This window comes from Stenotrophomonas sp. YJH_SMC_46, from assembly GCF_059370315.1.
Genome location: NZ_JCAFTO010000003.1, coordinates 1 through 228,586, shown reverse-complemented (window position 1 = coordinate 228,586; position 228,586 = coordinate 1). Strand labels below are relative to the sequence as shown.

205 protein-coding genes, 1 tRNA gene and 1 pseudogene (1 of these 207 cut by a window edge) are annotated in these 228,586 nt (G+C 66.7%); 117 read left to right on the top strand and 90 right to left on the bottom strand.

The features are described 5' to 3' along the window. Positions 1-408, bottom strand: the 5' portion of a protein-coding gene (map, locus tag AC5P8C_RS10455) for a type I methionyl aminopeptidase (protein WP_032955117.1). 378 nt of this gene lie to the left of the window's left edge; the window shows 408 of its 786 coding nt (coding positions 1-408); its start codon is at positions 406-408; its stop codon lies off the left edge, out of view. 242 nt (positions 409-650) lie between these two features. Between map (AC5P8C_RS10455) and AC5P8C_RS10450 the strand changes: the two genes are divergently transcribed. From AC5P8C_RS10450 to AC5P8C_RS10435, 4 genes are read left to right on the top strand one after another with little or no spacing between them, the layout of a single operon-like run. Further along, positions 651-1,181: a Csu type fimbrial protein gene (locus AC5P8C_RS10450; protein WP_019659113.1), complete on the top strand. Its 531-nt coding sequence runs from the start codon at positions 651-653 to the stop codon at positions 1,179-1,181. Continuing rightward, positions 1,181-1,930, top strand: coding sequence for a fimbrial biogenesis chaperone (locus AC5P8C_RS10445; RefSeq protein WP_495218716.1), 750 nt, complete (start codon positions 1,181-1,183; stop codon positions 1,928-1,930). Before AC5P8C_RS10450 ends, AC5P8C_RS10445 begins: the two co-directional genes overlap by 1 nt. Before the next feature lie 7 nt (positions 1,931-1,937). Continuing rightward, positions 1,938-4,304, top strand: coding sequence for a fimbria/pilus outer membrane usher protein (locus AC5P8C_RS10440; protein WP_495218714.1), 2,367 nt, complete (start codon positions 1,938-1,940; stop codon positions 4,302-4,304). Next, complete coding sequence (locus AC5P8C_RS10435; RefSeq protein WP_019659116.1) at positions 4,301-5,338, top strand: Csu type fimbrial protein; 1,038 nt, start codon at positions 4,301-4,303, stop codon at positions 5,336-5,338. The genes AC5P8C_RS10440 and AC5P8C_RS10435 overlap by 4 nt, the downstream gene beginning before the upstream one ends. 106 nt (positions 5,339-5,444) lie before the next feature. Here the strand turns inward: AC5P8C_RS10435 and AC5P8C_RS10430 are convergent, their stop codons facing one another. After that, entirely contained in the window at positions 5,445-5,699 is a 255-nt protein-coding gene (locus tag AC5P8C_RS10430; protein WP_164143964.1) for a hypothetical protein, read from the bottom strand. A 6-nt stretch (positions 5,700-5,705) separates the two neighbouring features. Here AC5P8C_RS10430 and AC5P8C_RS10425 point away from each other — a divergent pair, with 6 nt between their 5' ends. The 19 genes from AC5P8C_RS10425 to AC5P8C_RS10335 all read left to right on the top strand — a co-directional run bounded on the left by AC5P8C_RS10425 (position 5,706) and on the right by AC5P8C_RS10335 (position 28,857). Beyond that, positions 5,706-6,401: a fimbrial biogenesis chaperone gene (locus AC5P8C_RS10425; RefSeq protein ID WP_019659118.1), complete on the top strand. Its 696-nt coding sequence runs from the start codon at positions 5,706-5,708 to the stop codon at positions 6,399-6,401. Positions 6,402-6,621: 220 nt separating this feature from the next. Further along, positions 6,622-7,428, top strand: a complete 807-nt coding sequence (gene rpsB / locus AC5P8C_RS10420) for a 30S ribosomal protein S2 (RefSeq protein ID WP_005408748.1) — start codon at positions 6,622-6,624, stop codon at positions 7,426-7,428. A gap of 125 nt (positions 7,429-7,553) precedes the next feature. Continuing rightward, positions 7,554-8,429: a translation elongation factor Ts gene (gene tsf / locus AC5P8C_RS10415; protein ID WP_019659120.1), complete on the top strand. Its 876-nt coding sequence runs from the start codon at positions 7,554-7,556 to the stop codon at positions 8,427-8,429. A 261-nt stretch (positions 8,430-8,690) separates the two neighbouring features. Continuing rightward, positions 8,691-10,229, top strand: coding sequence for a sensor domain-containing diguanylate cyclase (locus AC5P8C_RS10410; protein WP_495218712.1), 1,539 nt, complete (start codon positions 8,691-8,693; stop codon positions 10,227-10,229). Between the two features lie 121 nt (positions 10,230-10,350). After that, positions 10,351-11,079 carry a UMP kinase gene (gene pyrH, locus AC5P8C_RS10405; RefSeq protein WP_019659122.1) on the top strand — a complete coding sequence of 243 codons (729 nt, stop codon included), beginning with the start codon at positions 10,351-10,353 and terminating at the stop codon, positions 11,077-11,079. Between the two features lie 96 nt (positions 11,080-11,175). Then, a complete protein-coding gene (frr, locus tag AC5P8C_RS10400; RefSeq protein ID WP_019659123.1) occupies positions 11,176-11,730 on the top strand; it encodes a ribosome recycling factor in 555 nt (184 codons plus the stop codon). A 5-nt stretch (positions 11,731-11,735) separates the two neighbouring features. Further along, a complete protein-coding gene (gene uppS / locus AC5P8C_RS10395; protein WP_019659124.1) occupies positions 11,736-12,503 on the top strand; it encodes a polyprenyl diphosphate synthase in 768 nt (255 codons plus the stop codon). Then, a complete protein-coding gene (locus AC5P8C_RS10390) occupies positions 12,500-13,336 on the top strand; it encodes a phosphatidate cytidylyltransferase (protein WP_019659125.1) in 837 nt (278 codons plus the stop codon). The genes uppS and AC5P8C_RS10390 overlap by 4 nt, the downstream gene beginning before the upstream one ends. Before the next feature lie 2 nt (positions 13,337-13,338). Further along, entirely contained in the window at positions 13,339-14,529 is a 1,191-nt protein-coding gene (locus AC5P8C_RS10385) for a 1-deoxy-D-xylulose-5-phosphate reductoisomerase (RefSeq protein ID WP_233653058.1), read from the top strand. Between the two features lie 55 nt (positions 14,530-14,584). Next, positions 14,585-15,943: an RIP metalloprotease RseP gene (gene rseP, locus AC5P8C_RS10380; RefSeq protein ID WP_495218710.1), complete on the top strand. Its 1,359-nt coding sequence runs from the start codon at positions 14,585-14,587 to the stop codon at positions 15,941-15,943. Positions 15,944-16,017: 74 nt separating this feature from the next. Then, positions 16,018-18,381 (top strand): outer membrane protein assembly factor BamA, encoded by a 2,364-nt coding sequence (gene bamA / locus AC5P8C_RS10375; RefSeq protein WP_495218708.1) that lies wholly within the window; start codon positions 16,018-16,020, stop codon positions 18,379-18,381. Between the two features lie 452 nt (positions 18,382-18,833). Further along, positions 18,834-19,856 carry a UDP-3-O-(3-hydroxymyristoyl)glucosamine N-acyltransferase gene (gene lpxD, locus AC5P8C_RS10370; protein WP_495218706.1) on the top strand — a complete coding sequence of 341 codons (1,023 nt, stop codon included), beginning with the start codon at positions 18,834-18,836 and terminating at the stop codon, positions 19,854-19,856. Further along, positions 19,853-20,311, top strand: coding sequence for a 3-hydroxyacyl-ACP dehydratase FabZ (fabZ, locus tag AC5P8C_RS10365; RefSeq protein ID WP_005415845.1), 459 nt, complete (start codon positions 19,853-19,855; stop codon positions 20,309-20,311). Before lpxD ends, fabZ begins: the two co-directional genes overlap by 4 nt. Positions 20,312-20,327: 16 nt before the next feature. Continuing rightward, positions 20,328-21,119, top strand: coding sequence for an acyl-ACP--UDP-N-acetylglucosamine O-acyltransferase (gene lpxA / locus AC5P8C_RS10360; RefSeq protein WP_005415844.1), 792 nt, complete (start codon positions 20,328-20,330; stop codon positions 21,117-21,119). Positions 21,120-21,172: 53 nt separating this feature from the next. Further along, positions 21,173-22,375: a lipid-A-disaccharide synthase gene (lpxB, locus tag AC5P8C_RS10355; protein WP_233654152.1), complete on the top strand. Its 1,203-nt coding sequence runs from the start codon at positions 21,173-21,175 to the stop codon at positions 22,373-22,375. Next, positions 22,372-23,031: a ribonuclease HII gene (gene rnhB, locus AC5P8C_RS10350; protein WP_495218704.1), complete on the top strand. Its 660-nt coding sequence runs from the start codon at positions 22,372-22,374 to the stop codon at positions 23,029-23,031. Before lpxB ends, rnhB begins: the two co-directional genes overlap by 4 nt. 237 nt (positions 23,032-23,268) lie before the next feature. Continuing rightward, positions 23,269-26,859 (top strand): DNA polymerase III subunit alpha, encoded by a 3,591-nt coding sequence (gene dnaE, locus AC5P8C_RS10345; protein WP_019659132.1) that lies wholly within the window; start codon positions 23,269-23,271, stop codon positions 26,857-26,859. A gap of 55 nt (positions 26,860-26,914) precedes the next feature. Then, positions 26,915-27,784: a hypothetical protein gene (locus AC5P8C_RS10340; RefSeq protein WP_021203669.1), complete on the top strand. Its 870-nt coding sequence runs from the start codon at positions 26,915-26,917 to the stop codon at positions 27,782-27,784. Positions 27,785-27,897: 113 nt separating this feature from the next. Then, positions 27,898-28,857 (top strand): acetyl-CoA carboxylase carboxyltransferase subunit alpha, encoded by a 960-nt coding sequence (locus AC5P8C_RS10335; RefSeq protein WP_019659134.1) that lies wholly within the window; start codon positions 27,898-27,900, stop codon positions 28,855-28,857. 284 nt (positions 28,858-29,141) lie between these two features. On the opposite strand, the gene AC5P8C_RS10330 is transcribed toward AC5P8C_RS10335, so the two are convergent. Then, positions 29,142-29,597 (bottom strand): CopD family protein, encoded by a 456-nt coding sequence (locus tag AC5P8C_RS10330; protein WP_134735782.1) that lies wholly within the window; start codon positions 29,595-29,597, stop codon positions 29,142-29,144. A 149-nt stretch (positions 29,598-29,746) separates the two neighbouring features. Here AC5P8C_RS10330 and AC5P8C_RS10325 point away from each other — a divergent pair, with 149 nt between their 5' ends. Next, positions 29,747-30,337 (top strand): class I SAM-dependent DNA methyltransferase, encoded by a 591-nt coding sequence (locus AC5P8C_RS10325; RefSeq protein WP_019659136.1) that lies wholly within the window; start codon positions 29,747-29,749, stop codon positions 30,335-30,337. Positions 30,338-30,430: 93 nt separating this feature from the next. After that, positions 30,431-31,738: a polyhydroxyalkanoate depolymerase gene (locus AC5P8C_RS10320; RefSeq protein WP_155029199.1), complete on the top strand. Its 1,308-nt coding sequence runs from the start codon at positions 30,431-30,433 to the stop codon at positions 31,736-31,738. A gap of 106 nt (positions 31,739-31,844) precedes the next feature. On the opposite strand, the gene AC5P8C_RS10315 is transcribed toward AC5P8C_RS10320, so the two are convergent. Together AC5P8C_RS10315 and AC5P8C_RS10310 are read right to left on the bottom strand one after the other, a co-directional pair. After that, the gene (locus AC5P8C_RS10315) at positions 31,845-32,834 is read right to left on the bottom strand and encodes a sensor domain-containing protein (protein ID WP_019659138.1); all 990 of its coding nucleotides are present in this window, start codon (positions 32,832-32,834) and stop codon (positions 31,845-31,847) included. Continuing rightward, a complete protein-coding gene (locus AC5P8C_RS10310) occupies positions 32,831-33,196 on the bottom strand; it encodes a PadR family transcriptional regulator (protein ID WP_004150914.1) in 366 nt (121 codons plus the stop codon). Before AC5P8C_RS10310 ends, AC5P8C_RS10315 begins: the two co-directional genes overlap by 4 nt. A gap of 136 nt (positions 33,197-33,332) precedes the next feature. Here AC5P8C_RS10310 and AC5P8C_RS10305 point away from each other — a divergent pair, with 136 nt between their 5' ends. Continuing rightward, positions 33,333-34,235, top strand: coding sequence for a peptidylprolyl isomerase (locus AC5P8C_RS10305; protein WP_233653061.1), 903 nt, complete (start codon positions 33,333-33,335; stop codon positions 34,233-34,235). Positions 34,236-34,811: 576 nt separating this feature from the next. On the opposite strand, the gene AC5P8C_RS10300 is transcribed toward AC5P8C_RS10305, so the two are convergent. Then, positions 34,812-35,684 (bottom strand): DMT family transporter, encoded by an 873-nt coding sequence (locus AC5P8C_RS10300; protein ID WP_180877845.1) that lies wholly within the window; start codon positions 35,682-35,684, stop codon positions 34,812-34,814. A 115-nt stretch (positions 35,685-35,799) separates the two neighbouring features. On the opposite strand from AC5P8C_RS10300, the gene AC5P8C_RS10295 reads away from it, so the two are divergent. Beyond that, positions 35,800-36,744, top strand: a complete 945-nt coding sequence (locus tag AC5P8C_RS10295; protein ID WP_233653062.1) for a LysR substrate-binding domain-containing protein — start codon at positions 35,800-35,802, stop codon at positions 36,742-36,744. Between the two features lie 68 nt (positions 36,745-36,812). Next, complete coding sequence (locus tag AC5P8C_RS10290) at positions 36,813-37,106, top strand: hypothetical protein (protein ID WP_005415831.1); 294 nt, start codon at positions 36,813-36,815, stop codon at positions 37,104-37,106. A 31-nt stretch (positions 37,107-37,137) separates the two neighbouring features. Here the strand turns inward: AC5P8C_RS10290 and AC5P8C_RS10285 are convergent, their stop codons facing one another. Together AC5P8C_RS10285 and AC5P8C_RS10280 are read right to left on the bottom strand one after the other, a co-directional pair. Then, positions 37,138-37,917, bottom strand: a complete 780-nt coding sequence (locus AC5P8C_RS10285; RefSeq protein WP_233654153.1) for a DUF4349 domain-containing protein — start codon at positions 37,915-37,917, stop codon at positions 37,138-37,140. Positions 37,918-37,949: 32 nt separating this feature from the next. Continuing rightward, a complete protein-coding gene (locus tag AC5P8C_RS10280) occupies positions 37,950-38,306 on the bottom strand; it encodes a GFA family protein (RefSeq protein WP_233653063.1) in 357 nt (118 codons plus the stop codon). A gap of 112 nt (positions 38,307-38,418) precedes the next feature. On the opposite strand from AC5P8C_RS10280, the gene AC5P8C_RS10275 reads away from it, so the two are divergent. Next, entirely contained in the window at positions 38,419-40,227 is a 1,809-nt protein-coding gene (locus AC5P8C_RS10275) for a DUF885 domain-containing protein (RefSeq protein WP_233653064.1), read from the top strand. 252 nt (positions 40,228-40,479) lie between these two features. Here AC5P8C_RS10275 and smrA read toward each other — a convergent pair whose 3' ends face one another. Both smrA and AC5P8C_RS10265 read right to left on the bottom strand, forming a co-directional pair. After that, complete coding sequence (smrA, locus tag AC5P8C_RS10270) at positions 40,480-42,312, bottom strand: multidrug efflux ABC transporter SmrA (protein ID WP_019659144.1); 1,833 nt, start codon at positions 42,310-42,312, stop codon at positions 40,480-40,482. A gap of 198 nt (positions 42,313-42,510) precedes the next feature. Beyond that, on the bottom strand, positions 42,511-44,070 hold the full coding sequence (locus AC5P8C_RS10265; protein ID WP_019659145.1) for a serine hydrolase: 1,560 nt from the start codon (positions 44,068-44,070) through the stop codon (positions 42,511-42,513). Positions 44,071-44,180: 110 nt separating this feature from the next. Here AC5P8C_RS10265 and AC5P8C_RS10260 point away from each other — a divergent pair, with 110 nt between their 5' ends. Together AC5P8C_RS10260 and AC5P8C_RS10255 are read left to right on the top strand one after the other, a co-directional pair. Further along, positions 44,181-44,624 (top strand): VOC family protein, encoded by a 444-nt coding sequence (locus AC5P8C_RS10260; RefSeq protein ID WP_019659146.1) that lies wholly within the window; start codon positions 44,181-44,183, stop codon positions 44,622-44,624. Next, the gene (locus AC5P8C_RS10255) at positions 44,621-45,496 is read left to right on the top strand and encodes a DUF72 domain-containing protein (RefSeq protein ID WP_495218700.1); all 876 of its coding nucleotides are present in this window, start codon (positions 44,621-44,623) and stop codon (positions 45,494-45,496) included. The genes AC5P8C_RS10260 and AC5P8C_RS10255 overlap by 4 nt, the downstream gene beginning before the upstream one ends. Here the strand turns inward: AC5P8C_RS10255 and AC5P8C_RS10250 are convergent. Next, the gene (locus AC5P8C_RS10250; RefSeq protein ID WP_495218699.1) at positions 45,417-46,031 is read right to left on the bottom strand and encodes a Pr6Pr family membrane protein; all 615 of its coding nucleotides are present in this window, start codon (positions 46,029-46,031) and stop codon (positions 45,417-45,419) included. The two genes, AC5P8C_RS10255 and AC5P8C_RS10250, sit on opposite strands and share 80 nt — an antisense overlap. 78 nt (positions 46,032-46,109) lie before the next feature. On the opposite strand from AC5P8C_RS10250, the gene AC5P8C_RS10245 reads away from it, so the two are divergent. Continuing rightward, on the top strand, positions 46,110-47,057 hold the full coding sequence (locus AC5P8C_RS10245) for a DMT family transporter (protein WP_010486385.1): 948 nt from the start codon (positions 46,110-46,112) through the stop codon (positions 47,055-47,057). Positions 47,058-47,087: 30 nt separating this feature from the next. Here AC5P8C_RS10245 and AC5P8C_RS10240 read toward each other — a convergent pair whose 3' ends face one another. From AC5P8C_RS10240 to AC5P8C_RS10215, 6 genes are all read right to left on the bottom strand, one after another. After that, positions 47,088-48,248, bottom strand: coding sequence for an AAA family ATPase (locus AC5P8C_RS10240; protein ID WP_495218697.1), 1,161 nt, complete (start codon positions 48,246-48,248; stop codon positions 47,088-47,090). Positions 48,249-48,410: 162 nt separating this feature from the next. Then, positions 48,411-49,481, bottom strand: a complete 1,071-nt coding sequence (locus AC5P8C_RS10235) for a sensor domain-containing diguanylate cyclase (RefSeq protein ID WP_134729404.1) — start codon at positions 49,479-49,481, stop codon at positions 48,411-48,413. A 143-nt stretch (positions 49,482-49,624) separates the two neighbouring features. After that, a complete protein-coding gene (locus AC5P8C_RS10230) occupies positions 49,625-50,347 on the bottom strand; it encodes a pseudouridine synthase (RefSeq protein WP_019659152.1) in 723 nt (240 codons plus the stop codon). Positions 50,348-50,381: 34 nt separating this feature from the next. Further along, positions 50,382-52,046, bottom strand: coding sequence for a sensor domain-containing diguanylate cyclase (locus AC5P8C_RS10225; protein ID WP_495218695.1), 1,665 nt, complete (start codon positions 52,044-52,046; stop codon positions 50,382-50,384). A gap of 109 nt (positions 52,047-52,155) precedes the next feature. Beyond that, positions 52,156-54,579 carry a putative bifunctional diguanylate cyclase/phosphodiesterase gene (locus tag AC5P8C_RS10220; protein WP_019659154.1) on the bottom strand — a complete coding sequence of 808 codons (2,424 nt, stop codon included), beginning with the start codon at positions 54,577-54,579 and terminating at the stop codon, positions 52,156-52,158. Positions 54,580-54,810: 231 nt separating this feature from the next. Continuing rightward, entirely contained in the window at positions 54,811-56,757 is a 1,947-nt protein-coding gene (locus AC5P8C_RS10215) for a DEAD/DEAH box helicase (RefSeq protein WP_495218693.1), read from the bottom strand. A gap of 264 nt (positions 56,758-57,021) precedes the next feature. Between AC5P8C_RS10215 and AC5P8C_RS10210 the strand changes: the two genes are divergently transcribed. Beyond that, complete coding sequence (locus AC5P8C_RS10210; protein WP_233653071.1) at positions 57,022-57,243, top strand: RNA-binding S4 domain-containing protein; 222 nt, start codon at positions 57,022-57,024, stop codon at positions 57,241-57,243. Between the two features lie 11 nt (positions 57,244-57,254). Here AC5P8C_RS10210 and ubiM read toward each other — a convergent pair whose 3' ends face one another. From ubiM to AC5P8C_RS10190, 4 genes are all read right to left on the bottom strand, one after another. After that, on the bottom strand, positions 57,255-58,433 hold the full coding sequence (gene ubiM, locus AC5P8C_RS10205; protein WP_021203643.1) for a 5-demethoxyubiquinol-8 5-hydroxylase UbiM: 1,179 nt from the start codon (positions 58,431-58,433) through the stop codon (positions 57,255-57,257). An 80-nt stretch (positions 58,434-58,513) separates the two neighbouring features. Next, positions 58,514-58,903 carry an MAPEG family protein gene (locus tag AC5P8C_RS10200; protein ID WP_495218690.1) on the bottom strand — a complete coding sequence of 130 codons (390 nt, stop codon included), beginning with the start codon at positions 58,901-58,903 and terminating at the stop codon, positions 58,514-58,516. Between the two features lie 11 nt (positions 58,904-58,914). Further along, positions 58,915-59,460, bottom strand: coding sequence for a DUF4019 domain-containing protein (locus AC5P8C_RS10195; RefSeq protein WP_019659159.1), 546 nt, complete (start codon positions 59,458-59,460; stop codon positions 58,915-58,917). Between the two features lie 59 nt (positions 59,461-59,519). Next, on the bottom strand, positions 59,520-60,680 hold the full coding sequence (locus AC5P8C_RS10190; protein ID WP_111098978.1) for a COG3904 family protein: 1,161 nt from the start codon (positions 60,678-60,680) through the stop codon (positions 59,520-59,522). A 443-nt stretch (positions 60,681-61,123) separates the two neighbouring features. Here AC5P8C_RS10190 and AC5P8C_RS10185 point away from each other — a divergent pair, with 443 nt between their 5' ends. The 3 genes from AC5P8C_RS10185 (at position 61,124) to AC5P8C_RS10175 (ending at position 64,765) form a co-directional block, all read left to right on the top strand. Continuing rightward, entirely contained in the window at positions 61,124-62,602 is a 1,479-nt protein-coding gene (locus AC5P8C_RS10185) for a DNA-3-methyladenine glycosylase 2 (protein WP_019659161.1), read from the top strand. Next, on the top strand, positions 62,599-63,090 hold the full coding sequence (locus AC5P8C_RS10180) for a methylated-DNA--[protein]-cysteine S-methyltransferase (protein WP_021202265.1): 492 nt from the start codon (positions 62,599-62,601) through the stop codon (positions 63,088-63,090). Before AC5P8C_RS10185 ends, AC5P8C_RS10180 begins: the two co-directional genes overlap by 4 nt. Positions 63,091-63,514: 424 nt before the next feature. Continuing rightward, the gene (locus tag AC5P8C_RS10175) at positions 63,515-64,765 is read left to right on the top strand and encodes an alkaline phosphatase family protein (RefSeq protein WP_019659163.1); all 1,251 of its coding nucleotides are present in this window, start codon (positions 63,515-63,517) and stop codon (positions 64,763-64,765) included. A 128-nt stretch (positions 64,766-64,893) separates the two neighbouring features. On the opposite strand, the gene AC5P8C_RS10170 is transcribed toward AC5P8C_RS10175, so the two are convergent. Further along, a complete protein-coding gene (locus AC5P8C_RS10170) occupies positions 64,894-65,073 on the bottom strand; it encodes a 30S ribosomal protein THX (protein WP_004150462.1) in 180 nt (59 codons plus the stop codon). A gap of 110 nt (positions 65,074-65,183) precedes the next feature. Further along, complete coding sequence (locus AC5P8C_RS10165) at positions 65,184-65,597, bottom strand: MerC domain-containing protein (protein ID WP_019659164.1); 414 nt, start codon at positions 65,595-65,597, stop codon at positions 65,184-65,186. Between the two features lie 136 nt (positions 65,598-65,733). Here AC5P8C_RS10165 and AC5P8C_RS10160 point away from each other — a divergent pair, with 136 nt between their 5' ends. From AC5P8C_RS10160 to AC5P8C_RS10140, 5 genes are all read left to right on the top strand, one after another. After that, positions 65,734-67,941, top strand: coding sequence for a TonB-dependent receptor (locus AC5P8C_RS10160; RefSeq protein WP_495218689.1), 2,208 nt, complete (start codon positions 65,734-65,736; stop codon positions 67,939-67,941). A gap of 170 nt (positions 67,942-68,111) precedes the next feature. Beyond that, complete coding sequence (locus AC5P8C_RS10155; RefSeq protein WP_495218688.1) at positions 68,112-68,561, top strand: hypothetical protein; 450 nt, start codon at positions 68,112-68,114, stop codon at positions 68,559-68,561. Positions 68,562-68,762: 201 nt separating this feature from the next. Further along, on the top strand, positions 68,763-69,329 hold the full coding sequence (locus AC5P8C_RS10150) for a TetR/AcrR family transcriptional regulator (RefSeq protein ID WP_019659167.1): 567 nt from the start codon (positions 68,763-68,765) through the stop codon (positions 69,327-69,329). Further along, positions 69,329-71,002 carry an MFS transporter gene (locus AC5P8C_RS10145; RefSeq protein ID WP_019659168.1) on the top strand — a complete coding sequence of 558 codons (1,674 nt, stop codon included), beginning with the start codon at positions 69,329-69,331 and terminating at the stop codon, positions 71,000-71,002. Before AC5P8C_RS10150 ends, AC5P8C_RS10145 begins: the two co-directional genes overlap by 1 nt. 10 nt (positions 71,003-71,012) lie before the next feature. Continuing rightward, on the top strand, positions 71,013-72,161 hold the full coding sequence (locus AC5P8C_RS10140) for an HlyD family secretion protein (protein ID WP_495218686.1): 1,149 nt from the start codon (positions 71,013-71,015) through the stop codon (positions 72,159-72,161). Positions 72,162-72,231: 70 nt separating this feature from the next. Here AC5P8C_RS10140 and AC5P8C_RS10135 read toward each other — a convergent pair whose 3' ends face one another. The 7 genes from AC5P8C_RS10135 to creB all read right to left on the bottom strand — a co-directional run bounded on the left by AC5P8C_RS10135 (position 72,232) and on the right by creB (position 80,044). Then, positions 72,232-72,723, bottom strand: coding sequence for a Fur family transcriptional regulator (locus AC5P8C_RS10135; protein WP_004150412.1), 492 nt, complete (start codon positions 72,721-72,723; stop codon positions 72,232-72,234). Positions 72,724-72,757: 34 nt separating this feature from the next. Continuing rightward, entirely contained in the window at positions 72,758-74,161 is a 1,404-nt protein-coding gene (gene gltX / locus AC5P8C_RS10130) for a glutamate--tRNA ligase (RefSeq protein ID WP_019659170.1), read from the bottom strand. A gap of 154 nt (positions 74,162-74,315) precedes the next feature. After that, positions 74,316-75,908: a M20/M25/M40 family metallo-hydrolase gene (locus tag AC5P8C_RS10125; protein ID WP_495218684.1), complete on the bottom strand. Its 1,593-nt coding sequence runs from the start codon at positions 75,906-75,908 to the stop codon at positions 74,316-74,318. Positions 75,909-76,032: 124 nt separating this feature from the next. Next, positions 76,033-76,443, bottom strand: coding sequence for a hypothetical protein (locus tag AC5P8C_RS10120; RefSeq protein ID WP_019659172.1), 411 nt, complete (start codon positions 76,441-76,443; stop codon positions 76,033-76,035). Positions 76,444-76,453: 10 nt separating this feature from the next. Then, on the bottom strand, positions 76,454-77,773 hold the full coding sequence (creD, locus tag AC5P8C_RS10115) for a cell envelope integrity protein CreD (protein ID WP_019659173.1): 1,320 nt from the start codon (positions 77,771-77,773) through the stop codon (positions 76,454-76,456). An 81-nt stretch (positions 77,774-77,854) separates the two neighbouring features. Beyond that, entirely contained in the window at positions 77,855-79,315 is a 1,461-nt protein-coding gene (creC, locus tag AC5P8C_RS10110; RefSeq protein WP_019659174.1) for a two-component system sensor histidine kinase CreC, read from the bottom strand. A 3-nt stretch (positions 79,316-79,318) separates the two neighbouring features. After that, positions 79,319-80,044 carry a two-component system response regulator CreB gene (gene creB / locus AC5P8C_RS10105; protein WP_019659175.1) on the bottom strand — a complete coding sequence of 242 codons (726 nt, stop codon included), beginning with the start codon at positions 80,042-80,044 and terminating at the stop codon, positions 79,319-79,321. A gap of 35 nt (positions 80,045-80,079) precedes the next feature. On the opposite strand from creB, the gene AC5P8C_RS10100 reads away from it, so the two are divergent. The 4 genes from AC5P8C_RS10100 to AC5P8C_RS10085 all read left to right on the top strand — a co-directional run bounded on the left by AC5P8C_RS10100 (position 80,080) and on the right by AC5P8C_RS10085 (position 85,838). Further along, positions 80,080-80,937, top strand: a complete 858-nt coding sequence (locus tag AC5P8C_RS10100; protein WP_021202507.1) for a 23S rRNA (adenine(2030)-N(6))-methyltransferase RlmJ — start codon at positions 80,080-80,082, stop codon at positions 80,935-80,937. 95 nt (positions 80,938-81,032) lie between these two features. Continuing rightward, positions 81,033-81,578 (top strand): GNAT family N-acetyltransferase, encoded by a 546-nt coding sequence (locus AC5P8C_RS10095; protein ID WP_019659177.1) that lies wholly within the window; start codon positions 81,033-81,035, stop codon positions 81,576-81,578. Positions 81,579-81,705: 127 nt separating this feature from the next. Next, positions 81,706-85,170: a transcription-repair coupling factor gene (mfd, locus tag AC5P8C_RS10090; protein ID WP_019659178.1), complete on the top strand. Its 3,465-nt coding sequence runs from the start codon at positions 81,706-81,708 to the stop codon at positions 85,168-85,170. A gap of 50 nt (positions 85,171-85,220) precedes the next feature. After that, positions 85,221-85,838: an HD-GYP domain-containing protein gene (locus tag AC5P8C_RS10085; RefSeq protein WP_019659179.1), complete on the top strand. Its 618-nt coding sequence runs from the start codon at positions 85,221-85,223 to the stop codon at positions 85,836-85,838. Between the two features lie 214 nt (positions 85,839-86,052). Here AC5P8C_RS10085 and AC5P8C_RS10080 read toward each other — a convergent pair whose 3' ends face one another. After that, the gene (locus tag AC5P8C_RS10080; RefSeq protein ID WP_019659180.1) at positions 86,053-88,146 is read right to left on the bottom strand and encodes a M13 family metallopeptidase; all 2,094 of its coding nucleotides are present in this window, start codon (positions 88,144-88,146) and stop codon (positions 86,053-86,055) included. Between the two features lie 209 nt (positions 88,147-88,355). Then, the gene (gpmA, locus tag AC5P8C_RS10075; protein WP_495218680.1) at positions 88,356-89,105 is read right to left on the bottom strand and encodes a 2,3-diphosphoglycerate-dependent phosphoglycerate mutase; all 750 of its coding nucleotides are present in this window, start codon (positions 89,103-89,105) and stop codon (positions 88,356-88,358) included. A 94-nt stretch (positions 89,106-89,199) separates the two neighbouring features. Here gpmA and nfi point away from each other — a divergent pair, with 94 nt between their 5' ends. Then, entirely contained in the window at positions 89,200-89,874 is a 675-nt protein-coding gene (gene nfi / locus AC5P8C_RS10070; protein WP_495218678.1) for a deoxyribonuclease V, read from the top strand. 207 nt (positions 89,875-90,081) lie between these two features. On the opposite strand, the gene AC5P8C_RS10065 is transcribed toward nfi, so the two are convergent. Then, positions 90,082-91,062 carry a cation diffusion facilitator family transporter gene (locus AC5P8C_RS10065; RefSeq protein WP_155029177.1) on the bottom strand — a complete coding sequence of 327 codons (981 nt, stop codon included), beginning with the start codon at positions 91,060-91,062 and terminating at the stop codon, positions 90,082-90,084. Positions 91,063-91,202: 140 nt separating this feature from the next. Further along, positions 91,203-93,452, bottom strand: a complete 2,250-nt coding sequence (locus AC5P8C_RS10060; protein WP_459389616.1) for a TonB-dependent siderophore receptor — start codon at positions 93,450-93,452, stop codon at positions 91,203-91,205. 286 nt (positions 93,453-93,738) lie between these two features. Here AC5P8C_RS10060 and AC5P8C_RS10055 point away from each other — a divergent pair, with 286 nt between their 5' ends. Beyond that, positions 93,739-95,154 carry a GGDEF domain-containing protein gene (locus AC5P8C_RS10055; protein ID WP_026346930.1) on the top strand — a complete coding sequence of 472 codons (1,416 nt, stop codon included), beginning with the start codon at positions 93,739-93,741 and terminating at the stop codon, positions 95,152-95,154. A 95-nt stretch (positions 95,155-95,249) separates the two neighbouring features. On the opposite strand, the gene AC5P8C_RS10050 is transcribed toward AC5P8C_RS10055, so the two are convergent. Continuing rightward, positions 95,250-96,452 (bottom strand): MFS transporter, encoded by a 1,203-nt coding sequence (locus tag AC5P8C_RS10050; RefSeq protein WP_425423315.1) that lies wholly within the window; start codon positions 96,450-96,452, stop codon positions 95,250-95,252. 89 nt (positions 96,453-96,541) lie between these two features. On the opposite strand from AC5P8C_RS10050, the gene AC5P8C_RS10045 reads away from it, so the two are divergent. The 15 genes from AC5P8C_RS10045 to map (AC5P8C_RS09975) all read left to right on the top strand — a co-directional run bounded on the left by AC5P8C_RS10045 (position 96,542) and on the right by map (AC5P8C_RS09975) (position 109,182). After that, positions 96,542-96,991, top strand: coding sequence for a winged helix-turn-helix transcriptional regulator (locus AC5P8C_RS10045; protein ID WP_019659187.1), 450 nt, complete (start codon positions 96,542-96,544; stop codon positions 96,989-96,991). Between the two features lie 73 nt (positions 96,992-97,064). Beyond that, on the top strand, positions 97,065-98,192 hold the full coding sequence (locus AC5P8C_RS10040; protein WP_019659188.1) for a metallophosphoesterase: 1,128 nt from the start codon (positions 97,065-97,067) through the stop codon (positions 98,190-98,192). Between the two features lie 132 nt (positions 98,193-98,324). Then, on the top strand, positions 98,325-99,008 hold the full coding sequence (locus AC5P8C_RS10035; protein ID WP_019659189.1) for a response regulator: 684 nt from the start codon (positions 98,325-98,327) through the stop codon (positions 99,006-99,008). Further along, positions 99,005-100,384, top strand: a complete 1,380-nt coding sequence (locus tag AC5P8C_RS10030) for a sensor histidine kinase (RefSeq protein WP_495218675.1) — start codon at positions 99,005-99,007, stop codon at positions 100,382-100,384. Before AC5P8C_RS10035 ends, AC5P8C_RS10030 begins: the two co-directional genes overlap by 4 nt. Before the next feature lie 80 nt (positions 100,385-100,464). Further along, a complete protein-coding gene (locus tag AC5P8C_RS10025) occupies positions 100,465-101,301 on the top strand; it encodes an alpha/beta hydrolase (protein ID WP_472958814.1) in 837 nt (278 codons plus the stop codon). Between the two features lies 1 nt (position 101,302). After that, complete coding sequence (locus tag AC5P8C_RS10020) at positions 101,303-101,662, top strand: EamA family transporter (protein ID WP_021202495.1); 360 nt, start codon at positions 101,303-101,305, stop codon at positions 101,660-101,662. Further along, on the top strand, positions 101,659-102,057 hold the full coding sequence (locus tag AC5P8C_RS10015; protein ID WP_495218673.1) for a DMT family transporter: 399 nt from the start codon (positions 101,659-101,661) through the stop codon (positions 102,055-102,057). Before AC5P8C_RS10020 ends, AC5P8C_RS10015 begins: the two co-directional genes overlap by 4 nt. A 10-nt stretch (positions 102,058-102,067) precedes the next feature. After that, positions 102,068-103,276 carry a DegT/DnrJ/EryC1/StrS family aminotransferase gene (locus tag AC5P8C_RS10010; RefSeq protein WP_495218671.1) on the top strand — a complete coding sequence of 403 codons (1,209 nt, stop codon included), beginning with the start codon at positions 102,068-102,070 and terminating at the stop codon, positions 103,274-103,276. Between the two features lie 168 nt (positions 103,277-103,444). Continuing rightward, complete coding sequence (locus AC5P8C_RS10005) at positions 103,445-104,161, top strand: MtnX-like HAD-IB family phosphatase (RefSeq protein WP_197597307.1); 717 nt, start codon at positions 103,445-103,447, stop codon at positions 104,159-104,161. Positions 104,162-104,225: 64 nt separating this feature from the next. After that, entirely contained in the window at positions 104,226-105,626 is a 1,401-nt protein-coding gene (locus AC5P8C_RS10000) for an aspartate aminotransferase family protein (RefSeq protein ID WP_019659196.1), read from the top strand. 28 nt (positions 105,627-105,654) lie between these two features. Further along, a complete protein-coding gene (locus AC5P8C_RS09995; RefSeq protein ID WP_197597306.1) occupies positions 105,655-106,719 on the top strand; it encodes a GNAT family N-acetyltransferase in 1,065 nt (354 codons plus the stop codon). A 3-nt stretch (positions 106,720-106,722) separates the two neighbouring features. Next, a complete protein-coding gene (locus AC5P8C_RS09990) occupies positions 106,723-107,607 on the top strand; it encodes an arginase family protein (RefSeq protein ID WP_111098995.1) in 885 nt (294 codons plus the stop codon). Positions 107,608-107,748: 141 nt separating this feature from the next. Continuing rightward, positions 107,749-108,108, top strand: a complete 360-nt coding sequence (locus AC5P8C_RS09985) for a bleomycin resistance protein (protein WP_495218668.1) — start codon at positions 107,749-107,751, stop codon at positions 108,106-108,108. 68 nt (positions 108,109-108,176) lie between these two features. Next, positions 108,177-108,389 (top strand): ParD-like family protein, encoded by a 213-nt coding sequence (locus AC5P8C_RS09980; RefSeq protein WP_019659200.1) that lies wholly within the window; start codon positions 108,177-108,179, stop codon positions 108,387-108,389. A gap of 10 nt (positions 108,390-108,399) precedes the next feature. Continuing rightward, a complete protein-coding gene (gene map / locus AC5P8C_RS09975) occupies positions 108,400-109,182 on the top strand; it encodes a type I methionyl aminopeptidase (RefSeq protein ID WP_495218922.1) in 783 nt (260 codons plus the stop codon). On the opposite strand, the gene AC5P8C_RS09970 is transcribed toward map (AC5P8C_RS09975), so the two are convergent. Next, complete coding sequence (locus AC5P8C_RS09970; protein ID WP_233653087.1) at positions 109,179-109,793, bottom strand: LysE/ArgO family amino acid transporter; 615 nt, start codon at positions 109,791-109,793, stop codon at positions 109,179-109,181. The two genes, map (AC5P8C_RS09975) and AC5P8C_RS09970, sit on opposite strands and share 4 nt — an antisense overlap. A 106-nt stretch (positions 109,794-109,899) precedes the next feature. On the opposite strand from AC5P8C_RS09970, the gene AC5P8C_RS09965 reads away from it, so the two are divergent. From AC5P8C_RS09965 to AC5P8C_RS09945, 5 genes are all read left to right on the top strand, one after another. Beyond that, entirely contained in the window at positions 109,900-110,793 is an 894-nt protein-coding gene (locus AC5P8C_RS09965; protein WP_019659203.1) for a LysR family transcriptional regulator ArgP, read from the top strand. A 78-nt stretch (positions 110,794-110,871) separates the two neighbouring features. Further along, positions 110,872-112,272 carry a TolC family protein gene (locus tag AC5P8C_RS09960; protein WP_197575868.1) on the top strand — a complete coding sequence of 467 codons (1,401 nt, stop codon included), beginning with the start codon at positions 110,872-110,874 and terminating at the stop codon, positions 112,270-112,272. Continuing rightward, the gene (locus AC5P8C_RS09955; protein WP_019659205.1) at positions 112,265-113,278 is read left to right on the top strand and encodes an HlyD family secretion protein; all 1,014 of its coding nucleotides are present in this window, start codon (positions 112,265-112,267) and stop codon (positions 113,276-113,278) included. The genes AC5P8C_RS09960 and AC5P8C_RS09955 overlap by 8 nt, the downstream gene beginning before the upstream one ends. Beyond that, positions 113,263-114,450, top strand: a complete 1,188-nt coding sequence (locus tag AC5P8C_RS09950; protein ID WP_019659206.1) for an ABC transporter permease — start codon at positions 113,263-113,265, stop codon at positions 114,448-114,450. Before AC5P8C_RS09955 ends, AC5P8C_RS09950 begins: the two co-directional genes overlap by 16 nt. Beyond that, positions 114,447-115,568 carry an ABC transporter permease gene (locus tag AC5P8C_RS09945; protein WP_026346933.1) on the top strand — a complete coding sequence of 374 codons (1,122 nt, stop codon included), beginning with the start codon at positions 114,447-114,449 and terminating at the stop codon, positions 115,566-115,568. Before AC5P8C_RS09950 ends, AC5P8C_RS09945 begins: the two co-directional genes overlap by 4 nt. 51 nt (positions 115,569-115,619) lie before the next feature. Here the strand turns inward: AC5P8C_RS09945 and AC5P8C_RS09940 are convergent, their stop codons facing one another. The 3 genes from AC5P8C_RS09940 to AC5P8C_RS09930 all read right to left on the bottom strand — a co-directional run bounded on the left by AC5P8C_RS09940 (position 115,620) and on the right by AC5P8C_RS09930 (position 119,895). After that, positions 115,620-116,912 (bottom strand): hypothetical protein, encoded by a 1,293-nt coding sequence (locus AC5P8C_RS09940; protein ID WP_026346934.1) that lies wholly within the window; start codon positions 116,910-116,912, stop codon positions 115,620-115,622. A 225-nt stretch (positions 116,913-117,137) separates the two neighbouring features. Beyond that, positions 117,138-117,506: a glycine zipper 2TM domain-containing protein gene (locus AC5P8C_RS09935; protein WP_014646414.1), complete on the bottom strand. Its 369-nt coding sequence runs from the start codon at positions 117,504-117,506 to the stop codon at positions 117,138-117,140. A 166-nt stretch (positions 117,507-117,672) separates the two neighbouring features. Continuing rightward, complete coding sequence (locus AC5P8C_RS09930) at positions 117,673-119,895, bottom strand: methyl-accepting chemotaxis protein (RefSeq protein WP_495218664.1); 2,223 nt, start codon at positions 119,893-119,895, stop codon at positions 117,673-117,675. Positions 119,896-120,522: 627 nt separating this feature from the next. Here AC5P8C_RS09930 and AC5P8C_RS09925 point away from each other — a divergent pair. From AC5P8C_RS09925 to AC5P8C_RS09910, 4 genes are all read left to right on the top strand, one after another. Beyond that, positions 120,523-120,915: a barstar family protein gene (locus tag AC5P8C_RS09925; protein ID WP_019659210.1), complete on the top strand. Its 393-nt coding sequence runs from the start codon at positions 120,523-120,525 to the stop codon at positions 120,913-120,915. Between the two features lie 134 nt (positions 120,916-121,049). After that, positions 121,050-123,641 carry a DNA mismatch repair protein MutS gene (gene mutS / locus AC5P8C_RS09920; protein ID WP_495218662.1) on the top strand — a complete coding sequence of 864 codons (2,592 nt, stop codon included), beginning with the start codon at positions 121,050-121,052 and terminating at the stop codon, positions 123,639-123,641. Between the two features lie 185 nt (positions 123,642-123,826). Further along, on the top strand, positions 123,827-125,470 hold the full coding sequence (locus tag AC5P8C_RS09915; protein WP_495218660.1) for a catalase: 1,644 nt from the start codon (positions 123,827-123,829) through the stop codon (positions 125,468-125,470). A 108-nt stretch (positions 125,471-125,578) separates the two neighbouring features. After that, entirely contained in the window at positions 125,579-126,181 is a 603-nt protein-coding gene (locus AC5P8C_RS09910; RefSeq protein WP_495218658.1) for a DUF937 domain-containing protein, read from the top strand. Positions 126,182-126,253: 72 nt separating this feature from the next. Here AC5P8C_RS09910 and AC5P8C_RS09905 read toward each other — a convergent pair whose 3' ends face one another. From AC5P8C_RS09905 to AC5P8C_RS09895, 3 genes are all read right to left on the bottom strand, one after another. Next, the gene (locus AC5P8C_RS09905) at positions 126,254-127,441 is read right to left on the bottom strand and encodes a glycoside hydrolase family 5 protein (protein ID WP_019659257.1); all 1,188 of its coding nucleotides are present in this window, start codon (positions 127,439-127,441) and stop codon (positions 126,254-126,256) included. Between the two features lie 113 nt (positions 127,442-127,554). Next, the gene (locus AC5P8C_RS09900; RefSeq protein WP_010483238.1) at positions 127,555-127,962 is read right to left on the bottom strand and encodes an RNA-binding S4 domain-containing protein; all 408 of its coding nucleotides are present in this window, start codon (positions 127,960-127,962) and stop codon (positions 127,555-127,557) included. A gap of 9 nt (positions 127,963-127,971) precedes the next feature. Next, positions 127,972-128,211, bottom strand: coding sequence for a hypothetical protein (locus tag AC5P8C_RS09895; protein WP_010483240.1), 240 nt, complete (start codon positions 128,209-128,211; stop codon positions 127,972-127,974). A 62-nt stretch (positions 128,212-128,273) separates the two neighbouring features. Between AC5P8C_RS09895 and AC5P8C_RS09890 the strand changes: the two genes are divergently transcribed. Next, positions 128,274-129,746, top strand: a complete 1,473-nt coding sequence (locus AC5P8C_RS09890) for an MATE family efflux transporter (protein WP_495218655.1) — start codon at positions 128,274-128,276, stop codon at positions 129,744-129,746. A 68-nt stretch (positions 129,747-129,814) separates the two neighbouring features. Here the strand turns inward: AC5P8C_RS09890 and AC5P8C_RS09885 are convergent, their stop codons facing one another. From AC5P8C_RS09885 to ffh, 11 genes are all read right to left on the bottom strand, one after another. Then, complete coding sequence (locus AC5P8C_RS09885) at positions 129,815-130,225, bottom strand: DUF1801 domain-containing protein (protein WP_019659260.1); 411 nt, start codon at positions 130,223-130,225, stop codon at positions 129,815-129,817. 38 nt (positions 130,226-130,263) lie between these two features. Further along, positions 130,264-130,698 (bottom strand): DUF1801 domain-containing protein, encoded by a 435-nt coding sequence (locus AC5P8C_RS09880; RefSeq protein WP_019659261.1) that lies wholly within the window; start codon positions 130,696-130,698, stop codon positions 130,264-130,266. A 78-nt stretch (positions 130,699-130,776) separates the two neighbouring features. Further along, the gene (locus AC5P8C_RS09875; RefSeq protein ID WP_019659262.1) at positions 130,777-131,157 is read right to left on the bottom strand and encodes a DUF6404 family protein; all 381 of its coding nucleotides are present in this window, start codon (positions 131,155-131,157) and stop codon (positions 130,777-130,779) included. Between the two features lie 82 nt (positions 131,158-131,239). Next, a complete protein-coding gene (gene rplS, locus AC5P8C_RS09870) occupies positions 131,240-131,641 on the bottom strand; it encodes a 50S ribosomal protein L19 (RefSeq protein ID WP_005408597.1) in 402 nt (133 codons plus the stop codon). Between the two features lie 154 nt (positions 131,642-131,795). Next, complete coding sequence (trmD, locus tag AC5P8C_RS09865) at positions 131,796-132,554, bottom strand: tRNA (guanosine(37)-N1)-methyltransferase TrmD (protein WP_019659263.1); 759 nt, start codon at positions 132,552-132,554, stop codon at positions 131,796-131,798. An 8-nt stretch (positions 132,555-132,562) separates the two neighbouring features. Then, positions 132,563-133,075 (bottom strand): ribosome maturation factor RimM, encoded by a 513-nt coding sequence (rimM, locus tag AC5P8C_RS09860; RefSeq protein WP_019659264.1) that lies wholly within the window; start codon positions 133,073-133,075, stop codon positions 132,563-132,565. A 44-nt stretch (positions 133,076-133,119) separates the two neighbouring features. Then, positions 133,120-133,380, bottom strand: coding sequence for a 30S ribosomal protein S16 (rpsP, locus tag AC5P8C_RS09855; protein ID WP_005415733.1), 261 nt, complete (start codon positions 133,378-133,380; stop codon positions 133,120-133,122). A 188-nt stretch (positions 133,381-133,568) separates the two neighbouring features. Beyond that, complete coding sequence (locus tag AC5P8C_RS09850) at positions 133,569-134,171, bottom strand: suppressor of fused domain protein (RefSeq protein WP_495218653.1); 603 nt, start codon at positions 134,169-134,171, stop codon at positions 133,569-133,571. Between the two features lie 127 nt (positions 134,172-134,298). Further along, a complete protein-coding gene (locus tag AC5P8C_RS09845) occupies positions 134,299-135,081 on the bottom strand; it encodes an aminotransferase class IV family protein (protein ID WP_019659266.1) in 783 nt (260 codons plus the stop codon). After that, positions 135,078-136,154, bottom strand: coding sequence for an NAD(P)H-dependent flavin oxidoreductase (locus tag AC5P8C_RS09840; protein ID WP_019659267.1), 1,077 nt, complete (start codon positions 136,152-136,154; stop codon positions 135,078-135,080). Before AC5P8C_RS09840 ends, AC5P8C_RS09845 begins: the two co-directional genes overlap by 4 nt. A gap of 147 nt (positions 136,155-136,301) precedes the next feature. Beyond that, positions 136,302-137,678 carry a signal recognition particle protein gene (ffh, locus tag AC5P8C_RS09835; protein WP_010483267.1) on the bottom strand — a complete coding sequence of 459 codons (1,377 nt, stop codon included), beginning with the start codon at positions 137,676-137,678 and terminating at the stop codon, positions 136,302-136,304. Between the two features lie 122 nt (positions 137,679-137,800). Here ffh and AC5P8C_RS09830 point away from each other — a divergent pair, with 122 nt between their 5' ends. Then, positions 137,801-138,595 (top strand): cytochrome C assembly family protein, encoded by a 795-nt coding sequence (locus AC5P8C_RS09830; protein WP_019659268.1) that lies wholly within the window; start codon positions 137,801-137,803, stop codon positions 138,593-138,595. A gap of 121 nt (positions 138,596-138,716) precedes the next feature. Here AC5P8C_RS09830 and AC5P8C_RS09825 read toward each other — a convergent pair whose 3' ends face one another. From AC5P8C_RS09825 to radA, 4 genes are all read right to left on the bottom strand, one after another. Continuing rightward, entirely contained in the window at positions 138,717-139,181 is a 465-nt protein-coding gene (locus AC5P8C_RS09825; RefSeq protein ID WP_019659269.1) for a YqhG/Tai3 family protein, read from the bottom strand. Between the two features lie 94 nt (positions 139,182-139,275). Beyond that, a complete protein-coding gene (locus AC5P8C_RS09820; RefSeq protein WP_019659270.1) occupies positions 139,276-141,582 on the bottom strand; it encodes a tetratricopeptide repeat protein in 2,307 nt (768 codons plus the stop codon). Positions 141,583-141,631: 49 nt separating this feature from the next. Then, the gene (locus tag AC5P8C_RS09815) at positions 141,632-143,488 is read right to left on the bottom strand and encodes an ATP-binding protein (protein WP_019659271.1); all 1,857 of its coding nucleotides are present in this window, start codon (positions 143,486-143,488) and stop codon (positions 141,632-141,634) included. Between the two features lie 239 nt (positions 143,489-143,727). Next, positions 143,728-145,104: a DNA repair protein RadA gene (gene radA / locus AC5P8C_RS09810; protein ID WP_019659272.1), complete on the bottom strand. Its 1,377-nt coding sequence runs from the start codon at positions 145,102-145,104 to the stop codon at positions 143,728-143,730. A gap of 149 nt (positions 145,105-145,253) precedes the next feature. On the opposite strand from radA, the gene AC5P8C_RS09805 reads away from it, so the two are divergent. Next, entirely contained in the window at positions 145,254-147,314 is a 2,061-nt protein-coding gene (locus AC5P8C_RS09805) for a putative bifunctional diguanylate cyclase/phosphodiesterase (protein ID WP_233653095.1), read from the top strand. A 117-nt stretch (positions 147,315-147,431) separates the two neighbouring features. On the opposite strand, the gene cyoD is transcribed toward AC5P8C_RS09805, so the two are convergent. Genes cyoD through cyoA form a run of 4 tightly spaced genes read right to left on the bottom strand, consistent with a single transcriptional unit; the run spans position 147,432 to position 151,448 of the window. Continuing rightward, entirely contained in the window at positions 147,432-147,773 is a 342-nt protein-coding gene (cyoD, locus tag AC5P8C_RS09800) for a cytochrome o ubiquinol oxidase subunit IV (protein WP_019659273.1), read from the bottom strand. Next, on the bottom strand, positions 147,773-148,411 hold the full coding sequence (gene cyoC / locus AC5P8C_RS09795; protein WP_019659274.1) for a cytochrome o ubiquinol oxidase subunit III: 639 nt from the start codon (positions 148,409-148,411) through the stop codon (positions 147,773-147,775). The genes cyoD and cyoC overlap by 1 nt, the downstream gene beginning before the upstream one ends. Further along, positions 148,408-150,405, bottom strand: a complete 1,998-nt coding sequence (gene cyoB, locus AC5P8C_RS09790) for a cytochrome o ubiquinol oxidase subunit I (RefSeq protein WP_019659275.1) — start codon at positions 150,403-150,405, stop codon at positions 148,408-148,410. Before cyoB ends, cyoC begins: the two co-directional genes overlap by 4 nt. A 2-nt stretch (positions 150,406-150,407) precedes the next feature. Continuing rightward, positions 150,408-151,448: a ubiquinol oxidase subunit II gene (gene cyoA / locus AC5P8C_RS09785; protein ID WP_014646391.1), complete on the bottom strand. Its 1,041-nt coding sequence runs from the start codon at positions 151,446-151,448 to the stop codon at positions 150,408-150,410. A 316-nt stretch (positions 151,449-151,764) separates the two neighbouring features. Between cyoA and AC5P8C_RS09780 the strand changes: the two genes are divergently transcribed. Together AC5P8C_RS09780 and AC5P8C_RS09775 are read left to right on the top strand one after the other, a co-directional pair. After that, positions 151,765-152,400 carry a GyrI-like domain-containing protein gene (locus tag AC5P8C_RS09780; protein WP_019659276.1) on the top strand — a complete coding sequence of 212 codons (636 nt, stop codon included), beginning with the start codon at positions 151,765-151,767 and terminating at the stop codon, positions 152,398-152,400. Positions 152,401-152,413: 13 nt separating this feature from the next. Continuing rightward, complete coding sequence (locus tag AC5P8C_RS09775; protein WP_019659277.1) at positions 152,414-152,746, top strand: hypothetical protein; 333 nt, start codon at positions 152,414-152,416, stop codon at positions 152,744-152,746. A gap of 846 nt (positions 152,747-153,592) precedes the next feature. On the opposite strand, the gene AC5P8C_RS09770 is transcribed toward AC5P8C_RS09775, so the two are convergent. The 7 genes and pseudogenes from AC5P8C_RS09770 to AC5P8C_RS09740 all read right to left on the bottom strand — a co-directional run bounded on the left by AC5P8C_RS09770 (position 153,593) and on the right by AC5P8C_RS09740 (position 159,882). Next, on the bottom strand, positions 153,593-153,955 hold the full coding sequence (locus AC5P8C_RS09770) for a hypothetical protein (protein ID WP_227853920.1): 363 nt from the start codon (positions 153,953-153,955) through the stop codon (positions 153,593-153,595). 131 nt (positions 153,956-154,086) lie between these two features. Continuing rightward, positions 154,087-154,896, bottom strand: a complete 810-nt coding sequence (locus AC5P8C_RS09765; protein ID WP_281162040.1) for an RHS repeat domain-containing protein — start codon at positions 154,894-154,896, stop codon at positions 154,087-154,089. Positions 154,897-155,251: 355 nt separating this feature from the next. Then, positions 155,252-155,680, bottom strand: a complete 429-nt coding sequence (locus AC5P8C_RS09760) for a hypothetical protein (protein ID WP_019659281.1) — start codon at positions 155,678-155,680, stop codon at positions 155,252-155,254. Between the two features lie 9 nt (positions 155,681-155,689). Beyond that, the gene (locus AC5P8C_RS09755) at positions 155,690-156,730 is read right to left on the bottom strand and encodes an RHS repeat-associated core domain-containing protein (protein ID WP_245541196.1); all 1,041 of its coding nucleotides are present in this window, start codon (positions 156,728-156,730) and stop codon (positions 155,690-155,692) included. A gap of 289 nt (positions 156,731-157,019) precedes the next feature. Continuing rightward, positions 157,020-157,095, bottom strand: a tRNA-Thr gene (locus tag AC5P8C_RS09750). Between the two features lie 58 nt (positions 157,096-157,153). Further along, positions 157,154-158,149: a 2-hydroxyacid dehydrogenase gene (locus AC5P8C_RS09745; protein WP_019659283.1), complete on the bottom strand. Its 996-nt coding sequence runs from the start codon at positions 158,147-158,149 to the stop codon at positions 157,154-157,156. Between the two features lie 97 nt (positions 158,150-158,246). Further along, a pseudogene (locus AC5P8C_RS09740) lies at positions 158,247-159,882 on the bottom strand (autotransporter domain-containing protein). A 254-nt stretch (positions 159,883-160,136) separates the two neighbouring features. On the opposite strand from AC5P8C_RS09740, the gene AC5P8C_RS09735 reads away from it, so the two are divergent. The 5 genes from AC5P8C_RS09735 to AC5P8C_RS09715 are packed head-to-tail and all read left to right on the top strand — an operon-like array spanning position 160,137 to position 166,126. Further along, positions 160,137-160,646 (top strand): RNA polymerase sigma factor, encoded by a 510-nt coding sequence (locus AC5P8C_RS09735; protein WP_111099011.1) that lies wholly within the window; start codon positions 160,137-160,139, stop codon positions 160,644-160,646. Continuing rightward, the gene (locus AC5P8C_RS09730) at positions 160,643-161,611 is read left to right on the top strand and encodes a FecR family protein (RefSeq protein WP_019659285.1); all 969 of its coding nucleotides are present in this window, start codon (positions 160,643-160,645) and stop codon (positions 161,609-161,611) included. Before AC5P8C_RS09735 ends, AC5P8C_RS09730 begins: the two co-directional genes overlap by 4 nt. Positions 161,612-161,622: 11 nt before the next feature. Next, positions 161,623-164,418: a TonB-dependent receptor plug domain-containing protein gene (locus tag AC5P8C_RS09725; RefSeq protein WP_019659286.1), complete on the top strand. Its 2,796-nt coding sequence runs from the start codon at positions 161,623-161,625 to the stop codon at positions 164,416-164,418. Between the two features lie 47 nt (positions 164,419-164,465). Further along, a complete protein-coding gene (locus tag AC5P8C_RS09720) occupies positions 164,466-165,422 on the top strand; it encodes a hypothetical protein (protein WP_019659287.1) in 957 nt (318 codons plus the stop codon). Continuing rightward, positions 165,419-166,126 carry a hypothetical protein gene (locus AC5P8C_RS09715; RefSeq protein WP_019659288.1) on the top strand — a complete coding sequence of 236 codons (708 nt, stop codon included), beginning with the start codon at positions 165,419-165,421 and terminating at the stop codon, positions 166,124-166,126. The genes AC5P8C_RS09720 and AC5P8C_RS09715 overlap by 4 nt, the downstream gene beginning before the upstream one ends. Before the next feature lie 85 nt (positions 166,127-166,211). Here AC5P8C_RS09715 and AC5P8C_RS09710 read toward each other — a convergent pair whose 3' ends face one another. The 7 genes from AC5P8C_RS09710 to murJ all read right to left on the bottom strand — a co-directional run bounded on the left by AC5P8C_RS09710 (position 166,212) and on the right by murJ (position 175,831). Beyond that, positions 166,212-166,877 (bottom strand): lysoplasmalogenase, encoded by a 666-nt coding sequence (locus AC5P8C_RS09710; protein ID WP_019659289.1) that lies wholly within the window; start codon positions 166,875-166,877, stop codon positions 166,212-166,214. After that, complete coding sequence (locus AC5P8C_RS09705) at positions 166,874-168,757, bottom strand: M61 family metallopeptidase (protein ID WP_233653100.1); 1,884 nt, start codon at positions 168,755-168,757, stop codon at positions 166,874-166,876. The genes AC5P8C_RS09710 and AC5P8C_RS09705 overlap by 4 nt, the downstream gene beginning before the upstream one ends. Before the next feature lie 116 nt (positions 168,758-168,873). Further along, entirely contained in the window at positions 168,874-169,824 is a 951-nt protein-coding gene (ispH, locus tag AC5P8C_RS09700; RefSeq protein ID WP_019659291.1) for a 4-hydroxy-3-methylbut-2-enyl diphosphate reductase, read from the bottom strand. 27 nt (positions 169,825-169,851) lie between these two features. After that, a complete protein-coding gene (lspA, locus tag AC5P8C_RS09695) occupies positions 169,852-170,376 on the bottom strand; it encodes a signal peptidase II (RefSeq protein WP_014646377.1) in 525 nt (174 codons plus the stop codon). After that, positions 170,376-173,207, bottom strand: a complete 2,832-nt coding sequence (gene ileS, locus AC5P8C_RS09690) for an isoleucine--tRNA ligase (RefSeq protein ID WP_495218649.1) — start codon at positions 173,205-173,207, stop codon at positions 170,376-170,378. Before ileS ends, lspA begins: the two co-directional genes overlap by 1 nt. Further along, positions 173,204-174,151, bottom strand: coding sequence for a bifunctional riboflavin kinase/FAD synthetase (locus tag AC5P8C_RS09685; RefSeq protein ID WP_019659293.1), 948 nt, complete (start codon positions 174,149-174,151; stop codon positions 173,204-173,206). The genes ileS and AC5P8C_RS09685 overlap by 4 nt, the downstream gene beginning before the upstream one ends. A gap of 75 nt (positions 174,152-174,226) precedes the next feature. Beyond that, positions 174,227-175,831: a murein biosynthesis integral membrane protein MurJ gene (murJ, locus tag AC5P8C_RS09680; RefSeq protein WP_032955127.1), complete on the bottom strand. Its 1,605-nt coding sequence runs from the start codon at positions 175,829-175,831 to the stop codon at positions 174,227-174,229. A 116-nt stretch (positions 175,832-175,947) separates the two neighbouring features. Between murJ and rpsT the strand changes: the two genes are divergently transcribed. Continuing rightward, the gene (gene rpsT, locus AC5P8C_RS09675) at positions 175,948-176,217 is read left to right on the top strand and encodes a 30S ribosomal protein S20 (protein ID WP_005408560.1); all 270 of its coding nucleotides are present in this window, start codon (positions 175,948-175,950) and stop codon (positions 176,215-176,217) included. A 167-nt stretch (positions 176,218-176,384) separates the two neighbouring features. Here the strand turns inward: rpsT and cgtA are convergent, their stop codons facing one another. From cgtA to rplU, 3 genes are all read right to left on the bottom strand, one after another. Then, positions 176,385-177,437 carry an Obg family GTPase CgtA gene (gene cgtA / locus AC5P8C_RS09670; protein ID WP_019659295.1) on the bottom strand — a complete coding sequence of 351 codons (1,053 nt, stop codon included), beginning with the start codon at positions 177,435-177,437 and terminating at the stop codon, positions 176,385-176,387. Positions 177,438-177,614: 177 nt separating this feature from the next. Beyond that, on the bottom strand, positions 177,615-177,878 hold the full coding sequence (gene rpmA / locus AC5P8C_RS09665) for a 50S ribosomal protein L27 (RefSeq protein WP_005408558.1): 264 nt from the start codon (positions 177,876-177,878) through the stop codon (positions 177,615-177,617). 18 nt (positions 177,879-177,896) lie between these two features. After that, a complete protein-coding gene (gene rplU, locus AC5P8C_RS09660; RefSeq protein ID WP_005408557.1) occupies positions 177,897-178,205 on the bottom strand; it encodes a 50S ribosomal protein L21 in 309 nt (102 codons plus the stop codon). 338 nt (positions 178,206-178,543) lie between these two features. Between rplU and uvrA the strand changes: the two genes are divergently transcribed. The 3 genes from uvrA to AC5P8C_RS09645 all read left to right on the top strand — a co-directional run bounded on the left by uvrA (position 178,544) and on the right by AC5P8C_RS09645 (position 182,757). After that, positions 178,544-181,534, top strand: a complete 2,991-nt coding sequence (gene uvrA / locus AC5P8C_RS09655; RefSeq protein WP_019659296.1) for an excinuclease ABC subunit UvrA — start codon at positions 178,544-178,546, stop codon at positions 181,532-181,534. Continuing rightward, entirely contained in the window at positions 181,534-181,941 is a 408-nt protein-coding gene (locus tag AC5P8C_RS09650) for an acyl-CoA thioesterase (RefSeq protein WP_019659297.1), read from the top strand. The genes uvrA and AC5P8C_RS09650 overlap by 1 nt, the downstream gene beginning before the upstream one ends. 90 nt (positions 181,942-182,031) lie before the next feature. After that, positions 182,032-182,757 carry a hypothetical protein gene (locus AC5P8C_RS09645; protein WP_019659298.1) on the top strand — a complete coding sequence of 242 codons (726 nt, stop codon included), beginning with the start codon at positions 182,032-182,034 and terminating at the stop codon, positions 182,755-182,757. 92 nt (positions 182,758-182,849) lie between these two features. Here AC5P8C_RS09645 and AC5P8C_RS09640 read toward each other — a convergent pair whose 3' ends face one another. Further along, a complete protein-coding gene (locus AC5P8C_RS09640; protein ID WP_019659299.1) occupies positions 182,850-183,296 on the bottom strand; it encodes a copper chaperone PCu(A)C in 447 nt (148 codons plus the stop codon). 34 nt (positions 183,297-183,330) lie between these two features. Here AC5P8C_RS09640 and AC5P8C_RS09635 point away from each other — a divergent pair, with 34 nt between their 5' ends. The 4 genes from AC5P8C_RS09635 to AC5P8C_RS09620 all read left to right on the top strand — a co-directional run bounded on the left by AC5P8C_RS09635 (position 183,331) and on the right by AC5P8C_RS09620 (position 187,043). Further along, entirely contained in the window at positions 183,331-184,107 is a 777-nt protein-coding gene (locus AC5P8C_RS09635; RefSeq protein WP_019659300.1) for an enoyl-CoA hydratase/isomerase family protein, read from the top strand. Between the two features lie 79 nt (positions 184,108-184,186). Continuing rightward, positions 184,187-185,086, top strand: a complete 900-nt coding sequence (tesB, locus tag AC5P8C_RS09630) for an acyl-CoA thioesterase II (RefSeq protein WP_032953622.1) — start codon at positions 184,187-184,189, stop codon at positions 185,084-185,086. A gap of 5 nt (positions 185,087-185,091) precedes the next feature. Then, positions 185,092-185,601 carry a pathogenicity-like protein gene (locus AC5P8C_RS09625; protein WP_019659302.1) on the top strand — a complete coding sequence of 170 codons (510 nt, stop codon included), beginning with the start codon at positions 185,092-185,094 and terminating at the stop codon, positions 185,599-185,601. Between the two features lie 224 nt (positions 185,602-185,825). Then, the gene (locus AC5P8C_RS09620; protein ID WP_019659303.1) at positions 185,826-187,043 is read left to right on the top strand and encodes an RNA polymerase sigma factor; all 1,218 of its coding nucleotides are present in this window, start codon (positions 185,826-185,828) and stop codon (positions 187,041-187,043) included. 51 nt (positions 187,044-187,094) lie between these two features. Here the strand turns inward: AC5P8C_RS09620 and AC5P8C_RS09615 are convergent, their stop codons facing one another. After that, positions 187,095-187,655, bottom strand: a complete 561-nt coding sequence (locus AC5P8C_RS09615; protein WP_019659304.1) for an EF-hand domain-containing protein — start codon at positions 187,653-187,655, stop codon at positions 187,095-187,097. Positions 187,656-187,811: 156 nt separating this feature from the next. Between AC5P8C_RS09615 and AC5P8C_RS09610 the strand changes: the two genes are divergently transcribed. Both AC5P8C_RS09610 and AC5P8C_RS09605 read left to right on the top strand, forming a co-directional pair. Next, positions 187,812-188,567, top strand: a complete 756-nt coding sequence (locus AC5P8C_RS09610; RefSeq protein WP_233653103.1) for an arginyltransferase — start codon at positions 187,812-187,814, stop codon at positions 188,565-188,567. A gap of 38 nt (positions 188,568-188,605) precedes the next feature. Beyond that, a complete protein-coding gene (locus tag AC5P8C_RS09605; RefSeq protein ID WP_180876105.1) occupies positions 188,606-189,820 on the top strand; it encodes an endonuclease/exonuclease/phosphatase family protein in 1,215 nt (404 codons plus the stop codon). A 104-nt stretch (positions 189,821-189,924) separates the two neighbouring features. Here the strand turns inward: AC5P8C_RS09605 and purT are convergent, their stop codons facing one another. Then, positions 189,925-191,112: a formate-dependent phosphoribosylglycinamide formyltransferase gene (gene purT, locus AC5P8C_RS09600; protein WP_495218648.1), complete on the bottom strand. Its 1,188-nt coding sequence runs from the start codon at positions 191,110-191,112 to the stop codon at positions 189,925-189,927. 137 nt (positions 191,113-191,249) lie between these two features. On the opposite strand from purT, the gene AC5P8C_RS09595 reads away from it, so the two are divergent. From AC5P8C_RS09595 to AC5P8C_RS09575, 5 genes are read left to right on the top strand one after another with little or no spacing between them, the layout of a single operon-like run. Further along, the gene (locus AC5P8C_RS09595; protein ID WP_021203112.1) at positions 191,250-192,131 is read left to right on the top strand and encodes an SPFH domain-containing protein; all 882 of its coding nucleotides are present in this window, start codon (positions 191,250-191,252) and stop codon (positions 192,129-192,131) included. 45 nt (positions 192,132-192,176) lie between these two features. Then, positions 192,177-192,356 (top strand): type II toxin-antitoxin system antitoxin, encoded by a 180-nt coding sequence (locus tag AC5P8C_RS09590; RefSeq protein ID WP_019659309.1) that lies wholly within the window; start codon positions 192,177-192,179, stop codon positions 192,354-192,356. Further along, on the top strand, positions 192,353-192,532 hold the full coding sequence (locus AC5P8C_RS09585; protein WP_019659310.1) for a DUF4177 domain-containing protein: 180 nt from the start codon (positions 192,353-192,355) through the stop codon (positions 192,530-192,532). The genes AC5P8C_RS09590 and AC5P8C_RS09585 overlap by 4 nt, the downstream gene beginning before the upstream one ends. Positions 192,533-192,535: 3 nt before the next feature. Continuing rightward, positions 192,536-193,129, top strand: a complete 594-nt coding sequence (locus AC5P8C_RS09580; protein WP_019659311.1) for a PH domain-containing protein — start codon at positions 192,536-192,538, stop codon at positions 193,127-193,129. A 9-nt stretch (positions 193,130-193,138) separates the two neighbouring features. Further along, positions 193,139-193,948, top strand: coding sequence for a M15 family metallopeptidase (locus AC5P8C_RS09575; RefSeq protein ID WP_019659312.1), 810 nt, complete (start codon positions 193,139-193,141; stop codon positions 193,946-193,948). Between the two features lie 382 nt (positions 193,949-194,330). Here the strand turns inward: AC5P8C_RS09575 and AC5P8C_RS09570 are convergent, their stop codons facing one another. From AC5P8C_RS09570 to AC5P8C_RS09555, 4 genes are all read right to left on the bottom strand, one after another. Then, positions 194,331-194,702, bottom strand: coding sequence for a DUF423 domain-containing protein (locus tag AC5P8C_RS09570; protein WP_019659313.1), 372 nt, complete (start codon positions 194,700-194,702; stop codon positions 194,331-194,333). A 103-nt stretch (positions 194,703-194,805) separates the two neighbouring features. Next, a complete protein-coding gene (locus AC5P8C_RS09565) occupies positions 194,806-195,879 on the bottom strand; it encodes a polyketide cyclase (RefSeq protein WP_021203110.1) in 1,074 nt (357 codons plus the stop codon). A gap of 234 nt (positions 195,880-196,113) precedes the next feature. Further along, on the bottom strand, positions 196,114-196,755 hold the full coding sequence (locus AC5P8C_RS09560; RefSeq protein ID WP_005408537.1) for a response regulator: 642 nt from the start codon (positions 196,753-196,755) through the stop codon (positions 196,114-196,116). Beyond that, positions 196,755-197,957, bottom strand: a complete 1,203-nt coding sequence (locus AC5P8C_RS09555; RefSeq protein WP_019659315.1) for a sensor histidine kinase — start codon at positions 197,955-197,957, stop codon at positions 196,755-196,757. Before AC5P8C_RS09555 ends, AC5P8C_RS09560 begins: the two co-directional genes overlap by 1 nt. Positions 197,958-198,108: 151 nt before the next feature. On the opposite strand from AC5P8C_RS09555, the gene AC5P8C_RS09550 reads away from it, so the two are divergent. Genes AC5P8C_RS09550 through AC5P8C_RS09530 form a run of 5 tightly spaced genes read left to right on the top strand, consistent with a single transcriptional unit; the run spans position 198,109 to position 201,132 of the window. Continuing rightward, the gene (locus AC5P8C_RS09550; protein ID WP_019659316.1) at positions 198,109-198,705 is read left to right on the top strand and encodes a GNAT family N-acetyltransferase; all 597 of its coding nucleotides are present in this window, start codon (positions 198,109-198,111) and stop codon (positions 198,703-198,705) included. After that, the gene (gene minC, locus AC5P8C_RS09545) at positions 198,651-199,496 is read left to right on the top strand and encodes a septum site-determining protein MinC (RefSeq protein ID WP_495218647.1); all 846 of its coding nucleotides are present in this window, start codon (positions 198,651-198,653) and stop codon (positions 199,494-199,496) included. Before AC5P8C_RS09550 ends, minC begins: the two co-directional genes overlap by 55 nt. Before the next feature lie 37 nt (positions 199,497-199,533). Beyond that, entirely contained in the window at positions 199,534-200,343 is an 810-nt protein-coding gene (gene minD, locus AC5P8C_RS09540) for a septum site-determining protein MinD (RefSeq protein ID WP_019659318.1), read from the top strand. A 2-nt stretch (positions 200,344-200,345) separates the two neighbouring features. Next, on the top strand, positions 200,346-200,606 hold the full coding sequence (gene minE / locus AC5P8C_RS09535; protein ID WP_005408532.1) for a cell division topological specificity factor MinE: 261 nt from the start codon (positions 200,346-200,348) through the stop codon (positions 200,604-200,606). 46 nt (positions 200,607-200,652) lie between these two features. Beyond that, the gene (locus AC5P8C_RS09530) at positions 200,653-201,132 is read left to right on the top strand and encodes a hypothetical protein (protein ID WP_019659319.1); all 480 of its coding nucleotides are present in this window, start codon (positions 200,653-200,655) and stop codon (positions 201,130-201,132) included. 86 nt (positions 201,133-201,218) lie between these two features. On the opposite strand, the gene AC5P8C_RS09525 is transcribed toward AC5P8C_RS09530, so the two are convergent. From AC5P8C_RS09525 to AC5P8C_RS09515, 3 genes are all read right to left on the bottom strand, one after another. Then, on the bottom strand, positions 201,219-202,463 hold the full coding sequence (locus AC5P8C_RS09525) for a DUF819 family protein (RefSeq protein WP_019659320.1): 1,245 nt from the start codon (positions 202,461-202,463) through the stop codon (positions 201,219-201,221). Between the two features lie 137 nt (positions 202,464-202,600). Further along, positions 202,601-204,679, bottom strand: coding sequence for an alpha/beta hydrolase family protein (locus tag AC5P8C_RS09520; protein WP_019659321.1), 2,079 nt, complete (start codon positions 204,677-204,679; stop codon positions 202,601-202,603). Between the two features lie 207 nt (positions 204,680-204,886). Continuing rightward, a complete protein-coding gene (locus AC5P8C_RS09515; RefSeq protein ID WP_233653107.1) occupies positions 204,887-206,851 on the bottom strand; it encodes an OPT family oligopeptide transporter in 1,965 nt (654 codons plus the stop codon). A 199-nt stretch (positions 206,852-207,050) separates the two neighbouring features. Between AC5P8C_RS09515 and AC5P8C_RS09510 the strand changes: the two genes are divergently transcribed. Together AC5P8C_RS09510 and AC5P8C_RS09505 are read left to right on the top strand one after the other, a co-directional pair. Continuing rightward, positions 207,051-208,199, top strand: coding sequence for an acetyltransferase domain-containing protein (locus AC5P8C_RS09510; RefSeq protein ID WP_495218645.1), 1,149 nt, complete (start codon positions 207,051-207,053; stop codon positions 208,197-208,199). A 79-nt stretch (positions 208,200-208,278) separates the two neighbouring features. Beyond that, a complete protein-coding gene (locus AC5P8C_RS09505) occupies positions 208,279-210,033 on the top strand; it encodes a peptide MFS transporter (RefSeq protein WP_019659324.1) in 1,755 nt (584 codons plus the stop codon). 57 nt (positions 210,034-210,090) lie between these two features. On the opposite strand, the gene AC5P8C_RS09500 is transcribed toward AC5P8C_RS09505, so the two are convergent. Both AC5P8C_RS09500 and AC5P8C_RS09495 read right to left on the bottom strand, forming a co-directional pair. Next, complete coding sequence (locus tag AC5P8C_RS09500) at positions 210,091-212,073, bottom strand: alpha/beta hydrolase family protein (protein WP_134730378.1); 1,983 nt, start codon at positions 212,071-212,073, stop codon at positions 210,091-210,093. Positions 212,074-212,240: 167 nt separating this feature from the next. Further along, on the bottom strand, positions 212,241-212,876 hold the full coding sequence (locus AC5P8C_RS09495; RefSeq protein WP_188250150.1) for a LysE family transporter: 636 nt from the start codon (positions 212,874-212,876) through the stop codon (positions 212,241-212,243). Between the two features lie 138 nt (positions 212,877-213,014). On the opposite strand from AC5P8C_RS09495, the gene AC5P8C_RS09490 reads away from it, so the two are divergent. The 14 genes from AC5P8C_RS09490 (at position 213,015) to AC5P8C_RS09425 (ending at position 228,566) form a co-directional block, all read left to right on the top strand. Further along, entirely contained in the window at positions 213,015-213,920 is a 906-nt protein-coding gene (locus AC5P8C_RS09490; protein ID WP_329838909.1) for a LysR family transcriptional regulator ArgP, read from the top strand. Positions 213,921-214,086: 166 nt separating this feature from the next. Continuing rightward, on the top strand, positions 214,087-214,671 hold the full coding sequence (locus tag AC5P8C_RS09485) for a hypothetical protein (RefSeq protein WP_021203099.1): 585 nt from the start codon (positions 214,087-214,089) through the stop codon (positions 214,669-214,671). A gap of 184 nt (positions 214,672-214,855) precedes the next feature. Then, positions 214,856-215,302 (top strand): GNAT family N-acetyltransferase, encoded by a 447-nt coding sequence (locus AC5P8C_RS09480; protein WP_495218644.1) that lies wholly within the window; start codon positions 214,856-214,858, stop codon positions 215,300-215,302. 191 nt (positions 215,303-215,493) lie between these two features. Next, entirely contained in the window at positions 215,494-217,188 is a 1,695-nt protein-coding gene (gene mqo, locus AC5P8C_RS09475; RefSeq protein WP_329766771.1) for a malate dehydrogenase (quinone), read from the top strand. A 345-nt stretch (positions 217,189-217,533) separates the two neighbouring features. Next, on the top strand, positions 217,534-218,496 hold the full coding sequence (locus AC5P8C_RS09470) for an IS110 family transposase (RefSeq protein ID WP_495218643.1): 963 nt from the start codon (positions 217,534-217,536) through the stop codon (positions 218,494-218,496). A gap of 217 nt (positions 218,497-218,713) precedes the next feature. After that, positions 218,714-220,906 (top strand): TonB-dependent siderophore receptor, encoded by a 2,193-nt coding sequence (locus AC5P8C_RS09465; protein WP_329766770.1) that lies wholly within the window; start codon positions 218,714-218,716, stop codon positions 220,904-220,906. Positions 220,907-221,096: 190 nt separating this feature from the next. Continuing rightward, the gene (gene mdcA / locus AC5P8C_RS09460; RefSeq protein WP_049434577.1) at positions 221,097-222,740 is read left to right on the top strand and encodes a malonate decarboxylase subunit alpha; all 1,644 of its coding nucleotides are present in this window, start codon (positions 221,097-221,099) and stop codon (positions 222,738-222,740) included. A gap of 10 nt (positions 222,741-222,750) precedes the next feature. Next, positions 222,751-223,071, top strand: a complete 321-nt coding sequence (gene mdcC / locus AC5P8C_RS09455; protein WP_010483411.1) for a malonate decarboxylase acyl carrier protein — start codon at positions 222,751-222,753, stop codon at positions 223,069-223,071. 5 nt (positions 223,072-223,076) lie between these two features. Then, on the top strand, positions 223,077-223,976 hold the full coding sequence (locus AC5P8C_RS09450; RefSeq protein ID WP_177178889.1) for a biotin-independent malonate decarboxylase subunit beta: 900 nt from the start codon (positions 223,077-223,079) through the stop codon (positions 223,974-223,976). 2 nt (positions 223,977-223,978) lie between these two features. Then, the gene (gene mdcE / locus AC5P8C_RS09445; RefSeq protein ID WP_071305714.1) at positions 223,979-224,683 is read left to right on the top strand and encodes a biotin-independent malonate decarboxylase subunit gamma; all 705 of its coding nucleotides are present in this window, start codon (positions 223,979-223,981) and stop codon (positions 224,681-224,683) included. Continuing rightward, on the top strand, positions 224,676-225,326 hold the full coding sequence (gene mdcG / locus AC5P8C_RS09440; RefSeq protein WP_191862935.1) for a malonate decarboxylase holo-[acyl-carrier-protein] synthase: 651 nt from the start codon (positions 224,676-224,678) through the stop codon (positions 225,324-225,326). Before mdcE ends, mdcG begins: the two co-directional genes overlap by 8 nt. After that, on the top strand, positions 225,323-226,180 hold the full coding sequence (mdcB, locus tag AC5P8C_RS09435) for a triphosphoribosyl-dephospho-CoA synthase MdcB (RefSeq protein WP_071305651.1): 858 nt from the start codon (positions 225,323-225,325) through the stop codon (positions 226,178-226,180). Before mdcG ends, mdcB begins: the two co-directional genes overlap by 4 nt. Further along, entirely contained in the window at positions 226,177-227,097 is a 921-nt protein-coding gene (gene mdcH / locus AC5P8C_RS09430) for a malonate decarboxylase subunit epsilon (RefSeq protein WP_495218642.1), read from the top strand. Before mdcB ends, mdcH begins: the two co-directional genes overlap by 4 nt. Before the next feature lie 101 nt (positions 227,098-227,198). Continuing rightward, positions 227,199-228,566, top strand: coding sequence for an SLC13 family permease (locus AC5P8C_RS09425; RefSeq protein WP_100551821.1), 1,368 nt, complete (start codon positions 227,199-227,201; stop codon positions 228,564-228,566). The last annotated feature ends 20 nt before the right edge of the window (positions 228,567-228,586 follow it).

The window sequence follows — 228,586 nt, the reverse complement described above, 5'->3', positions numbered from 1 at the left end:
CATGGCTTCGTAGGTGGTTTCCACCAGGCGGCGGGCCATCACCGACGGCGTGCCGACGAAGTACATGCGGCTGGTGTCGCCGTGCCAACCGTCCTTGATGACGGTGACATCGATGTTGATGATGTCGCCGTCCTTGAGCACCTTCCCTTCACTGGGGATGCCGTGGCAGATGACATTGTTGACCGAGGTGCACACGGTCTTCGGGAAGCCGCGGTAGCCGACGTTGGCCGGAATGGCGCCCTGCACGTTGACGATGTGGTCGTGGCAGATGCGGTCCAGCTCCTCGGTGGTGACACCGGGCTTGACGTGGGGGGTGACGATGTCCAGCACTTCGCTGGCCAAGCGGCCGGCGATGCGCATCATCTCGATTTCCTGCGGGGTTTTCAGATTCACGCTCATGGCACCCATTATCGCCGATCTGGCCGCAATCTGAACGAACGCCACCCAACTGGCATTCCGGGCCATGCACCGGGCCATGCACGCTTTCGGCAAGGAAAATGAAAGCGTGATGCCCTCCACCCTTTCGCCCGCCTGTTTATCACAGATTACAGACACTTACGCCACCTAAGCTGGGGTCACCGTCGCCGAAGCGGTGCCGATCGTGCCGCCTTCGCCTTGTTCAACGGACCTTCGGGTCAGGGAGGTTGTCCATGCGATCCGCGCTTCGTTCTCCGCTTGCCTGGGCCTTCGCCGGCCTCCTGCTGTCCAGCCCGGCCCTGGCCGCAGATACCACCACCTTCAACGTCACGCTGGTGGTCACCAAGGCCTGCACCATCACGGCCGCGGCCGCTACCAACGTCGACTTCGGCACGGCGGCGTCGACCACCGCCACGCCCACCCTCGGCCAGGGCACGGTCACCGCGCAGTGCTCGGCGCTGACGCCGTACACGATCGCGCTGAATGCGGGCGCCAACGCGGGCACCGCCAACGACGTCACCACGCGGCGCATGAAGAACACCAATGCCGCCGTGACCGCCAACAACTATGTCGGCTACCAGCTCTACCAGGATGCCGCGCATACCCTGGTCTGGGGATCCACAACCGGCACCAATACCCAGGCCGGCATCGGCACCGGCCTGGCCGTGCCGTACGTTGTCTACGGCCAGATCCTGAACCTGAGCACCAACAACCCGGCCACAGGCAGCTACCTGGATACGGTTACCGCCACGATCACCTATTGATGGAGCACGCCCGCATGGCCGGACCCCGCCCGTGGCGCGCCACCGGCGTGGCGCTGCTCGCCCTGTGCCTGCTGGCCACCGCCACCGCCGGCGCCACCAGCCTGCAGGTCGCGCCGACCAGCCTGCAGCTGGAGGCGAGCCAGCGTGCGGCTGAGCTATGGCTGACCAACAGCGGCACCGCGCCGGTGAAGCTGCAGGTGCGCGTGTTCCGCTGGGTGCAGCAGGACGGCCAGGAACGGCTGCTGCCCACCGATGAGCTGATGGCCACACCGCCCATGCAGGAACTGGCTGCGGGCCAGCAGCAACTGGTGCGGGTGATGCGTCCGGACAACGAGCCACCGCCTGCACAACGGCACTACCGGTTGATCGTGGACCAGATCCCGGACCTGGCCACGCGTGCCGAGGGCATGCAGTTCGTCCTGCGCTATTCGATCCCCGTGTTCGTGCAGCCTTCGGCCGGCGCCCTCGCCCCACAGTTGCAGGCTCGCCTGGTGACACTGGCGGATGGCCGCAATGGCGTGGAGGTGGCCAATACGGGTGACAGCTACGCGCAGATCGCCGATCTTGCGCTGGGCAGCGCCACGCGTCCGCGCATCGTCCATCCCGGATTGCTGGGCTACGTGCTGCCGGGCCAGGTGATGCGCTGGCCGATCGAGCGCGTGGCGATCGACCGCGACAACGACCAGATCACGGCCAAGCTCAATGGCGAGTCGGAACAGACGCCACTGTCGCCCCCACCGGCTCGCTGAGGCCTTGATGGGCGCGTTGCTGGCTGCCCTGGCTCCCGCGGCGACCGAGGCCGCCGATGCGTCCGGCGCGGCCGTTGATGTCTCCGGCGTGTCGGCCGATGCCACCCTGCCGCCCCCGACCCCACTGACCGCCAGCCAGACGCTGTACCTGGATGTGTCGCTCAACAGCACGCCACGCGGCCTGCTGCCGTTCATCGAGAACCGCGGCCGGCTTCAGGCCAGCCCCGAGGTGTTGCGCCAGCTCGGCTTCAATGCCAGCGGCGAGGTACCGGTCTACCTGGACCAGATCAGTGGCGCGGTGGTGCGCTACGACGCGCACATGCAGACCCTGGCGCTGGATGTGCCGCTGGACCAGCTGACCCTGCCGACCACGGTGCTCAGCCGGCCGCAGGCGCGTGCGCCGACTGGCACTGCCTCGCCGGGCGTGCTGCTCAACTACGACGTATACGGCAGCCGGGTGGACACGCTCGGCAACCTCAGCCTGAGCTCGGAGCTGCGCGTGTTCGGCATCGGCAACGGGACTTTTGAGAACACCGCCATCAGCCGCCGCTACCAGCAACCCGGTGATCGCCGTTGGCGCGGCGAAAGCGTGCGCCTGGACACCCGCTGGAGCCTGGACTTCCCCGACAGCGCAACGACGCTGGAGGTCGGCGACTTCTACAGCGGCTTCGTCGACTGGACCCGGCCAGTGCGCCTGGGTGGCGTGCAGATCGGTCGCAACTACGGGCTGCAGCCCTATCGCGTACTGACGCCCACGCCGAGCTTCCTCGGCCAGGCCGTGGTGCCCTCCACGGTCGAGCTGTACGTGGATGGCCTGCGCCAGTACAGCGGACAGGTCCCGGTCGGTCCGTTCCAGCTGGCGGCACAGCCTGGTATCAGCGGCACCGGCATCGCGCAGGTGGTGGTAACCGATGCGTTCGGCCGCATGCAGACACTGGATTTCAGTTTCTATGGCACCCAGCAACTGCTGGCCAAGGGCCTTTCGGACTGGTCGGTCGGCGTCGGCCAGCTGCGCGAGGACTTCGGCCAGCGCTCCTTCGGCTACGACGATCGCACGGTGGCCAGTGCCAGCTGGCGCGGCGGCATCAGCGATGCCTTCACTGGCGAGGCGCATGCCGAAGGCGGCGGCGGCCTGGCCCAGGCCGGCATCGGCGGCTGGTGGCTGCTCGGCGCTGCCGGCGTGTTCAATGCGGCCTATGCACGCAGTGATTACCACGGGCTGCAGGGCGGGCAATGGGCGCTGGGCTACAGCTGGAACAACCGCCGCTTCAACGTCAATCTGCGCAGCGTGCGCAGCCACGGCGACTACCGCGACCTGGGCGCACTGCAGGGCAACCTGCCACCGAGCATCAGCGAGCAGGCCACCCTCGGCCTGGAGCTGCTGCGGCTGGGCACGCTCAGCGCAAGCTACCTGCGCCTGCGCTACCCCGACGGCGACGACAACCGCTACGCCAGCCTGTTCTGGTCGCGCAGCTGGAGCCAGCGCTGGTCGGCCTACCTGTCGCTGAACCAGAACCTGGACCACAGCGACGACCGCAGCATCTACCTGTCGCTGACCGCCAGCCTGGGCAACAACCGCCAGGCCAGCCTCTCGAGCCAACGCAACGGCGACAGCCAGAGCTGGGTCGCGGACGTGACCCAGCCGGTGCCCGGCGATGGCAGTGCCGGCGGCGTCGGCTGGCGCGCACAGCTGCGCCATGGCGAGGACGGCAATGGCGGCCTGGCCGAGGTCGGCATCCTCAACGATACCGGCCGCTATTCGTTCGGCGCCTCGCGCCAGGGCGGGCTGAACTATGCCTACGCCAGCGCCAGCGGCAGCGTGGTGTGGATGGGTGGTCACACCTTCGTCACGCGCGAAGTGTCGGACGCGTTCGCGGTGATCAGCACCAGTGGCGTCGGCGGCGTGCCGGTGCGGCTGGAAAACCGCCTGATCGGCGTCACCGATGATCGCGGCCTGCTGCTGGTCAGCCCGTTGCTGTCCTGGCAGCGTAATCGTGTCTCGATCGATACCCTGGACCTGCCCGAGGACATGCGTGCCGACCGCATCGAGGATTGGGTGACGCCTCGCCAGCGCGCCGGCACCCGGATTGCCTTCGAGCTGCGCTCGCGACCGTCGCTGAGCCTGACCCTGCTGGCAATGGACGGGCAGCCGCTGGAGGTGGGCAGCGAGGTGCAGCTGCCCGATGGCCGCCAGGCCACGGTCGGCTATGACGGCCTGCTGTACCTGGAAGACGTTGCCGCCGGCAGCGTGCTGTACGTCACCACCAGCCGCGGCCCCTGCCGGGTGAAGGTCCCCGACCCGCCCAGGGTGGTGGCGACCGGCGCGCGGCCGAAACCGGCGCCGCTGCAGTGCATTCCGGAGGTGGCGCCATGAGGACGTTGCTGCTCGGCCTGCTGCTGTTCGCTGGCCTGCTGGCGGCAGCACCGGCCCGCGCCGTCGCGGTCTGCACCGCGGTCGCCAATCCAACGCTGCCGTTCGGCAACATCAACAGCAATGCGCCTGGCCCGAGCACGGCCAACCTCAACATCACGGTGACATGCACCACCGCCGCGCTGAGCGCGCTGGCCACAACCGGTGTGCGCGTCTGCGTCGGCATCGGCGCAGGCAGTGGTGGCGGCAGCAGTTCAAGCTGGCGGACGATGAAGACCAGCAGCAGCGACAGCATGAACTTCCAGCTCTACAACTCCTCGAACTTCAGCCAGGTGACGGGGTTGGTCCCGCGCGGCACGCCCCCGGCACAGGAACTGACCATGACCTACAGCGTGCCGCTGGTCGCCGGCGGCAGCGGTGCGCAGTCCGTGCAGCTGTTCGGGCAGATTCCGGCCAACCAGATCCTGGCCTCCGGCGCCTACAGCAGCACCTTCAGCGGCGCCGACGTGGTGTTGACCTGGGCCTGGAACGAGGTCCTGCTCGGCAATGCCACAGTGCCCGCCACCTGCAACGGCGGCGCCACCGGCACCAACAGCGCAAGCGCAGCCTTCAGTTTCACCGCCACCGCCAATGTGCTGCCGCAGTGCGGCAGCTACGTCACCACCGACATGAACTTCGGCAACGTCACCGGCGGCATTCCCGCCAACATCGACCGGACCGCCACGCTGACACTGACCTGCCTGAAGAACACCGCCTTCCAGGTCGGACTCAACAACGGCCGGAACAACCCTGCCGCGACCAGCATCCGCCGCATGGCCACCACCATCGGCGGCAGTACCTACTACCTTCCCTACGAGCTGTACCGGGACTCGGCTCGGAGCCTGCGCTGGGGCAATACGTTGACTGTCGACACGGCCAGCGGCACCGGCACCGGCAGCGCACAGCAGCTGACCATCTACGGCCGGGTGCCGCCGGTCACCGGCCAGCCCCCGGCTGGTACCTACAACGACCTGGTGACGGTGACGATCACCTATTGACCGGCGTGCCGACCAACGGTCGGCACCCACCGGACGAAGGCCGTGCCGAGCGCCGGCTCGGCGCTACAGTTCCGGCACATCCCGCCGATACCGCGCAGCAAGTCTTTCAGCATGGTGGATGGCAGGTGGTTCGCACATTTTCGATCGCGGCGATGCTGGTCGCCAGTACGCCGGCCTTGGCCGAACCCAGCAGCTCCCTGCAGATCCGGCTGACCGTGGTCGACTCCTGCAGCGACGACACCGGTGGCGCGCGCTGTACGGCGCCGCACCAGCGCAGCGATACACCCCAGCTGCCATCCCAGGTGCGCGAGCTCGCACCACCGGCGACGGACGAGAACGCAACACCCGCCGTGACCCTCATCTACTGATGCGCGCGCTGCTGATCCTGCTTGCACTGCTGGCGCAGCCGGCTGCGGCGCTTGAGGTGTTGCCTACCACCCTGCAGCTGCCGGCCGAAGGCGGCCGCTCCGAGCTGTGGCTACGCAATCCCGGGCCCGGCCGCTGGCAGGGCCACGTGCAGGTGCTGGCCTGGGATCAGCAGCTGGACGCCGAACGACTGCAGCCCAGCGACCAGATCCGGGTCAGCCCGGCGCGGCTGGATCTCGCCCCGGGCGGTACGCAGCGCGTCTGGCTGCTGCCACGCGATCCGGCCGCGGCAATGGGTGAACAGGCCTACAGGATCGTGCTGACGCCGGCGCTGGCAGGGCTGCCGCGCTACTCGCTACCGCTGTTCCGGGGCGCCGCGGCGCCAGTGCTGCACGCCCGCCTGCAGGGTCGGATCGAGGCCCTGGGGTCGCAGCCTGCGTTGCGACTCAGCAACTGCGGTACGCTGCACGGCCGCCTGCACGACCTGCGCTTCATCGCGGCGGACGGCCAATCGACAGTGCTGGTGGGCGGGCTGGCCGGCTACATCCTCGCCGGCCATGAACGACGCTGGCCCCTGCCCGCCCGCGCGGACAGTTACGCAGGTGGCCGCTTCCGGGCACGCCTGCAGGACGGCCGCGAGGTCGATCTGGCCGCATCTGACCCCGCAATTGCAGCGAGCGCCCGCAGCGAGCTATAATCGTCCGGATTCCTGCCGCCTGCGTGCGCGGGAACCCGTCCACACCGGACGTCACCGGTGAATCCACACCTGCTGCCCCCATCCGTGCCGGGGTGCTCCGCAAGGAGTTCGGCCACGGAGGCAACAGGGAAGCCCAACCCCGGAACCGATCGCGCTTCCACGCGTCCCGCATACCTATTCCCGCGGGCGGAATCGCTGGTTCCATATCAGGAGTATTGCAATGCCCCAGGTCACCATGCGTCAGATGCTGGAAGCCGGCGTCCACTTCGGCCACCAGACCCGCTACTGGAACCCCAAGATGGCTCCGTACATCTTCGGCGCCCGCGGCAAGATCCACATCATCAACCTGGAAAAGACCGTCCCGCTGTTCAATGACGCGATGAACTTCATCTCGTCGGTTGCCCAGAAGCGCGGCACCGTCCTGTTCCTGGGCACCAAGCGCAGCGCCCGCGAAACCATCAAGGAAGAAGCCGAGCGTTGCGGCATGCCGTTCATGAACCAGCGCTGGCTGGGCGGCACCCTGACCAACTTCCGTACCGTCAAGCAGTCGGTTGCCCGCCTGAAGGAACTGGAAGCCGGTGAAACCGACGGCACCTTCGAGAAGCTGGTCAAGCACGAAGTGCTGGGCCTGCGTCGCGAGCGCGACAAGCTGGAAGCCTCGCTGGGCGGCATCAAGGACATGAACCGCCTGCCGGACGCGATCTTCGTGATCGACATCGGCCACGAAGACATCGCGATCAAGGAAGCCAAGAAGCTGGGCATCCCGGTCATCGCCGTGGTCGACACCAACTACAACCCGGAACTGGTTGATTACGCCATCCCGGGCAACGACGACGCCATCCGCGCTGTGCAGCTGTACGCCCGCGCCGCTGCCGACGCCGTGCTGGAAGGCAAGGCTGCTGCTCCGCACGCCGCTTCGGTGCGTGAGGAAGAGTTCGCTGAAGCCGCTGCCGAAGGCGAAGAGAAGCCGGCCCGCCGCGCTCCGGCCAAGAAGGCTGCCAAGAAGGGCGACGACGCCCAGGCCTGATCCAGGCCACAGGGTGGACGCCCGGCGTCCACCCTCCTGCACGCAGCCCTTGGCGCGTGACAGGACCGTGTCACACGGGCCGGCCACCATGCCGGCCCAACCCCTTTCTTTCGTGAGGTAATCCCGTGGAAATCACTGCTTCCCTGGTCAAGGAACTGCGCGAGCGCACCGGCGCCGGCATGATGGAATGCAAGAAGGCGCTTACCGAAGCCAACGGCGACATCAACGCCGCTGCTGAAGCCATGCGCAAGTCCGGCGCTGCCAAGGCCGACAAGAAGGCTGACCGCGTGGCCGCCGAAGGCCGCCTGGGCCTGGCCCAGGATGGCGGCAAGGCCGTGCTGGTCGAAGTCAACTCGGAAACCGACTTCGTCGCCAACGACGACAACTTCAAGACCTTCGTCAACGCCGTCGCCGCTGCCGCCCTGGCATCGGGCGCCAACGACGTGGAAGCCGTGAAGGCTGCCACGCTGGCCGATGGCCGCACCGTTGAAGAAGCCCGCGCCACCGCCGTGCAGACCCTGGGTGAGAACATCCAGATCCGCCGCATGGTCAAGGTCGACACCACCGGCAACATCGGCGCCTACGTCCACACCAACGGCAAGGTCGGCGTGCTGGTTGACCTGATCGGCGGCGACGTCGAGCTGGCCCGCGGCCTGGCCATGCACGTGGCCGCGCTGAAGCCGCCGCACAACAAGGCTGCGGACGTTCCGGCCGACTTCGTCGAAAAGGAAAAGGAAATCGAGCTGGCCAAGATGTCCGAGAAGGACAAGGCCAAGCCGGCCGAGATCCTGGAAAAGATCATCAGCGGCAAGATCAACAAGATCGTCAGCGACGTGACCCTGTACGGCCAGACCTACGTGCTGGGCGACACCACCGTCGAGCAGGTGGTCAAGGCCGCTGGCGCCGATGTGGCTGGCTTCAAGCTGCTGATCGTCGGCGAAGGCATCGAGAAGGTGGTGGAAGACTACGCCGCCGAAGTTGCCAAGGCGATGCAGGTCTGATTCCAGCCCTCCGGCTGTGAAGCGACCAGAAGGAGCCGCGGGAAACCGCGGCTCTTTTTTTGTACCCACTGCATCGGTGGGTGGGCACCGTTGGTGCGCGCACTGACGCCAGGCACAGCCCGATATCAGGGCTCTTTGCGTTGCGCGCGAATCAAGCCGATACTCGGCGCAGGGAATCCACAGTCGCGTAGCAGGAAGGAAAATCGCGGACTGTGATGCATTCCTAGGTATTCTTGTCCTAATGGAATTGAACGACCCGACATGCCTCCCGAGCTGACAGCTGCCCTGGCGCTCTGCCGCAACCTGCCCTCGCCGCCCGGTATTGCCCTGCGCATCATCGAGCTGGCACAGGACCCGGAAGCGGATATCGCCACCGCCGCCGACATCATCGCCATCGACATGGCGCTGAGCGCTCGCATGCTGCGCATCGCCAATTCGCCGCTGTACGCCAGCCGCCGCCGCATCGAGAACCTTGGCCAGGCACTGACCATGCTCGGCCTTAACGCCACAATCAGCCTTGCCCTGGGTTTCACCGTCACCCAGGGCCTGACCGGCGGCGCAGGCGCCGACCACGACCTGCGCCAGCGCGCGTGGAAGCGCAGCATTCTCAGTGCACTGGCCGCCAGCCAGCTGGGCCAGGCCCGCGGCCTGCGCCGGCTGGAGGAACTGATGCTGGCCGGGCTGCTGCAGGACCTGGGCGTGCTGTGCCTGGCCCAGGCCGAATCGGAGCGTTACCTGCCGCTGCTGCGCGAAGCCCGTGACAACACGGACCTGGTCGCCCGCGAACGCGACGCGCTCGGCTGCAGCCACGCCGATGTCGGCGCCTGGGTGGCCGAGCAATGGGGCCTGCCACGCTATCTGGTTGAGAGCATCAGCCACAGCGAGGACGACGACGCCGCCGATTCGCCGTTCCAGGCCTGCGTGCAGCTGTCCGGCGCCGTTGCCGACATCTGGCTGGACGATGACGCCGATGCCGCCCGCGAGCGCGCCCTGCACCAGGTGCATGAGCGGCTGGAACTCGACAGCGCCCGTTTCGACCAGGTGCTGACCCGCATCAGCGAGGCCCTGCCGGATATCGCCAGCCTGTTCGAGGCCGGCCTGAACTCGCCCTCGCGGGTCCGCGAGCTGATCGACCACGCGCAGGAGCTGGCCACCCTGCGCAACCTGCGCGAGCTGCAGGATGCCGAGCAGGCACGCCGCCGCGCCGACGAATTCGAGGCGCGGGCCAAGCGCCTGGCTGACCAGGCCCACCGCGACGCCCTGACTGGCGTGCTCAACCGGCGCCAGCTGGAGGCGGTGCTCGAGCAGGAGTTCCTGCGCGCCGGGCGTCAGGGCTGGCCGCTGTCGGTGGCCTTCATCGACCTGGATGACTTCAAGAAGATCAACGACGCCCACGGCCACCTGACCGGCGACGAGGTGCTGCGCGCCTTTGCCGGCAAGCTGCAGGGCCAGCTGCGCCATAGCGATACCGTGGCCCGCTTCGGCGGCGAGGAATTCGTCGCGCTGCTGCCCAATACCAGTGAGTCCGTGGCCCTTGACGTAATCCGGCGCGTACTGGCCAACATCGTCGCCACGCCGATGGCCGAACTGGAGGGAGGGCCGCTGTTCGTCACCTTCTCCGCCGGCGTGGCTACCCAGGGCGGCTACGAGCGCTTTGCCGACGTGCAGGACCTGCTGCGCGCCGCCGACGACGTGCTGTACCGCTCGAAGAACCTGGGCCGTAACCGGGTGATCGCCCGCTCCCCCGGTGCGCTCGGCCACGAGGAGCTTTCAGCCACCGCCGGCGCCGAGCTGGGCTGAACGGGACGCCCTGCATGACCGGGGCGGATGGCAGGATTTCGCGCCGCAGTGCACAAAACACTTTGGCCCTACGCCGCATGCGCGTAGAATCCCCCGCGATTTCCACGCACCCGAGGTCCCCATGTCCAAGCTCGCCTATCGCCGCATCCTCCTGAAACTGTCCGGGGAGGCGCTGATGGGAGATGAGGACTACGGCATCGACCCGAAGGTCATCAACCGCCTGGCCCGTGAGGTCATCGAAGCCCAGCAGGCCGGTGCCGAAGTGGCACTGGTGATCGGCGGCGGCAACATCTTCCGCGGCGCCGGCCTGGCCGCTGGCGGCATGGACCGGGTCACCGGCGACCAGATGGGCATGCTGGCCACGGTCATCAACGCCCTGGCCATGCAGGACGCCCTCGAGAAACTGGGCGCCAAGGCCCGCGTGATGAGCGCGATCAAGATCAACGACGTGTGCGAGGACTACATCCGCCGCCGCGCCATCCGCCATCTGGAAAAGGGCCGCCTGGTGATTTTCGCCGCTGGCGTCGGCAGCCCGTTCTTCACCACCGACTCCGGCGCCGCGCTGCGCGCGATCGAGATCGGCGCCGACCTGCTGCTGAAGGCCACCAAGGTCGATGGCGTGTACGACAAGGACCCGAACAAGCACAGCGACGCGGTCCGCTTCGACAGCCTGAGCTACGACGAAGTCATCCGCCGCGGCCTGGAAGTGATGGATACGGCGGCCTTCGCGCTGGCCCGCGACAGCGACCTGCCGATGCGCGTGTTCGACATGGGCCAGCCGGGTGAGCTGCTGAAGATCCTCAGCGGCGCGAACATCGGCACCCTGGTCCAGGGCCGCGACCCGGCCTGAGCCTGAGCGCCAGGCGAGCTCCGGGCCGATTCAGGCCCGGCAGCGTCCCGTATTCGCCTATAATCGCCCGATTCCAGTTACACCCAGGACCCGGCGATGCTCAACGACATCAAGAACAACGCGCAGACGCGCATGGCCAAGAGCATCGACGCTCTGAAGCACACCCTCACCTCGATCCGCACCGGCCGCGCCACCCCGGCCCTGCTGGACCGTGTCACGGTCAGCGCCTATGGCAACGCCAGCACCCCACTGAACCAGGTCGCGTCGATCTCCAACGCCGACGCGCACTCGCTGCTGGTCACGCCGTTCGACAAGGGCATGATCAAGGAGATCGAAAAGGGTCTCTACAACGCCGAATTCACCCCGAACACGCTGGGCACTGCGATCCGCATCAACATGCCGCCGCCGACCGAAGAGCGCCGCAAGGAGCTGGTCAAGCAGGTGCAGAAGGAAGGCGAAGGCGCGAAGATCGCGATCCGCAACATCCGCCAGGACGCGAACAAGGAAATCGCCAAGCTGGTCAAGGACAAGGCGATCAGCGAAGACGAGAAGAAGCGCGGTGAAGACGACATCCAGAAGTTGACCGACACCAACATCAAGGACGTCGACAAGGTCGTTGCCGACAAGGAAAAAGAACTGCTGTCGGTCTGAAGTCGATGCCTTCAGTCCCACCTCCGTTGCCGGCCGCCCTGCCCCGCCACATCGCCATCATCATGGATGGCAATGGGCGCTGGGCACAGCAGCGCCGTCGTCCGCGCGTGATCGGCCACCGGGCCGGCGCGCGCGCGGTCAACCGCACCATCGAGCGCTGCCTTGAACTGGGCATACCGGCGCTGACCCTGTTCGCGTTTTCCAGCGAGAACTGGGGCCGGCCGCAGGAAGAAGTCGATGCCCTGATGAAGCTGTTCCTCGGCGCGCTCGACCGTGAAGTGGACGAGCTGCATCGGCGTGGCGTGCGCGTTCGCTTCATCGGCGAACGCGAGCGCTTCGGTGCAGGGCTGGTCAGCCGCATGCAGCTGGCCGAGCAGCGCACCGCCGACAACACCACCCTGACCCTGTCGATCGCCGCCAGCTACGGCGGCCGCCAGGACATCGCCCGCGCCGCGCGCGCCCTGGCCGTCGAAGTGGCGGCCGGCCGCCTTCTGCCCGAGCAGATCGATGAATCGCTGCTGGGCAGCCAGGTGGCCCTGGCCGACCTGCCACCGCCGGACCTGTTCATCCGCACCGGTGGCGACACCCGCATCAGCAACTTCCTGCTGTGGCAGCTGGCCTATACCGAGCTGTGGTTCACCGATGCCCTGTGGCCGGACTTCGATGCCGGGCAGCTGCAGCAGGCGCTGGACGCCTATGGCAGACGTGAGCGTCGTTTCGGCCTGACCAGCGCCCAGATCGCCGCACTGGCCACCGAGACTTCCAGCCCATGACCAAGATCCGAGTCCTTGCCGCGCTGATCATGGCGCCGGTCGCCATTGCCGCGATCCTGCTGCTGCCGACCCAGTGGCTGGCAGCGGCGGCCGCTGCGGTGCTGCTGATCGGCCTGTGGGAATGGCTGAAGCTGGCCGGCATCGAAGACACCCTGGCGCGTACCGTGCTGCTGGTACTGAACCTGCTGCTGATGGTGCTGCTGGTCTGGGCCGATGGCAGCACGCTGGTGCTGTTCCAGATCACCACCCTGGCCGGCGTGGCCTGGTGGCTGGCCGCGCTGGTCTGGTTGCGCTTCTTCAACTTCGGTGCGCAGCCGTCGGCACCCTCGCGCATCGTGAAGATGCTGGCCGGTACGCTGGCCATCGTTCCGGCCTGGGCTGCGCTGGTGCTGATCCATGCCGGCGGCGATCCGCCGGGCAGGCAGGGCCACCTGTGGCTGCTGGCTGCGCTGGCACTGGTCTGGGCGGCCGATTCGGGCGCCTATTTCGCCGGTCGTCACTTCGGCAAGCACAAGCTGGCCCCACGGATCAGCCCCAACAAGACCTGGGAAGGCCTGTTCGGCGGCCTGCTGGCCGGTGTCGCCGTGGCCCTCGGCCTGGGCTGGCTGGCCGGCATCGACGCCGGGCACCTGCCAGGCCTGCTGATCACCTCGGTGGTGGCCGTGTTCGCCTCGGTGCTGGGTGACCTGTTCGAAAGCCTGATCAAGCGCCACGCCGGCGCCAAGGACTCCGGAAACCTGATTCCGGGCCATGGTGGTGTGCTCGATCGTGTCGACGGTGTCCTGGCTGCCGTGCCGGTGTTCGCACTCGGCAAGGAAATCTTCGGATTCTGACCATGAATGCTGTCGCAGACCTGCGCCGGGTCGCCGTGTTCGGCGCCACCGGCTCGATCGGTGCTTCCACGCTGGACGTGATCGCCCGCCACCCGCACCGCTACCAGGCCACGGTGCTCGCTGCCGGCCGCCAGGTGCAGGCGCTGCTGGCACTGTGCCGCCAGCACAGGCCAGCGCACGCGGTCATCGCCGACGAAGCGCTGTTCACCGAACTGCGCGACGGCCTCCGCGATGCGGGGCTGTCCACCGAGGCGCATGCCGGCCATGCCGCGCTGGACCAGTTGGCCGCCAGTGACGCCTGCGACACCGTGGTCGCCGCGATCGTTGGCGCGGCCGGGCTGTCTTCCACCCTGGCCGCAGCCGCCGCCGGCAAGCGCATCCTGCTGGCCAACAAGGAATCACTGGTACTGGCCGGTGAGCTGCTGACCCGCACTGCTGAACGCGCGGGCGCCGAGATCATCCCGATCGACAGCGAACACAGCGCAATCTTCCAGTGCCTGCGCTCACGCGATGCCAGCGTTGATGGCGCCGGCGTGCGCCGGATCCTGCTGACCGCCTCCGGCGGCCCATTCCGTGGCCGCAGCCGCGACGAACTGGCCCAGGTCACCCCGGCCCAGGCCGTTGCCCACCCGAAATGGTCGATGGGGCCGAAGATCTCGGTCGATTCGGCGACGTTGATGAACAAGGGCCTGGAAGTCATCGAGGCCCACCACCTGTTCGGCATCCCCGGTGAGCGCATCGACGTGCTGGTGCACCCGCAGAGCCTGGTCCATTCGCTGGTCGAGTTCGTTGACGGTTCGACCCTGGCACAGATGGGCCTGCCGGACATGCGGACCACCCTCGCCGTTGGCCTGGGCTGGCCGCAACGCATCGAATCGGGCGTGGCCGGGCTGGATCTGCTGGCCCAGGGCCGACTGGATTTCGAGGCCCCGGACACGGACGCGTTCCCCTGCCTGGCGCTGGCCTGGCAGGCCATGCAGGCCGGCGGCACCGCACCGGCCGTGCTGAACGCCGCCAATGAAGAGGCGGTTTCAGCGTTTCTTCAGGGCCGGATCGGTTTCCTGACCATCCCGAAGCTGGTTGCTAACGCTCTTTCAACACTGCCGACCCAGCCAGCCGATACACTGCAGGTCCTGTTGTCCGCCGACCAGCGGGCACGCCAGCTCACCCTGAACGCCATCGACGCCGCCTGAACGACTGCCTCGCCCAGCATGACGCCGCCGCCCCTGCCCGCCATTGTGAGCCTGCATGACTGACTTCATCGGATCGGTCTGGTGGATGATTGTCAGCCTCGGGCTGCTGGTCACGTTCCACGAGTTCGGGCATTACTGGGTCGGGCGCCTGTGCGGGGTCAAGATCCTGCGCTTCTCGGTCGGCTTCGGCCGGCCGCTGTGGTCACGCCGGGACAGGCACGGCACCGAGTTCGCCATTGCCGCCATCCCGCTCGGCGGCTACGTGAAGTTCCTCGACGAGCGCGAGGTTGAAGTCCACCCACACGAGCGCGGCCAGGCCTTCAACCACAAGAGTGTCTGGCAGCGCATTGCCATCGTCGCCGCCGGCCCGATCGCCAACCTGCTGCTGTGCATCCTGCTGCTGTGGGCGATGTTCGTGATCGGCAAGCAGGATTATTCGCCGACGATCGGCCGTGTCAGCGGCATCGCTGCCAGTGCCGGGCTGGCCAGCGGTGACCGCGTGCTGCGCGTGGACGAGCGCCCGGTCGTTACCCTCGGTGAAGCCAGCATGGCGCTGACCGCGGCCGCGATGGACCGCCGCGACGTGAGGCTGGAGGTGCTGGATACGGCTGACCAGGTACGCATGCGCACTCTGCCGCTGTCGCAGCTGCCGGCAGGTTTCGATGAGCGGCGGGTGCCGATCCTGGCCGGCCTGTACTGGCAGTCGTGGCTGCAGCCGGCGCTGGTCGACTCGCTGACGCCGGATTCGGTGGTGGCCGGGCAGCTGCAGCCGGGGGACCTGATCGTGGCCATTGATGGCCAGCGCATCGATGGTGCCGATCAGGTCATCGGCGAGATCCAGACGCTGGGCCGCGCCGGCGGCCCTGGCATGATCGAGGTCCTGCGCGGCGGTGAACGCCTGGCGCTGGAAGTCACCCCGCGCGAGGGCAAGGATTCCAGGGGTGAACCGACCTGGCAGATCGGCGTGCAGTTCCCGACTTCGTTCAGCCCTCCCTACGACACCCTGCTTCGCTATGGCCCGCTCGACGCGGTCACCGTGGCTGTGCGCGAAACCGGCCGCCTGGCGGCAGATTCGCTGGGCATGATGGGCCGAATCGTCACCGGCAAGGCCTCGCTGCAGAACGTGTCCGGGCCAGTCACCATCGCCCGGGTGGCCAATGTCTCGGCCAAGCGCGGCCTCGACTGGTTCCTGCAGTTCCTTGCCCTGCTGTCCCTCAGCCTGTGCATCATCAACCTGCTGCCGATCCCGATCTTGGACGGCGGCCACCTGCTGTATTACCTTATCGAGTTGGTCAAGGGCAGCCCGCTGAGCGAGCGTGCCATCGCCGCCGGCCAGTACATCGGCCTGGCGTTGCTGGCCGGGCTGATGGGGTTGGCGTTCTACAACGACATCCTCGGCCTGGTCCCGCGATGAACTTTTCCACGTTGTTGCCGTCTACAGCGTCGGCATCCCGCACCAATGAAATCGACCTTCCTACCGGACGTGACATGACGCGACTCCCCAATCGCCGCCTGCTGGCCCTCGCCCTTGCCGCCGTCACCGGCGCCCCCGCCCTGGCCCAGGCAGCCGAGCCCTTCACTGTCAGCGACATCCGCGTCGACGGCCTGCAGCGCATCAGCTCGGGCACGGTGTTCACCTACCTGCCGGTGGAACGTGGCGAGACGGTCACCGACAGCAAGGTCGGCGAGACGATCCGCGCCCTGTACAAGACCGGCTTCTTCGAGGATGTGCAGCTGGACCGCCAGGGCAGCATCCTGGTGGTGACCGTCAAGGAACGCCCGGCGATCAACAAGCTGACCGTGACCGGCAACAAGGACATCAAGTCCGAGCAGCTGCTCAAGGGCCTGTCCGACATCGGCCTGACCGAGGGCGGCACCTTTGATCGGCTGAGCCTGGACCGCGTGACCCAGGAACTTCGCCGCCAGTACAACGACCGCGGCAAGTACAACGTCGAGATCACCCCCACGGTGAGCCCGCTGGACCGCAACCGCGTGGACATCGCCATCGCCATCAAGGAAGGCAAGGCGGCCAAGATCCGCCACGTCAACCTGGTGGGCACCGAAAAGTTCGAGAGCAAGGACATCCTGGAAACCTGGGAGTCCAAGGAGCACAACTGGGCGTCGTGGTACCGCCGTGACGACCAGTACTCCAAGGAAAAACTGTCCGGCGACCTGGAAAAGCTCAACTCCTGGTACCTGGATCGCGGCTACGTCGATTTCAGCATCGATTCCACCCAGGTCTCGATCAGCCCCGACAAGCGCGACATGTTCCTGACCGCGGGCGTGACGGAGGGTGCGCAGTACAAGATCTCCGAGATCAAGGTCAGCGGCGACACCATCCTCCCGCAGGAGGACGTCGAGCGCATGGTGATCCAGAAGTCCGGCGATACGTTCTCGCGTGCGCTGCTGGAGTTCAGCTCGGACACCATCACCAATTCGCTGTCCAACATCGGCTACGCGTTCGCCAAGGTGAACCCGATCCCGACCACCAACCGCGCCGAGCAGACCGTGGCGATCAACATGCAGGTCGTGCCCGGCCCGCGCGTGTCGGTGCGTCGCATCCTGTTCCGCGGGAACACGCGTACGTCCGACGAAGTGATGCGTCGCGAAATGCGCCAGTTCGAGAACAGCTGGTACTCGCAGGCCGCGATCGATCGTTCCAAGATCCGCCTGCAGCGCTTGGGCTACTTCGAATCGGTGGACGTCGAGACCCCGGCCGTCAGCGGCAGCAACGACCAGGTCGACGTCGTCTACAACGTCAAGGAAACCACCTCGGGCAGCTTCGTGTTCGGCCTGGGTTACTCGCAGTCCTACGGCATGACCACGTCGGTGCAGCTGTCGCAGAACAACTTCCTCGGTGGCGGCAACCGCGTGTCGGTCGAAGCCTCGCGCAGCAGCTACCTGCAGCGCTACGGTTTCAGCTACACCAACCCGTACTTCACCGATGACGGCGTGTCGCTGGGCTACAACCTGTCCTGGCGCGAACTGGATTACTCCGACTTCAACACCGCGCAGTACAACAGCACCAACGGTGCCGCGCAGGTGGTGTTCGGCGTGCCGCTGACCGAGACCGACACCGTCTCGCTGATGTTCGGCATCGACAGCAACCAGATCACCACCTACGAAGGCTCGACCCCGCAGTCGATCATCGACTACATCAACGCCGTCGGTAAGCGCACCTTCCATGCCTGGCGCACCGAGCTGGGCTGGGCGCGCGACTCGCGCAACGACTACTTCATGCCGACCCGCGGTACCTACCAGCGCGTGGGCCTGGAAACCACGCTGCCGGGTTCGACCATCGAGTACTACAAGCTGAACTACCAGATCAGCAAGTACTGGCCGATCATGCCGTCGCTGGTGATCAACACCCGCGCCGAAATCGGCTACGGTGATGCCTACGGCAAGGACTACAACCGTACGCTGACCAATCCGGATGGCACCACCCGCACCGTCACCGCCAGCGGCCTGCCGTTCTTCGAGAACTTCTACGCCGGTGGTACCAACTCGGTACGCGGCTTCGAGGACAACACCCTCGGCCCGCGCGAAGTTACCCGCGGCTACCCAGAAGGCCAGCCGCTGGGTGGCTCGCTGAAGACCGTCGGCTCGGTGGAGGCCTACTTCCCGCGCCTGTTCGACAGCCCGTCGGCGCGCGTGTCGGCCTTCGTCGACTTCGGCAACGTGTATACCGGCGTGGACAACTTCAAGGCCAACGAGCTGCGCGTATCCACCGGTGTGGCCCTGCTGTGGCGCGCCCCGGTCGGCCCGATCTCGATCAGCTACGCCTTCCCGCTGAAGAAGGAAGACGATGACAAGATCGAGCGCCTGCAATTCACGTTCGGTGGCCAGTTCTGAGGAACTCTGTTCCTCAGAACTGATCCACCTCCGGTGAATTGCCCGCGCATTTCACCTATCCCCCGCGCCGCTGGCGCGCCCCCCTTAACAAAGGGGGGCTCTCCACCAGACGGGGCGCGAAGCGCCGGGCATTGCCCGGCGTTTTCGTTTTACTTGCTCGCCGCCGCTACTTCCCGCGCTCGCGTGAAATCATCTGGTGATGGCGCAGGGGGCTGACCAGGACCGTTGGCGCCATGGGCCCGAGGCATGCCTCGGGCGGGTTGGGCAGGACCCCCAACCCCGGTCTTGCCGTGTGCGCAGGACAGCGCACACGAGCAAGGCGCCATCGAGCCCCCAGGGATGGGTCTGCGGCGTGTCCTGAGCAGCCCCCTGCGCCATCACCCCGGGACATCAGGCAGGCACCGCTTTTGACCCCGCATGACCGCAATGGCGTCACACGTTAAACTCCCGCCGTGAATACTCCCACCTACACCGCCCAGCAACTCGCCGAGCAGTTCGGCCTGCAGGTCCATGGCGACCCCGCCACCGCCATCCATGGCGTGGCTACCCTCGCCCATGCCGGTCCTGGTCAGCTGACCTTCCTCGCCAATCCACGCTACCGCGCCCAGCTGGCCGACAGCCAGGCCTCGCTGGTGGTCCTGCGTGCCGAAGACGCCGAGTCCGCTCCCGGCGCCGCGCTCGTCGCCAAGGACCCGTACACCACCTTCGCCAAGATCGCCGCGCTGTTCGACATCGCGCCGACCCGTCCGCCGGGCATCCACCCCAGCGCGGTGATCGACCCCAGTGCCCAGGTTGCGGCCAGCGCGCACATCGGTCCGTTCGTCTCGGTCGGTCCGCGCAGCGTGGTCGGCGAGAACTGCATCATCGGCGCCGGCAGCGTGATCGGCGAGGACTGCAGCCTGGATTCCGGCTGTGAGCTGATCGCCCGGGTCACCCTGGTCACCCGGGTCAGGCTGGGCAAGCGCGTGCGCGTGCATCCCGGTGCCGTGCTCGGCGCCGACGGCTTTGGCCTGGCGATGGACGCCGGCAAGTGGATCAAGGTGCCGCAGCTCGGCGGCGTGCGCATCGGCGACGATTGCGAAATCGGCGCCAACACCTGCGTCGACCGTGGCGCGCTGGAAGACACCGTGCTGGACGAAGACGTGCGCCTGGACAACCTGGTGCAGATCGCGCACAACGTGCAGATCGGTGCGCATTCGGCCATCGCCGGTTGCACCGGCATCGCCGGCAGCGCCAAGATCGGCCGCTATTGCCTGCTCGGCGGCCACGTCGGCGTTGTCGGCCACCTCGAGATCTGCGACAAGGTCGTGATCACCGGCAAGTCGGTGGTCCGCAATTCCATCCATGAGCCGGGCGAGTACTCATCCGGCACCCCGTTGACCGACAACCGTACGTGGCGCAAGAACGCCGCGCGTTTCAAGCAGCTGGACGCATTGGCTCGCCGCGTCCTGGCTGCTGGCAAGGAGAAAGAATGAACGATTCGCTGCAGCTTCCGATCGACGTCTGCCAGATCCAGGAGCTGCTTCCACACCGCTACCCGTTCCTGCTGGTGGACCGGGTGCTTGAACTCGACGTCGAGGCCAAGCGGATCCTGGCGCAGAAGAACGTCAGCATCAACGAGCCGTTCTTCCAGGGCCACTTCCCGGGCCGCCCGATCATGCCCGGCGTGCTGATCATCGAAGCGCTGGCGCAGGCCGGCGGCGTGATGACCCAGCTCACGCTTGGCCGCGATGCGCAGTCCAAGCTGTTCTACATGGTCAAGGTGGAAAACGCCCGCTTCAACAAGCAGGTCGTCCCCGGCGACGTGCTGATGCTGGACGTGCAGATGAAGCGCCTGATCCGCAACATGGGCTGGTACTACGGCGAAGCCAAGGTCAACGGCGAAGTCGTCGCGTCGGCCGAGGTCATGTGTGCCGGCGCCAAGGGCTGATCCACTGGAGGCAGCAATGACTGACAACGCACCGCGGATCCACCCCACCGCCGTCATCGACCCGGCCGCACGCCTGGCCGACGATGTCCAGGTGGGCGCCTTCACCCTGATCGGCCCCGACGTTGAAATCGGTGCCGGTACGGTGGTGGGCCCCCATTGCAGCATCCACGGCCCGACCCGGATCGGCCGCGACAACCGCTTCGTCGGCCATGCCGCGATCGGTGGCGAGCCGCAGGACAAGAAGTTCGGCGGCGAGCGCACCGAACTGGTGATCGGCGACCGCAACGTGTTCCGCGAGTTCGTCACCCTGAACCGTGGCACCGGCGGCGGCGGCGGCATCACCACCATCGGCAACGACAACTGGATGCTGGCCTACACGCACGTGGCGCACGACTGCCATGTCGGCAACTTCTGCGTGTTCTCCAACAACACCACCCTGGCCGGCCATGTGACCGTGGGCGACTACGTGATCATCAGCGGCTTCGCCGGTGCCCACCAGTTCTGCCGGATCGGCGCGCATGCCTTCCTCGGCATGGGCGCGCTGACCAATGGTGACGTACCGCCGTTCACCATGGTCGGTACTGATTCGCTGGGACGCCCGCGCGGCATCAACAGCGAAGGCCTGAAGCGACGTGGCTTCGACGCTGACCGCATTTCGGCCATCAAGCGTGCCTACCGCACGCTGTACGTGGCGGGCCTGCCGCTGGCAGAGGCCAAGGTGCAGCTGACCGAGCAGGCGCGTGACAGCGACGACGTAAAGGCGATGCTGGACTTCATCGAGCACGCCGAGAGGCCCCTGCTGCGATGAGCAGCACGACCGGCCAGGCGCCGGCCGGCGCCGCAGTGATCCCGCTGGCCTCGATGACCGGCAGCGTCCCGGCGCAACGGGTGCTCAGCGAGCGCCCGTTGCGGATCGCGCTGGTGGCCGGCGAGGCCTCCGGCGATCTGCTCGGTGCGGGCCTGGTCCGCGAACTGAAAGCGCGCTTCCCGAATGCCGAGTTCGCCGGCATCGGTGGCGACGCCATGCGCAGCGCGGGCTGCCAGACCTGGCACGATGCCAGCGAGCTGGCGGTGATGGGCCTGACCGAAGTGCTGCGCCACCTGCCGCGCCTGCTCAAGCTACGTTCGGCGTTCCGCCAGCGTGCGCTTGACTGGCAGCCGGACGTGTTCATCGGCATCGACGCCCCCGACTTCAACCTGGGTATCGAGCGTTGGCTGAAGCAGCGTGGCGTGCGCACCGTGCATTACGTCAGTCCCTCGGTCTGGGCCTGGCGCGAAAAGCGCGCCGAGAAGATCGGCAGCAGCGCCGACCTGGTGCTGTGCCTGTTCCCGATGGAGCCACCGATCTATGCCAGGCACGGCATCGACGCGCGCTTCGTCGGCCACCCGATGGCCGATGACATTCCGCTGCAGGGCAATCGCGAGGAAGCACGCGCCGCGCTCGGACTGCCGGCCTCGGCCAAGGTGCTGGCAGTGTTGCCGGGCAGCCGCCTGGGCGAGATCTCGCGCCTGGGCGAACCGTTCTTCGAAGCCGCCTGGCAGGTCTCCGAACGCATTCCGGGCCTGCATGTGGTGGTGCCTGCCGCCAACCCGGCCTGCAGGGAACTGATCGAGGAACAGCTGTCGCGCTCGGCGCTGCCGGTGGCCTATTCGCATGTGCTGGATGGCCAGGCGCGCAACGCGATGATCGCCGCCGACGTGGTGGTGCTGGCCTCCGGTACCGCGACCCTGGAGGCCATGCTGGTGAAGCGGCCGATGGTGGTCGGTTACCGCGTCAACGAACTGACCTATCGACTGGTGAAGGCGCTCGGCCTGATCAAGGTCGACCGCTTCGCCCTGCCCAACATCCTGGCCGGGCAGGACCTGGCACCGGAACTGATGCAGCACGACTGCACGCCGGACAAGCTGGCCGCGGCCATCCAGCAGTGGTTCGACCACCCGCAGCGGGTGACCGATCTGCAGGATGCCTACGTGCGCCTGCACGAGCGGCTGCGCCGCAACGCCTCGGCGCGTGCCGCCGACGCCGTTGGCGAACTGCTGATGCGCGACCAGGCACAGGCATGAGCCGCCGTCACGCCGCCGCAGCCAGCCTGACCCTGTTCGACGGTGCGCCCGTGGTCGAGCCGGAGCGCCTGGTCGCTGGCGTCGACGAGGCAGGCCGTGGCCCACTGGCCGGGCCGGTGGCGGTGGCAGCGGTGGTGTTCGACCCGTCGCGACCACGGATCAACGGCCTGGATGACTCCAAGCAGCTGACCGCGGCCCGCCGCGAGCAGCTGCATGACCGCATCATCGAGCGCGCCTTGACCTGGCATGTGGTGCTGGTGGACGTGGACACCATCGACCGCCTGAACATCTACCAGGCCACCCTGCAGGGCATGCGTGACGTCGTTGCAGCGGTCGCCCATGTGGCCGGCTTCGCGCGCATCGACGGCAACGTGGTGCCCAAGGGCCTGGCACTACCGGCGCAGGCGCTGGTCGGCGGCGATGGCATCGACCGCGCGATCATGGCCGCCTCGATCCTGGCCAAGGTCTCGCGCGACCGCTACATGCAGGAGGTGCATGCCCGCCATCCGAAGTACGGCTTCGAACAGCACAAGGGCTACGGCACCCCGGCCCACCTGGCCGCCCTGCGCGAGCACGGCCCCTGCATGGAGCACCGCCGCAGCTTCGCGCCAGTGCGCGAGTGCCTGGAAGCGCCGGCTGTCGCGGCCATCGCCTGAGCCAGCTGGAGTTGTAGAGCCGAGCCCATGCTCGGCTGCTGTGGACAGCCGAGCATGGGCTCGGCTCTACAGAAGGCGGCCTCCCGCACGCCTGAATCCGGCGCCACGCCGTGCCCCTGTCAAGCCTTGTGGCAACCCCCTGCCCTCGCTACCCTGACCGGGCATTCCAGCGCTTCCCGACCCCGGCGACGAACCTCCGTCAGCACCCGGGGCCCGCGCGCTCCAACCTGGTCCGGCATGTCCAACTCCCGCTTCGTACATCTCCACGTCCACACCGAGTTCTCGCTGGCGGACTCCACCATCCGTGTGCCGGCCAAGCCGGACCAGGCGGACCCGAAGAAGGCCAAGCAGGCCAACCTGCTGTCGCGCTCGGTCGAGCTCGGCCTACCGGCGCTGGCGGTGACCGACCTCAACAACCTGTTCGCCCTGGTCAAGTTCTACAAGGCCGCCGAAGGCGTGGGCATCAAGCCGATCGCCGGTGCCGACGTGCTGATCGCCGAGGAAGGCCAGGACCCGTGGCGGATGACCCTGCTGTGCCGTGATCGCGAAGGCTACCTGAGCCTGTCGCGGCTGCTGACCCGCGCCTGGATGGAAGGCCATCGCCCCGAAGGCGGCGTAGCCATCCACCCGGACTGGCTGAAGGCCGGCAACGCCAACCTGTTCGCGCTGGCCGGCCGGCAGAGCCTGGCCGGACGCCTGGCGCTGGACGGCAAGCATGAGCTGGCCGAGCAGCAGCTGGCCGACTGGCAACGGGTGTTCGGCGATGGCCTGCACCTGGAGCTGACCCGCACCGGCCGCGAGGGCGAGGAAACCTTCAACCAGTTCGCGCTGATGGCTGCGGGCCAGCGTGGCCTGCCGGTGGTGGCCAGCAATGACGTGCGCTTCCTGTCGCCCTCCGATTTCAGCGCGCATGAGGCGCGCGTGTGCATTTCCACCGGCCGCGTGCTGGACGATCCCAAGCGTCCGCGCGAGTACAGCGACCAGCAGTACCTGAAGTCGGCCGAGGAGATGTGCGCGCTGTTCGCCGACATCCCCGACGCGATCGACAACACGCTGGCGCTGGCCGAGCGCTGCAACATCGAGATGCGGCTGGGCACCTACTTCCTGCCCAACTACCCGGTGCCCGACGACGAAACGCTGGATACCTGGATCCAGAAGATGTCGCGCGAGGGCCTGGAAGAGCGCCTGGAGAAGAATCCGCTGGCGCCGGGCAAGACCCGGGAAGAGTACTTCGAACGCCTGGAGTTCGAGCTCAACACCATCATCAAGATGGGCTTCCCCGGCTACTTCCTGATCGTGGCCGACTTCATCCAATGGGGCAAGAACCAGGGCATTCCGATCGGCCCCGGCCGCGGCTCGGGTGCCGGTTCACTGGTGGCGTGGGCGCTGAAGATCACCGACCTGGATCCGCTGCCGTACAACCTGCTGTTCGAGCGCTTCCTCAATCCGGAACGCGTGTCGATGCCCGACTTCGACATCGACTTCTGCATGGACCGCCGCGACGAGGTGATCGACTACGTCGCGCGCAAGTATGGGCGCGAGCGCGTCAGCCAGATCATCACCTACGGCACCATGGCCGCCAAGGCGGTGGTGCGCGACTCCGGCCGCGTGCTCGGGTTCCCGTACGGCCTGGTCGACGGCGTTTCCAAGTTGATCCCGAACATCCTGGGTATCCACCTGAAGGATGCGCTGGGCAAGGGCAAGGAAGGCCCGAGCTCGGAAATGGCGTCGCCGGAACTGATCCAGCGCTACGAGACCGAGGACGATGTCCGCGACCTGATCGACCTGGCGCTGCAGCTGGAAGACCTGACCCGCAACGCCGGCAAGCACGCCGGCGGCGTGGTGATCGGGCCCGAGCCGCTGAGCGAGTTCTGCCCGCTGTATGCGGAACACGACGAAAATGGGCTCGGCAAGAACCCGGTCACCCAGTTCGACAAGAACGACGTGGAAGAAGTGGGCCTGGTGAAGTTCGACTTCCTCGGCCTGCGCACGCTGACCATCATCGACTGGGCGGTGAAGGCGATCAACAAGCGCCACGAACGCGCGGGCATTCCGCCGGTCGACATTGCCGCGATCCCGCTCGACGATGCGCCCACCTACAAGGACATCTTCGCCAACGGCAACACCGGCGCGGTGTTCCAGTTCGAATCCTCGGGCATGCGCCGCCTGCTGAAGGACGCGCGCCCCGACCGTTTCGAAGACCTGATCGCGCTGGTGTCGCTGTACCGCCCTGGCCCGATGGACCTGATTCCTTCGTTCAACGCGCGCAAGCACGGCCAGGAAGAAATCATCTATCCCGATCCGCGCACCGAAGCGATCCTGAAGGACACCTACGGCATCATGGTGTACCAGGAGCAGGTGATGCAGATGGCGCAGATCGTCGGCGGCTACTCGCTGGGCGGCGCCGACCTGCTGCGCCGCGCGATGGGCAAGAAGGTGCCGGCGGAAATGGCCAAGCACCGTGAGATCTTCCGCGAAGGTGCGGCCAAGGGCGGCGTCGATGGCCCCAAGGCCGACGAGATCTTCGACCTGATGGAGAAGTTCGCCGGCTATGGCTTCAACAAGTCACACGCCGCTGCATACGCACTGGTCAGCTACCAGACCGCGTGGCTGAAGCGCCATTATCCGGCCGAATTCATGGCGGCCACGCTGTCTTCGGACCTGGACAACACCGACAAGGTGGTCGGCTTCCTCGACGAGGTGCGCAACCTCGGCCTGACCGTGCTGCCGCCGAAGGTGAACCAGTCGGCCTTCATGTTCGAAGCGGTCACCCCGGACACGATCCAGTACGGCCTGGGCGCGATCAAGGGCGTGGGCCAGGGCGCCTGCGAAGCGGTGGTCGAGGAACGACTGAAGGGCGGCCCGTTCAAGGATCTGCTGGACTTCTGCACCCGCGTCGGCTCGGCCAAGCTCAACCGGCGCACGCTGGAAGCGATGATCAACTGCGGTGCGCTCGATGAGCTCGGCCGCAACCGTGCCTCGCTGATGCTGCAGTTGCCGGAAGTGATCAAGGCCACTGATCAGATGGCACGCGAGCGTGCGTCCGGACAGAACTCGCTGTTTGGCGGGCCCGACCCGAGCACCGTTTCGATCCAGCTGGACCTGCCAGAAGCCGAAGAATGGCCGTTGCTGCAGCGCCTCAACGGTGAGCGCGACACGCTGGGCTTCTACCTCAGCGGCCACCCGTTCGATCCCTGGCGCGACGATGTGCGCGATCTGGTAGGCAACGACCTGGGTTCGGTGGAGAAAATCTGGAGCGCCAACAGCGGTGGCGGCGGTGGCGGCGAGAAGCGCTGGCGCCCGGAGGTGCAGACCGTGCTGGCAGGCCAGGTGGTCGGCGTGCGCCGCAAGGGCGAAAGCCAGATCTTCATCCAGCTGGAGGATGGCCGCGGCCGCGTCGAGTGCAGTGCGTTCTCTGATGCAATGGCCGAGTTCGGCCACCTGATGACCAAGGACCGCATCCTGGTGGTCAAGGGCGGCCTGCGCGAGGACGAGTTCAACGGTGGCTACGCGCTGCGCATCCGCCAGTGCTGGGACTTCGATGAAGTCTGCGCCAACTACGCCACGCGGCTGTCGCTGCGCCTGGACCTGCGCCAGCAGCGCCCGGTCTGGGAGCGCATCAATGCCCTGCTCGACCGCCATCGCCCGGGGCGCACGCCGCTGCGCCTGGACCTGCTGCTGAAGGGCCCGCAAGGCGGTGTCGCCGGCATGCTCGATGTCTCCGGGCAGAGCGCGGTACGCATCGATTCCAAGCTGATGGAGGCGCTGCGCGCCGACCCGGCCGTACGCACGCTGAAGGTGCGCTACAGCCCGCCGTGGGCCAGCTGAGGCTGGCTCCTTCGTGTTCCTGTTTTCCCGTTCCAACCATCAAGGACGATCGCCCATGAAGACCCTGCTGTTTCCGTTCGTTGCCGCACTGGCACTGGCCGCCTGCTCGCCGTCGAAGATCGAGTTCCAGATCGACAACCCGACCGACGCGCCGCTGGCGCTGAGCATCGACGGCCAGGACGTGCCAGTGGCCGCGCACGGCTCGCGCCCGATCTCGCTCGCCATTGGCGAACATCGCCTGCACACAGACGCGCTTGGCGACGTGCGCTTCATCGTCTACGTCGACGGTCGTGGCGGACTGATCAACCCGACCCTGAGCGAGTACGTGATTGCTCGCGAGGTCTATGTCACCGACGAGAGCAAGCTGAAGAATTTCGGCGTCGGCAACAACGGGATCGAACTGGGCGGGGTCAACTTCGAAGGCCCCTTCGAGAAGCGCCACGACCTGTTCATCGACAAGACCTGGACCTACGGCGTGCGCGAACCCTTCCCCAAGGAAAAGGTGGTCGCCCACGTCGATTCCAGCGGCGGCCAGATCGTGGCCAAGGTGTTCACGGCCCCGGATTTCATCGCCTACGTCGAAGAAGGCATGGGCGAACCCGGTGCATTCAAGCGCCAACAGCCGGCCGGCTACGTGGCCCCGGCATTCAGCCTGGAACCGGCCCCGGCCAGCCTGCCGGCCCTTGACCCCGCCTTCGAGGCGCACGCCGCGCCGCTGCGCGAGGTCTATGCGCGCTGGCTGAAGGCCACCACCGCCGATGAACAGAAGGCCCTGCGCAAGCAGGACTTCGACGCGCAGATGGCCTTCACCTCGGCCACCGCCACCCTGGGCAGCGGCCTGGGCCGGGAGGCCAACGAGGCCTACAACGACTTCGTTTCCCAGCGCAGCCAGTTGATGGGCCGCAGCGCCCTGGTGGTGCCCTGAGCTGACTGGCGCCGCCTGCCCGGCTGCGTTACCGTCGCCTTCCAGACGAAGGCGTACGGGTGGTTTGCACGCATTCGGCTAGAATTGCCCCCTTCTTTACACGACGGCTTCCGATGAATCCGAACTACCTCGACTTCGAGCAACCCATCGCCGACCTGGAAGCCAAGATCCAGGAACTGCGCAACGCCAGTGCCGGGCCGGCGGTCAATGTCGAGGCGGAAGTGCACGCGCTGCAGGACAAGCTGCGCATGCGCACCGCGCAGATCTTCCGCAACCTGACCTCGTGGCAGGTGCTGCAGTTGGCCCGGCACCCATCGCGTCCGTACACCGCCGACTACATCCGCGTCATGTTCGATGAGTTCCAGGAGCTGGCCGGTGACCGCGCCTTCGCTGACGACAAGGCGATCATGGGCGGCCTGGCCCGCATCAATGGCCGCGCGGTAATGGTGATCGGCCACCAGAAGGGCCGCGACACCAAGGAAAAGATCAAGCGCAACTTCGGCATGCCCAAGCCGGAGGGCTACCGCAAGGCACTGCGCCTGATGAAGATGGCAGAGCGCTTCGGCCTGCCGGTGCTGACCCTGATCGACACCGCCGGCGCCTGGCCGGGCATCGACGCCGAGTCGCGCGGCCAGTCCGAAGCGATCGCGCGCAACCTGATCGAGATGGCCGAGCTGAAGGTGCCGATCATCTGCACCGTGATCGGTGAAGGCGGCTCCGGCGGTGCGTTGGCACTGGGTGTGGGCGACCGCACCGTGATGCTGGAATACGCGGTGTACTCGACCATCACGCCGGAAGGCTGCGCCTCGATCCTGTGGAAGGACGCGGGCAAGGCCAAGGAAGCGGCCGAACAACTGGGCCTGACTGCCCCGCGCCTGAAGAGCCTGGGCCTGGTCGACAAGGTCGTGCGCGAGCCGACCGGTGGCGCCCACCGCAACCCGACCCAGATGGCCAAGCGCCTGAAGGCCGTGCTGCTGAACGAGCTGGACGCGCTGGACAAGCTGTCCACCGAACAGCTGCTGGAACAGCGCTACACGCGCCTGCGCAGTTACGGCACGTACGAGGCAGCCTGATTCATCGGCTTGTTACTTTCTTGCTCTTGCAAGAAAGTAACCAAAGAACACGCCGCCGAACGCGAACCGGTGCTGTGCACCGGTTCCCTGCGCTTCTCGGTGAATCAGGGGACGGCGCCGAACTCGCTGCGCTCAGACATCGGCGCCTCTTCGCCCCTGTTTCACCTGCGATGCTCGGCTCGCTCATGGCGGACCTGGACATCAAAAGCCACAGCTGCACCCAGTAGATCCACGCCATGCGTGGATGCATCTGTGCGATGCGCCGCGCGCGCAGCGCGCCCCGTTCAGAACGGCTTGGCCAGCACCAGCCACACGATCGGAATGAACGCCAGCAGCGGGATCTCGTTGATCCAGCGCAGCGCGCGCGACGACGGCAGCGCCCGGCCCTTGGCCACGCCCTTGAGCAGGCGACCGGTCCAGCCGAAGTACACCAGCAGCACCACCACCAGCCCCAGCTTGGCGTGCAGCCAGCCGGCAGCTCCCGGAGCCACCATGGTCGGGAAATCGGGGATGACCTTGTAGCCCAGCCACAGCACCAGGCCGAGCAGGAACGCCAGGCCGAACATCGAGTGGCCGAAGCGATACAGGCGCAGGCCCATCAGCTGCAGGCGCTCGCTCACCGCCGGCTGGCCCGCGGTCTCGGCCAGGTTCACCAGGATGCGCGGCAGGTAGAACACCGTGGCCATCCACGCCACCACGAACACGATGTGGAAGGTCTTGACCCAGTAGTAGCTCTGCATGCGCTCGCTCCGGCGGCTGGCGTAGGTTGGCGGCCATTCTCGCATGCCGTGGCGAAGCCGCCGCAGGCACGCCCGCCGCGACACATCGACGCATGGCGCGCCGCAACACCGTACGATAGGCGCCGTTTTCCCCGATCGCGCACCGCCCCATGGACAAGACCTACGACGCCGCCTACTTCCAGCGCTGGTACCGCCGTGCCGACATCGGCGGCAGCGCCCGCCTGGCGCGCAAGGTTGCGTTGGCCGTCGCCAGCGCCGAGTACTACCTGGAGCGGCCGATCCGCAGCGTGCTGGATATCGGCTGCGGTGAAGGCGCCTGGCGCGCGCCGCTGCTGAAGCTGCGTCCGAAGGTCGAATATCTCGGCTTCGACAGCAGCGAGTACGCTGTGCGCCGCTACGGCAGGACCCGCAACCTGCACCTGGCCGCCTTCGGTGATTTCGCCTGGCTGCGGCCCTGCGCTCCGGTCGACCTGCTGGTGTGCTCGGACGTGATGCACTACGTGCCCGACCGTGAACTGCGCGCCGGCCTGGCCGGGGTGGCCGAGCTGACCGGTGGCGTGGCCTTCCTGGAGACCTTCGCCGCCGAGGATGAATTCGACGGCGACCACGAGGGCTTCCACGCCCGCCCGGCGCGCTGGTACCGCCGCACGCTGGCCCGGCACGGCCTGCAGCCGGTGGGGTCGCACTGCTGGCTCGGCCCCGCCCTGGCAGGCGATGCTGCCGCGCTGGAACGGATGTGAATCCGGATTCATTATTTTCAGGCAACTTAACCTGCGGGACGCCCGGATGGGATATGCTGCGCGGCAACATATGACCATACATATTCGGTCGTCATGCTCTATCAACTGCACGAACTGACCCGCAACCTGCTTGCCCCCTGGGTGCACCAGGCCCAGGCCAACGCCAAGTTCTTCGCCAACCCGGGCCACTGGTGGTCGCAGATGCCGGGTGCCGATCGCCTGGCGGCGGTCAACGAGTTGTTCCATCGCATCGGCAAGGATTACGAGAAGCCCGAGTGGGGCATCAACGAAATCGAGGTCGAAGGCGAGCGCGTGCCGATCGTCGTGCACGAGGAAGTAAGCAAGCCGTTCTGCAAGCTGCTGCGCTTCAAGCGCCACAGCAATGAAGCCGACCAGCTGCACACCATGCTCAACCAGCCGTTCGTGCTGGTGGTGGCACCGCTGTCCGGCCACCATGCCACGCTGCTGCGCGATACCGTGCGCACGCTGCTGCGCGACCACCGCGTGTACGTCACCGACTGGGTTGACGCGCGCATGGTACCGGCCAGCGAAGGCGAGTTCGGCCTGGACGACTACATCGCCTATATCCAGGAGTTCATCCGCCACCTGGGTGTCGAGCGCCTGCACGTGGTCAGCGTGTGCCAGCCCACCGTGCCGGTGCTGGCCGCGGTTTCACTGATGGCCAGCCGTGGCGAGCCGACGCCGCGCACGCTGGTGATGATGGGCGGCCCGATCGATGCGCGCTGCAGCCCGACCGCAGTGAACAACCTGGCCACGCAGAACCCGCTGTCGTGGTTCGAGAACAACGTCATCCACACCGTGCCGGCCAGTTACCCCGGCGCCGGCCGCCGCGTGTATCCGGGCTTCCTGCAGCACGCCGGCTTCCTGTCGATGAACCCGAGCCGCCACTTCAGCTCGCACTGGGATTTCTACACCGACCTGGTCAAGGGCGACCTGGAAGACGCCGACGCGCACCGTCGCTTCTACGACGAGTACAACGCGGTGCTGGACATGCCGGCCAAGTACTACCTGGACACCATCCGCGTGGTGTTCCAGGACTTCCTGCTGCCGCGTGGCGAGTGGGTGGTCAATGGCGAGAAGGTCGACCCGTCGGCGATCCGCGATACCGCGCTGCTGAGCATCGAGGGCGAACTGGACGACATCGCCGGCCTCGGCCAGACCGAAGCCGCGCAGGCGCTGTGCACCGGCATTGCTGCTGACCGCCGCGAGCATTTCATCGTCGAAGGCGCCGGCCACTACGGCATCTTCAGTGGCCGTCGCTGGCGCGAAGTGGTGTACCCGAAGGTACGCGACTTCTTCGCCGCGCATGCCGAAACCCCGGCGGCGAAGGCTACGAAGAAGAAGAGCAACGTCACCCCGTTGCGGCGAAAGGCGGGGTAACCAGGCCCTGGTAGATGCCAACCTTGGTTGGCGCTCTACCATGGATCCCGGCATCTGATCGATCGTGCCAACCAAGGTTGGCACCTACCGAAGCCTGGGCTCCCGCTTACAACCGCACCAGCAGGTTCTTGGCGATCAGACCATGCAGTTTGCCGACGCCGCGTGCCAGGTGCATGGTCAACAACAGCAGCAGTACGCCCACGGCGGCGATCACGATGCCCACCAGCGGCGAAGCGGCCATCGGCAACACGTTCACGCCGTCGACGTACACGCCCGGAATGTCACCGCTGAACAGTGCGGCCACCGGTGCCCAGATGAACCCCAGTGACAGCGACAGCAACGTCACCGCGATGGTGAAGTAGACCACGCCCAGCGGCAGCATCAGCACGAAGTACAGCAGGGTCAGCCAGGTGCGGCCATCGGTGAACATGTCGCCGATGCGCTGCAGCCAGGTGCGGCTGCGGTCGGTGTAACGCGGGCGGCGCGGCATGCGCTCGCCCAGCAGCGCTTCCACCAGCCGTCCTTCCAGCAGCGCCAGCCCGCGCACCGAGCCGAAGAACAGCACGGTCAGCGGAATGCCGATGATCAGGATCAGCAGGCCCAGCGACAATGACAGGCCGGTCACCACCCAGGTGAAGAAGAAGATGCCGGTAGCCAGCGACAGCAGCATGTAGAACAGCGCACCGTAGGTGTGCGGATCGGTCACCACACCGAAGAAGCGCGCCAGCAGCGAACGCTGCACCGGCGCCTGCGGCGGTGAGGCCGGCTCGACGCCACTGGCTTCGGCCGCTGCACGCAGCACCGGCGCGGTATCCGCACGCGGCGTGCGCAGCGCGCGGTTCACCGTCACTTCGGTCTCGCGGTAGATCTCGGCCACTTCGTCCGGGGCGCCATAGCTGCCGGCCACGTCGGCGATGACCTCGGCTTCGCTGCGGCCGGGCTGCGCCGCCAGCTCCGAGCGCAGGTATTCCTCGGCGTCGTACAACGCGTCCTGCACCATCGCCGGATCGGCACCTTCCAGCGCCGCGCGCAGCTGCGCCAGATACTGCGGGATGGTGGTCGGCAGGGCTCGGCCTGCCAGGCTCGGGTCGTTCATTGCGGTACCCCCTCCAACACGGAATCGACGGAATCACGGGTGGCCTGCCAGGCTTGGCGCCACTGCGCCAGCACCTCGCGGCCACGTTCATTGATGCGGTAGTAGCGCCGGGGCGGACCACTGCTGGATGGCTCCACATGGCTTTCCAGCAGCCCGGCGCCCTCCAGGTTGCGCAGCACCGGGTACAGCGCGCTCTGCTTGCCGCTCAGCACGCCCTCGCCCACCCGCTCCAGCTCCTTGGCAATGAGGTAGCCGTACAGCGGCTCCCCGGCCCGGGCCAGCACCGCCAGCAGGGCCAGCGACACCGTTCCGGCGCTGAGCTCCTTCTGGAACTTCTTCAGGTGGACATCGTCCTCGGACATGGCCGGTCCTCCACTACGTTGAAGTCCACAGTAGTGCGAAGTTCGGTATAGCGAATGTGTCGTTAGTCACTCTGCCGGTTGGCGTGACCGAATTGCTCGCGCAGAATCGAAGCCTCGTTCATGTTCCGGGGTTCCCATGCCGCACCGCCGTCGCCTTGCCCTGACCGCCCTCGCCCTCGCCTGCCTGCTGCCCGCCCTGGCCAGTTCGGCCACGCCCTACCGCAGCCCGCAGCAGATCCTCGACGCATCGGCGGCCAGCGACTGGCGCACCCCGGACCCGGCCAACCTGCTGTACATGGACCTGCCGGCGGGGCGGGTGATCATCGAGCTGGCGCCGCAGTTCGCCCCCCGCCATGTCGCCAACATCCAGACCTTCGCCCACGAGCACTTCTGGGACGGCACCAGCATCTACCGCTCGCAGGACAACTTCGTGGTGCAGTTCGGCGATGCCGACGCCGATGACGCGGCCAAGGCCAAGCCGTTCGGCAGCGCCGCGCGCAAGCTGCCGGCTGAATTCGAGCGCGCCAGCGCTGGCCTGAAGGTCAGCGTGCTGCCGGATCGCGATGGCTGGGCCGCGCAGACCGGTTTCGTCGATGGCTTCCCGGTGGGCCAGGACCCGCAGGCCGGCAAGGCCTGGCTGGCGCACTGCTACGGCATGCTGGGTGCGGGCCGCAGCAACGAGGAAGACAGCAGCATCGGTGCCGAACTGTACGTGGTGACCGGGCAGTCGCCGCGCCAGCTGGACCGCAACATCACCCTGGTCGGCCGCGTCCTGAAGGGCATGGAACTGCTCAGCGCGATCCCGCGCGGTCCCGCGCCGATGGGCTTCTACACCGACCCGAAGCTGCGTACGCCGATCGTGTCGATCCGCCGCGCCAGCGACGTACCGGCGGCAGAGCGCACGCCGATCCAGGTACTGCGTACCGACTCGAAGACCTTTGCCGATACGGTGGAGGCACGGCGCAATCGCGTGGATGGTTTCTACAAGCGTCCGGCGGGGCATATCGATCTCTGCAATATTCCGGTGCCGGTGCGCTGATGGTTTCCTGCGCGTGACGCGTGCTGAAGGTGCTTCACTGTTCATGGGCGTTACTTTTCTTTGTACGCAAAGAAAAGTAACCAAAAGAAACGTTCCGCCGGCCGCGAGCCGGTGCTGCGCACCGGTGCCCTGCGCTCCTCGGCCCGTCGAGGGACGGCGCGGGAACTCGCTGCGCTCAGACACCCGCGCCTCTTCGCCCTCGCCGGACCTGCGGTGCTCGGCTCGCTCAAGGCGGATCCAAGATCAGAGGCAGAAGCGCTCGCTTCGCTCGCCGGGCCTGCCCCGGCACTACCAAGCATCGTCGTGCAGCTGTGGCTCTTGATCTTGAATCCGCCTTGAGCGAGCCGAGCATCGCAGGGGAATCAGGGGCGAAGAGGTGCCGATGTCTGAGCGCAGCGAGTTCGGCACCGTCCCCTGATTCACCGAGAAGCGCAGGGGACCGACGTGCGAAGCGCGGCGGCTCGCGACCTGGCGGCGCGTTTCTTTTGGTTACTTTTCTTTTCGCGCGAAAAGAAAAGTGACGCCCATGAACAGTGAAGCACCTTCAGCACGCGCCACGCGCAAAACGCCAACGCCTCAGCCCTTCTGACTCACCGCCACGCTCCCCAGAATCAACGCCCCCGCCACCAACATCTGTACCGTCACCGCCTCCCCCAGGAACAACCACGCGAACGCCGCGCCGAACAACGGAATCAGGTAGGTCACCGTCGACGCCCGCGACGGGCCGATACGACCGATCAGGCGATAGAACATCAGGAACGCCAGCCCGGTACAGGCCACGCCCAATGCGATCGCCGCGCCCCAGGCCTTCAACGGAATCGCCGCCTGCGGCCAGTGGCTGACCGCCATCGGCAGCATCCACAGCGAGGCGCACGACAGCGTTGCCGCCGCGGCGGCGGCCGACGGCAACCCGGTCATGTGCCGCTTCACCAGGTTCACGCCCAGGCCGTACAGCAGCGATGCCGCCGCACCGGCCAGCACTGCGGTGCCGATGCTCAGGCCGGAAACCTTGGCCGTGGCCAGCACCACCACGCCGGCGAAGCCGACCAGCAGCGCCCCGGCACGGCGCATGCCGATCTTCTCGCCGAAGAACAGGAACGCGATCAGCGCGGCAAACAGCACCGTCATCGCATTGCAGATCGCGCCGATCGCCGCCGGCGCCTGTTCCGCTGCATAGGCGAACAGCACGAACGGCAACGCCGAGTTGATCAGGCCGATCGGCGCGAGCCACAGCCAGCGCCGCGGCGGGAACTGCGCGCGGGCGCGCCACAGGAACGGCAGCAGCACCAGCGCACCCAGCACCAGCCGCACCTCGACCAGCGCGAACGGGCCGAACGACGGCACCGCCACCCGCATGAACAGGAACGAGCAGCCCCAGATGGCGCCCAGCAGGGTCAATTCCAGCGGCGTGCGCCAATCGCGCTCGGCCGCCTGTGGGACCGCATTCATGCCTTGCCTCCGTACATCGTCAATTCTTCGCCAATGCGGACAGGATCAGGCGCAGACGCCCGCGGCACAAGCGCGTAGTATCGCTGCCAGCCACAAATATGGTTTGAGGCTCGACATGCTGCTACGCCCTTCCCTGCTACCCGCACTGGCCGTGTTCGCGGTCGCGGCGCGCCACCAGAACTTCGCCCAGGCCGCGCAGGAGCTGCACCTGACCGCCAGCGCGGTCAGCCACCACGTCCGCCGCCTGGAAGAAGTGCTGGAAGTACGGCTGTTCCTACGCCACGCCCGCGGCGTGCGCCTGACTGCCGAGGGCCGGCAACTGGCCGACGCTGCCAGCGCCGCCTTCACCGATGTCGCGGCCGTCGCCCATCACCTGCAGCCGGATGCCGACAGCGTGCCGCTGCGCATCACCACGCTGCGCTCGCTGTCCTACTGCTGGCTGCTGCCACGGCTGCCGCGCTTCACCCAGGCCTACCCGCACATCCGCATCGAGCTGCATACCGGCAGCGGGCTGGATCGCTATGACGACAACGGCCCGGAAGTGGGCATCCGCTACGGCCTGGGCCAATGGCCCGGCCTGCGTGCGCAGCACCTGATGGATGACTACCTGTTCCCGGTCGCCTCACCGGCACTGGCCGGCGTCGAAACGCTGGTCGATCCGGCGCGCATCGCCGACCTGCCGCTGCTGACCGACCTGTCGCCGCAGGGCTGGCGCGACTGGTTCCGCCACGCCGGCGTGCGCACGCCGTCGCCGATGCCGCCGATGCACACCTTCGCCGACAGCACCGACGCGATGCGTGCAGCGGTGTATGGCATGGGCGCGGTGCTGGCGCGCACCCACATCGCCCAGCCCTACCTGCAGCGCTACGAGGTGGTACGCCTGCCCGGCCCGGCATTGAAGGCGCGCTATGCCTATCACGTGGTGCGCGCAGAAGGGCAACCGCCGAGCCCGGCCGCGCGCCTGTTCATCGACTGGTTGCTGGAACAGGCGCAGGACGAGCGCACGCCGATTCCGGCATTGCCGGACAGCCTGCTCGGGCGGCCGGCAACGCACGCCTGACTGCGCCCTCACCCGTTCTTTGCCTCACGCTGGCTAGGCTGCTGGCGAACCCACAACGTACCTATGCCATGGCCATGCTGCGACTGCGCATCACCGGAACCGAAGACGACGCCCGCGCCATCAGCGACCTGCTGCTCGGCCTGGACGGCATCGAACATGTCGAAGAAACCGACGACCTGATGCCGCACATGGACGACGACGATTCCAGTTCGGCCGGGCTGTCCGATGACATCGGCCCGGGCATCCACGAGCTGGAAGTGGAAGTCGGCAATGAAAGCACCGCGCAGAAGGTGCGCGATGCGGTGCAGGAACTGGCGCTGGAACTCGATGTGTTCGTCGAGTACGAGACCGACGAGGGCTGATGCCGGCTGACGGCCGGCATCGGCCTTCATCTCAGGGGTTGGGCGGTAGCTTGCGACGGCGGCGACGCCACCATGCGCGCACACCCCAGGCCGCGATCAAGGCCAGCACCGCCACCGGCAGCAGCGCGGCAGCAGCGCGGATCAGGAACGCAATGCTGGTGCTGAGGATGCTGCCCGACTCGCTCAGCGCCTCGCCGATCTCGCTGCGGCTGCGCTGGCCAGAGGTGGTGTCGAAGTGGATCGCCACCAGCTGGGTATCGATGCGCCGACGCTGCTGCGCGGCGTCCTTGTTGGCCTGCTCGACACCCGCCTCGATCTCTGACAGGCGCGTGGTGATCGCCATCAGATCTTCGATCTTCAGGTCCTTGCGGTCCTGGTAGGACAGCAGGCGGGCGTGCTCCTTTTCAAGCCGCGCCTTGGTCAGCGCCGTGTCTGCCACGGCCTGTGCCAGATCCTCGGCGCGGGTGGTGCGCGACTGCAGCGTTCCGCCCTCACCGGCCATCGCGATCAGCGGCTCGGCGCCCTTCGGCGCGATGCGCACCTTGACCTCACCGCTGGGTTGCTCGCCACTGCGCTGGTCGACCTGCAATACCGCGCAGTCGCCGAACTTCGCGCTCTGGCAGGCTTGGGCGATCTGCTGGATGCGCGGCGCGATCTTTGCCGCCTCCAGCTGCACCTGCACGTCATGTTCATAGGCGAGGAACGCACCTTCTGGCGACGCGACGGCCGCTTCGGCGGCCGGGGTGCCCGCATCCGCGGCCATGTCGCCCTGCTTGGCGCAGCCCGCCAATGCCAGCAGCACCACCGGCATCGCCAGGCTGCGCGTCCAGGCGCGCGCGCCCGTCACAGTGCGGCTCCGTCGTAGGAGGTCACCGAAAGGCCAGCCAGATCGACCTGCGGCACGCAGCGCACGTTCACCGCCACCATCGGTGTGCCGCTACGCGGATCGACCGCTTCGCTGTAGGGGGCGACGCCACATTCGCGGCAGTGGTGATGGTCGATGTGGGCCTTGTTGAAGTGATAGGTGGCCACGTCAGCCGGATCGGTGGTCAGCTGGAACGCCGCACGCGGGGCGAACCACAGCAGGCTGCCGCGACGCCGGCACATCGAACAGTTGCAGTCGATGACGTCGCTGATCGGCGTCTCGGCCTGTACGGTGAATGCGATCCTGCCGCAATGGCAGCTTCCCTGGTATTCCATGTCCTGCGCTCCTTTGGAGGGTCCTTGAATCCGCCCATGGTAATCCTATGGCACGGGGACAAAGCAGCGACGGGGCCCTATGCTCAGGGTTTGACCCCGTACAGGAATGCCGATGCGCCCGCATCTTCTTGCCCTCGCCCTGGTCGCTGCGCTGGCCGGTTGCCAGCCGGCCGACGCCCCGACCAACGCTTCCACCCCGGCCGCCAGCCAGCAGGCCGGTGATGCGGCGGTCGATGCCGCCTTCGCCGATCTCTCCAAGCGCGCGCTGGATACCTGGATGCAGCTGTCGCCGGTCAGCGCCACCCAGATCGGTGACCACCGCTACGACAGCGAACTGGACGACCTCAGTGCCGCCGGCCAGCAGAAGACCGTGGCCGCCTACAAGGCGCTGCTGGGCGAGCTGGACAAGATCGACGTGGCCAAGCTGGGCCGCGAGAACCAGGTGGACGCGGCGATCCTGCGCAACCAGCTGCAGTCGGAAATCTGGAACGCCGAAGTGCTTCAGTCCGGCAAGTGGGACCCGCAGCTGTACAACGGCATCGCCGGCAGCGCGATCTACGGCCTGATGGCGCGCGAGTTCGCGCCACTGCCGGAGCGCCTGAAGTCGGCCACCGCGCGCATGGAAAAGCTGCCGGCGATCTTCGCCCAGGCCCGCGAGAACCTGGATCCGGCGCGCGTGCCGAAGATCCACGCCGAGACGGTGGCCAAGCAGAACAAAGGCATCCTCAGCATCGTCGATACCTTCATCACCCCGCACATCGGTGAACTGCCGCAGGCCGACCAGCAGCGCCTGCAGGCGGCCATCGACGGCCTGAAGAAGGCGGTGGACGAGCAGCAGACCTGGCTGGACAAGACCCTGGTGCCGAACGCAAAGGGCGATTTCCGCATCGGTGCGGAAAAGTACGACCAGAAGCTGAAGTTCGCGCTGAGCTCGTCGCTGTCGCGCCAGGAGATCGGTGAGCGTGCACGTGCCGAACTCAAGCGCGTGCGCGAAGATATGTACGGCATCGCGCAGACCGTGCTGAAGGACAAGCCGGGTGCGCCGGAAATGCCGGCCCAGCCGACCGACGAGCAGCAGCAGAAGGCGATCGAGGCCGCGCTGGAACTGGCCTACGCCGACAAGCCGGCACGCGACAAGGTGGTCGACGATGCCAAGGCCGCACTGGAGCAGTCCACCGCGTTCGTGCGCGAGCACGACCTGATGACGCTGCCCGATGCGCCGGTGGACATCATCCTGATGCCGGAATTCCAGCGCGGCGTGGCCGTGGCCTACTGCGATTCACCGGGCCCGCTGGACAAGAACCTGAAGACCTTCTACGCCGTGTCGCCGATTCCGGACGACTGGAACGACAAGCAGGTCGACTCGTTCCTGCGTGAGTACAACTCGCGCATGATCCACCTGCTGAGCATCCACGAAGGCACCCCGGGCCATTACCTGGAAGGCTGGCATTCGGCCAAGTTCCCTTCCACCCTGCGTGCGGTGCTGCGTTCGGGCCTGTTCGCCGAAGGCTGGGCGGTCTACACCGAGCGCATGATGCAGGAGCAGGGTTACCTCAACAACGACCCGCTGTTCCACTTGGTGCAGCTGAAGTTCTACCTGCGCACGATCTCCAACGCGATCCTCGACCAGGGCGTGCACGTGGACAACTGGGATCGCGAGAAGGCGATGCACCTGATGACCCACGACGCGTTCCAGCAGGAAAGCGAAGCGGCCGGCAAGTGGGTGCGCGCGCAGCTGACCTCGGCGCAGCTGCCGACCTACTTCGTCGGTGCGCAGGAACACTTCGACACCCGCAAGGCGGTGCAGGAGAAGCTGGGCGACAAGTTCAACCTGAAGGCGTACCACGACCAGGTACTGTCCTACGGCGCACCGCCGGTGCGTTTCGCACGCCAGCTGATGCTGGACCAGCCGATCGAGTGATCGAGCCGGTGTGAGGTGAAGCGGAGCGGCCCGGGGAAACCCGGGCCGTTTTTTTTGCAAGGTTGTGGCGGCTGAGCAGGATTAGCTGCTGCAGTTGCTCGTCGGCGACGGGTGCGGCCATCGCGGTCGCAGTGCTCCCGGCCAGCGCGAGCGCCAGCAGCAGGGAGCATAGGGAGCGGATCATGCAGGTCCCCAGAAGCACGCCGGGGTCGGAGCCTTTTTCGAAGGGAAGGGCTCGGACCCCGAAAACACTCATTGATCGGCCGCCACGAACCCCCCGGTCTGCCGCGCCCACAACCGTGCGTACAGGCCACCGGCCGCAATCAGCTCGGCGTGGCTGCCGGTCTCGACGATGCGTCCCTGGTCCATCACCACCAACCGGTCCATGCGCGCGATTGTCGACAGCCGGTGCGCGATCGCGATCACCGTCTTGCCGCCCATCAGCTCATCCAGGCTGTCCTGGATCGCCGCTTCCACTTCCGAGTCCAGTGCCGAGGTTGCTTCGTCCAGCACCAGGATCGGTGCGTCCTTCAGCAGCACGCGGGCAATGGCGATGCGTTGGCGCTGGCCGCCGGACAGCTTCACGCCGCGCTCGCCGACATGCGCGTCGTAGCCACGACGCCCCTGCCCGTCCACCAGCGTATCGATGAAGGCCTCGGCACGTGCTTTGGCCACCGCAGCGCGCAACTGCTCATCGGTCGCGTCCGGCCGGCCGTACAGCAGGTTGTCGCGGATCGAGCGATGCAGGAGCGAGGTATCCTGGGTGACCACGCCGATCTGCTGGCGCAGGCTTTCCTGAGTGACGTAGGCAATGTCCTGGTCGTCGATCAGGATGCGGCCGCTTTCCAGGTCGTACAGGCGCAGCAGCACGTTGACCAGGGTCGACTTGCCGGCACCGGAAGGACCCACCAGGCCGATCTTCTCGCCCGGCTTCACCACCAGGTCGAGGCCTGCGATCACGCCGCCCTTCTTGCCGTAGTGGAAGTGGATGTCCTGGAAGTGCACGCCACCGCGGGTCACCTGCAACGGCACCGCGTCCTCGCGGTCCTGCACGGTCAGCGGCTGGGCAATGGTGGTGATGCCATCCTGTACCGTACCGATGTCCTCGAAGATGCCGTTGATGGTCCACATGATCCAGCCGGACATGTTGTGGATGCGGATCACCAGGCCGGTCGCGAGCGTGATCGCGCCGACAGTGATGTGGCCGCCATTCCACAGCCACAGGGCCAGGCCACAGGTACCGGCAATCAGGAAACCGTTGACGATGGCGATGGTCAGGTCCATGCCGGTGGTCACCCGGGTCTGCGCGCGGTGCTTGACTGCCAGCTCCTGGATCGACTCGGCCACGTAGGCCTGCTCGCGCCCGCCATGGGCGAACAGTTTCAGCGTGGGAATGTTGGTGTAGCCATCGACGATGCGGCCCATTGCCTTCGAACGTGCTTCCGAGGCGATCCAGGCCCGCTCCTTCGCGCGCGGCACGAAGTAGACCATGATCACCACGTAGGCCAGCAGCCACAGGATCAGCGGCACCATCAGCCGCCAGTCGGCCTGCGCGAACAGGTACAGCGCGGTGCCGGTATAGACCACGATGTACCAGAGCGAGTCGACCATCTGCACCGCCGACTCGCGCAGCGAGGTACCGGTCTGCATCACCCGGTTGGCAACGCTGCCGGCAAAGTCGTTCTGGAAGAAGCTCAGGCTCTGCCGAACCACGTAGTTGTGCATCAGCCAGCGCGAGCGGTTGCTCAGGCCGGGCACGATGGCCTGGTTGACCAGCAGGTTGTGCAGGCCGACCAGGATCGGCCGCGCGATGACCGTGATGAACAGCATCCAGCCCAGTTCATTGGCATGGCGCTTGAAGAAATCGGCACCGGGTTGCTCGGCGACCATGTCGACGATGCGGCCCAGGTAATCGAACATGGCCACTTCCACCAGCGCCAGGAGCAGGCCGGCGATCAGCGTGGCCAGCAGCACCGGCCACACCGGGCGCAGGTAGTGCAGGTAGAACGGCAGCACCTTGCGCGGTGGCATGCGCCCATCCACGGGCGGGAACACCGGAATCAGGGATTCAAACCAACGGAACATCGCATTCCCTCGCCATCTTAGCCGGCGGAGTATCCCACGCCGCATGTGTACGCCGGCCGACGATCGCTGCGGCTGCGTTCGTGCCGGCCGCTGGCCGGCAACCTTGTGACGCCTCCCGGGAAGCTGAAGTGGCCGGCCAGCGGCCGGCACTACCCATCGGATTCGTCAAACGTCAGCGCCGGGGCACGCCCGGCGGCGTCATTTCACCGGGGTGAACAGCAGGTCCTGGAAATCGAAACTGAAATCGGTCAGGTCGGAAATCGGCTGCATGCGCACCTCGCGCACCTTGCCATCCGGGTCCAGGCTGAAGTTCACGAAGGCGTCGGCGTTGAGCGAACGGTCGTCCCAGCGCACGATGAAGGTGTCGTGCTGCCAGTGCTCCAGGCGCCCGCTCAGCTGCGCGGTCTTCGCAAAGCGCAGGCGCAGGCCCTTGCCTTCGGCGCTGATCTGCATGTCGCCATACCAGCGGTCACGGAAGCTGCCGGTGTAGCCGGCCAGCGCCAGCGATGGCCTGCTGCCCTTGTCGCGTGCGCTCTGGTGCTTGGCCCAGGCCTCGTCGGCCTTGTCCTGTCCCTTGGCCACGGCCTTGGCATAGGCGTCCACCCAGTCATGCTTTTCACCGCCCAGGTAGGCATCAAGCACGCTCAGCGTGATCGCATTGAACGCCGCGCCCACTTCCTGATTGGTCAGCACCACCACGCCCAGTTTCTCGCCCGGTACCAGGGTCAGCCGCGAAACCATGCCCGGCCAGCCACCGGTATGCCAGACCAGCTTCTGCCCACGGTAGTCGCTCAGGCTCCAGCCTTCGCCATAGCCGGCGAAGTTGGCCCGCGCAGGTGCCAGCTCCGGCACGCTCGGCGCCGGGATCGACTGCGGCGTGATCATCCGCCACATCTGCTGCTGGCTCTTCTCGCTGAACAACGGCGTGCCGTCGGCCAGCTTGCCTTCGGCCAGCTGCACCTGCATCCAGCGCGCCATGTCGTGCGCGCTGGAATAGATGCCGCCGGCGCCGGCATTGTTCGACCAGGTCAGCGGCGCAACGGTGCGCAGGTCCTTGAAATCGTACTTGGCGTGGCCGACCGCGGCCTTGTCGCCCGGCTTCAGGTGATCGGCGTTGTAGCGCGTGCCGGTCATGCCCACCTTGTCGAAGATGCGCGTCTGCAGGAACTGCTGGTAACTCATGCCCGAGACATGCTCGATCACCTGCTGGGCAACCGCGTACAGGATGTTGTCGTACGCGTAGCTCTCGCGGAAACCGCCCTTCAGCGGCACCCTGCCCAGCCGTTCGACTACTTCGGCATTGCTGTAGGAGGTGGCCGGCCAGAACAGCAGGTCGCCGGCGCCCAGGCTCAGCCCGCTGCGGTGCGACAGCAGGTCGCGGATCGTCATCTGCCCGGTCACGAACGGATCGGACATGCGGAACGACGGCAGATGGTCGATCACCTTGTCATCCATCTTCAGCTTGCCGTCCTCGGCCAGCAGGTTCAGCGAAGTGGCGGTGAACGCCTTGGTGTTGGACGCAATGGCAAACAGCGTATCGGCCTGCACCGGTTCCGGCTTGCCCTGCTCGCGCACGCCCCAGCCGCGCTCCAGCACCACCTCGCCATCCTTGACCACCGCCACCGCAATACCGGGCACGTCGAACTGCGCGCGCACGCGCTCGACGGTCGCATCCAGCTCCTGCAGCTGCGCCGGGGTGGCAGCGCTCGCCATGGTCGTGCACGCCAGCAGCACGGCTCCTCCAATCCAGGGTTTCATCCAGCACGATCTCCGAACAGGGGTGGCGGCCATGTGCAGGCCGTCACCGGGGTTTCGCGGAATGGTAACGGTCTGCGGCGCACCCTGCCCTGTGCCATAGGAGGGGTGTCATGGGCGGAAACGGCCAACCGAGCAACGGCTCCACCATCATTCCGTGCCTGCGCTACCGCGATGCGCAGGCTGCCATCGACTGGCTGCAGCGCGCCTTCGGCTTCCATGCCCAGGCCGTGTATGCCGATGGCGATACGGTTTTCCATGCCCAGCTCACCTTCGGCAACGGCATGATCATGCTCGGCTCGGCTAACAACCAGAGCGCGTGGAGCGAACACGCGGTCCTGCCCGGAGAAGTCGGCGGCCGCCAGACCCAGAGTGCCTGCGTGATCGTCACCGATGCCGACGCGCACTACGCCCGGGCCAAGGCCGCCGGTGCCCGCATCGTCGTCGACATCGCCGACCAGGACTACGGCGGCCGTGGCTATGCCTGCGCCGACCCGGAAGGCTATCTGTGGTGGTTCGGCAGCTACGACCCGTGGCGCACGGACCACGGCCAGTGACCGCGACCGCCCGGCAGGCGGAGATCCGCTGCGGCATCGGTGGCTGGGTGTTTCCCGAATGGCGCGGCGGCGTTTTCTACCCCGTGGGCCTGCCGCAGCGTGAAGAGCTGGCCCATGCCAGCCGCGCCCTGCGCTGCATCGAAATCAACGGCACCTTCTACCGCACGCCCACCGCCGCACAGTGCGCGCAGTGGGCCGCGCAGACGCCGGAAGGCTTCCGCTTTGCGATGAAGGCACCACGCTACCTGGTGCAGCGCCGCGACCTGTCCAGCACGGTGGAGGCAGCCGCGCCCTTCCTGCAGGCAGCGATCGCGCTCGGTGACCGGCTTGGCCCGTTGTTGTGGCAGTTCGATCCACGCCACCCGGCCGACGCCGATGCACTGGACGCGCTGATGGCGCAGCTGCCGAAGCAGCTGGGAGGGGTGCCGCTGCAGCATGCGCTGGAGGTCCGCAATGCCGCAGCACATGGCCCCGCACTGGTCGCCGCCGCGCGCCGCCACGGCGTGGCACTGGTGATCGAGGACAGCGACGAGGCGCCGCTGCACGGCGACGTCAGTTCGGGCTTCGTCTACGCGCGGATCAAGCGCAGCCAGGCCCGCTTGAAAGAGGGCCTGCCTGCGCCCGTGCAGCAGCGCTGGGCTGAACGCGCGCGACGCTGGTCACGCGGCGAGCCGGTGGACGACCTGCCCTGTCTGGCCGGGCACGCCCCGGAAACCCCGCGCGAGGTCTACCTGCTGTGCATCGGTGCCGGCAAGGCCCGCAACCCGGCGGCAGCGATGGCCCTGCAGCGCCTCATCGACGGCGCCAGCGGTCCAGCCCCCACAGCAGGGTCCAGCCCACCACGAACACGCCCGCAACGCGCAGCACGTTGAGCAGGAAGGCCGCCAGGCCCAGGCGTTGCAGTTCGAGGAATGGATACGGCGCCTGTCCGGTCGTTGCAGCGACCAGCATCGCCCAGCCAAGGTAGGCCAGCGGTACCAGCAGCACGCCGCCCAGCGCGCGCCAGCGCAGCTCACCGTGCGGCAACAGCAGCAGCCACCCCAGCAGGAACAGGGCAGGCACGAAATAGTGCAGGCCCGCATCGACCCACCATTGCAGCCCGGTCGGTTGCCACAGCCCCTGCAATGCAAGCACGTAGACGCACGCGGTCACACCGATGCACAGCGCCAGGCTCGCCGCCACCGCCGGCTTGAGCACTCTGCCAAGGACCACCCACCCACATCCGACGCAGACAGCCAGGTTGCTGAGAATGGTGAAATAGCCGAAGAAACGCAGCGTCGCCACGCCGATCCCGGCCGCCGCCCCCGGCCCCTGCACCAGCAACAGGTACTGCAACAGCAGCGAGGCTGCCGCCATCAGGGCAGTCAGTGCGGCCCATCCGCGCAGAAGGGAGCAATCGGCTGCCATGGCTCGGTTCTCTGGGTCGATGCCGCGAGCATGCCACAGTCATCGCCGACGGCCGCGCGATTGCCTCACAATAGGCCGATGAGCACACCCGACACCCGCAAAGCGCTGTGGCAGATCCACTTCTGTGTCCTGCTGTGGGGCATCACCGCCATCCTCGGCAAGCTGATCACCCTGCCCGCACTGCCGCTGGTGTGGTGGCGCATGCTGCTGGTGACGGCGATGCTGGCCCTGCTGCCACGGGTCTGGCGCGGGTTGCGCACCCTGCCCCTGCGGCTGGTCGCCGGCTACGCCGGCATTGGCGCGCTGGTCGCCCTGCATTGGCTGACCTTCTATGGCGCGGTGAAGCTGGCCAATGCCTCGGTGGCTGCCACCTGCATCGCACTGGCGCCGGTGTTCACCTCGATCATCGAACCGTGGGTGGCCAAGCGGCCGTTCCAGCTGCGTGAGCTGGCGTTCGGCCTGGCGGTGCTGCCGGGTGTTGCGCTGGTGGTCGGTGGCGTGCCCGATGGCATGCGCCTGGGTGTGTTGATCGGCGCGATCTCAGCGCTGCTGGTGGCGGTGTTCGGCTCGCTCAACAAGCGCATGGTCAGCCACGCCGATCCGCTCACGGTCACCGCGCTGGAGCTGGGTGCGGGCACCCTCACCCTGACCCTGCTGGCGCCGCTGATGCCCTACCTGCTTCCTGCGCTGGCCAGCCCGTTGTGGGTGGTCCCGGACCTGCACGACGGCATCCTGCTGCTGGTGCTGGCCGGGTTCTGCACGCTGCTGCCGTTTGCCCTGGCCCTGGTCGCACTGCGCCACCTGAGCGCCTACACGGTGCAGCTGGTGACCAACCTGGAGCCGGTCTATGCGGTGGTGCTGGCGGTGGTGCTGCTGCGCGAGCAGCACGAAGTCACCCCGTGGTTCTACCTGGGCGTGGCGATCATCGTCGGCGCCGTGTTCCTGCATCCGCTGCTGAACCGCCGCAAGCCGGTGCAGCATCCGGAGATTCTTGGCACGGCCGAGGCGCGCAACATCGCCGATTGAGTGCATCCACGCATGGCGTGGACGCCCGTATCAACGCTGCGGCCAATGCCAGGCCGGCGCATCCAGCAGGCCCTGCCCGCTCAACAGCGTGCGACCCTGTTCCTTGTACAGATGCAGCGAATGGCACCCTGGTGCCTGTTCCAGCGCCGCGATCAGGCGGCTGGCGTGTGACACCACCCATACCTGGCTGCGCGAACTGGCTGCGATGATCAGCCGCGCCAGCGCCGGCAGCAGGTCCGGATGCAGGCTGGTCTCCGGCTCGTTGAGCACCAGCAGCGGCGGTGGACGCGGCGTGTGCAGCGCAGCAGCCAGCAGCAGGAAGCGCAGCGTACCGTCGGACAGTTCGGCCATCGACAACGGCCGCAGCAACCCCGGCTGGTGGAAGCGCAGGGCCAGTCGACCGTCCAGCTCTTCGAAGCCGACCGTGGCACCGGGGAACGCATCGTCGACGCTGTGTGCCAACGCCACCGGGTCACCGATCTCGAGGATGGTGACCCAGGCCGCGGCCAGATCCCGGCCGTCGTGATGCAGCACCGGCGTGCGCGTGGCCATCGCCGGCTGCCGCGCCGGTGCATCGGCGTCGCTGCGGAAATGGTCGTAGAAGCGCCAGCGACGGATGTACTCGCGCAGGGCGATGGTTTCCGGCAGGCGCTGCGGATCGCCGACCTGGGTGAACAGGCTGTCGAACAGCGACAACCTGTCATCCACCAGATCCCAGCCGCGCGCATGGCGTTGCCGCACCATCGCTCCACGACGGTCGACCAACAGGTTGACGCTGCGCAGGAACGGGCCGGACCAGATCGCCTCCACCTTGATCTGCGGGTCCAGTGCGAAGGCCGATCGACTGGGCGGCGGGTAGCCCAGATCGATGGCGTAGCCGAATTCGTCAGTGGCGAAGCCCAACTTCAATCCCACCGATTCCTGGCGTGGGCCGCCCTGCAGGGGGATTTCGCCGGCAGCAACCCGACGGTCCATTTTTTCCGGACCCGCCCACAGCGCCGAGCCCAGCCCGCCTTCGCGGGCCAGCACCGCCGCGACGCCGCCCTGCGCGGTCTCGGCCAGCAGGCGCAGGGCACGGTACAGGCTGGACTTGCCACTGCCGTTGTCACCGGTCACCACATTCAACTGCTGCAGCGGCAGTACGAGCCCGTGCAGCGAACGATAGTGGGCGATGGCCAGGGTCTGCAGCATGGGCGGCGTCCGGGGAAACAGGGCGTCATGCTGGCCGGTTCTGATCGCAGGAGCTGCGACGCCAAGTGAAACGGGAAGAGCATCCACGCATGGCGTGGATCTACTGGAGCGGCATCGAATCATCCACGCATCGCATGCGTTCAACGCGCGAACCGCCGTGTTTCAGTCCGCCCGTTCCACCCGGTTGCGACCTTTGCCCTTGGCCCGGTACAGCGCCTTGTCGGCACGTGCCAGCGTCTCATCCACGCTTTCACCGGGCTGGTGCTGGGCTACTCCAATACTGATCGTGACCGGGAACCCCAGCGGCAGATCAGCAACGGCCAGGCGCAGGAACTCGCACTGAAGTTCGGCGGTTTGCAGGTCGGTCGCCGGCATCACCGCCACGAACTCCTCGCCGCCATAGCGCGCGGCCATGCCACGGCCGGCGAAGTGCGAGCGCAGCAGCGTGCCCAGCTCGGCCAGCACCCGGTCGCCGGTGGCGTGGCCCTGGAAATCGTTGATGTGCTTGAAGTGGTCGATGTCCAGTAGCGCGACGCAGGCCACATCGGGCTGATCCCCGGTCACCGCCACTGCCTCGTCCAGCGCCGCCGCCATCGCGCGGCGGTTCGGCAGGCCGGTCAGCGCATCGGTGCGGCTCTGCTCGGCCAGGTCGGCGTTCTGCGCCAGCAGCACGTCGTGGTACTCCGACAGCAGGCGCTCGTAATCATCGCGTTCCAGCATGTGGTTCTGGATGTCGAGCGCGAAACGGCGCAGCTCCATCACCAGCATCACCTGCCGCGACAGCGCGGCCAGCGCCTCGGCCTTGTCGCTTGGCAGGTGCTGCGGCTGTGCATCGAACACGCACAGCGTACCCAGCGGCAGGCCATCGGAACTGATCAGCGGCGCACCGGCGTAGAAGCGGATGTGCGGGTCGCCGGTCACCACCGGGTTGTCGTGGAAGCGGATGTCCTGCAACGCATCCTCGACCACCATGACCTCGTGCGGCTGCAGGATGGCGTGGCCACACATCGATTCGCTGCGCAGGTTTTCCGCCGCGTCGATGCCCTGGATCGACTTGAACCATTGCCGTTCGACGTCAATCAGGGTCACCGCCGCCATCGAGGTACCGCAGACCGCCTTGGCGATCGCCACCAGGTCGTCGAATGACTTCTCGCGCTGCGAATCAAGGATCCGGTAGCGGTACAGCGCCTCGAGCCGGAGGGCTTCGTTGGCAGGCTTGTCGGGCTTGATCATGCAGCGTCACTTCCGGCAGGTCACTGCAAAGTCTAGCTGATGCCGGCGCGTAATCCGCACAACGGGTAGTGCCGGCCGCTGGCCGGCATCCCGCGCGCATTCGATGCCTGGAGTAGCCGGCCAGCGGCCGGCACTACCGCGCGTTACCAGTCCAGCTGCTTCGGCAGCAGGCCCTGCAGCTCCTGCTCGGTCAGGTTGCGCCACTGGCCCGGCTTCAGCGCGCCGATCTTGATGTTGTCGATGCGCACGCGGCGCAGCTGGGTCACGCGATAGCCGAACTCGGCAGCCATCAGGCGGATCTGCCGGTTCAGGCCCTGCTGCAGGGTGATGCGGAAACCGAACTTGGCGATGCGCGAGGTCTTGCACGGCAGCGTCATCTGGTCGTGGATGCGCACGCCGCGCGCCATGCCGCGCAGGAACTCATCGGTGACGGGCTTGTTCACCGCCACCAGGTATTCCTTCTGGTGGCCATTTTCGGCGCGCAGGATCTGGTTGACGATGTCGCCATTGCTGGTCATCAGGATCAACCCCTCGGAGTCCTTGTCCAGGCGGCCGATCGGGAAGATGCGCTGTTCGTGGCCGACGAAGTCGACGATGTTGCCCTTGACCGAAGTTTCGGTCGTGCAGGTGACGCCTACCGGCTTGTTCAGTGCGATGTAGACGTGGCGGCGGGCGCCGGGCTTGCGTGCCACGCGGGCGCGCAGCGGCTGGCCGTCGACCAGCACCTGGTCTTCCTCGCCCACCACCGCGCCGGTACCGGCCGGATGGCCGTTGACGGTAACGCGGCGCGCGGCGATCAGGCGATCGGCCTCGCGGCGGGAGCAGAAGCCGGTGTCGGCGATATGTTTGTTGAGTCGGGTGGTCATCGGCCCATTATCCGGCATCGCCGCCCGCTGCGCTTCATGCCAGGGCGGGCGGATCAAGCTCCTCGCCGTCGAAGACCCGGTTGCGGCCCGCCCGCTTTGCCACGTACATGGCATGGTCGGCGCGCCGCAGCAGCCCGGCCAGATCGTCCTCGCCCGGTCGCCACTGCGCCAGGCCGATGCTGGCGGTCACCTCCAGCCCCGGCACCTGCAGGGCCTGGCCAGCCTCGGTGATTCGCTGGCGCAACCGGTCCAGTCGCGCCGAAGCGGCCTCGCGCGGCATGCCCGGCATCAGCAGCAGGAACTCTTCGCCGCCCATCCGTACCACTTCGTCCTGGCTGCGCACTGCCATGCGCAGGGCACGCGCCACCGCCACCAGCACCAGGTCGCCCACGGCGTGACCATGGCGGTCGTTGATGTCCTTGAACAGGTCGATGTCGAGGAAGCCGATCACCAGCGGGCCACGCTCGCGGTCGACCCGCTCAAGGTGGCGGGCCAGCTGCTGCAGTCCGGCGCGACGGTTGGGAAGCCCGGTCAGGCCGTCGGTCTCGGCCAGCTGGCGAAGTTCATCACGCTGCTGGCGCAGCCGGCCCAGCCGCTGGTTCAACGCATACGCGGCCATCATCAACAGCCAGGTCACCGCCAGCTGCAGCGCCTCCACCCGGTATTCCAGCAGCCACGCCGCACCACAGGCATCGGCGATGATCAGTACCAGCATCGGTGCCAGCGCGGCCAGACCCGCCTGCGCCCAACGGTCGCCGCGCCAGCGTGCCCAGACGCCGACCATCAGTGCCAGGCCACATCCGGACAGATAGGACACCTGCAAGCCCTTCGCGACCCAGGCCAGATGCTCCCAACGCAGCCACGGCACCAGCACGGCCAGCGCCATCAGGGCCCACAACACCGCCAGTTGGGCCGGGCGCGATCGAGGCAGCACGCGATCGCCTCCGTTCAGCCGCCACAGCGCCGGCAGCACCAGTGCCTGGGTCGCAGCGGTCAGCGCCAGCAGCCACCATGCGCCGTGCTCGCCCACCGGCAGCCAGGGTTCCGGATAGCCGCTGAGCCCGCCGAGGATTGCCTGCCACAGCACCATCACGGTGGTGCCGGCGATGTAGACCAGGAAACTGCGGTCCCGGGTGGTCAGGAAGGCCATCAACGCCGACAGCGCCAGCGCGATCGCCACCGCGATGCAGGCCGCGCGCACCAGCAGGCGGGCGGTGTCGTTCTGCTGCACCGGGCTGGGCGCGCCCAGCCGCAGGGTCGGTACCCAACGTGTCTTCAGCGGTGTCTGCCAGGAGACCAGGAACGGCTCACGGCTGCCGGCCGGCGGTACCGCCACCAGGCCGATGCCAGCCCGGAAACGTGAATCGCGGGTGCGCGCGTCATGCATGTTGCCGCAGATCTCGCGGTCACCATGCTGGACGCGCACTTCACCGGCAAAGACGTTGAACACGTCCAGCGCCTGCGGTTGGCCTGACCAGCCCTGCGGCGGAGCCGGTATCAGCACCTGCTGGCGGGCGCCGGACAGCATCTGCGGCGTGCATGCGCGGTGCGGCGTCGGCTCGTCGGTAGCGCCGCCGACCAGGAGATAATCATGGCCCGACACGGCCTCTGCAGCCTGAAGCGGCCACGGCAACGCCAACCACACCATCAGGACGGCCAGCACCGCTCCTGTTCCATACCGCCACTGCCTGCCGCCCACGCCACGTCCTGTTCCTGCTTACGTCCGCGCCCACTCCGCGCCGCCCCTGACGCGCATTATCGCAGCCGGGCACGCCACGCATGTGTACACCAAAGTCGGCGCCCGCGGTTCAGCCAGCCGCCGGCGGCCCCTTCACCGCGACCAGCCGTACCGGGCGCAGATCGACCAGGGTCAGCCGCTCCAGCGGCTGCGGCCGTTCGATGGCATAGCCCTGCAGCCCCTGTACGCCAAGCCGGGTCAGCGCACCGGCAACCTCGGCGGTCTCCACCCACTCGGCCACCACTTCCATCTGCAGCTCGCGCCCGAGCTCGCTGATCGCGCGCACCGTGGCGTGGCTGACAGGGTCGGTATCCATGTCGCGCACGAAGGCGCCGTCGATCTTCAGGATGTCCGCCGGCAACTGGCGCAGGTAGCCGAAGGAAGACAGGCCGGAGCCGAAGTCATCCAGCGCCATCCGGCACCCCCGTGCCTTCACCGCATCGATGAAGGCGCGGGCCTGGCTGAGGTTGCTGATCGCCGCAGTCTCGGTGATCTCGAAGCACAGCTTGGAGGCCAGCGCGCGGTTGCGCTCGAGCAGGTCGCAGACGAAGGCGAGGAATCCCGGCTCGGCGATCGACTGCGCGGACACGTTGACGTTGCACAGGCCCAGCTGGCGCACGTGCGCCGGGCACACCTGCAGGTGGCGGAACAGCAGCCCGAGCACGTGCCGGTCCAGCGCCACCGCCATGCCATAGCGCTCCACCGCCGGCATGAACTGGCCGGGCAGATGCAGGCTGCCATCGGTGCCACGCATGCGCACCAGCACCTCGTAGTGCAGGTAAGACGGATCCCCCACGCGGGCGATGCGCTGTGCATACAGCAGCATGCGATTCTCGGCCATCGCCAGGCTGACGCCCTGCAGGCGCTCGGCCTCCTGCCGCCGCTCCTCCAGCGCCATGCGGTTCTCATTGAAGCAGTGCACGCGGTTGCGCCCGGCCTGCTTGGCGGCATAGCAGGCGCTGTCGGCGGCACTCATCAACCAGTTCACGTCCGGCGCATCTGCACTGACCTCGACCACGCCGATGCTGCAGCTCAGCTGCGGGCTGCCCTCGCTGATCGGAAACGTGGCCTGGCCCAGGTTGCGGATCACCCGCTGCAGCACGCGCTTGGCCTCATCCTGCCCGGCATGGGCGAGGAACACCGCGAACTCGTCCGCACCCAGCCGGCCGACCCAGTCACCATCACGCACCGCCGCCACCAGATAGTCGGCGAAACTGCGCAGCATCTGGTCACCGGCGGCATGGCCGAAGCTGTCGTTGACCAGCTTGAAATGGTCCAGGTTGATATAGCACAGCGCGTGCGTGCCGCCTTCGCTGCGCACCTGCAACAGCGCGCGTTCCAGCAGCCGTTCAATCTCGCGGCGGTTGATCAGGCCGGTCAGCGGGTCATGGCTGGCGTGGTGCTCGATCTCGCGCGCCAGTGCATGGTTCTGGCTGACGTCCTCGATGATCGCGAACACCGACAGGCCACCGGCGGCGCTGCGCACGCCGGTGCCGCTCCAGCGCCCCCAGACCAGGCTGCCATCGCGACGGCGGAAGCGCAGTTCGCTCGGCCGCAGCTGCCGGTCCCAGTCGATACGGCCCACCCCATCGATGACAAGCTCGCCGTCCATCAGCAGATCGCCCAACGACATCTGCAGCAGCACGTCGCGCCGGTAGTCGAGGATATCGGCCATCGCCTGGTTGGCTTCGATCACCTTGCCTTCGGTGTCGAGCTTGAGCATGCCGACATTGGCCTGATAGAAGGCGGCGCGGAAGCGGCTTTCATGTTCGGTCAGGTCCTTGCCGACGCGGCGCGCGAGGGCCACCGCCATCAGGCTGATCGCAAGCACCGACAGCCCACCAACCACGAGCGTGGCGATCCGCACCATCGTGGCCATGCGCAGCAACGCTCGGGAAAACGACTGCGCCTGCACCTGCAGCCGCCGGTCCAGATCGCGCAGCTGTTGCAGGTAACGGTCGCGGTCGGCCACTGGCAGCGTGCCTTCGGCGTGCGCCGACTGCAGCTCGGCGACCAGCCGCTGCACCGCCAACAGGTCATCGTCGGTCTGCCGCCACAACGCGGTTGCTTGGCGGAAGGCGCCGATGTCGCGTGCATAGCGGAACGAGAACACCAGACGCGGGATATCGGCATGCGCGTTGCCACCCTGCAGGAAGCCCTGCCGGGCCTTCTCCTCGTCCGGTACCGCCTGTTCCAGCGCCAACCGGGCCTGCAGATCTCCCAACGGAATCCGCAGGGCCTGGCGCGCGTCCTCCAGGTCCTGGGCATGGCCGCGCGCCAGGTAGCGGCTCAGCGCAGCAGTGGCATCCTGCTGCCCGCGTGACCAGTAACCCTGCCCGGCGATCCAGGCCGTCGAAGCCGCCTGCAGTTCCTGGATCAACGCGGACAATGCGACCAGCCCGATCGCCATGCCCGTCAACAACGCAAAGCGCAATCCCAGCCCACGGGTCATCGGCACCCGCCGGCTCTGCTGGTCCGTGCCACTTCTACCCATCCCGGATCCCCCCGAATGTGCTGCGGTGACAACCTGCCTTGGAACCGGCCCAGCCTATGACCGGCAATGTGTGGGCCATGCGAAAAAGGGGACGGAAAAAGGGGACGGAGGGGATTAAGTCGTTTTCGGCATAAGCGCATGGCCTGCCATTTACGACTTAATCCCCTCCGTCCCCTTTTCCTGTACGCCAGCCCGGGGGCTGGCGTTGTTATGGACGGCTGCGGGTGCGGCTTAGAAGCTGCGCGGGCCGCGCGGCTTGAAGCCGTCACGACGCGGCGGGCGGCTGTCGCGGTCACCGCCGCGGTCGCCACCATGGCCACCCGGACCACCCGGGCCACCACGACGTGGGCCACCCGGGCCGCCCGGGCCACGCTTGTCGAAGCGCGGCTTGAACGGACGCGGGGCCGGGTTGGTGTCTTCACCCGGAGCCAGCGCACGCATCTGCAGCTGCTGGCCGGACACCCACACCTTCTGCAGGTGCGACAGCACGTCCGGCGGCATCTGTGCCGGCAGGTCCAGCAGCGAGAAGTCGTCGTGGATGTCGATGCGGCCGATGAAGCGGCTTTCCAGGCCCGCTTCGTTGGCAATGGCGCCGACGATGTTGGCCGGCTTCACGCCATGCTGATGGCCCACCGAAATGCGGTAGGTCTCCATGCCCTGCTCCGGTGCACCACGCGGCGGAACCTCACGGCGCGGACGCTGCTCGAAACCACCTTCGGCGTCTTCGCGACGCGGGCCACGCTCGAAGCGCGGACCGCGCTCGTTGCGGTCGAAGCGATCGCCACGCTCCGGACGGTCGCCACGGTCGAAACGCTCGCGCGGGGCGCGCTCTTCACGCGGGGCACGCACCGGCGGCTGCAGCAGGAACGGGGTGTCACCCTGCAGCATCCTGGCCAGCGCGGCGGCGATCTCGATGGCCGGCACGTTCTGCTCGTTCTCGAAGCGCTCCAGCAGCTGGCGGTAGAAGTCCAGGCCACCGGCACCCAGGGTTTCGCTGATGCGCGAGGTGAACTTGTTGATGCGGGTGTCGTTGACCGCTTCCACGCTCGGCAGCTGCATCTCTTCGATCGGCTGGCGGGTGGCGCGCTCGATCTGGCGCAGCATGCCCTTCTCGCGCGGGGTCGCGAACAGGATCGCCTCGCCGCTGCGGCCGGCGCGACCGGTACGGCCGATGCGGTGCACGTAGCTTTCGGTGTCGTACGGGATGTCGTAGTTCAGCACGTGGCTGATGCGCTCCACGTCCAGGCCGCGCGCAGCCACGTCGGTGGCAACCAGGATGTCCAGCTTGCCTTCCTTCAGCATGGCGATGGTGCGCTCACGCTGGGCCTGCTGCATGTCGCCGTTGATGGCGGCAGCGGCCAGGCCACGGGCCTGCAGCTTGCTGGCCAGTTCTTCGGTGCCGGCCTTGGTGCGCGCGAAGATGATCATCGCGTCGAACGGCTCGACTTCCAGGATGCGGGTCAGCGCATCCAGCTTGTGCATGCCGCTCACCCACCAGTAACGCTGGCGGATGTTGGCCGAGGTGGTGGTCTTGGCCGCAATGGTCACTTCCACCGGATCCTGCAGGTAGGTCTGCGCGATGCGGCGGATCTGCGGCGGCATGGTGGCCGAGAACAGGGCCACCTGGCGCTGCTCCGGCAGCTTCTTCAGTACCGCTTCGACGTCGTCGATGAAGCCCATGCGCAGCATTTCATCGGCTTCGTCCAGCACCAGGGTCTTCAGCTCGGACAGGTCCAGGGTGCTGCGGTCCAGGTGGTCGATCACGCGACCGGGGGTACCGACCACGATATGCACGCCACGGCGCAGCGCCGACAGCTGCTGCCCGTAAGGCTGGCCGCCGTACACCGGCAGCACGCGGAAGCCCGGGATCTTCGACGAGTAGGACTGGAACGCCTCGGCGACCTGGATGGCCAGTTCGCGGGTCGGCGCCAGGATCAGGGCCTGCGGCTTGATCTGCTGCAGGTCGATGTTGGACAGTACCGGCAGTGCGAACGCAGCGGTCTTGCCGGTACCGGTCTGGGCCTGGCCCAGCACGTCGCGGCCTTCCAGCATCGCCGGGATGGTGGCGGCCTGGATCGGCGACGGGGTTTCGTAGCCGATGGCGGTGACCGCCTGCATCACGGGCTCGGACAGGCCGAGCTGCGCGAACTGCAGCGGCGCTTGGGAATCTTGGGACATGGGGAACTCCGAAGGCACTGCCGTCTTCCTGGCAGTGCGATAAAAAAGGGATGGTCCGCGCTTTGGGCGCCCTTCTTATCGCGTGCCCTGGCGCTGCTCGGTCGGAGGAGATTTCACTCGCTCAGAGCGGGATGATACCGCATTGATCCTGAACGAGGCGTACAGCTTTCCGTGCGCGTGCCGTCGAGCCCGTGCTGGCGCACAATACGCGCCCGCTTCCCGGCCCGGCCGCTGGCCTGCGCCCTCTTCCCAGGAACCCGCTCCATGCAGATTCTCGAATTCGACCTCGACGGTGACTACGTCGAACTCAAGCAGCTGCTCAAGCTGGCCGACCTGGTCACCAGCGGCGGCGAGGCCAAGATGGTCATCGGTGAAGGCCAGGTGCGGGTCGATGGCGAAATCGAGCTGCGCAAGGCCTGCAAGATCCGCGCGGGCCAGGTGGTCGAATTTTCCGGCAGCCAGATCCGAGTGCTGGCTGCCGGCTGATCTGAAGCCGTTCAGGCCACGCGCTGGGTCAGGTGCGAGGCGATCAGCTGCCTGAACGGTGCCACGCCCTGCGCCAGGCGCAGGCCAGCCGCACGCAGCAGGCGCGCCGGGCGACGGTCGTCGGTGTACAGGCTGGCGATCGCATTGGTGGCCTCGTACAGCGGCCGCGACGCCAGCCGATGACCCCGCTGGTAGCTGGTCAGCATGCCGGCGGCGGCAATGTCGGCACCGCGACGCTGCTGCGCGACGATGCCCTGCGCCAGCCGCTGTGCGCTGGCCAGGCCCAGGTTGAAGCCATGCGCGGTGACCGGATGCATGCCGACTGCGGCATCGCCGATCAGCGCAGAACGCTCGCCGACGAAACGGTGCGCGTACACACCTACCAGCGGGTACGCCTGCGGCGTCGCCACCGGCTGCATGCGGCCCAGGCGATGTTCAAAGCACGCACTGATGGCATCGCCGAAGGCCACCTCATCCATCGCCAGCAGTTCTTCGATCTGCCGCGGCGGCAGCGTGATCACCGCCGATGCCTGGCCCTCGTTGAGCGGCAGCAGCGCCATGGTGCGGCCGTAACCGAACCATTCCCAGGCCGTGTGGTGATGGTCGCGCTCGACCTGCATGCGGCACACCAGCATCGACTTGCCGAAGTCGCGCATCTGCGCACCGATGCCAAGCATGCGGCGGGTGGCGGAGAAGCGGCTGTCAGCCGCGACCAGCAGGCGGGCGTGCAGTTGGCTGCCGTCATCGAGTCTGACCACGTGGCCCTGCGCATCGGCCTGGACGCGCTGCACCTTGCGCCCGTCGAACAGGTCCAGACCATCCTGGTCCTGCACGGCATCCCATGCAGCGCGGCGGATCAGATGGTTGGGCACCAGCCAGCCCAGCGGCTGGCCGTCGACCTGGCTGCTGGCGAAGGTCAGCGCGAACGGCGAACCGCCGTTCATCACCTTGGCATCGCGCAGTTCAGCGACTTCGGCCGGCGGCAGGCGCTGCCACAGCCCCAGCTGCTCCATGCTCTGCCGCGAGGCATGGGTCAACGCGATCTCGCGGCCATCGAAGGCGGCCTCGGCCAGCGCCTGGCGCGGTTGAACTTCGACCAGCCCGACCTGCAGGCCACTGCCGGCCAGCGCCCGAGCGAAGCACAGGCCCGCCGGTCCGGCGCCGACCACCACCACGTCCATCCTGCGCATGCGCGTCTCCTGCCGTTGATTCAGTCCGGGCCAGCATAGCGCCGCGCGCCTGACCGTCCTTGATCTGGATCAGGCGCGGGTCACAACAACGCGAACACCAGCGCCAGGATCGACAGCAGCGACACCAGCCACACCAGGCTACGCAGGTAGGGCACGCCGGCCGCGTACAGGGGCAGATAGACCACACGCGCCCAGAAGTAGGCCTGCGCAGCCAGCGCCGTGGTGCCGTTGCCGCGACCGGACACGACTACTGCAATGGCGGCAGCGGCGAAGAACGGGAAGGTTTCCAGGAAGTTGGCCTGGGCCCGCTGCAGGCGGCCGGCCAGCGGGCTGAGCGGCATTGCATCGCCATCGCGTGCCGAGGCATTCCACTTCATCCCGCGCTCGCGGGTGACCACGGTGGAGGTGGCGAAGATGTACACGAAGCCGAGCACGATCGACCAGGCCAGCATTGCCAGTTCAGTTGCCATCGCTCATCTCTTCAGGGTGCCGACGCACGCAGGCTGTAACCGGCCAGGCGCCACACCTGGTCTTCGTCGAAACGGAACGAGACCAGCTCGCGCACCGGCTGCGCGCTGTTGGCGAAACGGGTCGGGAAGCTGACGTTGATGTACAGCCCTTCCGGTACCGCAGCACCGGCGCTGTACTTGACCCGGGTGATGGTCGGCTGGCCACGCCCGGCCAACGCCCCCAGGCGCGCACGCTCGGTGGTCAGCTGGCTGACGAAGGCGGCCTTCGGCACCGCACGACGGGCGACGGCCGAAGCGCCATCCCACAGTTCGCCGGCGCGGTTGGCATCGACCAGCTGCGCCGCCTTCAACGCAGCCGCGCCCATTTCGGCGTCCTGCTTCTGCACCTGGGCCTGCTGCGCGGCGGTCAATGCCGGAGCGCCGGCGGTGGCCGGTTTCGCAGCCGCCGGCGATGCCGGGGCCGGGCGCGCGGGTGCCGGTGCCGGCGTGGCCGGCGCAGGTGCCTGCGCCAACGCAGTCAGGGGCAGCAGGGACAGCAGCAGGAGCGCGCGCTTCATGGACACCGCCGGTTCTCGAGGAAAGGACCGCAGTCTACGCCAGCGCGGTGAGCGGTTCGTCAGCGCGCGTGGGCGTTGCCTTCCACCGCCGCCGCATCGGCCTGCGCCGCAGACTTGCCTGCATCGTCGGCTGCCTGCTCGGCCATCGGCGGTTCCGGCGGTGCCGGGGGCAGCGTCGCCACATCGATCTCCGACAGCGGGCTTTCGTCCGGGCACACCGCGTCGGGAAAGCCGAAGCGCTGTTTCAACGCCTGGCCGCAGCTGTTGATCGACTCCATGTCGGCGCCTTCGCGCTTGCATTGCTGGTCGAAGGCGACCAGGAACGCGTCCTTGCGCTGCACGAAATCATCGCCGCAGGCACGCATCTGCTTGATCCGTTCCAGATCATCCTGCACCGCATTGGTACCATCCAGGCCGTACTGGCGCAGCTCGTCCGGAGTCAGCAGGCGCAGGCTGCGGTTGGGCACGGTCATCATCAGATCGGCCACGCCCACCGCCACGCCATTGCGCTGCAAATAGTCCTTCACGTTGTCGTAGACCTCGTGCAGCTCGCGGTTGAGTTCCGCGCGCGAGGTGGCCTTGGAGCTGATCCGCATCATGCGGTGGATGCCGACCTTGCCCGACAGCAGGCGGTTGTCACCGGCGGCCAGCACGAACACGCAGGCGCTGTGGCAGATCGAGCCTTCGCGCACCCAGATGGTCCAGCCGGATTCACCGATGCTGTCACCGGCAACGATCGCCGATTCCACCTGGCCGCCGCTGGAATCCAGATCGAGGATGCGCTTGTGGATCTTCTGCTGGTCGGCGACCACCGCCAACCGCCACATCATCTCGGCGAAGCCCGGATTGATCTTGCCGGCGTAACGCACGCGCATCAGGCCGCGCTCGGCGCACGGCGCCAGCGCCTGAGTGATCTGCTCGCGCTGCAGGCCTTCCAGCTCGACACCGTCGCCGGCATCGCCAGCATATTCCGTGCTGCAGCTGACCCAGGCACGGCCATTCTCAAGCTGCGCCTGCGGCCACGGCCGATCCGCCTGGCTGCGCGGCGGCGCTGGCGGTGGCGGTGCATCGGCCGCATTGATCGACACCATGTTCTCGCCATCGCTGGCCGGTGCCCGCGCCGCCTTGTCGGCAGCAGTCACATTGCCCGGATTTTCCAGCTGGCTGCAGCCCGCCAGGGCCAGGCACAACAGGGGCAACCAGCGGCGTTTGGCGGACATCGGGCAACCAGTCTTCACGTGAGCAGGAGCCACAGTCTACCCGTCCGGGGCACCCGTTCAGCGCGTGGCACTGAACCCCTTCTGACCCTCTGGCTCCAACCTTTTCATTACAGCGTCTTGCACCACTCCATCCACGCATGGCGTGGATCTACCGTGTCGACCAAGGTCGACACCCAGAGCGGGATGCCGTTCCGGCAGGCCGCGGGGAACTGTCGAAGGCGGGGGGGTCCGGTGGCAGGGGCGTGAGCGCCATGGATGGCGCGACCGAGCTACAGGGACGTACTTGCAGCGCCCCCTGCCACCGGCCCCACCCCGCCCTCCCGCAGGAAGCCTGCTGTTGCTGTTGCCTCTGCGGGTGCAGGGCGCAGCCCTGCCCAACCCTCTTCAGCATCCATGTCCGAATGTGGCGAGTATCTCCAGCCGCACACGCCTAGACTGGCGCCATGGATACCGCCCTCGCCCTCGACACCGCCGCCTGCGACCGTGCCCGCCTGGCCCGCGACGCGCGCTTCGACGGCGTGTTCTTCACCGCCGTGCGCAGCACCGGCATCTACTGCCGCCCGGTGTGCCCGGCACCGCCACCGAAGCCGCGCAACATCACCTACTACCCCACCGCCGCTGCGGCCGCAGCTGCCGGCTACCGCCCGTGCCTGCGCTGCCGTCCTGAACTGGCACCGCAGGCCCAGCAGGCATTGGCCGGGCAGACCGTGCAGCGCGCACTCGCCCTGATCCATGGCGGCTTCCTTCAGGAGCAGCCCGTCGCGGACCTCGCGCAGAAGATCGGCCTGAGCGCGCGCCAGCTGCAGCGCCTGTTCGTTGAACACCTGGGCGCGACGCCGGCGCAGATCCACGCCACCCATCGCCTGCTGCTGGCCAAGCAACTGCTGACCGAGACCACGCTGCCGGTGACCGACGTTGCGCTGGCCGCCGGCTACAACAGCCTGCGCCGCTTCAACACCGCCTTCCTGCAGGGTTGCGGCATGGCACCGACGGCGCTGCGTCGCCAGCACCAGCCGCTGGCCGCCGATGACGGCGGCCTGGTGCTGCGCCTGGTGTATCGCCCGCCGCTGGACTTCCCGCGCATGCTGGCCTTCCTGCGCAAACGCAGCCTGCCTGGCATCGAACTGATCGGCGAAGACAGCTACCAGCGTGTGCTGGGCACGCCCGAACGCCCCACCCTGCTGCGGGTCACCGCCGACCCGAAGCGCCCGGAGTTGCGCCTGCAGCTGGGCGCGGTCGATCCGCGTCTGATTCCGGACATCGTGCGCCGCGTGCGCCGCGTATTCGATCTGGACGCGGACCTGCAGCAGGTGCACGCCGCGCTGAGCGAAGAACCCTTGCTGGCGCGCGGTATCGCCGAACGCCCCGGGCTGCGCGTACCCGGCGGCTGGGATGGCTTCGAGGTGGGCGTACGCGCCGTGCTCGGACAGCAGGTCAGTGTGGCCGCAGCCACCACCTTCGCGCGGCGCCTGGTCGACGCCTATGGCGCGCACCTGCCGGGCATGCCATCGGAATTCGATCGCCAGTTCCCGGCGCCCGAGGTGCTGGCCGAAGCGCCCCTGGAATCGATCGGCCTGCCGCGCAGCCGCGCCGCCACCGTGCGTGCGCTGGCGGCCGCCTGCGCCAGCGGCCAGCTCGACTTCGCGCCCGGGCAGGCATTGGAGGAATTCGTTGCGCGCTGCGTCGCGCTGCCCGGCATCGGCCCGTGGACGGCGCAGTACATCGCCCTGCGCGGGCTCGGCCAGCCCGATGCGTTCCCGGCCGGCGATCTTGTACTGCAGCAGGTGCTCGGCCACGCGCAGGGCCAGCGCCTGAGCGAACGTGCAACCGAAGCGCGCTCGCAACCGTGGCGGCCGTGGCGCGCCTACGCGGTGCTGCACCTGTGGCACCTGTCCGGCACGTTCGTTGGAGAACCGACATGACCCTGTTGTTCGACCGTTTCGACAGCCCGATCGGCGTGTTGACCATCGCCGGTGACGAACGTGGCCTGTCACATGTGCTTTTCCCCGAGAACCGCCATCCGGCACGCGGGCGCGATGACTGGCACTACGCACCGGATGCGCTGCCGGAAGCGCGCGAGCAACTGCTGCAGTTCCTGCACGGCGAACGCAGCAGCTTCGACCTTGTGCTGGCACCACGCGGCACGCCGTTCCAGCTGCGTGTGTGGCAGGCGCTGGCGTTGATTCCGTTCGGCCAGACCTGGAGCTACCTGCAGCTAGCGCAGCACCTGGGCCAACCCAGCGCGACCCGTGCGGTCGGTGCAGCCAACGGGCGCAACCCGCTGCCGATCATCCTGCCCTGCCACCGCGTGATCGGCAGCAACGGCGCACTGACCGGTTTCGGCGGCGGCCTGGAAACCAAGGCGGCGCTGCTGCGGCTGGAACAACGCCAGGCCCCGCTGTTCGCCTGAGAGGGCTGGCCGGGCTGCGCCCGGCACCCGCAGAGGCAACCGCAACGGCCGAAGCAACAGCAGCGTTCCGAGGCATGGCGTGGTGGGTCCGGCTGCGGGGGACGCCGTCAACCCGTCCATGGGGGCTTGGCCGCGGCATCCATGCCGCGGACGCCCCCGCAACCGGACCCACCCCGCCTTCGACAGGTTCCGGCGATCTGTCCGAACGTCATTCTGCGCAACTGTTGGTAGGTGTCGACCTTGGTCGACACGGTAGATCCACCCCATGCGTGGATGGAAGCATCAGGGACATGTCTGGAGAAAGCCCCCTTCCTGTTGAAGGGGGCGCGCCGACAGGCGCGGGGATAAGGAAAAATGCGCGGACACGGCGCGCAATAGTGCGCCGTGTCTTGGGCGCGTCATTACCTCGCACTATCATGCGCGGATGACTTCCGTACGCCTGACCTGCGCGCTGGCGCTGCTGCTGCCATTGGCCGCCTGCACCACCGCGCCCGCCCCTTCCGCCTCCGTTCCCACACCCGTCGCTGCGGCTGCGCCGCCCAAGCTGCTGCTGATCTCCATCGATGGCCTGCGTGCCGACGCGCTGGACCGCGGCCTGACCCCGAACCTGCAGCGACTGATCGACGGCGGCGTGCGTGCACGCTGGATGACGCCGTCCTATCCGTCGCTGACCTTCCCCAACCACTACACCATCGTCACCGGCCTGCGTCCGGACCACCACGGCATCGTCAACAACAGCATGGACGATGCAACCCTGGGCCGTTTCGAACTGAGCAACCGCGACGCGGTCACCACCAGCGGCTGGTGGGGTGGCGAACCGATCTGGGTCAGTGCCGAGAACGCTGGCGTACGTTCGGCCACCACGGCGTGGCCGGGCAGTGAGTCTGAAATCCGCGGCGTGCGCCCCAGCAAGTGGCGCGTGTACGACGGCAAGCAACCGCTGGAACAGCGGGCCGGCATCGTGCTCGACTGGCTGGCGCAGACCGATGCTGATGCACCGCGCCTCACCACGCTGTACATGGAACACGTGGACAAGGCCGGCCACAACTACGGCCCCGAGTCGAAGCAGTATGCCGACGCCATCGTGCGCGCCGACCAGATCGTCGGCCAGGTGCTCGATGGGCTGCAGCAGCGCGGCCTGGCCGCGACCACCAACGTGATCGTGGTCTCTGACCATGGCATGGCCAGCGTGCCGGTCGGCCAGGTGATCTCCACCGAGTCGATGGCCGACCCGGCCATCGCGCGCAATGTCAGCCAGGGCCAGTCGGTGGGTTTTGCGCCGGTCGCCGGCCGCGAAGCGGAAGCCGAACGCGCCCTGCTCGGACGCCACGGGCACTATCAGTGCTGGAAGAAGGAGAACCTGCCGGCACGCTGGCACTACGGCACGCATCCGCGGGTTCCGGCCATCGTCTGTGTCATGGATGAAGGCTGGGATGCCCTGCACCAGGAGAAGATCGCCAAGCGCGACCATCAGGATCGCGGCTCGCATGGCTACGACAATGCCCTGCCCTCCATGCGTGCCGTGTTCGTGGCCAGCGGCCCGTCATTCCGACAGGGTTTGGTGATCGATGGCTTCGACAATGTCGACGTCTACCCGCTGCTGGCGCACCTGCTGCAGGTGCCGGCCGCGCCGAACGACGGAAATCCGGAAACGCTGAAGAAGACCCTGCGCTGATCCGATTGTAGAGCCGAGCCACGCTCGGCTGCATTGCGCCGAGCATGGGCTCGGCTCTACAAGAACGTGCATAAAAAAAACGCGGCGCCAGGCGCCGCGTTTTTCTTTGGACCGGTCGGTCGGCCGGATCAGGCCTTGGCGACGGCCTTCTTCGCCACAGCCTTCTTCGCCGGAGCCTTGGCCACGGTCTTCTTGGCAACCGGGGCGGCGGCGCCTACGGCGACCTTGCTCGCGGTGTGCGAACGGGCGTTGCCGTAGCTGGCGTTGTAGCGCTTGCCCTTGGCGGTCTTGCGGTCACCCTTACCCATGTCTTCAACTCCTCAAGTGTGAAATCTGGTTACCCCGTACTGACACGGGTTCGGCGGGGCCGCCTTGCTGGGCGCCCCCGCGCACGATCGAAAATCCTACCATGGAGCGCCTAGTGCGCGCAGCTGGCGTCGTGCACGTGACCGTGGTTGAGGCGCAGGTTGACCAGATGGGCCACACCCACCAGCAGGCCGCCGACGGTCATCACCACCGCGTGCGGCACCGCATTGTGGTGCAACGGGTCGTACAGCACGCCGGCCCACAACGCCACCAGGCCGGGAATCAGGAAGCCCAGCGCGCGCAGCGCGCCGTGGCGGCGGTAGCCCCATACCAGGCTGAACAGCCCGAGCAGGGTCACGAACACCACCAGCGCCTGCTCCACGCCATCGCCCAGCCAGAACGACAGGCCCAGCGAAGGCGCCGCCGCCAGCAGTACGGGAATCACCGCGCAGTGCACCGCGCACAGCATCGAACCGGTAGCGCCGAAACGGTCGAGCAGATGGCGCAGGCGTGAGGACAGGGACATGACTTCCAGCAGGGTCGGCGAATCGTTATGGAATAATATAACATCCATCCCCGAACCGCACGGTTTCCCCTCCCCCTCTCCCATCGGCGGGATTCGTGCGCCCTGCGATTGATACATTGTAACAAAGGACCGATCCATGCCTGCCCACACCCCACGGCTCAAGCCGCATTCCCTGGCCCTGGCCCTCGCCGCCCTGCTTCCGACCGTTGCCTTCGCCGCCAGCGAAGACGATTCCCATCGTGACCGCCACCTGACTGAACTGTCGTCGGTGCAGGTCACCGCGTCGCCACTGCAGGGCGATGCCGAATCGCTGGCCCGCCCGGTGGAGGTTCTGGCCGGTGACCGCCTGGACGAGCAGAAGGCCGGCACCCTCGGCGATACCGTGGCCAAGCTGCCCGGCGTACAGAGCACCTTCTTCGGGCCCGGCGTCGGCCGCCCGATCATCCGCGGCCAGGAAGGCCCGCGTGTGGCCGTGCTGTCCAACGGCATGGGCAACATGGATGCCTCTACCGTCAGTGCCGACCACGCCACCAGCATCGAGCCGTTCCTGGCCGACCAGATCGAAGTGCTGAAGGGCCCGGCCACGCTGCTGTTCGGCAGCGGTGCCATCGGTGGTGCGGTCAACGTGGTCGATGGCCGCATCGCACGGGAGCTGCCGGAGCGGCCGCTCAGCGGCCGCGCCGAACTGCGCGGCAATTCGGTGAACAACGAGCGCAGCGGCATGTTCCGCCTCGATGGCGTCAGCGGCAATGTCGTGCTTCATGTGGACGGCCTGGTGCGCAATGGCGACGACTACCGTATCCCTGGCTACGCGGTGATCGACAGCCTGGAAGACCACCATGACGACCACGACCATGACCACGCGGGCGAGGAAGGCGAAGAGCCGCGTCGCGGCCGCCTCGACAACAGCTCGATCCGCACCCGCGCCGGTGGCGTCGGTGCGACCTGGCTGGGCGAAGGCGGCTACTTCGGCGTGTCGGCCAGCACCTACCGCACCAACTACGGCATTCCCAACGGCGCACACGTGCACGCCGATGGCGACGATCACGGCCATGACCACGGCCACGACCATGGCGACGAAGAGGAAGGCGGTGACGAGCATGACGTGCGCATCGACATGGTGCAGAACCGCTTCGAGACCAAGGCCGGCATCTATGACCCGGTCTCGTTCCTGAAGAACATCAACGCACGCGTGGCCTATACCGACTACGAGCACGTGGAGCTGGAGGCCGGCACGCCGTCGACCCGCTTCACCAACCGTGGCATCGAAGCGCGCCTGGAAGCGGTGCAGCAGCAGATCGGTGGCTGGGACGGTGCCTTCGGCCTGCAGTTCGGCAACAGTGATTTCGGTGCCAAGGGCGAAGAGGCGTTCGTTCCGGATACAGGCACGAAGAACATCGGCCTGTTCGTGCTGCAGGAAAAGCAGTTCGGACCGTTGAAGCTGGAACTGGGCGGCCGCCACGACCAGGTCAAGCTGGACCCGACCGGTGATTACCGGCGCCGCACGTTCGGCGCCACCAACCTGTCTGCCGCCGGCATCTGGAAGCTCAACGACGCCGTTGACCTGCGTATCGGCGTGGACAGCTCCGAGCGTGCACCCACCAACGAGGAGCTGTATGCCGCCGGCGCCCACATCGCCACCCGTTCGCTGGAGATCGGCGACGCCAACCTGAAGACCGAGCGCGGCCAGCGCGTGGAACTGGGTATCCACACTCACAGTGAGCGCCTGGACTTCTCCGCGTCGGTCTACCAGACCAGGTTCAAGGACTTCATCTACCTGGCCGACACCGGTGTTACCGAAGGCCTGCCGGTCCGCGCCTGGACCCAGCAGGACGCGGTGTTCCGCGGTGCCGAGGCCGAAGCGCTGGTGCACCTGTTCGAGGGTGGCGCCGGTGACTGGGATCTGCGCCTGTTCGGTGACTACGTGAAGGCCAAGCTGGATGGCAGCGGCAGCCGCAACCTCGACATCGCCGTGCCGCACGGCGACCACAACCACAATTACAACGTGGAACTGGCCAACACCGGCTACCTGCCGCGTATTGCCCCGGCCCGCGTCGGCGCCGACCTGCGCTGGTCGAAGGATGGCTGGCGTGCCTCGGTCGGTGCGGTGCGCTACAGCCGCCAGAAGGATGTCGCCCAGAACGAAGCCCCGAGCGACGGCTACACCTTGGTCGATGCACACCTGGCCTATCGTTGGGACCGCAACGCCAGCAACAGCTACGAGGTGTTCCTGGATGGCAGCAACCTGACCAACCGCGAAGTGCGTCCGCATACCTCGCTGCTGCGCGACTACTCGCCACTGCCGGGCCGTGGCGTCGCATTCGGCATCCGCGCGTTCTTCTGATCGGCCTACGCCGTCGGAACATTACCTGAGGGGGCCGAAAGGCCCCCTTTTCTTTGTCGCATATGGCATGAACTGGTGGAAGCGGCGCACTACCGACGCATCACCATCTGCTACACGACTAGACTCAGCCCGGTGTCAATCCAATAGACAAACTGAGCGGAAACATTTGCATGGCCCTGAGTCTCGATGCCGAACTGGAAGAAAGCTTCCTTGCAATTGCCAAGCGCGGCAGAACCGCTTGGCTGGCCGGCGATATTGCGGAGGCAGAGCATTGCTTCCTTGAAAGCTGGGACATGATTCCGGAGCCGAAGTCTGCTTATGACTACGGCCAGATTACATCGTATGGAATAGCTGTCTTCTATCGCGATACCGCTCAGTTTGAGAAGGCCAGAGCGTGGGCGATGGTCGCCAGAGGCATCTATGGAGAGGGCGAAGGCGCGACCGAGTACATGGACGAACTCGCCGCTACCATCCAGTTCGAGTCCGGAGACCTGGATGGGGCCTACACACTATTTGAACCGCAGTACCGGAAGTACGGCCGTCGTGTCTTTGAGGGCCATAAGAAGGGGTTCATTGATTTCATCAAGAGCAGGAAGAAAACTGGAAAGGTGGATCAGTGAGCCGCTAGCCAGCTCCCATCCGTTCCAGATACTCATCCACGCATGGCGTGGATCTACTGCCCCCTCCGGGAGCCATGGGGTTCCTGCATATCGATGCGACGCCATCACACATCCGTCACAAAGGTGTGCGTACGACAACAACCGGACAATCCCGTCACTCACTGTCTCGCCAAACGGACAATCTTGTCCGAAAATCAATCCATGACCGCTCAACGTGCCGATGCTGCTGCCCGCCGTGCCCTCATCCTCGATGCCGCCGATCATGTGTTCGGCCAACATGGCGTCACCGCCCCGCTGGACCTGGTGGTCGAACGTGCCCAGGTGGGCCGCGCCACCCTGTACCGCAACTTCCCCGACCGCACCGCACTGATCCAGGCGCTGCTGCAGCGCACGGTCGACCGCATCCGGCGCCAGGTCGAACAGCTCGGTGACCGCGACGACGCCCTGTTCGAGGTGTTCGAGGGCATGGCCCAGCGCATCATCGATTCGCCAGCGCTAGCCGATTACTGGCGTGCGGTCGATTCGGACGTGCCGTCCATGCGCGCTGCGCGCGAGACCGTGCGCGACCTGCTGGAGGAACCGATCGCGCGCGCCAAGGCCGCCGGACTGTGCCGTGCCGACCTGGAAAAGACGGATATTTCACTGATCTCGGGCATGCTGGGTGCGGCCCTGCGCGGCAAGACCCGCGACGAGCGCGCCCAGTTGGCCGGGCGCGCCCTGCAACTGTTGCGTGGGGGTCTCCAGGGAGCTGCCAGCGAGGCCCGTTGATGGTCCAGCCGTATCTGAAGCCGGTTCCGGATTGGGAGGAACATGAGAAGCCGACCATGCCCGGCTCGGCGTCGATGCCCTGGCACCCGCCGTACCGGCGTGCGGCCTATGCGCTGGTATCGTTGCTGGTGGCGATCACCGGCGGCCTCGGCAATGCGCTGGTTACCGCCAACCTGCCGTTCCTGCAGGGCCAGCTGGCGCTGACCCCGACCCAGGGCAGCTGGCTGGTAGCGGCCTATGCGATGGTCAACGTCACCGCCAACCTGTTGGCCTTCAAGTTCCGCCAGCAATACGGCATCCGCCTGTTCGCCGAAATCGGGCTGGGCCTGTACGCGGCGTTGGCGGTCCTGCACCTGTTCGTCGGCAGCTTCGAGACCACGATGCTGACCCGAGCCGCCAGCGGCTTCGCCGGCGCGGCCTGTTCGACCTTGGGCACGCTGTACATGCTGCAGGCGCTGCCGCGGCGCTTCACCGGCAATCTGCTGGTGGTCGGTGTCGGCCTCTCGCAGCTGGCGGTGCCGATCGCCTGGATCGTGTCGCCTGGCCTGGTCGATACCGGCCAGTGGCACCAGCTCTACTCGTTTGAGGCCGGGCTGGCACTGTGCGCGTTCGCGGCAGTGGTAGTGTTGAAGCTGCCGCCCGGCATCCAGGTGAAGGCGTTCGAGCCGCTGGACTTCCTCACGTTCGCCCTGCTCGCACCGGCCGTCGCCCTGCTGGTGATCGTGCTGGCGCAGGGCTACACCCGCTGGTGGCTCAACACACCATGGCTGGGCTGGTCACTGGTCGCCTCGATCGTGCTGTCCACCACCGCCTTCATCATCGAGCACTACCGGCGCAATCCGCTGCTGCAGATCCGCTGGCTGTCGACGCTGCCGGTACTGCACTTCATCGTCGGTGCGTTCCTGATCCGCTTCCTCACCACCGAGCAGTCCTACGGCGTGGTCAACCTGATGCGCACGCTGGGCATGGGGCCTGACCAGATGCGCCCGCTGTTCGTGGTGATCCTGGCGGGCGTGGTCACCGGCATCGCCGGTGCATCGCTGACCTTCGGCCCGAAGCGGCTGATCCCCCAGCTGCTGATGGCGATCCTGCTGCTGGGCGCCGCCGCGTTCTTCGACCAGCACCGCACCAGCATGGATCGGCCGCACGACTTCTACGCCAGCCAGTTCCTGGCCTCGGTCGGTGCCGGTATGTTCATGGGCCCGCTGATCATGCTCGGCATCTCTGCCGCGTTGAAACAGGGCGTGGATCACATGATCACCTTCCTGGTGACGCTGTCGATCACCCAGACGCTGGGTGGCCTGGCCGGCTCGGCGGTGCTGGGCACCTTCCAGCTGCATCGCGAGCAGTTGTACTCCAGCGCATTGACCAGCCAGCTCGACCCGGCCGACCCGGTGGTGGCACAACGCCTGCGCATCCAGCAGCAGCTGTACAGCGCACAGATCACCGACCCGGTGCTGCGCAGTTCGCAGGGCAGCGCGCAGCTGGCGCAGACCACTCGCCGCGAAGCCAACGTGCGTGGATTCAATGATGTGTTCACATTGAGCGGTTGGCTGGCCATCGGCTTCCTGTGCTGGTTGCTGCTGCTGTCGCTGCGCACCGCGGTGCTCAAGCAATGGCGCAAGCGCCACCCCACTTCCCCCGCTGCGGCCACGCCGGCCGCGCCCCGCTGAGTCCTCCGCCATGCCTCCCGTCCCGCCCCGACCCGACGACAACGTGACCCCTCCGCCGCCGACCGACGCGGCACCTGCGCCCACGCCCGTTGAGCCGGCGGTCGCGCCGAAGTACCTCAAGCCCAGCGTGCGCAGCGTAGTGGTGATGGTGGTGGTCGCCCTGCTGGGCATTGCGCTGATCCTGCGCGCCTGGCACCTGTGGCCATTCACCAGCAGCGTGATGGTGACCGACAACGCCTATGTACGCGGGCAAATCACGGTGATGGCGCCGCAGGTGAACGGCTACGTGACCGAAGTGCTGGTGAAGGACTTCCAGCACGTGAAGCAGGGCGAGCCGCTGCTGCGCATCGATGACCGCATCTACGCGCAGCGCGTCGCCCAGGCGCAGGCGACGCTGGACAGCGCACGCGCGGCGTTGGCCAACTCGGACCAGTCGCAGGCGCAGAACCGTGCGCAGATCGCCTCCGCACACGCCACATTGTCGGCCGGCCAGGCGGAGCTGCAACGCTCACGCAACGAGCTGAAGCGCTACGAGGAGCTGGCCGCGCAGCAACTGGTGTCAGTCAACGACCGCGACAAGTTCCGCACCACCCAGGCGTCGGCACAGGCCAGCGTCCAGCAGTCACAGGCGCAAATCCGCATTGCCGAGGAAACCCTGGTATCGACCCAGGTGGCGCGCAAGAGCCTGGAGGCGCAGGTGGAGAGCGCGCAGGCGCAGCTGGAACTGGCCCGCATCGATCTGGCCAACACGGTGATCCACGCACCGCGCGACGGCCAGATCAGCGAGGCCAGCGTGCGCGTGGGCCAGTACGTCGCTGCCGGCTCGCAGCTGCTGTTTTTGGTACCTGACACGTTGTGGGTGGTGGCCAACTACAAGGAAGGCCAGACCTGGGGCATGGCGATCGGCCAGCCGGCCACGTTCTCGGTGGACGCGTTCCAGGGGCAGGTGCTGCGGGGCCGCGTGCAGGAGATCGCGCCGGCTACCGGTTCGGAATTCAGCGTGCTGCGCCCGGACAATGCCAGCGGCAACTTCACCAAGGTGGTGCAGCGGCTGCCGGTACGGATTTCGATCAACGAGGGCCAGAAGCTGGCGGCACAACTGCGGCCCGGCATGTCGGTGATCGTGCGGGTGGATACCGCAAGCAAGCCGATGGACTAGCGTTTGTCATGAAACGGGGGTCAGATCCCTTTTGCCAAGGCAAAAGGGATCTGACCCCAGGACCCATTGCTCAGCCCGCGCAGCGCGCGCAGAGGCCGTGCACTTCCAGAGTCTGCGCCTGCGGCTGGAAACCCAGCTCCTTGGCGCGCTTCTCCAGCTGGGTGACGATTTCGCGGTCTTCCAGCTCCACCGCGCTGTGGCAGCTGTTGCAGATCAGGAACGGCACCGAATGCGCGGCGCTGCTGGGATGGTGGCAGGCCACGAAGGCATTGACCGACTCCAGCTTGTGCACGAAGCCATTGGCCATCAGGAAATCCAGCGCGCGGTACACGGTGGGCGGGGCATCAGCGCCCACGCCCTTGCCGTTGCGCACCCATTCCAGCAGCTCGTAGGCCTTGACCGGCTTGCCGGCCTCGGCGATCAGCTTCAGCACATTGGCGCGGATCGGGGTCAGGCGCAGCCCGCGTTCGCGCGAGACGCGCTCGACCACCGCCACAAAATCCGATGCATCGTGGACGTGGTGGTGCGGGGCCGTACAGGCAGTGGCGGTCTTGGCGGGCATGCGTGTTCTCCGGTTCGGGCCTGGCAAGGATGCCTCAGGCCGTTGCTACCTTGGTGATGGCCACATCAATGCGTTTCAAGGCCTGCTCGCGGCCGGCCAGGTACACGGTATGGGAAATGTCAGGGCTGACTTGGGTGCCGGTGATGGCCACGCGCAGCGGCTGGGCGACCTTGCCCATGCCGATCTCCAGCGCTGCGGCCGCGTCATGCAGGGCCACGCCCACCGATTCGGCGGTCCATTCCGGCAGGGCTGCCAGCAGCTCGCGGGCCTTGCCCAGCGCCACCTCGGCACCGGCCTTGAAGTGCTTGGCCACCGCCGCGTCATCGTACTCGGTCAGCGGCTGGTACCAGACCACGGCCTTTTCGGCCATTTCCTTCAGGGTCTGCACGCGTTCACGCAGGGCGATCACCACGTCCTCCGGTGCCGGTCCGGCAGCCACGTCCAGCCCCAGCTTCTGCAGCTGGTAGACCAGGTGCGGCACGATCGCGGCCACATCCTCGGTCTTCAGGAAGTGCTGGTTGACCCAGCCCAGCTTGGCCATGTCCAGTCGCGAGGCCTTGGAGTTGCAGTCCTTCACGTCGAACAGCTCGATCAGCTCCTGGCGGCTGAACAGCTCCTGGTCACCGTGCGACCAGCCGAGACGGGCCAGGTAGCTCAGCAGCGCATCGGGCAGGTAGCCGGCGTCCTTGTACTGCATCACGTCGGCCGCGCCGGTGCGCTTGGACAACTTGGCGCCCTGCTCGTCCAGGATCATCGGCATGTGGCCGAACTTCGGCACCGGCGCACCAATGCCTTCGTACAGGTTGATCTGGCGCGGGGTGTTGTTGATGTGGTCGTCGCCGCGGATGACCTCGGTGATTCCCATGTCCCAGTCGTCCACCACCACCGCGAAGTTGTAGGTGGGGTAGCCGTCCGGGCGGAAGATCACCATGTCATCCAGCTCGCTGTTGGCGATCTCGATGCGGCCCTTGATCAGGTCGTCGAACACCACCGTGCCTTCCAGCGGATTCTTGAAGCGGATGACGCGGTTCGGGTCGTCCCTGTAGGGCAGGCCCAGATCGCGCGCAGCGCCGTTGTAGCGCGGCTTCTCCTGCCTGGCCATGGCAGCCTCGCGCATCGCGTCCAGCTCTTCGCGGGTCTCGTAGGCGTAGTACGCCTTGCCCTCGGCGATCAGCTGCTCGGCCACTTCCTGGTAACGGGCAACGCGGTCGGTCTGGTAGATCGGGCCTTCGTCATAGTCCAGGCCCAGCCACTCCATCGCCTCCAGGATGGCGTCGATCGCACCCTGGGTGCTGCGTTCACGGTCGGTGTCCTCGATGCGCAGCACGAACTCGCCGCCACGGTGGCGGGCCTCCAGCCAGCAGTACAGCGCGGTGCGGGCACCACCGATGTGGAGGTAGCCGGTGGGACTGGGGGCGAAGCGGGTGCGGCAGGTCATGGACGGCTCGAGGAACGGGAATCCCCCGATTTTACCAGCCCGCCGCCCCCGACGGAAAAAGGGGACGGAGGGGATTAAGTCGCGATCGCCCAGCCCGTGGGCACTGCAACCGGGAAACGGAGGGGAGATGCGACTTAATCCCCTCCGTCCCCTTTTACGGTTCCACCTTGCGCGGGAACGGCTGCTCGCGCATCGCGGCGTTGTAGGCGAATGAGGCGACGATGGCAGCGGCCTGCTTCAGGTCTTCCGGTTCGGCGTGGTCCCAGGTGTCCAGGTGGCTGTGGTGGACATTGGTGAAGTAGTCCAGCCGGTCCTGGATGAACTGGAAGCCCGGCAGGCCGATGCGGTCGAAGCTGATGTGGTCGGTGCTGCCAGTGTTGCGGGTGGCCACGGTGGTGGCGCCCACGTCATGGAACGGCGCCAGCCAGGCTTCGAAGATGGGCATGGCCGCCAGGTTCTCCTGAGCGTAGATGCCACGGAAGCGGCCCGAGCCGTTGTCCATGTTGAAGTAGACCTGGAACTTGCCGTAGTCGCGGGTCTTCTGCAGTGCGCCGGTCGGCTCGCGCAGCGACGCCGGCAGCGCCTTCTGCGCCGGGTCGGTCGGCTCCGGGAACTTGCCGAAGTGCTTGGCCACATAGGCCTGCGAGCCGATCAGGCCCTGCTCCTCGCCGCTCCACAGCGCCACGCGGATGGTGCGCCTGGGCTTGGCGCCGGTGGCCTTGAGGATGCGCATCGCCTCCATCATCACCGCCACGCCGGCGGCGTTGTCGGCCGCACCGGTGCCGCTGTGCCAGGAATCCAGGTGCGCGCCGATCATCACCACTTCATCGGGCTTGCTGCTGCCACGGATCTCGGCCAGCGTGTTGTAGCCGGGCTGGTCGGCCTCGTCGGTGAAGCGTGCGGCCACATCCACGCGCAGGCGCACGGTCTGCTTGGCCTCCAGCGCGCGTACCAGCGGATTGAAGTGCTCGCTGATCATCGCCAGCTCGGGAATGCCCACCGACTCACCGGCCTTGCGCGAACCACCACCGGCAACGCGGATGATGCCGTTGTCCCAGCCGCTGATGCTGATCGAGGCCAGCGCGCCCTCTTCCACGAAGAAGGCATTGACCTTGGCCGCCAGCTGCTGGCGTTCCTGGTATTCCTTGACCCGCCTGGCGCGCTCGGCGGTGGCGTTCTTGTCCTTGGGCAGGGTGAACTCCTGCAGGCCCTCCAGCGAGGTGGCGTCGTGGCGGTGCGAATCGGGCTCGGTGCCCCGCTTGTATTCGCGTGCCTCGCCCAGCAGGAGGATCTTGCCACGCAGCTTGCCGCGGTACTTCTCTATGTCTTCGGGCTTCTTGATGTCGACCTGCACCAGCTCGCCTTCGACCGGGCCCTTCGTACCGGGGGTCCAGGCCTTGGGCAGCGCATGCAGCGGCTGCACGCGGTCACCCAGCATTTCCACGCTCGCCGAGGTGAATTCCCAGCCACGGCCGAAATCATCGAAGGCCTCGTCGTGGACGTTGTCCAGCTTCCATTCGTTGAACTTGCCGCGGGTCCACGCATTGGCGCGGCCCATCGCCGGCGAGTTGGTCAACCGCGGTCCAATGCGTTCGGTGAGGTAACTGAAGGTGTCCATCACCTGCGACCGGTGGAAGGCCTCCTGGCGGATGCGGCTGACCATGTCCAGGTCCACCGTCTCGCGCTGCTGCGCCCCTGCATTGCCACCCATCACCAGCGCTGCGGCCAGCACGCCCCACTTCAACACATCGCACCCCTGCCCTTCGGCTCGATCTTCAACCCATCGAGTCTAGCCAGCAGGGGCGCGCCGATACCGTCCCATCGGTCATGGACAGCAGTAGATCCACGCCATGCGTGGATGAACAACCCGATCACCCCCTCCACCCCAACCACAACTGCGCCCGCTCCGGCAGCAACAACAACCAGTGCCGCCGGTCGACGCTGCAGCAGCCGTACACCGCCGCATGCGCGGGCCAGTCATCGGGCAGGCCGTCGATGCCGATTTCGGCCAGCGCTTCCGCCCCGGCCTTCCATGGCCGGTAGCGCGGCACCCGTCCGGCCACTGCGCCACGTCCCTGCCGCGCACCCTGCAACCAGCCCAGGCCCTTGCCCCGCAGTCCTTGGCAGGTCGCCGCCGCCAGCTGGAAGCGGACCAGGCCGGGGGCGATCCGTGCCCCCGGCAGGGCCGCCAGCACGCCATGTGCCTGCAGCAGTGCATCCACTTCCAACAGGGCCGGAATACCCTGCCGTGCCCGTTGCCGCAATCCCTGGCGCCAACTCATGGCCTGCTCCTTACTTCAGGTCCGCGCCGAGCGCGTACCAGTCCACCCGACGGGTCACCCACATCGCCAGCGCCAGGATCACGAACAGCAGCAGCGAACCCATCAGCAGCGCATTGTTCTCCGACACCAGCAGGCCATACAGCGCGCCGTACAGCACGGTCAGCAGCGCCGCGAAGCCGAAGCCGCGCTTCCAGTGGCCCAGCACATTGGCCAGGTACACCGCCTGCAGGCCGATGCAGGCCACCGCCGAAACCAGGTAGGCCTTCCAGAACGCGATGTGCTCGGACAGGCTGATCAGCAGCAGGAAGAAGATCGCCAGCGCCAGGCCGACCATCAGGTACTGCAGCGGGTGGATGCGCAGCGACTTGATCAGCTCGAACAGGATGAAGCCGAGGAAGGTCAGCAGCACGAACAGCACGCCGTACTTCGAGGCACGGTCGGCCTGGGTGTAGGTATCGACCGGATCGACCAGCGACACCGTCACCGCCTGCGAGTCCACCGAACCGTCATTGCGCAGCTGCCGCTGTGCGTCGGAGGCCAGCGAGGACACCGCCCAGCGCGCATCGAATCCCTGCGCATCAACGCGGCGCTCGTTGGGCAGGAAAGCTCCGCTGAACGACGGATGCGGCCAGCTCGAACGCAGCGCGATGTGGGTGTCATCGCCCACCGGCACCACCGACAGCATGCGACTGCCATCCAGGCGCAGCTCCAGTTCAACGGTGCTGGCGGCCAGCGTGCCGCCCTGATCCGCATCGAAACCGGCCACCGGTGCATGCAGGCCCCGCCCGATCTCGCCGGCCGCACCAACACCCGGCAGCAAACGCAGCTGCTTGCCATCCACGCGCAGGTTCGGCGTGCCGACCAGGCCACGGACATCGGAAACCCCCACCGCCACATACGGCTGGCCGTAACTGCGGCCCGCCTTCACCGGGTAATCGTCTGCGGCGAAGGTCGCCTTCATCTGGCCGTTCCAGCTGTACACCGGCACCTTGAACAGCCCCACCTCACGCTGGCTCGGCAGCATTTCGCCGCCCACCTCCAGCGATGCCGGCATCTGCAGCCAGTGCCCCTCGGTGACCTGCACTTCGGTCTTCTTGACGCCCAGCGGGTCGACCAGTTCAACCTGCTTGCGTTCCACCCATGGCACCACCCGCACCGGGCCCACCAGCTGCTGTGCGCCGGCGCGGCTGTCGGCCACCCGCGAGAAAGCCTCGTCGCGGTACGCACTGCGTTCGTTGATGACACTGCGGATCATCGTCAGCGGAACCAGCAGCAGCAGGATCAGGCCGCCGACAATGGCGAAGCGCAGCAGCATCTTCAGGGATTTCATGGTCCATCCTCGTTGGAGAGGACTGCAGGATGGACCGCCACGGTGAGCGGGGTTTGTGGCGAATTTGAAGCGAATGTGAAGTCAGCGGCGGGGGCGCTGGCCTGGTGTACCCAGCGGCAACCATAGGCTGGCCACGGTACCGCCGCCGTCGCGGGCATCGGCACTGGCGCGCCCATCGTGCAGGCGCGCGACTTCCTGCACGAACGGCAGGCCCAGGCCGGAACTGCGCCGACCACTGCCGGGGCGGGCCAACGAATAGAAGCGTTCGAACACCCGTTCGCGCGCGTAGTCGGGAATGCCGGCACCGCGATCCGCTACCTGCAGGCGTACGCCCTGCCCGTCCACCTCGGCCAGCAGCGCGATGTCCGCGCCGGGCGGTGAGAAGGCAATGGCGTTGTCGATCAGGTTGTGCAACGCCTGCCGCAGCAGATAGGCATCACCCTGCACGCGCATGTCGGGTACGCTGCCGATGCGCACCTGCACGCCGGCCGCCTGCGCACGCACCTGCGCGGCCGCCGCCGCATCGGCCAGCAAGGTTGGCAGCGCGATCGGATCGCGGGTCTGCAGCCAGCCGTGCTGTTCCACTTCGGCCAGCGCCAGCAGCTTGTCGATCGTCTCGGTCAGCCGCTCCTGCTGATCGACGATGCTGCGTGCAAAATGCACGCGGTCGGCCTCGGGCAGCGGCTCCTGCAGCAGCTCGGCGGCACCGCGGATCGCCGCCAGCGGACTCTTCATTTCATGCGTCAGCGACTGCACGTACTGCTCGACGTAGGCCTTGCCCTCCAGCTTGCGGCGCATCGTTTCCAGTGCCTGGCCCAGGTCGCCGATCTCGTCGCGGCGCCGCCGCGGGGGTGGCACCGGTTCGCCGGCGCTGACCGCACGCGCGTAGCGGCTGAGCTGGCCAAGGCCCGTGGTGAGCCACATCGTCACCAGCACGCCGACCAGCGCCGACAATCCGATCAACCAGGCGCCGCGCTCGATGATGGCGCGTTGGCTTGCAGCGATGAACGGATCGATGCTGCGGTTGGGCTGGGCCAGGCTGAGCACGCCGATCAGCGTGCGCCCATCGTCCGGGTCGTATACCGGCGCCGCCACATGCATCACCGTATTGCCTTCCTCGCCCGGCGTTTCCGGGCTGGAGCGGGCACCGTACTCGCCACGCAGGGTGCGATAGACATCATTCCAGCGCGAGTTGTCGCGCCCCAGGTCGCGGCCCAGCGAGTCGTAGATGACGATGCCCTTGGCATCGGTGATGGTCACCCGGTAGTCCAGTGAGCGCTTGGGAAAGCGCCAGACCATCGCTTTCAGGTCACGCTGCCGCGCCTTGGCGAGGTTGCGGGTGAAGCTGCCGCTGCCGATGGTGCCGGCCTTGACGTCGGCGGCGGCCATCTCGGCCAGCACGTTGGCCGCATCGACCAGGGTCGATTCCATCGCCTGGCGCACGCCGGGCTTCACTTCGTTGACGAACACGCGCATCACGAAGAACGCGGCGATGCCGGTTATCAGGAAGAAGCCGAGGAACAGCTTCAATACCAGGCGCATCGGCTAGACCTCCAGCGCGTAGCCAAGGCCACGGTGGGTGCGGATGGGGTCTTCGCTGGCACCGGCCGCGCGCAGCTTGGCGCGCAGCGTCTTTACATGCGTATCAACGGTGCGGTCGGCGCTGTCGGCACTGCTGTCCCAGCCACGGTCCATCAGCTGGGCACGGCTGAGGATGGCGCCCGGGCGCTGCAGCAGCGCTTCCAGCAGCGCGTACTCGTAGCGGGTCAGGTCCAGTGCCTGGCCGCGGAAGCGGATACGCCGACCTTCGCGGTCGATGGCAAAGGCGCCATGTTCCTGCCAGCCCGCATCGGCGCTGGGTCCTGCGTTGACCGGTGCCGCGCGGCGCAGGCGCGCACGCACCCGCGCCACGAGTTCGCGCGGCGAGAACGGCTTGGTCATGTAATCGTCGGCGCCCAGTTCCAGGCCCAGCACGCGGTCCACTTCATCGTTGCGGGCGGTCAGGAAGATCACCGGCAGCTGGGCCGCCGGCCCGGGCTGCGCGCGCAGCCGCCGGCACACCTCGAAACCGCCCAGGTCGGGCAGGCCCACGTCCAGCACCACCACGTCGATATCGCCGGCCTGCAGCCGTTGCAGGGCCTCGCCGCCGAGCAGGCAGTGGCTGGCGGCATAGCCTTCGCTGCGCAGCGCATAGAGCACGGTTTCGGCGATGGCGGCTTCGTCCTCGACCACCAGGACATGGGCAACGGGAGCTGTCATGGCGCGCAGCATAGCCGCTGCGGCCGCCGCCCCGTACACTGCCGCCCATGAACTACCGCCACGCCTTCCATGCCGGCAACCACGCCGATGTGCTCAAGCACATCGTGCAGCTGGCCCTGATCGACAGCTTCAAGCGCAAGGACAGCCCGTTCTTCGTGCTCGATACCCACGGCGGTGCCGGCCGCTACCTGCTGGCCAGCGAAGAGAGCCGCAAGACGCTGGAGGCCGAGTCCGGAATCATGCGGCTGATGGCCCAGCCCAAGCTGCCCGAGGTGGTCGAGCGCTACCTGAAGGCGGTGCAGGCCGACAATCCGGTGGGCGCGCTGACCAACTACCCGGGCTCGCCGCTGTTGAGCGCACAGGCCATGCGCGCGCAGGACCGCATGGCGGTCTGTGAACTTCAGGAGGCCGAAACGGCCACGCTGAAGGCCCTGTTCGCCCATGACAGCCGCGTCGACGTGCGCGCCGGCGATGGCTATGCCCTGCTGCGCTCGCTGCTGCCGCCGAAGTTCAACGGCAGCAAGATCGGCCGTGGCCTGGTCCTGATCGACCCGCCGTACGAGGCCCAGGACGCGGAATACCAGAACGTCCTGGCCGCCCTGGCCGAGACCTTGGCACGCTGGCCGCAGGCCACCTGTGCGGTCTGGTTCCCGATCAAGCAGCGGCGCACCATCCTGCACTTCCTGCGCAAGGCCACTGCCCTGCCGGTCAAGTCGGCGATGACGATCGAGTTCCTGGTGCGCCCTGACGACTCGCCGCTGCGGCTCAACGGCAGCGGCATGCTGCTGCTCAACCCGCCCTGGCAGTTCGACCGGGTGGTCGGCCCGGCCCTGCCGGCGCTGCGCCAGCACCTGGGCGAACCCGGTGCCAGCACCCGCCTGGATTGGCTCAAAGCACCCGAATAACGGCCTTCACGAGGCTGTACCGCCGTGAGCCTTCCGTTCACGGAATGCAGCCCCGGTGATGCCACAATCGATGGACCACCAAGGAATCACCCGGTATGGCCACTCGCAACCGCATGCCGCCCTGGCATGAGATCTTCAAGGCTCCCAGCGGCCACGAGCTGCTGATCCGCCCCATCCGCCCGGAAGATGGCGCACCGCTGCAAGCGGCATTCAGCCTGTTCGGGCCGGAAGAAATCCGTGATCGTTTCCTGCAGGCGGTGACCGAACTGTCGCCGGAGACTACCCAGCGCCTGACCCACCCGAACCCCAAGACCGAGATCACCCTGGTCGCAGCCGAGTCCCTGCCCGCTGGCGAAGCGGTGGTCGGCGCGGTTGCCCGGGCCTCGATCATCCCCGGCACCCGTGAAGCCGAGTACGCGATCCTGATCAGCCGCTTCCTGATCGGCCAGGGCCTGGGCCGGCAGCTGATGCGCAAGCTGGTGAAGTGGGGCCGCGGCAAGTACCTGGACCGCCTGTACGGCGACGTTGCCGCCGAGAACGAGCCAATGAAGCAGCTGGCCGCCTCGCTGGGCTTCAAGCCGGTGCCGCATCCGAACGGTGCCGAAGGCCTGGTGCGGATGGTGCTGGAGCTGGACAACTGACGGATGCGTCGGGCCCTGCCCGGCGACGTTGATTCAACCGCTGCGCTCGCCGGGCTTGGCCCGGCGCTACACCCGCTCACGTCACGATCATGGGCCCGGCAGGGGCTTCTGCTAAAATCCGGAGTCCATGTCGCGTACCTCATACCCCGCCCCGCCGCTGCCGCGTGCCGGCCAGCTCCGCGCCTGGTGGCGCGCCCCCGCCTCTCCGACCGCCCTGGCCTGGTACCTGGCCCAGGCCGCGCGCGCGCACGACGCCCCGCTGCTGGTGATCGCCCGTGACAACCACGGTGCCAACCAGCTTGAAGCCGACCTGCAGACCCTGCTTGGCGGCGACCCGGCCCTGCCGGTGGTCGCCTTCCCTGACTGGGAAACCCTGCCCTACGACCGCTTCAGCCCGCATCCGGACATCATCTCGCAGCGCTTGGCTGCCCTGCACCGCCTGCCCACGCTGAAGCGTGGCCTGGTGATCGTGCCGGTGCAGACCCTGCTGCAGCAGCTGGCCCCGCGCAGCTATGTGATCGGTGGCAGCTTCGACCTGAAGGTCGGCCAGCGCCTGGACCTGGAGGCCGAGAAGCGCCGCCTGGAAAGCGCCGGCTACCGCAACGTGCCGCAGGTGATGGATCCGGGCGACTTCGCCGTGCGCGGCGGCCTGCTGGACGTGTTCCCGATGGGCGCCGACGAGCCGCTGCGGGTAGAACTACTGGACGAGGACATCGACTCGATCCGTGCCTTCGATCCGGAAAGCCAGCGTTCGCTGGACAAGGTCGAGGCGGTGCACATGCTGCCCGGCCGCGAAGTGCCGATGGACGAGGCCAGCATCGCACGCGTGCTGGCCTCGCTGCGCGAGCGTTTCGATGTGGATACCCGGCGCAGTTCGCTGTACCAGGATCTGAAGTCCGGGCTGGCCCCGGCCGGCGTCGAGTACTACCTGCCGCTGTTTTTCGAACGCACCGCGACCCTGTTCGACTACCTGCCCGACGGCAGCCTGCCGGTGGTCTGCGCCGGTGCGTATGAAGCGTCCGCCGCATTCTGGGCGCAGACCGCGGACCGCTATGAGCAGCGCCGCCATGATGTGGAGCGCCCGCTGCTGCCGCCTTCGGCGTTGTACCTGTCGCCGGAGCTGCTGCGCGAGCGCCTGAACGATGCCCCGCGCATCGAGGTGTGGGCGGCTGACCATGCGCGCATCGCCGACGCGCACGCGCTGGGCGACCAGCCGCTGCCACCGCTGCCGGTGGCCGCGCGCGAAGCCCCCGCCGGCGATGCGCTGAAATCCTTCCTCGGCCATTATCCGGGCCGGGTACTGATCGCCGCCGATTCACCCGGCCGCCGCGAGGCGCTGCTGGAAGTGCTGCAGGCCGCCGAGCTGAAGCCGCCGGTGGTGGCCGACCTGCCCAGCTTCCTCGCCGACGACGCGCGCTTCTCGATCGCGGTGGCACCGCTGGAGGATGGCTTCGCGCTGGACGATCCGCGCATCGCGGTGCTGACCGAGCGCCAGCTGTTCCCCGAGCGCGCCGGCAGCACCCGGCGCACGCGCCGTGCCGGCCGCGAGCCGGAAGCGATCATCCGCGACCTCGGTGAACTGACCGAGGGCGCGCCGATCGTGCACGAGGATCATGGCGTCGGCCGCTATCGTGGCCTGATCGCGATGGACGTCGGCGGCATGCCCGGCGAGTTCCTCGAAATCGAATATGCCAAGGGCGACCGCCTGTATGTGCCGGTCGCCCAGCTGCACCTGATCAGCCGCTATTCCGGTGCGTCGGCGGAAACCGCGCCGCTGCATTCGCTCGGTGGCGAGCAGTGGAGCAAGGCCAAGCGCAAGGCCGCCGAGAAAGTACGCGACGTTGCTGCCGAGCTGCTGGAGATCCAGGCCCGCCGCCAGGCGCGTGCCGGCCTGGCACTGCAGGTCGACCGCGCGATGTACGAGCCGTTCGCGGCCGGTTTCCCGTTCGAGGAGACCCCGGACCAGCTGGCCGCGATCGATGCGACCCTGCGCGACCTGGCCAGCAGCCAGCCGATGGACCGCGTGGTCTGCGGCGACGTCGGCTTCGGCAAGACCGAGGTGGCGGTGCGCGCCGCGTTCGCCGCCGCCAGTGCCGGCAAGCAGGTGGCCGTGCTGGTGCCGACCACGCTGCTGGCAGAACAGCACTACCGCAACTTCCGCGACCGCTTCGCCGATTACCCGCTGAAGGTCGAGGTGCTGTCGCGCTTCAAGACCAGCAAGGAAATCAAGGCCGAACTGGAAAAGGTCGCTGCCGGCACCATCGACGTCATCGTCGGCACCCATCGCCTGCTGCAGCCGGACGTGAAGTTCAAGGACCTGGGCATGGTCATCGTCGACGAGGAGCAGCGATTCGGCGTGCGCCAGAAGGAGGCGCTGAAGGCGCTGCGCGCCAACGTGCACCTGCTGACGCTGACCGCCACGCCGATCCCGCGCACGCTCAACATGGCCATGGCCGGCCTGCGCGACCTGTCGATCATCGCCACGCCGCCGCCGAACCGGCTGGCGGTGCAGACCTTCATCACCCAGTGGGACAACGCGCTGCTGCGCGAAGCCTTCCAGCGCGAGCTCGCGCGCGGTGGCCAGCTGTACTTCCTGCACAACGACGTGGAGAGCATCGGCCGCATGCAGCGCGAGCTGTCCGAGCTGGTGCCGGAGGCACGCATCGGCATCGCCCACGGGCAGATGCCCGAGCGCGAACTGGAAAAGGTGATGCTGGATTTCCAGAAGCAGCGTTTCAACGTGCTGCTGTCGACCACGATCATCGAATCGGGCATCGACATCCCCAACGCCAACACCATCATCATCAACCGTGCCGACCGTTTCGGCCTGGCCCAGCTGCACCAGCTGCGCGGCCGCGTCGGTCGTTCGCACCACCGTGCCTACGCCTACCTGATCACCCCCGACCGTCGCGCGATCACACCCGACGCCGAGAAGCGCCTGGAAGCGATCGCCTCGATGGACGAGCTGGGCGCCGGCTTCACCCTGGCCACGCACGATCTGGAAATCCGCGGCGCCGGTGAACTGCTTGGCGAGGACCAGAGCGGGCAGATGGCCGAGGTCGGCTTCAGCCTCTATACCGAGCTGCTGGAACGCGCGGTACGCAGCATCAAGCAGGGCAAGCTGCCCGACCTGGATGCCGGTGAAGAAGTGCGCGGTGCCGAGGTCGAGCTGCATGTGCCGGCGCTGATCCCGGAAGACTACCTGCCGGACGTGCACACGCGCCTGACCCTGTACAAGCGTATTTCCAGCGCGCGCGACACCGATGCGCTGCGCGAGCTGCAGGTGGAGATGATCGACCGCTTCGGCCTGCTGCCGGATGCGGCCAAGCACCTGTTCGCCATCGCCGAGCTGAAGCTCAAGGCCAACACGCTGGGCATCCGCAAGCTGGACCTGGGCGAGAACGGTGGCCGCATCGTGTTCGAGTCCAAGCCGAACATCGACCCGATGGCGGTGATCCAGCTGATCCAGAAACAGCCGAACCTCTACGCCATGGAAGGGCCCGACAAGCTGCGCATCAAGCACCCGCTGCCGTTGCCGGAAGACCGCTTCAATGCGGCCCGCGCCCTTCTGACCACCCTCGCCCCGGGTTGATCGCCCCCCCCCCCGAACACCCCGCACCGGTCCCCACCCGGTGCGGGCGGATGACCATGCTCCCTGACGCCGTACCCGCCCCCGACCTGCTGCACGCGCAGTCCTGCCTGATCGATGCGCTCTCGATGTCGCTGCAGATGCGCGACGCCTACACCCGCCACCACTGCGACCGTGTCGGCCTGCTCGCGCAGTGCCTGGCCGCGCACTGCGACCTGGGTCAGGAGGCCTGTGCACAGGTCGGCCTGGCCGCGCGCTTCCATGACATCGGCAAGATCGGCATTCCCGACGAGGTGCTGCTGGCCCCGCGCCGCCATACCGACGAGGAACGCGCGATCATGCGTGAGCATCCGGTGCGCGGCGAACACATCTTCCTGGCGACCGGTCGCAGTGACGCCGCGCCGGTCGCGCAGCTGATCCGTGCCCATCACGAGGCCTTCGATGGCAGCGGCTACCCCGATGGGCTGCGCGGCGAATCCATCCCGCTGGGTGCGCGCATCGTCACCATCGCCGATGCCTACGATGCGATGACCAGCGTGCGCCCGTATCGCAATGCGATGGAGCATGAGGCCGCATTGCGGATCATCGACGAGCAGGCCGGCGGGCTGGTGGATCCGTACGTGCTGCAACGCTTCCATCGCATGCTGGAGCGGGAACCGGCGCTGGCGTAGCTGCCCGCCGCCGGGCATGAACTGACGCGCCCGCCGACGCACCTGTAGAGTCGACCGTTGGTCGACTGCTCTTCGTCCAGACCGCGAAAATCCCGCGCTGCGCGCGATAGTCGACTAACAGTCGACTCTACCAGCCGCCGCTGCGCTGCCGGCCTGGAAGACAAAAGGCCCGGCGTTCGCCGGGCCTTTCGCTCCACGCATCACGGGTGATCGATTACCAGATCACCACGCGCTTGTCGTCGGCACGCACCATTGCATCGCCGGCCTTGCACTGGAAGGCGGCCGCGAACGAAGGCATGTTCGACGGTGCACCGTTGGCACGGAAGTTGGCCGGCGCATGCGGATCGGTGTTGAGGCGGACGCGCAGCTCACCATCGGTGAAATTGCGGCGCCACACCGTGGCCCAGTTCATGAAGAAGCGCTGGTCCTGGCTGTGGCCATCGACCTCGACATTCGCCTTCGGGTCTTCCTTCAGCGCCATCTGCAGCGCGTCATAGGCCACGGTCAGGCCGCCCAGGTCGCCGATGTTCTCGCCCAGGGTCAGCTTGCCCTTCACGAACACGCCCGGCACCGACTCATAGCCATCGAACTGTGCGACCAGCTGGTCGGTACGCTCGGTGAAGGCCTTGCGGTCGGCGTCGGTCCACCAGTTGTCGAAGTTGCCGTTGGCGGCGAACTGGCTGCCCGAGTCGTCGTAGCCGTGCATCATCTCGTGGCCGATGACCGCACCGATGCCGCCGTAGTTCAGTGCCGGATCGGCCTTGGCGTCGAAGAACGGCGCCTGCAGGATCGCCGCCGGGAACACGATCTCGTTCTTGGTGGCGTTGTAGTACGCGTTGACGGTCTGCGGGGTCATGCCCCACTCGGTCTTGTCCACCGGCTTGCCGATCTTGTCCAGCATGTAGCGGTAGTTGAACGCACGCGCCGCCTGCATGTTGCCCAGGTAGCTGTCGCCGTTGGTCTGCAGGCCCGCCCAGTCACGCCACTTGTCCGGGTAGCCGATCTTCGGGGTGAAGCTGGCCCACTTCTCCAGTGCCTTCTTCTTGGTTTCTTCGCCCATCCACGGCAGCTGTTCCAGCCGCGCCTTCAGCGCCTGTGACAGGTTTTCCACCAGGTGCTGCATGGCCACCTTCGACTCGGCCGGGAACACGGCGTCGACGTACAGCTGGCCCAGGGCCTCACCCATGCCACCGTTGACCGACTCCAGCACGCGCTTCCAGCGCGGCTGCATTTCCTTCTGGCCACGCAGGGTGGTGCCGTAGAAATCGAAGTTGGCCTTCTCGAACTGGCTGCTCAGGTACGGCGAGGCATCGTCGATGGTGTGGAAGCGCAGGTAGGCCTGCCAGGTACTGGCCGGCACATCGGCGAGCATCTTGTCCATTTCACCGAAGAAGCCCGGCTGCGCCAGCGAGAACTTCTGTGCGGCTGGCACCTTCAGGGTGTCGAACAGCGCGGTCCAGCTGAAGTTGGGGGTCAGCTTGTCGGCGTCTGCGGCGCTGAGCGGGTTGTAGCGCTTGGCCGGGTCACGCATTTCGATGCGCGACATCGAGGCCTTGGCCAGGCGGGTTTCGAAGGCCATCACGGCCTTGGCCTGCTCGGCGGCCTGCGCCGCGTCCACGCCGGACAGGGTCAGCACCTGTGCGATGTAGGCCACGTAGGCGTCGCGGATCTTGGCCTGCGCATCGTCGAAGTAGTAGCCCTTCTCCGGCAGGCCCAGGCCGCCCTGGCCGACGTAGGCGATGACGTTGGCCGAATCCTTGTAGTCGGCATTGGCGAACAGCGAGAACAGCACGCCCTTGCCCTCGGCCTGGCTGTCGCGCAGGTACCGGGTGATGGCAGCGGTGTCGTTCAGTGCAGTGATCTTGTCCAGCTGCGGCTGCAGCGGCGCCAGGCCGGCGGCTTCGATCTTGGCTTCGTCGTTGCCGGTCTTCCAGATGTCACCGATCTTGGCTTCCACCGAACCGGCCTTGGCCTGGCTGGCGGCGGCCTGCTGGACCAGCGCGTGCTGCACTTCCAGCGAGCGCTCACGCAGGATCTCGAAGCTGCCCCAGGTGGTCTGGTCACCCGGCACCGGGTTGGCCTTCAGCCACTTGCTGTTGACGAAGCCATTGAGGTCGGTACAGGCGGAGATGGACGGATCGAGATCAGCGCTGTTGAGCGAAATCAGCGGCGTCTTGATCTGCGACAGGTCGAAGGCTGGCTTGGCGTCGGCGCTGGCCGCCGGTGCGGCGTCATTCTTGCCACAGGCCGCCAGCGAAGCAGCGATGGCGATGGTCAGGCCCAGCGGGACCAGGTTGCGGACGTTCATGAGGCTCTCCTGCGGGTAATTTCACAGGGTAGCCGGGGGCGTGAGGTTGGGGACCGGCCAAAGGTCACAGAGCGTCCTTCTGTAGAGTCGAGCCATGCTCGACTGCTCTCCGTTCCGGGTTCATGCTTCGTGCGGCAAAAGCCCAAAGCAGCCGAGCGTGGACTCGGCTCTACAAAAGCGAAGGCCGGCTTGCGCCGGCCTTCTGCTTCTTATTTCGCCTTGCCCTGGTTGGCCACGGCTTCGGCGGCCTTGCGCGCCGCTTCCGGGTCGCCCAGGTAGCGGAACGACTGCACGGTCAGGTCATCGTTCAGTTCGAACAGCAGCGGGATGCCGGTCGGGATGTTCAGCTCGAGGATTCCCTCGCGCGAGACATTGTTGAGGTACTTGTACAGCGCGCGCAGCGAGTTGCCGTGGGCGGTGACCAGCACGGTCTTGCCGTCCTTCAGCTGCGGGGCGATGGCGTCGTGCCAGTACGGCAGCACGCGGTCCAGGGTGGTGGCCAGCGATTCGGTGCCCGGCAGCGCGTTGCGGTCCAGGCCGGCGTAGCGGCGGTCGTGGATCGGGTGGCCCGGATCTTCCAGGTCCATGGCCGGCGGCGGGATGTCGTACGAACGACGCCACACCTTGACCTGGTCTTCGCCGTGCTTGGCAGCGGTCTCTGCCTTGTCCAGGCCCTGCAGGCCGCCGTAGTGGCGCTCGTTGAGCCGCCAGGACTTGTTCACCGGCAGCCAGTCCTGCTCCAGCTCGGCCAGCGCACCCTGCAGGGTGTGGATGGCGCGCTTGAGCACGGAAGTGTGGGCGACGTCGAACTGCAGGCCTTCCTCGCGCATCAGGCGACCGGCGGCAGCCGCTTCCCGGCGCCCCTGCTCGGTCAGGTCGACATCGACCCAGCCGGTGAAGCGGTTGTCCAGGTTCCACTGGCTCTGGCCATGGCGCAACAGTACGAGTTTACGGGTCACTGCAGGGTCTCCAACGCGAGGAAAGGCAGGCCGCCATTGTAGCCCCGGGCGCCACTCACCGGGCCGTGGCGCCGCGCATGCGATGCTGCGGCCAATGAATACGGTGATCGACCCCGGACGCTGGGAAGGCAGCGTCGCCACTGCCCGCGCGCAGCAGATCCAGCTTGCCGGCCGCGTGGAGCGCCAGGACCGCTTGCCCCGCCACATGCGCTGGCTGGCCGGGCTGGATGTCGGCTTTGAAGACAACGGCGCCATCACCCGCGCCGCGGCGGTGCTGCTGGATGCGAAGACGCTGCAGCCCGTGGCGCAGGAGATCGCGCGGATTCCTACGGTGATGCCCTACATCCCCGGCCTGCTCAGTTTCCGCGAGCTGCCGGCGCTGCTGGCGGCACTGGCGCTGCTGCCGCAGGCGCCGGATCTGGTGTTCGTCGATGGCCACGGCATCAGCCATCCGCGCCGGCTGGGCGTGGCCGCGCATCTGGGCGTGGTCACCGACCTGCCGAGCATCGGCGTGGCCAAGTCGAAGCTGGTGGGCCGGTTCGTCGAGCCGGGCGCCGAGGCCGGTGCACATACGCCGCTGCTGGAGGGCGATGAACAACTGGGCTGGGTGCTGCGCAGCAAGGTGCGCTGCAAGCCGCTGTTCGTGGCCGGTGGCCATCGGGTCAGTGCCGACACCGCGCTGGGCTGGGTGCAGCACACCCTGCGTGGCTATCGGCTTCCGGAGCCAACCCGGCTGGCGGATCGGCTGGCCTCGCGGCGGGACGAATGACCTTCGCTGCTCTGGACGGAGGCAGCCTGCGCGGTCGTGTCGGGACGATTGGGTAGAGTCTACTGTCAGTTGACTATCGCGCGCAGCGCGGGCTTCGTCGCAGCCTCGCAGGAGAGCAGTCGGCTAATAGTCGACTCTACCAGGGCGGTTTCGCCCCGTCGATTTCGACCAGCCGGTTTCACCCAGCCGGCGTCTCTCTTATGCCATTCAACGATGCACGTGGCCACGATGGCCCTGCGCGTCCTCGCCATGGTCGTGGCCCTCGTGGCCCTCGTGTCCGCCGCCCTTGGCCGGCGCCGGCCCGCCACAGGCTTCGCCACAATGGTCCGCTTCAATCTGCAGTGTCACGTGCTCGATACCGAAGTCATCATGCAGGCGACCGCCCAGCTCGCGGCGCAATGCATCGGCGTCGGTGCCGTCGCGCATCACGATGTGCGCGGTCAGCGCCGGCGTGCTTGAAGCCAGCGCCCACACGTGCAGGTCATGCACGTCCAGGACTGCGGCGTGGCCGGCCAGGCTGTCGCGCACCCTGGCCACATCCATGCCCTTGGGCACGCCTTCCAGCAGCACGTTGATCGCCTCACGCATCAGCACGTAGGTACGCGGCAGCACCCACAGGCCGATCAGCACCGCCAGGATCGGGTCGATCGGTTTCCAGCCGGTCCACTTGATCAACAACGCGCCGGCGATCACCGCCACCGAGCCAAGCATGTCCGCCCACACTTCCAGGTAGGCGCCCTTCACGTTGAGGCTCTCGCCGCTGCCGGCCTGCAGCAGGCGCATCGAGATCAGATTGATGACCAGGCCCGCTGCGGCAATCACCAGCATGCCCGACGAGGCAATCTCCTGCGGCTCGCGGAAACGCCCAATGGCCTCCCACAGGATGTAGCCAGCGACCACGAACAGCATCGCACCGTTGATCATCGCGCCCAGCGCTTCCAGGCGTGCATAGCCGTAGGTGCGGCGCGCGTCGGGCGGGCGCCGGCTCAGCCGCACCGCCACCAGCGCGATCATCAGCGCCAATGCATCGGTAGCCATGTGCGCGGCATCGGACAGCAGCGCCAGGCTGTTGGTCCAGAACGCGCCCACCACTTCGACGACGAGGAAGGTGGTGGTCAGGCCGAGTGCCCACCACAGGGGTTTCTCGTGGCGGATCTGGGATGGCAGGTGGTCGTGGTCGTGGCCCATGGCAACAGCTCCTTTGCGATGCGGTGCAGGCTACGCGGTGCCGGCGGGGGAGACTATTACGATGTTTATAACATTGCAGGCCACACGAGCCCTCGCCGGGCATGGCCCGGCGAGGGCTGCAGACCGACGACCGCCTGCGGTCAGAAGCCGAAGCGCAGGCTGGCCCAGTATGCGCGGCCCGGCTCGTTATAGGTCGCCGCCCCGGCATCGCTGCTGTTGGCCTCGCGGAACAAGCGCTTGTCGGCCAGATTGTTCACTCCGAAACCGAAGCTGACCGTCTCGGTCACCTTGTAGCGCGCGCTCACGCCCCAGATGTTGTACGCGCCACGATCCTGCAGCGCGATCGATGCATCGCAGCTGCCAGTGCAGCGCGGGTCGTTGTTGATGTTGGTCGTGGCCGGTTCCTGCCTGCCGTAGAAGGTGCCGGTCAGCAACACGGACAGCCTGTCGGTGGCCTGCCAGTCCAGCATGGTGTTGATCGTGTACTTCGGAATCACCGACAACGGCTGGTGCGTGGTCTTGTTCTCGTTTTCCACCATGTAGGTGAAGTTGTTGCTCCACTTCAGGCGGTTGCCCTGCTCGCCCAGCAGCGGAATGACCAGGTTGCCTTCCAGCCCCTGCACGATCGCCTTCGGCGCGTTCTCCCAGCGGAAGATGCGGCCCTTGGTGTCGGCGGTCAGCCCGATCTGGGTGTATCCGGCCTGGATCTTGTCCTTGTAATCGTTGTGGAAGTAGGTCAACGACGCCTGCCAGCCGCTCTGCGGTGCCCACTCGATGCCCAGTTCCTTGTTCAGGCTGGTTTCCGCCTTCAGGTCCGCGTTGCCGCGCATGTAGCAACCGGCGCCCAGGCTCGGCAGCGCATTGGGGCAGCCGTTGCCGCGGGTGTAGTAGAGATAGTCCGGATTCGACTGGTACAGGTTCGGCGCCTTGAACGCGCGGGCAATGCCGCCCTTCACCACCCAGTCGCTGTTGATGCGGAACTGCGCATTGAGGCTGGGGCTGGTGTTGTTGCCGAACTGGCTGTGGTGGTCGAAGCGCAGGCCCGGGGTAACGATCCAGCGCTCGCCCAGGTAGATGTTGTCTTCCACGAACGCCGCCGTGGTCTGCGCGTCGGCCTTGCCCCGCGCACGGTCGGCCGACAACCCTGGAATACCGCCGCCGCTGCTGCTGGACTGGCTCATCGAATACGGATCGGTCAGGCGGCTGTCCAGGTATTCAAAGCCGAGCGTCCAGATGTTCTCTGCGCCGCCCAGCGCGGTCGGGAAGCTCACTTCGCCATCCAGCTGGTAGTTGCGCAGGCGCGAGGTAGACCAGTCGGTGCCGTTGAAGCTGCCTTCCGGGCCACCGGCCAGGCCTTCATTGATGCGCGAGTTGTTGACCGCCTCGACTGCGGCCGTCACCCGCGAAGTGACATCACCCCAACGGCCGCGGTGGGTGACCGCACCGGTGTTGCGGTACATGCGGTTGGTCTCCGCTTCGCCCTCGGCCAGTGCCGCCAGATCGACGCCGGTCGAGGTACCGGTGGTGCTGACGGCGCGGTCGCCGGCGTAGATGTTGCCCTGGCGGCTGGTGCCGGCTTCGAACTCCACCACCTGGTTGGCGGTCACGTCCCAGCGCAGCAGCGCGTTGACGTCGCGGTTCTTGACACCCTCGCGGCCGGCTGGCGGCACCGCGTTCGGATTCGTCGCGTACCGGCGATTGAGGTCCAGCGAATCGGCGTCGGTCCTGTTGAGATTGCCGTACAGGCGGAACGACAGGGTATCGGTCATCGGCCCGCTGAGCTGCAGGCCGACGCGCTCGCTGCCCCCTTCGGCACTGTGCTCGGGCACCAACCCAAACAGGTCGACCGCACCGGTCAGATCGCCGGTCGGGTGCTTGGTGATGATGTTGACCACGCCGCCGGACGCACCGGAGCCGTAGCGTGCCGCCGCCGGGCCGCGCAGCACTTCGATGCGCTCGATCATTTCCGCCGGGACCCAGTTGGTATCGCCGCGGGTATTGCGCTCGCCGCTGCGCCCCATGCGCACGGCATCACGGGCACCGACGCGCTTGCCGTCGACCAGGATAAGGGTGTTTTCCGGGCCCATGCCACGCAGGTCGATCTGGCGGTTGTTGCCGTACTGGCCCGAGGCGCTGTTGCCGGTCAGGTTGACGCCCGGCATGGTGCGCAGCAGTTCGGCGATGTCGTTGGCCGGCGGGCGCCTGGCGATGTCCTCGGCGGTGATGGTCGAGGTACCCAGCGCCTGGCGCGCGATCTGCGAGGCGGTGACGTGCACCGTGTCGATATCGGTGGCGTCGGTCTCGGCCCGGGCGGCCAGGGCGCTGCCCGCCAGCAGGGCGGCAACGGCAAGCGCCAGCGGGCGCGGCGAGAGGACAACGGCAGGAGACATGATCTGGACCTTCTGGCAGGGCTACGGGGCCTCTGGCAAAGGGCTTGAGGCAACGACAAGGGGGAGGCGGAGCGTCGCTGCAGTCGCCTGCGGCCCGATCCGTGCGTACATTCTCCCATCAATGCGAGTGATTCTCAAATGCGTTCACTCATTGCCGCAGGGGCACGGATGTGCTTTGCGCACCGTGCAACGCTGCACCGCGCGTAAACTGGCCGGCTAACCCGCCATCAACCGCACGCCGCCACGGCCGATACCCGTGGTTTGTCGTACGCAGTCAGAGATCGACGTGGAAACACCGCAACTGGACGATGCCAGCCAGCCGCTGGCCGAAGCCTGGCAGCACTGCCTGCAACAGGCTGGCCCTGCCGCCACCGCGCTGCTCAAGGCCGCCGCCACCGATGCCCCAGCCGTGCTGGCACAGCGCTTTTACGAAGTGCTGCTGCAGGACGGGCGTGCACGCCGCTTCCTGTCCCACGACCAGGTCAAGCAGCGCCTGCAGCCGGCCATGCAGCGCTGGCTGGTGCAACTGCTGACCACTGATCGCGACAGGATCGCCAGTGCCGTGGCCTCGCAACGGGTGATCGGCGATGTGCATGCCCGGGTCGGCATTCCGGTCGACCTGGTCACCCGCGGCGCGCGCGTGCTCAAGCACGAGCTGTTCGTGCGCCTGCGCGACGACGCACCCGACAGTGCCACCGCGTTCGCCGCCATCGACTGCCTCAGCGCGATCATGGACATCGCCATGGAAGGCATGACCCTGGCCTACACCCATGCGCGCGAACGATCCACCCGTGCCGATGCGGCCTACCGGTTGTTCTCGCTGGTGCAGAACGTCAGCACCGAGCGCGAGCGCCAGCGCGCCCTGCTGCTGGACTGGGAAAACGCACTGCTGTACGCACTGGCCGGCCACGTGCAGGCCGGCGAAAGCGCCAGCCTGGCGACCTCGGAATTCGGCCTGTGGTTCACCCACAAGGGCATCCCCAGCTTCGGCGAGAGCAGCGAAACCCAGCAGGTCGGCCAGCTGATGGCCCGCATCGACGGGAACCTGCAACAGGCAAGCAACGATGCCCCGGCGCAGCGGCTGGCGGTGCTGCCGGCCATCCGCGAGGATCTGGCCGCCATCCGCACCCTGATGACCCTGCTGTTCGAGCGCATCGGCGAACTGGATGCCGGCAGCGATGCGCTGACCAACCTGCTCAACCGCCGGTTCCTGCCGACCGTGCTGCGCCGGGAAATCGAGCTGGCCACGCGCAACGGCACGCCGTTCTCGCTGCTGCTGCTCGACCTGGATCACTTCAAGGCGATCAACGACGGCCACGGCCACGATGCCGGCGACCGCGCGTTGCAGCACGTGGCCGGCCTGCTCGGCCAACTCACGCGGGGCAGCGACTACCTGTTCCGCTATGGCGGCGAAGAATTCGTGGTGGTGCTGGTGGCCGCCAGCGAGTCACAGGCCTCGGTGATCGCCGAGAGCCTGCGCCGGCAGATCGCACAATCACCGGTAGCACTAGCCAATGGCCAGGTGCTGGAGCTGACCGCCAGCATCGGCGTGGCCGGTCACGATGGTCATCCGGACTACGAACGGTTGATGGCACGTGCCGACGCGGCGATGTACGAGGCCAAGCGCAGCGGCCGCAACCGCGTGGTGGTGGCCAGCGCGGACCTGCAGGAAGCCCCGGGGCGGCGTGCACTGCAGCGATGACGACAGGACAGGTAGAGTCGACCGCTGGTCGACTATCGCGCGCAGCGCGGGATTTTTCGCACGCGGGGCGAAGAGCAGTCGACTGACAGTCGACTCTACCGACAGTCGACTCTACCGGTTCGCGCGCCAGCCGATGCGTTGAACGCCACCACCCGCCATGCTGCCCACCACAGCAGCGCCAGCAGCGCGATGCCGGCGCCCAACAGGCACACTGCTGGCCAGCCATGCCGGGCCTGCACCCAAGGCCCCGCAGCCGCACCCGCCCCACTGCCAACTGCATAGAACAACATGTACAACGCCACCAGGCGCCCATGCTGTTCTGTCGGTGCACGCAGCAACAATGCCTGGTTCGAGACATGGAGTGCCTGGCCGCCGAGGTCGAGCACGACCACACCCAGCAAAAGCAAGGACAGCGAACGCGGCAGGCCCAGCAGCGGCCACCACGCGACCAGCATCAACAACAGCGCGCCGAGGCTGACCCGATGCGCAAAACCACGGTCCATCCAGTGCCCGACCCGCGACGCCATCAATGCACCTGCCACCCCGGCCAGGCCGAGCGCGCCGATGGCTGCGGTCGACCAGTGCAGCGGCGGTGCCGACAGCGGCAAGGGTGCCGCCGCCCAGAACACATTGAGGCCGGCAAACAGCAGCAATGCCAGCGGCCCGCGCTCGCGCAGCGTCCGATTCCGGCGCAGCATGCCCAGCATCGAGCCGATCAGGTCGCGCCAGCGCGGCGGCACTGCGGGTATCGGCACGGCCGGCAGGCGCCGCCACAGCAGTACGGCCAAGGCCGCCATCAGCGCTGCCGAAAGCAGATAGACCGCTTGCCAGCCGGCAATGGCCGCCACCGTGCCGGACAGCACACGCGCCAGCAGCAGCCCGATGAACACCCCACCCTGCACCACCCCCACCACGCGCCCGCGCTGCGCGGCCGGAGCCATCGCTGCCGTATAGGCGATCAAGCCCTGGGTGAGCGCGGTGCCCAGCAGTCCGGCCAGCAGCATGGCCGACAGCAGCCAACCGGTCGTGCGTGCCGCTGCCAGCCACAGCAGGGCCGCCACCAGTGCCGCCAGCTGCAGCCGCAGCAGGCGCCGCCGGTCACCGCGATCGGCCAGCGGCAGCAGGCCGAGCAATGCAAGCACGCTGCCGGCCTGGGTTGCCGCCAACACTGCGCCCGCCACGGCACGGTCCAGTGCGAAGGCCTGTGCCAGCCGATCCAGCAGCGGTTGCGCGTAATAGACGTTGGCCACGCTGGCGCCGGCCGCGACCGCGAGCAGGGTCAGCAATGGGCGGGACATCGATGCGCTCATGATGTAGTTGCAATTTGAAACTTGATGCAGGCTATCGCCATTGGTTTTAAACTGCAACCACATTCGGAGGCCCCAGCATGCACGCCAACAGTCCCTGCCCCGTTGCCCGCAGCGCCGACCTGCTCGGTGATCGCTGGGCACTGCTGGTGATCCGCGATGCCTTCGACGGCGTCAGCCGCTTCGGCGACTTCCAGCGCAGCCTCGGCGCGGCGCGCAACATCCTCAGCGATCGCCTGCGCAGGCTGGTCGAGGCCGGCATCCTGCAACTGCAACCGGCCTCCGATGGCTCGGCCTACCAGGAATACGTGCTCACCCACGCCGGCCAGGAACTGTTCCCGCTGCTGGTCGCGCTGCGCCAGTGGGGAGAACGCCATCGCTTCAGCGCCGGTGAAACCCATTCGCAGTTGATCGAATCCAGCACGCGGCGACCACTGCCCTACATGCAGCCACACGGGCGCGACGGTCAGCCGCTGCAGGCCGCCGCCACCCGCGTGCGCAAGCTCAAGGACGACCGGCGCGGCGCCTGATCCGCCCACTCGCGCACACCGACGGACGCCCGCGCCGGTTAGCATCGGATCTTTCCGCCGCTGGATGCCGCCGATGTCGCGCTGTCGCCCTTCCCTGCTGACCGCCCTGCTGTTGCCGCTGCTGGCCTGCGCCACAGCAACCACGCAGGCCCGCGAGGTTGCCGCGCCCGCCGACCACGTGCAGGCCGATGGCCCCTATGTGTTCCGCCAGGGCGACCAGCTGCAGGCCAAGTGGATCTGCGACGACAAGGTCGAGTCGCGCACGCTGGCCATCAACACGGCGGGCACCGATATCGCGCCGCGCTGTGGCTACGAGCACACCGTACATGTGGCCGCGCCGAATGCACCTTCGATTTCCGTGCTGCCGGCTGCACCGCGCATCGTCGCGCTGTCGGACATCCATGGCCAGTACGGGCTGCTGGTGCGCCTGCTGCGCGCCCACCACGTGATCGACGCGGAGGATCGCTGGGCGCTGGGCAAGGACACACTGGTCATCGCCGGCGACGTGTTCGACCGCGGCCCGCAGGTGACCGAGGCGTTCTGGCTGCTCTACGGCCTGCAGCAGCAGGCGGCCGCCGCCGGTGGCGCCGTGCACTTCGTGCTCGGCAACCACGAAACCATGGTGCTGTACGACGACCTGCGCTACGTCAACCCGAAGTACCTGCGCAGCGCCCAGCTGCTGGGCCGCAGCTACCCGCAGCTGTATGGTGCCGATTCGGTGATCGGGCAGTGGCTGCGCACCCGTCCGGTGCTGCTGAAGATCGGCGATACCCTGTTCCTGCACGGCGGCATCTCGCCCGAGGCGGTGCAGCTGGCGCTGGACCCGGCACGCACCAACGCGGCCTATCAGGCCTCGCTGGGCCTGCCCAAGGCCGAAGTGAAGGCCGACCCGGCCACGGCACCGCTGTATGACGGCAAGACCAGCCCGATCTGGTACCGCGGCTATTTCGATGGCCGCCTCGACACCGCGGGGGTACAGGCCGTGCTCGACCGCCTGCAGCTCACCCGCATCGTGGTCGGCCACACTTCGATGCCGCACGTCAGCAGCTTCCATGGCGACCGCGTAATCGCGATCGACAGCAGCATCAAGAACGGCGAGAACGGCGAACTGCTGTTCATCGAGGATGGCAAGCTCAGCCGTGGCCTGCTGGATGGTTCGCGGGTGCCGCTGGCGCTGGGTGAGCCGGGCCTGCAGGACTGAATGGAGGGACAGCGCGACGGCGTCGGGAGGTGCCGGCGCGCTCCACCTTCACCCGGTTTGCGGCTACCCTTCGGCAGCCGAGAGGCCCAACCCGTCCATCCGGTGGGCCTGACCGTTACAGGAGCCCCGCGCATGCGCGTTCTGATTGCTGAAGACGACCCGGATATCGCCTCCGGCCTGTGCGCCTCGCTGCGCCGGCAGGGGCACGTGGTCGACCACGTCGACAACGGTGCGCACGCCGATGCTGCACTGGGCTCGACGCAGTACGCGCTGCTGGTGCTGGACCTGGGCCTGCCGCAACTGGATGGCCGCGACGTGCTGCAACGCCTGCGCCAGCGCGGCGATGGCCTGGCGGTGCTGGTGGTGACCGCACGTGACGGCCTGGCCGAGCGGGTACGCGTGCTCGACCTCGGCGCCGATGACTACCTGGTCAAGCCGTTCGCACTGGACGAATTCGAAGCCCGCGTGCGAGCACAGCTGCGCCGGGTCACCAGCAATGGTAATCCGGACCTGCGCGTCGGCCGCTTGCGCCTGGACTTGGCCGGGCACCGCGTCTGGATCGACGACCAATCACTTGAACTGACCGCACGCGAGTTCGGCCTGCTGTCGGCGCTGGCCGTTCGCGCCGAGCGCATCGTATCGCGTGCGCAGCTGGTGGAAGCGCTGTGCGACTGGGGCCAGGACCTCACCGACAACGGCCTGGACATCGCCCTGCACCGCCTGCGCCGCAAGCTGCAGCCGGGCGGCATGGGCATCCGCACCGTGCGCGGGCTGGGCTACATGCTGGAAGACGCGCAGGACGACAGCGCCCCGTGATCAGTGGACCGCCCAGCCTGCGCCGGCGCCTGCTTGCCTTCCTGGCGCTGCCGATGCTGGCCCTGCTCACTTTCAATACGATCCTGGCCTACTACGTTGCGCTGGACTACTCCAACCGCATCCACGACCGCAACCTCATCGACGACACGCACTCCTTCGCGCAGATGCTGAGCGGCATGCCGGTGACCAGCGAGCTGTCACCGCAGGCGCGCTTCCTGATCGAGTACGAGCCCGACGGCCATCGCTATTTCAACGTCGACAGCAGCCGCCAGGGGACGCTCAGCGGCAATGCAGATTTCAGTGCCTACGCGCCTTCGCAGGAATGCACCGGCGTGGACCCCACCCTGTACGATGGCATTCTCAACGGCCAGCCGGTGCGCATGGCCACCGTCTGCACGCGTGCGATGAACGATCCGCAGGACCAGCTGGCGGTGACCGTGGCCGAAAGCATGGCCGAACGACGCCAGCGCGCGCGCGAGATCCTGATGATCATCATCCCGCTGATGACCATGCTGGCGCTGGGCACTGCCGCGCTGGTCTGGTTCGGGGTGACCCATGGCCTGCGCATCCTGACCCCGCTGAGGACCCGCCTGGCACAGCGCCGCGGCGAACTGGCGCCGATCTCCGACGCCGACGTGCCGGAGGAAATCCAGCCACTGATCAGCACCATCGACGATCTGTTTGCCCGCCAGGCGGAAATGATCACCCTGCAGAACCGATTCATCGCCGACGCCGCGCACCAGCTGCGCTCCCCGTTGGCCGGCATGGCCCTGCACGTGGACCAGGCACTGGCGCATGGCGACCCGGACACGGTGCGCGAGGCACTGCAGCACATCCGCCGGCTCAACCAGCGCACCGCGCGGGTCAGCACCCAGCTGCTGGCGCTGAGCCGGGCGCAGACCGTGCCGGAGACGGTGGAGGCACTGGACCTGTGCGAACGGGTGCCGCAGTGGGTCGGTACACGCGTGCCTGAAGCGATCCGCGATGGCATCGATCTGGGTTACCGCGGCAGCCCCCAGCCGCTGCGCGTGCTCGGCAACGGTGCCCAGCTGCAGGAAGCACTGGACAACCTGATCGACAATGCGCTGCGCTATGCCGGCCGCGATGCGACCGTTACCGTCGGCGTGCACGCGCTGGATGACAACGACGTCGAACTGTACGTGGAGGACAACGGGCCCGGCGTACCCGAGGACGTGATGCCGCGGCTGGGCGAGCGCTTCTTCCGCGCCCCCGGCACCACCGCCAGCGGCACCGGCCTGGGCCTGGCCATCGCCCACGAGGCGGTGGAGCACTTCGGCGGGCGCCTGAGCTTCCTCAACCGCCCCGGCGGCGGGCTCAAGGTCGCTATCACGCTGCCGCTGCTGAAGGGCCCCTGACCCGGACCGGGGCGCTGAAAGGCTGGCGAAAATCGCGGTTGCGATCCTGACCCTCCCCACTGCCGTCCCGGAGCCGCCAGGTGACCGACTCGCACGACTTCTTCCTTCCCGGTGGCCCGCACGGCGTGCTGCTGGTCCACGGCCTGACCGGTACTCCGGCGGAGATGCGCATGCTGGGAAAGGGCCTGAACAACGCCGGCTTCACCGTACACGGCGTGCAGCTGCCCGGCCATTGCGGCACCGTGGATGACCTGCTGGCGACCACCTGGGAACAGTGGTACCAGGGCGTGGAAAATGCGGCGGCAAGCCTGCGCGGCAAGGTCGACCAGCTGTTCGTCGGTGGCCTGTCGATGGGCGCGGTGCTGTCGCTGGCACTTGCTGCTCGACGACCGGACTGGGTGTCCGGCGTCGGTGTGTATGGCGCCACGTTCCGCTACGACGGCTGGAACATACCCGCTGTCGCCCGCCTCTCGTTCCTGCTGCCGTGGTTCAAGCGCTTCAACATCGGCCGCGACCGCATGTTCATGGAAGAACCGCCGTACGGCCTGCGCGACGAGCGCCTGCGTGCGCAGGTCAGCGCCGCCATGTTGTCCGGCGACAGCGCGGCGGCCGGCCTGCCGGGCAATCCCTGGCATGCGCTGGCCGAGATGCGTGCGCTGAGCAACTGGACCCGCCGCCACCTGCACCAGGTCACCGCCCCGTGCCTGGTGATGCACGCCCGCGAAGACGACGTGGCCAGCATGGGCAATGCCGAACTGGTGATGTCGCGGGTCAGTGGCCCGAAGGAACTGGTGGTGCTGGAGGACAGCTACCACATGATCACGATCGACCGCGAACGCCGCGAGGTGATCCGCCGCAGCGCGCGCTTCTTCACCGGGATCGGTGAACACAGCGGCGTCCTCAAGGCGGTGGCCTGAGATGGGGGCACTTGCCACGCTGCTGTGGCTGGCCAATGTCGTGCTCGATACCGGTGGCCAGCTCGCCTTCAAGGCCGCCGCCAGCGACCCGCAGGAGGGCGAGGGACTGCAGCGCTGGAAGCACATGCTCAGCCGCCCCTGGCTGTGGATCGGCATCGCCTGTTACGTGCTTGAGTTCGTCGCCTGGATCGCCTTCCTGTCACTGGTTCCGCTGTCCAAGGGCGTGCTGCTGGGCTCGATCAACATCGTGGCGCTGATGATCGCCGGCCGCATCCTGTTCCGCGAGAAGCTCACGCCATTGCGGGTGACCGGAATGCTGCTGGTCACAGCAGGCGTGGCGGTGGTGGGGGCCGGCTCATGAGGCGCCTGTATGTGATCGGCTTCCCCCTGCTGATGGCCTTCGACACCCTGGCCCAGCTGTGCTTCAAGTACGCCGGTGATGCTGCGCTGCCGGTCGAGGCCAACACCACCTGGCTGCTGCGCGTGCTGTCGCAACCATGGGTGTACGGCGCCATCCTGGGCTACGTGGGTGCGTTCTTCACCTGGATGAGCCTGCTGCGGCATGCGCCGATCGGCCCGGCGTTCGCGGCCTCGCACCTGGAAGTCATCAGCGTACTGCTGCTCTCGGCGTGGCTGCTGAAAGAGCCGCTCACCCTGCACCACCTCGTCGGTGCGGTCCTGATCGTGGCCGGCATCGTCTGCCTCGGCCGCGCGGAAGCGGACGACCCGCACAGCCCCGCCGCAAGCACGCCATGAGCGCGCGGCGATGAGCCTGTTCGCGCGCGAACTGCCGCCGACGGCTGGCCTGCCGATGCAGGCCAGCGACTTCCTTCCCGGTGGCGGCGACCTGCGCGAGATCCTGGCCAAGCAGCTCGGCACACCGCCGCTGCAGCTGACCTGTTCCGGTACCCACGCGCTGCTGATCGCGCTGCGCACCCTGCGCAAGCGTGCGCCAAAGCGCGACACAGTGATCATGCCGGCCTACACCTGCCCGCTGGTGCCGATCGCGGTGCACAGCCTCGGCCTGCGCGTGCAGCCGTGCGATACCCGGCACGGCCACTTCGACTTCGATCCCGGCCAGCTCAAACGGTTGGCCGATGCGCGTACGTTGGCGATCCTGCCGACCCACCTGGGCGGGCGCATCGCCGATGTCGAACAGGCCTGCGACATCGCACGCGGCGCCGGCACCCGGGTCATCGAAGATGCCGCACAGGCGCTGGGTGCACGGGTGGGCAACAGCAGTGTCGGCCTGCGTGGCGATATCGGATTCTTCAGCCTCGCTGCAGGGAAGGGGCTGAGCCTGCACGAAGGCGGCCTGCTGGTCAGCCGCGATGACGAACTGCGCGCCGAACTGGCCGAGCATGCCGCCGAACACGTGCGCTTCAACCTGCGCTGGGAGCTGCTTCGCAGTGTGCAGCTGCTTGGCCTTGCCGCCTGCTATCGCCCCTCGCTGCTGTCGCTGGTGTACGGCAATCCGCTGCGCAGCGCACTGCAGCGTGGCGATCTGGAAGACGCGGTCGGTGACGTTTTCCCGCTGGACATCCCGCAGCACCGGGTCAGCCAGTGGCGGCAGAACGTGGGCGCCCACGCCGCACGGCGGCTGCCTGCGTTCCTGCAGGCCGGGCGCCTGCGCGCACTGCAGCTGCGCGTGCAGCTGGCACAACTGCCGGCGGTGGAGGTGGTCGATGGCCTGGCCGGTAGCGGCGGCACCTGGCCGATGCTGATGCTGCTGCTGCCCAGCCAGCGCGCGCGTGACGCCGCACTGGACACACTGTGGCCGCGCGGCCTCGGCGCCAGCCGCATGTTCATCCATGCCCTGCCCGACTACGCCTACCTGCGTGGCATCGTGCCGCAGGAGAACGTGCCCAATGCACGTGACTTCGCCGCACGCATGCTGACCCTTGGCAACAGCGCCTGGCAGACCCGTGAGGAAACCGCGGAGATCCTGCGGGCGCTGGCCGCTGCGCAGCTCTGAAACCGCGGTTTCCAGGGCATTACGCCCGTTCAGCAAGCGCGATTCCTGAACACTTTCCCCAGCCTGCGGTGCAGGCTTTCAACAGGAAAGGAACACGAAAGGCGGCCTGCCTACATTGAGCCTGCCCCGGCATCGTGCCGGACGTTTCTTTCATCGACGGACCTGCCCATGCGCTGGAGCATCCTGTGTGACTTCGACGGCACCATCAGCCTGGAAGATGTCATCGACTCGCTGCTGGAAAAGTACGGCCAGCCCGGCTGGCAGGCGCTGGAAGAGCAGTGGAAATCGGGCGCGATCGGCTCGCGTGAATGCATGCAGGGCCAGGTGCGGCTGCTGAAGCTGGACCCGGCCACGCTCGACGCACACCTGGACCAGGTGCAGATCGATCCGGGCTTCGCGGCCTTCGTCTGCCGCGCCGAACAGCTGGGCCTGCCGCTGCGCATCGTCAGCGACGGCCTGGACTACGCGATCCACCGCATCCTTGCCAACCATGGCCTGCCACCGCTGCCGGTGGTGGCCAACCACCTGCGCTGGTGCGAAGACCATTGGGAACTGGAGTCGCCCTACCAGGCCGAAGGGTGCCGCAGCGGGACCTGCAAGTGCACCTGCGCTGCGCAGGCGCGCGCCAACGAAGCCCCCCGCGTGCTGATGATCGGCGACGGCAGCTCGGACTTCTGCGTCTCTGAAGACGCCGACTTCGTGTTCGCCAAGCGCCGCCTGATCACCCATTGCACGAATGCCGGCATCGCGCATGCCGCCATCGATACCTTCCACGATGCAATCGCGCTGTTGCCGCGCCTGCTCGATGGCAGCCTGCTGCAGCCACGTCGCCTCGACGCCAGCCCGCAGCCCGCCGCACTGCCCCTGCTGCTGGCCACCGCCTGAGCACTCCCTTCCAGCCGCGCTCCCCCGTCCCCCCTTTCGAACGTCCTTCACGGAACCGAACTGCATGAACATTTTTGACAAGAACGCCGACGCGGCTGCCTCCGATGCGCAGCTGCTGGCCGACGAAGCCCGCTACAGCTCCTTCGGCGATACCGTCCACTACGTCGACCCGCCGAAGATCTTCCAGCGCGGCGAAGGCAGCTACATGTTCGACGGCGCGGGCGTGCCCTACCTCGACCTGCAGATGTGGTACTCGGCCTGCAACTTCGGCTACAGCAACAAGCGCCTGAACGATGCACTGAAGGACCAGATCGACACCCTGCCGCAGGTCGCCAGCCAGTACCTGCACCCGACCCGCGTGCAGCTGGCCAAGACCATTGCCGTGGACATGCACGAGAAGTTCGGCCTCGACGGCCGCGTGCACTTCAACGTCGGCGGCGCGCAGGCCATTGAGGACTCGCTGAAGATCGTGCGCAACGCGCGCGGCGGCAAGAGCCTGATGTTCGCCTTCGAGGGCGGCTACCACGGCCGCACCCTGGGTGCGTCGTCGATCACCTCCAGCTACCGCTACCGCCGCCGCTACGGCCACTTCGGCGAGCGCGCGATGTTCATCCCGTTCCCGTACCCCTTCCGTCGCCCGAAGGGCATGACCCCGGACGAGTACTCCGACCACTGCGTGTGGCAGTTCGAGCGGCTGTTCGAAAGCGAGTACAACGGCGTGTGGGATCCCAAGGTCGGCCAGGCCGAGTACGCCGCGTTCTACGTCGAGCCGATCCAGGGCACCGGCGGCTACGTCATCCCGCCGCGCAACTTCTTCACCGGCCTCAAGCGCGTGCTGGACAAGTACGGCATCCTGATGGTCGTCGATGAAATCCAGATGGGTTTCTGGCGCACCGGCAAGCTGTGGTCGATCGAGCACTTCGGCGTGACCCCGGACGTGCTGGTGTTCGGCAAGGCGCTGACCAACGGCCTGAACCCGCTGTCGGGCCTGTGGGCGCGCGAAGAGCTGATCAACCCGACCGTGTTCCCGCCGGGCTCCACCCACTCCACCTTCAACTCCAATCCGCTGGGCACCCGCCTCGGCCTGGAAGTGCTGAAGCTGGGCAAGGAAATGGATTACGAGCGCACCGTGCCGGAGAAGGGAGCGTACTTCCTCGACGGCCTGCGTGGCCTGCAGAAGCGTCACCCGGAGATCGGCGACGTCGACGGCCTGGGCCTGGCGCTGCGTGCGGAAATCTGCCAGGCCGACGGCTACACCCCGAACAAGGAGCTGCTGGACCGCATGGTCGACATCGGCCTGGCCGGTGACCTCCTGCACGACGGCAAGCGCATGGGCCTCGTGCTCGACGTGGGTGGCTGGTACAAGAACGTGATCACCTTCGCGCCGTCGCTGGACATCAGCTACGAAGAGATCGGCCTGGCGATCACCCTGCTCGACCAGGCGCTGACCAAGGCCAAGGGCTGAGGTCGATGCGCTGCCGGTTCCCGTGCCGATGGAGATGACGTCACGCGCATCCAGCACCGCGCTGGAACCGGCCGCGCTGCTGGAGGGCTTCCTGGCCCACCCGCCGCTTGGATTCGAGGCAGGCCTGCTCCCCAGCGGCCTGCCGACCTTCCGTGCGCCGCTCGACCTGACCACCACGATGGACGACGACCTGCGCGGCAAGCTGCTTGGCTTGCCGCTGTCGCGCCTGTGGCGGCCGTGGATCACCTGGAAGACGCGCTTCGTCGGTGCCACCAGCACCGAGTATACCCCGCTGCCGGCACACGTCGCGCCGGAGGCACTGGCCGAGGACGTGACGCGTCACGCGATCGGCGATACCCGGCTGCTGGTGGTGAAGGATCTGGCCATCGATTCACCGTTGCTGGACGACGCGGCCAATGCGCACAGCGCTACCTTCCTGCAGGCATTGCTGGCGCGCGGCTTCGTTGAACTGGAAGGCATGCCACTGGCCTGGGTGGCGATCGATTTCGATTCGATCGATGGCTATCTCGGCCGCCTGTCGTCCTCGCGCCGCAAGAACATCCGGCGCAAGCTGCGCTCGCGCGGTGAGCTGCAGATCGACTGCATCGCCACCGGTGATCCGGCCCTGGCCGACCCACAGCTGCAGGCCGAACTGTATGCGCTGTACCTGGGCGTGTATGCGCAGAGCGCGGTGCATTTCGACCAGCTCGACCTGCCCTACTTCCAATACCTGTTGGCCGACAGCCAGGGCCAGGGCCGCATGTTCCTGTACCGCCACCAGGGTCTGCTGATCGGCTGGAACCTGTGCTACATCCACGCCGGAAAGCTGGTGGACAAGTACATCGGCCTGGCCTACCCGCAATCACGCGAGCACAACCTGTACGCGGTCAGCTGGATGCACAACATCGAGTACGCCCTGCAGCACGGCCTGAGCCACTACGTGGCCGGCTGGACCGACTCGCGCATCAAGGCCGAACTGGGTGCGCGCTTCACCTCCACCCGGCATGCGATCCATGCCCGTTCCCCGCTGCTGCGTGCCGCCCTTCGCAGGCTGGCCCCGTACCTGCAGGGCGAACCTGATGGAGGCGGTTGAACGATGCCGGTGCGTTCGCCGCTGATCCTGGACCTGGACGGTGGCGTGCTGCCGCTGCCCCGGGCGCAGATCCTGGCCCTGCCGCAGTGGCACGACCCGCTGCGCTTCGCCTGCAGCAATGCCACCCTGGACCGTTTCGCCGCCGAAGTGCTGGCACCGCTGCCCGCGCAGCTCGGCACGGTCATGCTCGGCAGTGGTGACTTCCACCATCTCAGCCTGCCGCTGCTGCGCCGCATGCATGGGCAGGCGCCATTCCAGCTGGTCGTGCTGGACAACCATCCGGACAACATGCGTTTCCCGTTCGGCATGCACTGCGGCTCGTGGGTAAACGCCGCCAGCAAGCTACCGCAGATCTCGCACATCCATGTGCTCGGCGTCACCTCCAGGGACATCGGCCTCGGTCATGCCTGGGAGAACCACTGGCGACCGCTGATGTGCGGTCGCCTGACCTACTGGTGCATGGATGTGGACGTGGGCTGGGGCCATCGCCTCGGCATGGGCCACGCCTTCCGCCGTTTCGAGCATCCCGAGGCCCTGGTCGCCGCGTTCGCCGCCGAGCAGGCCACGTCACCGCAGCCGACCTATCTGTCGATCGACAAGGATGTGTTCGCCGAGGACGTTGCGCGCAGCAACTGGGACCAGGGCCGCTTCCAGCTGGAACACGCGCTGGTGGTGATCGAAGCACTGCGCGCCGGTGGCCTGGTCGGCAGTGACATCACCGGCGAAGTGTCGCTGGCCCACTACCGCAGCCGCTTCAAGCGCTGGCTGTCCTCGCTGGATGGCCAGCCCGACATCCGTGTCGATGACCTGCCCGCGTGGCAGGCGCGGCACCAGCAGGTGAACCGCGAGCTGCTGGCGGCTATGGCTTCGGTGCCAACCGCCTGCTGACCGCGTCCGGTTGTGCCGGCCGCTGGCCGGCGTAGCTCCGGTAGTGCCGGCCGCTGGCCGGCAACCTCGTTGTTCCCGGGCGCATGCGGATGCCGGCCAGCGGCCGGCACTACACTGGACTTCCGCCCCGGAGCCGCCGCGATGCCCCAGACCGTCATCCCGCAACTGCGCATGCACCACGCCGATACCACCCTGCCGTTCTACGTGCAGGGACTGGGTTTCGTAGTCGACTGGGAACACCGCTTCGAACCAGGCTTCCCACTGTTCGCCCAGCTCACCCGCGACGGCCAGACGATCTTCCTCACCGAGCACAGCGGCGACTGTGAGGTCGGCGGCGCGGTGTACTTGATCGTCGAGGACGTAGACGCGCTGCACCGCGCCTTCAGCGCCGCGGGTGTCCCCATCGAACAGCCGCCGCATGACACCGAATGGGGCAGCCGCGAGATGCGGCTGCGTGACCCCGACGGCAACCGCCTGCGCTTTGCCACCCACCTGGACTGAACGACGCCGGCTTGAGACGGATATACGAAACGTATACGCTTCGTATCTTCCCAGCTCCAGGACCGCCCATGGGCATCGTCAACATCGATGACACCCTGCACGACCAGCTGCGCCGTGCCTGCACCGTTTCCAGCCGCTCGATCAACGCCCAGGCCAACTTCTGGATCCGGGTCGGCATGCTGTGCGAAATGAACCCGACGCTGAGTTTCCAGGACATCGTCGCCAGTGAACTGCGCGCGGCCGGGGTGCAGCCGCCGCTGCTGGCGCCAGGTCAGGCCTGAGTCCATGGGCATCATCAAACGGCCGGAAGAAGTTGAGCTGATGGCCGAATCGGGTCGCCTGCTGGCCCAGGTGTTCGCCGCACTCGACCAGCTGCCGCTGCAGGGCCGCAGCACGATGGAGATCAACGATTTCGTAGAACGCATGATCGTCGACGAGCTGCAGGCGCGGCCGGCCAGCAAGGGCCAGTACGGCTTCCCGTACGTGCTCAATACCTCGATCGACAACGTCATCTGCCACGGCGTGCCCAGCACCACCGACGTGCTGCGCAGCGGCCAGATCGTCAACCTCGACATCACCCTGGAGAAGAACGGCTACATCGCCGACTCCAGCACCACCTACCTGGTCGGTGAGGTCGACTACGCCGCGCGCAGGCTGGTGCAGACCGCCTACCAGGCGATGTGGAAAGGCATCGCTGCGGTGCGCCCCGGCGCGCGCCTGGGCGATATCGGCCACGCCATCGCCCGCCACGCGCGCAGCCACGGCTACAGCGTGGTGAAGGAATACTGCGGCCATGGCATCGGCCAGGAAATGCACGAAGAACCGCAGATCCTGCACTACGGCCATCCCAACACCGGCAGGGTGCTGGAAGAAGGCATGGTGTTCACCATCGAGCCGATGCTCAACCAGGGCAAGCCGGCCATCCGCCAGCAGCCGGACGAATGGCCGGTCTACACCCGCGACGGCAAGCTGTCGGCGCAGTTCGAGCACACGGTGGCGGTCACCCGCAACGGTGTGCGCGTACTGACCCTGCGCCCCGGCGAAGCGCCATTGTGCGCGGTGGACGCGGCCTAGAGCGGACGCAACAGCAACAGTGTCGCCAGGCAGAACATGAAGACCGCCACGGCGGCATCCAGCACCCGCCAGGCACCTGGCTTGCGGAACACTGGCTGCAACAGGCGCGCGCCATAGCCCAGAGAACAGAACCAGGCCACGCTGGCCAGACACGCCCCGGCGGCGAAGGCCCAGCGCAGGTCACCCGGGTAGCGCGTGGACAGACTGCCCAGCAGCACCACGGTATCCAGGTAGACGTGCGGATTGAGCAGGGTGAAGGCCAGGCAGGTCAGCAGCACCTGGCGCGCGCTGCCGCCCTGCGCCTCGGCCGCGGCCAGTGCACTGCCTCCGCGCCGCGCGCGCAGCCCTGCCCGCAGGCCATACCACAGCAGGAACGCGGCGCCACCGAAGCGCAGCCCCTGCAGCAGCAGCGGCCACTGCAGCACCAGCGCGCCCATGCCGCCGACGCCGGCCAGTATCAGCGCGATGTCCGCGCCGGCACAGGCAGCCACCACCGTTCCGACATGCCGACGCTGCAACCCTTGTCGCAGCACGAAGGCATTCTGTGCGCCGATGGCGATGATCAGGCCGGCACCCGCGAACAGGCCGGCGGCAATGGCGGCGATCCACATCAGGAAGGCCCAGGCAGCGAGGGGACGCGCAGGGTGCGGCCAATTGCCCTGTTTAGACAATCTGATTTTTCTTTATCCTGTGCAGGAAAACTGAAGAGGCGACGGCATGGACCTGGTACATCCGCAGCTGGCCGCATTCGCTGCGGTGCTGGAAGAAGGCAGCTTCGAGGCCGCGGCACACCGCCTGTCGATCAGCCCGTCGGCACTATCGCAGCGGGTCAAGGCGCTGGAAGACCGCCTCGGCCAGGTACTGGTGGTGCGCCAGGCACCCTGCCGACCGACCGCTGCGGGGGAAGCACTGCTGCGCCGGGTACGGCCGATGCAGGCACTGGAAGCCGAGGCGCTGGCCGAGCTGCTGCCCGAGCGTGGCAACGACGCTGCGCGTACGCCCATCCCCCTGGCGGTCAACGACGACTCGCTTGACACCTGGTTCGTGCCGGCCATCGCCGACCTGCACCAGCGCCATGGCTACCTGTTCGACCTGCGCATGGACGACCAGGACCACACCCTGCAACTGCTGCGCGATGGCAGCGTGCTCGGCGCGGTCACCGCCGAAAGCCAGCCGGTGAAGGGCTGCAACGTGTACCCGCTCGGCGCCATGCGTTACCACGCGATCGCTTCGCCCGGCTTCGCCCGCCAGTACTTCAACGATGGCATGCAGGCCGCGGCCCTGGCGCGCGCACCGATGCTGGTGTTCAACCGCAAAGATGAACTGCAATGGCGCTTCGTGCGGCGCCTGACCCGCGCGCGCCTGCAGCCGCCGCTACACTACCTGCCCTCCTCCACCGGTTTCGTCGAAGCCGCCGCGTGCGGACTCGGCTGGGGCATGGCCCCGGAAACCCTGGTCGCCCCCGCCGTGTGCGCTGGCCGCGTGGTGGTCCTGGAACCCCGCCGCTGGCTCGATGTGCCGCTGTACTGGCAGCATGCCGCCGTGCGCTCAAGCACGCTGCAGCACATCACCCAGGCGCTGCGCACTGCGGCCAGCGGCACCCTTCGTTGAGGACGAAACGATGATCGCAGACCCGGGCTTCACGCCGCGCGCACTACCGTTTGCGCACTTCTTTACCACTGGGACGGCATGGGCGTGATCGGCCGACGTACAAGGATGCACCGCGCGAAGGCCGCGCTGGCGCTGGCAGCCTGCCTGCCATTCGCTGCCCCCGCGCAGCCCACCAGCGACGCCCCCGCATTGGACTGGGAACAGGCACGGCAACGCCTGGAGCAGGTCTCCGATGCGCTGGCGGCCGCTGATGCAGCGGTACGCAACAAGCAGGACCTGCAGGACGCCACGCGCCTGCTGCGCCTGCCGGAGATCACCGGCGAAGTGCGCCGCCTGCAGTTCCAGAAGACCCTGACCCTGCCACTGGGTTCGCTGGCGCCGGTGGCTGAAGCCTTCGGTATCGATTCGCCACTGTCGTTCACCGAGCGCGACTGGCGTACACGCCCGGTAGTGACCGCGGTGCTGCCGCTGTACACCGGCGGCGTGATCCCGGCCGCGCAACGTGCGGCCAGCGCCGCCCATGAGCAGGCCAACGCCGAGCGCGAGGCACAGCGCCAATCATTGACCGTGCAGCTGGCCCAGGCCTACTTCGGCCAGCGCCTGGCCGAGCAGGCGGTGGACGTGCGCCGCGACGTGCGCGACGGCCTCAACCGCCACCTGTCCGATGCCGAAAAGCTCGAACGCGAGGGCTTCGCCACCCGCGCCCAGCGCCTGCAGGCCACCGTGGCCCGCGACAAGGCCGAGCGCGAGTATCAGAAGACGGTGAATGACCTGGCCACGCTGAAGGCCGCGCTGTCCACGCTGCTGCGCAGTGGCGGCGAGGTGCAGCCGGTGTCGCCGCTGTTCGTGCAGCGCGTGCCGCTGGAACCGGTGACCAGCTTCGAGCGCACGGCGCAGGCGCGCCAGCCGCAGATCGCGCGCTTGCGCGCGATGGTGGCGCAGGCCGAACAGGGCGTGCGCGTGCAGCAGGCCAAGCTGAAGCCGCAGATCTTCGCCTTCGGCCAATATGACTTCCGTCGCCGCGACGAGATGCTGACCGACCCGGACTGGGCGTTCGGCATCGGGCTGAAGTACACCTTCCTGTCACCGAACTCGCGGCCGGCGCAGATCAGCGCCGCGCGTGCACAACAGGACCAGGCCGAAGCCGGCCTGCGCGAGGCCGAGAACCAGGTCGCACTGGGTGTGCGCAAGGCCTGGAACGAACTGGAAACCGCGCGCCAGCAGTTCGTGCTGCTCGACAGCAGCATCGCCCAGGCACAGGAAAACCTGCGCCTGCAGGAGCTGGCATTCCGCGAAGGCCAGGCCACCTCGCTGGATGTGATCGATGCGCGGCTCGGCCTGGGCGGCGCCCGTGTCGAGCGCGCACAGGCCGCCTACCAATACGACATTGCGCTGGCACAGTTGCTGGAGATCAGTGGACAGATGGACCGTTTCGAAGAATTCCGGCGGCGTGCGGACGAGGTGATCGACCATGAGTGACGTGCTGCACGACGATGCGACGACGCCCCCCGGCAAGCGACGGCTGGGACCGATCCTGCTGGTGGTCCTCCTGGTCGCGGTGGTGCTGGGCCTGTGGCTGGCCTGGCGCAGCCCGGCCGACCAGATCCAGGGCATGGCCGATGCGGATACGATCAACGTGGCCGCCAAGATCACCGCGCGCGTGGCCGAGCTGAAGGTGCGCGAGGGCGATCGCGTGCAGCCCGGGCAGGTGCTGTTCCTGCTCGACAGCCCCGAAGTGGCCGCCAAGGAACAGCAGGCGCACGGCGCATTGGCGGCTGCGCAGGCGGTGGCCGACAAGGCCGACGAAGGCGCGCGCAGCGAAGACATCCGCGCCGCCGAAGCGAACTGGAAGCGCGCCGAAGCCGGCGCGGCACTGGCCGAAGCCACCTACCGGCGCGTGCAGAACCTGTTCAACGAAGGGGTGATGACCCGGCAGAAGCGCGATGAAGCGCATGCCCAGGCCACCAGTTCGCGCGAACTGGCCCGCGCCGCCCGCGCGCAGTACGACATGGCATTGGCCGGCGCCCGAGAGCAGGACAAGCGCGCCGCGCAGGGCCAGGTGCAGCAGGCGCAGGGCGCGGTGGCCGAAGTCAACGCGGCGCGTGCCGAAGTGGAGGGACGCGCGCCGGTGGCGGGCGAGATCAACAAGCGCATGGCCGACCCGGGCGAGCTGGTGCCGGCCGGCTATCCGGTGTTCACCCTGGTCGACATCGACCGCATGTGGGTCGCCATGAACCTGCGCGAATCGCAGATGCAGGGCCTGAAGGTCGGCAGCAAGCTGCAGGGCAGCGTGCCGGCGCTCGGCCTGGACGGCGAATTCGAGGTCTACTTCATCAATCCGGCCGGTGACTATGCAACCTGGCGTACCACCCGCCAGTCGTCCGGCTATGACGTCCGCAGCTTCGAGGTGCGGGTGCGCCCGGTACGCCGCATCGAGGGCTTCCGCCCCGGCATGAGCGTGCTGTTCGCATGGCCCCAGCACTGAGCCCGGACCGCAACGGCTTCGCCGCTTCGTGGCGACGCGAGCTGCAGTCGCTGCGCGGCAACCGTGCCGACCTGCTGCTGGTCACCTTGCTGCCACTACTGATGCTGGTAGTGATGGCATGGATGTTCACGCCGTCGGTGATGCGCGACATCCCGATTGCTGTGGTTGACCTTGACCACAGCAGTGACAGCCGCCTGCTGCTGCGCATGCTCGACGCCAGTCCCGGCGTACGCGTCGCCAGCCAGCCAGCGGACATGGAAGACGCACGTTCGCAGCTGCGCCGCCTGGATGTATTCGCCATCGTGCTGGTGCCGCGCGACGTCACCCGCCAAGCGCTGCGCGGCCGCCAGGGCACGGTGTTCGCCTATTACAACGCCACGTACATGACCACCGGCCAGTCGGCGGCGCGCGACATCGGCGAGGCGGTTTCCGCATGGAATGCACGCCTGCTGCGCGAGCGCATTGGCCTGCAGGTCGGCCCGGGCAAGCTGCGTGCGGCGCCGATCGCTGTGCAGTCGGACATCCTCTACAACCCGGCACGCAGCTACGAGCTGTTCCTGCTGCCGCTGATCTTCCCGGCGGTGCTGTCACTGGTACTGGCACTTGCGGTGGCCGGCAGCCTCGGCCGCGAGGTCCGCGATGGCACCCTGCCCGCCTGGCTGGGCCGCACGCCGTGGTCGGCGATTGCCGGCAAGGTCGCGCCGTACCTCCTGCTGTTCTCGCTGTATGGCGCGCTCGGCATCGGTTACCTGGCATGGCTGCGTGGCGACGGCGTGGCCGGCAGCGTACTTCTGCTGCTGCTCGCGCAGCCGTTGTTCTACCTGGCCACCGCCGCCTACGCGCTGTTCTTCGTCGGCGTCACCCGCGACATGGGCACCGCACTGTCCGCGGTGGGCCTCAGCATCGGCACCGCACTGGCGTTCTCCAGCGCCACGTTCCCGGTGCTGGACGGGCCGTTGTTCACCCGCATCTGGCATCAGCTGCTGCCATTGAGCGCCTACATCAAGCTGCAGACCCAACAGCAGTTCATCGGCTCGCCGCTGCAGGTTTCGGCATGGCCGCTGGCTACGCTGCTATTGATGACGGTGGTGGCCGGGGGCATCGGCGGGCTGCGCCTGATCGCCTTTGCGCGTACCCCAGAAGCCGCACAGCCGGCGGGGGGCGACGCATGAGCGTACTCTGGCGCAGCCTCCGGCAGACCCTGATGGCGGTCCTGTGCGACCGCTACGCGATCGTGGTGATGGTCGGTGCAGTGATCCTGTACTCGTTCTTCTATCCGGCCGCCTACCGGCACCAGGTGGCCGGCAACCTGCCGGTGCTGGTGGTGGACGAAGACCACAGCGCGACCAGCCGCGAGCTGCTGCGCAAGCTCGACGCACTGCGCGTTGCGCGCGTGGTCGGGCAACCGGCGGACGTCGACAGCGCACGCCGGCAGCTGGAAGCCGGCCAGGCCGAGGGGATCGTCGTGATCCCGGCCAATCTGGAGCGCGACATCCTGCGCGGCCATCCAGCCAAGCTGGTACTGCTTGGCAACGGCGCCTACCTGGGCCGCGCCAGCTGGGTGCTGGGCAGCGTAGCTGACGCGCTGGGTGCGTTCGGGCGTGATGCCGTGGTCGGCCAGGCCGCCTTCATGGGTGCACCCCAGGCCCTGCCGGTCACGCTTGTGCAGCGTCCGCTGCACAACACCCAGGAAGGCTATGGCAGCGCGATCGTGCCCGGGGTGGCCGAGCTGATCGTGCACCAGACGCTGTTGATGGGCATCGGCGTTCTGCTCGGCGGCCGCCGCCTCGCACTGGGCCGGCGCCTGCGCTTCGACCTGCCGACGCTGGCCGGCATGGCGTTGGGCTTCGGCCTGATCGGACTGTTCGGCCTGTTCTGGTACGCCGGTTTCACTGCCTGGGCGCAGGACTACCCGCGCGGCGGCAACCCGATAGGCCAGCTGCTGGGCGGCACCTTGTTCATCGCCGTCACCGTGGCCTTCGGCCTGTTGGTCGGCAGCTTCTTCCGCACCCGCGAGCGCGCCTTCCAGTACATCGTCGCCACCTCGATCCCGCTGTTTTTCCTGGCCAACCTGTCGTGGCCGGCGGTGATGACGCCGCAACCGCTGGTCTGGCTGGCACAGCTGCTGCCCACCACCTCGGGCATCAACCTGATGGTGCGCCTGAACCAGATGGATGCCCGCCTGACCGACGTCAGCCACGAACTGATCACCCTCACCCTTCTGCTGCTGCTTTACGGCAGCCTCGCCGCCTGGCGCCTCCTGGCCCGAAAAGGGGACGGAGGGGATTAAGTCGCAGGCAACCTGTTCAAGGGCCGCGGCATGGCCGCTTCGAGCCGACGCTCAGGGATCCGGGGCGTACCAGAACGGGATGCGGAACGCGCGACGCCGTCCGCCCCCGCGCTCGCCGCCTGTGGCATTCCACACCAGTTCCAGGTCATGGCGTCCGGGCGCGAGGCCGCGGGTAGGCAGGTACCCCACCAGGCCACGCATATCCAGGTCGCGCCGCTCCATGGGCACGAAGCCATGCAGGTCGACCGGGGTGCCGTCCAGCTTGACCTGCCAGAGCCGGGAAAGGCACTCCACTGCGGCGTTGGCGGCCTGTTGCCCGGAGGCTTCATTGTGCGCGTCCGGAAGTGCGGTGCAATGCTGGCGCGCCAGCGGATTGTCGCGTTGCGGGCGATGCGGAATGAACACGCGAAGCTGCCCACCGCTGATCGTGTCCGACGGGATCATCGGGTACGGCAGCAGCTGGTCATGCGCCGAACGCATCGATTCGTAATGCGCACTCAGCATGCCGTGCTCAACCGCCGCTTCCGTGACGATCTGGTACCGGTTGAACAGCGAGAACTTCAACGACGCCATCACCTGCACGGCGGCCAGCAGCATCGCTACCAGCACCGCGAACAGGTAGGCCGCCATGAACGAGCGCGAGCGCAGGTTGCTCTGCATGGTCAGCTGCATGGTCTGCATCAGGCGCAACAGCGGAACCCGTTGCAGGGCCGCCAGCATGCCCTGCAGGAGTCGCTGCGGTCGCTCATGGGGCTGCCCGCGCGCCTGCCGCCGCGCCACGATCTTTTCCAGGATCCCGGGGGTAACAGCCAGCGTCAACAGTGCGGCCAGCACGCTGCACAGGGCGAGCATGGCGACATGATCGGCGCCACCTGACAGCGCGCCGATCACCATCGACACACCGAGCGTCAGGACGGCCAACACCAGCGTGCCCGCCAATGTCTGTACGGCAAGCAGGGTGGTCGAGAACAGCATCGTCGCCAGCCGGTCGGCCCGTTCGATGCTGCCATCGAGGCCTCCGTCCCGGGCCTGCAGGAAAGCGCGCGTGACCGCCCCCATTCTTGGCAGGCGCGCCCAGTCAATGCCATCGGGGAAATGCGACCGGAGGCCGATCAGCCCGATCCAGTAGCCGCGCACCGTGAGGTGGATGATCAAGGCGACTGCCAGCACATAGCACATGCCGACACTGATGCTGAAACCGAACCAGAGCATCTGGAAGTACATACCTTCGGTGTGCAGGCTGCTGCGCGCCCAGGCGTCGAACAGATAGCCCGGCACGGCCAGCAGCGCGAACGCCAGCAGGCCCGAAATGAACAGCTCGAGTTCATCGGTGCGATCACGCACCCGTTGGGGATGGGCGGTCGCTTCCGCTATCGGGTCATGCCCGGCGAGCGGTGCCGGTTGGGGAGCTGGAGCCGATTCGTTCACTGGACGTTCATCCGTTGAGTCGGCGCAGTATAGGCATGACGCCAGATTCAGCGATACGGGTCCGGAACGACGAACGCCGGCGCGGGGCCGGCGTTCGAATATTGCGATGTGGAAGGGCCGAACAGGTGTGGCAGCGACCGATCAACGATAGACGCGTTCGCAGCGGCGCTCGACGACGCGGTCGCCGTTCTTCTGCTGGCTGTTGCCCTGGATCTGGCGACCAGCCGCACCACCGGCCACGGCGCCCGCCACGGTGGCGAGCTTCTTGCCGTTGCCGCCGCCCACCTGGTTGCCCAGCAGGCCGCCGATTACCGCGCCGGTTGCCGTACCGGCAATGCGGTTCGGATCGCGCGAGTTGCGCTGCACTTCCACGTTCTTGCAGACCACGCGGCTACCGTCGTTGAACCTGCGCCCCTCATCACGCGGGCCGTAAGTCTGCGCGCCGGCCACCGACGAGGCCGCCAGCAGGGTACCCAGCACAAGCAATCGGGTCGAGGTCTTCATGGCCATCTCCTGAGTTCCGGTACGGGGCCAGTGTCCCCCAGCGGTTGGCAACCGGAAGTGAAATGGGCGTGCCCCCAACCTCGCCGGCCATCGCGCGTTCAGGGAAAAAATCCGCGCCCATCACGGTCAACGATCGTGATGGGCGCCGTCTCCCTGCCGGCATGCGCTGTTGCTAGAACTCTTCCCAGCCGCCCGCGTTCGCAGCCAGCGTCGGCTCGATGCGTGGTACCAGTACCCCCGGCCGGCGTACCGGAGTCACTTTCGCCGCGACCGCGGCCAGGACCGGGCGCACGGCTGCGGCCGTGGTTGCCGCACTGATGCGGAACACCGAAACCGCTTCGGCCAGCAGATTGGCCTGCTCCTCCATGGAACGAGCCGCGGCGCTGGCCTCTTCCACCAGCGCCGCGTTCTGCTGCGTGGTCTCGTCCATCTGCACCACCGCCTGGTTGACCTGTTCAATGCCCGAGCTCTGCTCCTGCGATGCGGCAGATATCTCGGCCATGATGTCGGTCACCCGCTGCACCGAGGCCACCACCTCGCCCATGGTGGTGCCAGCCTGGCGGACCAGCGCCGAGCCGTCGGCGACCTTGCCAACCGAATCCTCGATCAGGCCCTTGATTTCCTTGGCCGCACCCGCCGAGCGCTGAGCCAGTGTGCGCACCTCGCTGGCCACCACCGCAAAGCCCCTGCCCTGTTCACCAGCTCGCGCGGCTTCCACCGCCGCGTTCAACGCCAGGATGTTGGTCTGGAAAGCAATGCCATCGATGACCGAGATGATCTCAGCGATCTTTTTCGACGAGGCCTCGATCGCCGACATCGTGGTGACTACCTGGCCGACCACCTCGCCGCCCTGCGAAGCGACACCGTGCGCGCCGATCGCGAGTTGATTGGCCTGGCGTGCGTGCTCGGCATTCTGCTTCACGGTGGAGGTCAGTTCCTCCATCGACGCCGCAGTCTCTTCCAGGTTCGCCGCCTGCTGCTCGGTGCGCCGCGACAGGTCGGTGTTGCCCGCGGCGATCTCGCCTGCCGTCAAGTTGATGCTGGACGCGCTGGCCTGGATGCGGCCGACGATCTGCGTGAGCTGGTCGACGGTGGCGTTGCAGTCATCGCGCATCCGGGCGAACACGCCGTGGAAGTCCCCCTGCATGCGCACGGTCAGGTCACCGCGCGAGATGGACTGCAACAGGCTCGATACCTGCACCAGGTTCTCGTCGGTGGTCTGCATCAGCCGGTTGAGCCCGGCCACCATGTCGTGGAAATCGTGAGCGAAGCGCTGCTCGTCACCGCGCAGGCTGAAGTCCCCCGCCGCTGCTGCCGTCGCCAGCCTGCGGATCTCACCGTTGATCGCTGACAGGCTGGCCTTGGTCTCGTCCATCGCCTGGGTGATCGCGGCCTTCTCGCCCGGCAGAGGATCCATGTCTACCGATAGATCGCCCCGGGCGTAGTGCTTCATTACTTCGATCAACCGGTTCTGCACCTGCACATGCGAGCCGACCAGCGCATTGGTCTCGTGCACCATGCGCCCGTAGTCACCGGGGAAGGCGCTCTCATCCATGCGATAGCTGAGGCTGCCCGCATCGTGCTGGCGAGCCAGTTCCCCCTGCGCCGCCATCACAGACTGCAATTGCGCCTGCATGCGCTGCATCGACCTGAGCAGCTGCGTCACCTCATCGTTGCCGGAGGCGTCGATGCTGCTGTCCAGCCGCCCGTTGGCGATGCCATCGGCGAGCTTCACGGCTCCCTCCAGCGGCCGGGTCAGGCTGCGGGTGATGGCCCATGCGGCCAGCGAGCCGAGTATCAGGCTCAGCACGCCGAACACGATCGACAAGGTGCCGGTCCACGCCTCGGTCGCGCGGTAGTCCTCGCGGCTGCGCGCCGTCAGCACCTCCTGGTGCCGCAGCAGGGTGGAGATCGCCTCGTTCCAGGCCGTCGCCAGGCCCTGCTCGGCAAGCAGCTCCTTGGCTGCACCGTCGAAATCGCCGGCCTTCATGCGCTCATGCAGTTGCCGGGTGGACGCGTCGGTGGCCTTGCGTGCCGCGTCGATCCGCGCGACCAGCGTATCGCCGGTGGCATCACGCGGAATCTTGATGTACTTGGCCCATATGGCGTCGTACGCCTGCGACAGCTCCTGCGCCTTCCGATAATCCCTGTCGAAATCCTCACCTCGCTTGATCACCATCAGCCGGCGCTGCATCAGCACCGCATTGTTGGTATCCAGCATCTCGTTCAACAACCGCATTTTCACCATGTTGACGTCCACCACTTTCTCGAACTGGGTGGACTTCAGGTGATTTCCGTACAGCGCCAGGCCGACGATGGCGACGATGAACAGCAGCAGCAAACCAAACCCGGCGCCCAGCCGGGATCCCACTCGGAGGTTGCGTAAGGCGAGCATCTCAGTTCCCTTGATCAATGGCCGTACGGTCGATGGCGGCGCAGGCAGGGGAAACTTTATGGGCCGATATTATTGTATCGATCCAGATATCCTGAAATGTGCGGGCTGTTGTGAAAACCGCGCACCGGCAAATTCCTGCAGCCGCGCATTGCAAACGTGCATCGGACCACCCAATATTCGACCTGAATGCGGGTTATTCATTTTGCGAGCCGGTGACGGCGCATGGAGAACGAGTAGCCAGCATTAACTTGGGCTGCGAAGAAGCCACCAGAGGCATGTGCCACGCTTCCTTCCGCCTCTGGCCTGGGAAAGAACGTTCGATACTTTCTCGAGAAAGCCCCATGAACTCGCGCTCAGTATCGGTGTTTCTCCGGAGTAGTCCCTGGCATCCATGACCGATGCAGAAGATGCATGGCGGCGTGGCGTCCGCCCACTGCAGAGCAAGCCACCACGTAGCCAGTGCAATGATTCGCATCGTCGCTGGCCCTCTACGCATCCTTCGACGTCCGTCGTGACCTGTGGCAAAGGCGCACCGCGATGCCATATGGCATTCAGCCCGGACCGACCGCGCAAAGCTCTCTCGTGCTGGGCCATCAACAACAGCGCGGACCACGCTACAGTCGGCGCATGACCCTCGTCCTGCAGATTGAAGGCGCCGCCATTGATGACATCGCCAGCCTTTACACGGAGATCAACCGCGTGTTCATGGCCGGCGAGGCATGGCAGCTCGGGCCGAGCCTGGACGCACTGGACGACCTGCTGCATGGCGGCTATGGCGCACTGGCTGGCCACGCGCAGGCCACGCTGATCTGGCGCGATATCGCCCACAGCCGTTCGGCGCTGGGCGTGGAGGCGACCTGCCAGTGGCTGCAGGCCAAGCTGGACGCACCAGGCAGCTTCAACGCGCGGGCGATCGCCCGCCGGCTGCAGGCGGTGCGACAGGGCGAGGGCCCGACCTACTTCGAGATCGTCATGCAGATCTTCGACAGCCATCGGCAGATCACCCTGGTCCCGGCCTGAACCCTTTTTCGTGCCGCACCGGCCTGCCACCAGTGGCGGCAGCCCTGCGCCCCAGCAGTTACCATGGACGGCCCTGTACCGGCTCCGCTGCCGCCGCCCTCCGGCGCGGCCGGACGCCCCGATTCACGAGTCCCATGTCCAAAGACAAGTCCGCCGAACATACCCCGTTGATGAAGCAGTTCTTCGCAGCCAAGTCCGAGTATCCGGACCTGCTGCTGTTCTTCCGCATGGGCGATTTCTACGAGCTGTTCTACGACGACGCGCGCAAGGCCGCGCGCCTGCTCGACATCACCCTGACCCAGCGTGGCAGTTCCGGTGGCGCACCGATCCCGATGGCCGGCGTGCCGGTGCACGCGTACGAAGGCTACCTGGCACGGCTGGTGGCGCTGGGCGAGTCGGTGGCGATCTGCGAGCAGATCGGCGATCCCGCGCTGGCCAAGGGCCTGGTCGAGCGCAAGGTGGTGCGTATCGTCACCCCCGGCACGGTCACCGACGAGGCGCTGCTGGATGAGCGCCGCGACACCCTGCTGATGGCCCTGTCGCGCAGCAAGCAGGGCTATGGCCTGGCCTGGGCCGACCTGGCCGGCGGCCGCTTCCTGGTCAACGAAGTGGAAACCGACGACGCTCTGGAAGCCGAACTGGCCCGCCTGGAACCGGCCGAGCTGCTGGTGCCGGACGAGGAGAACTGGCCGGAGTTCCTGCGCCAGCGCACCGGGGTGCGCCGCCGCGCACCGTGGCTGTTCGACGCCGACAGCGGCCGCCGCCAGCTGCTGGCGTTTTTCAAGCTGCATGACCTGAGCGGCTTCGGCATCGATGACAAGCCGCGCGCGACCGCAGCCGCGGGCGCCCTGCTCGGCTATGTCGAGGAGACCCAGAAGCAGCGCCTGCCGCACCTGACCTCCATCGCGATGGAGACTGCCGGCGAGGCGATCGCGATGAACGCCGCCACCCGCCGCCATCTGGAACTGGATACGCGTGTTGATGGCGACACCCGCAATACGCTGCTGGGCGTGCTCGACAGCACGGTGACGCCGATGGGCGGCCGCCTGCTGCGCCGCTGGCTGCACCGTCCGCTGCGCCTGCGCGAGGTGCTGGTGCAGCGCCACCATGCGGTGGAAACCCTGATCGATCGCGGCGCGGACGCCGACATCCGCGAGCAGTTCCGCCGCCTGGGCGACCTGGAACGCATCCTCACCCGCGTTGCGCTGCGCTCGGCGCGCCCGCGCGACTTCTCCACGCTGCGCGACGGCCTGGGGCTGCTGCCGGCCGTGCGCGAGGTGCTGGCACCACTGGACTCACCGCGCCTGCAGGCCCTGCATGCCGCACTTGGTGAACACGATGCGTGCGCGCAGCTGCTGGCCAGTGCCATCGCCGAAATGCCGCCGCTGAAACTGAGCGACGGCGGCGTGCTGGCTGACGGCTTCGATGAGGAGCTGGACGAGCTGCGCCGCCTGTCCACCCACGCCGACCAGTTCCTGGTGGACCTGGAACAGCGCGAACGCGAAAGCAGCGGCATTCCCACCCTGAAGGTGGGCTACAACCGCGTGCACGGCTACTACATCGAGATCAGCAAGGGCCAGTCCGACCGCGCGCCGGTGCACTACACCCGCCGCCAGACGCTGACCAATGCCGAGCGCTACATCACCGAAGAACTGAAGGCGTTCGAGGACAAGGTGCTGTCCGCGCGCGACCGTTCGCTGTCGCGCGAGAAGTACCTGTACGAGCAGCTGCTGGATACCCTCGGGGGGCAGCTGGAGCCGCTGAAGCAGTGCGCCGCCGCACTCAGCGAACTGGACGTGCTGGCCGCCTTCGCCGAACGCGCGCAGGCGCTGGACTGGGCCCGGCCGGAACTGCAGGCCGAGCCGTGCCTGAAGATCGAACGCGGCCGCCACCCGGTGGTCGAGGCGGTACGCGAGCAGCCGTTCGAACCGAACGACCTGGACCTGCATCCGGACCGCCGGATGCTGGTCATCACCGGCCCGAACATGGGCGGTAAATCGACCTACATGCGGCAGAACGCGCTGATCGTGCTGCTGGCCCACATCGGCAGCTTCGTGCCGGCCAGCCGCGCATTGATCGGCCCGATCGACCGCATCCTGACCCGCATCGGCGCCGGCGATGACCTGGCCCGCGGGCAGTCCACCTTCATGGTCGAAATGGCCGAGACCAGCTACATCCTGCACCACGCCACCGCGCATTCGCTGGTGCTGATGGATGAGATCGGCCGCGGCACGTCCACCTACGATGGCCTGGCGCTGGCCGACGCGGTGGCCCGCCACCTGGCCTACCAGAACCGCTGCTACACGCTGTTCGCCACCCACTACTTCGAGCTGACCGCGCTGGCCGATGAGCAGCACGAAGGCGGCCGCAGCGGTATTGCCAATGTGCACCTGGACGCGGTCGAGCATGGTGAGGCGCTGGTGTTCATGCACGCGGTGAAGGACGGCCCGGCCAACCGCAGCTTCGGCCTGCAGGTGGCGGCCCTGGCAGGCCTGCCGCGCGCCACCGTAGCGCAGGCGCGCCGTCGCCTGGCCGAGCTGGAACAGCGCGGTGGTGAAAGCCATGCCGCCGAGCTGGCACCACAGGCATTGGATGCACCGCAGCAGTTCGGCCTGTTCGCGGCGCCATCGAACAAGGCACAGGAAGCACTGGCCGCCATCGATCCGGACGAACTGACGCCGAAGCAGGCGCTGGAAGCGTTGTATCGCTTGAAAGCGCTGCTGTAGCCGCAGCGCAACGCTTGGCCTCCTGCCTCGCAGGAGGCCCATCGAAAGATTTCGCAAATCTGATTCTGAGTTTCAATTGACAGAATCTATCAACCTGAACGAATCATTCGATTATTCATTTCATCTGGCGCTAGCTAAAGTCGAGTGAAGATGTTCCACCCCGTCTTCACCCGCAGGAGCCAGCCATGAGCCAGTCCGATAACAACAGCCCCAAATGCCCGTATCACACCGCGCCGTCGCCTGCGGAAGGCGCCCAGCAGCAGCGCGAGCTGAGCACCACGCCGAAACAGAAGCAGGGCGATGATCCGGTGACCCCGATGACCACGGCCTTCGGCGCGCCGGTGGTGGACAACCAGAACAGCAAGACCGCCGGCCCACGCGGCCCGCTGCTGATGGAAGACGTCTGGCTGCTGGAAAAGCTGGCCAACCTCAACCGCGAGGTCATTCCCGAGCGTCGCATGCACGCCAAGGGCTCGGGCGCGTTCGGTACCTTCACCGTCACCCACGACATCAGCAAGTACACCCGCGCCAAGCTGTTCGAGAAGGTCGGCAAGCAGACCGAGATGTTCGCCCGCTTCACCACGGTGGCCGGCGAGCGTGGCGCCGCCGATGCCGAGCGTGACATCCGCGGCTTCGCGCTGAAGTTCTACACCGAAGAAGGCAACTGGGACCTGGTCGGCAACAACACGCCGGTGTTCTTCCTGCGCGACCCGCGCAAGTTCGCCGACCTCAACAAGGCCGTGAAGCGCGACCCGCACACCAACCTGCGCAGCGCGCGCAACAACTGGGATTTCTGGACGCTGCTGCCCGAAGCCCTGCTGCAGGTGACCGTGGTGATGAGCGATCGCGGCATCCCGCGCAGCTTCCGCCACATGCACGGCTTCGGCTCGCACACCTACAGCTTCACCAACGCCGACAGTGAGCGCTTCTGGGTCAAGTTCCACTTCGTCAGCCAGCAGGGCATCGAATCGCTGACCGACGCACAGGCGCAGATCCTGGTCGGCCATGACCGCGAAAGCCACGGCCGCGACCTGTTCGCCGCGATCGAGAAGGGCGACTTCCCGAAGTGGAAGCTGTTCATCCAGGTCATGCCGGAGCTGGAAGCGGAAACCTACCGCATCCATCCGTTCGACCTGACCAAGGTGTGGCCGAAGAGCGATTACCCGCTGATCGAAGTGGGCCAGTTCGAACTGAACCGCAACCCGGTCAACTGGTACCAGGACGTGGAGCAGTCGGCGTTCGCGCCGAGCAACCTGGTGCCGGGCATCGGCCCGTCGCCGGACAAGATGCTGCAGGCGCGCCTGTTCGCCTACTCCGATGCGCAGCGCTACCGGCTGGGCGTGAACCATCACCAGATTCCGGTGAACGCCGCGCGCTGTCCGGTGCACAGCAACCACCGCGACGGTGCGATGCGCGTGGACGGCAACTACGGCGGCCTGCCGCACTACGAGCCCAACAGCTACGGCCAGTGGCAGGAGCAGCCGCAGTATCGCGAACCGCCGATGAAGATCCGGGGCGACGCCGACTTCTGGAACTTCCGTGAGGACGACGCCGACTACTTCAGCCAGCCCGGTGCGCTGTTCCGCAGCTACAACCAGGCACAGAAGGACCGCCTGTTCGCCAACACCGCCCGTGCCCTGGGCGATGCGCCGGACTTCATCAAGCAGCGCCACATCGACAACTGCAGCAAGGCCGACCCGGCCTACGGTGCTGGTGTGGCCGCGGCGCTGAAGGCGCTGGCCAGCCAGCCGTCGGATCCGTTCAAGCCGGCCCAGCCGGAAGCGGACTTCCCCACCGCCACCCCGGGCGCCGAAGACATCGAGCTCTGATCGCCCTCCCCCGTGAACGGCACGCCGCCTCCCTGCGAGGCGGCGTCGCCGTTTTAACGGTACGCGTCGTACCTTCTGCACGCCCAACCCCAATCAAGGATTCCGCAGATGAGCCTGACCGATGAACTTCTCGCCAAGTTGCAGGGCGCCCCGCTGCAGCAGGTGTCGCAGCAGCTCGGCATCAGCGATACCCAGGCTTCCGGCGCGATCAGTGCCGCGCTGCCGGTGCTGATGGGCGCGCTGGGCAACAACGCCTCGCAGCCGCAGGGCGCGCAGGCACTGCTCGGCGCCTTGCAGAACAACCACAGTGGCCTGGACCTGGGCAGCGTGCTCGGCTCGGTGCTGGGTGGCGGCGGCGGCGGTGCCGCCAGCGATGGCGCCGGCATCCTCGGCCACATCTTCGGCGGCAGCCAGCAGAAGGTGGAAACCGGCCTGGCCCAGGCCACCCAGCTCGACAGCGGCCGCACCAGCCAGCTGCTGCAGATCCTCGCGCCGATCGTGATGGCCTTCCTTGCCCAGCGCCTCGGTGGCGGCCAGGCCGATGCCGGCTCGCTCAGCCAGGCCCTGGGCCAGGAAAAGCAGCAGGTGCAGCAGCAGGGTGGCATCGCCGGTGGCCTGCTCGGCAGCGTGCTGGACCAGGACGGTGACGGCCAGCTCGGCGTGGGCGATCTGCTCAAGATCGGCGGCAGCCTGCTGGGTGGCAAGCGCTGAACGATGCCGCCGCCGGGCGTGGCCCGGCGTGATCGGCATCTCCATGGGACGCGCCGGGCAATGCCCGGCGTCTTACCGGTTGCCCGCCTTCAACCGCTCCAGGATCGGCGCAAACACCGGTGCCTTCATCGAACGCGGCGGCGCCACGGTCTTCCCCTTCTCCTGCGCCTGCCAGTACGACCACGGCAGCGGACTGTCGCCCAGCTCGTAGTCCATGCCATCCCAGCCATCCTCGCGGAACGCGTAGAAGGCCCAGTGCACCTTGTCCTGCTCCAGCACCTGCAGCACGTCCTGCAGGTAGCGGCCGCAGTCGGGCCAGCGCCGCATGCAGCCGAATTCGCCGACCACCATGCGGTTGGCCCTCACGCCGTGCATCTTCGCCCAGTCCATCGGCTGCTGCAGGTAACTGCGGATCCGCGCGGCATCCCAGCGTTCGCTGTGTTCGCCAAACGGCACCACGCCTGGGTAGCGATACGGCGTGGTGCGCTTCTGGTTAGGCGCGCTGGTTGCGGCATACGGCTCATACATGTGCACGCTGTACAGCAGTTTCGAATCTGCCAGCGGCGCCGGCCAGTAGTTGAAACCGTCGGCAGCGGCGTACCAGCCGGCATCCAGCATCAACGGCATGTCCGCATCGACCGCACGGATGCTGGCGATCAGGTCCGAATAGAAGCGGCGCAGATCGCGTGGACCGTCTTCCACACCGGCGTACCACTGCTGCATGGCCGCGGCCGAGGCATGCTCGGCCAGGCCAGCACCATACTCGGGAACCGGCTCGTTGATCAGGTTGTAGGCGGCCAGTGCGGGATGGCCCTTCAATGCCGTGGCGAGGTCGCTCCAGAAGCGCCGGGCCGGCGCGTGATTGTCGAAGGACTGCCACAGGCGCGGATCGACCTTGTCGCCGTTGTGCTGCTTCCAGCGCAGCAACGGCAACGACAAAGGGGTCAGCACCACTTTCAGCCCAGCCGCGTCGGCATCATCCAGCACCCGCCGCAGCGTGGCCAGGTCGGCCGGAACCAGGCTACGGTAGTCGTCGGCGTTGCCAATCAGGAAGTCACGCCCGCCCTGCCCCTTCCACTTGTCCGGTACCAGCCGTACCCAGGTCGCACCGGTCGCGCGCAGGGCCTCGAAGTAGCTCCGGTCCGGAGGCGACATGTTCATGCTGTTGCCCCCGCGCTGCGGAGTGTCCCAGAACGTGATGTCGGCCGCGTGCAATGGCGCGGCGGCAAGCAGGGACAGGCACAACAGCATGCGATGCATGGGCAGGCTTCCAGAAGGTGGACTTCCAGCCTGCCCCGCCCTTTCCGAATGCACCGTGACTCACGCCTCCTTTCGCGCCGCGATAGGAACCATGCACCGGAATCGCCGTTCGGTCAGAGCGCGTCGATATCGCCCAACGCGCGGATCAACCGCCGCGCGCGCTTGTCCGGTTTGTGCTCTGGCGGTTGGAACCCATCGCGTGCGGCGATGCGCAGCGCACGCTGTTCGGCACGACGGGCCTTGGAGGCCTCGCTCTCGGCATACAGCTGCTGCGCCGCCGGTGCGGGCCCGCGCTGGTCGCTCAGGCCGAGCACCCGGATCTCGAAATGCTCCTCGCCGCGATCCACCTGCAGCTGCTCACCCACACGCACCGCGCGCGAGGATTTCGGACGCTGGCCCGCGACGCTGACCTTGCCGGTTTCGATGGCCTGCTTGGCCAGGCTGCGGGTCTTGAAGAAGCGGGCCGCCCACAACCAGATGTCCAGGCGGACACTGGGCGACAGCGGGGAAAGCTCGGTCATCGGCAGGGACTACTCCGTTCGCTTGTTCAGGGGACGCGGGTTGTCGGGATCGGTGCGGCAGCCGCTGCCCCCGATCAGGGTGGGTACGCCGGCGGAAAGATCCTGGCGCTGGCTGCCGACCAGGCACTCGGGGCGGTCGGTTGGCCGCACCTGGGTATCGCCCAGCCGGTCACCTGTCGAACATGCGGCCAGTGCGGCGCCGATCAAGGCCAGCGCCACGCTCCGCTTCATCTGCAGTCGTTGATGCATTGCCACATCCTGCAAACCGGCTTGGTGCTAGTGTGCGCCTCCCGGGATTCGATCACCACTCCATGGCCAAAGCGCCGATTGACCTGACCTCCGGCCCGATCGGCCGCAATCTCCTGCTGTTTTCCCTGCCGATCCTGGCAGGCAACATCGCGCAGTCGCTGAACGGTTCGGTGAATGCGGTCTGGGTCGGGCGCTTCCTCGGCGAGGCGGCACTGACCGCCACCGCGAACGCCAACAACATCATGTTCTTCCTGATCGGCTCGGTGTTCGGCTTCGGCATGGCCTCGACCATCCTGATCGGCCAGGCCATCGGCGCGCGCGACATCGCGCAGGCGCGGCGCGTGGTCGGCACCAGCGCCACCTTCTTCATCGGCCTGTCGGTAATCATCGCCATCGCCGGCTGGTTCATGGCCCATCCGCTGCTGGCGGCGATGGGCACGCCGGCCGCCTCGCTGCCGCTGGCCGAGGCCTACCTGCAGATCATCTTCCTGGCGATGCCGACGCTGTACGCGTTCGCCTTCCTTACCGCGGCGCTGCGCGGCGCCGGTGATTCGCGTACGCCGTTCCGTTTCCTGTTGGTGTCGGTGGCCTTGGACATCGTGCTGAACCCGGTGCTGATCTTCGGCATGGGGCCGCTCCCCTCGCTCGGCATCGCCGGCTCGGCGTGGGCCACGCTGATCGCGCAGACGCTGTCGCTGGCCGGCCTGCTGTTGTACATGCGGCACAAGCGCCACACCCTGTGGCTGGGCCGCGCCGACATGCGCCTGTTCAGGCTCGACCTGACCATCCTCAAGGCGCTGGTGATCAAGGGCGTACCGATGGGCCTGCAGATGGTGCTGATCTCGCTGTCGGTGATCCTGCTGATGACCATGGTCAACCAGTACGGCACCGACACCGCCGCGGGCTACGGCGCGTCCCTGCAGCTGTGGAACTACCTGCAGATGCCGGCGATGGCGATCGGCGCGGCGTGCTCTTCGATGGCGGCGCAGAACGTCGGTGCGCAGCGCTGGGACCGCGTACGCGGCACCGCACGCCAGGGCGTGCTGTTCAATTTCCTGCTGACCGGCGCGCTGATCCTGCCGCTGGTGGTGTTCGATCGCCAGCTGCTGGCGCTGTTCCTGCCACCGGCCAGCCAGGCACTGGACATCGCGCGCCACCTCAACCACGTAGTGATCGGCTCGTTCCTGTTCTTCGGCGTCAGCTTCGTGATCTCCGGCGTAGTGCGCTCCACCGGCGCGGTGATTCCGCCGCTGCTGATCCTGGCCGGCTCGCTGTGGGGCGTGCGCGTGCCGTTTGCCGAACTGCTGCAACCGTACTGGGGCGCCGACGCGATCTGGTGGAGCTTCCCGGTCAGCTCGTTCGTGTCTATGCTGCTGTCGCTGGCGTATTACCGCTGGGGCGGCTGGCGCAAGGCGAAGATGATCGGCAAGCCTTCGCACGCTGAGGAACTGGCCACGCCGTCGGAGATTCCGGCCTGTCCACCGTCGCCGGTGGCCGACCCGGATGCCGCGCTGGAGTCAGCCCCGCCACGGTGAGGTGGGTGCGGACCGTTGGTCCGCACAGGCCTGTCAGCCGAGCATGGGCTCGGCTCTACAGAAGACGGTCAGCGCTTCTTCTTCTTCGCCGCATTGAACGCCGCCGCCGCGCGCAGCAGTGCCTTCAACGCCGCGGAATCGGGCATCGCACCTTCATGGATGTCGATCGCACGCCGCGTGTTGCCCTCCAGGCTGGCGTTGAACAGGCCCTTCGGGTCCGCCAGCGCGGCACCGTTGGCGAAGGTCAGTTTCACTGCCTGCTTGTAGGTTTCGCCGGTGCACAGGATGCCGTTGTGCTCCCACACCGGTGTACCGCGCCACTTCCAGGCTTCCTGCACGTCCGGCAGCGCTTCATGGATCAATGCACGCACGCGTGCCAGCGTTTCGCCGCGCCAGTCCCCCAGCGCGGCGATGCGTGCATCGATCAGTTCGGCCGCCGGTGTTCCGGCATCGTCAGGGTTGGGAGCATGCGTGGCCATCAGGGACTCTCGTCGGGAAGGGAAACGGAATGCCGGGCTTACATGCGCTCGCCGGGCAGCGCAGCGGCCTGGCGCACCCAGTCCAGGAACTGCGCTTCATCCAACAGGCCGGATTCGTGGATGTGCAGGTAGCGCGTGTCGGCGCTCCTGGAGGGCTCCGGTGGCACCGGCGTCAAGGCAGCGCCGCGGAAAAAGGCCACCTTGATGTAGCGCGTGAAGCAATGGAAGCTGAGAAACCAGCCTGCGCCCGCAGCCACCGCATACATCGGCGAGTTCCACTTCACCGCCTTGTGCACCCCGGGTACGGCCCGTTCGATCAGGGCATCCAGCCGTGCGCCGATCGGACGTTTCCAATCCGGCATTGCGGCGATGTACGCCTGCACCGGAGCATCGCCCTCGCCCTTGGCGATCTGCGGGTTGCCACCGGTGAGCAGCGTGGGCACAGCGGTGGGTGCGGTTCGCTTGGCGGGCATCGCACGGTACGACCATCGGAATGACGCTGCAGCCTAGCGCGGCCTGTGCCGGGCGTCACGGCGCAGTGCGCCATCGGCTCAGTCCGCCTGCCGCGCGCGGAACCGGCGCCACTCCGGCAGCTGGCGGTGGCGGCGCAGCGAGCGCATCAGCGCCGCCATCACAAGGCCGAACAGCGCTCCGGCCGACAGGCCTGCCACCAGCAACAGCACCAGCGGGCGCTCGCTGCCCTGCCAGAGCATCAGCCACATCAGCGCGGTCCAGAACAGCCCGAACAGCAGGCCCTGCACCAGCGCATTGGTACCGAAACCAGCCAGGATCGGCGGCGGCAGTGCGATGCCTGCGCGCCACAGCAGTCGATGCAACAGCGGCGCCGACTGCGCGCGCGCCAGCCCCGTGTCATCAAGAAAGCGCAGCGCCGATTGGATCACGACGGGATAGTGCGGATTGACGTCATTCATCACCCGATCGTGGCCGATGCAATGCCGGAAACGCAAACGGCCACCCGAAGGTGGCCGTCGCGGCAACAACCGAAGTTGTTTATCAGGCCTTTTCGGCCAGACGGGCAGCCTTGGCGGCAGCAGCGGCAGCCAGGTCTTCCTTGATGCGGGCAGCCTTGCCTTCCAGGCCACGCAGGTAGTACAGCTTGCCGGCGCGGACCTTACCACGACGCTTCACTTCGACCGAGTCGATGATGGCGCTGTGGGTCTGGAAAACGCGCTCGACGCCGTAGCCGTGCGAGATCTTGCGCACGGTGAACGAGGAGTTCAGGCCGGCGTTCTTGGTGGCGATGACGACGCCTTCGTAGGCCTGTACGCGCTCGCGGCTGCCTTCCTTCACCTTCACGTTGACGACAACGGTGTCGCCCTGGCTGAACTTCGGCAGTTCACGGGTGATCTGGGCGGATTCGAATTCCGCGACGATGGACTTGTTCAGCTTGCTCATGGGTTACACCGATTCTTGTTCGGGTGGGCGTGTCGTATCGACAACGTGGGCTCATGCAGTCACCGGACTGTGCTGCACGTTTGTTTTGGGTACTGCGCGCGCCAACCGGGGCTGGCGGGAATTGGCCATGATAGCCGATAAAGCCAGCCCTGCGCTAGGGGCTGGCCTTGGGTTTCTGTGCTTGGCGGGCCTGGTCCAGCAGTTTGCGGTCGGCCTTGCCCAGCGCCTGTTCATCCAGCAGGTCCGGGCGTCGCTGGGCAGTCCGGAGCAGCGACTGCTGGCGGCGCCAGGCGGCGATGGCTGCGTGGTTGCCCGAGCGCAGCACCTCCGGCACGTCTCCCAGCGGGTGCTGGGCCGGCTGGCTGTAATGCGGGCAGTCGAGCAGGCCGAGGTCGCCCTCGAAGCTGTCCTGCGCCGCCGACTCCGCATCGTTGAGGGCCCCCTCCTGCAGGCGGGCCACCGCGTCGATGATCACCGCCGCGCCCAGCTCGCCCCCGGACAGCACGTAGTCGCCGAGGGAGATTTCCTCGTCGACATTGGCCTCCAGGAAACGCTCGTCGATGCCCTCGTAGCGGCCACAGAGCAGGACCATGCGCGGCAGCGCCGCCAGCTCCCGCACCTTGGCCTGGGTCAACCGCGCGCCCTGCGGGCTGAGGTAGATCACCCGCGCCGGGGTTGGATCGGCATCGCGGATCGCCTGCAGGCAGGCCTGCAGCGGCTCGATCAGCATCACCATGCCCGGGCCACCGCCGAACGGACGGTCGTCCACCCGGCGATAGTTGCCTTCGGCGTAATCACGGGGGTTCCAGCCATGCAGGCTGAACAGCCCCTTCTCCCGCGCGCGCCCGACCACGCCCAATCCAGCGGACTGGGCGAGGAACTCGGGGAACAGGGTGATGACGTCGAAACGCATGCGTCTGCTCAGAACTCGGGATCCCAGTCGACCACGACCAGATTGGCCTCGAAATCGACCGATTTGACGAAGTCCGGCAGCACGAACGGGATCATCCGCTCGCGGTCACCACGGACCACCACCACATCATTGGCGCCGGTGCTGAACAGGTGCGAGACCTGGCCCAGGGCGACGCCCTCCGTGGTCGTCACGTCCAGGCCTTCCAGGTCCACCCAGTAGTACTCATCGGGCTTCGGTGGCGGCAATGCACTGCGGGCCACGTAGATTTCGGTGCCGCGCATCGCTTCGACCACGTCGCGGTCCTCGACGCCCGGGAAACGGGCGACCAGGTGCTTGCCGCTGTCACGGCCACGCACACCTTCTATCGTGGTTTCCACGCCGGACGGGCTGCGCACGATCCACGGCTGATAACGGAAAATGGCGGAACGTGGCTCGGTCCAGGACTCGAGCTTGATCTCGCCGCGCACACCAAAAGCGCCGACAACCCTGCCCAGCAGGATGCGGCGCTCGATATCTTTCATCTGCTTCAACCAAGAGGGCCACGCCGAAGCGTGGCCCGTCAGGATCAGGCCGCAGCGGCCTGGGACTTGGTCGCTTCCTTGATCAGGTTGCGGACCTTGTCGGTCGGCTGGGCGCCGTTCTTGACCCAATGGTCAACACGGGCCAGGTCCAGTTCGATGCGCTTCTCGGCGCCCTGGGCGACCGGGTTGTAGAAGCCAACGCGCTCGATGTTGCGGCCGTCGCGCGCGCTGCGCACGTCGGTGACGATGATGTGGTAGAACGGACGCTTCTTGGCGCCGCCGCGGGTCAGTCGGATCTTGACCATGGTGTTTTTCCTATTGCCCAGTCGCCAGGATGGCGAGGTAAGCGGGCGATTATAGCGGCAGAGCCCGGCCTAGCCAACCCCATATGACGCCGCGCCCTCACGGTAGCGCCGGGCCATGCCCGGCGGCTTTTGTTCAGCAATGTGATCGACTTCTGACTTACCCCGCCGACGTCCCCATGGCGATAACGTCAACGTGCTCCAGCGACAGGCGCCCGATGCATGTCCAGCACATCTACCTCGTGCCGCTGCAGCAGGTCGTCAAATGCATCGCCGCCAATCCGCTCGACAAGTTGCCGCTCGGATTCGTGGATGGCGATGCACTGCAGCCAATTGATCGCCACGGGCGGAACCTCCAACCCTGGAAAACTTGCGTCATTCCAGAAGAAGGGCAGCACCAGATAGACGTGCGGCATCCGGGTCGATGGGAAGTAGTCCTGCAGGATGTCGGAAATCACGCAACCCGGCCACACCGCCGCACGATCACGCATGATTGCAAAGGCGGTCGAGGCGACCACGTTGTCCCAGTGCTGCGTGTCATCTTCCGCACACGCGCACAGCTCGACGCGGGTTTCCAGCTCGTGCCCCTCTGAATGACGTAAAGCAAAATCCGATAGTCCGATGGACGAGATGGACTTCAGCCCTGCTTCCGGCGAGTTGGACGTCGTAAGGATATCGACCGAACGCAGGCGATGATCATCGTGAAAGGCCTGGACCTTGGGCCGCCCCTCACCGCTCATGATCTTGATTGCGTGCATCGCTACCGCGCGATGCTGCTCGGTGACCGTACCCATATCTGATTGGAACTCCTGAGTGTTGTTCGCTGCGGACGCATTCGCCGGGCATGGCCCGGCGCTACCGGCTGCAACGCTTCAAGGTAGCGTCCGGCTATGCCCAACGATCGGCAACCACGCGCCTCGTTCAGGAGAGCGGCTGCCAGGCCACCGCCGCCAGCACCGCCCTGCCCTGTTCAGCCAGCGCCTGCGAGCCGGGCAGGACATGTCCGTCGATGGCCTCCAGCGCCCACAGGCCGCTGGCGTTGCAGGCAAAAGCGGCCTTCACACTGCCTAGTTCAGCCAGCGCCAACGGCCGCGTCAACTGCGCATCGAGCCAGTGCCGCTTCAGCAGCGCCTCAGCCGTACCGCGCAGGGCCGGCGCCTGCGGCCAGAGCAGCCGTTCACCATCGTGCACGGCCAGGTTCCAGGTACTGCCTTCACTCACTTCGCCATCGGCGGTCACGAACAGCACGTCGTCGAATCCTTCGGCCATCGCCGCGCGGCGCTCGGCGAACAGGCCGAAGGTGCCCACATGCTTGAGCTGCGGCAGCTCGCGCTGCCAGGTCACGCTGCGCACACGCTTGGAGGCGGTCAGCGTCACCGGCGCTGAAACCGCCACCAGCACGTCCACCGGCACCGCCGCCAGCGGATTGCGGAAATCGAAGCGGCGCGAGTACACCGTCACCCGCAGCGAGGCATCGGCCAGGCCGGCCTGCCGCAGCGCCTGCGCCATCCAGCCCCGCACCTGCGCCGTATCCAGTTTGCTGCCGAACAGTTCGCGCGTGGCCTGCGACAGCCGCGCCAGATGAAGGTCCAAGCCCTGCGCTGCGCTGTCGCGCACTTGCAGCGAAGTGAAGTGGCCGTAGTTCACCAGCGCCGGCAGCAGATCCTCCACCTGCGCCGCCCGGCCGTTGCAGCTCACCATCATGGCAACAGTGCCTGCGCCTGCTCCCACATGCCGCGCAGCACGTCGGCGGCCGGCTGCGCCGGCGCCATCCACGCCGACTGCCCGGCCCAGGCCTGCATCGCCGCCAGGCGGTTTTCCTGCGCGGCCTGCTTGCGCATCGGCGCGGTCAGCCCACGCTGCACCGGGTATGGACGCGGCGCGGGGGCTCCTTCTGCGGCAGCGGCGCGCACATAGGGTGTCGCCAGGCCACGACCCAGGCGACCGCTGAAGGCACGGGTCGGCCAAGTGTCTTCCGGTTCGCTGGCGGCCAGCCCATCAGCCCACGCCGAAGCGATCGCCGCTTCGGGCGTGCGCAGGAAGGCGGTGCCGATCTGCACGGCGCTGGCCCCCAGCGTGAGTGCGGCAGCGACGCCACGGCCGTCGGCGATGCCGCCTGCGGCAATCACCGGAATCTGCAGGTGATCGGCCAGGCGCGGCAGCAGTGCGAACAACCCGACCAACTGGCGCTCGGCCATCGCCGGATCGAACGCGCCACGATGGCCGCCGGCCTCCGCGCCCTGCGCCACCACCGCATCGGCACCGGCGTCCTGTGCCGCGCGCGCTTCGGACAAGGTGGTGGCACAGGCGATCCAGGCGATGCCGGCGTCCTTCAGCTGCTGCACGTGATGCGGCAACAGCACGCCCATGATGGTCGAGGCGACCGCCGGGCGCGCGGCCAGCAGTGCGGCGAACTGTTCTTCGAAGTCGGCGGGCGTGGCGTCGGCGGCACTGGCGGGCACGTCCGGGCCCCACTGCGCGAGGAAGGCGCGGCTGGCGGCTTCGGCGGCAACATCACGGGTCGGTGCGGGATCGGGCACCCACAGGTTCACCTGGGCCGGGCCGGTCGAAGCGGTGCGGAATTCGTCCATCCAGCGACCGATATCGGCCGAAGAGGACAACACCGCGCCCATCGCGCCCATGCTGCCGGCGTTGGCCAGCGCGGCCGACAACGGCACCGGGCAGGCGCCGGCCATCGGTGCCAGCAGGATTGGAACGGAAACGCCAAAGCGCCGGCAGAACGCCTCGGCGCGGGAAGCTACAGCGGAACTCTGCATGACGGCCCATCATTTTGGACAGGCACTCATGGTGCGCGCAGGACAGGGGAAGAGTCGAGCCTGCTGCCTGACGGCCTGCTGCGGCGACTGTGCGCCGCCGCTCGAGCGTGGGCTCGGGCGCTACATTAGACTGCGACCGGGCCGTCATCAACGGAACGGCATGCCGCGGCCACCCATGGCGCCCATCATGCCCTTCATGCTGCGCAACATGCCCTTCATGCCACCGCCGGCCATCTTGCTCATCATCTTTTCCATCTGCATGTACTGCTTCATCAGCTTGTTGACGTCGGCCGGTGTCACGCCCGAGCCCTTGGCAATGCGCGCGCGACGCGAGCCGTTGAGCAGGTTCGGGTTGCGCCGTTCCTTCTTGGTCATCGAGTTGATGATGGCGATCATGCGCGGCACTTCCTTGCCCTGGCTGACCTGCTGCTTCAGATGATCGGGGATGTTGCCCAGGCCCGGCAGCTTGTCCATCAGGCCACCGATGCCACCCATGTTCTGCATCTGCTCCAGCTGGTCGCGCATGTCGTTCAGGTCGAACTTCTTGCCCTTGGCGACCTTCTCGGCCAGCTTGGCCGCCTTGTCCTTGTCGACCTGCTGCTCGACCTGCTCGACCAGCGACAGCACGTCGCCCATGTCGAGGATGCGGCTGGCGATACGGTCCGGATGGAACACGTCCAGGCCTTCCGGCTTCTCGCTCACACCGACGAACTTGATCGGCTTGCCGGTGATGTAGCGCACGCTCAGCGCGGCGCCGCCGCGGGCATCACCGTCAGTCTTGGTCAGCACCACGCCGGTCAGCGGCAGCGCATCGCCGAAGGCCTTGGCGGTGTTGGCCGCGTCCTGGCCGGTCATGGCGTCGACCACGAACAGCGTTTCAGCCGGATTCACCGCCGCGTGCAGGGCCTTGATCTCGGCCATCATCGCTTCGTCGATGGCCAGGCGGCCGGCGGTATCGACCAGCAGCACGTCCACGAACGACTTGCGCGCATCGTCGATGGCCGCGCGCACGATGGCTTCCGGCTTCTGGTCGGCGCTGGACGGGAAGAACAGCACGCCCACCTGCTCGGCCAGGGTCTTGAGCTGCTCGATCGCGGCCGGGCGGTAGACGTCGGCCGACACCACCATCACCTTCTTCTTGCGCTTTTCCTTCAGGTGCTTGGCCAGCTTGCCGACCGTGGTGGTCTTGCCGGCACCCTGCAGGCCTGCCATCAGGATGATGGCCGGAGCGGGAACGTTGAGGTTCAGGTCGCTGGCTTCGGCGCCCATCACGGCGGTCAGCTCGTCGCGCACGACCTTGATCAGGGCCTGGCCCGGGGTCAGCGACTTCAGCACTTCCTGGCCGACTGCGCGTACCTTGATGCGCTCGATCAGCGCCTGCACCACCGGCAGCGCAACGTCGGCTTCGAGCAGTGCGATGCGCACTTCACGGGTCGCCTCGCGGATGTTCTCCTCGGTCAGGCGGCCACGGCCACGCAGGCGCTCGATGGTGCCGGAAAGGCGCTGGGTCAGGGACTCGAACATGCGGCGCAACCTGTCTGAAAGCGGGGGACAATAAGGCAGACAGTATAACGGGTCCGGCCGTCGCCCCGGACTGCGACCACAGGGCCGTCGCCAGCATCACAGGGGTATGCGAAACTGCAACGATGACAATCGTTCTCATCGCCGTCCTGCTCTACCTGGCTGCCAGTGCCCTGCTGGTGCGCGCGCTCGGCCGCGATGAAACCACCGGCTCGCCCACCTGGCTGTGGCCCGCCCTGCCGGCGATGCTGCTGCATGGCGGTTACCACGTGATGGTGGCGATGCGTACCACCGGCGGGCCGGACATGCACTTCTTCGCCGCGCTGTCGCTGGTCGGCCTGGGCATGGCCTGGCTGACCTCGCTGGTCGGCGCGCGCGGGCGGATGTCGGCGCTGGGCGTGGTGGTGTTCCCACTGGCTGCCGTGCTGCTGCTGGCCTACCACGGCTACGGCCACGAGCCGAGCAAGGTGCTGGGCTGGCGCCTGGCCAGCCACGCCTGGCTGGCCCTGCTGGCCTATGCCACGCTGAGCATCGCCGCCCTGCTGGCGATCATGCTGTGGCTGCAGGAGCGCGCGCTGCGCCGCCGCGAGTTCCGGCCATGGCTACGCGCGCTGCCACCGCTGGCCGACCTGGAGTCGCTGCTGTTCCGGGTGATCACCGTCGGCTTCGCGCTGCTGACCCTGACCCTGGTCACCGGCGTACTGTTCGTCGATGACCTGCTGGCGCAGAAGCTGGTGCACAAGACCGTGCTGAGCGTGCTGTCGTGGATCGTGTTCGGCGTGCTGCTGATCGGCCGCCGCCGCTACGGCTGGCGCGGCATGAAGGCGGTGCACTGGACGCTGGCGGCGATGCTGTTGCTGCTGCTGGCGTTCTTCGGCAGCCAGTTCGTGATCGAGCTGGTGTTCGGGCATACGCGATAGGCCGTGTGCCGACCAACGGTCGGCACCAACCCAGGTACTGCAGGCCACCGGCCGCCCCCACCCACCCTGGTAGTGCCGGCCGCTGGCCGGCAGCCACGCAATGCGCGGACGCTGCCGCCGGTCAGGGAATCGGCTGCGCCAGGATTTTCCGGACCGAACGACCGCTGTTGGTGAGGATGTCATCAACCTGCCAGCACCCCTGCCCCTGGCGCACCATCGGCAGGCGGGTCAGGTAAGCCTTCTTCCACACCGAGTAGCGCATCTCAACCTGGCCGGCGGTGGCCGACGCCTCTTCCCAGCTGTAGCGCACCGGCGTTTCGATGTCGCCGTCCTGCGCATCCAGCCACGGATCGGAATCGATCGTGCAGATGCCCTCCTCGCGCTGTTGGCAGGCGCGCTCATCACGCAGCGCCTTGCCGAAGGCCACGCTGACCAGCGCGGCCGGCGGCTCCAGCAGATCACCGTTGCCGGTCGTCGCCTCGTAGAAAGCGCGGGCGACAGCCGCAGGCTCCTGGCAGGCGGGTGCAGCCTGTGCTGCTGGCGCCAGCAGCAGGCCGGCAATCATCAACATCCCTGTCTTTCGCATGTCCAATCCCTTTGGTCGTGATGGCGATCTCTTGTAGAGCCGAGCCCATGCTCGGCTGCGTTCCAGCATAAGCCGAGCGCAGGCTCGGCTCTACTTACAGCCCGTAACGCTCGATCACGTCCAGGTGCGGCTGGCGGTCCTGGTCACAGGCCTCGGCAAGCCGCAGCCAGCAATGCGGATGCGGCCACGTCGCGGTCTGCTGCTGGAGGAAGCGGTGCAGTGCCAGCGGTGCATGGTCCTGCGGCTGGGCCACCGTGAACAGCAGGCCCGGCAGCGTCCCCTCCTCCACATCGGGGTCGGTGACGGTGTAGTCCGGTCGGCTGTGTGACCACACCTTCCAGCCCTGTGCTTCGGCCGCCTCGACGAAGGCGTTCCAGGCCTCTTCGCCCGGGTGCGCGCCATCGATCATCCAGCTGCGGGCGAAGCCGCCGCGCTCCAGCACATGCACCTGCGAGTAGGTCGGGATGAAATGCTCGCGAGCTTCCTCCTCCTCGGGTGCCGGATGCACCAGCGCGGCATCGAACACCACCCAGTCGCCCACCTGCTGGGCGCGGTTGGACGGCGCGTTCTCGACGATGCGCGCGGTCACCGGACCGCTGCGACGGGCGTAGTACTCCATCGGCTCGCCGTTTTCTTCGCTGCGGATGATCACCCAGCCCCACGGCTCTTCGACTACGCCCTGCTGGCTGGACAATTCCATGCCAAGCGCCGCCGCCGAGCGGCGCACGGCGTCCCAGTCGCGCGCCGCGCTGGCTGCGCTCATGTGGTCCCAATGCGCGGCATTGGGCTCCTCCAGCAGCTCTACCAGCTGTGCATAACAGGCCTGGGCGTCGCTGAAACGGCCGGTTTCCATGTACATACGCGCCAGCGTGCCGCGCGCGCCGTGCGAGCCCGGAGACAGCTCCAGAAGCGATCGGGCCGCCTGCTCCAGCGCCGGCCAGTCGGACACGCGGCGTGCACGCTGCACCTCGCACCAGTGCGCGAACACCGGCACGCTGCCGCGATAGAGATCGGCCAGCTGGCGCAGTCCGTCGTCGTCGCCCTGTTCGGCCAGCCAGCGCATCAGCGTGTAGGCCGCGGGGCCATCGTGCTGCGCATGGCCGCGCACGAACCGCCACAGCAGCGACCGCGCCTCGGCCTGCGCGCCGCAGGCATTCAGTGCCGAGGCGGCCATGTCGGCCAGCGCCTCGTCATCGGGCAGCTCGGCATGCGCCTGCAGCAACCACTGCGCTTCGCGCTCGGGATCGCGCGACTGGTTCTGTTCGCCCTGCGCATCCAGCCATGCCAGCAGCTCGCCGGCCGGCACCGGCAGCGGCGCGGCGTCCGGCAATGCCTCGATGCGCGCGGCCAGGCCGGCCACCAGGGCCGCGGCACCACGGTCCTGGCGCAGCTGCGCCAGATGGGTGCGGGCCAGTTCCAGCTGCCGCAGTGCGACCCAGCGCGCGCCACGCTGCAGCGCCAGCTCCAGGCTCAGCGCCGCCACTTCGATCAGCAGGCGATGCGAACCAACCCGGGCGAAGTGCTCGATGATCGTGTTGAAGCGCGTGCCCAGGTCCCAGCTGTTGCGCGCAGGATCCCGCTGACAGAGCGCTGCCGCGGTGTTTGCCCACAGCCGCCAGTAGTTCGGAGTCAGTTCGCTCCACGGCACCAGCTGCTGCAGCGCCTCTTCGTCGCGGCCCAGCTGGGCCAGCGCCCAGGCCTTGGACAGGCGGCGCGGCACCGTGCAGTTGGCCGGCTCGTACTCTCCGGACGCAGCAACTTCGGCCTCCCGCTTTTCGATCAGCGCCAGTGCCTCATCGGCACGGCCCATGCCCAGCAGGATCTTGATCTGCATCTCCGGGAAGCTGTCGAACACTTCCTTGCCACAGGCCTCCACGGCATCGGCCTGCACCTGCAGGTAATCCAGTGCCGCCTGGCCACGGCCATCATCAAGCAGCGCATCGGCCTTCTCGCAGCTCAGGCACTGGAAACAGGCCCAGCTCGGGTCGATGCGACCCAGTGTTTCATCGCAGACCTCGATGCGCTCGGGCACCCAGCCCGGGCCATCGATGTTGCCATAGCAGGCGGCCAGGTCCTGGGTCACGCAGATCGACTGCGGGCATTCCAGCGTGTCCTCGCGGTGCGCGCGTTCAAACAGCGCTACGGCTTCGCCGAGTGCGCTTTCGCCTTCCACGCGGTTGCCGACGCGGTTGCGCAGCGCCCAGTGGCCGACATAGACGTCAACCCACGGGTTGTCCAACGCCTTGCCCAATGCGCGCGCTTCGGGCAGCAGCGCATCGACGCGGTCGATTTGCAGTTCACTGACCTCGTCGGCGAGACGGTTCAGCAGGTGCGCGTTCTGCGCCTGGCCGGCCTGGCGCAGGTCACCCTGCAGCTTTTCGACCCAGTTCCAGATGTCCATGGGGGTAATTGCTCCTGTCTAGCGAAGGCTGGATGAGAAGGTGCGGTGCTCAGCGCAGCATCTGCTGCAGGGCACCGGCGATATCGGTAAAGGCGCCGTTGAGATCCGGGCCGGGCGTAGCGTTCGCGCGTGCCAGCGGGCGGCCCTGCGCGGCGACGATGACTTTCAGCGAGCGCAGCAGGCGGGCTGCGGCCTCGGCCTGCGGATGGCCCTCGCGCTGGGCGCGCAACAGCGCCTGCACCGCCGGGTTGTCGAGGTTGAGGTACAGCCGCGATGGTGCGCGTGATTCGATGCGCGCGGTGAACTGGCGCGCCAGGCGCAGCGCCGCCATCGATACGCGCTTGTCGTTCTCGTCGTCTTCCAGGCGCTGCTTCAGCTCGGCCTCGCGGTCGGGCACCACCACCACCGGCAGCGCCTCCGGGCTGAAGCGTGCCGGCAGCAACTGTTCGCCGTCACCCAGTTGTTCGCGCAGCCAGGCCAGCTGCGCCTCGTCGAGGCTGTCATCACTGCGGAACAGCGCACGGTTGCCCTGCTCGGTACCCAGCTCGACCAGGCGCAGGCCCTTGGCCTGTGCCCAGCGTCGCAGGAACGGCACCACCGCGTAGCGATGGCCATGCGCGACCGGTACGCCCATCGCGCGGAACAGCATCTCTTCAAAGCCACCGCCGTTGTCGAGGATGACATGCACGGCACCGCGCGCCGGCAACGCGCTGGCCGGCAGGTCGCCCTGCGAGGTCGGCACCCGCACATGCTCCATCAGCAGTTCGAACAGGCGCTCATCGCACAGTGCCGCACCCAGCAGGGCCTCGTTGTGGCGGGTCAGCACGCGCCGCCAGGCTTCCGGCTGCTGTTTCGCGACGTCGGCCAGGCCGTCGATCAGCGCCTCCAGCAGTGCATGCTGCACCGCGCGGTACTGGTCATCGCGCTGCAGGTCTTCGCGGCTGGCGGTGGGCGTCAACCGCGAGGATTCGATCACCCCGCCGATGAAACCGGCCCACGGCGGCAGCAGGTCGCGCGCGTCGTCATCCAGCAGCATGCCGCGCACGAACACCGACAGGTTGCGGTTGTCGCTGGTGCCATAGGTGGCGCCGTCCTGCACCCACAGCAGGCCGGTGGCATCGCTGTTGCCATCGGCACGCAACGGCACGGTGACGATCGGCTCGAAATCATGCTCGAACCGCGCGGCGAACTGCAGCGCCTGGCGGCGGGCCTGCACCGGATGCACGGCAACATCCCCCTGATCGCGCCACGGTGGCGGCTCGGGATTGATCGCCTCGGTCGCAGCGCCAATGAAGATCGGCTCGGACAGCAGCGCGCAGTAGCGGCCCAGCACCTCGTGCAGGCGCGCCTCGTTGGCCAGCGGCAGGAAATCAGGATGCAGCTCCAGCTCCACCTCGGTGCCGACCGCACGTGCCGGCACTTCGCTTACCGTGTACTGCTCGGCATTGCTGGACACGTACAGATGGCCCAGGTCCGGGGTCTGGTACGAGGTGGTGCGCACGCTGACCCGGCGCGCCAGCACGAAGGCCGACAGGAACCCGAGGCCGAACATGCCGATCAGGCCCTCATCGTCCTCGCCGCCCTGGCGCAGGCCACGGGTATAGCCGACGCCGACGGTGGCCAGGTAATCGTGGATCTCCTGGCGGGTCAGGCCGGCACCGGTATCGGAGATGCGCAGCACGCCGGCACCGGCATCGACCTGCACCGAGATGCGCGACGGCACTGCGACGCCGGGCTGTTCGATGCGGCGGCGGATGATCGAGTCGTGCGCGTTCTGCACCAGTTCGCGCAGCGCCACCACCGGGGTGGAATACAGGTGCTTGCCCAGCACCGTCATCAGTCCATTGAGATCGACCCCGGCGCGACGGATCTCGGCGTTGGGGGTGGTGAGCGCGGTGTCCTGCATGTAATCGTTTACTCCTGGGCACGGAAAGACGCCAGAGGGCGTCTTCGTCGAGCGGGAAAAACTAGCACAGGGAAGCTGACCGTTGCTGCATTGGAAATGTGTAGAGCCGAGCCGATGCTCGGCTGCTGTTCGCTCTTTGTAGCGTCGAGCCATGCTCGGCTGCTGTTCGACCACCCGTCGACCATGGCTCGACGCTACAGAAAGCAGCCGGGCGTGGGCTCGGCTCTACAGTGCTGGCATCATGCCGCGTCGATAGCCTCGGACAGCCGCTCCACCGCGATCACTTCCATGCCTTTCACCGAGCCGCCCTTGGGCGCGTTGGCCTTGGGCACGATGGCGCGCTTGAAACCATGGGTGGCCGCCTCGCGCAGGCGGTCCTCGCCATTGGGCACCGGGCGGATCTCGCCGGACAGGCCAACCTCGCCAAAGGCAATCGTCTTTTCCGCCAGCGGCCGATCCTGCAGCGACGACAGCACCGCCAGCAGCACCGGCAGGTCGGCGGCGGTCTCCTGCACGCGGATGCCGCCGACCACGTTGACGAACACGTCCTGGTCGCCGACCAGCACGCCGCCGTGCCGATGCAGCACCGCCAGCAGCATCGCCAGGCGGTTCTGCTCCAGGCCGACCGCGACACGACGCGGGTTCGACAGCGGTGATGCATCGACCAGCGCCTGCACCTCCACCAGCAGCGGCCGGGTGCCCTCGCGGGTGACCATCACGCAGCTGCCCGGTTGATGGGTGCTGCCGCCGGACAGGAAGATCGCCGATGGGTTGGAGACTTCCTTCAGGCCCTTGTCCCCCATCGCGAACACGCCCAGTTCGTTCACCGCACCAAACCGGTTCTTGAAGGCGCGCAACAGGCGGAAGCGGCTGCCGCTCTCGCCTTCGAAATACAGCACCGCGTCGACCATGTGCTCGAGCACGCGCGGGCCGGCGATGCCGCCCTCCTTGGTGACGTGGCCGACCAGGAACACCGCAGTGCCGGTTTCCTTGGCAAAGCGCACCAGCCGTGCCGCGCTCTCGCGCACCTGGCTTACGGAGCCGGGCGCCGCGGTCAGCGTTTCGGTCCACAGGGTCTGCACCGAGTCGGCCACGATCAGCCGCGGGCCGGCCTTGGCCGCGTGCTGCAGGATCGACTCGACGCCGGTCTCGGCCAGCGCATTGACGCCGTCCAGCGGGAGCTCCAGGCGATGCGCGCGGCCGGCGACCTGCGCCAGCGACTCTTCACCGGTGACGTAGAGCACCGGCAGTTCGGCCGCCATCTTCGCCACCGCCTGCAGCAGTAGCGTCGACTTGCCGATGCCCGGGTCGCCACCCACCAGCACCACCGCGCCTTCGACCAGGCCGCCGCCCAGCACGCGGTCGAACTCGCCGATGCCGGTGGAGACCCGGCGATGCTCGGTCTGCTCCACGTCTTTCAGCGCGGTGATCTTCGGCGGGTCGATCTTCCCGGCCCAGCCGGCCCGCCGCGAGGCCGGCGCCTTGGCCGCCGCCGCGCTCTCCAGCACGATCTCCGACAACGAGTTCCAGGCGTTGCACTCGGTGCACTGCCCCTGCCACTTGCTGAATTCGGCGCCGCATTCATTGCAGACGTAGGCGGTGCGGGCTTTTGCCATCGGATGATTTCCAGCAATGGGAACAGGCGTGGCAGGATAGCCGAGCCGGGTCGCAGGTGCTGCGACCGCTCAAGTCCCGTCCACCCGCGCCGATAGCTGTCGCGGGCGTGCGCCTTGCGGGCGCCCCTCCCTCTCCCTCTGGATTCAACATGACTGGCAGTTACAGTCAGAGCCTGGTCGCCATCTCGCTGCTGGTGGCCATTCTTGCTTCGTACACGGCGCTGGACATGGCCGGCCGCCTGGCCACGGCCGAGGGGCGCGTGGCACGCTGGTGGCTGGCGGGTGGCGCGGCGGCCATGGGCCTGGGGATCTGGTCGATGCATTTCATCGGCATGCTGGCCTTCGACCTGCCGATTCCGGTCGGCTACGACCTGGGCATCACCCTGTACTCGCTGGCCGTCTCGATCGGCGCTTCGGCCTATGCGCTGTGGCTGGTGTCGCGCCCCAGCCTGCCGTGGCGGCGGCTGCTGGCCGGTGCGGTACTGATGGGCCTGGGCATTGCCACCATGCACTACCTGGGCATGGCCGCGATGCGCATGCAGCCGGGCATCGACTATCACCCCGGCTGGTTCGCCGCCTCCATTGCGGTGGCCATCGGTGCCGCAGGTGCGGCGTTGTGGATCGCCTTCCGGCTGCGCGCCGAGCAGCGCAACACCCTGCTGCTGCGCGCGCTCGCATCGCTGGTGATGGGCCTGGCCATCGTCGGCATGCATTACACCGGCATGGCGGCGGCGCGCTTCCCCGAAGGCAGCATCTGTGGCGCCGTCGGCAGCGGCGGCATCGACACGCGCTGGCTGGCGGTGCTGGTGATCGTCACCACCGTGGCCACGCTGGGTATAGCCCTGGTCGCCTCGCTGTTCGACCGGCAGATGCGCGTGCGCACCGGGCTGCTGGCCGATTCGCTGGCGCACGCCAACGACAAGCTGATCCAGGCGGCACTGCACGACCCGTTGACCCAGCTGCCCAACCGCATGCTGCTGCAGGACCGCATCGAGCAGGCCATCGAGAAGGCGCGGCGACGCAATCATGCGGTGGCGGTGATGTTCTGCGACCTGGATGGCTTCAAGGCGGTCAATGATGCCTTTGGCCACCAGCTTGGCGACCGCCTGCTGGTGGCGGTGGCGCAGCGCATCGGCGGCCTGCTGCGCCCGCAGGACACGTTCGCCCGCCTCGGCGGCGACGAGTTCGTGATCGTGCTGGCCATCGATATTCCCGACGATGCGGTGGTGGTGGCCGAGCGCATCATTGCCGCCGCCGGTGAGCCGTTCACGCTGGATGCGGCCGAACTGCAGGTCAGCGCCAGCCTGGGCATCGCCCTGTACCCGGACGACGCCAGCAATGAGCGCGAACTGATGGCGCACGCCGATGCGGCGATGTACCACACCAAGGAAACCGGGCGGAACGGCTATACCTTCTTCACTCCCTCGATGCAGCTCAGTGCCAATCGCCAGCTGCGCCTGCTGCAGGACCTGCGCAAGGCCATCGCCCGCAACGAACTGATCCTGCATTACCAGCCCAAATTCCCGGCCGCGGGCGCACCGGCCACCGGCGCCGAAGCGCTGCTGCGCTGGCAGCACCCGGAGCTGGGGCTGCTGGCGCCGGATGTGTTCATTCCGATCGCCGAACGCAGCGGACTGATCCTCCCCATCGGCGACTGGGTGCTGGACCGCGCCTGTGCACAGCTGCGCGCCTGGCATGACGCCGGCCACGCAGACTGGTCGATGGCGGTGAACCTGTCGCCGTTGCAGTTCGCCTCGCCGGCGCTTCTGGACAGCGTGCGCGAAGTACTGCAGCGGCATCGGATCGAACCGGCCCGGCTGACCCTGGAGATCACCGAGACCACCGCGATGAAGGACGTCGATGCCAGCCTGGCCATCCTCAACGACCTGACCACGATGGGCGTGCACATCGCCATCGACGACTTCGGCACCGGCTATTCCAGCCTGCTGTACCTCAAGCGCATGCCGGCCACCGAACTGAAGATCGACCGCGCGTTCGTTCGTGACCTGGAATGCAACGACGAAGATGCCGCCATCGTGTCGTCGATCATTGCGCTGGGCCGCACCCTCCAGTTGCAGGTGGTGGCCGAAGGCGTGGAAACGCAGGCGCAGCGCGAGTACCTGAGCGAGCTGGGCTGCGACCAGCTGCAGGGCTACCACCTGGGCCGGCCGATGGAGGCAGAGGAGTTCCTGCGCCGGGTGGCGGGGTAAAGCCGGCCGCTGGCCGGCTTCCCGCGATTGCCGGCCAGCGGCCGGCACTACCGGACAACGGAAAACCAGAAAGGCCGCCCGAGGGCGGCCTTTCTGCGTGGCAACGTCGCGAGAACGTCAGTGCATCATGTGCACGTTCATGTTGTGCATGACCCACAGGGTGCCGATCACGATGATGCCGATCACCACGACGGTGAAGGCCGCCGCGTTGACGTTCCAGCGGCTTTCCGAAGAGCGGTCCAGGTGCAGGAAGAACACCAGGTGGACCAGCATCTGCAGCACCGCGGTGACCGCGATCACCACACCGTTGACGGTGCGCGAGAAATCGCCCGACATCACCATCCAGAACGGGATGACGGTCAGCACCACCGCCAGCACGAAGCCGATCAGGTACGACTTCACGCTGCCGTGGCTTTCGCCGCCGGTGCCGTGGTCGTGTACATGGTTGTCATGTGCCATTACAGCGCTCCATTGAGGTAGACGACGGAGAACACGCCGATCCAGATCAGGTCCAGGAAGTGCCAGAACAGGCTCAGGCACGCCATGCGGGTCTTGTTGGTCGCGGTCAGGCCGTACTTTTTCAGCTGCACGAACATCACCAGCAGCCACAGCAGGCCCGCGCTGACGTGCAGGCCGTGGGTACCGACCAGGGCGAAGAACGCCGACAGGAAGGCACTGCGGTCCGGACCGTAGCCCTGATGGATCAGATGCTGGAACTCCCACACTTCCATGCACATGAAGCCGAAGCCCAGCAGCCAGGTGATGCCCAGCCACAGGTACATCTGGCCCATCTGCTTGCGGTGCATGGCAATCATGCCCAGGCCGAAGGTCAGCGACGAGGTCAGCAGCAGCGCGGTTTCCCACGCCACGAACGGCAGCTCGAACAGGTCCTTCGCGGTGGGGCCACCATCGGTACCGCCTGCCAGCACCACGTAGGTGGCGAACAGCGAGGCGAAGATGAGGCAGTCGCTCATCAGGTACACCCAGAAACCGAAGACGGTGTTGCCGCCGGTGTCGTGGTGCTCGTGGTCGTCATGGCCATGGGCCGCCGCGTGTGCGGCGTGCCCGTGGCTCAGGGTCGAGGTATTGGTGCTCATGCCTTCAGCTCCGACTTCACCAGGCCCTGGGCTTCCAGGTGCTTGCGGTGTGCGTTCTCGATGCGTTCCACCTCGGCGGCCGGGACCCAGTAGTCCACGTCCTGGTCGAAGGTGCGGTAGATGAACGTGGCGATCATGCCGACGAAGCCGACGATGGCCAGCCACCAGATGTGCCAGATCATCGCGAAGCCGAACACCAGGCTGAAGGCACCGATGACAACGCCCGTGCCGGTGTTGCGCGGCATGTGGATGTCGGTGTACTTGGCCGGCTTCGGCCAGGCTTCACCACGCTGCTTGCGTTCCCAGAAATCGTCCAGCTCGGTGACGTCCGGCAGGGTCGCGAAGTTGTAGAAGGCCGGCGGCGAGGAGGTTTCCCACTCCAGCGTACGGGCATCCCACGGGTCACCGGTCAGGTCCACGGTCTTCTTGCGGTCGCGGATCGACACGGCCACCTGGATGATCTGGCACAGGATGCCGGCGCCGACGATGAACGCACCGCAGGCAGCAACCAGCAGCAGCGGCTCGTAGGCCGGGTTGACGGTGCTCTGCAGGCGACGGGTCATGCCCATGAAGCCCAGCACGTACATCGGCATGAAGGTCACGTAGAAGCCGATGAACCAGCACCAGAACGCGCACTTGCCCCAGAACTCATTGAGGCGGAAGCCGAACATCTTCGGCCACCAGTAAGTGATGCCGGCGAACATGCCGAACACCACGCCGCCGATGATGACGTTGTGGAAGTGGGCGATCAGGAACAGGCTGTTGTGCAGCACGAAGTCGATGGCCGGGATCGCCAGCATCACGCCGGTCATGCCGCCGATGACGAAGGTGACCATGAAGCCGATCGTCCACAGCACCGGGGTGGTGAAGTGCACGCGACCGCGGAACATGGTGAACAACCAGTTGAAGATCTTCACGCCGGTCGGGATCGAGATGATCATCGTCGTGATGCCGAAGAAGGCATTGACGTTGGCACCCGAGCCCATGGTGAAGAAGTGGTGCAGCCACACGATGAACGACAGCACGCCGATGCAGGCGGTGGCGTAGACCATGCCCTTGTAACCGAACAGCGCCTTGCGCGAGAAGGTCGCGATGACTTCGGAGAACACACCGAACGCCGGCAGGACCAGGATGTACACCTCCGGGTGACCCCAGATCCAGATCAGGTTGATGTACAGCATGGCGTTGCCGCCGCCGTCATTGGTGAAGAAGTGCGTACCCAGGTAACGGTCCAGGGTCAGCAGCACCAGGGTGATGGTCAGCACCGGGAACGCGGCGACGATCAGCACGTTGGTCACCAGGGCAGTCCAGGTGAACACCGGCATCTGCATCAGCTTCATGCTGGGGGTACGCATCTTCAGGATGGTGATGAAGAAGTTGATACCACTCAACGTGGTACCCAAACCCGCCACCTGCAGGCCCCAGATGTAGTAGTCCATGCCGACGCTTGGACTGTATTCGATACCCGACAACGGCGGGAACGCCAGCCAGCCGGTGGCGGCGAACTCACCGATCCACAGCGACAGCATGATCAGCACCGCGCCCGCCACGAACAGCCAGAAGCTGAGCGAGTTGACGAACGGGAACGCAACGTCACGCGCACCGATCTGCAGCGGCACGGCCAGGTTCATCAGGCCGGTGATCAGCGGCATCGCCACGAAGAAGATCATGATCACGCCGTGGGCGGTGAAGATCTGGTCGTAGTGGTGCGGCGGCAGGTAACCCTCCGAGCCACCGACGGCGAGCGCCTGCTGGGTGCGCATCATGATGGCGTCGGAGAAGCCGCGCAGCAGCATGACGAAGGCGACGATGAGGTACATCACGCCGATCTTCTTGTGGTCCACCGAGGTGAACCACTCCTTCCACAGATAGCCCCACAGCTTGAACTTGGTGATCAGGGCGACGACGCCCAGGCCACCCAGCACCGCGCCGACCAGGGTGGTCAGCACGATCGGATCGTGGGGGATCGACTCAAGAGAGAGTTTTCCCAACATGTTCATTCTCCCGAACCCGCGTGGCCGGCATGGCCTGCGTGTTCGTGTTCGTTGGCATCCAGGTTTTCACCCGATTCCTTGGAATCATGCGCATCACTGGGGGCGTGGCCCTCGTGCGCTTCATGGGTGGCGGCGTCGGCAGCGGCGGCACCGGCATGCGAGTGCTTCATGCCGTAATGCTTGTTGTCGCCCATGTGCTTGGCGATGACCCAGTCGAACAGGCCTTCTTCGGTCTTGCCGAAGTAGGTGACCGGATACCACTCGGCGTTGCGTGCTTCGCCCAGGGCCTTGAACGAGGCCTTGTCCAGGGTCTGCTCGCCGGCGCGGACCTGGTCCAGCCACTGGCGGTATTCGGCATCGGTGACCGAGTAGGCGGTGAAGTGCATCTTGGCGAAGCCCGCGCCGCTGTAGTGCGAAGACATGCCCGGGAATTCACCGGTCTCGTTGGCGATCAGGTGGAGCTTGGTCTCCATCGCAGCCATCGAGTAGATCATGCTGCCCAGGTGCGGGATGAAGAACGCATTCATCACCGAATCGGACGTGATCTTGAAGTTCAGCGGCGTGTTGACCGGGAACTTGATTTCGTTGACGACCGCCACCTTCTCTTCCGGATAGATGAACAGCCACTTCCAGTCCAGCGAGATCGCCTCGATGGTGACCGGCTTGACGTCCGAATCCAGCGGACGGTACGGATCCAGTGCGTGCGACGAGCGCCAGGTCAGGACCGCCAGCACCAGCACGATCATGCACGGGATCGACCACACCACCACCTCGATCGCCGTCGAGTGGGACCACTTCGGCTCGTAGCGGGCCTTGGTGTTGGAGGCGCGATACTTCCACGCGAAGGTCAGGGTCATGATGATGACCGGGATGACGACCAGCAGCATGAGCACGGTGGCCGTGATCAGCAGGGTCTTCTCATCCTGGCCGATCTGGCCCTTCGGACTGAGGATGGCCACGGCATCGCAGCCGGTGAGCATCACCAGCAACGACAGCAGCAGGCCCGGGCGCAACCAGCGCCCAAGGGTTTTCAACGGAATCATCGGTCGATCCAATTGCGAGGGAATGCCGTTCCCCGTCCCTGCCTGTTCCGGCCAAAGCCGGTCCCACCGGTCCGGAAGACAGGCAGGCAGGTGGGGTCGAGTCAGCCTTTCAATTTTAGGCCGTTACCCATCATTTAAGAAAGGCATTGACATTGATCGAGCGCAGGAAAGGCCCGATTCTGGCTGCGACACGTTGTCGCACCGCGCACGCACGATGGCATCGGCCGGTGATCCGCCGCGCTCGGCAAAGTCGCCTGAACAGATTCAGGTGCGCGGACAGACAGGAACATGGGATGCTCCAGACAGGAGGGACGCCATGGACAAGATCGACTTCAAGAAGCGCGACCGGGCGCTGTACCAGCCCCCGGCAGGCCGGTTCGTCCAAGTGGAGGTGCCACCGTTGCCCTACCTGATGATCGACGGCCGCGGCGACCCGAATACCGCCCCGGCTTACCTGCAGTCGGTGCAGTGGCTGTATGCAGTGAGCTATGCACTGAAGTTCGCGCTGAAGGCCGAGGGCCGGGACTACGTAGTGCCGCCGCTGGAAGCGCTTTGGACCGCCGACGACCCGGCGAGCTTTGTGGCACGCCGCAAGGACGAGTGGTCGTGGACGGTGATGATCCGTACGCCGGATGGGATCAGCCCAGGGCAACTGGAGACCGCCATCGCCAAGGCGACGAAGAAGCTGGGCGAGACACCGGCTGGCCTTCGTCATAGGGGGCTTGAGGAAGGCCTCTGCCTGCAGACCCTGCATGTGGGCGCCTACGATGACGAAGGCCCGATCCTGGCTCATCTGCACGACGAGCTGATGCCTTCGCTGGGCTACACCTTTGCCGGCCCCCACCATGAGATCTACTTGAGTGATCCGCGAAAGACCGACGCGGCGAGATTGAAGACCGTGCTGCGGCAACCGGTGCGGGCGGTTGGGCCTGACGAGGGTTCTCGCGCATGACCCGAGGAACGTCATGCGCATGATCGAACGACTGCTGCGCTGGACCACCCTGCCCGCCGGGCGCCGGCTGATGGCCGTGCTTGGGGCTACGCTGGTGATCGTGCTGGCCTGCAATCCGGATCTGCTGCCGTTGTTGCCGCTGGTGGATGCGTCGGGACTGGACGTACTGATGCTGTTGCTGGGTGCGCAGGTGGTCGCGGTGCTGCCATGGGTACGCGAGCGGGCCAGCCGCGGGACCAGAGTGCTCGCACGCCTGCTTATCGGCGCATTGGCGGGAGCAGCGGGTGGTTATCTCCAGCAGCTGGCGTGGTGGCTGGCGAAGGATGCGGGGATGGCGCGGCGTTGATGGCGTCGCGCCGCCAATCGGCCAAACAAAAAGCCCCGGTTAAAGGCCGGGGCTTTTCATTGCAACTGGTGCCGGAAACAGGAGTCGAACCTGCGACCTACGCATTACGAACCCGGCCGATAAGTCACGCGAGCAAACAAAGCGGCTAGCAACCGACGGGATAAGCACTACTCGCGCGGAGCGGACCGGCAAGGACCGTCGCCAATGGCACACTGCGCGGGATCTGAGTTCCAACTGTCCAAAAAGCAGTTCCCGAAAGTGACCGGAAGCGACCCGAAAGACCGTAAGTGCCATCTAAGCCTCTACCAGCTTGATATTTGTTCAGAGCATCCCTAGAAATTTCCGGAAAGGTACACTGCCTCATCAATCATTTTTCTCAGGTGCACCAGCGTAGGCAGAAAACCTGAGAGTTCCATGTCGCTAAGCGGTGCTGCGCCAGCATTGACCATCGCAGCAATAGCGGCCTTCGATAGCATCAACGATTTGGTGGGAGCCTTGGGATCGAACACTCGCTCAGGTAGCACAAGAGCAGTCTTCTTAGGGCACTACCCCCTCAACACTCCGTGCGAGTGAATACCCTCGGCATCAAACTCATCCGAGAAGTGCACGCGCCTACGCTCTGACGTGACCCTGGAGGAATCACTTCTCTTGTAGAGTGATCCGATACAGTAATTCCCATTTACGAACTTTGGCCTAGAAAGGCAGCAGCAAAGACCATTCTTCCGAGTCGAACGTGCGAACCCTCGTTCAGTGAAATTTCCTTGAGGAAGCTCGGGTTGTCGTAGTCAAATATCCCAATGGTCAGCTCTTCGACGTCAACCTTGTTGATCCGATCACCGGACGGCTTCATGCGGCATTGATCGCCGACAGAACGACTTCAATCCCAACATCTGCACATATTCTCAACGCTTGCTCCCGAGCCTCCGCCGGGGAGAGCCGCCCAGCCATCCTCATCGCTTCAGTTGAAAACCCCGCATCGAACGAGATCTTGTTCACCACATCTTCTTGAACGCGGCGATGGAGCTCGATAGCGGGTCCGAGCTTCGTCATGCTCTCGGGGCGCAGCGCACTTGAAGCTTCATGTCCGTCCAGCGATTCGTAATAGTAGAAATTCGAGTACTTCTCAATGAAAGTCTGGGCATCAACGGAGCCCAACGCAAACGCTCTTACAAGCTTCGTCATCTCAATGATCGCAGCTTCAGTTTCCATGATTTACGTCACTCCAACTCATTGTTTTATCGGAAGCCATGGGGTTCCGTCGGCATTGCTTACACCGGGAACGTGACCATGCGGTTGCTGGGCGCGAGGATCAGGATGAGTTGATGGCTTGTGTCCGCCATCTATTCGAACCCCAGTTGGCTGACCGTCAGGCCCTTTTGCCTGAACAAATCGACCATCGGGTGATCTTCAATTCTGCCACCCGGCGGTGTAGGAATCGCGTTCCCCTTGGAATCGACATAGATCGTGCCACTTTCCTTCTGTTCTCCGGCGCTCGATTCACTTTTCGGGGACTGTTTGTCTCTGGCAATTGACCCATCACCTTGCAATGCAGGCAGTCTCGGCGATTCCTCAGACTTCTGAAGTAGGCCTTTTACTGCCCCGTCCAGCTTGTTGCCGATATCCGTTCGCTGCTCGGCTGTCGTGGTTGCATAGTAGGTCACGCCAATAACGATCGGTACAACCACCAGCGGCGCAGCGAGCAAGGCATTCCGCCCATCCGGATCCGTGAACTTGTAGGGATTTCCTGCTGCATAGCGATACCGATTGAACTGCCCAACCGGCTGGTCATACGCCGTGACCGGATCCACCGACAGGAACACACCCAACTGCGGATCCATGTACCGCTGCTGCATGTAGCTCAGCCCGGTGGCCGAGTCGCTCACATGGCCGGTATACCCCGGCCCGTCCATGACCCGACCATCCACCACGGCACCGTACGGCTCGTAGTCATAGCGCTTGATCACGTTGCCGTTGGCATCGCTCTCGGCGACAACCGAGCCCAAGGCGTCCGTGTGAATGTAGGTGACCGTCGTTTGTGCCACTGCGGCTGGTGACAGGCCAAGGCCAATGAGCAGCACGCGGCACAGCCAGGCGCCCAATGCCCCCAGCTTCCGAAATCGTTCTTCAAATCCCCTGAAGCGGGTCGACACACCGCCTGCAGTTCCCCCGAACCTGCGCATCCTTCCAGTCCCTGAAAGAGCCTTGGAGCAAGGCCGGGTATTCATAGCGCAGGAATGACCGCTGCGTTTGCCAGGTCAGGAACAGGGCGCGCGCTAAGCGCCTAGGAAGCCGGCGGGCGAGTAGGCTGCGAGATTCGGAAAGTGGGGGCTGCCAGCCATGGGTCGGCAGTGCCGGGGAGCTCGCATTCCGCCAGGCATGGCCCGGCGCTACCAGAGCACAAAAAAGCCCCGACCAAGGCCGGTGCTTTTCATCCAACTGGCGCCGTAAACAGGAGCCAAACATACGATCTACGCATCTCTCAAAAAACTACGAGAAGGAAAACGCTCAACCAGCGGGAAAATCAGGTAGAACTTCGGCAATGGCCGCGGATATACCACCCACCTCCAAGCCTGCATCGAAAGCCTCAAGGACCAGATATTCACCTGTATATGCATCAAGCCCACCGGACTGGGCCAACGCCCCCCAAACCAGCCGATCAATTGAATGCAAATTCCGCTGATTGTCCATCATCAAGGAGAACAAATCGAACCACTTTCTGTACTCAACGGACTTACCTCGCAGCCAATAGTCTCTAGCCGCGCTCACTGCAGCCAACCTTTCCCCATCAAGGCGATCACCAAGATGATCGCACAATGAAATCGCAAATTTCGCCCTGGCGATATTGCTTTTCTCCAATCCAGCAACATCAAGCAACTCATCAAGACTATCGATTAGCTGGCGAATTCGCGCGCAGGGGACTTTCTCGTTATTCATAGCAACATCCTATAATGGCTGCGTCTTCACCGGAAGAACGGTGCGAACACCTTGGTCCTTCGCCACAGCAGCACAACTGGTACAGGGCTCCATGACTTGCCCGGCTTTTGAACCTACTGCCCTGACCGTCGCCATCGTCGCCCCCTTCAAATCTGCACCTGAGTTCAGCGCCTTGCTCATCGCATCAATTTCTCCACAGCAACCGTGGAATGGAGATCTAATACCGTCGGCCACCCCATCCAGTGATTTCTGGATGGCGGCATTCGAGGCGCCGCCAGGCCCACCGGCGCGCGAACTTGCCCCAACAAAAACCTCACCGGATTCTGTCACGAGCCCCGTAACGCCTCCACCTGCCGCCTTGCTTGCCTGAGCTTCTGCCGATGCAGATCGAGCTGCGCTCAACGCTGCAATCTCCTTGGAGACGAGCTGGCTTGAGATAGTGAGCCGCTGGGACTGGCCGAGCGTAACGATCCCCAGCACTCCTTCCGCGATGGCAACCGCCCCACCTGCTGCTGCCATGCCATAGTTGCCTTGCTCTGCAGATGTGACGGCTGCATCCCAAGTAGCTTGACCAGGGATCGTGTAACGCATCCAAGCGGGACTTTCCGCCCTTCCATCTGGATCAATATATCGGTAGGGATTTCCTGCTGCATAGCGATACCGATTGAACTGCCCAACCGGCTGGTCATACGCCGTGACCGGATCCACCGACAGGAACACACCCAACTGCGGATCCATGTACCGCTGCTGCATGTAGCTCAGCCCGGTAGCCGAGTCGCTCACATGCCCGGTATACCCCGGGCCATCCGTGACCTGACCACCGACCACAGCACCGTAAGGCTCGTAGTCATAGCGCTTGATCACGTTGCCGTTGGCATCGCTCTCGGCCACGACCGAGCCCAGCGCGTCCGTGTGGATGTAGGTGACCGTCGCTTGGGCAATTGCGGCTGGCGACACCCCAAGGCCGAGCAGCAGCACGCAGCACAGCCAGGCGCCGAATGCCCCCAGCTTCCGAATTCGATCTTCACCCCCCCTGAAGCGGGTCGACACACCGCCCGCAGTTCCCCCGAACCTGCGCATCCTTCCAATCCCTGAAAGACCCCTGAAGCAAGGCTGGGTATTCATAGCACAAGAATGACCGGCTGCGGTTGCCACGTCAGGAACTGTGCGAGGAGCTAAGCGCCTGGGAAGCCGGAGGGGGCGAGTAGGCCGCGAGACTCGGAAATTGCGGCTGCCCACCATGGGCTGGCACTGCTTGGGAACTCGCATTCCGCCGGGCATGGCCCGGCGCTACCAGACACAAAAAAACCCCGGCCAAGGCCGGGGCTTTTCATGCAACTGGTGCCGGAAACAGGAGTCGAACCTGCGACCTACGCATTACGAATGCGCCGCTCTACCAACTGAGCTATTCCGGCGGAGCCCGCGATTTTACGGGCTGGGCGCCCCGGCGGTCAATCCACCCGGCTCAGCCCGCTACACCCGGTTCGCACACACCCGCCCCTCGGCAAAGTCCCGCAGGTTCCCCAGCGTGATCGCCGAGATCTCCTGCAGCGCCTCCACGGTGAAGAAGCCCTGGTGGCCGGTCACCAGCACGTTGGGGAAGGTCATCAGGCGCTGGAAGGCCTCGTCGTCGATGATCTCGCCGGAAAGGTCCTGGAAGAACAGCGCGCTTTCCTGCTCGTAGACGTCGATGGCCAGGTGGCCGAGCCGCCGCGACTTCAGCGCGCGGATCACCGCATGGGTATCGACCAGTGCCCCACGCGAGGTGTTGACCAGCATCGCGCCTGGCTTCATCCGCGCCAGCGAGGCGTCGTTGATCAGGTGCTGGGTCTCAGGCGTCAGCGGGCAATGCAGCGACACGATGTCGGCGCGCGCCAGCAGTTCGTCCACCCCCACCATGTCGCCCACCGCGGCAAAGGCCGGCGACGGATACGGATCGTGCCCCAGCACGATGCAACCCATGCCCTTGAAGATGCGCGCAGTGGCCAGGCCGATCTTGCCGGTACCCACGATGCCGACGGTGCGGCCATGCAGGGTTCGCCCGAGCAGGCCATCGAGCATGAAGTTGCTCTCGCGCACGCGGTTGTAGGCGCGATGGGTCTGCCGGTTGAGGGTCATCACCAGCGCCAATGCATGCTCGGCCACGGCTTCGGGCGAATAGGCCGGCACCCGCGCCACGAACAGGTCCAGCGCTTTCGCGGTGGCCAGATCCACGTTGTTGAAACCTGCGCATCGCAGCAGCACGGCCCGCACCCCCACCGCATGCAGGGTGTGCAGCACCGGCGCATCCAGGCGGTCGTTGACGAACACGCATACGGCTGCGCAATCCTGCGCCAGCGCCGCCGAGTGCACGTCCAGCGCCACATCGAAGTACACGAACGCAAAGCCGTCCCCGGCCGCATCGCGCTGGTTCGCCTCACCAAGGAAGCGGCGGTCGTAGGGACGGGCACTGAAGACGGCGATCTGCATGGATGGGCCTGGGTGGAATGCCATACCGACCATACCGCAGCAGCGCCCGCGTTGGGATGGCACCGGCGATGCCGTCATCGCCGGTGCCGGGTGCCACTTAGAACCTGCAGCCCAGGCCCAGCATCACGCCGCTCCGGATCTGCCCGTCGCGGCGCTCGCCCACATAGTCGGCCATGATCGACAACCGTTCGCTGGCGCGGCTGGTCACGCCCGGGTTCCAGGCCAGCACCTGCTCGCCCACCGCCTGGCTGCTGGCGCCGAACACCAGGTCCGGTGCTGCAGCAAAACCGGTGCTGTAACGGGCCTGCGAATCACCCGGCTCCTTCTGCCAGACCACCCGGGCGCGCGGGGTGATGCGCTCGCCGTTGTTGCCTTCGAACATCTTGAACAGCTGCAGGCCCGCACCCACGCGGATGCTCTCCAGGCTGCCGCTGCGACCGATCAGTGCTCCGACGCCCTCCCCTTCATTGAAGCGCGTGGCCGAAGTCCGCGCGTAATCCACCACCGGCAGCAACGGCTGGATCACCAGGCCCTTGCCGGTGGTGAACGAGAACGCATGTTCAACACGTGCGGAGATCGCATCGTTGCTGTACTTCGCGCGCAGGGGCTGCTGCAGGCCATCGATACCGCCGATGCTGCGACGGGTGTCATGCCGCAGATCGGTGTAGCGCACGGCCGCCGACAGATAGCCGCGCGCGTACGTCGCATCGAGGTAGCCGCCCACGTCCAGCGCGCGCACATCTCCGGTGAAACCATAGCCATCGCTGGCCTTGGCGTTGTCCAGCGTGGAGACATTCAGATCAGCCAGCCGCAGCTTGGACAGCAACAGGTCCTGGATGTCCGGGTCACTGAGGTAACCCTGCACCGAGAGCGCACCGATGCCCTGCGGGCCGCGGCTGGATGCGGTGTAGATGCTCTGTGCGACATTGATGTAGGTGGATCGCCAGTCGGTATTCCAGCGCGCGAAATCATCATCGACGAACGCCTGCAGCTGGCGTACGGTGCGCAGGTAGCCGGGATTGATGTCACCGGTCACGTTGGCGGTGACGTTCAGGGTGTCGCCCGGATCGCGGTACCCGTATGCGGTGATGATCCTGTTGCTGTAGATGTCCTGGCCGGGGAACGACTCCAGCTTGCTGCCACTGCCATCGGGGTCGAAGGTGACCGAGGGACCGGTGCCGCGTGCCGGAACGCGCAACACCAGCAGGCCGTTCGGCTTCACCACTTCATACATGGCCTTGTGCAGCAGCCCGGCATCCATGCCACCACCGTAGTTGCCGCTATAGATCTGGGTCATGCGCGGCGACGGCGTGTAGATCACCTTGCCGCCGCTGCTGGCTGCGTGGATCTGCACCGAGTCGATGAGCGGCAGATCGCCGGCCAGATAGCGCTCGACGCCGCCGGACTGCATGATCGAGCAGGACGAGATGCAATTGCCGGACACGATGGTGTTCAGCCCGGAGGTGCGGATGATGCCCTGCAGCCACTCCCCGGCGATCAACGCGCCACCATTGGACGTACGCAGCACCACCTCACGGACCGGCCGGCCTTCGGCCTGTGCCTTGGCCAGCAATGCCGGCAGGGACACCGCGTCGGCGTAGGTCACATCTCCACTCAGGAAGATGCGATCGCCCTGCACGTGATTAATTCGTTGCCATGACGTCATCCACCACGGCTATGGCGGCAACGCCCATCAGCCCGGCCAGGGCCAGGCTCAACGTCGAGTACTTCATGTGTTCTCTCTCCACCCGCAACACGCGGATGGAGCGATCAACGCCGCAGCGGGATGATCTCCCCCAGTGGAACGGATCCTGGAAAATGAATACATTCACAATGGGAATTCGATCGATGCACACTCTTCCCCATCCGGTCATCGTCGCGTAAAACTCGACGACGCATTCGCCACCCACCGCCGAGGCCAGCCCTGTCCACCCCGTCTCCCCTGCTCCATCGCGCTCCGGAGCTATCCGCACCTGCGGATGCCTTCATCGCGTTCGTGCGCGAAGAGCGCGCACCGCTGTGCGCGTTCCTGCGCACGCGGGGGGTTGGGCCTGAGGATGCGGAGGATATCGCGCAGGACTGCATGGAGCGGCTGATCCGCTACCGCGCACAGGGTCCGGACGAACTGCGCCTGCTGCTGTATCGTATCGCCCGCAACCGCCTGGCAGACCGCGGCCGCTCACCGCTGTCGCGGCCGCATCTGCCGCTGGCTGAACACGATGGCAGCGACGAACCGTCCAGTTCCTCGCCCGATCCATTGCGCCAGGCCGAGTCGGGGCAGATGCTGTCCCTGCTGCGGCAGGCCCTGTTCAAGCTGCCCGAACGCGCACGCGAGGTCTATCTGCTCAACCGCATCACCGGCATGAGCTACACGCAGATCGCGCGGCATTGTGGAATTACTGCCAAGACCGTGGAAAAACATATCGCCCGCGCCCTGCAGGGCCTGCGTCAGGAGTTGGGATCGGATCCGCTGCACAACGACAGGGACGGCCAATGAGTGGCACCCCGCACAGGGATGATGCACAGCTGTTTGAACGCGCCAGCGCCTGGGTAGCCCGCCTGGAAGCCCCGGACTGCACATCGGCCGAACGCGAAGCGTTCGAGGACTGGCTGGCCGAAGATCCGGCCCACGTCAAAGCCTGGGTGCAGGCCGAAACCCTGTTCCAGAAGGGCGCTGGGCTTGCGGCTGACCCTTGGCTGCGGACCGCTGCGGCACGCGCGGCGCGTCCGCCGCGCCGGCGCTGGTTGCCGGGCGTGGCCGCTGCTGCCGGTGTCTGCATGGCGATCGGCATCGGCTGGATGGCTGCCGTCGACGGCAACCCGACGCCACAGGTCTACGCCAATGATTCGCACCAGCCACAGCAGCAGACACTGGCCGATGGCAGCGTCGCCATGCTGGATGCTGGCACCACTCTCCGCGCCCGCTTCGGCTGGCGCCATCGTGAGCTGGTGCTGGAGCAGGGCCGGCTGCAACTGCAGGTCGCACCGTCGAACAAGGCGCTGCAACTGCGCGCCGGCGACAGTACGATCCGCGACATCGGCACGACCTTCCAGGTGGAACGCCTGCGCGACGGCCTGGTCGAGGTCGCGCTGCTGGAAGGTGCCGTCGAAGTCAGCAGCGGCGCAGCGCAGCACACGCTGGCGCCCGGCCAGCAGCTGCAGGTTCTGCCTTCCGGCCGTATCCAGCCAGGTCCTGCCCTCTCCTCCACTGCCGCCGCTGAAGGCTGGCTGCAGGGGCAACTGGTGTTCGATGCCACCCCCCTGTCGATCGTGGTCGAACGCATGAACCGTTACGGCCGCACGCCGCTGGTGATCGCCGATCCTGAGATCGCCAGCCTGGCCGTGAGCGGTACCTTCCGTGCCGGCGATGCGCAGGAACTGCTGTCGGCGCTGGAACTGGGGTGGTCCGTGGCTGGCCAGACGCGTCCGGATGGCGCGCTGGAACTGCGCCGCACATACTGAGGAGACCGGCAGTGAAGGCAGGTCCGGGTGCGCTGCAGTGGGGGCTGCTCCGGGCCCTGCTATGCCTTGCCCTGGGCGTTGCCGCAGTACCGATGGCCGATGCCGGCACGCCCGCAGGCACGCTGGCGATCGACGTGGGCGCCGGCCCACTGGTACCGGCACTGCAGCAATGGGCCCGGCAGAGTGGCACCGCCCTGCTGTTCGACGCACGTGAACTGGAGGGTCTGCGCACCGATGGCACCCGTGGCCAGCGCGATGCCAGGGCTTCGCTGAAGCAACTGGTTGCCGGCCTGCCGGTGAACATCCTGCGCACGTCCTCGGGTGCTTTTGTCGTGCGGCGGGTCCATGCCGAGCCTGCCAAGCCGCCGGCAGCGTTCACCGCCCCGCGTCTGCCGCGCCCGCCTCCCAGGTCCGCCGACACGCCGCACGAGGTGGAACTGGCTCCCATCCACGTCACCGGCAGCCGGCTGCCGCGCTCTTCGGTGCAGACCACGCTGCCGGTCACCACCATTGATCGTGACGACATCCTGCGCAGTGGCTACGGCAACCTGTTCGACCTGCTGCGGCACCTGCCCGGCATGAACGGCCATCCTGCCATGAGCACCTCGCGCGGCGGCGATTCGCAGTACCTGCCGGTGGGTGCAGCGGCCACCACCAGCCTCGATGGCATGGGACCGCGGGCGACGCTGTTCCTGGTCAATGGCCGGCGCCTGCCGCGCTATCCGATGGTGTCGCTGGAACAGGGTGGGCTGACCGACCTCGGCGGCATTCCGCTGAGCTTCGTCGACCGCATCGAACTGGTACGCGGCGGTGCCTCGGCCATCTATGGCGCCGATGCCATGTCCGGCGTGGTCAACATCATCCTGCGCGACCAGGCCGATGGGCCCGAAGCCATGCTGCAGACCGGACTCAGCAGCCGTGGTGACGCGGGCCAGTACCGCCTGCAGGCCGCCACGGGCGGCGCGCGTGGCAACGGAGACCGCTGGTTTGCCGGTCTCGATCTGCACCGTGTCGAGCATGTCGCCGGTGACCAGCGTGACTGGCATGCGGAAACATCGCTGTATCCGATCGGCGCGATCCTGGGCAACTGGTACGTGCCCGCGCGGCGCTGCGAGCCGCCCCTGGAGCGGCGCGAGGACGGCTGCTGGTTCGACAGCGCCCGGCCGCGTTCGCTGCAACCGGCCTCGGATACCGCGTCGGCCTACCTGCGCTACCGGCACGAACGGGGTGAGGGACGCTATGCCTATGCCGAGGTGCGGGCCAGTCACAACCGCCAGCGCTTCGACCTGGGCCCGACCGCCGTTGCGGTGGTGTCGCGGGGCATCACCTTCAACAGTGTGCTGCGTGAGGCCGGCAACGTGCGTCCCAAGGTCCGCGCCACCGATACGGACGTCACCTTCGGCATCGGACGTGACCAGGGCCGGCGCAGCTGGGAAGCCGGCATCAGTGCGCAGCGCAGCGAAGTCACCTTGTCCACGGCAGGCACGGTGCGGACGGCGCTGCTGCTTGAAGCAACGCAGGCACGCAGGTTCATTCCCGGCTTCGACGCGCCGCCGGCAGCCGATATGGACGCGCTGTTCCCATCCATCCGCAACCGCGGCAGCACTGCACAGTGGCAGGGCTGGTGGGGCGTGCAGCGTGAGCTGATGGCGATGGCTGGGGGCAATGCGCAACTGGCGACCGGCATCGACCTGCGCCATGAGCGCTGGACCTCGCATCCGGATGCGCTGCTGAGCCAGGGCGACCTTGCATTGGGTTTGCCGCAGCAGCAACGCCGCCTGTCGCGGCAAAGCAGCGGTGTCTATACCGAGCTGGGCCTGCCACTGGCACCCACGCTGCGCGCGGACCTGGCCGCACGCTGGGACCGCGACGACGGCTTCATGGCGTTCTCGCCACGTGCCGGACTGCGCTGGACCCCGACGCCTCACTGGTCGTTCCTGCTGGCCAGCGGACGCGGCTACCGTGCGCCGAGCCTGTTCGAGCAACGGCGCCCCCCGGGCTACTTCGGGTCGATCACGCTTCCGGTGTCCAGTGCCCTTCCTGAATGTGCAATGGCCACGGCCAGTGGCGGCTGCAGCGTCACGGCCAACGTGGTTGAGAACGATGCACTGAAGGCCGAGCGATCGCGCAGCCATTCGCTGGCCGCCACATGGACACCCAACGACACGTTTTCGTTGTCGCTGACCCACAACATCGTGGAACTGCGCAACGAGATCCTCGCCCTGCAGCCAAGCGATGCGGTGTGGAATCGCACCACCTGGGAGCTGGATGACGACGGCTACCTGAGCAGCCTGCGCCTGTCGTTCGACAACATCGGCCGCACCACCTCCCGCAACTGGGTCCTGCGTGGCGAATACCGCATCGACAGCGGCAGCAACGGCCAATGGTTGTTCTCACTCGATGCGCTGAAGCAGCAGGAACTGCGTCGGCGCCGTGACCACGGGGCCGCCGTGGACCTGCGCGGCCATGTGACACCCGAACTGGCTGCGGTGTTGAACGCGCAATGGCAGAACAGCAACTGGGACGTCGCCCTGCGCGGCAACCAGGTTGGTCGCACCCGTGCCTGGCTGCCGGGGGCCGAATGCCCGCAGGATCAGGCCGAACAGAACCACTGCATGAATCCGCGTCAGCTGCGCTTGAACCTGCACCTGGCACGCCGCCTCGGCCCGCGCGTCGTCGCGGCGCTGGACGTGCACAACGTGCTCGACACGCAACCGGTGAACTACCTGGTCGGCAATGGCGGGCAGATGCCGGGGCTGGATGATCCGCTCGGCCGCTACTACCTGCTTACCCTGCAGTTCCGCTGAGCGTAGTAACCTACGCGGCCTGTTCCACCGGTCTGCCACCTCCCCCCATGAAGGCCTATCTCTGGTTCTGGGGCGCGTTCCTGCTGTTCTTCGCGTTGCCCTTCCCCTGCATTCTCTATTTCGGCACCTCGTGGCCGGTGGCGCTGGCTGATCGCAGTGCACCGTGGCTGGCACTGTTGCTGCTGGCACTGTCGCTCGCTGCATGGCTCTCTCTGCTGTTCGCGTTCCTGCATTTCCTGCTGCTCGGCCCACCACGCGCCCTGCATCGCGTTCGCTCGATCCTCGCCGATGGCGAACCACGCGATGCGCTGATCGAACACGCTGAACAGACCGGCGTGCAGGTGCGTGGCTTCGCGCAATGGAAACTGCAGCTGTCCTTCAAGAACCTGTCCGGCACGCCGATCCGCGAACAGCTGCTGGTAGTCGACAGCAAGCCGCAACTGCAGCGCTTCGGCGTCGGCAGGCACGTCGATGCACGCCTGAGCCGGGTGCCGGGCGCGTTCCCGAACGTGGTACTGGACGGTGCCCAGCCCGAACTGAATGTCGCCAGCCTGTGGCGACGCGGCATCGGTGCAGCACTCGGCATCGCAGCCGTTGCCGCTGCCTATGTGTGGGCCTATCGGCTGCAGAGCGAGGGCCTGGGCTGGACCTTCCTGACCTTTGGCCACCCACTGCTGGTGTGCCCGCTGGTGTTGTGCGGCTACGCCCTGGTCCTGCGCCTGCTCGGCCGCCTGCTGCACGCCGATGCCCGCGGAGACGCGCTGAAGTACCGCGGCATCGGTGTGGAGGCCCGGGTATTGAAGGTGCGCCAGACCGGCACCTACCTCAACGAACAGCCGCAGGTGGAGTTCCAGCTGGAATACACCGACCGCGAAGGTGGCATACAGCAGGTGAGCGTGCGCCGCTTCATCCCGCTGATCGAGCTGGCCAACGTTCCACGCGAGCAGGTCACGCTGCTGTACGACCCGGATGACCGCAGCAATGTGCGCCTGGAGGCTGTATGAAGCGGTCGCCTTCCACACCCGTGGTATTTTCCGCCGTGCTGCTGGTGCTGGCCGGCGCCGCCGTTGCCGGTGGTGCGCTGCAGACGATAGGCGAAACACTGGGGCATTCGGTGCAGGCTGACCGCGCGACCGCGCCGATCACCATGCCGCCATCGCGCGAGAGGCCCGCTTCGCTCGCCCCGATTCCCGAACCGCGATCAATGCCGGTTCCCGAACGCAGCAACCGGTTGTTCGATGCGGACTACCTGCTGGCCGCCCGCCAGGCACTGGAACAGATGCCTGCACTGGCCGGGCACCGGTTGACGGTGTTCCACAGCATCCACTTCTACGACGATGGCCGCATCAACCTGGACCTGGTCGACCCGCAGCAGCCGACCCACGTCGACAGCTACCACTTCGAGCGTGGCCAATGGCGCAAGGGCAATCCAGTGAACCCACAACAGTTCGCGCCCACCATCAGCCTACAGCGCAGCAGCACGCCTCTGGCCAACATTGATTTCGAGGCAGTACCGCGTGTGGCGCAGGCGCTGCAGGTACAGCGCAATGCATTGATGGGCACACCGGGTGACGTCAGCCACGTCTATGTGATCGTGCGCAAGGGCGGCAAGCTGGCATGGCTGCCGGATGAAGTCGCCGGTGATCGCGAGTCCGTGCGACTCTCGTTCGACGCTCAGGGCCGTTCCGGCAACGTGAGCCACCGATAGTCAACGCCCCAGAAAGGGGACGGAGGGGATGAAGTCGCAGACAGCACCGTGGCGTAAACGACTTAATCCCCTCCGTCCCCTTTTTCTATTTCACCGAGCGGGCGATGGCGTACTGCGCGCCGTAGTAGGTGGACAGCACCAGCACGCTCGCCAGCGGCAGGCCACCGGCGAAGCGGTCCCAGGCCAGCAGGGAATCGCTGGCCACGAACAGCACTGCGCCTGCCGCGGCCCAACGGGCGCTTCGGGCTTCCACGGCAGCGGGCTGTGGCCGGCGGCACTGGCGTGCCAGTGCCAACACCGCCATCGAGGCCAGCACCACCACGTACGCCAGCACTGGCATACGCATCGGTGCAGGCAGGTGCGGCCACAGCCCAAGCACATTGAGTACAGCGAACGTCGCCAGCAGGACGCTGGCGGCGAGCAGGCCGCGTCCGGCACGCAGGCCATCGCGGAAGGCCACGATGTAGCAGACATGCGCCAGCAGGAACGCCACCAGCCCCGGTACGAACGCGTCCATCGGCAGCATCAGCGCGATGTCACCCACGCACGACAGCAGCATGCCGGCCAGCACCGCGCGCCGGTAGGTCGGCTGCGCAGGATCACGCACCCGCCAGGCGATGGCAGCGATCAGCAGCGTGGTGGTCGGCTTGGCCAGCCAGTGCAGCCAGCGCCCGTCACCGTGCAGGAACGTGCCGACGATGGCCAGGATCGCCATCAGCAGGATCACGCCATCGCCGGCGCGCGGCTTCATCGTGGCTTCCACAGCTCCGCAAGGCGGTCAGGCTTGCCGGCAATGCGCTCCAGCACCGGGTACTGCAGGCCACCGTGGTAGTCGATGTTCATCGTGTCGATCCGATCGAACTGCTTCACCAGCAGCACGATCGGCGCCTTGTCCTTCGCCGCCGCAGCTACCGCATCCTTCAAGCGCTGGCTGCTGTACTCACGCCCGCCAACGGCAATCACCTTCATGCCAGGCGCCAGGCCGGCGTTGAAGGCCGGGCTGTCCCAGATCACGTCGCCGACCGTACCGTTGTCGAGCACCGTCGCACCCAGCGAGTACGCCAGCAATGCGGCCTTGGCGCGCTTCTCCTGCGCCTTGTAGGCATCGTTCGGCGTATCGCGGTAGACCAGCTTCCAGCCCGCCAGCTCCAGGCCACCGGTCAACGCGCCGTGGCCGTCCAGGCGCCCGCGCAGGAACGTCGCCCAGTCGTACGGCGCGATGCCGTTCAAGGTCGCGACCACGTCGTCGAAGGTGTACGGGTTGACGTCCCAGTCGCCATTGCCGACGCCGAAGAAGGCGCGCGCGAAGTCATCCAGGCTGCGGCGGTTGCCACTCAGTTCGCGCAGCTTGCCTTCCACTTCCAGCCACAGCATCTGGCCGCCGGAGTAGTAGTCTTCGCTCATCTGGTAGTTGCGATACGGCAGCGTGCGACGCTGGGCGATGGTCGGGTCGTTGGTGGTGTCCTGCAGCGGACGCCAGGCCAGGCCCGGGCGGCCACGGTCATAGGTCGCGGCCACATTGGCCAGCATGTCGCGCGCCTGCGCAGCCGACCACAACCCCGAGCGTGCCGCCAGCACCTGCCCCCAGAACTGGGTCTGCCCTTCGTACACCCACAGCAGGCTGTCGCCCATGGGCACGTTGAAGTTGGCAGTGGCCAGGTCGGCACCGCGACGGTACTTGCCGTTCCAGGAATGGGTGTACTCGTGCGGCAGCAGATCGCGCATCCACGCGTTGCGGTCCCACTCGGTGAAGTAACCCGGGTCGGCGCTGTTCTCGCTGGAGCGGTGATGCTCCAGGCCGATGCCGCCAAGACGATCGGTCAAGGCCAGCAGGAATTCATAATGGTTGTAGTGACGCGCGCCATAGAGCTTGTCGGCCTGCTGCACCAGCGCGCGGTGCATCGTGATCTGCGCGTCGGTCGGCTTCAGCGACTTGGCGTCGTCGGCAAACACATTGAGGTGCACCGGCACCTTCGCGCCCGGATCGAGATCGATGCGCTGGTAGTGCTCGCCGGCAAACAACGGCGAATCGACCAGATGGTCATACGAGATCGGCTTGAACACCACGGTATCGCCGTCGCGGCGCGCGGTTTCCAGCGCCGTGGCAAACGACCAGCCCTTGGGCAGGGTCACGCTGGCCTGCGCCTGCAGCTGGCGCGCATCGACGCCGGCCGGATACAGCGAATTGGCGTTCCACTGCAGGTTGAGCATTTCCGGGGTCATCACCACCCGCCCCTGGCTGCCGCCCTGCGAGGACAGGAAATCGAAGTGGGCGACGATCTCGCTGACGCCCTCCGGCACGTCCACCTTGAACGCATAGACGTTGTACTGGTCGCGCTGCCAGGCCAGCGGCTTGCCGTTGGCGGTGATACGCAGGCCGGCCAGCTTGTCGATCGGGCCGGTGGGCGAATGGTTGCCGGGAATCCACTGCGGGTACAGCAGGGTGACCGGACCGGGCTTGACCGGCACGGTGGCGGTCACCTTGAAGATGCGACGGGCAAGGTCACGTGCATCCACATCGATGCGCAGCAGGCCTGGGGCTGCGGCATCACCCGATGGCGAGGCCTGCGCCAGCGCGGGCGTGGCGGCCAGCGCGAACAGCAACGACATCGCCAGGGCACGGGTCTTCATCGGCAACTTCCAGCATCGGAGAATCCTCCGATGCTAGGCCTGTGCGATGGCCGGCCCCATGGCCAAAGGTCATGGATGTGCTTATCCACGCGTGGCGTGGATGAGGCCTTTTCCGGTCAGTCGACCAGGCGCAGGCGCAGTTCCTTCGGCAGCGCGAACACCATCGATTCCGGCTCGCCGTCCAGCTCGGACACGCCACTGGCACCCAGCTCGGCCAGGCGTGCCAGCACGCCGTCGACCAGCACCTGCGGCGCCGAGGCGCCAGCGGTCACGCCGATGTGCTGCTTGCCCGCCACCCACGCCGGGTCGATCTCGTGCGCGCCATCGATCAGGTACGACTCCACGCCTTCACGGCGGGCCAGCTCGCTCAGGCGGTTGGAGTTGGAGCTGTTCGGCGAACCGACCACCAGCACCAGGTCGCAGCGCTTGGCCAGATCGCGTACGGCGTCCTGGCGGTTCTGCGTGGCGTAGCAGATGTCGTCGTTCTTCGGGCCCTGCATCGCCGGGAAGCGCTCGCGCAGCGCATCGATGATGCCGCGCGTGTCATCCACCGACAGCGTGGTCTGGGTGGTGTAGGCGAAGTTGTCCGGCTGGTTGATCTGCAGCGTGGCAACCTGCTCCACGTCTTCCACCAGGTAGATCTGGCCGGTGCCGGCTTCGCGGTTCCACTGGCCCATGGTGCCTTCCACCTCCGGGTGACCGGCGTGGCCGATCAACACCACGTCACGGCCGGCACGGCAGTGGCGGGCGACTTCGAAGTGGACCTTGGTCACCAGCGGGCAGGTGGCGTCGAACACCTTCAGGCCACGGCGCTCGGCTTCCTGGCGCACGGCCTGGGACACGCCATGGGCGCTGAAGATCACCGTGTTGTTGTCCGGCACTTCGTCGAGTTCCTCGACGAAGATCGCGCCGCGCTGCTTCAGGTCGTCGACCACGAAGCGGTTGTGCACCACTTCATGGCGGACGTAGATGGGCGCGCCCAGCGTTTCGATCGCGCGCTTGACGATCTCGATCGCACGATCGACACCGGCACAGAAACCACGCGGGTTGGCGAGCAGCACATCCATCAGTTCAATCTCCCGGCAGCGGCCGGCTTACGGTTTCGGATTGGCATTATCCGCCTTTTTGGCGGACTTGCCGTCGAACAGGCCAAACAGGGCGATGCCGATGGCACCCACCACGATGGCCGAGTCGGCGATGTTGAACGAGGGCCAGGTGTAGCTGCCCACGTACCACTGGATGAAGTCGACCACGTGGCCGTGCACCTGGCGGTCGATCACGTTGCCGATGGCGCCGCCGATGATGAGCGCATACGGCACCGCGGCCTTCCAGTTGCCGCGCGCGGTGCCGCGCAGCCACCAGGCCATCAGGCCGCTGATGGCGATAGCCAGTGCAGTGAAGAAGTACTTCTGCCAGCCACCGGCGTCGCTCAGGAAACTGAATGCCGCGCCGGTGTTATAGGTGCGGTACCAGTTCCAGAAGCCGTCGATGACCACCACCGGCTGGAACTCCGGGAGGCTGGACAGCACCCAGGCCTTGGACCACTGGTCCAGGCCGATGATGGCCACCGACAGCAGCAGCCAGACCAGAGCGTTCGGATGCGGACGGGGCGCGGCCATCAGAACCAGCTCCGCACTTCGCCGGCGCCGGTCACGTTACTCACGCAGCGGCCGCACAGTTCCGGATGGTCGGCGTTGCTGCCGACGTCGGCGCGGTGGTGCCAGCAGCGCACGCACTTGGCCTTGCTGGTCGGCTGGGCACTGACGAACACCTCGTCGGTGGTCGCCGGGCGCACCTGCACGTCGCCACTGATGAACAGGAAACGCAGTTCATCGGCCAGCGGCTGCCAGCGCGCGGCCTGCTCCTCGCTGGCGGCAATGGTGATCTCCGCTTCCAGTGCGGCACCGATCGCGCCGTTTGCCCGCATCGGCTCGAGCACCTTGGCCACCTGTTCGCGCACGGCCAGCAGCTGGTCGAAGTCGGCGGCGTTGAGCTGGGCATCGGCCGGCAGCGGCGTCAGGCCGTCGTACCACGTGGTGAACAGCACATGGCCAGCATGCTCGCCCGGCAGGTAGCCCCACAGCTCGTCGGCGGTGAAGGTCAGGATCGGCGCGACCCAGCGGGTGAACGCTTCGGCGATGTGGTACATCGCGCTCTGTGCCGAACGGCGACCGTGCGAATCGGTCGGCATCGTGTACAGGCGATCCTTGGTCACGTCCAGGTACAGCGAGCCCAGGTCCACGCTGCAGAAGTTCAGCAGCAGCTGCACGATCTCGGCCATGTTATAGCCGTCGTAGGCCGCCTTGATCTTCTCCTGCAGCTCCCACGCGCGATGCACGATCCAGCGGTCCAGCGCGACCATCTGCTCGAGCGGCTGCAGGTGCAGCGCCGGGTCGAAGCCGTCCAGGTTGCCGAGCAGGAAGCGTGCGGTGTTGCGCAGTCGGCGGTAGGCATCGGCATTGCGCTTCAGGATCTCCTGCGACAGCGACATCTCGTTGCTGTAGTCGGCCGAGGCGATCCACAGGCGCAGGATGTCCGCGCCCAGCTTGTTCATGATGTCCTGCGGCTCGATGCCGTTGCCCAGCGACTTGGACATCTTGCGGCCGTGCTCATCCACGGTGAAGCCGTGGGTCAGGCACTGCTTGTACGGGGCGCGCTTGTCGATCGCCACGCCGGTCAGCAGCGAGGACTGGAACCAGCCGCGGTGCTGGTCGGAACCTTCCAGGTACAGGTCGGCCGGCTTGCCGAAGCCACGCGCGGCGAGCACGCCTTCATGGGTCACGCCCGAATCGAACCAGACGTCGAGGATGTCGGTGACCTTCTCGTAGTCGGCGGCTTCAGCGCCCAGCAGTTCGGCGGCATCCAGCGAGTACCACACGTCGATGCCCTCGGCTTCGACGCGGTCGGCGACCTGCTGCATCAGCTCCACCGAACGCGGATGGATCTCGCCGGTCTGCCGGTGGGTGAACAGTGCGATCGGCACGCCCCAGGTGCGCTGGCGCGAGATGGTCCAGTCCGGGCGGCCGTCGACCATGCTCTGGATGCGCGCCTTCCCCCAGGTCGGGAACCAGCCGACGGTGTCGATGGCGGCCAGCGCATCGTTGCGCAGGTTGGCCTTGTCCATCGAGATGAACCACTGCGGAGTGGCGCGGAACACCACCGGCGTCTTGTGGCGCCAGCAGTGCGGGTAGCTGTGGCGGATCGGATGGAACGCCAGCAGCGAACCGTTGTCGCGCAGCACGCCGACGATGGCCTCCTGCGCCTTCCACAGGTGCTGGCCGGCCAGCACCACGTCACCGGCCGGCGGGGTCGATTCCAGGTACACGCCACGACCGTCGATCGGGGTCACCTGGCCGGCGTTGTACTTGTCCAGCAGGCCGTACTTCTGGCTGACCACGAAGTCTTCCTGGCCGTGGCCGGGGGCGGTGTGCACCGCACCGGTACCGTCCTCGTCGGAGACGTGGTCGCCGTTGAGTACCAGGATCTCGCGCTCCGGGTAGAACGGGTGCGCCAGCAGCTGGTTCTCCAGCGCCGCGCCGGTGGTTTCACCGTGCAGCACCACGTTCTCGACGCCGTAGCGCTGCAGTGCGCGCTCGGCCAGCGCCGCAGCCAGCACCAGCCAACGGCGCTTGCCGTTGTGCGCCGGGCCTTCGGCCAGCACGTAGCGGATCTCCGCGCCCAGCGACACCGCCAGCGAGGCCGGCAGCGTCCACGGGGTGGTGGTCCAGATCGGTACGGCCACTTCCACGTCGGCCGGCACGCTCACGCCGAACGCCTGGCCGATGGCCTGCGCATCGCGTGCGGCGTAGGCCACGTCGATCGCCGGCGATTCCTTTTCCTGGTACTCGATCTCGGCCTCGGCCAGCGCCGAGCCACAGTCGAAGCACCAGTACACCGGCTTGGCACCGCGCACCAGGTGACCGTTGGCCACGACCTTGGACAGCGCGCGGATCTCGTTGGCTTCGAAGTCGAAGCTCAGGGTCTTGTACGGGTTGTCCCAGTCACCGGTCACGCCCAGGCGCTTGAAGTCCACGCGCTGGATGTTGATCTGCTCTTCGGCGAACTCGCGGCACTTCTGGCGGAATTCGACGGCGTCGAGCTTGGTGCCGACCTTGCCCCACTTCTTCTCGACCGCGATCTCGATCGGCAGGCCATGGCAGTCCCAGCCCGGCACATAGGGCGCATCGAAGCCGGCCAGGTAGCGCGACTTGACGATGATGTCCTTCAGGATCTTGTTGACCGCGTGGCCGAGGTGGATGCGGCCGTTGGCGTACGGGGGGCCGTCGTGCAGCACGAACAGCGGGCGGCCGGCGGCGTTGTCGCGCAGCTGCTGGTAGAGCCCCTGCGCTTCCCACCGCGCCAGAATGCCCGGCTCGCGCTTGGGCAGGTCGCCGCGCATCGGGAATTCGGTGGCTGGCAGGTTCAGGGTGGTCTTGTAGTCCTGGCTCACGCAGTGGCTCGCAATCTATGTTCGGAAAGGATGGCGCGCGCCTGTTCGGCGTCGCGGTGCATCTGGTCGGTCAGCGCCGCCAGATCATTGAACTTCTCTTCGTCGCGCAGCTTGGCGACGAATTCCACGTCGATGTGGCGACCGTACAGGTCACCCTGGAAATCGAACAGGTGGGCTTCCAGCAGCGGCTCCACGCCCTCCACCGTCGGCCGCGTGCCGAAGCTGGACACCGATGGCCACGGTTGGTCGAACACACCATGCACCCAGGTCGCGTAGATACCCGACAGCGCCGGCGTCTTCGGGAAACGCAGGTTGGCAGTGGGGAAACCCAGCGTACGGCCAAGCTGTCGACCGCGCACCACCCGGCCGCTGATCGCGTATGGACGGCCCAGCAGGTCGTTGGCACGGGCGAAGTCGCCCTGCTGCAGCAGCTGGCGGATGCGGGTGCTGGAAATGCGCTCGCCATGCAGATCCACCGCTTCGATCTCGCCCGCGGTGAAGCCCAGTGCAGCACCCATCTTCTGCAGCAGGGCCAGGTCGCCACGGCGGCGGTTGCCGAAGCAGAACTCCGGGCCGATCCACACTTCGCGTGCGCCCAGGCGGTGGGCCAGCAGCCGGTGGACGAAATCCTCGGCCGGCATCGCTGCCATCGCCGCGTCGAAACGCAGCAGTCCGATCGCATCCACACCGAGCTCGCGCAGGATCTCGACCTTGCTGCGCGCCAGGGTCAGCCGCGGTGGCGGCGTGCCCTGGGAAAAGAATTCACGCGGCAGCGGCTCGAATGCCACGGCCACTGCGGCCACGCCCAAGGCGCGCGCGCGGGCAACCGCGTGGCGCACCAGCGCACGATGGCCCAGGTGGAGGCCGTCAAATGCACCGATACAGACCACGCTTCCGTTGGGGAACAGCGCCCCGCCCTCCACGCTTCTGAACAGCCTGCTCATCAACTCTCGTTCCGGCCCGACCGGGGCCGCCGCTTCAATGGTGTAACCCTGAAGTATAGCCGTCACGGCGCACGATCAATGCCCACGCAGGTCGCGCGGGCGGAAGCCCATCGCCACCATGGCAACCGCGTAGGTCGCGCCACCGCCACCGACCAGCAGCGCCAGGGCGCCGATCCGCTCCCACACAGTCATCGCCGAGAAGCCTGGCAGCCAGTGCAGCAGGGCCAGCAGCACCCCGACCATGGCCGCGCAGGCCAGCAGCAGCCGCAGCAGATAGCCAGCCCAGCCCGGCCGGCGGCGGTAGACATCGGTCTTGCCCAGCCAGTACCAGAGCAGGCCCAGGTTCAGGTAACTGGACAGCGCACTGGCAATGCCCAGCGCCAGGTGCAGGCCCGGCTGCTTGCCGATGGCCGCCATCACGCCCTGCGCCTTCAGCTCGTCCGGCACCATCACCTGGTACAACACCGCCAGAAGGGCGAAGTTGAACACCATGTTGGCCACCAGCGCGGCCACACCCGCGCGCACCGGCGTCTTGGTGTCCTGGCGGGCGTAGAAAGCCGGCAGTACCACCTTCAGCAGGGCGAATGCCGGCAGGCCGAAGCTCAGGCCGTACACCGACAACGCGGTCATGCGGGTATCGAAGGCACTGAACTGGCCGTGCTGGAAGATGGTCGCGATCAGCGGCTCGGCCAGCAGCAGCAGGCCCAGCATGGCCGGCACCGAGATCAGCAGGGTCATGCGCAGGCCCCAGTCCAACGAGCGCGAGAAGCCCTCGCGGTCGGTACTGACGTGATGGCGGGCCAGCGCCGGCAGGATCACCGTGCCCAGCGCCACGCCGAACACGCCCAGCGGCAGCTCCAGGAAGCGGTCGGCCAGCGACAGCCAGGACTGCGAGCCATCGGTCAGCTTGGCCGCGATCACCGTGTCCAGCAGCAGGTTGATCTGCGCCACAGAGGAACCGAACAGGGTCGGCACCATCAGCGTCATCACCTTGCGCACGCCCGGATGGCTCCAGCCCCAGCGCGGCAGGGTCAGCAGGTTGATGCCCTTCAGCGAGGGCAGCTGGAACAGCAACTGCAGGATGCCGGCCGCCAGCACCGCCCAGCCCAGCGCCAGGATCTGCTTTTCTGGCGTGCCGCCCAGCCGCGGCGCCAGCCACAGCGCACCGGCGATCATGCACAGGTTGAGAATGACCGGGGTCAGCGCCGGCATCGCGAAGCGCTGGAAGCTGTTCAGCGCACCGCCGGCCAGTGCGGTCAGCGAGACGAACAGCAGGAACGGGAAGGTCAGGCGGAACAGGTCGACCAGCAGGCCCTGCTTGACCGGGTCGGTATCAACGCCACTGGAGAAGACCGAGGCCAGCTGCGGCGCGAAGATCAGGGCCAGTGCGGTGACCAGCATCAGCACCCCGCCCAGGGTGCCGGCGGTGCGCGCCATCAGTTCGCGCAGTTCGGCGTGGCTGCGGGTTTCCTTCACTTCCGTGAACACGGGCACGAAAGCGGTGGCAAACGAGCCCTCGGCGAACAAACGCCGCAGGAAATTGGGTACCCTGAAGGCGACCCAGAAAGCATCAGTGATGGCGTTGGTGCCGAACGTGGTGGTCACCACGAAGTCCCGGACAAGTCCGAGAACGCGCGAGACCATGGTCATGCTGCTGAACGACAGCAGGCCCCGCAACAACTTGGGTGAACTCACTCAGCGTCCCTCTTGACAATCGACTTGACGTGCATTTCTTACGCCATCATACTAGCTAGCTTGCTGTTCCCATAACACCGATTTTTCAGGAAACCACCACCGTGGCCAATATCAAGTCCGCCAAGAAGCGCGCCAAGCAGACCGTCGTGCGCAACGCGCGCAACGTGGCTCAGCGCTCGATGCTGCGCACCGCTGTCAAGAAAGTGATCAAGGCGCTGGACGCCAACGATGCCGCCGGCGCCGAAGCCGCCTTCGCCGTTGCCCAGCCGATCCTGGATCGCTTCAGCGCGCGTGGCCTGATCCACAAGAACAAGGCTGCTCGCCACAAGAGCCGCCTGAACGACCGCATCAAGGCCCTCAAGGCCGCCTGATCCGGCGTTGCCGCCCTGCCCTTCGGGGTTGGGCTGCAGGCAAAAGCCCGGCCCCGGCCGGGTTTTTTGTTGCCTGCGCTCCGGGCGATCCGCGGAGCCGCGCGGCCGGCACTACCAAATGAAAAACCCGGCCGAAGCCGGGTTTTTCGCATGGAACCACAACGGCATTACTGCGCGTTGCGGGCTTCCAGCTCGCCTTCCTTCTGGCGATCGAAGAACGCCATGATCCGGCTCATGATCGGGAAGGTACCTTCGCGGCCCAGCGCGGAGACCAGGAACCACGGCTCCTTCCAGCCCAGCTCGGCGACGATCTGCTCGGCCGCGGCCTGCGCCTCGTCTTCGAACATCAGGTCAGCCTTGTTCAGCACCAGCCAGCGCGGCTTGTTCAGCAGCTCCGGATCGTGCTTCTCCAGCTCGCGTTCGATCGCACGCACCTGCTCCACCGGCGAAATCCCCTCCACGCCGCCTTCCATCGGCGAGATGTCCACCAGGTGCAGCAGCAGGCGGGTGCGCTGCAGGTGGCGCAGGAACTGCGCACCCAGGCCGGCGCCGTCCGCAGCGCCTTCGATCAGGCCCGGAATGTCGGCGATCACGAAGCTGCGGTGGTTCTCCACCTTCACCACGCCCAGGTTCGGGTACAGCGTGGTGAACGGGTAATCGGCCACCTTCGGCGTTGCAGCCGAAACGGCACGGATCAGGGTGCTCTTGCCGGCATTGGGGAAGCCCAGCAGGCCGACGTCGGCCAGCAGCTTCAGCTCCAGCTTCAGCGTGCGCTCCTCACCCGGCTCGCCCGGCAGCGCCTGGCGCGGCGAGCGATTGGTCGAGCTCTTGAAGTGCATGTTGCCCAGGCCACCGCGGCCGCCCTTGGCCACCAGCAGGCGGTCGCCGTGCCGGGTCAGGTCGCCGATGACTTCATCGGTGGCAACGTTGATGACCACGGTGCCGACCGGCACGGTGATGGTCAGGTCTTCGCCGCCCTTGCCGTAGGCCTGGCGGCCCATGCCGTTCTCGCCACGCTGCGCCTTGAAGATGCGCTCATGGCGGAAGTCGACCAGGGTGTTCAGGTTTTCGTCGGCGCGGATGTAAACGCTGCCGCCCGCACCGCCGTCGCCGCCGTCCGGGCCGCCGAGCGGAATGAACTTCTCGCGACGGAAGCCAATGCAGCCGTTGCCGCCGTTGCCGGCGAACACTTCGATTTCTGCTTCGTCTACCAGTTTCATTGTTTCGATGCCTGCGATGGGCGCGGCCTGCTGGCCGCCACCTTGAATGTCATGCCGGCCGCGGGCCGGTAACCCGGCCAAGCCGGTCTTGCTTCAACTCTAACGAAAAGCCCCGCCGAAGCGGGGCTCTTCATGCAGCACTCCCATGCCGGGGCACGGGTGCCGGCGATGCCTGGATCAGGCGTCGGCCGAGACGATGCTGACGGTGCGGCGCTTCTTGGCGCCCTTGACCGAGAACTCCACCTTGCCGTCCACGAGGGCGAACAGGGTGTGGTCACGGCCCAGGCCAACGCCGGTGCCCGGGTGGAACTGGGTGCCGCGCTGACGCACGATGATGTTGCCGGCTTCGATGGCCTGGCCGCCGAAGATCTTGACGCCCAGGTACTTCGGGTTGGAGTCGCGACCGTTGCGCGAGGAGCCTACGCCCTTTTTATGTGCCATGACTGCTTCTCCTGATACTTAGCCGGCGATGCCGGTGATCTCGATTTCGGTGTAGTACTGACGGTGACCCTGACGCTTCATGTGGTGCTTGCGGCGACGGAACTTGATGATCCGCACCTTGTCAGCACGACCCTGGGACAGGACCTTGGCGGTGACGGCAGCGCCCTTCAGCGCATCGCCCAGCTTCACGCCATCGCTGTCACCCAGCATCAGGATGTTGTCGAACTTGATCTCGCTGCCGACTTCGACTTCGAGCTTTTCAATGCGGAGCTTTTCGCCCTGCGCCACGCGGTATTGCTTACCGCCGGTGACCAGTACTGCGTACATGACCAGGCCTTCCTCTGTAGTTATTGTGGTCTGAACTGCCGCCATCGAGGGCGGACAGGAGCGGGATTGTACGCAGATCAGCGGGCGCGGGTCAAGTCAACCCCTGAACGACCCACGGGCCCGGGCCTGCAGGCCGAGCCATGCACGGCTGAACGGTTCGCGGTCCAGGCCGCTGCACATGGCCCGACCCTACACAAAGCTGTCGGCCGGTCTCACAACGTGAGACGCCGGGGTGGCATTGTCGCCCATTGCCCCCATCTGGTCACCTCGGTAGGCTGACCGATTGCCGTTCCCTGCTGGCCCGGCACCCAGCCAACGCCCCCACAACCGGATCCCCCATGGCGATGGATTTCATCCGCATCCGCGGCGCGCGGACGCACAACCTGAAGAACCTCGACCTCGACCTGCCCCGCGACAAGCTGATCGTGATCACCGGCCTGTCCGGTTCGGGCAAGTCCTCGCTGGCGTTCGACACCATCTATGCAGAAGGCCAGCGCCGCTACGTCGAGTCGCTGTCGGCCTATGCGCGCCAGTTCCTGAGCGTGATGGAAAAGCCGGACCTGGACCACATCGAAGGCCTGTCCCCGGCCATCTCGATCGAGCAGAAGTCGACCTCGCACAACCCGCGTTCGACGGTCGGCACCATCACCGAGATCTACGACTACCTGCGCCTGCTGTACGCACGCGTGGGCACCCCGCGCTGCCCGGACCACGGCTACCCACTGGAGGCGCAGACGGTCAGCCAGATGGTCGACCAGGTGCTGACCCTGGACCCGGAGCAGCGCTACATGCTGCTGGCCCCGGTCATCCGTGACCGCAAGGGCGAACACGCACAGGTCTTCGACCAGCTGCGCGCGCAGGGCTTCGTGCGTGTGCGCGTGGACGGCGAGCTGCACGAAATCGATGCGGTGCCGCCGCTGGCGCTGCGCCAGAAACACACCATCGAGGCGGTGATCGACCGCTTCCGCCCGCGCGAGGACATCAAGCAGCGCCTGGCCGAGAGCTTTGAAACGGCGCTCAAGCTGGGCGATGGCATGGCCTCGGTGCAGAGCCTGGACAGCGCCGATGCTTCGCCCACGCTGTTCTCCTCCAAGTACTCCTGCCCGGTCTGCGACTACTCGCTGCCGGAGCTGGAACCGCGCCTGTTCTCGTTCAATGCACCGATGGGTGCGTGCCCCGGCTGCGATGGCCTGGGCATGGCCGAGTTCTTCGATCCGTCGCGGGTGGTGGTGCATCCGGAGCTGTCGCTGGCCGCCGGTGCGGTGCGCGGCTGGGACCGTCGCAACGCCTACTACTTCCAGCTGATCGCCTCGCTGGCCAAGCACTACAGGTTCGACGTGGACGCTGCGTGGAACTCCCTGTCAGCCAAGGTGCAGCAGGCCGTGCTGTACGGCAGCGGCGATGAAACGATCACCTTCACCTACTTCACCGAAGCCGGCGGCCGCACCCAGCGGAAGCACCGCTTCGAAGGCATCATTCCCAACCTCGAACGCCGCTACAAGGAGACCGAATCGCCGGCGGTACGCGAGGAGCTGTCCAAGTACATCAGCGAACGCCCGTGCCCGGAGTGCAACGGCGCGCGCCTGAACAAGGCGGCACGCAACGTGTTCGTGGCCGACCGCCCACTGCCGGAGCTGGTGGTGCTGCCGATCGACGAGGCGCTGAAGTTCTTCAGCGAGCTGAGCCTGCCGGGCTGGCGTGGCGAGATCGCCGCGAAGATCGTCAAGGAAATCGGTGAGCGCCTCGGCTTCCTGGTCGATGTGGGCCTGGATTACCTGACCCTGGAACGCAAGGCCGACACCCTGTCCGGTGGCGAGGCGCAGCGCATCCGCCTGGCCAGCCAGATCGGCGCCGGCCTGGTGGGCGTGATGTACGTGCTCGACGAACCGTCGATCGGCCTGCACCAGCGCGACAATGAACGCCTGTTGGGCACCCTCACCCGCCTGCGCGACCTGGGCAACACGGTGATCGTGGTCGAGCATGACGAGGACGCGATCCGCCTGGCCGACTACGTGCTGGACATCGGCCCGGGCGCGGGCGTGCATGGCGGCGAGATCGTCGGCCAGGGCACCCTGCAGGACATTCTGGAGGCCCCGCGCTCGCTGACCGGCCAGTACCTGTCCGGCAAGCGCGCGATCGAGATTCCTGCTCGCCGGCACACGCCGAACCCGAAGATGACGCTGCACCTGCGCGGTGCCAGCGGCAACAACCTCAAGGGCGTGGACCTGGCGATTCCGGCGGGCCTGCTGACCTGCGTGACGGGCGTGTCCGGCTCGGGCAAGTCGACCCTGATCAACGATACCCTGTTCTCGCTGGCTGCCAACGAGATCAACGGTGCCTCGCACCCGGTTGCGCCGTACAGGGAGATTGATGGCCTGGATCTGTTCGACAAGGTGGTGGACATCGACCAGTCGCCGATCGGCCGCACCCCGCGATCGAACCCGGCCACCTACACCGGCCTGTTCACGCCGCTGCGCGAATTGTTCGCACAGGTGCCGGAGGCGCGTGCGCGCGGCTATTCGCCGGGCCGTTTCAGCTTCAACGTGCGCGGCGGCCGCTGCGAGGCCTGCCAGGGCGACGGCCTGATCAAGGTGGAGATGCACTTCCTGCCGGACGTGTACGTGCCCTGCGATGTCTGCCACGGCAAGCGCTACAACCGCGAAACGCTGGAGATCCTTTACAAGGGCTTCAACATCAACGACGTGCTGGAAATGACCGTCGAGGATGCGCTGAAGCTGTTCGAGCCGGTGCCGTCGATCGCGCGCAAGCTGGAAACGCTGGTGGACGTGGGCCTGAGCTACATCAAGCTGGGCCAGAGCGCGACCACGCTGTCCGGTGGTGAAGCCCAGCGCGTGAAGCTGTCCAAGGAACTGTCGCGCCGCGATACCGGCCGCACCCTGTACATCCTCGACGAGCCGACCACCGGCCTGCACTTCCACGACATCGAAGCGCTGCTGGGCGTGCTGCACAAGCTGCGCGACGAAGGCAACACGGTGGTGGTGATCGAGCACAACCTGGACGTGATCAAGACCGCCGACTGGATCGTGGATCTGGGCCCGGAAGGCGGCCATCGCGGTGGCACCATCCTGGTCACCGGCACGCCGGAGGATGTGGCGGCCTGCCCGCAGTCGTACACCGGCCAGTTCCTGGCCCGCATGCTGCCCTCCACCAGCGCGCGCCCGGAGCAACCGGCTGCGGTGGCCAACAAGCCCGACGCCCGTCCGCCACGCAAGCTGAAGCCTGAGAAGCCGGCGAAGAAGGCGGTGGCTGCCAGGAGCACCGGCAAGACCAGCAAGACCGCGACGACCCGCAAGAAGAAGGACGCCTGATGAGCAGCGAACACAAGATCCTGGCCCGCATCCCGATCAGCGTGCGCTGGCGTGACATGGACAGCATGGGCCACGTCAACAACGCCAAGTACATTTCCTACCTGGAGGAAGCGCGCGTGCGCTGGATGCTGGGCGTGGAAGGCGTGTCGATGACCGACCGCATCGCACCGGTGGTGGCCGCGACCAACGTCAACTACCGCCTGCCGATCGTGTGGCCCAACGACATCCTGGTCGAGCTGTTCGTCGAGCGCCTGGGCAACAGCAGCGTGACCATCGGCCACCGCATCGTCGACCAGCAGGACGACTCGAAGCTGTACTCGGATGGCAACGTGGTGGTGGTCTGGATGGATACGCAGACCGGCAGGAGCGCACCGCTGCCGGAGGCGATCCGCAGCGCTTCCACCTGAAGGTAGTGCCGGCCGCTGGCCGGCAACCTCCAGATGCTTCGCGCATGCCGGCCAGCGGCCGGCACTACCGATCCCATTCAAAGGACTGAGATGATCCACCAGACTGAACTGCGCGACCTGCTGCCCGGCATGGTCCCCTTCCCTACCGATGTCTTCCCCGCTGACCAGGCGTGGCTCGCCCAGCATCTGCTGCCGCTGCTGAAGATCGACCTCGGTGTGCTGCGCCCTGAACTGGCCGGCCAGGTGGCAACGATGCTGTGCCCGATCGAGCCGTACGACGGCTGCATCGGCGAGACTACCGAAGAACACCACAACGACTTCACCAGCACCAACTGGATCGCCTTCGAGCTGACCGCCGGCAACCAGATGCGCTTCCTCGGCAACGAGGGCTATTTCATCGGCGATCAGGTGGATGACAAGCTCGCGCGGAAACACATCGCGCAGATGCGCGAGAGCTATGCCAAGGCGCGTGACTACCATGCCACGCACGGCCGCCTGGCCTGCTACTCGCGCTATGGCAAGGACGAGCCCAGCGAGCGCGATTACCTGGATACGCTGGGTGGACGGATTTCCTGTGGCAACTGGATCGAAACAGCCGATATTCCGGCCGCCTTCACCCTGGAATTCACCGACGCCGCCAACGACCGGCATGCTCCAGATGATGCCGAACTGGCGATCATCCGCCACGGCGGCCACAAGTTCTTCGCAGTGGCCGAAGTCGCTGGCTACAACTGGTGCGCCACCGGCGCCGACGCGATAGTGATGCTGTATGAGCCGGTGAGCCGCACGGTGCTGTTCTCGTACGATTGGACGTAGCATCCCGCCGGGCATGGCCCGGCGCTACCCAGGCATGACCGCCGGATCATCACTGGTAGCGCCGGGCCATGCCCGGCGGAACGGGCGACGCGTTACGGCGCAGCCTTGCGCACGGTCAACGTCGCACTCGCTTCGCCGCCGCTTTCCAGCTGCAGCCGCAACGGCAACGCCTGGCCTTCCTTCAACGCGCCCTTGCCCTGCATCAGCATCAGGTGCAGGCCGCCGGGCTTGAGCTCGGCACGCGCGCCCGGCGCCAGCGGCAGGCGTTCGATCGCGCGCATCCGGCTGACGCCATCGACATTCGTGGTCTCGTGCAGTGACACATCATCGAAGCTGCTGCTGGCTGCGCCAGTGATCGCCACCGCCTTGCTGCAGCCGTTGTGGATCACGCCGTAACCAGCGGTCATCGGCATCGCCGGATTCGGTGGCAACCGCGCCCAGCCCTGCTCCACCGTGACGCAGGCCGGTTCGGCCGCTGAAGCCGATGCTGCGGCCGCACACAGAACCCACAGTACGCCAACGAATGGTTTGGTTATCATCGCCCAGGTTCCTTCTTCGCAACGAGACCGCAGCATGACGACGCTCATCGAGGTGATCAACCACGGCCCCATCCGCGAGCTGCGCCTGGCGCGGCCGCCGGTCAACGCACTGGACACCGACCTGTGCCGGCAGTTGATCCACGCCATCGAGCTAGCCATGGCCGAAGACGCGCACGGCATCGTGCTGTCGGGCAGCGAGCGCATCTTCACCGGCGGCATGGACGTGCCGCACCTGCTCTCGCACGGCGATGACAAGCACAGGCTGCTGGACACCTGGAACGCCTTCTTCGGCGCGGTGCGCACGCTGGCCGAGAGCCGTATCCCGGTGGTGGCCGCGATCACCGGCCACGCGCCGGCCGGTGGCTGCGTGCTGGCGCTGTGCTGCGACTACCGGGTGATGGCGCGCAGCGCCGATCCGTCGCGGCCGTACGCCATCGGCCTGAACGAAGTGCAGGTCGGCCTGATCGCGCCGGAGGGCATCCAGCGCCTGCTGCGGCGTGCGGTGGGCGTGCACCGCGCCGGCGTGCTGCTCACCACCGGTTCGCTGGTGCCCGCCGAACAGGCGCTGCAGATCGGGCTGGTCGATGAGCTGGCCGAGGGTGACCTGGTGGTGGCACGTGCCGTGGCCTGGCTGCAGAACCTGCTCAAGCAGCCGCGCCAGCCGATGCTGCTGACCCGCGCCATCGCCCGCGCCGACCTGCACGAGGCGCTGCACCCGGACCTGATCCAGCTCGACCGCTTCGTCGAGGCCTGGTTCGCCCCGGATGCACAGAACGCGCTGCAGGCGCTGGTGGCGCGGCTGGGCAAGTAGCCGGCGCTACCGATGATGGGCTGGCCTGCACCGGTATAATCGGGGCCTCTTCACTGCTGTGGCCGCCCCCTTGAACGACATGCCCGAACCCGTCGTCTCCGAGCTGATCGACCTGCTCACGCTGGAGCGGCTGGAGGACAACCTGTTCCGCGGGCAGAGCCGCGACATCGGCACCAAGTACGTGTTCGGCGGGCAGGTGCTGGGCCAGGCGCTGGCCGCAGCGCAGGCCACGGTCGACAATGGCCGCCACGTGCACTCACTGCACGCCTATTTCCTGCGCGCTGGCAACATCGACCACCCGATCGTCTACGACGTGGACCGCACACGCGATGGCGGCAGCTTCTCGGTGCGACGGGTCACCGCGATCCAGCACGGCAAGGTGATCTTCTTCTGCGCGGCCTCTTTCCAGCAGGCCGAGACCGGCGCCGAGCACCAGCACAAGATGCCCGAGGTGCCGCAGCCGGAAGACATCGAACCGAACCGGCCGCTGCCGGCCGAGGTGCTGGAGCGACTGCCGATCAAGGTGCAGCGCTGGCTGTCGCGTGGCGGCCCGTTCGAGTTCCGCCACGTCTACCCGCGCGATGAACTGAACCCGCCCAAGCGCCCGCCCTACCACCAGGTGTGGCTGCGCCTGAGCGAACCGGTCGGCGATGCGCCCGAACTGCACCAGGCGCTGCTGGCCTACGCCTCCGACTTCCACCTGCTGGGCACGGCGACGTTCCCGCACGGCATCAGCTACTACCACCCGCACGTGCAGATGGCCTCGCTCGACCACGCGATCTGGTTCCACCGCCCGTTCCGTGCCGACGACTGGCTGCTGTATTCGCTGGACAGCCCCAGCGCGCAGGATTCGCGCGGCCTGGCCCGCGGCCAGTTCTTCACCCGCAACGGCGTGCTGGTGGCCAGCACCGCGCAGGAAGGCCTGATCCGCGTGGTTCCCGACCAGGCTGCCGCGGCCGCCGTGCCGGCCAAGGAGTAAAACCCATGCGCCAGATCTTCAGCAGCCAGCGCGTGGAAACCGTCGAAGGCGTGGCCGAGCTCCTGCGCGGGCATGGCATCGAGGTCAAGGTGACCAACGGGCGCTCCTACAAGACCCGTCGCCGCGGCCAGTTCAGCTATACCGACCTGGGCAACGCCAACGCCTATCCGGCGGTATGGATCGTGCGTGCCGACGACCAGCCGCGCGCGCGCGAAATCCTGCGCGAGGCGCGCCTGCTCGACACTACCCGCCGCGACCACCCCACCGCCGAATTCGCCTTCCGCGACACGGCGGAACCGGGCAGCGGCGGCCGCAGCTGGGCCTGGCGCATCCGCATCGCCCTGCTGGTGGTGATTGCTGGCGTGGCGTTGGTCATCGGCCTGCGCCATCGTGGTGCCCCGGCACCGGTCGCGCCGGCCCCTGCCCCGCAGGCCCAGCCGCAGCAGGCACAGCCGGCACCGCAGGCCGCGCCGGCAGAGGAAGAAGTGCGGGTCCGCATCCAGCCCTCCAAGTAAGAGGCGGTAGCGCCGGGCCATGCCCGGCGAGCGCAGCGGCCTGTCAGCAGGGCCGCGACTTCACCGTAACCCGTCAGGATTGGCCCCCCCTTGTTGTTCAAGGGGGCGCGCCAACGGCGCGGGGATGAGGTGGAATGCGCGGACTGAAGATGCATCAGCATCTGCGGTCACACTTCGCGCGCGGCTCCGTCATGGGACACAATCCCAGCAGGAGAGCTGCCGCCATGACGACGTTCGCCGCATCGATCGACCAGACCCTGGAACGCGAACTGCCCGCCGCCGCAAGCGGTTGCCAGCACGCCTACGGGCGCATCGTGCTGGCCTGCCAGAACACGGTCACCGCCATCGCGCTGGCCATTACCCGCGACCGCCAAGCCAGCGAGGACATCGCCCAGGAGGCCTTCGTCAAGGGCTGGCAGCAGCTGCACCAGCTGCGCAGTTCGACCAGCTTCCTGCCGTGGCTGCGGCAGATCACCCGCAACCTGGCCCGCGACTGGCTGCGCGCCCAGCGCGGGCGCCCGCTGACTGGCGAGGCGGCCGAGGTGGCGATGGGCATGGCCGCCGACCCCGCCCCGGGTGCTGCCGACCGCCTGCAGCGGGTGGAAGAGGAGATCGCCGCCGAGGAGATCATCTCTGCCCTGCCCGCAGACAGCCGCGAAGTGCTGCTGCTGTACTACCGCGAGGGCCAGCGCTCGCAACAGGTGGCCGACCTGCTCGGGCTCAGCGACGCTGCGGTGCGCAAGCGCCTGTCGCGCGCCCGCGCGCTGGTGCGCGACGGCCTGCTGCAGCGCTTCGGTGAGTTCGCGCGTAGCAGCGCACCCAGTGCCGCGTTCGCTACGGCGGTGGTTTCGATGGTACTGGTGGCCGCGCCCGGCACCGCCAGTGCCGCAATCCTGCTCGGCACCGGTGTCGGCATCGGTGGCAGCAAGCTCAGCCTCGGTGGCGCCAGTGCCGCCGGCGGTACCGCGATGGGCTCGCTGACCGCCGCACTGGGGCAACTGCACATGATGCCGGCTGAAAGCTGGGGAGCGGTCATCGGTGGCGTGGTCGGCGGCACGGTCGGCAGCTACTTCGGTGGACGCTTCCTGATGTCGTACACCCGCAGCGAGGCCGAGCGCGCCGACGTCCGCCGTTTCCTCTATCTCAACATCGGCACCTGCATGCTCTGGTGCCTGACGATCCTGATGGCAGTGCTGCTGCAGGCGCCGCTCTGGGCCGTCCTGCTGGTGCAGGTCGCGGGCCTGGCCGTAGTCAACTACCAGTGCCTGGTACCGCTGCAGCGGCTGATGGCGCCGATGATCGCGCGTGACTCGCTGCAGCGCGGGCTCACCGGAACCAACTGGAAGTACGAGGCCATGTACGGCCGCACCGGCATCATCGCCATGAACCTGATGGTCATCGCGCTTGTGCTGTATTCGCTGGTGCGGAGCGGCCGGCTGTAACGGACAACGCCGGCAATGCGCCGGCGTTGTCGTCAATCACTGCATTGAAACTCAGCGCTGCGGCTTCGGCGCGCTGCCATCACGCGGGCCACCGTGGCGCGGGCCGCCGTGCATCGGACCCTTGGCCGCGTCGAACTCGGCCTTGCTCAGCTGGCCGTCCTTGTTGGTGTCGGCGGCGGCAAACCAAGCATCACGATGCTGCTTCATGCGCAGCTCGCGATCGGCCTTGTCCAGGTAACCGTCCTTGTTGAGGTCGAGCTGGTCGAAGCGCGCAGCCAAGCGCGGATCGGCCTTGGCCTCGTCGCGGCTGATGCGGCCGTCATTGTTGACGTCCAGCTTGGCCCAGCGCTCACCGCCGTGGCCACGGCGGCCATGCTGCCAGCGCGGCAGCTCATCGCGCGAGAGCTTGCCGTCCTTGTTCTTGTCCAGCTCGTCGAACTTCGCGGCCAGGCGCGGATTGGCAGCCGCCTCGCTGCGGTCGATCACGCCGTCGCCATTGGTGTCCAGCTTGGCCGGGCGCTGCGCCGGCGTGGCCGGGGTGTCGGCGGCCAGCGCGATTCCGGAAGCGGAGGTGCCCAGCAGCAGGGCCAGCAGCAGGGGGGTACGGATCATGAGGTCACTCCTGGGGATGGGAACAGCGTCGGGGTGATCACTTCACCCTCGGGGGACAACAACGCCCGGGCGCGACCTCGGTTGACGCCACTGCCGATTCCATTCATCCGGCGGACAGTCGCCGCCACTGCGACAGGCTGGGGCTATGCTGTGCCCATGGCGATACATGGCGACAGAGACGACGAACTGCGACTTTTCCAGACCGGCGAGCACCCCTGCGGGTACTGGTCGGACCGGGTGGCACGCGACCTGGTGCTGGACCCGAACGACCGCCGCCTCGGTGCGCTCTATCCGCTGGCACTGAGCTGGGGCTTCCGCCGCAGCGGCGATCTGGTCTACCGGCCCCATTGCGCGCACTGCCAGGCCTGCGTGGCGGTGCGGATCCCGGTGGCGCGCTTCGCTCCGGACCGCAGCCAGCGCCGCTGCGCCGCCCGCAATGCCGACCTGGAGGTACGGATAACCGCCGCCACCGCCCGCGACGACCTGTTCGCGCTGTATCACCGCTACCTCACCCACCGCCACGCCAATGGCGGCATGGACGACCACGGCCCGCACGAATTCGAGCAGTTCCTGATCGGCAGCTGGTCGCACACTCGCTTCATGGAGATGCGCCTGCCCGGCCACGACGGCCAGCCCAGCCAGCTGCTGGGGGTGGCAGTGACCGACGTCACCGAGCATGGCCTGTCGGCGGTCTACACCTTCTTCGACCCGGACCACGCCGCACGCGGGCTGGGTACCTTCGCGATCCTGCAGCAGATCGAGTGGGCGCGCCGCGAGGGGCTGCCCCACGTGTACCTGGGCTACTGGATCCGCGCGCACCAGAAGATGGACTACAAGCGCCGCTTCCATCCGTTGGAAGCCTACGATGGCCGCCGCTGGCACGATTTCGACAATGATCTGGACGGGCGCTGACAAACCGCTGACACCGGGCCGGGTGCACAATACGGCCCATGAACATGACCCGCCGCCATCCCCTGATCCTCGCCCTGGCCCTGCTCTGCGGCGCCACCGCCCCCGCCTTCGCCACGTCCCCCGCGATGACCGAAAAGCCGTCCGCTGCGCTGCGCCTGGCGACCTACAACACGTCGCTGTACTCCGATGACGCCGGTGGCCTGATCAAGGAACTGGAAGGCGACAGCGAGCACGCACGCAAGATCGCCGCGGTGCTGCAGCAGGTGCGCCCGGATCTGGTGCTGCTGAACGAATTCGATTTCGACGACGCCCATCGCGCCGCCGACCTGTTCCAGAAGCGCTATCTGGAAGTCGCCCAGCCCGGTGGCGGCAAGCCGCTGCATTTCGCCTATCGCTACCTGGCCCCGGTCAACACCGGCGTGCCCAGCGGCCTGGACCTGGACAACAACGGCGTGGTCGGCGGCGAAGGCCGCAGCCGTGGCAATGACGCGTGGGGCTACGGCCTGCACCCCGGCCAGTACGGCATGCTGGTGCTGTCGCGCTACCCGATCGACGAAGCCAAGGTGCGCAGCTTCCAGCTGCTGAAGTGGAGCGCGATGCCCGGCGCGATCCGTCCGGTCGATCCGCGCACCGGCAAGAGCTTCTACAACGACCACGTGTGGTCGCAGCTGCGCCTGTCCTCGAAGTCGCATTGGGACGTGCCGGTGAAGACCCCGGGCGGCGTGGTCCACGCGCTGGTCTCGCACCCGACCCCGCCGGTGTTCGACGGCCCGGAAAAGCGCAACGCCGCGCGCAACCACGACGAACTGCGCCTGTGGCAGGAATACCTGTCCAAGGGCGACAAGTCGTGGCTGTGCGACGACAAGGGCCAGTGCGGCGGCCTGGCCCAGGACGCGCGCTTCGTGATCCTTGGCGACCTCAACAACGACCCGGTCGATGGCGATGGCCGCCATGAAGCAATCGTCGAGCTGATCGAGAACGCCCGCGTGCTGCGCTACCCCACCCCGCGCAGCGTCGGCGGCGAGCAGACCAGCCTGGCCTATGCGGCCAAGGGCATCGAGCGCAAGGGCGCACCGTTCCACGCCACCGGCGACTTCGGCCCGAAGTCCGGCACGATGCGCCTGGACTACGTGCTGCCCTCGACCGGTTTCGAATACGTGGGCAGCGGCATCTTCTGGCCGGCCAATGAAAGCCCGGAAGCGAAGATCGCCGACGGCAGCGACCACCACCTGGTGTGGGTGGACGTGAAATAACCCGGTAGCGCCGGGCCATGCCCGGCGGCCTTTCAAAAAGGGGACGGAGGGGATTAAGCCGTTTGTGCCACAAACGACTTAATCCCCTCCGTCCCCTTTTTGCTTTACGGACGCAGTTCGACGCCGATGGCGTCGGCGGCATCACGCGCGATGGCGCGTGCTTCGTCGATGGTTTCCGCGCGCGCCAGGGTCACGCCCACGCGGCGGTGGCCGTGCACGCTCGGCTTGCCGAACAGGCGCACGGCGGTGTCAGGCACCTGCAGTGCGGCGGCGACGTTGTTGAAGTACGGCACGCCCTCGCCGTGGGCCAACAGCGCGCACGATGCCGACGGGCCGCTCTGGCGGATCAGCGGGATCGGCAGGCCGAGGATGGCGCGCGCATGCAGCGCGAACTCACTCAGTTCCTGCGATACCAGCGTCACCAGGCCGGTGTCGTGCGGGCGCGGCGACACTTCGCTGAACCATACTTCGTCGCCCTTCACGAACAGCTCGACGCCGAACAGGCCCCAGCCACCGAGGTCGTCGGTAATCGCGCGCGAAATCTCTTCGGCACGCGCCAGTGCCGCGCTCGACATCGGTTGCGGCTGCCAGCTTTCGCGGTAGTCGCCATCCTTCTGCAGATGCCCGATCGGCGCACAGAACGAGGTGCCGCCGGCATGGCGCACGGTCAACAGGGTGATCTCGTAGTCGAAATCGATGAAACCTTCGACGATGCAGCGACCGGCCCCGGCACGGCCACCGGTCTGCGCGTACTCCCATGCCGGGGCGATGTCCGCCTCGCTGCGCAGGGTGCTCTGGCCCTTGCCCGAGGACGACATCACCGGTTTGACCACGCACGGCAGGCCAATGGCGGCCACCGCAGCACGGTACTCGGCCTCGGTATCGACGAAGCGGTACGGCGAGGTCGGCAGGTCCAGGGTTTCGGCGGCGAGGCGGCGAATGCCTTCGCGGTCCATGGTCAGGCGTGCAGCACGCGCGGTCGGGATCACCCGCAGGCCCTGCTCCTGTTCCAGCTGGACCAGGGTCTCGGTGTGGATGGCCTCGATCTCCGGCACCACCAGGTGCGGCTGCTCCTCGGCGATCAGAGCGCGCAGCGCCATCGCATCGAGCATGTCGATCACGTGCGAGCGGTGCGCGACCTGCATGGCCGGCGCATCGGCGTAGCGATCGGCGGCGATCACCTCCACGCCCAGCCGCTGCAGCTCGATGGCCACCTCCTTGCCGAGTTCGCCCGAGCCCAGCAGCAGCACGCGGGTGGCGGAGGGGGACAACGGAGTTCCAAGCTTGGCCATGGCGGTTCCAGCAGCAATGTGAAGGCGGATGGGCATTCTAGCTGGCCGCGCCCTCTGGCCATGCCATCCGACGAACGGTAGCCTGGAAGTGATATCACTTTGATATCTTCCGTTCGAACCCTCAAGGACGTACCGCCATGAAAGAGAAGTCGCTGTCTTCGCTCAACGGCCTCGGCACGCTGGCCGTCGCCCTGCTCGTCGCCCTCGCTGGCGCCGCCCTGTTCGTACTGGGTGTGGCCGCCAAGGCCAGCGTCGGCTCGCCCAACCTGCTGCTGATGCTGCTGGGGGCGTTGCTGGTAGTCCTGGGCGTGTTCACGCTGGCCGGCCTGTACACCATTCAGCCCAACCAGGCGGCGGTGCTGAGCCTGTTCGGCAAGTACGTGGGCACGGTGAAGGACAACGGCCTGCGCTGGAACAACCCTTTCTATGCCAAGCGCCGGGTCAGCCAGCGCGTGCGCAACTTCGAGAGCGGCAAGCTGAAGGTCAACGAGCTGGACGGCAGCCCGATCGAGATCGCCGCGGTGATTGTCTGGCAGGTGGTCGATGCCTCCGAGGCCGTCTACAACGTGGACGACTACGAGAGCTTCGTGCACATCCAGTCCGAATCGGCACTGCGGGCGATGGCCACCAGCTATCCCTACGACCAGCACGAGGATGGACAGCTGGCCCTGCGCAGCCACGCCAGCGAGATCTCCCAGCACCTGAAGAACGAGCTGGCCGAGCGCCTGGCCGATGCCGGTGTACAGGTGATCGACGCGCGCATCAGCCACCTGGCCTACGCCGCCGAAATCGCCCAGGCGATGCTGCAACGCCAGCAGGCCAACGCGGTGATCGCCGCGCGCACGCGTATCGTTGCTGGTGCGGTGGGCATGGTCGAGATGGCCTTGGCCGAACTGCAGAAGAACGGCGTGGTGCAGCTGGACGAGGAACGCAAGGCGCACATGGTCAGCAACCTGCTCACCGTGCTGTGCTCGGACCGCGGCACCCAGCCGATCGTCAATGCCGGCTCGCTGTATTGAGCCACACTCGCAACGGGGTGCCCCACCGCCCCGCCAGGAGCCCCCATGAGTGAGAAGAAAGCCTACCCGCTGCGCATCAATGCCGACGTCCTGGCTGCTGCGCAGCGCTGGGCTGATGACGAACTGCGCAGCCTCAACGCGCAGATCGAATACGTGCTGCGCGACGCCCTGCGCAAGGCGGGACGCCTGCCGAAACCCGCGCCATCGTCGGAGGACAAGGAATGAGCAAGCGTTGGAGCTACCAGACCATCGAGGTCAAGACGTCCATGATGGGCCTGCTCAAGGCCGAGGACATCCAGGCCGAACTCAGCCGCCAGGGCCAACTGGGCTGGGAACTGGTCAACATCATCATCCCGGCGCCGATGCGCCCGGCGATGCTGGTGTTCAAGAAGGAGGCCTGACGCATGGGCGGCAGCGACCCGAAGACGTTTGAAGTGGCCGAGAGCTCGCCGTTGCGCGTGCTCTGGATCGTGCTTCCGCTGCTGGCTGCCTTCGTGGCGTGCGTGTACGCACAGCTGTACAAGGCGCCGGCCAGTGCCCCTTGGATCGAAGTAGCGCTGTCGCCGCCCTGGTTCCGGATGGGTGGCAGTGCCGCCTGGAGTCTGCTGGTGATCGCGGTACTCGGCATCGGGTTGGGCGCAGCATTCTTCCGTCGCCGGGTGGAACTGGACGACAACGTGCTGGATGTGCGCTCGACGATGTACCGCCGCCGCGTCCCGGTGGCGCAGCTGCGGCTGGACCAGGCCGAGGTGGTCGACCTGCAGCGTGACCGCCGCTATGGCATCCGTGTCAAAACCAATGGCTATTCAGTGCCAGGCTTCTATTCCGGCCACTTCCGCCTGCACGGGGGCGGCAAGGGCTTCGCTCTGGTCACCGATCGTGCGCGTGTCCTCGCCCTGCCGGTCAGTGACGGCAGCACGCTGCTGCTCAGCGTGGACCGGCCGCAGGCGCTGCTCGATGCGCTGCACAAAGTGGCCGCGTCGGCGCCACGGCAGTAAGCTGCTGAGATGCAACGACGCGCCCCCCTGCTGATCAACACCGAGGCCATCGAGCTGTGGCCCGCGCACCTGCTGCGTGCACGCAGCAACCTGGATGCACGCCTGCTGTCGCAGGCACACTGGGTGCTGCGGCGCAAGCGCGATGGCCGCTACCTCGCGGCGGTACTGGCGCGCGGGGTTCACGCCATGGTGCCGCGCCTGGCACGCGAGCCAGGGGTGGAGGACGCATTGGCGCTGCTGGATGCAGCAGCGGCGCGTCCGTTCGGCGCCGTGCTGGAGGATCAGTGGTTGCCACTGGCAGACCTGCAGCAGCGCCTGCAGCAGCTTGGCCTGGATGCACAGCGCTATGCCGGCGACAGCGGGCTGCCGCTCGAACCCGAACCCTGCCTGCTGCACTTCGCCGGCCGCGACCGCTTCGCCCGCCCGTTGTGGCTGCACCGTGCCGCCGCGCAGGGCTGGCGGCGGATGCGACTGCACGCGGCACAGGATGGAATTGCGCTGGACGCCATCTCCGGCTTCCGCAGCCATGCCTACCAGTTGGGCATCTTCGAGCGGAAGCTGGCGCGCGGCTTGAGCGTGGCAGAGATCCTGAAGGTCAATGCCGCCCCGGGTTTCAGCGAACACCACAGCGGCTACGCGCTGGACATCGGCACACCTGGCGATGCGCCGGCCGAAGAATCGTTCGAAGCCACCGAAGCGTTCGCCTGGCTGCAGGTGCATGCCGGCGGGCATGGCTTCCATCTGAGTTACCCACGCGACAACCCGCACGGCATCGTCTACGAACCCTGGCACTGGTGCTGGAGACCGGCCAACGGCTGAGCCCCTCGTGGCGAAAGCCTGGAGCGGTCAGCGCATGGCCGCGGGATGGAACAAGACAGCAAAGACAAAAGCCGGTCGCTTCGCTCGAAGCCTCTACAACGGATCAGCGCGCGGCTGTTGGGTCCGCCTTCAAGCGAGCCGAGCACCGCAGGTCCGGCGAGGGCGAAGAGGTGCTTGCGATTCTGTAGAGCCGAGCCATGCTCGGCTGCTCTCCGCACCGCCCCTCGACGGGCCGAGGAGCGCAGGGACCGGTGCGCAGCACCGGCTCGTGGCCGGCGGCGCGTTTCTTTTGGTTACTTTTCTTTTCGCGCGAAAAGAAAAGTAACGCCCATGAACGGTGCAGATCGCATCTGCATGGATCGAAGCGACAACGTCGACTCAGTTACCGCCTCAACGCATTGATCGCCAGCAACACCCATCCGGCCATCATGCTGGTGCCACCGATCGGTGCCATCCGTGTCGGCCACTGCCACAGCGCACCACCCACCAGGCTGCCGGAAAACAACAGCACACCCAGCAGCAGCACGTACAGCGCAAGGTGCGCGATCGCTCCCTGCGCGCGCGGCCCCAGCGCCACCAGCACCGCACCGTGCGCGAACGCATACAGCGCCGCCATGTTCAGATGCTGCTGCGCCAGCGGATCAGCCACGCCATGCGATGCATAGGCGGACAGGCCGATCGAGGCGGCGGCCAGCAGCGCACCCAGGCAGGCCAGCAGCGAAGGCTTACGTGCGCGACGTTCGAGATTGAACATGTGGGCTCCTTGCGCAGCGCCCTTGCCGGGCGCCAGATGAAAAAAAACGCGCCGCAATGAGCGGCGCGTTTTCGTGTCCAACACTACATGGGTCAGCCGAAGCTTACTTGACGGCCCAGTAGATGTCGTAGGTACCTTCCGGGGTGAACGACTTGTCGATGCCGTCCTTCCAGGTTTCGTACGGACGGTCGATCACTTCGTTGCCGGAAGTCACGGCCCAGGCACGCAGACCGTTGCGGGCCACGTCCAGACCCGCCATGTGGCCGGTGTAGGCGGCATGCGCCGAACGGTGCGGAGCCACATGCACGTACTTGACCGGGGCGCCACCGTCGATCTTGACGGTCAGCTCTTCAGCGGTGGCACCTTCAGCACCCTTCTTCTTCACCGGCTGGGCGATGTCGAAGGCGTACTTTTCCTGACCGAAGTCGGTGGTGATGATGCGGAACGGACCGGCGGCTTCAAGGCCATTGGCCTCCATCACGCGCTTGATCCACTCCTGGTTGTCCTTGATGGACTTGGTGATCGTGTCCTGACCACGGTCCACGTTACCGGCGTTGACGACCAGCAGGTCTTCAGCCGGCACGTCGACGATGCCCAGATCGGTCAGCGGGGCTTCCGGGGTGCGGTAGTCCACGTTCGGGACGGTGGCCAGCATGTTGGCCATGCGCGACAGGCCCATCTTGATGTCGTCGCCGATCTGGCGGCTGACATACAGGCCTGCATAACGGCCGAACAGGTCAAAGCCGTACTTCACCGAGTAGTCCTGGGTGATCTTGACGTTGCGGCCACCCTTGCCGGTCGGCTCCAGCGTGAAGGTGGTGATCTTGTCGTGACCCTTGGTGGCGTCATCGATGGCGATCGCAACACGCTTGTTCTCTTCGGCTTCGGTGATCTTCCAGGAACCGGTGCCCAAGTCCTTGGAGGTGAAGTCGAGAGTGGCACCGACGCCGGAGGCCGGGCCGGACAGCTTCAGTTCAACGGCGGGATCGCGCAGTACCAGCGGGTTCCAGTCCTTGAAGCGGCGCAGGCTGCTGACCGTGTCGTACACGATCGTCATCTTGCGGTTGGTCTCGATGCTTTCGGTGATGTGACGCTCGCCCGGCAGACATACGCCAATGATGACGAACAGGCCAGCCACGATCCCCAAGGCGATCAGGAACTCGATAATACGGGTCATTCAGAGAGTCTCCGGGGCCGATCCCACGGCCGGGTTGATTGAAGCGAAGCGCCAATCCTAGCAGGCTTCGCGGGCATTGTTTATCGGGATTGGCGCACCGGTTTCCCTGCCGGCTGCGTATTTGTATGGACAAAGAATTCGAAGCGTACCGCATACCGATACCCGTGAAGTAGGGGGCAACCCCACCCGAGGGCCATGCCTGGGCCTCAAGTCATTGTCCTGAAAAGGTTTTCCTCAGACCAGCTGAAGCTCGAACGCCTTCAGTACGGCACGCGTACGGTCGCGCACGCCCAGCTTGGACAGGATGTTGGACACGTGGTTCTTGATGGTGCCTTCGGCCACACCCAGCGAATTGGCGATCTCCTTGTTGGAGAAGCCACTGGCCATCAGGCGCAGGATCTCGGTCTCGCGGTCGGTCAACGGGTCCGGCCGGTCCAGGCTGACGAACTCGTTGCGCATGTGCTCCAGGCCGGACAGCAGGCGCTGGGTCACGGCCGGCTGCACCAGCGAACCGCCTTCGGCCACGGTGCGGATGGCACCGACCAGCTGCGCCAGGGTCACGTCCTTGAGCAGGTAGCCCTTGGCACCGGCCTTGAGCCCGGCCAGCACCAGCTGGTCGTCGTCGAAGGTGGTGAGGATGATGGTCGGCGGCAGCTGCTCCTGGCGCGACAGCACCTGCAGCGCCTCCAGCCCGGACATCACCGGCATGCGCATGTCCATCAGCACCACGTCGGGACGCACCTGCGGTATCAGCTCCACCGCCTGGCGGCCGTCGCCGGCCTCGGCCACCACCTCGATGCCGTCGTCGAGCGCCAGCAGGGAGCGGATTCCCTGCCGCACCAGGGTTTGGTCGTCGACCAGGCAGACGCGAATCATCAACGCACTCCTTCAGGAACCTTGGTAAGGGCGGCCACCAGCACCGTTGCCGGTACCGTCGCCCGCAGCCGGAAGCCTTCACCGGGCCGGGTCTCGACCTGCAGCTGGCCACCACATTGTTGCAGTCGCTCGCGCATGCCGCGCAAGCCATTGCCCACATTGACCGTATCCGCGCCGACGCCGTCGTCGCGGGCCTCCACCACCACCTGGTCGGGGGCTTCACGGTACACCTTGATCCACAGGTGGCGGGCACCGGCATGGCGCACCGCATTGGTGATGATCTCCTGGGTACACCGCAGCAGCACGTGGGCCCGCTGCGGGTCCTCCACGTTCAGTGGATCCTCGATGTCCAGCTGGATGTCCAGCGAGGGCACGTTCTCGGTCAGCGGGCGCAGCGCCGCGGCCAGATCGATGGCACCGGTCTCGCGCAGCTGGCTGACCACCTCGCGCACGTTGCCCAGCAGCAGCTTGGCCAGGGCATGCGAGCGCTTCACGTGGTCCAGCGCCTGGCCTTCGGCCAGGTGGCCTGCCACCTCCAGGTTCAGGGTCAGCGCGGTCAGCTGATGCCCCAGAAGGTCATGCAGCTCCCGCGAAATACGGGTGCGCTCGTTGACGCGGGCACTCTCGGCCAGGAGGGCACGGGTGGCGCGCAGCTCTGAATTGAGCCTGCGCTGTTCGTCGCGGGCCTCGGTCTGCTGTCTCGCAACAAGGCTGGTCACGAAGATGAACATGGAAAAGCCGCCATACAGCAACGACTGCATCACCGCTTCGAACAGCGGGAAGCGCAGCAGCAGGTAATAGACCGGCGCCACCGCCAGCTGGCTGACCAGCAGCCACAGCACGCACAGGCGTACCGAAAGCATCCACGGAATGACGCCGGCAGCCACCATCATCAGGATGCTGCCAAGGCCCGAGCCGCTGAGGAAACTGACGCCCAGCGCCGAGACCGTCAGCAGCAGCAGCAGGCCGCGGTCCAGCCAGCTGGTGTGGCTGCCGCTGTCGCTGCGCAGCAGGCGGGTCAGCCAATAGTACGCCGCGCCGAAGGACAGGTAGGCGACAAACAGCAGGATCGCCCAGCCGCCCATATCGCTGCGGCTGTGCAGGTTCTCGAACTGCGAATACGCCAATGGAAGGCCGACCATGACCCAGGTGAACAGGCCGGCCAGACGGAGAACGCGGGTATGGCTGAGGACTCCCAACATGCCAGCACTCTACGGGCCCGGCCTGCGTCGCGCACTCCCACGGAAGTCATGCATCCGCGCCCCCCTGTTCATGCCGCAGCCCACCCCGGGCATGCAATAATCGTGCGCAGGGTCCCCTGACGGACCAACCGCGTTACCCCACGGAGTCACAATGTCGATTGTCATCCGCGACGTGCGCGAGCACGAGCTCGATTCCGTCCTGGCTTTGAACAACAACGCTGGCCTGGCCATCCTTCCCCTGGATGCGGCCCGCCTGCGCCTGTTCTATGAAACCGCTGAGTATTTCCGCGTCGCCGAGCGCGACGGCAACCTTGCCGGCTTCCTGATCGGCTTCGGCAGCGACAGCCAGCACGACAGCAGCAACTTTGCCTGGTTCAAGCAGCAGCTGGACGCCCCGTTCTTCTATATCGACCGCATCGTGGTTGCCAGCCGCCGTCGTGGCGGTGGCGTCGGCCGTGCGTTCTATGCCGATGCGCAGAGCTTCGCCGAGCTGCGCTACCCGCAGATGACCTGCGAGGTCTTCCTCGACCATGGCGCCGATGCCGCCCTGCTCTTCCACGGCAGCTTCGGCTTCCGCGAGCTGGGCCAGAACACCATGCCGCAGGTCGATGTGCGCGCCAGCATGCTGGCCAAGGAACTGTGCAGCTACCCGTGGGTGAAGGAGACCTACGGCGGCAAGCTGCCGGATGTGGCATGGACACGTGCCCGGCAGCTGCCGGCGCAGGCACAGCGGCCGACGGGGACCTGAGCGTGGCGGTGAATTTCGATTACGAACAGGCCGGTGAACTGAAGATCGGCCAGGTGGGCATCGCCAACCTGCGCATCCGTACGCTTGACGTCGAACGCCTCGTGCAGGAAATGCGCGAACGCGTTACCCGGGCGCCGAAGCTGTTCGGCCGCGCCGCGGTGATCCTCGACTTCGGCGGCCTGAGCCAGGTACCGGACGTGGCCACGGCGCAAGCGCTGGTCGATGGCCTGCGCAGCGCCGGCGTGCTGCCGGTGGCACTGGCCTATGGCACCAGCGCGGTCGACCTGCTCTCGCAGCAGCTCGGACTGCCGCTGCTGGCCAAGTTCCGCGCCCAGTACGAGCGAGCCGAGGCCGAGCCGCCCCCGCCCCCGCCCGCTCCGGAACCACGCCGCGCAGCGCGCGCCGAACCGAAGCCGACGCCGGCCACGCCGACAGCCAGGGTTGCCGGCGCTGCGGCACCGCAGCCGGGCCGCATGCAGCTGGGCAACGTACGCTCGGGCCAGCAGCTGTACGCTGAAAACTGCGACCTCACCGTGATGGCTACCGTCGGCGCCGGCGCCGAAGTCATCGCCGACGGCAGCATCCATATCTACGGCACCCTGCGCGGCCGCGCGCTGGCAGGGGCGCAGGGCAACACCGCGGCACGCATCTTCTGCCGTGATTTCCATGCGGAACTGGTGGCCATTGCAGGCCACTACAAGGTACTGGACGATGTCCCGGACAACCTGCGCGGCAAGGCCGTGCAGGTATGGCTGGAACAGGACCAGGTCAAGATCGCTGCGCTGGACTGACGCAGCTCCAAACTAATGCAGAACCAGGAGAAGTCCTTTGGCTGAAATCATCGTAGTCACCTCCGGCAAGGGCGGCGTGGGCAAGACCACTTCCAGCGCGAGCCTGGCCTGTGGCCTGGCGAGGCGCGGCAAGAAGGTGGCGGTGATCGACTTCGACGTCGGCCTGCGCAACCTCGACCTGATCATGGGCTGCGAACGCCGCGTGGTGTACGACTTCGTCAACGTCGTGCACGGCGAAGCCACCCTCAAACAGGCCCTGATCAAGGACAAGCGCTTCGACAACCTGTACGTGCTGGCCGCCTCGCAGACCCGCGACAAGGACGCACTGACCCAGGAAGGCGTGGGCAAGGTTCTGAAGGACCTGGCCGCCGACGGCTTCGACTACATCATCTGCGACTCGCCGGCGGGTATCGAAAAGGGTGCCTTCCTGGCGATGTACTTCGCCGACCGCGCCGTGGTGGTGGTGAACCCGGAAGTGTCCTCCGTGCGCGACTCCGACCGCATCATCGGGCTGCTGGATTCGAAGACCCACAAGGCCGAATCCGGGCAGAACGTGCCCGCGTTCCTGCTGCTGACCCGCTATACCCCGCTGCGCGTGGAAACCGGCGAGATGCTCAGCATTGCCGACGTCGAGGAAGTACTGGGGCTGAAGGCGATCGGCGTGATCCCCGAGTCGGGTGACGTGCTCAATGCCTCCAACAAGGGCGAGCCGGTCATCCTGGATGTCGAATCCGCAGCCGGCCAGGCCTATGAGGACGCCGTTGCGCGCATCCTTGGCGAGGAGCGGCCGATGCGCTTCACCACCGTGGAGAAGAAGGGCTTCTTCAGCAAGCTGTTCGGAGGGTAAGCATGGGCCTGTTCGATTTCCTCAAAGCGAAGAAGACCACCGCCGAAACCGCAAAGAACCGCCTGCAGATCATCATCGCGCAGGAACGCAGCCACCGCGGTGGCCCGGACTACCTGCCCCTGCTGCAGCGCGAGTTGCTGGAAGTGATCAAGAAGTACGTGAACATCGACGTCGATGCGGTGAAGGTCGACCTGGTGAAGGATGGCCAGCACGACGTGCTGGACATCTCCGTGGCGCTGCCTGAAGGCCCGGACAAACCCTGATCCCCCGCCCCGCCCGTGCCTGCATGGGCGGGGCCGCGTGACCTGCATGACCGATACGACAACCACCGTGGGCATCACCTGCGTGGGCGACATCGCCTTCGCCGACGCGCAGCGCCTGCTCGCCGCGCATGGCCTGCGGCTGCACCACGTGGCGCCCGGCGAACCGATTCCCGGCAGCTACTGGGGCGAGCCAGAGGCCGGCATCATCGCCAGCAACGTGTACGTGCGCGACGACACGCCCGTGCATTCGATGCTGCACGAAGCCTGCCACCTGATCGTGCTGCCGCCGGAGCGGCGTGCGCAGGTGCATACCGACGCCACCGACTCGGTGGCCGAGGAAGATGCCACCTGCTACCTGCAGATCGTGCTGGCCGGGCAGCTGCCGGGTGTTGGCAGCGCGCGGTTGATGGCCGACATGGACGCCTGGGGGTACACGTATCGGCTGGGGTCTACACAGGCATGGTTCGAACAGGACGCCGAAGACGCGAAGGCGTGGTTGATCGAACGCGGGTTGCCGGTGGCGTAACGCTCGGTAGTGCCGGCCGCTGGCCGGCAACCAGGTGATGCTTCACGGGTTCATGAGGTTGCCGGCCAGCGGCCGGCACCACCCCATCAGCCCTGCCCGGCCAGCGCGCGCAGGGTAATACCGACGATGTAGGCCAGGTAGGTGCCGGTGGCATAGCCCATCGTGCCCAGCAGCACGCCCACCGGCGCCAGCGCCGGATGGAACGCGGCGGCCACCACCGGCGCCGAGGCCGGGCCACCGATGTTCGACTGCGAACCGATGGCAAAATAGAAGAACGGCACCTTCAGCAGCTTGCCCAGGCACCACAGCAGCACGATGTGCACGGCGATCCAGATCAGGCCGAGCAGGAACAGCCACGGGCGGTCCAGCAACGCCAGCAGATCCATCTGCATGCCGATGCAGGCGATTAGGAAGTACAGCAGCAACGAACCCAGACGCGAGGCACCCGCGCCTTCCAGGTTGCGTGCGCGGGTGAAACTCAGGCTCAGGCCCAGCGTGGTCGACAGCACCACCACCCACACGAACGGTGCGTCCAGGCTGAACTGCGCGGCCCAGCTGACATTTGCCTTGAACCACGCCGCCAAGGGCGCACCGATCGCGTGTGCCAGTCCGACGCCACCGAAGGCCACGGCCACGATCAGCATCAGATCGGTGAGGCTGGGAATGCGCTCATGCTCGGCCTGGAAGCGCGCGATGCGCTCCTTCAGTTCATCGATGGCCGAGGTATCGGCGCCACTGCGTGCATCGATCTTCGCCGCACGACCGGCGAGGAAGATCAGCGCCGCCATCCACACATAGCCGACACCCACGTCGACCACGGCGAACTGGCCGAATGTGGTCGCGTTGACGTCGAACACTTCGCGCATCGCCAGCATGTTGGCGCCACCACCGATCCAGCTGCCGGCCAACGCAGCCATGCCGGCCCAGGTGTCACCGGCCACGGTTTCCGGATGCACGGCGCGCATCAGCAGGAAGGCCACGACCGCCCCGAGCATGATGCTGGCCGATGCCCCCAGGTACATCAGCACCAGCTTCGGGCCCAGCCGCAGGATGCCCTTGATGTCCACCGCCAGGGTCAGCAGGATCAGCGCCGCCGGCAGCAGGATGTCGCGTGCGATCGGGTTGTAGAGCCGGGTGTTCTGCCCGTCGATCAGGCCGACGGTGTTGTAGATGCCGGGAATCAGGTAGCACAGCAGCAGCGCCGGCACGAAGGTGTAGAAGCGTTTCCACAGGCCCTGCTCACGCGAGGCGGTCCAGAAAACGGCGCCGAGCGTGGCGGCGATCAAACCGAAGACGACGATGTCGTTCTGGATCAGGGCAGTCGAAGGCATGCAGGCGCTCTTGTAGAGCCGGCCGCTGGCCGGCTGCTGTTGGCGGCAGATAAGGTGTGCCGACCAACGGTCGGCACCCACCGGTAAAGCAGATGGGTTGCGGCGCCGCCCTCCGGGGCGGCGCTTCTGTTTCACCATCAGTTGCCGATGTGCTGCTTCAGCCAGGCATTGACGGTGTCGTGCCACAGGATGCTGTTGTTCGGCTTGAGCACCCAGTGGTTTTCATCCGGGAAGTACAGGAACTTCGATTCGATGCCCTGGCGCTGGGCGGCGGTGAACGCGGCCAGGCCCTGCTCGACCGGGATGCGGAAGTCCTGCTGGCCGTGGATGACCAGGATCGGCTTCTTCCAGTCCGCCACGTGGTTGACCGGGTTGAACTTCTCGTAGTTCGCGGCCTTCTGGTACGGCGTGCCGCCCTGCTCCCACTCGGTGAACCACAGTTCTTCGGTGGCGTAGCCCATCATGCGCTGGTCGAACACGCCGTCGTGGTTGACCAGGCACTTGAACGGGCTGTTCCAGTTGCCGGCGATCCAGTTGACCATGAAGCCGCCGTAGCTGGCGCCCAGCGCACAGGCCTTGTCACCGTTGAGGAAGGAATACTTCTTCAGCGCCGCATCCCAGCCCTTCTGCAGGTCTTCCAGCGGGCGGTCGCCCCAGTGCTGGCTGATCGCATCGGTGAACGCCTGGCCGTAGCCGGTGGAGCCGTGGAAGTCGATCATCACCACCGCGTAGCCCTGGCCCGCATAGGTCTGCGGATTCCAGCGGTAGCTCCAGCCATTGCCGAAGCTGCCCTGCGGGCCGCCATGGATCAGGAACGCCACCGGGTAGGACTTGCCTTCCTGATAGTTGTGCGGCTTGACCACGTAGCCATGCACGGTGTCGTTGTTCCAGCCCTTGAACTCGAACTGTTCGTAGTCGCCGAAGGACACGTCCTTGAGTACGTCGCCAGCAGCCGGGGTCAGCGCGCGCAGTTCGCCGATCGGCTGGCCTGCGGCCGGCAGCAGTCCGACCAGCACCTGGTCGTTGCTCTTCAGGCTGTTGCGGGTGATCGCCACGCTGTTGCCGGCCACATCGACCGAGGTCACGCTGCCGTCGCCAACCAGCTTGGTGGCCTTGCCGCTGGCCACGTCGATCTGGAACAGCGGATGCTCGCCGAGGTCGTCGGCGGTGGTGTAGATGCTGGCGCCGTCGGCGGACAGGGTGATGCCGCCCGCCGAACGGTCCCACTGCGGCGCGATCTCGCGGGTCTTGCCGCTGGCCAGGTCCATCGCCATCAGGCCGAAGCGGTCGGCCTCGAAGCCCGGGCGCTTCATCGCACGATAGAACAGCGTCTTGCCGTCGGCGCTGAACACCGGGCCGGCATCCCAGGCCGGGTTGGAGGCGGTCAGGTTGACCGGCGCCTGCTTGCCCGCGGCGTCGAAGCGGTACAGATCGAAGTTGGTCGACCACGGTTCCTGCTTGCCGGCCACACGGATGCTGGCCACTACGCTGGCGCCATCCGGCGACCACGCGAAGTCATCATTGCCGCCGAACGGCTTGGACGGCGCATCACCATCGATGGTCGCGCTCAGTGCCGAGGCGCCCTTGACTGCACCGGCCTTGGCCGCAGGCAGCGGAGCGACGAACAGGGTGTTGCGGCGGCCGTCGTTCCAGGTGTCCCAGTGGCGCACGAACAGCGAATCCCATACCTGGCCGCTGGCCTTGGCGTCCTTCTTTTCCTTCAGCTTCTTCTCGGTGCAGGCCAGGTCCGAGGCGCAGGCCTGGAACACGCCGGCGCTGAACAACACGCGGTCGTCCTGCGGCGACACGTGGTAGCTGTCCACGTCGACCGGGAAGTCGGTCAGCTGGCGCGGAGTACCGCCGTTGATAGGCTGCGCGTACAGCTGCTGGCTGCCGTTTTTGGCGCTCAGGAAATACACCGTCTGGCCATCGGCCGACAGCGAGGCGGAATTGACGTTCCAGCCGGCCGGGGTGATCTGCTTCGGCGGCGCTGCGTCGCGGGTGCGCAGGTTGCGCGCGAACAGCGCGGTGGACGCCTTCAGGTTGGCGTCCACGCTGCGCTTGGCGAACACCACGGTGCCACCGTCTGCGGTCAGCACCGGCGCGGAAACGCGGTCCATCGCCACCATGTCGCGGACTTCCAGGCCACGGGCAGCGGCAACACTGGGCAGGGCGGCCAGCAGGCTCAGTGGCAGCAGGGCATGACGCAGTTTCATCGGGGTCTCCGCAGGACGGCAAAAAACCGATGGTAGGCCCGCATGGCCGGGGCTGCCAAGGCCATCGGTCATGGCTGCAGGCGGGCAATCGCCCTAAACAGCAAACCCCGCCGAAGCGGGGTTTGCGGTACTGCCGGCCGCTGGCCGGCAACCAGGGGTATCACGGGATTCCGGGATTGCCGGCCAGCGGTCGGCACTACCCGTCCCTTACGCCTTGGCGTACTTGCCGGTGCGGTAGATCAGCCAGCCGACCAGGAACAGCACGGCCAGGCCGATCCACTGTGCGCCCGGCAGGTGGAACGGCACTGCCAGCACATCGGCGCGGCTGCTGACCACGATCGGAATCGCGATGGCGATGCCCATCAGTGCCTCACCGGTGATCAGGCCGGCGGCAAACAGCACGCCCGGCTTGTGCACGCGGTCGCGGCCTTCTTCGTCATCGGCGCGCACCCTGTGGAAGCGCTCGACCAGATGGGCGATCAGGCCGCCGAGGAAGATCGGCACCATCAGTTCCAGCGGCAGGTAGATGCCGATGGCGGCGGCCAGCACCGGCACGCGGAAGCGCGCGTTGCGGGACTTCAGCCAGCTGTCGAAGGCGATGATGGCAGCGCCGACCACAGCACCGATGCCGATGAAGGTCCACGGCAGTTCACCTCCGAACAGGCCCTTGGCCACCGAGGCCATCAGGTTGGCCTGCGGCGCAGCCAGCGCGTTCGGGTGCAGCTCGGACTTCACGCCGATGCCGTAGGCAGTGGCCAGCAGGTTCAGTACCGGGGCCATGATCAGCGCGCACGAGAACGCACCGATGCCCAGCATCAGCTGCTGCTTCCACGGGGTGGCACCGACGATGTAACCGGCCTTGAGGTCCTGCAGGTTGTCACCACCGACCGCAGCGGCACAGCACACCACCGCACCGATCATGATCGCGGCCACCGCGCCCAGCGGCGCCCCGCCGGCACCGACCGGCTTGAGGCCGTCAGCGCCCAGCAGCACGACCAGCACGGCCGAGGCGAACAGGATGGTGGAGATGGTGATGCCCGAGACCGGGTTGTTGGACGAACCGATCAGGCCGGCCAGGTAGGCCGAGACCGACACGAACAGGAAGCCGGCGACGATCATGATGAGGGTCATCGGGATCGACACGTGCCACTGGCCGACGATGGCCTGGTACAGGGCCAGCAGCGGCAGCACGAAGACCACCAGGGCCACCAGCATCCACTTCATCGGCAGGTCGCGCTCGGTGTGCGCCAGCACCGGGCCGCCGCTCTTGCGGGCGGCGGCAAAGCCGCTCTTGACGCCGTTGAGCAGCGACTTGCGCAGCGAGATCAGGGTCCAGATGCCACCGATCAGCATCGCGCCGACACCCAGGTAGCGCATCTTCGCACCCCAGATGGCAAATGCGGCTTCGGTGGACGAAGCGGTGGCGACCGACGCGGCCAGTGCCGGATCGGTGTTCATGAAGAACGCCTGGTAGATCGGAATGGCGATGTGCCAGGTCAGGATCGAACCGGACACCACCACGATGCCGACGTTGAGGCCGACGATGTAGCCCACGCCCAGCAGTGCCGGCGACAGGTTGGTGCCGATGAAGGCGGTGACCTTGGAGCTGCCGACGTAGGCCGAAGTGGCCCAGGCATCGGGAATCAGGCGCATGCCGCTTTCCGCGGCCAGCTTGACGAAGGCACCGATCACCGCCGACAGGCCGAGGATCTTCAGGCCCGGGCCCGGGTTCTCACCGGCCTTGAGCACTTCGGCCGCAGCCTTGCCCTCCGGGAACGGCAGCGGATCTTCGACGATCATCGAACGGCGCAGCGGCACCGAGAACAGCACGCCCAGCAGGCCACCCAGGCCGGCGATGCCCAGCACCCACCAGTACTTGAAGTCCGGCCAGTAGCCCATGATCACCAACGCCGGGATGGTGAAGATCACACCGGCGGCGATCGACGAACCGGCCGAGGCGCCGGTCTGCACGATGTTGTTCTCGAGGATGGAGCCACCACCCAGCAGGCGCAGCACGCCCATGGATATCACCGCGGCGGGAATGGCGGTGGCGATGGTCAGGCCTGCGAACAGACCGAGGTAGGCGTTTGCGGCCGACAGCACCACCGCCAGCACGATGGCCAGGGCCACTGCGCGGAAGGTGAGCTGCTTGGGCGCAGCGTCGTGGTTCATGGAAGCCCCTGCTGGCAAAAAATCCCTGCCACGCTAGCGTTCAGGACAGATCAAGTCCAGCGTGCCAAAGGATGGGGCGTGTGCTGCAGCGCAATGGGCCAGTACGTGGACCGGCAATCGACCGACCCGGCAAAGTCCGGTTGGGCACACAGCAAATGATATGTTATATCTTAATGCTACCTTGTTGTTACTGCATCGCATGCCCCCTTCCCCCTCCCCTCGCCTGGACTCCATCGACCAGCTGCGCGGCACCGTGATGCTGTTGATGTTGCTCGACCACGTGCGCGAGACCTTCTTCCTGCAGCACCAGGTAAGCGACCCGATGGACGCGGCGACGGTCTCCCCTGCGCTGTTCACCTGCCGTCTGCTGGCGCACCTGTGTGCGCCCGTGTTCGTCCTGTTGACCGGCCTGTCGGCCTGGCTGTACGGCCAGCGCCAGGCGGATCCGCGCCGGGCCACCGCAGCCTTCCTGCTCAAGCGCGGGCTGTTCCTGGTCGTGCTGGAACTGACCCTGGTGAACTTCGCCTGGACCTTCCAGCTGCCGCCGGACACGCTGTACCTGCAGGTGATCTGGGCCATCGGGCTGAGCATGATCGCGCTGGCCGGGCTGCTTTGGCTGCCACGCCCGGCCCTGCTGGTGCTGGCAATCGCGGTGGTGGCCGGGCACAACCTGTTCGACGGCTTACGGGTGCAAGGCAATGGCCTGCTGGCGGTGCTGTGGAAAGTGCTGCACCAGCGCGACTGGATCGAGGCCGGTGCGCTGCGCCTGCGCACGTCCTATCCGCTGCTGCCGTGGATCGGGGTGATCGCACTGGGCTACCTGATGGGACCGTGGTTCGGTCGCGAGCGCGCGCCAGAGCAGCGCCAGCGCTGGCTGCTTTGGGCAGGCATCGGCGCGCTGGCCCTGTTCGCACTGCTGCGGTTCGCCAACCAGTACGGGGATGCACCGTGGCAGTACCAGACCACCACGCTGCGCACCTGGCTGAGCATCCTCAACATCACCAAGTACCCGCCGTCATTGCAGTTCCTGCTGCTGACCCTGGGCGTGGGCCTGCTGTTGCTGCGCCTGTACGAATGGCCACCCCTGGCGCTTGCGCTGCGCCCGCTGGCCGATATCGGCGCCGCGCCGATGTTCTTCTACCTGCTGCACCTGTATGTGCTGAAGGGGCTGTACCTGGCCGCGCAGGCGATCTGGGGACCGACGCACGGTGACCTGTACGCACTGGATTCGGTGACCGGCCTGCTGCTGGTGGCCTGTGCGCTGGCGGTGGTGCTGTACCCACCGACGCGGGCCTTCGCGCGGTTCAAAGCGCGAAGGCGCGATCTGCCGTGGTTGCGATACCTGTGATCGCCCAGACCAGTCCGGCAATCCACGCATGGCGTGGATCCACTGAAAGCGGATCGGGCCACAGGCCTATAATTCCGCGATGAATTCCACCGCTATCGCTTCCGACGATTTCCTGGGCCACCCCAAGGGCGTCTACGTCTGCTTCTTCACTGAAATGTGGGAGCGCTTCTCCTTCTACGGCATGAAGGCGCTGCTGCTGCTGTACCTGACCAAATACCACCTGTTCGGCGACAAGGCCGGCCTGGACCTGCTCGGCGCCTACGGCGGCCTGGTGTACTGCATCCCGGTGTTCGGCGGCATGCTGGCCGACCGCTGGCTGGGCATGCGCCGGGCGGTGCTGTTCGGCGGCATCCTGCTGGTGCTCGGCCACCTCGGCATGGCCTTCGAGGGCCATGCAGCCTACCGGGTGAACGGCGAAGTGGTGCGCGACACCTCGGCACTGGCGGTGACCTACCTGTCGCTGGCGCTGATCATCATGGGCGTCGGCTTCCTCAAGCCGAACATCTCCACCATCGTCGGCAAGCTGTACGCCAAGGACGATCCGCGCCGCGATTCGGGCTTCTCGCTGTTCTACGCCGGCATCAACCTCGGTGCGCTGTTCTCATCGCTGGTGTGCGGCTTCCTTGGTGAGGCCTACGGCTGGAAGTATGGATTCGGTGCGGCCGGCGTCGGCATGCTGGCCGGCCTGGCAATGTTCCTGTGGGGCCAGAAATACCTGCAGGGCCACGCCGAACCGCCGCAGCCGGCAGCGCTGAAACAGAAGGTGCTGGGCCTGCCGCGCGAATGGCTGATCTACCTGTGCGCGGTGCTCGGTGTGCTGCCGGTCGCCTGGCTGATGTGGGCCGCCGGCAATGGCGCGTTCGCGCTGGGCGGTGAAATCAGCCTGGCGCTGATGCTGATGCTGGTGGTGCTGGGCGGCGTGCTGGTCTGGTTCGCCTGGTTCACCGGCACGAAATGCACGCCGGTGCAGCGTCAGCAGATGATCGCGCTGATGGTGCTGATCTTCATGGCGCTGGTGTTCTTCACGATGTACGAGCAGTCCTACGGCTCGTGGGTGACCTTCACCGACCGCCTGCTGACCAAGGACATCGTGCCCTCGCTGGTGATCACCGGCGGCACGCCGCTGCCGTGGTCGATTCTCTCGCTGCTGCTGGCACCGCTCGGCTTCGTGGTCAGCGCGCGCCTGTCGGAACGGCGCCCGGGCTCGGCTGCGCCGCGCACGTTCTTCGCCGCCATCGTCGTGCTGATGCTGGTGCTGCTGGTGCGCGACTGCCTGGTGATCCCGCAGACCGCAGGCTCGCTGACCTACCTGGGTGGCCTGTTCCTGGTGCTGCTGGCACCGGCCTTCGCCGCACTGTGGACGTGGATGGACCGCCGCGGCTGGGAACCGGGCAAGCCGGTCAAATCGGCCTGGGGTCTGGTGATCGGCGCGCTGTCGTTCGTGCCGCTGGCACTGGCCGCACAGCAGGTCGGCGCTACCGGCGAGATGGCCAGTGTGTGGTGGCTGGTGCTGGCCTACTTCCTGCTGGCCAGTGGCGAGATGTGCCTGTCGCCGGTCGGCCTGTCGGCGGTCACCCAGTTGGCCGTGCCGCGGGTGATGAGCCTGATGATGGGCACCTGGTTCCTCGCCACCGCCTTCTCGGAGACGCTGGCCGCGCTGTTCGGCAAGCTGGCCGCGATCGAGGTGCCGGAAGGCGAATCGCTGGACATGGTGGCCGCCGCCGGCGCCTATGCGCACCTGTTCTGGCTGCTGATGTGGATCGGCTTGGGCTGTGCGCTGGCCGCCTTCATTGCCGCGCCGCTGCTGAAGAAGATGATGCACGGGGTCAAGTAAGCCCGGTGCAGGCGAAATCCGGGGCGGCGGATCGATCATCCGCCGCTCCCGGCGTGCTCAGGGCGCGCTGCTCTTTTCCGCAGGCGCGGCCTGCGCGGCCACCTGTCCCCCCAGGCTGCGCGAGAGGAAGGCCAGCAACCTGCTGTAGTACGTGCGTTGGTTGGCAGGCGAATAGAAGCCATGCCCTTCGTTCCTGACGTACAGGGTTTCCACCGGCGAACCCGCCTTCTTCAATGCCGCTTCCATGCGTTCGCTGTGCACGATCGGCGCACGCTGGTCCTGGCCACCTGCGGCCAGGAATACCGGCACCCGTACCTGCGCAGCCAGATTCACCGGGGAACGCTCTGCCAGATCCTTGGGCGATCCCAGCCAGTTGCGCAGGTAGGCCAGGCCTGACTCATCACTCTGGATATCTCCGCGGGCGTACATCAACGGCAGATCGTAGATGCCGACGTAGCCGGCCGCGCACTGATAGAGGCCTGGTTCGCGCACCGCCCCCATCATTGCCGCATAGGCACCGTAACTGGCCCCATAGATGCAGATGCGGTTCTTGTCGGCCACGCCCTGGTCGATCGCCCACCGCGTGGCATCGGTGACGTCATCCTGCATCGACAGCCCCCATTGCTTGCGCGCAGCCTGCATGTGGGCCCGGCCATAGCCGGAAGATCCGCGGAAATTCACCTGCAACACCGCATAGCCTGCCGCCGCCAGCATCTGTGCCTCGGTGTCGTAGGTGCCATCGTCGGCAACGCCGATCGGGCCTCCGTGTGGCACCACTACCATCGGCAGCGCACCGGCCTCGTGGCCATGCGGGACGGTAAGGAAACCATGCAGCGGACGCCCGTCACGCGCCTTCAGGCTGATCGGACGCACCTGCGCGGCCAGCGCAGGGTCGATCCAGTCGCTGCGGCTGATCAGGTGCCGAGCACTCTTGGCCACCGTGTCATAGAGATAGAAATCGCCTGGGTTGCTGCCTGACCAGGTTTCCACCAGCACCGTCCTGCCATCGCGCGTGCTGGAGGTGATGTAGACCGCTCCGCCCAGGCCCGCTTCGAGGCTGCGGTAAAGGCGGGCTTCGTCCGAGGCATCATCGAAGAATGCCGTTCGCGGTGCACTGCCAAGGAACAGCGCCCCGACCGGTACGCGGCTGCCGGGGCGCCGGATGATGCGCGCAGGGTCGGCCGTCCCATCGCGCAGCACGGTGCGTCGCTCATTGCTGTGCGGATCCCAGCTCACAATGGCGTCAGGCCCGTCTGCCTGCTCGACCTGCAGGTACGCCAGGCGACCATCGGCCGAAAAGCCGAGCGGCAGCTCGATGCGCTTGCTCAGGGATTCATCGTTGAGCAGGATCCAGTCGCTGTTGCTGCCCGTGCGGTAATAGAGCTTCTGCGTGCCGTCGGTAACGACAGCGCGCGCGAACCGCACCTCGCCCTGCTCATCGGTCGTGAAGTCCGCATCGGGAATGGGAGCCCGTGCCACCGCATTGCGGCGACCGGTGATCACGTCCATGCGCTCGACCTGTGCATGCGAACTGCCGACCAGCGGGATTACCGTCACCAGTGCGTTGCGGTCGTCGTCCTTGAGTTCATCACTGAGGTACGCGGCCACCAGGCCCGCCGGCTTGACCTTGATGTTGGTACCCAGGCTCTGGTCGGCAACCCGGTAACCCACCAGCAGCTCGCCGCCCTTGCCATTGGCATTGATGCCGAACAATTCGCCAGTCGGCGTCGGCCGCTCCAGCACCCCGAACTTCTGTGCCATGCCGACCAGAAGCCGCTCGTTGCTGACCCAGTCGAAGGTGTGGGCGTGATCGTTGCGGGGCGGGCGGAAGCTGCCCACCATCTTCATGTCGGCAATGCGGTAGATCGCCAATGCGGTCCCGGCCTCCAGCGGAACCGTCGCGGCGATGTACTCGCCCCCCGGTGAAATCTTGATGTCGGTAAACGACTCCTGCCGCAGATAGCGATCCAGGTCCAGCGTCGCCGCCGATGCTCCGCCCACAACCGCTCCCAGCAGTACAGCAAGCACAATCCTGCGCATCCTTCCCCCATGGAAAACCGGACACCCTGTCCGGATGCACGATTCTAGGCACGTGACCGTTTGCCGCGCCACATCGGCAGAAAAAACGACGGCACCGTTGCCGGTGCCGTCGTTACCACTACCTTGGAGAGAGAGTCAGGACGTGGGTTCGGGGGGCATGCGCCGGGTCAGTGGACCCCGCGCACCGCCAACGTTAGGGCCAGGATGCTGAGGATCACGGCGATGGTGCCGTCAAGCACACGCCAGGTGCTGGGCTTGGTGAACAGCGGCGCCAGCAGGCGTGCGCCCAGTCCCTGCGCGGTCAGCCAAAGGCAGCTGGCGGTCACCACGCCGGCGGCGAAGGCCATGCGGGCGTTGCCGAAGTTCTCGGCGATCGAGCCGATCACCATCATGTCCAGCCAGAAGTGCGGGTTGATCAGCGAAAAGCCGACTGCGGCCATCAGCACCGCGCGGCGGCTGCCGTCATCGCTGTCAGCCTCACCCATGCCGCCGCCACCGGCGATCGCACGGCGTGCCGACTTCATCGCGTACCAGGCCAGGAATGCCACGCCGGTCCACAGCACGGCGCTGGTCAGCCACGGCAGCGCCGAGGTGAGCGTGCGCAGGCCGGCAACGCTGGCGAAAATGAAGATCGCATCGATGGCCGCACAGGTGGCAACCACCGGCACGATGTGCTTGCGCAGGATGCCCTGGCGCAGAATGAAGGCGCTCTGGGCGCCGACCACGGCGAACAGGCCGATGCCGGTAGCTGCACCAGATAACCAGGCACCGAGGCCGGTGCTGGCGGAGATGACCGAGAACATGGGATTCACTGCCTTTACTTGCTTGGGGGAACGGTGCCTCGCGAAGGCGGACAGCACCGGAACGGGCGCCATTGTCGCGCCGCAACATGAAAAAGACGAGCTAAACTTCCTAAACCAACATTAGCGGAACTTAATTCGATGCGTATCGACCATGCCCAGCTGCGCGCCCTGGCCGCGGTGATCCGCGAAGGCAGCTTCGACCGCGCCGCACAGTCGTTGAATGTCACGCCCTCGGCCATCTCGCAGCGGGTCAAGGCGCTGGAGGACCGGGTCGGCCGCCTGCTGGTCAAGCGCGGCACTCCGGCCACCGCCACCGCCGAGGGCCAGGTGCTGGTGCAGCTGGCCGAGCAGACCGCCCTGCTCGAACACGATGCCCTGCACCGTATGGGCCTGGCCGACGAGGACCTGCCCCAGGCAAGCATCCCGGTGGCGGTGAACCACGACAGCCTGGAGACCTGGTTCCCGCAGGCCGCCTCGCAGTTCGCGCAGAGTACCGGCACCACGCTGGACCTGCGCGTGGAAGACCAGGACCACACCGTCGAACTGCTGCGCCAGGGCACGGTGCTGGGCGCGGTGACCACCCTGGATGAGCCGGTGCAGGGCTGCCAGATCCACGCGCTGGGCAGCATCCGCTACGCGGCGACCTGTACCCCCGAGTTCCGCGAGCACCATTTCGCCAAGGGCGTAACCGCGCAGGCGCTGGCGCAGGCCCCGGTGCTGGTATTCAACCGCAAGGACGAAATGCAGTCGCGCTTCGCCCGGCGCATGGCGGGCGATGACCTGCCCAGCACCGCGCCGACCTGGTGGATTCCGTCCACCCGCGCCTTCGTGCAGGCCAACCTGGGCGGCATGGGCTGGACCATGAACCCCCTGCCCTTGGTCAAGCGGCATCTGGACGCCGGGCGACTGGTCTACGTGCGCCAGCGCGCGTGGGAAGACGTGCCGCTGTACTGGCAGCATTGGAAGGGCGACGTGCAGACCATGGCCCTGCTGACCCGCGCGGTGCTGGATGCCTCCTCCGCGCTGGTCCGGCGCAAGCGCTGAAAAGGGGACGGAGGGGATTAAGTCGTTCAAGACCCAAACGACATATCGGGCAAAGACGACTTAATCCCCTCCGTCCCTTTTTTCTCCGCTCTTCTGTGCGTGACCGGGGTCCGTTACGGGTCGCCCGGTTGTGCCAGCATCGCAGCACCCGACACGGAGCGCCGCGATGCAGACCGATCCGCTGTTCCTGCACATCCGGGTGGTGATGGGCATCATCCTCGGCCTGTCGATCACCACCGTGCTCAAGGGCCTGGCGCAGATCATCGAGCATCCGCAGCGCCGCGGCTGCTCGGCCCTGCACCTGGGCTGGGTGGCGTGGACGCTGATATCGCTGGTGACCTTCTGGTGGTGGGAGTTCCGCCTCATCGAGGTGCACCGCTGGACGTTTGAAACCTACCTGTTCGTGATTGTGTACTGCGCGACCTGGTTCCTGCTGTGCGCGCTGCTGTTTCCCGACGACCTGCGTGAATACGGCAGCTACGGGAACTATCTCATGCAGCGCCGGCGCTGGATCTTCAGCGTGGTGGCTGCACTGACCCTGCTCGACCTGGTCGATACCGCCATCAAGGGCAGCAGCCGCTGGAAGCTGCTGGGAGCCGCGTACCCGTTGCATGCCGTGTTGATGCTGGCGGTGGCGGTGCTCGGCTGGCGACTGCGCAGCCAACGCACACAGCTGCGCCTGGTGCTGGCAACGCTGGCTTACCAGATCGGCTACTTCGCCGTGGAGTACTTCACCGTCGGCAGTGACTGACCGGGGTGCAAGCACCTGCTGAAAGCCTTTCACTGCCACGCCGCCGGGCGACATCGGCATCAGCGGCACCGATCCCCCTATCCCCTGCTGCTGCGGGGCCTCCATCCAATCTCCATCAACCCTACACATCGATTCCATGCGCCATGCAGATACTGAGCGGCCGATCACCGCAAGGATGCCCTGCATGCCTGTATTCGTCCGCGACGCCCGCCCCGAAGATGCCGCCGCCTGCATCGACCTGCGCGGGCGCACCCGCGAGAACGCCTTCAGCGCGGCCCAGCTTGCGGAACGGGGCATCACGGTGGACAGCTGGGTGGCCGGCATCGCCCAGGGCGATTCGATCGGCTGCATCGCCTGGGACGGCGAGCGCATGGCCGGCTACTGCTTCGCCGACCGTGACAGCGGCGAGGTGCTGGTGCTGGCCCTGCTGCCGGACTACGAGGGCCGCGGCATTGGCCGCCAGCTGCTGCAGGACGTGGTCAGCCTGACCCGCGATGCCGGCCACCAGCGGCTGTTCCTGGCCTGCTCGGCCGACCCGCGTTCGCGCTCGCATGGCTTCTACCGCCGCCTGGGCTGGCGCCCGACCGGCGGGGTCGATGAGGCCGGCGACGAGATCCTTGAGCTGGTCTGATCCCACCGTCGGCGGGCGTCGCCTGCCGTCCATGTGACAGCGCCGCGAAACGTCGGATGCTGCGTTGCATCAAAAAAGGACCGGATCCGGTTAGAATCGCGGATGGATGCTGCAAGGCGTTGTTTCTTCACGCCCTTTCCCTGCCCCACGCGCATCCTGACCCCTTCCCCTCCGCCAACGATCCCGCCCCCATGAAGAAATTTGGCAAGGCCCTGCTCGCCCTGCTCGTGCTGCTGTTGCTGGCCGCCGCGCTGTTCCTGTACTGGCCGCTGACCCAGCGCTCGGTGCCCGCCGCCAGCAACGACAAGCCCGTCGATGTTGTGCTGGTCGGCGCCGGCATCATGAGCATCACCCTGGCCACCTACCTGCAGGAACTGCAGCCGGACTGGAACATCCAGGTCTACGAACGCCTCGACGGCGTCGCCGGTGAAAGCTCCGACGGCTGGAACAACGCCGGCACCGGCCACTCGGCCTTCGCCGAACTGAACTACACCCCGGAACTGCCCGACGGCAGCATCGAGACCAAGCGCGCGGTCGGCATCGCCGAATCGTTCGAGGTCTCGCGCCAGTTCTGGTCGCACCAGGTCAAGCAAGGCCGGCTGAGCCAGCCCAGCGACTTCATCAACCCGACCCCGCACATGAGCTTCGTCTGGGGCGATGACAACATCGCCTACCTGCACAAGCGCCAGCAGGCCCTGGTGAAGAATCCGCTGTTCTACGGCATGCAGTACTCGGAAGATCCGGCGCAGATCAAGCAGTGGGCCCCGCTGCTGATGGAAGGCCGTGACCCGAAGCAGAAGGTTGCCGCGACCTGGATGCCGCTCGGCACCGACGTCAACTTCGGCGTGATCACCCGCCAGCTGACCACCGGCCTGCAGCGCAGCCCGAACTTCAGCCTGCATCTGAACCATGAAGTGAGCGCGCTGCGGCAGAACGCCGACAAGAGCTGGAACGTGACGGTGAAGGACCTCAAGGCCGGCACCGAATCCACCACCCACGCCCGCTTCGTGTTCATCGGTGCCGGTGGCGCCGCGCTCAAGCTGCTGCAGATGTCCGGCATTCCGGAATCGAAGGACTACGCCGGCTTCCCGGTCGGTGGCCAGTTCCTCGCCTTCCAGGGCCAGGACGTGACCTCGCGCCATGGCGTGAAGGCCTACGGCATGGCCGAGACCGGTTCGCCGCCGATGTCGGTGCCGCACCTGGATGCGCGCAAGCTGGACGGCAAGCCGGTGGTGCTGTTCGGGCCGTTCGCGCTGTACAGCACCAAGTTCCTCAAGCACGGCTCGTGGTGGGACCTGTATTCCTCGGTCACCCACAACAACGTCGGCCCGATGCTGGAAGTGGGCAAGGACAACCTGGACCTGGTGCAGTACCTGATGGGCCAGGCACGCCTGAACGATGCCGACCGCCAGGCCGAGCTGGTCAAGTACTTCCCCAATGCCAAGCCGGGTGACTGGAAGCTGATCACCGCCGGCCAGCGCGTGCAGATCATCAAGCGCGATCCGCTGAAGGGCCCGGTGCTGCAGTTCGGTACCGAGATCGTGACCGACAAGGACCACACCCTCGCGGCCCTGCTCGGCGCCTCGCCGGGTGCGTCGACCTCGCCGCCGATCATGCTGGACCTGATGGCCAAGGCCTTCCCGGACCAGATGAAGGCCGGCTGGGAAACCCGCCTGCGCGAGATCGTGCCGTCGTACGGGCGCAAGCTCAACGACAGTGCCGCGCTGGTCAACGAGATCCGCACGCTGACCAGCCAGACCCTGCACCTTCCCTACCTGGAAGTGCCGGTGGATGCCAATGCGGCAGCACCTGCACCGGCCGCAATTCCGGCTCCGGCTCCGGTCAAGGAAAAGCGCAACGCCAACGAGGAACTGCAGGCGCTGTAAGCCCGCCGTTTCCTTTCGACGCACACGGACGGCCACCTTTGGGTGGCCGTTCGTTTTTGGGGCGGCTCCCTGCTGTAGAGCCGAGCCCATGCTCGGCTCCAGCAAAAAGCAGCCGAGCATGGGCTTGTATGTTCCTCCCGGCTCCTACGCGGTATGTAGGAGCCAGGGTGGAGGGACCGTCAACATGATATCTGCGGATAGCAGCCGACAGACGAGCCGAGCGATCCCCATCCCGCACCTTAACGTCGATAAAGGATCTAGCGGCCTTTGAGGACCGCCGATGTAGGCAAGCCAACGTGGTGCGGTACCACCCCAGCCCCTCAACAATAGCTGGGAGTTGCGCAGATGTCAGATCATTTGGCCGTCGGCATCGATGCCGACTCAAAGAGCCTTGTGGTGGCACGCCATGGCACCAAGGGCAGCACTCGAATCCCCAATTCAGCGTCAGCCATCGGTAAGTGGCTGTCCACTCTGCCGGTCGGGTCTCGCATTGGAGTGGAAGCAACCAATCGCTACCACGAGCTTGTGGTTCAAGCTGCCCAGAAGGCCGGCCACGTCGTCTTTGTGCTCAATCCGCGCGACATCAAACATTACGCCAAGGGCGTGGCCTGCCGCGGCAAAACCGACTCAGGTGACGCGCAGGTCATTGCGCGTTACATCGCCAAGGAGGCCGACAATCTGCATGAGCATGTCGCCCGATCGCCTGCGCAGGAGCAGCTGCATGTGCTGCTCCAGCAACGTGACAGCCTGGTCCGGAGCAAGGCGAAGTTGAATCTCTCGCTAGGCGCGGGGGCGTCGGAGTCGGCCATCTTTGGGCGCATCTTCGATGGTCTGAAAGAGGCCATTGCCCTGCCCGACCAACAGATTCAGCAACTGTGCCGCAGCGGCGAACAGCGCGACCTGTATCGGCGGATCATGACCATTCCGGGGGTTGGGCCGACGGTAGCGGCCTTCGTCACCCATCACATCACACGATGGCCCTTGACCAGCTCGGACGCCTGGATCGCCTGTACCGGCCTGGATCCGCGCCCCAACGAATCCGGCGCCCGGATCGGTAGGCGGCGCCTGTCCAAGCGCGGCAACGCCAGCCTGCGCCAGATCCTCTACATGGCGGCCATGGGACTGACCCGCTCCAAAAATGGCAAAGCCCTTTACAACGCCATCCGCGAACGCGGCCACAGCAGTACTGCCAGTTTCAACATCCTGGCCAGAAAGCTGGCCAGGATCGCTTGGGGCGTCTTCAAGAGCGGCCGGGACTTTGACCCGGCCATGCTGAAAGTGAGTCAAGCCTGCTTCCAGCAGGCTTGACCACGAACATAGGATCTCGGCTCTACAGAAGGCGATGCCTGGTGCCGGAAAGCCTCTGCACAGTGACGAGAATTGTAATGTTGTTAAGAATTATTTACATTTGCGTCCTACGCAGTGACCGCGCCCCTCCCAGATGGACCTGCTGTGCCCGAAGCCGCCGCCCCGGGTACTGGACGACTGCTGCCGCCCTTCCCCGCTTCCAAGCCTCGAGCCCACCATGTCCCTGACCCTGCGTAACCGCCTGCCCCGCCGCGCGCTGCTGCCGGCTGCCCTGCTTTCGTCGTTGACCCTGCTGGCCGCGCCCAGCGTGTACGCCGCCACCGATGGCGCTGCCGACGCCAAGACCCTGGACCGGGTCAGTGTGCGTGCCGAGCAGTCCGCTCCGCCATCCAGCACCACCCGCCTGCCGATCACCCTGCAGGAAACCCCGCAGTCGGCCACGGCGATCAGCCTCAAGCGCCTGCAGGACGAATCACTGTTCAGCATCAACGATGTGATGCGCAACGTCACCGGCGTCAGCGTGTCCTTCTATGACACCCAGCGCCCGCTGTACTACGCGCGTGGCTTTGCCATCACCGACTTCCAGGTCGATGGCATTCCCACCTACAGCGGCTCCACCAACCAGGAATACGACACCGCCTTCTACGACCGCATCGAAGTGATCCGCGGCGCCAACGGCCTGCTCAGCGGCGCCGGCGTGCCTTCGGCCACGGTCAACCTGCTGCGCAAGCGTCCGGGCAAGGAATTCGACGCATCGTTCTCGGTCAGTGCCGGCAGTTGGGACTACCGCCGAATGGAAGCCGACGTGACCGCACCGCTGACCGCCGACGGCCGTTTCCGCAGCCGCGTGGTCGCCGCCTACACCGATCGGGGCCTGTATTACGACCGCTACGACGAGAACAAGATGGCCGGCATGGCGGTGCTGGAAGGCGACGTCACCGACAGCACCACGATCACCCTCGGTTACCAGAGCCAGGACAACAACCCCACCGGTTCAACCTGGGGCACCGTGCCGTTCTTCGACAACCAGGGCAACTTCGCCCACCTGCCGCGTTCGACCAACCTGTCGCCGAAGTGGAGCTACTGGAAGCGCGAGAGCAACACCGCGTTCGCCAACCTGGAACAGCGCTTCGGCGACAACTGGCTGCTGAAGATCAACACCGCCTACACCCGCGGCAACGTGCAGAACGTGCGCCTGTACGGCACCGGCAACCCGGACCCGGTGACCGGCTCGGGCATCTACCTGCGTGCCGCCGCCGGTGATTCCAAGGACACCCGCCGCAATGTCGATGCCTACCTGTCCGGCAGCTTCGACCTGTTCGGCCGCGAGCACGACCTCACCGTTGGCGCACAGTGGTCGGACCTGGAAGGCACCACCAACACGCTTGCACTGAACTTCCCGAACGACTGGGCACGCTGCGGCGGCGAGCGCTGCTACTACATTCCCAACGTGTACAACTGGAACGGCGACATCTCCGAGGTGACCTACCGCCGCACCGGCGCGCGCCGCGTGGCCAGGACTACGCAGAGTGGTGTCTACCTGGCCACCCGTCTGCGCCTGGCCGATCCGCTGTCGCTGATTGCAGGCGCGCGCCTGAGCCGCTGGGAAACCCTCAGCCGCTCGTACAACGCCGCAGGCGCCTACACCGGCACCAGCGGTGCGTACAAGGTGAGCGATGAAGTTACTCCCTACGTGGGCCTGGTCTACGACATCACCCCGAACGTGTCGGCCTATGCCAGCTACACCGAGATCTTCAACCCGCAGAACTTCAAGGACCGCAACGAGAACCTGCTGGCACCGGTGCAGGGCTCGAACCTGGAAGCAGGCATCAAGACCCAGTGGCTGGATGGCCGCCTGACCGCCAATGCCGCCGTGTTCGAGGCCAAGCAGGACAACTACGCGGTGCGCGACATGGGCGTGCCGGAAGGTTCGCTCAGCGATGGCACCTCCGCCTACGTCGGCGTCAACGGCACCAAGGCGCGCGGCTGGGAGATGGACGTCAACGGCGAGATCCTGCCGGGCTGGACGGTCAATGCCGGCTACACCCACGTCAAGGTCACCCGAGCGGCTACCGACCTGCTGTACGCCAATCCGCCGAAGGATCTGTTGCAGCTCAACACCCAGCTGCAGCTGCGCGGCGCGCTGGAACGCCTGAGCGTTGGCGGCGGCCTGCAGTGGCAGAGCAAGGTGCAGGGCTACAACATCGCCTACCCGCTGGGCGGCACGGTCACGGTGAACCAGCCGGCCTACATGCTGGTGCAGTTCAATGCCAACTACCGCATCAGCGACAGCTGGACCGCAACGCTGAGCGTGCGCAACGCACTGGACAAGACCTACTGGGCGAATCTGGACTACAACAACTACGGCGAACCGCGCTTCGTGTCGGCCAGCCTGCGCTGGAAGTTCTGAGCCACCCGCGAACCGGTTTGTGCCTGGTGGGTGCCGACCGTTGGTCGGCACGCCCTCCGCCACGACCCACCGTCGTGGCCTACCTGAATGGGCCCGCCTTCGTGCGGGCCCTTCGTTTTGCTGCACTGCAGGTTGCACCCCTCTTCATAATTATGCCGTAATTACATCGACACCAATCGGAAGCCGGTCGATGAACCCGAGCTGGGATACGTTGGAACGCAGCCGCCAGGCCCGCCTGGAACGTGCCGCGCCGTGGGCCCGGGGACGCGAGGTCGCCGCCACCGATGTGGGCGAGCTGCTGCACGCACTGCTGGAGCCAGGCGACAAAGTCTGCCTCGAGGGCAACAACCAGAAGCAGGCCGACTTCCTCGCCCAGGCCCTGGCCGACCTCGACCCTGCACGGGTGCACGACCTGCACATGGTGCAGTCGGTGCTGTCGCTGCCCTCGCACCTGGATGTATTCGAGCGTGGTATCGCTTCGAAACTGGACTTCTCGTTCTCTGGCCCGCAGTCGGTGCGGTTGGCCAACCTGGTGGCTGAAGGCCGCATCCAGATCGGTGCCATCCACACCTACCTGGAACTGTTCGGCCGCTACTTCATCGACCTGACCCCGCGCGTGGCCCTGGTCGCCGCGCAGGCCGCAGACCGCCACGGCAACCTCTACACCGGCCCGAACACCGAAGACACGCCGGTGATCGTCGAAGCCACCGCCTTCGGTGGCGGCATCGTCATTGCCCAGGTCAACGAAATCGTCGACACCCTCCCTCGCGTCGACATTCCCGCTGACTGGGTCAACTTCGTGGTGCAGGCACCGAAGCCGAACCATATCGAACCGCTGTTCACCCGCGACCCGGCGCAGATCTCCGAGATCCAGGTGTTGATGGCGATGATGGCCATCAAGGGCATCTACGCCGAGTACGGCGTGAACCGCCTCAACCATGGCATCGGCTTCGATACGGCGGCCATCGAACTGCTGCTCCCCACCTACGCCGAATCGCTCGGCCTGAAGGGAAAGATCTGCCAGCACTGGGCACTGAACCCACACCCGGCACTGATTCCTGCCATTGAATCGGGCTTCGTGAAGTCAGTGCACTCGTTCGGTTCGGAACTGGGCATGGAGAAGTACATCGCCGCGCGAGGCGATGTGTTCTTCACCGGTGCCGATGGCTCGATGCGCTCGAATCGTGCGTTCTCGCAGACCGCCGGCCTGTATGCCTGCGACATGTTCATCGGTTCCACATTGCAGATCGACCTGCAGGGCAACAGCTCCACCGCCACCCGCGACCGCATCGCCGGCTTCGGTGGCGCACCAAACATGGGCTCGGATGCGCGCGGTCGCCGCCACGCCAGCGATGCCTGGATCAAGGCCGGCCAGCAGGCAGCACGCCCGGGCGAAATGCCGCGCGGGCGCAAGCTGGTGGTGCAGATGGTGGAAACCTTCCGCGAGCACATGGCGCCGGCCTTCGTCGAACGCCTCGATGCGTGGGAACTGGCCGAACGTGCGGACATGCCGCTGCCGCCGGTGATGATCTATGGCGACGACGTCAGCCATGTGCTGACCGAGGAAGGCATCGCCAACCTGCTGTTGTGCCGCACCCCTGAGGAGCGCGAACAGGCGATCCGTGGCGTGGCCGGCTATACCGCCGTGGGCATGGGCCGCGACCGCGCGATGGTGGAAAACCTGCGCGACCGCGGCGTGATCCGCCGTCCCGACGACCTGGGCATCTCTGTGCGCGATGCCAGCCGTGACCTGCTGGCGGCGCGTTCGGTGAAGGACCTGGTGCGCTGGTCCGGCGGACTGTACGACCCGCCCAAGCGCTTCCGCAACTGGTAAAGGGCTGAGCATGGAAACCCTCGACTATCGATTCGAAGGACACACTGCGGTGCAGTTTCCGCGCGATGCGGTGCTGGTCGGCGTACTGGCCTCGGGCAACCTGGAAATCCTGCTGGAGCCGGCGGCGCAGGACGGCGCGATGACGGTACGCATCATCACCGCCGCACAGGGCTTCGGGAACGTGTGGCAAGCGGTGATCAGCGACTTCGCAGAGCGTCATCCGCTGCGCGATGTACGCATCTCGATCAACGATGCGGGTGCAACTCCGGCGGTGGTCAGCCTGCGACTGGACCAGGCCGTGGAAACCCTGCTGGCCGGAGGCACGCCATGAGCCACGTGCAACGCCACAGCTATTACGAAGCCGATGCACGCGAACGCATCGCCGGCCTGGTCGATGCCGGTTCGTTCCGCGAATTCCTCGGCCCCGCACGGCGCGTGATGAGCCCGCACCTGGCCCAGCTCGACCAGCCGGCTGCCTTCGACGATGGCATCGTCGTCGGCGAAGCCACGCTGCAGGGAAGACGCGTGCTGCTGGCCGCACAGCAGGGTGAATTCATGGGCGGCGGCGTGGGCGAGGTGCATGGCGCCAAGTTGACCGGGCTGCTGCGCCGTGCGGCGGCAACCCGCCCTGACGGTGTGCTGCTCCTGCTCGACACCGGCGGCGTGCGCCTGCACGAAGCCAATGCAGGGCTCATCGCCATTTCCGAGATCATGCGCGCCACCCTGGACGCGCGTGCAGCGGGCGTGCCGGTGATCGCGCTGATCGGCAGCGGTAACGGCGCCTTCGGCGGCATGGGCATCGTGGCCCGCTGCTGCAGCACGGTCATCATGTCCGAAGAAGGACGCCTGTCGCTGTCCGGGCCGGAAGTGATCGAGACCGTGCGTGGCGTGGAAGAGTTCGATTCCCGCGACCGCGCACTGGTCTGGCGCGTGACCGGTGGCAAGCACCGCTACCTGATCGACCAGGCACAGGTGCTGGTGCCCGATGCGATCGGCGCGTTTGCGCAGGCGGCCTTTGATGCGCTGCAGCCAGACACCGCAAGCACCGACACCGACGCGGCGCTGGCCGCGTTGCAGGCACGCCACGCCGCATTGAAAGCGCGCGTGGACGCATGGGGCGACTGCAACGATGGCCTGCAGATCTGGGCACGCCAGGGCATAGCGGACCCAGAACGCCTGGCGCTGCTGGAAACCGATGCCTTCCTTGCTGCCACCGCTCACCGGAGCCTGCCATGAGCATGCCATTGACTACACTGCTGGACGCGCTGTTCCCGCGTGGCCACGCAATCGCGGTGAACGATTCGGTACTGACCGGAACGGCAACCACCGACGACGGCGAAGTGACGGTGATCGGCACCACCGACAAGATCGAAGTGGGCGTGGACCATGCCCTGGTGCTGGCCGACACCGTGCTGGCCAGCACCGCTGCACATCCGCAGCGTCCGATCGTGATGCTGGTCGATACCGCAGGCCAGCGGCTGGCGCGCCGCGACGAACTGCTGGGCATCAACGGCTACTTCGCCCACCTCGCACAGACCCTGGACCTGGCCCGCCGTCGTGGTTCGCGCCTGGTCACGCTGGTCTATGGCGAATCGGTCAGCGGTGGCTTCCTGTCGTTCGGGCTGATGGCCGACCACATCCATGCCCTTCCCGATGCGCAGGTGCGGGTGATGGACCTGCGCGCGATGGCACGGGTGACCAAGCAGCCGCTGGAAAAACTGCAGGCACTGAGCCTGACCTCGCCGGTGTTCGCGCCGGGCGTGGAGAACTATGTAGCGATGGGCGCAGTGCAATCGCTGTGGGATGGCGACCTGGCGCGTCACCTGCTGGATGCACTGCGCGCACCCGCCGACGGTGACCATCGCGCGGCGCTGGGCGCCGAACGCGGTGGCCGCACATTGGCTGCGCAGGTGGCCGCTGCCGTGAGCCAGGGCAATGCCTGAGCGGCCTGCCCGGCACACGCTGGTCTGGCTGTCGGCCGATGCCGATTGGCGGGCCGACGTGCCCACGCACGAGCCGCGCCTTGCCGCATGGCTGGCGCAGGGCTTGCCTGCGGTGGTGGCGCGTCGTGCAGCGGATGATCCCGATCCGCGCCTGCGACTGGGCATTCCATTGCCACCGGCCGAAGGCAAGCAGCGCCTGTCGTTGCGCGTACCGCTGCACGACGTCGCTCGCATGCACGCGCCGCCGGCATTGAGTGAGCTGCTGGCAGCGGGCGACGCCGTTGTTCCGCAGGCGTGGCAGGAATCACTTCACGACCTGCAGTCACTGGCCCCGGCCCGGGTGTTCGGCGCCTTCGCCTGGCAATGGCTGACCGCCCTGCCCTACGTGCATGAGCGTTCGGACATCGACCTGCTATGGCAGGTGACCGATGCCGCGCAGGCCGAGGCGCTGACAGCGCAGTTGCTGGCATGGGAGACCCGCCATCCGCATCGTCTCGATGGCGAGCTGTGCCTGCCCGATGGCGGCGCGGTGAACTGGCGCGAACTTGCCGGCCGCAGTCGCCAGGTGCTGGTGAAACGTCTGGACGGAGCCGCATTGGAGGCGCGCGATGCGCTGTTCGCCCCGTGCGAGGCGATCGCATGATTGCCGCCCGCAAGCAGATTCCTGCACTCGGTATGGTGGTCGACAGCGCACGCCTGGGACGGCTGGCCATTGCCAGCCTGCACACCGAGCTGGCCTGCGCCCCGAAACCGGGCCTGATCACGCCGTTCAACAGCGGCAGCCATGACGACATGGATGCCAGCACCTTCCTGCGCAGCCTGTTTGCCCTGCGCCACTACTTCACTGCGGTGGCCAGGGCCGGTGCCGCGGGTGCCCCCTTCACGGTGCTGCGCGATCACGGCATTGCGGCCGAAACGGCCATGCTGGCCGCCACCGGCGGCATCAACACCCATCGCGGTGCGATCTTCAGCCTTGGCCTGCTGGTGGCTGCCGCTGCAGAGCGCAGGCGCGTGCATGGCCATGCAGTACCCGCCGCGCAGGTGTGTCTGGCGGTCCAGCAGTGGAAGGACGCGCTCATCGCGGCGCCACTGGACCCGCACAGCCCGGGACAGCGCGCGCGCGCACGCCATGGGGTCAGCGGTGTGCGCGAGCAGGCTGCCGCCGGCTACCCGGTGCTGCGCGAGCTGGCCCTGCCCACCCTGCGCCACGCGCTGGACAGCGGCCTGCCGCGCGATGCCGCGCTGTGCCACACGCTGATGCAGCTGGTGGCACAGGTGGACGATCTGAACCTGCTGCACCGTGGTGGCGCCGAGGGCCTGTGTTGGGCGCAGCAACAAGCGAGCGCATTCCTTTCCTCGGGTGGCGCCTTCGCGCCGGACTGGCGCATGCGCCTGCAGTCCATGGGCGATGCCTTCGTGATGCGCCGGCTCAGCCCGGGCGGCAGTGCCGATCTGCTGGCCTGCGCGTGGTTCCTGCTGCAGCAGGAGGATGCATGAGCCTGGCCCTGCTCTGCCCCGGACAAGGTGCGCAGCATCCGGCGATGTTCGACCGCGTGCGTGGCATCGCCGCTGCACGCGCGGTACTGGATGCGGCGGGCGATGTGCTGGAACGCAACGTGTTCGCTGCCGCAGCCGCCGACGACCGCTTCGACAACGCGCAGGCGCAACCGCTGCTGTGCGCCGCCAGCATTGCGCAATGGCATGTACTGCGCGACACCCTGCCGAGCCCGATCGTGCTGGCCGGGTACAGCATCGGCGAACTGGCAGCACACGCCATCGCCGGCAGTTTCGATGCCACCGCCTGCCTTTCGCTGTCGGCCCAGCGCGCGCGTTTGATGGATGCTGCCAGTCCCGCCGGTGCGGGCATGCAGGCGATCCTCGGCCTGGATCGACAGACGCTGCAGCCACTGTGTGACACACACGGCGCGTATGTAGCCATCGCCAACGGCGCAGATCATTTCATCGTTGGCGGCACGCAACAGGCACTGAATGCGCTGGCCGCTGCCACGCATGTGCAGGGCGCGGAGGTGCGCCTGCTGCCGGTGCATGTGCCGGCGCACACGCCCCTGCTGTCGGCGGCAGTCGAGCTGTTTGCCGCAGCGCTGCAGGCGACCACACCGCATGCTCCTCGCCTGCCACTGCTGGCCGGCATCGATGCACGGCCAGTACGCGACACTGCGACGACGGTGCATACGCTGTCCGCGCAGCTGGCGCAGACCATCGAATGGGCGCAGGTGATGCGCCAGGCCTTCGAGCGCGGCGCGCGTGTGTTCCTGCAGCTGGGCCCGGGCAACGCGCTGGCACGCATGATCGCGCCGGCCTATCCGTGCTGCGAGGTGCGCGCGATCGAGGAATTCCAGAGCCTGGACGGCGCGGCGGCGTGGGTCCGCAGCGCGCTGCAGCGGCTGCAGTAACGGGTTTGAGCAGTACGTAACGCGCAGTACGTAACAGGCCATACCCCGGGATGGCGGGCTTCCATCCGTGCAGTACGCGAATCAGGTGTCTGGGAGGGCGCATGACTCCACAAATTGCAACGATCATCGGTCTGGTGATCATGTTCATCGTCGCCACTGCGATGCCGATCAACATGGGTGCCGTCGCCTTCGCGCTGGCCTTCATCGTCGGCGGTCTCTGGGTCGACATGGGGGGTAAGGAAGTCCTCGCTGGCTTCCCGGGTGACCTGTTCCTGACCCTGGTCGGCATCACCTACCTGTTCGCCATCGCGCAGAAGAACGGCACCATCGACCTGCTGGTGCACTGGGCGGTGAAAGCGGTACGCGGCCATATCGTGGCCATTCCGTGGGTGATGTTCGTGATCACCGCTGTGCTGACCGCCTTCGGCGCTCTGGGCCCGGCCGCAGTGGCGATCATCGGCCCGGTCGCACTGCGCTTTGCCAAGCAGTACCACATCAACCCGCTGATGATGGGCCTGCTGGTGATCCATGGCGCGCAGGCGGGTGGCTTCTCGCCGATCAGCGTGTACGGCAGCATCACCAACGGCGTGGTGCAGAAGGCCGGGCTGGAAGTCACCGAAATGGCGGTGTTCCTGACCAGCCTCGGCTTCAACTTCATGATGGCCACGATCTGCTTCTTCGCCTTCGGCGGCATCGCGCTGCTGCGTCGCGGTTCGATCACTGCGGCAGGCACGGTCGGCACCGCGGAACTGGCGATGGCCGGTGGTCCGCAGGCCTCGTCGCGGCAGTTCGCCATTGAAGGCCACGGTGCGCTGGTCGCGGCCGGTGGTGGCACCCTGTCCAATGATCCGGTGGCACTGGATGCGGTGGGCCTGACCCGCGAACGGCTGTTCACCCTGATCGGCCTGCTCGGCCTGGGCGTGGCCGCGCTGATCTACAACCTCAACGTCGGCCTGGTCTCGATCACCGTTGCGGTGGTGCTGGCACTGCTGTCGCCGCAGAGCCAGAAGGGTGCGGTGGATGGCATCAGCTGGTCCACCGTGCTGCTGATCTGCGGCGTGGTCACCTACATCGGCGTGCTGGAACATGCCGGTGCCGTGGACTTCATCGGCCACGGTGTCTCCAGCATCGGCATCCCGCTGCTGGGCGCGCTGTTGGTCTGCTACGTGGGCGGCATCGTCTCCGCGTTCGCCTCGTCGGCAGCAGTGCTGGGTGCCACCATTCCGCTGGCGGTGCCGTTCCTGATGCAAGGCCATCTCAGCGCCGCCGGCGTGATCTGCGCGTTGGCCGTGTCCTCCACCATCGTCGATGTCAGTCCGTTCTCGACCAACGGCGCACTGGTGGTGGCCTCTGCCGCGAAGGAAGAACGCGAAACGCTGTTCCGCCGCTTCCTGGTCTACAGCGGCCTGGTGGTGGCATTCGGCCCGCTGCTGGCCTGGCTGGTGTTCGTGGTGCCGGGCTGGATGTAACCAGCCAACGGTAGCGCCGG

Coding starts and splice junctions, on each gene's coding strand:
- AC5P8C_RS10450 (WP_019659113.1), top strand. CDS start 651: ATGCGATCCGCGCTTCGTTCTCCGCTTGCCTGGGCCTTCGCCGGCCTC.
- AC5P8C_RS10445 (WP_495218716.1), top strand. CDS start 1,181: ATGGAGCACGCCCGCATGGCCGGACCCCGCCCGTGGCGCGCCACCGGC.
- AC5P8C_RS10440 (WP_495218714.1), top strand. CDS start 1,938: ATGGGCGCGTTGCTGGCTGCCCTGGCTCCCGCGGCGACCGAGGCCGCC.
- AC5P8C_RS10435 (WP_019659116.1), top strand. CDS start 4,301: ATGAGGACGTTGCTGCTCGGCCTGCTGCTGTTCGCTGGCCTGCTGGCG.
- AC5P8C_RS10430 (WP_164143964.1), bottom strand. CDS start 5,699: ATGAGGGTCACGGCGGGTGTTGCGTTCTCGTCCGTCGCCGGTGGTGCG.
- AC5P8C_RS10425 (WP_019659118.1), top strand. CDS start 5,706: ATGCGCGCGCTGCTGATCCTGCTTGCACTGCTGGCGCAGCCGGCTGCG.
- rpsB (WP_005408748.1), top strand. CDS start 6,622: ATGCCCCAGGTCACCATGCGTCAGATGCTGGAAGCCGGCGTCCACTTC.
- AC5P8C_RS10410 (WP_495218712.1), top strand. CDS start 8,691: ATGCCTCCCGAGCTGACAGCTGCCCTGGCGCTCTGCCGCAACCTGCCC.
- pyrH (WP_019659122.1), top strand. CDS start 10,351: ATGTCCAAGCTCGCCTATCGCCGCATCCTCCTGAAACTGTCCGGGGAG.
- frr (WP_019659123.1), top strand. CDS start 11,176: ATGCTCAACGACATCAAGAACAACGCGCAGACGCGCATGGCCAAGAGC.
- uppS (WP_019659124.1), top strand. CDS start 11,736: ATGCCTTCAGTCCCACCTCCGTTGCCGGCCGCCCTGCCCCGCCACATC.
- AC5P8C_RS10390 (WP_019659125.1), top strand. CDS start 12,500: ATGACCAAGATCCGAGTCCTTGCCGCGCTGATCATGGCGCCGGTCGCC.
- AC5P8C_RS10385 (WP_233653058.1), top strand. CDS start 13,339: ATGAATGCTGTCGCAGACCTGCGCCGGGTCGCCGTGTTCGGCGCCACC.
- rseP (WP_495218710.1), top strand. CDS start 14,585: ATGACTGACTTCATCGGATCGGTCTGGTGGATGATTGTCAGCCTCGGG.
- bamA (WP_495218708.1), top strand. CDS start 16,018: ATGACGCGACTCCCCAATCGCCGCCTGCTGGCCCTCGCCCTTGCCGCC.
- fabZ (WP_005415845.1), top strand. CDS start 19,853: ATGAACGATTCGCTGCAGCTTCCGATCGACGTCTGCCAGATCCAGGAG.
- lpxA (WP_005415844.1), top strand. CDS start 20,328: ATGACTGACAACGCACCGCGGATCCACCCCACCGCCGTCATCGACCCG.
- lpxB (WP_233654152.1), top strand. CDS start 21,173: ATGACCGGCAGCGTCCCGGCGCAACGGGTGCTCAGCGAGCGCCCGTTG.
- rnhB (WP_495218704.1), top strand. CDS start 22,372: ATGAGCCGCCGTCACGCCGCCGCAGCCAGCCTGACCCTGTTCGACGGT.
- dnaE (WP_019659132.1), top strand. CDS start 23,269: ATGTCCAACTCCCGCTTCGTACATCTCCACGTCCACACCGAGTTCTCG.
- AC5P8C_RS10340 (WP_021203669.1), top strand. CDS start 26,915: ATGAAGACCCTGCTGTTTCCGTTCGTTGCCGCACTGGCACTGGCCGCC.
- AC5P8C_RS10335 (WP_019659134.1), top strand. CDS start 27,898: ATGAATCCGAACTACCTCGACTTCGAGCAACCCATCGCCGACCTGGAA.
- AC5P8C_RS10330 (WP_134735782.1), bottom strand. CDS start 29,597: ATGCAGAGCTACTACTGGGTCAAGACCTTCCACATCGTGTTCGTGGTG.
- AC5P8C_RS10325 (WP_019659136.1), top strand. CDS start 29,747: ATGGACAAGACCTACGACGCCGCCTACTTCCAGCGCTGGTACCGCCGT.
- AC5P8C_RS10320 (WP_155029199.1), top strand. CDS start 30,431: ATGCTCTATCAACTGCACGAACTGACCCGCAACCTGCTTGCCCCCTGG.
- AC5P8C_RS10315 (WP_019659138.1), bottom strand. CDS start 32,834: ATGAACGACCCGAGCCTGGCAGGCCGAGCCCTGCCGACCACCATCCCG.
- AC5P8C_RS10310 (WP_004150914.1), bottom strand. CDS start 33,196: ATGTCCGAGGACGATGTCCACCTGAAGAAGTTCCAGAAGGAGCTCAGC.
- AC5P8C_RS10305 (WP_233653061.1), top strand. CDS start 33,333: ATGCCGCACCGCCGTCGCCTTGCCCTGACCGCCCTCGCCCTCGCCTGC.
- AC5P8C_RS10300 (WP_180877845.1), bottom strand. CDS start 35,684: ATGAATGCGGTCCCACAGGCGGCCGAGCGCGATTGGCGCACGCCGCTG.
- AC5P8C_RS10295 (WP_233653062.1), top strand. CDS start 35,800: ATGCTGCTACGCCCTTCCCTGCTACCCGCACTGGCCGTGTTCGCGGTC.
- AC5P8C_RS10290 (WP_005415831.1), top strand. CDS start 36,813: ATGGCCATGCTGCGACTGCGCATCACCGGAACCGAAGACGACGCCCGC.
- AC5P8C_RS10285 (WP_233654153.1), bottom strand. CDS start 37,917: ATGCCGGTGGTGCTGCTGGCATTGGCGGGCTGCGCCAAGCAGGGCGAC.
- AC5P8C_RS10280 (WP_233653063.1), bottom strand. CDS start 38,306: ATGGAATACCAGGGAAGCTGCCATTGCGGCAGGATCGCATTCACCGTA.
- AC5P8C_RS10275 (WP_233653064.1), top strand. CDS start 38,419: ATGCGCCCGCATCTTCTTGCCCTCGCCCTGGTCGCTGCGCTGGCCGGT.
- smrA (WP_019659144.1), bottom strand. CDS start 42,312: ATGTTCCGTTGGTTTGAATCCCTGATTCCGGTGTTCCCGCCCGTGGAT.
- AC5P8C_RS10265 (WP_019659145.1), bottom strand. CDS start 44,070: ATGAAACCCTGGATTGGAGGAGCCGTGCTGCTGGCGTGCACGACCATG.
- AC5P8C_RS10260 (WP_019659146.1), top strand. CDS start 44,181: ATGGGCGGAAACGGCCAACCGAGCAACGGCTCCACCATCATTCCGTGC.
- AC5P8C_RS10250 (WP_495218699.1), bottom strand. CDS start 46,031: ATGGCAGCCGATTGCTCCCTTCTGCGCGGATGGGCCGCACTGACTGCC.
- AC5P8C_RS10245 (WP_010486385.1), top strand. CDS start 46,110: ATGAGCACACCCGACACCCGCAAAGCGCTGTGGCAGATCCACTTCTGT.
- AC5P8C_RS10240 (WP_495218697.1), bottom strand. CDS start 48,248: ATGCTGCAGACCCTGGCCATCGCCCACTATCGTTCGCTGCACGGGCTC.
- AC5P8C_RS10235 (WP_134729404.1), bottom strand. CDS start 49,481: ATGATCAAGCCCGACAAGCCTGCCAACGAAGCCCTCCGGCTCGAGGCG.
- AC5P8C_RS10230 (WP_019659152.1), bottom strand. CDS start 50,347: ATGACCACCCGACTCAACAAACATATCGCCGACACCGGCTTCTGCTCC.
- AC5P8C_RS10220 (WP_019659154.1), bottom strand. CDS start 54,579: ATGGGTAGAAGTGGCACGGACCAGCAGAGCCGGCGGGTGCCGATGACC.
- AC5P8C_RS10215 (WP_495218693.1), bottom strand. CDS start 56,757: ATGTCCCAAGATTCCCAAGCGCCGCTGCAGTTCGCGCAGCTCGGCCTG.
- AC5P8C_RS10210 (WP_233653071.1), top strand. CDS start 57,022: ATGCAGATTCTCGAATTCGACCTCGACGGTGACTACGTCGAACTCAAG.
- ubiM (WP_021203643.1), bottom strand. CDS start 58,433: ATGCGCAGGATGGACGTGGTGGTGGTCGGCGCCGGACCGGCGGGCCTG.
- AC5P8C_RS10200 (WP_495218690.1), bottom strand. CDS start 58,903: ATGGCAACTGAACTGGCAATGCTGGCCTGGTCGATCGTGCTCGGCTTC.
- AC5P8C_RS10195 (WP_019659159.1), bottom strand. CDS start 59,460: ATGAAGCGCGCGCTCCTGCTGCTGTCCCTGCTGCCCCTGACTGCGTTG.
- AC5P8C_RS10190 (WP_111098978.1), bottom strand. CDS start 60,680: ATGTCCGCCAAACGCCGCTGGTTGCCCCTGTTGTGCCTGGCCCTGGCG.
- AC5P8C_RS10185 (WP_019659161.1), top strand. CDS start 61,124: ATGGATACCGCCCTCGCCCTCGACACCGCCGCCTGCGACCGTGCCCGC.
- AC5P8C_RS10180 (WP_021202265.1), top strand. CDS start 62,599: ATGACCCTGTTGTTCGACCGTTTCGACAGCCCGATCGGCGTGTTGACC.
- AC5P8C_RS10175 (WP_019659163.1), top strand. CDS start 63,515: ATGACTTCCGTACGCCTGACCTGCGCGCTGGCGCTGCTGCTGCCATTG.
- AC5P8C_RS10170 (WP_004150462.1), bottom strand. CDS start 65,073: ATGGGTAAGGGTGACCGCAAGACCGCCAAGGGCAAGCGCTACAACGCC.
- AC5P8C_RS10165 (WP_019659164.1), bottom strand. CDS start 65,597: ATGTCCCTGTCCTCACGCCTGCGCCATCTGCTCGACCGTTTCGGCGCT.
- AC5P8C_RS10160 (WP_495218689.1), top strand. CDS start 65,734: ATGCCTGCCCACACCCCACGGCTCAAGCCGCATTCCCTGGCCCTGGCC.
- AC5P8C_RS10155 (WP_495218688.1), top strand. CDS start 68,112: ATGGCCCTGAGTCTCGATGCCGAACTGGAAGAAAGCTTCCTTGCAATT.
- AC5P8C_RS10150 (WP_019659167.1), top strand. CDS start 68,763: ATGACCGCTCAACGTGCCGATGCTGCTGCCCGCCGTGCCCTCATCCTC.
- AC5P8C_RS10145 (WP_019659168.1), top strand. CDS start 69,329: ATGGTCCAGCCGTATCTGAAGCCGGTTCCGGATTGGGAGGAACATGAG.
- AC5P8C_RS10140 (WP_495218686.1), top strand. CDS start 71,013: ATGCCTCCCGTCCCGCCCCGACCCGACGACAACGTGACCCCTCCGCCG.
- AC5P8C_RS10135 (WP_004150412.1), bottom strand. CDS start 72,723: ATGCCCGCCAAGACCGCCACTGCCTGTACGGCCCCGCACCACCACGTC.
- gltX (WP_019659170.1), bottom strand. CDS start 74,161: ATGACCTGCCGCACCCGCTTCGCCCCCAGTCCCACCGGCTACCTCCAC.
- AC5P8C_RS10120 (WP_019659172.1), bottom strand. CDS start 76,443: ATGAGTTGGCGCCAGGGATTGCGGCAACGGGCACGGCAGGGTATTCCG.
- creD (WP_019659173.1), bottom strand. CDS start 77,773: ATGAAATCCCTGAAGATGCTGCTGCGCTTCGCCATTGTCGGCGGCCTG.
- creC (WP_019659174.1), bottom strand. CDS start 79,315: ATGCGCCTGGTATTGAAGCTGTTCCTCGGCTTCTTCCTGATAACCGGC.
- creB (WP_019659175.1), bottom strand. CDS start 80,044: ATGCTGCGCGCCATGACAGCTCCCGTTGCCCATGTCCTGGTGGTCGAG.
- AC5P8C_RS10100 (WP_021202507.1), top strand. CDS start 80,080: ATGAACTACCGCCACGCCTTCCATGCCGGCAACCACGCCGATGTGCTC.
- AC5P8C_RS10095 (WP_019659177.1), top strand. CDS start 81,033: ATGGCCACTCGCAACCGCATGCCGCCCTGGCATGAGATCTTCAAGGCT.
- mfd (WP_019659178.1), top strand. CDS start 81,706: ATGTCGCGTACCTCATACCCCGCCCCGCCGCTGCCGCGTGCCGGCCAG.
- AC5P8C_RS10085 (WP_019659179.1), top strand. CDS start 85,221: ATGACCATGCTCCCTGACGCCGTACCCGCCCCCGACCTGCTGCACGCG.
- AC5P8C_RS10080 (WP_019659180.1), bottom strand. CDS start 88,146: ATGAACGTCCGCAACCTGGTCCCGCTGGGCCTGACCATCGCCATCGCT.
- nfi (WP_495218678.1), top strand. CDS start 89,200: ATGAATACGGTGATCGACCCCGGACGCTGGGAAGGCAGCGTCGCCACT.
- AC5P8C_RS10065 (WP_155029177.1), bottom strand. CDS start 91,062: ATGGGCCACGACCACGACCACCTGCCATCCCAGATCCGCCACGAGAAA.
- AC5P8C_RS10060 (WP_459389616.1), bottom strand. CDS start 93,452: ATGTCTCCTGCCGTTGTCCTCTCGCCGCGCCCGCTGGCGCTTGCCGTT.
- AC5P8C_RS10050 (WP_425423315.1), bottom strand. CDS start 96,452: ATGTCCCGCCCATTGCTGACCCTGCTCGCGGTCGCGGCCGGCGCCAGC.
- AC5P8C_RS10045 (WP_019659187.1), top strand. CDS start 96,542: ATGCACGCCAACAGTCCCTGCCCCGTTGCCCGCAGCGCCGACCTGCTC.
- AC5P8C_RS10040 (WP_019659188.1), top strand. CDS start 97,065: ATGTCGCGCTGTCGCCCTTCCCTGCTGACCGCCCTGCTGTTGCCGCTG.
- AC5P8C_RS10035 (WP_019659189.1), top strand. CDS start 98,325: ATGCGCGTTCTGATTGCTGAAGACGACCCGGATATCGCCTCCGGCCTG.
- AC5P8C_RS10020 (WP_021202495.1), top strand. CDS start 101,303: ATGGGGGCACTTGCCACGCTGCTGTGGCTGGCCAATGTCGTGCTCGAT.
- AC5P8C_RS10015 (WP_495218673.1), top strand. CDS start 101,659: ATGAGGCGCCTGTATGTGATCGGCTTCCCCCTGCTGATGGCCTTCGAC.
- AC5P8C_RS10010 (WP_495218671.1), top strand. CDS start 102,068: ATGAGCCTGTTCGCGCGCGAACTGCCGCCGACGGCTGGCCTGCCGATG.
- AC5P8C_RS10005 (WP_197597307.1), top strand. CDS start 103,445: ATGCGCTGGAGCATCCTGTGTGACTTCGACGGCACCATCAGCCTGGAA.
- AC5P8C_RS10000 (WP_019659196.1), top strand. CDS start 104,226: ATGAACATTTTTGACAAGAACGCCGACGCGGCTGCCTCCGATGCGCAG.
- AC5P8C_RS09995 (WP_197597306.1), top strand. CDS start 105,655: ATGGAGATGACGTCACGCGCATCCAGCACCGCGCTGGAACCGGCCGCG.
- AC5P8C_RS09990 (WP_111098995.1), top strand. CDS start 106,723: ATGCCGGTGCGTTCGCCGCTGATCCTGGACCTGGACGGTGGCGTGCTG.
- AC5P8C_RS09985 (WP_495218668.1), top strand. CDS start 107,749: ATGCCCCAGACCGTCATCCCGCAACTGCGCATGCACCACGCCGATACC.
- AC5P8C_RS09980 (WP_019659200.1), top strand. CDS start 108,177: ATGGGCATCGTCAACATCGATGACACCCTGCACGACCAGCTGCGCCGT.
- AC5P8C_RS09970 (WP_233653087.1), bottom strand. CDS start 109,793: ATGTGGATCGCCGCCATTGCCGCCGGCCTGTTCGCGGGTGCCGGCCTG.
- AC5P8C_RS09965 (WP_019659203.1), top strand. CDS start 109,900: ATGGACCTGGTACATCCGCAGCTGGCCGCATTCGCTGCGGTGCTGGAA.
- AC5P8C_RS09960 (WP_197575868.1), top strand. CDS start 110,872: ATGGGCGTGATCGGCCGACGTACAAGGATGCACCGCGCGAAGGCCGCG.
- AC5P8C_RS09955 (WP_019659205.1), top strand. CDS start 112,265: ATGAGTGACGTGCTGCACGACGATGCGACGACGCCCCCCGGCAAGCGA.
- AC5P8C_RS09950 (WP_019659206.1), top strand. CDS start 113,263: ATGGCCCCAGCACTGAGCCCGGACCGCAACGGCTTCGCCGCTTCGTGG.
- AC5P8C_RS09945 (WP_026346933.1), top strand. CDS start 114,447: ATGAGCGTACTCTGGCGCAGCCTCCGGCAGACCCTGATGGCGGTCCTG.
- AC5P8C_RS09935 (WP_014646414.1), bottom strand. CDS start 117,506: ATGGCCATGAAGACCTCGACCCGATTGCTTGTGCTGGGTACCCTGCTG.
- AC5P8C_RS09930 (WP_495218664.1), bottom strand. CDS start 119,895: ATGCTCGCCTTACGCAACCTCCGAGTGGGATCCCGGCTGGGCGCCGGG.
- AC5P8C_RS09925 (WP_019659210.1), top strand. CDS start 120,523: ATGACCCTCGTCCTGCAGATTGAAGGCGCCGCCATTGATGACATCGCC.
- mutS (WP_495218662.1), top strand. CDS start 121,050: ATGTCCAAAGACAAGTCCGCCGAACATACCCCGTTGATGAAGCAGTTC.
- AC5P8C_RS09915 (WP_495218660.1), top strand. CDS start 123,827: ATGAGCCAGTCCGATAACAACAGCCCCAAATGCCCGTATCACACCGCG.
- AC5P8C_RS09910 (WP_495218658.1), top strand. CDS start 125,579: ATGAGCCTGACCGATGAACTTCTCGCCAAGTTGCAGGGCGCCCCGCTG.
- AC5P8C_RS09905 (WP_019659257.1), bottom strand. CDS start 127,441: ATGCATCGCATGCTGTTGTGCCTGTCCCTGCTTGCCGCCGCGCCATTG.
- AC5P8C_RS09900 (WP_010483238.1), bottom strand. CDS start 127,962: ATGACCGAGCTTTCCCCGCTGTCGCCCAGTGTCCGCCTGGACATCTGG.
- AC5P8C_RS09895 (WP_010483240.1), bottom strand. CDS start 128,211: ATGCATCAACGACTGCAGATGAAGCGGAGCGTGGCGCTGGCCTTGATC.
- AC5P8C_RS09890 (WP_495218655.1), top strand. CDS start 128,274: ATGGCCAAAGCGCCGATTGACCTGACCTCCGGCCCGATCGGCCGCAAT.
- AC5P8C_RS09885 (WP_019659260.1), bottom strand. CDS start 130,225: ATGGCCACGCATGCTCCCAACCCTGACGATGCCGGAACACCGGCGGCC.
- AC5P8C_RS09880 (WP_019659261.1), bottom strand. CDS start 130,698: ATGCCCGCCAAGCGAACCGCACCCACCGCTGTGCCCACGCTGCTCACC.
- AC5P8C_RS09875 (WP_019659262.1), bottom strand. CDS start 131,157: ATGAATGACGTCAATCCGCACTATCCCGTCGTGATCCAATCGGCGCTG.
- rplS (WP_005408597.1), bottom strand. CDS start 131,641: ATGAGCAAGCTGAACAAGTCCATCGTCGCGGAATTCGAATCCGCCCAG.
- trmD (WP_019659263.1), bottom strand. CDS start 132,554: ATGCGTTTCGACGTCATCACCCTGTTCCCCGAGTTCCTCGCCCAGTCC.
- rimM (WP_019659264.1), bottom strand. CDS start 133,075: ATGAAAGATATCGAGCGCCGCATCCTGCTGGGCAGGGTTGTCGGCGCT.
- rpsP (WP_005415733.1), bottom strand. CDS start 133,380: ATGGTCAAGATCCGACTGACCCGCGGCGGCGCCAAGAAGCGTCCGTTC.
- AC5P8C_RS09850 (WP_495218653.1), bottom strand. CDS start 134,171: ATGGGTACGGTCACCGAGCAGCATCGCGCGGTAGCGATGCACGCAATC.
- AC5P8C_RS09845 (WP_019659266.1), bottom strand. CDS start 135,081: ATGATGGTGAGCTGCAACGGCCGGGCGGCGCAGGTGGAGGATCTGCTG.
- AC5P8C_RS09840 (WP_019659267.1), bottom strand. CDS start 136,154: ATGCAGAGTTCCGCTGTAGCTTCCCGCGCCGAGGCGTTCTGCCGGCGC.
- ffh (WP_010483267.1), bottom strand. CDS start 137,678: ATGTTCGAGTCCCTGACCCAGCGCCTTTCCGGCACCATCGAGCGCCTG.
- AC5P8C_RS09830 (WP_019659268.1), top strand. CDS start 137,801: ATGACAATCGTTCTCATCGCCGTCCTGCTCTACCTGGCTGCCAGTGCC.
- AC5P8C_RS09825 (WP_019659269.1), bottom strand. CDS start 139,181: ATGCGAAAGACAGGGATGTTGATGATTGCCGGCCTGCTGCTGGCGCCA.
- AC5P8C_RS09820 (WP_019659270.1), bottom strand. CDS start 141,582: ATGGACATCTGGAACTGGGTCGAAAAGCTGCAGGGTGACCTGCGCCAG.
- AC5P8C_RS09815 (WP_019659271.1), bottom strand. CDS start 143,488: ATGCAGGACACCGCGCTCACCACCCCCAACGCCGAGATCCGTCGCGCC.
- radA (WP_019659272.1), bottom strand. CDS start 145,104: ATGGCAAAAGCCCGCACCGCCTACGTCTGCAATGAATGCGGCGCCGAA.
- AC5P8C_RS09805 (WP_233653095.1), top strand. CDS start 145,254: ATGACTGGCAGTTACAGTCAGAGCCTGGTCGCCATCTCGCTGCTGGTG.
- cyoD (WP_019659273.1), bottom strand. CDS start 147,773: ATGGCACATGACAACCATGTACACGACCACGGCACCGGCGGCGAAAGC.
- cyoC (WP_019659274.1), bottom strand. CDS start 148,411: ATGAGCACCAATACCTCGACCCTGAGCCACGGGCACGCCGCACACGCG.
- cyoB (WP_019659275.1), bottom strand. CDS start 150,405: ATGTTGGGAAAACTCTCTCTTGAGTCGATCCCCCACGATCCGATCGTG.
- cyoA (WP_014646391.1), bottom strand. CDS start 151,448: ATGATTCCGTTGAAAACCCTTGGGCGCTGGTTGCGCCCGGGCCTGCTG.
- AC5P8C_RS09780 (WP_019659276.1), top strand. CDS start 151,765: ATGGACAAGATCGACTTCAAGAAGCGCGACCGGGCGCTGTACCAGCCC.
- AC5P8C_RS09775 (WP_019659277.1), top strand. CDS start 152,414: ATGCGCATGATCGAACGACTGCTGCGCTGGACCACCCTGCCCGCCGGG.
- AC5P8C_RS09770 (WP_227853920.1), bottom strand. CDS start 153,955: ATGGAAACTGAAGCTGCGATCATTGAGATGACGAAGCTTGTAAGAGCG.
- AC5P8C_RS09760 (WP_019659281.1), bottom strand. CDS start 155,680: ATGAATAACGAGAAAGTCCCCTGCGCGCGAATTCGCCAGCTAATCGAT.
- AC5P8C_RS09745 (WP_019659283.1), bottom strand. CDS start 158,149: ATGCAGATCGCCGTCTTCAGTGCCCGTCCCTACGACCGCCGCTTCCTT.
- AC5P8C_RS09730 (WP_019659285.1), top strand. CDS start 160,643: ATGAGTGGCACCCCGCACAGGGATGATGCACAGCTGTTTGAACGCGCC.
- AC5P8C_RS09720 (WP_019659287.1), top strand. CDS start 164,466: ATGAAGGCCTATCTCTGGTTCTGGGGCGCGTTCCTGCTGTTCTTCGCG.
- AC5P8C_RS09715 (WP_019659288.1), top strand. CDS start 165,419: ATGAAGCGGTCGCCTTCCACACCCGTGGTATTTTCCGCCGTGCTGCTG.
- AC5P8C_RS09710 (WP_019659289.1), bottom strand. CDS start 166,877: ATGAAGCCGCGCGCCGGCGATGGCGTGATCCTGCTGATGGCGATCCTG.
- AC5P8C_RS09705 (WP_233653100.1), bottom strand. CDS start 168,757: ATGAAGACCCGTGCCCTGGCGATGTCGTTGCTGTTCGCGCTGGCCGCC.
- ispH (WP_019659291.1), bottom strand. CDS start 169,824: ATGGATGTGCTGCTCGCCAACCCGCGTGGTTTCTGTGCCGGTGTCGAT.
- lspA (WP_014646377.1), bottom strand. CDS start 170,376: ATGGCCGCGCCCCGTCCGCATCCGAACGCTCTGGTCTGGCTGCTGCTG.
- AC5P8C_RS09685 (WP_019659293.1), bottom strand. CDS start 174,151: ATGAGCAGGCTGTTCAGAAGCGTGGAGGGCGGGGCGCTGTTCCCCAAC.
- cgtA (WP_019659295.1), bottom strand. CDS start 177,437: ATGAAACTGGTAGACGAAGCAGAAATCGAAGTGTTCGCCGGCAACGGC.
- rpmA (WP_005408558.1), bottom strand. CDS start 177,878: ATGGCACATAAAAAGGGCGTAGGCTCCTCGCGCAACGGTCGCGACTCC.
- rplU (WP_005408557.1), bottom strand. CDS start 178,205: ATGTACGCAGTACTGGTCACCGGCGGTAAGCAATACCGCGTGGCGCAG.
- uvrA (WP_019659296.1), top strand. CDS start 178,544: ATGGCGATGGATTTCATCCGCATCCGCGGCGCGCGGACGCACAACCTG.
- AC5P8C_RS09650 (WP_019659297.1), top strand. CDS start 181,534: ATGAGCAGCGAACACAAGATCCTGGCCCGCATCCCGATCAGCGTGCGC.
- AC5P8C_RS09645 (WP_019659298.1), top strand. CDS start 182,032: ATGATCCACCAGACTGAACTGCGCGACCTGCTGCCCGGCATGGTCCCC.
- AC5P8C_RS09640 (WP_019659299.1), bottom strand. CDS start 183,296: ATGATAACCAAACCATTCGTTGGCGTACTGTGGGTTCTGTGTGCGGCC.
- AC5P8C_RS09635 (WP_019659300.1), top strand. CDS start 183,331: ATGACGACGCTCATCGAGGTGATCAACCACGGCCCCATCCGCGAGCTG.
- tesB (WP_032953622.1), top strand. CDS start 184,187: ATGCCCGAACCCGTCGTCTCCGAGCTGATCGACCTGCTCACGCTGGAG.
- AC5P8C_RS09625 (WP_019659302.1), top strand. CDS start 185,092: ATGCGCCAGATCTTCAGCAGCCAGCGCGTGGAAACCGTCGAAGGCGTG.
- AC5P8C_RS09620 (WP_019659303.1), top strand. CDS start 185,826: ATGACGACGTTCGCCGCATCGATCGACCAGACCCTGGAACGCGAACTG.
- AC5P8C_RS09615 (WP_019659304.1), bottom strand. CDS start 187,655: ATGATCCGTACCCCCCTGCTGCTGGCCCTGCTGCTGGGCACCTCCGCT.
- AC5P8C_RS09610 (WP_233653103.1), top strand. CDS start 187,812: ATGGCGATACATGGCGACAGAGACGACGAACTGCGACTTTTCCAGACC.
- AC5P8C_RS09605 (WP_180876105.1), top strand. CDS start 188,606: ATGAACATGACCCGCCGCCATCCCCTGATCCTCGCCCTGGCCCTGCTC.
- purT (WP_495218648.1), bottom strand. CDS start 191,112: ATGGCCAAGCTTGGAACTCCGTTGTCCCCCTCCGCCACCCGCGTGCTG.
- AC5P8C_RS09595 (WP_021203112.1), top strand. CDS start 191,250: ATGAAAGAGAAGTCGCTGTCTTCGCTCAACGGCCTCGGCACGCTGGCC.
- AC5P8C_RS09590 (WP_019659309.1), top strand. CDS start 192,177: ATGAGTGAGAAGAAAGCCTACCCGCTGCGCATCAATGCCGACGTCCTG.
- AC5P8C_RS09585 (WP_019659310.1), top strand. CDS start 192,353: ATGAGCAAGCGTTGGAGCTACCAGACCATCGAGGTCAAGACGTCCATG.
- AC5P8C_RS09580 (WP_019659311.1), top strand. CDS start 192,536: ATGGGCGGCAGCGACCCGAAGACGTTTGAAGTGGCCGAGAGCTCGCCG.
- AC5P8C_RS09575 (WP_019659312.1), top strand. CDS start 193,139: ATGCAACGACGCGCCCCCCTGCTGATCAACACCGAGGCCATCGAGCTG.
- AC5P8C_RS09570 (WP_019659313.1), bottom strand. CDS start 194,702: ATGTTCAATCTCGAACGTCGCGCACGTAAGCCTTCGCTGCTGGCCTGC.
- AC5P8C_RS09565 (WP_021203110.1), bottom strand. CDS start 195,879: ATGACCCGTATTATCGAGTTCCTGATCGCCTTGGGGATCGTGGCTGGC.
- AC5P8C_RS09560 (WP_005408537.1), bottom strand. CDS start 196,755: ATGATTCGCGTCTGCCTGGTCGACGACCAAACCCTGGTGCGGCAGGGA.
- AC5P8C_RS09555 (WP_019659315.1), bottom strand. CDS start 197,957: ATGTTGGGAGTCCTCAGCCATACCCGCGTTCTCCGTCTGGCCGGCCTG.
- AC5P8C_RS09550 (WP_019659316.1), top strand. CDS start 198,109: ATGTCGATTGTCATCCGCGACGTGCGCGAGCACGAGCTCGATTCCGTC.
- minC (WP_495218647.1), top strand. CDS start 198,651: ATGGACACGTGCCCGGCAGCTGCCGGCGCAGGCACAGCGGCCGACGGG.
- minE (WP_005408532.1), top strand. CDS start 200,346: ATGGGCCTGTTCGATTTCCTCAAAGCGAAGAAGACCACCGCCGAAACC.
- AC5P8C_RS09530 (WP_019659319.1), top strand. CDS start 200,653: ATGACCGATACGACAACCACCGTGGGCATCACCTGCGTGGGCGACATC.
- AC5P8C_RS09525 (WP_019659320.1), bottom strand. CDS start 202,463: ATGCCTTCGACTGCCCTGATCCAGAACGACATCGTCGTCTTCGGTTTG.
- AC5P8C_RS09520 (WP_019659321.1), bottom strand. CDS start 204,679: ATGAAACTGCGTCATGCCCTGCTGCCACTGAGCCTGCTGGCCGCCCTG.
- AC5P8C_RS09515 (WP_233653107.1), bottom strand. CDS start 206,851: ATGAACCACGACGCTGCGCCCAAGCAGCTCACCTTCCGCGCAGTGGCC.
- AC5P8C_RS09510 (WP_495218645.1), top strand. CDS start 207,051: ATGCCCCCTTCCCCCTCCCCTCGCCTGGACTCCATCGACCAGCTGCGC.
- AC5P8C_RS09505 (WP_019659324.1), top strand. CDS start 208,279: ATGAATTCCACCGCTATCGCTTCCGACGATTTCCTGGGCCACCCCAAG.
- AC5P8C_RS09500 (WP_134730378.1), bottom strand. CDS start 212,073: ATGCGCAGGATTGTGCTTGCTGTACTGCTGGGAGCGGTTGTGGGCGGA.
- AC5P8C_RS09495 (WP_188250150.1), bottom strand. CDS start 212,876: ATGTTCTCGGTCATCTCCGCCAGCACCGGCCTCGGTGCCTGGTTATCT.
- AC5P8C_RS09490 (WP_329838909.1), top strand. CDS start 213,015: ATGCGTATCGACCATGCCCAGCTGCGCGCCCTGGCCGCGGTGATCCGC.
- AC5P8C_RS09485 (WP_021203099.1), top strand. CDS start 214,087: ATGCAGACCGATCCGCTGTTCCTGCACATCCGGGTGGTGATGGGCATC.
- AC5P8C_RS09480 (WP_495218644.1), top strand. CDS start 214,856: ATGCCTGTATTCGTCCGCGACGCCCGCCCCGAAGATGCCGCCGCCTGC.
- mqo (WP_329766771.1), top strand. CDS start 215,494: ATGAAGAAATTTGGCAAGGCCCTGCTCGCCCTGCTCGTGCTGCTGTTG.
- AC5P8C_RS09470 (WP_495218643.1), top strand. CDS start 217,534: ATGTCAGATCATTTGGCCGTCGGCATCGATGCCGACTCAAAGAGCCTT.
- AC5P8C_RS09465 (WP_329766770.1), top strand. CDS start 218,714: ATGTCCCTGACCCTGCGTAACCGCCTGCCCCGCCGCGCGCTGCTGCCG.
- mdcA (WP_049434577.1), top strand. CDS start 221,097: ATGAACCCGAGCTGGGATACGTTGGAACGCAGCCGCCAGGCCCGCCTG.
- mdcC (WP_010483411.1), top strand. CDS start 222,751: ATGGAAACCCTCGACTATCGATTCGAAGGACACACTGCGGTGCAGTTT.
- mdcE (WP_071305714.1), top strand. CDS start 223,979: ATGCCATTGACTACACTGCTGGACGCGCTGTTCCCGCGTGGCCACGCA.
- mdcG (WP_191862935.1), top strand. CDS start 224,676: ATGCCTGAGCGGCCTGCCCGGCACACGCTGGTCTGGCTGTCGGCCGAT.
- mdcB (WP_071305651.1), top strand. CDS start 225,323: ATGATTGCCGCCCGCAAGCAGATTCCTGCACTCGGTATGGTGGTCGAC.
- mdcH (WP_495218642.1), top strand. CDS start 226,177: ATGAGCCTGGCCCTGCTCTGCCCCGGACAAGGTGCGCAGCATCCGGCG.
- AC5P8C_RS09425 (WP_100551821.1), top strand. CDS start 227,199: ATGACTCCACAAATTGCAACGATCATCGGTCTGGTGATCATGTTCATC.